Source organism: Clostridium sp. MSJ-8 (genome assembly GCF_018918325.1).
GTDB lineage: Bacteria > Bacillota > Clostridia > Clostridiales > Clostridiaceae > Clostridium.
The window spans coordinates 1-163,408 of sequence record NZ_JAHLQH010000012.1; the positions used below are offsets into that span (position 1 = coordinate 1).

Annotated in this window: 150 protein-coding genes, 2 pseudogenes, 1 riboswitch and 2 other annotated features; of the genes and pseudogenes, 126 read left to right on the top strand and 26 right to left on the bottom strand. The window is 28.7% G+C overall.

Going from position 1 to position 163,408, the window contains the following annotated elements; all coding sequences use genetic code 11:
- Positions 1 to 127: 127 nt before the first annotated feature.
- Positions 128 to 2,047, bottom strand: coding sequence for an ABC-F family ATP-binding cassette domain-containing protein (locus tag KQI77_RS01360; protein WP_216387552.1), 1,920 nt, complete (start codon positions 2,045 to 2,047; stop codon positions 128 to 130).
- 119 nt (positions 2,048 to 2,166) lie between these two features.
- Here KQI77_RS01360 and KQI77_RS01365 point away from each other — a divergent pair, with 119 nt between their 5' ends.
- From KQI77_RS01365 to KQI77_RS01375, 3 genes are all read left to right on the top strand, one after another.
- Positions 2,167 to 2,772, top strand: coding sequence for a TetR/AcrR family transcriptional regulator (locus KQI77_RS01365; RefSeq protein ID WP_216387553.1), 606 nt, complete (start codon positions 2,167 to 2,169; stop codon positions 2,770 to 2,772).
- A gap of 155 nt (positions 2,773 to 2,927) precedes the next feature.
- Complete coding sequence (locus KQI77_RS01370) at positions 2,928 to 5,021, top strand: RND family transporter (protein WP_216387555.1); 2,094 nt, start codon at positions 2,928 to 2,930, stop codon at positions 5,019 to 5,021.
- Between the two features lie 13 nt (positions 5,022 to 5,034).
- Complete coding sequence (locus KQI77_RS01375) at positions 5,035 to 7,659, top strand: hypothetical protein (RefSeq protein WP_216387556.1); 2,625 nt, start codon at positions 5,035 to 5,037, stop codon at positions 7,657 to 7,659.
- A 464-nt stretch (positions 7,660 to 8,123) separates the two neighbouring features.
- On the opposite strand, the gene KQI77_RS01380 is transcribed toward KQI77_RS01375, so the two are convergent.
- Entirely contained in the window at positions 8,124 to 8,738 is a 615-nt protein-coding gene (locus KQI77_RS01380) for a DUF4397 domain-containing protein (protein ID WP_216387558.1), read from the bottom strand.
- The gene (locus KQI77_RS01385) at positions 8,731 to 9,357 is read right to left on the bottom strand and encodes a hypothetical protein (RefSeq protein WP_216387559.1); all 627 of its coding nucleotides are present in this window, start codon (positions 9,355 to 9,357) and stop codon (positions 8,731 to 8,733) included. Before KQI77_RS01385 ends, KQI77_RS01380 begins: the two co-directional genes overlap by 8 nt.
- A 125-nt stretch (positions 9,358 to 9,482) precedes the next feature.
- On the opposite strand from KQI77_RS01385, the gene KQI77_RS01390 reads away from it, so the two are divergent.
- Positions 9,483 to 10,772, top strand: a complete 1,290-nt coding sequence (locus KQI77_RS01390; protein ID WP_216387561.1) for an aminotransferase class V-fold PLP-dependent enzyme — start codon at positions 9,483 to 9,485, stop codon at positions 10,770 to 10,772.
- Between the two features lie 20 nt (positions 10,773 to 10,792).
- On the top strand, positions 10,793 to 11,083 hold the full coding sequence (locus tag KQI77_RS01395) for a hypothetical protein (RefSeq protein WP_216387563.1): 291 nt from the start codon (positions 10,793 to 10,795) through the stop codon (positions 11,081 to 11,083).
- Positions 11,084 to 11,108: 25 nt separating this feature from the next.
- Here KQI77_RS01395 and KQI77_RS01400 read toward each other — a convergent pair whose 3' ends face one another.
- Positions 11,109 to 12,299: a 6-phosphofructokinase gene (locus tag KQI77_RS01400; protein ID WP_216387564.1), complete on the bottom strand. Its 1,191-nt coding sequence runs from the start codon at positions 12,297 to 12,299 to the stop codon at positions 11,109 to 11,111.
- Between the two features lie 171 nt (positions 12,300 to 12,470).
- On the opposite strand from KQI77_RS01400, the gene KQI77_RS01405 reads away from it, so the two are divergent.
- Entirely contained in the window at positions 12,471 to 13,022 is a 552-nt protein-coding gene (locus KQI77_RS01405; RefSeq protein WP_216387566.1) for a manganese efflux pump, read from the top strand.
- A gap of 281 nt (positions 13,023 to 13,303) precedes the next feature.
- On the opposite strand, the gene KQI77_RS01410 is transcribed toward KQI77_RS01405, so the two are convergent.
- The gene (locus KQI77_RS01410; RefSeq protein ID WP_216387567.1) at positions 13,304 to 14,263 is read right to left on the bottom strand and encodes a biotin--[acetyl-CoA-carboxylase] ligase; all 960 of its coding nucleotides are present in this window, start codon (positions 14,261 to 14,263) and stop codon (positions 13,304 to 13,306) included.
- A 210-nt stretch (positions 14,264 to 14,473) separates the two neighbouring features.
- Here KQI77_RS01410 and KQI77_RS01415 point away from each other — a divergent pair, with 210 nt between their 5' ends.
- The 9 genes from KQI77_RS01415 to KQI77_RS01450 all read left to right on the top strand — a co-directional run bounded on the left by KQI77_RS01415 (position 14,474) and on the right by KQI77_RS01450 (position 24,169).
- Complete coding sequence (locus KQI77_RS01415; protein ID WP_253289294.1) at positions 14,474 to 15,490, top strand: phosphodiester glycosidase family protein; 1,017 nt, start codon at positions 14,474 to 14,476, stop codon at positions 15,488 to 15,490.
- Between the two features lie 16 nt (positions 15,491 to 15,506).
- Entirely contained in the window at positions 15,507 to 16,607 is a 1,101-nt protein-coding gene (locus KQI77_RS01420) for a hypothetical protein (RefSeq protein ID WP_216387569.1), read from the top strand.
- 87 nt (positions 16,608 to 16,694) lie between these two features.
- The gene (locus tag KQI77_RS01425; protein WP_216387570.1) at positions 16,695 to 17,729 is read left to right on the top strand and encodes a hypothetical protein; all 1,035 of its coding nucleotides are present in this window, start codon (positions 16,695 to 16,697) and stop codon (positions 17,727 to 17,729) included.
- Positions 17,730 to 17,815: 86 nt separating this feature from the next.
- Positions 17,816 to 18,457, top strand: coding sequence for a tRNA (guanosine(46)-N7)-methyltransferase TrmB (gene trmB / locus KQI77_RS01430; RefSeq protein WP_216387572.1), 642 nt, complete (start codon positions 17,816 to 17,818; stop codon positions 18,455 to 18,457).
- An 81-nt stretch (positions 18,458 to 18,538) separates the two neighbouring features.
- Positions 18,539 to 18,749 (top strand) — a binding site (T-box leader).
- A 36-nt stretch (positions 18,750 to 18,785) separates the two neighbouring features.
- A complete protein-coding gene (argS, locus tag KQI77_RS01435) occupies positions 18,786 to 20,477 on the top strand; it encodes an arginine--tRNA ligase (RefSeq protein WP_216387574.1) in 1,692 nt (563 codons plus the stop codon).
- Between the two features lie 23 nt (positions 20,478 to 20,500).
- Complete coding sequence (locus KQI77_RS01440; RefSeq protein WP_216387576.1) at positions 20,501 to 21,655, top strand: AI-2E family transporter; 1,155 nt, start codon at positions 20,501 to 20,503, stop codon at positions 21,653 to 21,655.
- Positions 21,656 to 21,909: 254 nt separating this feature from the next.
- On the top strand, positions 21,910 to 22,620 hold the full coding sequence (locus KQI77_RS01445) for a metallophosphoesterase (protein WP_216387578.1): 711 nt from the start codon (positions 21,910 to 21,912) through the stop codon (positions 22,618 to 22,620).
- A 132-nt stretch (positions 22,621 to 22,752) separates the two neighbouring features.
- Positions 22,753 to 22,884 carry a hypothetical protein gene (locus KQI77_RS13130; protein WP_301281667.1) on the top strand — a complete coding sequence of 44 codons (132 nt, stop codon included), beginning with the start codon at positions 22,753 to 22,755 and terminating at the stop codon, positions 22,882 to 22,884.
- Positions 22,885 to 22,888: 4 nt separating this feature from the next.
- Positions 22,889 to 24,169, top strand: coding sequence for an SUKH-3 domain-containing protein (locus tag KQI77_RS01450; RefSeq protein WP_216387580.1), 1,281 nt, complete (start codon positions 22,889 to 22,891; stop codon positions 24,167 to 24,169).
- Between the two features lie 153 nt (positions 24,170 to 24,322).
- On the opposite strand, the gene KQI77_RS01455 is transcribed toward KQI77_RS01450, so the two are convergent.
- Genes KQI77_RS01455 through KQI77_RS01465 form a run of 3 tightly spaced genes read right to left on the bottom strand, consistent with a single transcriptional unit; the run spans position 24,323 to position 26,474 of the window.
- A complete protein-coding gene (locus tag KQI77_RS01455; RefSeq protein WP_216387581.1) occupies positions 24,323 to 24,463 on the bottom strand; it encodes a FeoB-associated Cys-rich membrane protein in 141 nt (46 codons plus the stop codon).
- Between the two features lie 15 nt (positions 24,464 to 24,478).
- Positions 24,479 to 26,239, bottom strand: a complete 1,761-nt coding sequence (gene feoB, locus KQI77_RS01460; RefSeq protein WP_216387583.1) for a ferrous iron transport protein B — start codon at positions 26,237 to 26,239, stop codon at positions 24,479 to 24,481.
- Positions 26,240 to 26,252: 13 nt separating this feature from the next.
- Complete coding sequence (locus KQI77_RS01465) at positions 26,253 to 26,474, bottom strand: ferrous iron transport protein A (RefSeq protein ID WP_216387584.1); 222 nt, start codon at positions 26,472 to 26,474, stop codon at positions 26,253 to 26,255.
- A 189-nt stretch (positions 26,475 to 26,663) separates the two neighbouring features.
- Between KQI77_RS01465 and KQI77_RS01470 the strand changes: the two genes are divergently transcribed.
- Positions 26,664 to 27,359, top strand: coding sequence for a ribonuclease H-like domain-containing protein (locus KQI77_RS01470; protein WP_216387586.1), 696 nt, complete (start codon positions 26,664 to 26,666; stop codon positions 27,357 to 27,359).
- Positions 27,360 to 27,401: 42 nt separating this feature from the next.
- Here the strand turns inward: KQI77_RS01470 and KQI77_RS01475 are convergent, their stop codons facing one another.
- Entirely contained in the window at positions 27,402 to 28,244 is an 843-nt protein-coding gene (locus tag KQI77_RS01475) for a ComEC/Rec2 family competence protein (protein ID WP_216387840.1), read from the bottom strand.
- 235 nt (positions 28,245 to 28,479) lie between these two features.
- Between KQI77_RS01475 and KQI77_RS01480 the strand changes: the two genes are divergently transcribed.
- Positions 28,480 to 30,225 (top strand): phosphoenolpyruvate carboxykinase, encoded by a 1,746-nt coding sequence (locus KQI77_RS01480; RefSeq protein WP_216387588.1) that lies wholly within the window; start codon positions 28,480 to 28,482, stop codon positions 30,223 to 30,225.
- Positions 30,226 to 31,081: 856 nt separating this feature from the next.
- On the opposite strand, the gene KQI77_RS01485 is transcribed toward KQI77_RS01480, so the two are convergent.
- From KQI77_RS01485 to KQI77_RS01495, 3 genes are all read right to left on the bottom strand, one after another.
- Positions 31,082 to 31,636: a putative ABC transporter permease gene (locus KQI77_RS01485; protein ID WP_216387589.1), complete on the bottom strand. Its 555-nt coding sequence runs from the start codon at positions 31,634 to 31,636 to the stop codon at positions 31,082 to 31,084.
- Between the two features lie 157 nt (positions 31,637 to 31,793).
- Complete coding sequence (locus KQI77_RS01490; protein ID WP_216387591.1) at positions 31,794 to 32,000, bottom strand: DUF378 domain-containing protein; 207 nt, start codon at positions 31,998 to 32,000, stop codon at positions 31,794 to 31,796.
- Positions 32,001 to 32,067: 67 nt separating this feature from the next.
- Complete coding sequence (locus KQI77_RS01495; protein ID WP_216387593.1) at positions 32,068 to 32,538, bottom strand: Lrp/AsnC ligand binding domain-containing protein; 471 nt, start codon at positions 32,536 to 32,538, stop codon at positions 32,068 to 32,070.
- 180 nt (positions 32,539 to 32,718) lie between these two features.
- Here KQI77_RS01495 and KQI77_RS01500 point away from each other — a divergent pair, with 180 nt between their 5' ends.
- On the top strand, positions 32,719 to 33,048 hold the full coding sequence (locus KQI77_RS01500) for a hypothetical protein (RefSeq protein WP_216387595.1): 330 nt from the start codon (positions 32,719 to 32,721) through the stop codon (positions 33,046 to 33,048).
- 69 nt (positions 33,049 to 33,117) lie between these two features.
- On the opposite strand, the gene KQI77_RS01505 is transcribed toward KQI77_RS01500, so the two are convergent.
- Positions 33,118 to 34,110, bottom strand: coding sequence for a CehA/McbA family metallohydrolase (locus tag KQI77_RS01505; protein ID WP_216387596.1), 993 nt, complete (start codon positions 34,108 to 34,110; stop codon positions 33,118 to 33,120).
- Between the two features lie 119 nt (positions 34,111 to 34,229).
- Here KQI77_RS01505 and KQI77_RS01510 point away from each other — a divergent pair, with 119 nt between their 5' ends.
- From KQI77_RS01510 to KQI77_RS01635, 26 genes are all read left to right on the top strand, one after another.
- Complete coding sequence (locus KQI77_RS01510) at positions 34,230 to 35,060, top strand: S1 RNA-binding domain-containing protein (RefSeq protein ID WP_216387598.1); 831 nt, start codon at positions 34,230 to 34,232, stop codon at positions 35,058 to 35,060.
- Between the two features lie 88 nt (positions 35,061 to 35,148).
- Positions 35,149 to 35,847 carry a TrmB family transcriptional regulator gene (locus tag KQI77_RS01515; RefSeq protein WP_216387600.1) on the top strand — a complete coding sequence of 233 codons (699 nt, stop codon included), beginning with the start codon at positions 35,149 to 35,151 and terminating at the stop codon, positions 35,845 to 35,847.
- A 1-nt stretch (position 35,848) separates the two neighbouring features.
- The gene (locus tag KQI77_RS01520; RefSeq protein WP_216387601.1) at positions 35,849 to 37,099 is read left to right on the top strand and encodes a diaminopimelate decarboxylase; all 1,251 of its coding nucleotides are present in this window, start codon (positions 35,849 to 35,851) and stop codon (positions 37,097 to 37,099) included.
- Positions 37,100 to 37,511: 412 nt separating this feature from the next.
- Positions 37,512 to 38,072: a hypothetical protein gene (locus KQI77_RS01525; RefSeq protein ID WP_216387603.1), complete on the top strand. Its 561-nt coding sequence runs from the start codon at positions 37,512 to 37,514 to the stop codon at positions 38,070 to 38,072.
- Between the two features lie 18 nt (positions 38,073 to 38,090).
- A complete protein-coding gene (locus tag KQI77_RS01530) occupies positions 38,091 to 39,077 on the top strand; it encodes an SPFH domain-containing protein (RefSeq protein WP_216387605.1) in 987 nt (328 codons plus the stop codon).
- A 67-nt stretch (positions 39,078 to 39,144) separates the two neighbouring features.
- Positions 39,145 to 39,303 (top strand): DUF1540 domain-containing protein, encoded by a 159-nt coding sequence (locus KQI77_RS01535; RefSeq protein ID WP_216387607.1) that lies wholly within the window; start codon positions 39,145 to 39,147, stop codon positions 39,301 to 39,303.
- A 432-nt stretch (positions 39,304 to 39,735) separates the two neighbouring features.
- Complete coding sequence (gene trkA, locus KQI77_RS01540) at positions 39,736 to 41,100, top strand: Trk system potassium transporter TrkA (protein WP_216387608.1); 1,365 nt, start codon at positions 39,736 to 39,738, stop codon at positions 41,098 to 41,100.
- A 2-nt stretch (positions 41,101 to 41,102) separates the two neighbouring features.
- Positions 41,103 to 42,554 (top strand): TrkH family potassium uptake protein, encoded by a 1,452-nt coding sequence (locus tag KQI77_RS01545; RefSeq protein ID WP_216387609.1) that lies wholly within the window; start codon positions 41,103 to 41,105, stop codon positions 42,552 to 42,554.
- Positions 42,555 to 42,705: 151 nt separating this feature from the next.
- Positions 42,706 to 43,602 (top strand): Rpn family recombination-promoting nuclease/putative transposase, encoded by an 897-nt coding sequence (locus KQI77_RS01550; protein ID WP_216387611.1) that lies wholly within the window; start codon positions 42,706 to 42,708, stop codon positions 43,600 to 43,602.
- Between the two features lie 64 nt (positions 43,603 to 43,666).
- Positions 43,667 to 43,891: a binding site (T-box leader), on the top strand.
- Positions 43,892 to 44,077: 186 nt separating this feature from the next.
- A complete protein-coding gene (gene trpE / locus KQI77_RS01555; protein ID WP_216387613.1) occupies positions 44,078 to 45,469 on the top strand; it encodes an anthranilate synthase component I in 1,392 nt (463 codons plus the stop codon).
- Entirely contained in the window at positions 45,466 to 46,044 is a 579-nt protein-coding gene (locus tag KQI77_RS01560; RefSeq protein WP_216387614.1) for an aminodeoxychorismate/anthranilate synthase component II, read from the top strand. The genes trpE and KQI77_RS01560 overlap by 4 nt, the downstream gene beginning before the upstream one ends.
- The gene (trpD, locus tag KQI77_RS01565) at positions 46,034 to 47,038 is read left to right on the top strand and encodes an anthranilate phosphoribosyltransferase (protein ID WP_216387616.1); all 1,005 of its coding nucleotides are present in this window, start codon (positions 46,034 to 46,036) and stop codon (positions 47,036 to 47,038) included. The genes KQI77_RS01560 and trpD overlap by 11 nt, the downstream gene beginning before the upstream one ends.
- 33 nt (positions 47,039 to 47,071) lie before the next feature.
- The gene (trpC, locus tag KQI77_RS01570; protein ID WP_216387618.1) at positions 47,072 to 47,863 is read left to right on the top strand and encodes an indole-3-glycerol phosphate synthase TrpC; all 792 of its coding nucleotides are present in this window, start codon (positions 47,072 to 47,074) and stop codon (positions 47,861 to 47,863) included.
- Positions 47,863 to 48,477 carry a phosphoribosylanthranilate isomerase gene (locus KQI77_RS01575; RefSeq protein WP_253289297.1) on the top strand — a complete coding sequence of 205 codons (615 nt, stop codon included), beginning with the start codon at positions 47,863 to 47,865 and terminating at the stop codon, positions 48,475 to 48,477. Before trpC ends, KQI77_RS01575 begins: the two co-directional genes overlap by 1 nt.
- Complete coding sequence (gene trpB, locus KQI77_RS01580) at positions 48,477 to 49,655, top strand: tryptophan synthase subunit beta (RefSeq protein WP_216387619.1); 1,179 nt, start codon at positions 48,477 to 48,479, stop codon at positions 49,653 to 49,655. Before KQI77_RS01575 ends, trpB begins: the two co-directional genes overlap by 1 nt.
- An 11-nt stretch (positions 49,656 to 49,666) precedes the next feature.
- On the top strand, positions 49,667 to 50,443 hold the full coding sequence (trpA, locus tag KQI77_RS01585) for a tryptophan synthase subunit alpha (protein WP_216387621.1): 777 nt from the start codon (positions 49,667 to 49,669) through the stop codon (positions 50,441 to 50,443).
- Positions 50,444 to 50,591: 148 nt separating this feature from the next.
- Positions 50,592 to 53,891 (top strand): GGDEF domain-containing protein, encoded by a 3,300-nt coding sequence (locus KQI77_RS01590; RefSeq protein WP_216387623.1) that lies wholly within the window; start codon positions 50,592 to 50,594, stop codon positions 53,889 to 53,891.
- A 148-nt stretch (positions 53,892 to 54,039) separates the two neighbouring features.
- Positions 54,040 to 54,348: a 50S ribosomal protein L21 gene (rplU, locus tag KQI77_RS01595; protein WP_216387625.1), complete on the top strand. Its 309-nt coding sequence runs from the start codon at positions 54,040 to 54,042 to the stop codon at positions 54,346 to 54,348.
- 5 nt (positions 54,349 to 54,353) lie between these two features.
- Positions 54,354 to 54,725: a ribosomal-processing cysteine protease Prp gene (locus tag KQI77_RS01600; protein ID WP_216387626.1), complete on the top strand. Its 372-nt coding sequence runs from the start codon at positions 54,354 to 54,356 to the stop codon at positions 54,723 to 54,725.
- Positions 54,726 to 54,727: 2 nt separating this feature from the next.
- Entirely contained in the window at positions 54,728 to 55,027 is a 300-nt protein-coding gene (rpmA, locus tag KQI77_RS01605; RefSeq protein ID WP_216387628.1) for a 50S ribosomal protein L27, read from the top strand.
- Positions 55,028 to 55,335: 308 nt separating this feature from the next.
- Positions 55,336 to 56,622, top strand: coding sequence for a GTPase ObgE (obgE, locus tag KQI77_RS01610; RefSeq protein WP_216387630.1), 1,287 nt, complete (start codon positions 55,336 to 55,338; stop codon positions 56,620 to 56,622).
- Positions 56,623 to 56,656: 34 nt separating this feature from the next.
- Positions 56,657 to 56,959 carry a ribosome assembly RNA-binding protein YhbY gene (gene yhbY, locus KQI77_RS01615; protein ID WP_216387632.1) on the top strand — a complete coding sequence of 101 codons (303 nt, stop codon included), beginning with the start codon at positions 56,657 to 56,659 and terminating at the stop codon, positions 56,957 to 56,959.
- 3 nt (positions 56,960 to 56,962) lie between these two features.
- Positions 56,963 to 57,565, top strand: a complete 603-nt coding sequence (nadD, locus tag KQI77_RS01620) for a nicotinate-nucleotide adenylyltransferase (RefSeq protein ID WP_216387634.1) — start codon at positions 56,963 to 56,965, stop codon at positions 57,563 to 57,565.
- A gap of 2 nt (positions 57,566 to 57,567) precedes the next feature.
- Positions 57,568 to 58,134, top strand: a complete 567-nt coding sequence (yqeK, locus tag KQI77_RS01625) for a bis(5'-nucleosyl)-tetraphosphatase (symmetrical) YqeK (RefSeq protein ID WP_216387636.1) — start codon at positions 57,568 to 57,570, stop codon at positions 58,132 to 58,134.
- A gap of 35 nt (positions 58,135 to 58,169) precedes the next feature.
- Positions 58,170 to 59,675 (top strand): LCP family protein, encoded by a 1,506-nt coding sequence (locus KQI77_RS01630; RefSeq protein WP_216387637.1) that lies wholly within the window; start codon positions 58,170 to 58,172, stop codon positions 59,673 to 59,675.
- A 17-nt stretch (positions 59,676 to 59,692) separates the two neighbouring features.
- Positions 59,693 to 60,601, top strand: a complete 909-nt coding sequence (locus KQI77_RS01635; protein ID WP_216387639.1) for an RluA family pseudouridine synthase — start codon at positions 59,693 to 59,695, stop codon at positions 60,599 to 60,601.
- Positions 60,602 to 60,653: 52 nt separating this feature from the next.
- Here the strand turns inward: KQI77_RS01635 and KQI77_RS01640 are convergent, their stop codons facing one another.
- On the bottom strand, positions 60,654 to 61,958 hold the full coding sequence (locus KQI77_RS01640; protein WP_216387640.1) for a D-alanyl-D-alanine carboxypeptidase family protein: 1,305 nt from the start codon (positions 61,956 to 61,958) through the stop codon (positions 60,654 to 60,656).
- A gap of 167 nt (positions 61,959 to 62,125) precedes the next feature.
- On the opposite strand from KQI77_RS01640, the gene KQI77_RS01645 reads away from it, so the two are divergent.
- From KQI77_RS01645 to rlmD, 4 genes are all read left to right on the top strand, one after another.
- Entirely contained in the window at positions 62,126 to 62,725 is a 600-nt protein-coding gene (locus KQI77_RS01645; RefSeq protein ID WP_216387642.1) for a helix-hairpin-helix domain-containing protein, read from the top strand.
- An 83-nt stretch (positions 62,726 to 62,808) separates the two neighbouring features.
- Positions 62,809 to 63,498 (top strand): hypothetical protein, encoded by a 690-nt coding sequence (locus KQI77_RS01650; protein ID WP_216387644.1) that lies wholly within the window; start codon positions 62,809 to 62,811, stop codon positions 63,496 to 63,498.
- Between the two features lie 114 nt (positions 63,499 to 63,612).
- Positions 63,613 to 63,837, top strand: coding sequence for an RDD family protein (locus tag KQI77_RS01655; protein WP_216387646.1), 225 nt, complete (start codon positions 63,613 to 63,615; stop codon positions 63,835 to 63,837).
- Positions 63,838 to 64,079: 242 nt separating this feature from the next.
- Positions 64,080 to 65,435, top strand: a complete 1,356-nt coding sequence (rlmD, locus tag KQI77_RS01660; RefSeq protein WP_216387648.1) for a 23S rRNA (uracil(1939)-C(5))-methyltransferase RlmD — start codon at positions 64,080 to 64,082, stop codon at positions 65,433 to 65,435.
- 59 nt (positions 65,436 to 65,494) lie between these two features.
- Here the strand turns inward: rlmD and KQI77_RS01665 are convergent.
- A pseudogene (locus tag KQI77_RS01665) lies at positions 65,495 to 65,989 on the bottom strand (site-specific integrase); the annotation flags it as partial.
- Positions 65,990 to 66,120: 131 nt separating this feature from the next.
- Between KQI77_RS01665 and KQI77_RS01670 the strand changes: the two are divergent.
- The 10 genes from KQI77_RS01670 (at position 66,121) to KQI77_RS01715 (ending at position 79,030) form a co-directional block, all read left to right on the top strand.
- Entirely contained in the window at positions 66,121 to 66,261 is a 141-nt protein-coding gene (locus KQI77_RS01670; RefSeq protein ID WP_216387651.1) for a hypothetical protein, read from the top strand.
- Positions 66,262 to 66,427: 166 nt separating this feature from the next.
- Positions 66,428 to 66,901 carry an IS200/IS605 family transposase gene (tnpA, locus tag KQI77_RS01675; RefSeq protein ID WP_216387653.1) on the top strand — a complete coding sequence of 158 codons (474 nt, stop codon included), beginning with the start codon at positions 66,428 to 66,430 and terminating at the stop codon, positions 66,899 to 66,901.
- 440 nt (positions 66,902 to 67,341) lie between these two features.
- Positions 67,342 to 68,742, top strand: coding sequence for an AAA family ATPase (locus KQI77_RS01680; protein ID WP_216387655.1), 1,401 nt, complete (start codon positions 67,342 to 67,344; stop codon positions 68,740 to 68,742).
- 150 nt (positions 68,743 to 68,892) lie between these two features.
- The gene (locus KQI77_RS01685; protein ID WP_216387657.1) at positions 68,893 to 70,104 is read left to right on the top strand and encodes a hypothetical protein; all 1,212 of its coding nucleotides are present in this window, start codon (positions 68,893 to 68,895) and stop codon (positions 70,102 to 70,104) included.
- 208 nt (positions 70,105 to 70,312) lie between these two features.
- Entirely contained in the window at positions 70,313 to 70,885 is a 573-nt protein-coding gene (locus KQI77_RS01690; protein ID WP_216387659.1) for a restriction endonuclease subunit S, read from the top strand.
- Positions 70,882 to 74,091: a type I restriction endonuclease subunit R gene (locus KQI77_RS01695; protein WP_216387660.1), complete on the top strand. Its 3,210-nt coding sequence runs from the start codon at positions 70,882 to 70,884 to the stop codon at positions 74,089 to 74,091. Before KQI77_RS01690 ends, KQI77_RS01695 begins: the two co-directional genes overlap by 4 nt.
- Before the next feature lie 56 nt (positions 74,092 to 74,147).
- Positions 74,148 to 75,389: a restriction endonuclease subunit S gene (locus KQI77_RS01700; protein WP_216387661.1), complete on the top strand. Its 1,242-nt coding sequence runs from the start codon at positions 74,148 to 74,150 to the stop codon at positions 75,387 to 75,389.
- 22 nt (positions 75,390 to 75,411) lie between these two features.
- Positions 75,412 to 77,001, top strand: a complete 1,590-nt coding sequence (locus KQI77_RS01705; RefSeq protein ID WP_216387663.1) for a type I restriction-modification system subunit M — start codon at positions 75,412 to 75,414, stop codon at positions 76,999 to 77,001.
- A gap of 211 nt (positions 77,002 to 77,212) precedes the next feature.
- Positions 77,213 to 77,794: a zinc ribbon domain-containing protein gene (locus tag KQI77_RS01710; RefSeq protein WP_216387664.1), complete on the top strand. Its 582-nt coding sequence runs from the start codon at positions 77,213 to 77,215 to the stop codon at positions 77,792 to 77,794.
- Between the two features lie 309 nt (positions 77,795 to 78,103).
- Positions 78,104 to 79,030: a site-specific integrase gene (locus tag KQI77_RS01715; RefSeq protein ID WP_216387666.1), complete on the top strand. Its 927-nt coding sequence runs from the start codon at positions 78,104 to 78,106 to the stop codon at positions 79,028 to 79,030.
- On the opposite strand, the gene KQI77_RS01720 is transcribed toward KQI77_RS01715, so the two are convergent.
- Both KQI77_RS01720 and KQI77_RS01725 read right to left on the bottom strand, forming a co-directional pair.
- Positions 78,966 to 79,574: a restriction endonuclease subunit S gene (locus KQI77_RS01720; RefSeq protein WP_216387846.1), complete on the bottom strand. Its 609-nt coding sequence runs from the start codon at positions 79,572 to 79,574 to the stop codon at positions 78,966 to 78,968. The genes KQI77_RS01715 and KQI77_RS01720 overlap by 65 nt on opposite strands.
- A 184-nt stretch (positions 79,575 to 79,758) precedes the next feature.
- A complete protein-coding gene (locus KQI77_RS01725; RefSeq protein ID WP_216387667.1) occupies positions 79,759 to 80,373 on the bottom strand; it encodes a class I SAM-dependent methyltransferase in 615 nt (204 codons plus the stop codon).
- 325 nt (positions 80,374 to 80,698) lie between these two features.
- On the opposite strand from KQI77_RS01725, the gene KQI77_RS01730 reads away from it, so the two are divergent.
- Positions 80,699 to 81,472, top strand: a complete 774-nt coding sequence (locus tag KQI77_RS01730; RefSeq protein WP_216387669.1) for a protein-ADP-ribose hydrolase — start codon at positions 80,699 to 80,701, stop codon at positions 81,470 to 81,472.
- Complete coding sequence (locus KQI77_RS01735) at positions 81,423 to 82,358, top strand: Sir2 silent information regulator family NAD-dependent deacetylase (protein WP_253289298.1); 936 nt, start codon at positions 81,423 to 81,425, stop codon at positions 82,356 to 82,358. Before KQI77_RS01730 ends, KQI77_RS01735 begins: the two co-directional genes overlap by 50 nt.
- 367 nt (positions 82,359 to 82,725) lie before the next feature.
- On the opposite strand, the gene KQI77_RS01740 is transcribed toward KQI77_RS01735, so the two are convergent.
- Complete coding sequence (locus tag KQI77_RS01740; RefSeq protein WP_216387671.1) at positions 82,726 to 83,955, bottom strand: M20 family metallopeptidase; 1,230 nt, start codon at positions 83,953 to 83,955, stop codon at positions 82,726 to 82,728.
- 293 nt (positions 83,956 to 84,248) lie between these two features.
- Here KQI77_RS01740 and KQI77_RS01745 point away from each other — a divergent pair, with 293 nt between their 5' ends.
- The 14 genes from KQI77_RS01745 (at position 84,249) to KQI77_RS01810 (ending at position 101,594) form a co-directional block, all read left to right on the top strand.
- Positions 84,249 to 85,532 (top strand): sensor histidine kinase, encoded by a 1,284-nt coding sequence (locus tag KQI77_RS01745; protein WP_216387672.1) that lies wholly within the window; start codon positions 84,249 to 84,251, stop codon positions 85,530 to 85,532.
- Between the two features lie 28 nt (positions 85,533 to 85,560).
- Entirely contained in the window at positions 85,561 to 86,352 is a 792-nt protein-coding gene (locus KQI77_RS01750) for a response regulator (protein WP_216387674.1), read from the top strand.
- 120 nt (positions 86,353 to 86,472) lie between these two features.
- A complete protein-coding gene (locus tag KQI77_RS01755; RefSeq protein WP_216387675.1) occupies positions 86,473 to 90,054 on the top strand; it encodes a hypothetical protein in 3,582 nt (1,193 codons plus the stop codon).
- 132 nt (positions 90,055 to 90,186) lie between these two features.
- On the top strand, positions 90,187 to 90,867 hold the full coding sequence (locus KQI77_RS01760) for a DUF6198 family protein (RefSeq protein ID WP_216387677.1): 681 nt from the start codon (positions 90,187 to 90,189) through the stop codon (positions 90,865 to 90,867).
- A 16-nt stretch (positions 90,868 to 90,883) separates the two neighbouring features.
- Entirely contained in the window at positions 90,884 to 91,843 is a 960-nt protein-coding gene (locus KQI77_RS01765) for a phosphoglycerate dehydrogenase (protein WP_216387678.1), read from the top strand.
- 83 nt (positions 91,844 to 91,926) lie between these two features.
- A riboswitch (cobalamin riboswitch) is annotated at positions 91,927 to 92,060 on the top strand.
- Between the two features lie 136 nt (positions 92,061 to 92,196).
- Positions 92,197 to 93,042, top strand: coding sequence for an energy-coupling factor transporter transmembrane component T (locus KQI77_RS01770; RefSeq protein WP_216387680.1), 846 nt, complete (start codon positions 92,197 to 92,199; stop codon positions 93,040 to 93,042).
- Positions 93,043 to 93,046: 4 nt separating this feature from the next.
- Positions 93,047 to 94,648, top strand: a complete 1,602-nt coding sequence (locus KQI77_RS01775) for an ABC transporter ATP-binding protein (RefSeq protein WP_216387681.1) — start codon at positions 93,047 to 93,049, stop codon at positions 94,646 to 94,648.
- Positions 94,641 to 95,351, top strand: coding sequence for an ECF transporter S component (locus KQI77_RS01780; protein ID WP_216387682.1), 711 nt, complete (start codon positions 94,641 to 94,643; stop codon positions 95,349 to 95,351). The genes KQI77_RS01775 and KQI77_RS01780 overlap by 8 nt, the downstream gene beginning before the upstream one ends.
- Before the next feature lie 2 nt (positions 95,352 to 95,353).
- Positions 95,354 to 97,228, top strand: a complete 1,875-nt coding sequence (locus KQI77_RS01785) for a hypothetical protein (RefSeq protein ID WP_216387683.1) — start codon at positions 95,354 to 95,356, stop codon at positions 97,226 to 97,228.
- A complete protein-coding gene (locus KQI77_RS01790) occupies positions 97,215 to 97,982 on the top strand; it encodes a DUF4430 domain-containing protein (protein WP_216387684.1) in 768 nt (255 codons plus the stop codon). Before KQI77_RS01785 ends, KQI77_RS01790 begins: the two co-directional genes overlap by 14 nt.
- Positions 97,983 to 98,195: 213 nt before the next feature.
- Entirely contained in the window at positions 98,196 to 98,621 is a 426-nt protein-coding gene (locus KQI77_RS01795; RefSeq protein ID WP_216387685.1) for a MarR family winged helix-turn-helix transcriptional regulator, read from the top strand.
- A 4-nt stretch (positions 98,622 to 98,625) separates the two neighbouring features.
- Positions 98,626 to 99,903 carry a cytidylate kinase family protein gene (locus KQI77_RS01800; protein ID WP_216387686.1) on the top strand — a complete coding sequence of 426 codons (1,278 nt, stop codon included), beginning with the start codon at positions 98,626 to 98,628 and terminating at the stop codon, positions 99,901 to 99,903.
- 788 nt (positions 99,904 to 100,691) lie between these two features.
- Complete coding sequence (locus tag KQI77_RS01805) at positions 100,692 to 100,892, top strand: Rpn family recombination-promoting nuclease/putative transposase (RefSeq protein WP_216387687.1); 201 nt, start codon at positions 100,692 to 100,694, stop codon at positions 100,890 to 100,892.
- 402 nt (positions 100,893 to 101,294) lie between these two features.
- Positions 101,295 to 101,594: a hypothetical protein gene (locus tag KQI77_RS01810; RefSeq protein ID WP_216387689.1), complete on the top strand. Its 300-nt coding sequence runs from the start codon at positions 101,295 to 101,297 to the stop codon at positions 101,592 to 101,594.
- Between the two features lie 609 nt (positions 101,595 to 102,203).
- Here the strand turns inward: KQI77_RS01810 and KQI77_RS01815 are convergent.
- Positions 102,204 to 102,569, bottom strand: coding sequence for a hypothetical protein (locus tag KQI77_RS01815; protein WP_216387691.1), 366 nt, complete (start codon positions 102,567 to 102,569; stop codon positions 102,204 to 102,206).
- An 85-nt stretch (positions 102,570 to 102,654) separates the two neighbouring features.
- Here KQI77_RS01815 and KQI77_RS01820 point away from each other — a divergent pair, with 85 nt between their 5' ends.
- The 5 genes from KQI77_RS01820 to metE all read left to right on the top strand — a co-directional run bounded on the left by KQI77_RS01820 (position 102,655) and on the right by metE (position 109,708).
- Positions 102,655 to 103,317 (top strand): response regulator transcription factor, encoded by a 663-nt coding sequence (locus KQI77_RS01820; RefSeq protein WP_216387693.1) that lies wholly within the window; start codon positions 102,655 to 102,657, stop codon positions 103,315 to 103,317.
- Positions 103,314 to 104,330, top strand: coding sequence for a sensor histidine kinase (locus tag KQI77_RS01825; protein WP_216387695.1), 1,017 nt, complete (start codon positions 103,314 to 103,316; stop codon positions 104,328 to 104,330). The genes KQI77_RS01820 and KQI77_RS01825 overlap by 4 nt, the downstream gene beginning before the upstream one ends.
- An 88-nt stretch (positions 104,331 to 104,418) precedes the next feature.
- Positions 104,419 to 105,186 carry an ABC transporter ATP-binding protein gene (locus KQI77_RS01830; protein WP_216387697.1) on the top strand — a complete coding sequence of 256 codons (768 nt, stop codon included), beginning with the start codon at positions 104,419 to 104,421 and terminating at the stop codon, positions 105,184 to 105,186.
- A complete protein-coding gene (locus tag KQI77_RS01835; RefSeq protein WP_367397262.1) occupies positions 105,173 to 107,218 on the top strand; it encodes an FtsX-like permease family protein in 2,046 nt (681 codons plus the stop codon). Before KQI77_RS01830 ends, KQI77_RS01835 begins: the two co-directional genes overlap by 14 nt.
- 219 nt (positions 107,219 to 107,437) lie before the next feature.
- Positions 107,438 to 109,708 (top strand): 5-methyltetrahydropteroyltriglutamate--homocysteine S-methyltransferase, encoded by a 2,271-nt coding sequence (gene metE / locus KQI77_RS01840; RefSeq protein WP_216387699.1) that lies wholly within the window; start codon positions 107,438 to 107,440, stop codon positions 109,706 to 109,708.
- Between the two features lie 42 nt (positions 109,709 to 109,750).
- Here metE and KQI77_RS01845 read toward each other — a convergent pair whose 3' ends face one another.
- From KQI77_RS01845 to KQI77_RS01860, 4 genes are all read right to left on the bottom strand, one after another.
- The gene (locus tag KQI77_RS01845; RefSeq protein ID WP_216387702.1) at positions 109,751 to 111,013 is read right to left on the bottom strand and encodes an MFS transporter; all 1,263 of its coding nucleotides are present in this window, start codon (positions 111,011 to 111,013) and stop codon (positions 109,751 to 109,753) included.
- Positions 111,000 to 111,833 (bottom strand): zinc dependent phospholipase C family protein, encoded by an 834-nt coding sequence (locus KQI77_RS01850; RefSeq protein WP_216387704.1) that lies wholly within the window; start codon positions 111,831 to 111,833, stop codon positions 111,000 to 111,002. The genes KQI77_RS01845 and KQI77_RS01850 overlap by 14 nt, the downstream gene beginning before the upstream one ends.
- Before the next feature lie 274 nt (positions 111,834 to 112,107).
- Positions 112,108 to 112,836: an amidohydrolase family protein gene (locus KQI77_RS01855; protein ID WP_216387707.1), complete on the bottom strand. Its 729-nt coding sequence runs from the start codon at positions 112,834 to 112,836 to the stop codon at positions 112,108 to 112,110.
- 6 nt (positions 112,837 to 112,842) lie between these two features.
- The gene (locus tag KQI77_RS01860; RefSeq protein WP_216387709.1) at positions 112,843 to 113,358 is read right to left on the bottom strand and encodes an ECF transporter S component; all 516 of its coding nucleotides are present in this window, start codon (positions 113,356 to 113,358) and stop codon (positions 112,843 to 112,845) included.
- Between the two features lie 559 nt (positions 113,359 to 113,917).
- On the opposite strand from KQI77_RS01860, the gene KQI77_RS01865 reads away from it, so the two are divergent.
- From KQI77_RS01865 to KQI77_RS01890, 6 genes are all read left to right on the top strand, one after another.
- Positions 113,918 to 115,285, top strand: coding sequence for an amidohydrolase family protein (locus KQI77_RS01865; RefSeq protein ID WP_253289302.1), 1,368 nt, complete (start codon positions 113,918 to 113,920; stop codon positions 115,283 to 115,285).
- Between the two features lie 34 nt (positions 115,286 to 115,319).
- Positions 115,320 to 116,666: a solute carrier family 23 protein gene (locus KQI77_RS01870; protein ID WP_216387712.1), complete on the top strand. Its 1,347-nt coding sequence runs from the start codon at positions 115,320 to 115,322 to the stop codon at positions 116,664 to 116,666.
- Between the two features lie 166 nt (positions 116,667 to 116,832).
- The gene (locus KQI77_RS12910; RefSeq protein ID WP_253289303.1) at positions 116,833 to 117,945 is read left to right on the top strand and encodes a diguanylate cyclase; all 1,113 of its coding nucleotides are present in this window, start codon (positions 116,833 to 116,835) and stop codon (positions 117,943 to 117,945) included.
- 514 nt (positions 117,946 to 118,459) lie between these two features.
- Positions 118,460 to 118,705 (top strand): hypothetical protein, encoded by a 246-nt coding sequence (locus KQI77_RS01880; RefSeq protein WP_216387716.1) that lies wholly within the window; start codon positions 118,460 to 118,462, stop codon positions 118,703 to 118,705.
- 151 nt (positions 118,706 to 118,856) lie between these two features.
- Positions 118,857 to 120,170 (top strand): MATE family efflux transporter, encoded by a 1,314-nt coding sequence (locus KQI77_RS01885; protein ID WP_216387718.1) that lies wholly within the window; start codon positions 118,857 to 118,859, stop codon positions 120,168 to 120,170.
- An 18-nt stretch (positions 120,171 to 120,188) separates the two neighbouring features.
- A complete protein-coding gene (locus KQI77_RS01890) occupies positions 120,189 to 120,845 on the top strand; it encodes an HAD family hydrolase (RefSeq protein WP_216387721.1) in 657 nt (218 codons plus the stop codon).
- A gap of 167 nt (positions 120,846 to 121,012) precedes the next feature.
- On the opposite strand, the gene KQI77_RS01895 is transcribed toward KQI77_RS01890, so the two are convergent.
- Positions 121,013 to 121,933, bottom strand: coding sequence for an aldo/keto reductase family oxidoreductase (locus KQI77_RS01895; protein WP_216387724.1), 921 nt, complete (start codon positions 121,931 to 121,933; stop codon positions 121,013 to 121,015).
- Between the two features lie 164 nt (positions 121,934 to 122,097).
- Here KQI77_RS01895 and KQI77_RS01900 point away from each other — a divergent pair, with 164 nt between their 5' ends.
- The 29 genes from KQI77_RS01900 to KQI77_RS02035 all read left to right on the top strand — a co-directional run bounded on the left by KQI77_RS01900 (position 122,098) and on the right by KQI77_RS02035 (position 150,996).
- The gene (locus KQI77_RS01900) at positions 122,098 to 122,580 is read left to right on the top strand and encodes an EamA family transporter (protein WP_216387727.1); all 483 of its coding nucleotides are present in this window, start codon (positions 122,098 to 122,100) and stop codon (positions 122,578 to 122,580) included.
- A 249-nt stretch (positions 122,581 to 122,829) separates the two neighbouring features.
- The gene (gene thiS / locus KQI77_RS01905; protein ID WP_216387731.1) at positions 122,830 to 123,024 is read left to right on the top strand and encodes a sulfur carrier protein ThiS; all 195 of its coding nucleotides are present in this window, start codon (positions 122,830 to 122,832) and stop codon (positions 123,022 to 123,024) included.
- 5 nt (positions 123,025 to 123,029) lie between these two features.
- The gene (thiF, locus tag KQI77_RS01910) at positions 123,030 to 123,671 is read left to right on the top strand and encodes a sulfur carrier protein ThiS adenylyltransferase ThiF (protein ID WP_367397263.1); all 642 of its coding nucleotides are present in this window, start codon (positions 123,030 to 123,032) and stop codon (positions 123,669 to 123,671) included.
- Positions 123,672 to 123,683: 12 nt separating this feature from the next.
- The gene (locus KQI77_RS01915; RefSeq protein ID WP_216387734.1) at positions 123,684 to 124,454 is read left to right on the top strand and encodes a thiazole synthase; all 771 of its coding nucleotides are present in this window, start codon (positions 123,684 to 123,686) and stop codon (positions 124,452 to 124,454) included.
- 14 nt (positions 124,455 to 124,468) lie between these two features.
- Positions 124,469 to 125,629 (top strand): 2-iminoacetate synthase ThiH, encoded by a 1,161-nt coding sequence (gene thiH / locus KQI77_RS01920; RefSeq protein ID WP_216387737.1) that lies wholly within the window; start codon positions 124,469 to 124,471, stop codon positions 125,627 to 125,629.
- Positions 125,622 to 126,179, top strand: coding sequence for a thiamine phosphate synthase (locus tag KQI77_RS01925; RefSeq protein ID WP_216387740.1), 558 nt, complete (start codon positions 125,622 to 125,624; stop codon positions 126,177 to 126,179). The genes thiH and KQI77_RS01925 overlap by 8 nt, the downstream gene beginning before the upstream one ends.
- 191 nt (positions 126,180 to 126,370) lie before the next feature.
- On the top strand, positions 126,371 to 127,762 hold the full coding sequence (locus tag KQI77_RS01930; protein ID WP_216387743.1) for an MATE family efflux transporter: 1,392 nt from the start codon (positions 126,371 to 126,373) through the stop codon (positions 127,760 to 127,762).
- 93 nt (positions 127,763 to 127,855) lie between these two features.
- Complete coding sequence (locus KQI77_RS13135) at positions 127,856 to 127,981, top strand: hypothetical protein (RefSeq protein ID WP_301281668.1); 126 nt, start codon at positions 127,856 to 127,858, stop codon at positions 127,979 to 127,981.
- 130 nt (positions 127,982 to 128,111) lie between these two features.
- Positions 128,112 to 129,032, top strand: coding sequence for an SAM-dependent methyltransferase (locus KQI77_RS01935; protein WP_216387746.1), 921 nt, complete (start codon positions 128,112 to 128,114; stop codon positions 129,030 to 129,032).
- 12 nt (positions 129,033 to 129,044) lie between these two features.
- Entirely contained in the window at positions 129,045 to 130,208 is a 1,164-nt protein-coding gene (locus KQI77_RS01940; protein WP_216387749.1) for a PLP-dependent aspartate aminotransferase family protein, read from the top strand.
- Positions 130,205 to 131,113, top strand: coding sequence for a PLP-dependent cysteine synthase family protein (locus KQI77_RS01945; protein ID WP_216387752.1), 909 nt, complete (start codon positions 130,205 to 130,207; stop codon positions 131,111 to 131,113). Before KQI77_RS01940 ends, KQI77_RS01945 begins: the two co-directional genes overlap by 4 nt.
- 148 nt (positions 131,114 to 131,261) lie before the next feature.
- A complete protein-coding gene (locus KQI77_RS01950) occupies positions 131,262 to 132,089 on the top strand; it encodes a MetQ/NlpA family ABC transporter substrate-binding protein (RefSeq protein ID WP_216387754.1) in 828 nt (275 codons plus the stop codon).
- A 34-nt stretch (positions 132,090 to 132,123) separates the two neighbouring features.
- The gene (locus KQI77_RS01955) at positions 132,124 to 133,134 is read left to right on the top strand and encodes a methionine ABC transporter ATP-binding protein (RefSeq protein WP_216387757.1); all 1,011 of its coding nucleotides are present in this window, start codon (positions 132,124 to 132,126) and stop codon (positions 133,132 to 133,134) included.
- Positions 133,127 to 133,789: a methionine ABC transporter permease gene (locus tag KQI77_RS01960; protein ID WP_216387759.1), complete on the top strand. Its 663-nt coding sequence runs from the start codon at positions 133,127 to 133,129 to the stop codon at positions 133,787 to 133,789. Before KQI77_RS01955 ends, KQI77_RS01960 begins: the two co-directional genes overlap by 8 nt.
- 80 nt (positions 133,790 to 133,869) lie before the next feature.
- A complete protein-coding gene (locus KQI77_RS01965; protein ID WP_216387762.1) occupies positions 133,870 to 135,213 on the top strand; it encodes a phenylacetate--CoA ligase family protein in 1,344 nt (447 codons plus the stop codon).
- A 34-nt stretch (positions 135,214 to 135,247) separates the two neighbouring features.
- The gene (locus KQI77_RS01970; protein WP_216387764.1) at positions 135,248 to 135,760 is read left to right on the top strand and encodes a 2-oxoacid:acceptor oxidoreductase family protein; all 513 of its coding nucleotides are present in this window, start codon (positions 135,248 to 135,250) and stop codon (positions 135,758 to 135,760) included.
- Between the two features lie 7 nt (positions 135,761 to 135,767).
- Complete coding sequence (locus KQI77_RS12915; protein WP_216387767.1) at positions 135,768 to 136,070, top strand: 4Fe-4S binding protein; 303 nt, start codon at positions 135,768 to 135,770, stop codon at positions 136,068 to 136,070.
- A complete protein-coding gene (porA, locus tag KQI77_RS01980; RefSeq protein ID WP_216387770.1) occupies positions 136,067 to 137,245 on the top strand; it encodes a pyruvate ferredoxin oxidoreductase in 1,179 nt (392 codons plus the stop codon). Before KQI77_RS12915 ends, porA begins: the two co-directional genes overlap by 4 nt.
- Positions 137,235 to 138,143 (top strand): thiamine pyrophosphate-dependent enzyme, encoded by a 909-nt coding sequence (locus KQI77_RS01985; protein WP_216387862.1) that lies wholly within the window; start codon positions 137,235 to 137,237, stop codon positions 138,141 to 138,143. The genes porA and KQI77_RS01985 overlap by 11 nt, the downstream gene beginning before the upstream one ends.
- Before the next feature lie 17 nt (positions 138,144 to 138,160).
- On the top strand, positions 138,161 to 139,345 hold the full coding sequence (locus tag KQI77_RS01990) for a pyridoxal phosphate-dependent aminotransferase (protein ID WP_216387773.1): 1,185 nt from the start codon (positions 138,161 to 138,163) through the stop codon (positions 139,343 to 139,345).
- A 195-nt stretch (positions 139,346 to 139,540) separates the two neighbouring features.
- A complete protein-coding gene (fabF, locus tag KQI77_RS01995; protein WP_216387775.1) occupies positions 139,541 to 140,773 on the top strand; it encodes a beta-ketoacyl-ACP synthase II in 1,233 nt (410 codons plus the stop codon).
- A gap of 748 nt (positions 140,774 to 141,521) precedes the next feature.
- Complete coding sequence (putP, locus tag KQI77_RS02000) at positions 141,522 to 143,060, top strand: sodium/proline symporter PutP (RefSeq protein WP_216387778.1); 1,539 nt, start codon at positions 141,522 to 141,524, stop codon at positions 143,058 to 143,060.
- Between the two features lie 455 nt (positions 143,061 to 143,515).
- Positions 143,516 to 144,715 carry an NEAT domain-containing protein gene (locus KQI77_RS02005; RefSeq protein ID WP_216387781.1) on the top strand — a complete coding sequence of 400 codons (1,200 nt, stop codon included), beginning with the start codon at positions 143,516 to 143,518 and terminating at the stop codon, positions 144,713 to 144,715.
- The gene (locus KQI77_RS02010; RefSeq protein WP_216387784.1) at positions 144,716 to 145,609 is read left to right on the top strand and encodes a heme-binding Shp domain-containing protein; all 894 of its coding nucleotides are present in this window, start codon (positions 144,716 to 144,718) and stop codon (positions 145,607 to 145,609) included.
- A gap of 5 nt (positions 145,610 to 145,614) precedes the next feature.
- Positions 145,615 to 146,493, top strand: a complete 879-nt coding sequence (gene isdE / locus KQI77_RS02015) for a heme ABC transporter substrate-binding protein IsdE (RefSeq protein WP_216387786.1) — start codon at positions 145,615 to 145,617, stop codon at positions 146,491 to 146,493.
- A gap of 2 nt (positions 146,494 to 146,495) precedes the next feature.
- Positions 146,496 to 147,461 carry an iron ABC transporter permease gene (locus tag KQI77_RS02020; RefSeq protein ID WP_216387789.1) on the top strand — a complete coding sequence of 322 codons (966 nt, stop codon included), beginning with the start codon at positions 146,496 to 146,498 and terminating at the stop codon, positions 147,459 to 147,461.
- Positions 147,451 to 148,206, top strand: coding sequence for an ABC transporter ATP-binding protein (locus KQI77_RS02025; protein WP_216387792.1), 756 nt, complete (start codon positions 147,451 to 147,453; stop codon positions 148,204 to 148,206). Before KQI77_RS02020 ends, KQI77_RS02025 begins: the two co-directional genes overlap by 11 nt.
- Positions 148,207 to 148,796: 590 nt before the next feature.
- Positions 148,797 to 150,284, top strand: coding sequence for an ABC transporter permease subunit (locus KQI77_RS02030; protein ID WP_216387795.1), 1,488 nt, complete (start codon positions 148,797 to 148,799; stop codon positions 150,282 to 150,284).
- Positions 150,271 to 150,996 carry an amino acid ABC transporter ATP-binding protein gene (locus tag KQI77_RS02035; RefSeq protein ID WP_216387798.1) on the top strand — a complete coding sequence of 242 codons (726 nt, stop codon included), beginning with the start codon at positions 150,271 to 150,273 and terminating at the stop codon, positions 150,994 to 150,996. The genes KQI77_RS02030 and KQI77_RS02035 overlap by 14 nt, the downstream gene beginning before the upstream one ends.
- 191 nt (positions 150,997 to 151,187) lie before the next feature.
- Here the strand turns inward: KQI77_RS02035 and KQI77_RS02040 are convergent, their stop codons facing one another.
- Entirely contained in the window at positions 151,188 to 151,619 is a 432-nt protein-coding gene (locus KQI77_RS02040; protein ID WP_216387800.1) for a hypothetical protein, read from the bottom strand.
- 257 nt (positions 151,620 to 151,876) lie between these two features.
- On the opposite strand from KQI77_RS02040, the gene KQI77_RS02045 reads away from it, so the two are divergent.
- The 11 genes from KQI77_RS02045 (at position 151,877) to asnA (ending at position 162,544) form a co-directional block, all read left to right on the top strand.
- Positions 151,877 to 152,428, top strand: coding sequence for a helix-turn-helix domain-containing protein (locus KQI77_RS02045; protein ID WP_216387803.1), 552 nt, complete (start codon positions 151,877 to 151,879; stop codon positions 152,426 to 152,428).
- 201 nt (positions 152,429 to 152,629) lie between these two features.
- Entirely contained in the window at positions 152,630 to 153,760 is a 1,131-nt protein-coding gene (locus KQI77_RS02050) for an iron-containing alcohol dehydrogenase (protein WP_216387806.1), read from the top strand.
- A 35-nt stretch (positions 153,761 to 153,795) separates the two neighbouring features.
- Positions 153,796 to 155,013 (top strand): aspartate aminotransferase family protein, encoded by a 1,218-nt coding sequence (locus tag KQI77_RS02055; protein ID WP_216387809.1) that lies wholly within the window; start codon positions 153,796 to 153,798, stop codon positions 155,011 to 155,013.
- Between the two features lie 141 nt (positions 155,014 to 155,154).
- Entirely contained in the window at positions 155,155 to 155,508 is a 354-nt protein-coding gene (locus KQI77_RS02060) for a CidA/LrgA family protein (protein ID WP_216387812.1), read from the top strand.
- Positions 155,509 to 155,513: 5 nt separating this feature from the next.
- On the top strand, positions 155,514 to 156,206 hold the full coding sequence (locus KQI77_RS02065) for an LrgB family protein (RefSeq protein ID WP_216387815.1): 693 nt from the start codon (positions 155,514 to 155,516) through the stop codon (positions 156,204 to 156,206).
- A gap of 90 nt (positions 156,207 to 156,296) precedes the next feature.
- Entirely contained in the window at positions 156,297 to 157,220 is a 924-nt protein-coding gene (locus KQI77_RS02070) for a carbon-nitrogen hydrolase family protein (protein ID WP_216387818.1), read from the top strand.
- A gap of 52 nt (positions 157,221 to 157,272) precedes the next feature.
- Positions 157,273 to 158,970, top strand: a complete 1,698-nt coding sequence (locus KQI77_RS13255) for a GGDEF domain-containing protein (protein WP_216387821.1) — start codon at positions 157,273 to 157,275, stop codon at positions 158,968 to 158,970.
- A 121-nt stretch (positions 158,971 to 159,091) separates the two neighbouring features.
- On the top strand, positions 159,092 to 160,099 hold the full coding sequence (locus tag KQI77_RS02080; protein WP_216387824.1) for an ABC transporter substrate-binding protein: 1,008 nt from the start codon (positions 159,092 to 159,094) through the stop codon (positions 160,097 to 160,099).
- On the top strand, positions 160,074 to 160,826 hold the full coding sequence (locus tag KQI77_RS02085) for an ABC transporter permease (protein WP_216387826.1): 753 nt from the start codon (positions 160,074 to 160,076) through the stop codon (positions 160,824 to 160,826). The genes KQI77_RS02080 and KQI77_RS02085 overlap by 26 nt, the downstream gene beginning before the upstream one ends.
- 5 nt (positions 160,827 to 160,831) lie before the next feature.
- Positions 160,832 to 161,494 carry an ABC transporter ATP-binding protein gene (locus tag KQI77_RS02090; RefSeq protein ID WP_216387829.1) on the top strand — a complete coding sequence of 221 codons (663 nt, stop codon included), beginning with the start codon at positions 160,832 to 160,834 and terminating at the stop codon, positions 161,492 to 161,494.
- A gap of 48 nt (positions 161,495 to 161,542) precedes the next feature.
- Complete coding sequence (asnA, locus tag KQI77_RS02095; RefSeq protein ID WP_216387832.1) at positions 161,543 to 162,544, top strand: aspartate--ammonia ligase; 1,002 nt, start codon at positions 161,543 to 161,545, stop codon at positions 162,542 to 162,544.
- Positions 162,545 to 162,721: 177 nt separating this feature from the next.
- Here the strand turns inward: asnA and KQI77_RS02100 are convergent, their stop codons facing one another.
- On the bottom strand, positions 162,722 to 163,075 hold the full coding sequence (locus KQI77_RS02100; RefSeq protein ID WP_216387834.1) for a hypothetical protein: 354 nt from the start codon (positions 163,073 to 163,075) through the stop codon (positions 162,722 to 162,724).
- A 115-nt stretch (positions 163,076 to 163,190) separates the two neighbouring features.
- On the opposite strand from KQI77_RS02100, the pseudogene KQI77_RS02105 reads away from it, so the two are divergent.
- Positions 163,191 to 163,408, top strand: a pseudogene (locus tag KQI77_RS02105) (IS3 family transposase); the annotation flags it as partial.

Sequence of the window (163,408 nt, forward strand, 5' to 3'; positions counted from 1 at the left end):
AATAATAAATTATTCTATGATATTATGATTTTCTACAAAATTGTATATCACTAAAATCAAATAAAAATGTGATTATTTCTAAGAAGAAATTAAGAATACACAAAATTATTTACAGGCTCTAATATTTTTACTCAGTCAAGGATTCCCAAGTTGTATAGAGCTCTTCGATTTTTGCTTCTAATTCTTTTATTTCAGCATTTACTTTTTTACTTTCTTCAGGGTTAGAATATACTTCTTCTTCACATAAACGTTCTTGTAATTTTACTAAGTTATTCTCAGCAGTATTTATATCTTCTTCTATAGTTTTGATTTTTTTCTTCATTTCGCGTTTTTCTTTTTCTAGACTTTTTTGTTTTTTCTTTTCTTCTTTTATTTGTGTTTTTGTTTTACCATTTGCGCGTTCTTCAAGATCATTATATCTATTTGGATTTTCTTTCTTTTCAACATAATAGTTATAATTTCCTAGGTATTCTGTTACACCATCTTCTTTTAGTTCAAGAATTCTATGAATTACTTTGTTTAAGAAATATCTATCATGAGAGATAACTATAAGAGTACCATCGTAATTTAATATAGCGTCTTCTAATGCTTCTCTAGACATAATATCTAAATGATTAGTAGGCTCATCTAGAAGTAATAAGTTAGATTTAGATAACATTAATTTTAATAAATTAATCCTACATTTCTCTCCACCACTTAGTTTGTGTATTTCTTTGAATACATCATCACCTTTAAATAAAAATGCACCTAATGCAGTTCTCACTTGAGTATTGTTTAGGTAAGGAAAATCATCATGAATTTCATCAAATATAGTTTTATCTTCGTTTAAGTTTGACTGTTCCTGATCATAATATCCTACATTAACATTAGCACCTAGAACTTTAGTACCAGAATCTTGTTTTAATTTATCCATTATTATCTTAAATAAGGTTGTTTTGCCACGACCGTTTTCACCTATAAGGGCAATTTTTTCTCCACGTTTTAGATCAAATGAAAGATTAGAAAATAAGTGTTTATCATCAAAGCTTTTAGATAATTTTTCTACATGAAGAACATCATAGCCACTTTTTACTGAAGTTTCAAACTTGATTTTAGATGCTTGTTTTTCTGCATCTGGTGCATCTATTCTTTCCATTTTATTCAATGCCTTTTCACGACTTTCAGCAGCTTTAATGCTTTTTTCTCTATTGAACGATTTGAATTTTTCAATAATTGCTTCTTGTCTTTTTATTTCAGATTGTTGTAGATTATAAGCCTTTAGCTGGCTTTCATAATCCTTTTCACGAAGATCGAGATATTTGGTATATGGAGCATTGTAACAGTTAACATGACCATTTATAACTTGAAATGTTCTAGTAGTAGCTGCATCTAAGAAAAATCTATCGTGGGATATAACTAGCACTGTTCCTTTGTATGTGTTAAGATAATCTTCTAGCCATTCAATTGCTTCTAGATCTAAGTGGTTAGTAGGTTCATCTAATAATAATATGTCTGGGCGACCTAATAATAATTTACATAGAGCGACTCTAGTTTTCTGTCCACCACTTAAAGTGTTTATGTTTTTGTCAAAATCATTTTCTAAGAAACCTAAACCTTTTAGTACTCTACTTATTTCACCTTTATAAGTATATCCCCCTTTTATGTTATATAAATCCTGAGCTGTAGTATAATCTTTTATAAGTTTTTCATGGTAAGAAGGATTATTTTCATCATAAGGTTCATTCATTTTAATTTCTAATGTTTGAATTTTTTTCTCTAGGTTAGTTAGTTCTGAAAATACTAATAACATTTCATCATATATTGTATTATTAGATTCTAGATCTAGATGTTGAGCTAAGTAACCTAAGGTTTTGTTTTTATCTATAAATATTTCACCATCATCATGAGATAGTTGTTTGGTTAATATTTTGAATAATGTTGATTTACCTTCACCATTAGCACCAATTAAGCCGACTCTATCACCTTCATTTATTGAGAATGTGACGTTTTTTAATATTTCAGTTATTCCATAACTTTTGCTAATATTCTTACAACTTAAAACTATCATCTGTGTAAAATCTCCTTTTTGTAAAATAACATAGATATAATTATAACATAAAATTTATTTGATATTTTGAAAAAAATATATATAATGAAAAAAGAAGTAGAAATAAAGGGATGATATACATGAACAGAAAAGATAATAGTAAAACAGCCCAAAAGAAAAGATTGAAAGAACAAAAGTTATATTCGTCAGCTTATGAACTTTTTACTACTAAAGGAGCAAAGAATACTTCAATAGATGATATAGTTAAAAAAGCAGGCGTAGCTAAAGGAACATTCTATTTATACTTTAAAGACAAGTATGATATATTAGATAAGCTCATTCTTCAAAAGAGCTCAAAGCTATGTAATGAAGCATTGAATCATGCGAAAGATAGTGGAATAGAAGATTTTGAAGAAGTGAGTACTTTTTTTATAAATTATATCTTAGATTATTTGAAGGATAATAAATTCCTTCTTAGGTTGATTAATAAAAATTTATCTTGGGTGTTATTTAAAAAAGCAATTACAAACCCAGATGAATATAAGGGAATAGAGCAGATAAGTCAGTTTTTTGTAACAAACTTAGTGAAGTTAGGCATGGATGAAGAAGAAGCTACTCTTAGTATATTTTTTATATTTGAATTAATAGGTGGAGTTGCTTACAGTTCTATTATATATGGTGAACCAGCTGAGATTGATGAATTAAAGCCTATGATTCATAAAAAAATAAAAAAGATGATTTTTTAAAAAAATATAATAAAAAAGATTATTATTAAGAAAATGTAAAAATATACTTAATAATGATCTTTTTTTATAAGTGCAATATTGACTGAAAGTCACAAAGTGTTATACTGTAATTAGCAAATGACTAAGAGTCATAAATGAGAGGGAGAGGGTTTATTATGAGAAAATTTTCGAGATTTATAGCTTATCATGCCAAAGCTATATTAATAATTGCGTTAATTTTGTTAGTTCCTTCAGTGATTGGGTATGCTAATACGAGGATAAACTACGATATCTTAAGTTATTTACCAAGTAACTTAGATTCAATGAAGGGACAATCTATTCTAGAAGATGTATATCAAGATGCATCTATAGGAATTGTCGTAGTGGATGGTATGGAAGCACAAGATATAGTTAAGTTAAAAGAGAAGATTAACAAGGTTGATGGAGTTGATACATCATTAGGCATAGATGATGTTTTAGATACTAGTGTTCCTAGTGATATTCTTCCAGATGAAATAAGAACTCAATTATATAATGGTGATTCAACAATGTTTATCATAAAATTTAGTGGAGGTACAGCGGATGATAGCACTATGGATGCAATAGATAAGGTTCGTTCTATCATGAATAAACAATGTTTTTTAAGTGGTATGTCATCAATTGTTAGAGATACTAAAGAGATAGCTGAAGGAGAAGCACCTTTCTATGTTTTAGTAGCTGTTTTAATATCACTAGCTATTTTGTTTATATCTATGGAATCTACTGCTGTTCCAGTAATATTTATGTTAGCTATAGGAATAGGAATTATATATAACTTAGGTAGTAATATATTCCTTGGACAAATATCTTATATAACCAAGGCATTAGCAGCAGTATTACAATTAGGTGTTACAATGGATTATTCTATATTCTTGATGCATAGGTATGATGAAGAGCTTAAGAGCACAGAGAATAGAAAAGATGCAATAGCAAATGCTATTCAGGCAACAATGGTATCTATAACAGGTAGTTCACTTACAACAGTTGCAGGATTTTTAGCATTATGTACTATGGTTTTAGCACTTGGAAAAGATATAGGATTAGTAATGGCTAAAGGAGTAATTTTAGGAGTTATTTGTTCTATAACAGTATTACCATCATTTATATTGATTTTTGATAAATTAATTCATAGGTTTAAACATAGAACTATATTACCTGATTTTAAGAATGCTCCTAAGATAGTTACTAGATTTCCTAGATTATTTGTACTATTATTCTTTATAATTTTAATCCCTGCAGTTATTGGTAATAATAATGTTAATGTTTATTATAATTTGACAGAAAGCTTACCTAAGGATATGGATTCAATAGTTGCGTTAAATAAAATGAAGAAAGAATTCAATATGACAACAACTCATTTCATTTTAGTAGATGATTCAATAGAACCATATAGGACAGAAAAAATGGTAAAGGATTTAGAAGGATTAGATGGAATGACTAGTGTTATTGCTTATGATAAATTTATAGGTCCTGTTATTCCAGAAGATTTTCTTCCTGATGATGTAAAAGATATTTTTAAACAAGGAGGCTATAATTTAATAATTGCAAATTCATCTTATAAAGCAGCAACAGATGAAGAAAACAATCAGATAGATAAGATGAATAAAATAATTAAATCATATGATAAGAATGGAAAGATAGCCGGTGAAGGTGCATTAACTAAGGATTTAGTAGAAATTGCAGATGTAGATTTTAAAAATGTATCAATAGTATCAATATTGGCAATATTTATAATCATTTTATTAATATTTAAATCAATAACTATACCTATTATTTTAGTTTCAGTTATTGAACTTGCAATATTTATAAATATGGGAATTCCATATTATACAGGAACAGTAATACCATTTATAGCTAGTATTGTAATAGGTACAATACAGTTAGGTGCTACAGTTGATTATGCAATACTTATGACCTCAAGGTTTAAAGAAGAATTGGAAAATGGTCATGACAAAAAAGAGGCTGTTAAGATTGCTGTATTAACATCAACTAAGTCGATAGTTACTAGTGGATTAACATTCTTTGGTGCAACAGCAGCAGTTGCTTTAGTATCAGATATGGAATTAATAAGTAGTTTGTGCGTATTAATATCTAGGGGTGCAATAATCAGTATGTTAGTTATTATATTTATTTTACCTTCATTTTTACTTGTATTTGAAGGAGTTATTCGAAGAACAACTATTGGTTGGCCCAAGAAAAAAGAAGTAGCACAAGATGCTAATAGAGCTTAGGAGGGAATGAATTATGAGAAGTTCAATGTCAAAAAAGATAGTTGCTTTAGTACTAATAGCAACTATGTCAAGTGGGTATGTAGTTTCAGCAGCTACTGCTGAAGATAATAAAAGTGATATAGAAAAAAGTGAATCAGTATATGTTAACTTAGATAGTAATGGAGATGTAGAAAAGACAACAGTTTCTAACTGGCTTCATAGTACTAATGGAAATATAAAGAATTATAGCGATATAAGTGAATTGGATAATATTGTTAATATAAAATCTAAAGACAAGCCAACTATTTCAGGAGATAAATTAAAATGGAATGTAGATAGTAGTGATATTTATTATCAAGGTACTACAGATAAGAAGTTACCTATAGATGTTAATGTAACTTATTATTTAAATGGGGAAAAGATTTCAGCTGATAAGTTAGCAGGTAAATCTGGTAAGGTAAAAATAGCAATAGAAGTTGTTAATAATGAATATGAGGAAAAAGAGATAAGTGGAGAAAAAAGAAAGATATATACACCATTTTCAACTGCACTTGAAGTTACTTTCCCGACATCTCAATTTTCATCATTAAAAACAGATAATGGAATTATGGTTTCAGAAGGTAATAATACTATTGTAACTTTTGTGGCATTTCCAGGATTAAAGGATAGTTTAAATATTGATGAAAATTCAGATTTAGATTTAGATGTTAATTTAGATAGTAAGATTACAATAGAGGCAGATGTTGAAAAATTTAGCTTAGGACCTATAATGGTTGTAGCAACTCCTGAATTACCAGATTTAGATAAATTAGACACAGCTAGTACAATAGATGAATTACAAAGTTCATTAGATGAACTAGGAAGTGCAAGTAATAAATTAGTAGATGGAACAAATAAGTTATATAATGGAATAGATTTGGCAGTAAACAAGTTAAATAGCACTCTTGCAGTTGTTAAAAGTGATGCTAAAATGAATGAAATTATATCTATTATGAATAATAGTTCTAAAGTCCAAAAAACTAGAAAGGTAATAGATGATGCATATTATGCAAAAGATTTAGATACAGCAGAAGCTAAGAAGATGTTAAACATGTTAACTAATGAAAATGCGTATAAGATAAGTGCATTAACAGGAGATCTTAGAACAGTATATATGTATAGAGATTTATTAAATCAAACACTAACATTAGCTAACAAGTTACAATCAGATAGTGAATTTAATGAATTATTACAAAAGGCTACTACATTAAATAATGCATATTTAGGATTAAGTGATAATGGTAAAGTTGCTTTAAATAGTATGACTTCAATGATGACACCTCAAACACTAATAGGATTAAAGAAAATAGTTAGTGATTACAAGACTGTGGAAAATGATTTTGGAACTTCGAGTACAACATTAGAGGCTACTATAGCTCAATGTCCTGGTAATACATTACAAGAAAAAACAATGGCATTTATGACTGGATTAAATAATTCATTAGATGTTACTAAAAATCTCATGAGCAATGATACAATTACTCTTCTACAATCATTAAGTTCTGATATGACTGATTATACTATGTCATATTTAACATTAAAATCAATATTAGCTTCTAATATAATGACAAAGGATCAATTAAAACAAGTAATTTCTGCTGTATATGGTTCAAATGCTGAATTAGTTACAATGCTTACTGGTTATATAGATGGAATAACACAAGATGATTTAAGCGCAGCAGCAATACAAACAGATATTGCGAAAATACAAGCATATAGAAATAGTCTTCCAACATTAATAACAGGAGTAAGTTCATTATCAACAATGTCTCCGCTAATTAATGCTATAGCAAGTGATATGTCTGATTCTAATAAATTACAACATGTAGCAACATTATTAGCAGAAATAAAAGATCCAACAACAGATGAATTATTAGATTCTTTAGGAAGTGCACTTGTAAGTTTCAGTGATGAAGATTTAGTTGCTCTTTCTAACATGCTAACTTCTTTAAGTGGTATTACAGAATCATTGCAGAAAAATCAAGAAACATTACAGCAAATTAATACATTATTAGAAGGATTAAACAACAATCAAAATTTATTAAAAGATATGAATAAATTCAATGAAGATTTAACAAGCGCTGATAGTTTGATATCTCAAATGAATAGTTCAATAGGCAATATGAATGCTGCTAGTTTAATGCAAATGAAATCATTAGGTAACAACTTATTATCAATGCAACAAGACTTAAAAGATAGTGAAGATATTCTTAGAATAACTAAAGAGGCGTTACAGCAAGGCAATGTAGATAGAGCAAAAACATTAATGGCATCTCTTCCTACTTTAGAAAGTAAGATAGGAGAACTTAAATCTGGTAGTAAGACTTTATATGATGGTATGAAAAAGTTTAATGATGAAGGTATAAATAAATTATGTGATACTGGAGATAAAGCAATTACAGATATAGATGATTTGATGGCTGTAAAGGACGAGGTAGTAGCTCAATCTAAAGAATATGATACATTTAGTGGTAAGAGTGAAGACACTAGCGGTAAAGTAAAATTCATAATGAAAACTGCAGAGATAAAATATACTGAAAAAGATAAAGATAGTAGTAAAAAGAAAACAGAAGAAAAAGGATTTATTGCATGGATTAAGAAACTATTTAATATAGATTAATGTTAGATAAATTATATTTTGCAATAATTAATATCAAAATTATATGTTTAAGTAAATAATATAATATGTATAAAATCCAATGTTATTTGGTTTAATTAATATTATGTTTACTATTAGTATCAATATTATATGTTTTCATAAATAGCATAATTTCATTAAGTATTTCTAAATATAAAAAAATAAGGTATTATTGTTAGATAACTTATGTTTTATAATAATTAATATCAAAATTACATGTTTAAGTAAATAATATAATATCATTAAGTATTTACTAATATAATAAAAAAGAGTAAAGATTCCTAAATACTATAAACTCGCTAAAGCTCAAACAGTATAGTATTTTTAACGGGATCTTTACTTTTTTATTATAAGAAATACTAAATTCTATTATAGATAATTTACTTAAAGCAATAATTTGATATTAATTAACTGAAAAAATAAGTGATTAAAAATAAACTCAATAATTACATATCTATGGTTAATAAATAACCTAATTGAGGGTTACCATCTACCAATCCTATTATATATAATGTGTAGAATTTATCTGAGTTTAATTGTAAGTTGTTAATGATTTTATTAGTGCTATAATTAGAGCTCTCTTTTATTGATAATATGAAGTCATAATTGTCAGCATTTAATTCATAATAGTTAGTTGTTTCTAAGTATTCTACATCATTAAATAATGTTTTTCCATTAGGCATTTTTAAACTTATTAAATTACTATCTGTAGAAAGGTTTATGAAACGTAAGTTAGATGCTCTTGGGTTATTTGTACTTTTACCATCAATTAAGGTAAAGCTAACTAGGCTACCTTCATCTAGAATTAAACTTGTAGTAGAGTAAGTTTGAGGTAATAAGACAATATCTTCAGATGATATAGGATTATCCTTTTTACCATTTTCATAAACTTCAATTTTATAATTGTCGGGTTCTACTGTTATATATTTTGAAATATCAGAAAATGATAAATTATCAATTATCATTTTGCCATTTGCATAAATATCTACACTAGGTGCTCCAGCAGCAGCATGTAGAATTCTGAGCTGACATGTTAGTTTAGGTAATGATGCTCTAAGCATTTAAATCCTCCTTATTGTTTGAATTATAGTCTATAGTAAGGCTTATTATGCGTTTTATTAGTAATTTCTGAATTGGATATGGGACATTATATGCTTTTAATAAGTTAAAGGTTTTTGGATTATTTTGCTCTATGTTATTGAAAATTTCTTCAATATAATCATCACTATCATTTCTAAGAGCATCTATATCTCTATCTATGTTTAAGTCAAAATCCTTTAAACAATCAAGGATTCTAGGAGGATTATTTAAAGTATTTGAATAAAAAGGAGTATTGTTATTGTAATAGCCCATATTCATACTACCCATACTGCTTGAAGAGGAATTATTATTTTGTTTTGAGGAATCCTTGTTATATGAATATAAAATATCATCATCATTATTATTAAGATCCATGTTTGTATTGTCAGGAGTTATATTTAAATTGTTACCTGGTAATTGAGGAATAATATTTAAGGGGGGCATATTCATGTTATTTGGATAAAAGTAAATAGGTATCCATCCAAGTAAAGGATTATTTATTTTCATATTAAAATTTGTTTTAAAGGTTGTAAACATCATATCATCATTTCTAGAATCATTATTTATTTTCTTTGGTTGATATCTTTCAGCTGGAATCATTAGAAACCTCCATGTAATTTATTATTATTAGATATATGTTGTATTTTGAAATAATAGAACAAGTAGGATTAAGTAACAATGTGTAACAAATTGAATATATTGTAGAAGGGGAGGTGATATTTTAGATGAAATTTGATTTTGATAAATTGATAATGGGAATAAACACAAAAGTAAATACAAATACTAAAGGTAAAATAAAAAACATTAATTTTGATAATGCTGCTACAACTCCACCATTTTATAGAGTTCTTGATACAATGAGATTCTTGAGTAATTATTATGGCTCAATAGGAAGAGGTGCAGGGCAGAAATCTGAGATAACTAGTAGAGTATATAATTATATAAGAGAATATATGTTAGATTATTTTAATATAGCTAATAAAGAAGAATATACAGTTATATATGTCAATAATACTACAGATGGTATTAACAAGCTTGCAAGAAGTTTAATAAAAGATAAAGATGAAGTTGTTATAGCAACTAGAATGGAACATCATTCTAATGATCTTCCTTGGAGAAAAGTGTGTAAAGTCGATTATATTGATATAGATGAAAATGGTAGACTTAAGGTGGATACATTAGATAGAAAACTTAAAGATTATAAAGGAAAAGTAAGATATGTGGCGGTAACAGGAGCATCCAATGTTACTGGTTATATAAATGATATTCATAAAATAGCAAGGATTAGTCATAAATATAATGCAAAGGTGATAATAGATGGTGCTCAGCTTGTACCACATGCAAAAATAGATATGATAGGAGACAACAGGGATGATGAGATAGATTTTTTAGTTTTTTCAGCACATAAGATATATGCACCATTTGGAGGTGGCGCTATTATAGGAAGAAAACAAGATTTAAGAGAGGCATCTCCATTTAATGAAGGAGGAGGCACAGTTAATTTAGTATTAGATGATAAAGTTATATATGCAGATGTTCCAGAGAAGGAAGAGGCAGGATCTCCTAATTATTTTGGAGCGGTAGCCATGGCAGTAGCATTAGAAGAGATGGATAAAATTGGTTTCGGCTATATTGAGAATAAAGATAAAGAATTAAAGAACTTATTGATGGAAGGATTAAAGTCTATATCTAGAGTACAAATGTATGGAGATATTGATAATTATAATGATACGACAGGAATAGTTATTTTTAATATCAAAAATATATTTCATGAAGATGTAGCTGAAATTTTGTCAAAGGAATATGGAATATTTGTTAGATCTGGGTGGTTTTGTGCACATCCTTATTGCAGAAGGTTAATGGGAATGGATGAAGCATCATCTAGTGCTTTCTTAAAAGAACCAAATGGTAGAATGCAAGGAATGATTAGAGTTAGTTTGGGAATATACAATAATAGAGATGAAGTGGAATATTTTCTAAATACAATTGAAGATATATGTAAAAAAAATAAATAATACAATAAGGGGTTTTTGTTATGAGTAGAAAATGTGAGAGATGTAATTGGGAAGTTACAATAAAGTATTTGGCAAAACAAAAATCATATGATGAAATACGATGTTATAATTGTGGAAGAATATTAGAAGTTATTCCTATAAGTAAGCTTATGACTATAATATATTTTTTTATAGGTTTTCTTATAATTCTATCATTACCAATAGGAAAGTTACTAATAATAGTTATAGAGATTTTATGGATAATAATTTCGTATAATTATTTGCCTTTAATTATGTATATGTATAGAAATAAACAAGATGAAGATATATAATATATAATCTTCATCTTGTTAGATGTTACTTAGTGAATACCTTGAAGTCAGGTAATTCACCTAATAATGGTTTAAAATAATTATAAGCTTCTTCAGTTATATTATTACATTCTTCATTTATCCATTTATCAGGGAAATATTTAACGTTATTTGCAACTTTATCAGCTTCAACTAAGAAGAAAGAGCTTTTGTATGGTATGTTGTTTTCTCTCTTTATGGCAACCATATATCCATTATTGCCTTCAAGAGCATATTTTAACGCTTCATATCCAGTATTAAATGCTTCTTCAATATCTATTTCAGAAGAACAGTGCATAGCACATCTTTGAAGAACTCCTAATTCTAGAGCTTTAACTCTGTTAGTTATACCAGCATCTATTATAAGTTTCTTTAATGCTTCACCAACACCACCTAGTTGAGAATGACCAAATTTATCATGAGATAGAGCTTCTACTTCATTTATGAATTTTCCTTCGGCATTCTTGATACCTTCAGAAACAACTATGTAGACATGATTTTTTTCTTTGAATTTTTTTTCTACATCTTTTAAGAATTGCTCTACATCAAAAGGTTTTTCAGGTAGATATATAAAATCTACTACAGGATCACCTAGATATTTTGCTGTACATGCAGAGGCAGCTAGCCAACCTGTATCACGTCCCATTGTTTCAAGTATAAATATACCATTGTTAATATATACAGAAGAATCCAAATATGTTTCTAACACTGATATAGCTATGAATTTTGCAGCACTAGCAAATCCAGGGGTATGATCAGTTAACATAAGGTCATTATCTATTGTTTTAGGTACACCTATAAAATTTATATTTAAGTTCTTTTCGGCAGCATATTTACCAAGCTTTGCAGTTGTATCCATAGAATCATTTCCGCCAACATAGAAGAATGTTTTTATGTCTAATTCTGTAAGAATCTTTAATAATTTATCATATTCTTCTGTAGAGTCTTCTAGATTTTTCATTTTGTATCTACAAGAACCTAGACCAGAAGATGGTGTATATTTAAATTCATTTAATTCTTCATGAGGAATACAAGATAAATCAATAATATGGTTATCTAGAATTCCTTCTATACCATTGATTCCACCGTAGATTTTATCATAGGCTTTTAGTTGTTCATTTGCCTTTATCAAACCTACAACACTTGAGTTTATTACGGAAGTAGGACCACCTGATTGAGCTATTATACAATTCGCCATTATAGAAAACACTCCTTATACTTATGTTATTAATTTTATAATTTACATTAATACTATACAATAAATGAAATTGATAATAAAGTTATTTTGTGAAAAAGTAAAATTAAATTGCATAGAAATCATTTTTAATAAATAAAACTAATTATAAGAAATTATTTATAGTGAGGTCTTATGAAGATATATGTTGTTATACTTATAGGAATTGCATTAGCAATGGATGCAGCAGGAGTAAGTTTAGCTATTGGATTAAAAGAAGAGCTAGATGAAGAAAAATCAAAATATATTTGGACTTTTGGAATTTTTCAAGCATTATTTACTTTTTTAGGTGGGGAAGTAGGTATATATTTTTCTAGATACATTGCAAGTATACCTTCTATAATAGGAGGAATATCGTTAATTATAGTTGGAAGCGTTATGGTGATAAGTGGTAAGAAAAATGATGAAGAAAAAGAGGGGATTAATAAAATGATTATACCGCTTGGAATATCTGTTAGCATTGATGCTTTAGCTATAGGTTTTACTATATTTAATAAATTTAGTTTTGGTACTCTAATATGTTATGGTGCAATCATTGGATTAATTACTATATTATTGTGTGAGTTTGCATTTATTGTATCTAAACAAGCTAGAAAAATATTTTTTATAAAGAAGTATGGAGAGTATTTAGGTGGAATAATATTATTATGTTTTGGACTTAAGATGATTATAGAAAATTTGATTTAAGCTATGAATAAAAAAAATAATTAAGGGCATAATATAATATGTAGTTGCAAGCAATAAACGTAACTTCTACAGTATTTAATTCAGTTTTACTTATAATTTATATTTTAGTGTCATTACTTATATATCTTTCTATGTATGCTTGCAACTATATTTTATGTGATAAATTTAAAAACTTAAGATAATATACTATAAATGGACAAACTAAAAATAACTATAATGCTTATGTGATTACAATATAATAAGATTAGGAAAGCAATCATTAGTTATTTAAATTTTTGTCCTTAATGGAAGGTTATTTCTCCACTTAGTACTGTTTTTGTTTCTCCATTTTCAGTACGAACTACAAGACAGCCATCATCATTTATTCCTATACAGTGAACCTTTTCTTTATTTCTAGGAGTTATAAGATAAGCTTCTTTATCTAGTATTATTGAATTCTCCTTACATATCTTAACAATATTTTTATAATTACCATTTATAATTAAGTCATTATAGTATGTTTCGAATATATTTAAGAATTTTGCTACGAATTCATTTCTATCATAAGTATGATTGAATTCAGTTCTTAATGAAGTTGCTTTTTCATGTAATTCTTCTGGAAGCTTCTCTATAGGAAAGTTAACATTTATTCCTATACCTACTATGAGATAATTAATTTTATCCATATCTGATTTCATTTCAGTTAGAATACCACAGATTTTTTTACCATTTATATATATGTCGTTAGGCCATTTGATAAGTGAATTTATTCCCATATCTTTTAGAAGTGTAATAAGTGCAGCACCTGCAAGCTGAGTTAATTTGCTAGCATTTTCAGGCTCAATATTAGGCTTTAGTATAAGGGACATCCATATGCCCCCGATAGGAGATTCAAAGACTCTTCCTAGTCTTCCTTTTCCACCAATTTGTTTTTCAGAAACTACTAGGCTTCCATCTAGAGCTTCATCAGCTAATGTTTTGGCAATTTCATTAGTTGATACTACTTTATCATAATGATATATATTTCTGCCTATGAATTCAGTGTTAAGATGCGAATTAATTAAATCTTGGTTAAGAATATCAGGTTTAGATAATAACTTATAGCCTTTTTTTGATACACCTTCTATTTCGTAGCCAGCTTCCTTTAATGTTTTTATTTGTTTCCATATAGCAGAACGAGACACATTAAACATATTGCTTATTTCCTCACCTGAAACATAATCATCTCTACCCATCAATAATTGTAATAATTTGACATTCATTTCATAACCTCCCTAAATAAATTCTTACAAAAAAATTGTGAAATCTTAAAATAATGTTACTTATCTTGAATTAATTAATAATAAATTGTATAATAAAACAAGTTCAAATGCAATATATTTAATTAGGCATTAAGGAAAAATACAAGTTGTATTTAGGTTTGAATGCAACAAATATATTTTAGAGAGGACGATAGGTAAAGAAATAATAAAATGAGAAGAAGAAAAGAAAGAAAAATCAAAAAATTTAGTTGGAAGATGTTTATTGGATTCGTTATTTTTGAATTTATTTTTTCAGCAGTAACAGCCCCTTTTGTCCTTTTATACGGACCTTTTGAAACAGCAAAGAAAACTTTTGTAGGAACAGCAATGGGGTCGATGCATTATCAATGGTTAGCAACAACATTCTTATCTCAAGATAAGATAGATGATATATTAGGTAAGAATAAAACAACTACAGACTATAAACAAGATACGTCATTAATAAGTATTAATGCATCTGAAGATGACGTTACACATGTAGAACGTCAGAACATTGAAGGAGAGAATTATAGTGGAATAGCACTTATTATAAGTAATCCTTATAAGGTACATGTTGGAGTATCACAGAAGCTTTCATGTATAACAGGTAAGGAAACAGGAGAAGGACAGAAAACCTCTCAGATAGCCAAGGCCTATGATGCAATAGCAGCTATTAATGGAGGATCTTTTGCTGATGACAGTGGTGCAGCAGCATGGACTCAAAATGGTGGAAATCCTAGAGGCGTTATAATATCTTATGGAAAAACTATATATACTGATGTTGATAGATTTAATACACAATTAGATGTTGCAGCTATTAATAGTAGTGGCCAACTTATGGTGGGTAAATATACTCTAGAGGAGCTAGAATCTTCAGGAGTACAAGAGTGCTTGAATTTTGGACCTGCACTTATAATTAATGGGGTAAAGCAATCTGTATCAGATATAGGTAATAGACCTAAAGCTATGATAGGGCAGAGAGCTGATGGAGCTATAGTGTTAGTAGTACTTGATCCTAAAAGTGGGGGTACTTTCGCAGCAACTATATATGAAGCTCAAGATGTAATGGAGAAGTTAGGCTGTGTTAATGCAACTAACTTAGATGGAGGAAAATCAACTACAATGGTATATAATGATGAAGTTATTAACAATCCAACATTTGCTACAGGTGAGAGAAAGATAGCATCAGGATTTATTGTAGAGAAGTAGTTAGGAGGATAAGTTAATGAAGAAACTTAAGTCGATAGTCATATGGGCTATGTTGTCAATAATGCTTCAATGTGTAGTTTTATTGTACTTTGACAAGGTGAAGTTTAAAGAAACAAAAGCTTCTGATATAAAGATATCAAGTGTTGAAAATAAAAAACAAGAAGGAAAAATTAATTATTCTATTCCAGATGGAATTGACGGAGTTAAAATATCAGATGATGGAAAATATCTTGCATATATTCAAGATGGAAAATTTATGGTCGTTGATTTAAATAGTTTAAAAACCGAAAATTCAAAGCAATCTATTAATCCAGATACAGCAACAAGAGAGATAATTACAGGTGATAGTGATAATTATGGTGCAGAAATAATGTACTATAAATGGATACAAGATGAAGATTTCTTAATAATAGTTGAAAAAGTCTATAAGAATTCATATTCTTCAGTTCTTAAGCTTATAACATATAATGTTAGAAATGATGAGATTCATGATATGAGTGAGTTATGTACTTACAAAGAAGGAATGGTAGTTGATAATATAGTATGTTCATTAGGTAGCGGAACAAATTATGTAGGAATAAGTAGAGATGGGTATAATTCTAACATATATAGAATAGACATAAATGAAGATATGAGTAAGATAACTTATAATTTACCTTCACTTGGTAATTTTGCTGCAGTAGAAGATTATGATATATTAGTGTTTGAAGATTCTCTTAATAAATTATTTTATTATTATACAAATGGAAATACAAAGAGTATTCCAATAGAGAATTCTAATAATTTAACTTTAATAGGTGTAGATAATGATAAAAAGGTATACTTAGGAGAAATGTCAGGAGAAAAAATAAACAAGATTGTTTATGGTGAGTATGATACTGATACAAGTACTTGGAATAGTATAGAATTAGATAAGGAAAAAGATATTTCAGATATTATATTAGATTCTGAAGGAGATATACTTATTAATGATAATCTAACAGGTACTATAAAAAATATGAGTAATAATAAAGAGTTGTCTTATGAAGGAAAATTAATAAGTATAACTAATGAATATGTGTGTACTGAAAACAATGGTAAATTAGTTTTAAAGAGTTTAACAGATTTAAATAGTTAAAAACATTTTGAGCCTTAAGAAAATATTTTCTTAAGGCTCAAATTAAATTATATTTGCTATAGCTATATGGGATAAGGGGATTGCAGAGTGAAAATTATAAAGAGATTATTTGTATGGGCACTGATATCTATAATTATGCAGGTATCAGTATTTTGGTATTTTGACAAGATAAAATTTAAGTATACAGATGATATTAAAATCCAAAAGGTAGAAGGTTATGATGAGGAAGAATTTAAAGAAATAGATAACTCTATATTAAAAGAAGCAATAGATATTGAAGTATCAGATGATGGAAAATATATATGTTATAGGCAAGATGAAAAGGTTATGATATATGATGTTTATAGAGAAGAAGGTAGGAAAATATTATCTGATGCACAACAAAATATATTATATTATTCTTGGATTGTAGATGAAGATATACTTATGGTTATAGAGAAAGAACTTTCGCAAGATAATATAGAATATATAAAAGTTTCAACCTATAATGTTAAGAATAATTTACAAAAAAATATAACTAATAATTTATGCGAGTACATTGATGGTATGACAATAAGTTCTATACAAGTATCAATAGGAGCAGGTACTACTTATATAGGAATAAAAGCAAATGAATATGATTCATACTTATATAAGATAGATATTAATGATAATTCGTGTAGAATTGGATATTATGTAAGTGATATAGGTATAATGCAAACTGTTGAAGGTTATGACATATTAGTTTATGAAGATGCATTAAATAAACAAGTTTATTATTATGAAAATGGAAAAAATGATGTTATAAATACTCAATATATAGATTCAATTAAATTAATTGGAATTGATAATGAAAAAAATATATACATAGGTGAAGTTCAAAATAATAAGATTAATAAAATTGTATATGGACCTTACAATTCTGAGTATTCAACATGGAAGAATGTAGATTTAGATGCTTCATTAAATTGCGAAGATATAATATGTACTAGAAATAATAAATTATATCTAAAAAGTAATAATAAGCTTATAAATATAGTTACTAATGAAGAACTAGAATATAAGGGAGAACTTCTACAAGTTACATCAAATGTTATATGTAGCTTATATGAAGACAAGATAATAATTAAGAATTATATATAATTATGATATTTTTGTTGAAAATATTACAAGAATTATTTAAAATATATTAATGTTGAAAAAGTAAATTATACAATAAGGAGAAAAGAATGAGACTAAGAAAAAAATGGTGGGCTAGACCTGAGTTAGAAGCAAGTGATATCTTTATACAAGATCCAAGAAGTCTTAAGGGCAGATGGAATGAAGAATTTAAGAATGATAATCCTATACACTTAGAGTTAGGTTGTGGAAGAGGTAAATTCTTAAAAGAAAAATGTGAGAAATATCCTGATATAAATCATATAGCAGTAGATCTTAAGGACGAAGTTTTAGTATATACACTTAGAACTGTAAAATCATCTGAAAGAGAGCTTACTAATGCTAGAATTGTTGCACTTAATATTGCATTTATAGCTGAATTATTTGACAAAGATGAGATAGATAAAATATATATTAACTTCTGTAATCCTTGGCCTAAAGATAGACATAATAAGAGGAGACTTACTCATACAAAATTCCTAGAGGAATATAAAAAATTTCTAAAGAAAGGGTCTCAAATTTGGTTTAAGACAGATGATAGAGGTTTATTTGATGATTCTTTAGAATACTTTAAAGAAAGTGGTTTTAGTTTAGATTTTGTTACATATGATTTACATAATTCCGATTTTAAGGATAATATAATGACAGAGTATGAAACTAAGTTTACTGGAATGGGAATGAAGATAATGGGATTAGTTGCAACATTACAATAATTTTCAATGTATAACTTATTAGTAAATCCTTATTGACAGTAAAAATATATATTTGTATAATAAAAAAATAGGAAAATATAATAATAATCGTAGATGAGAAGAGTAATTTTAGTTGAGTTGTAAGCGAGCAAGGAATTGGTGTGAGCCTTGTGAATAAGCTAGGATGAAGAGAGCCTCGGAGATATTCATTGTTATTAATTTAGTGATGAATCGCAGATTTATACTGTGTTGACAATAAAAGTGGCAATTACTGCAATTAGAGTGGTACCGCGGAATATATTCCGTCTCTTTATTTTTATAAAGAGGCGATTTTTTTAGGAGGATTAAGATGGATTATAAGAAGAAGATAGCTGAACTTTTAGCAGCAGAAGTAGATTTAGATAAGGAAACAATAGAGCAATTAATAGAGATTCCACCAAGAGCTGAGATGGGAGATTATGCTTTTCCATGTTTCCAATTGGCAAAAGTACTAAAAAAAGCACCTAATATGATAGCAGCAGAATTAAAAGATAAGTTAAATTTAGATGGATTTGAGAAAATAGAGAATTTAGGACCTTATGTTAACTTTTTTGTTGATAAAGGTGTGTTTACTAAAAATACTATAGAGAAGATACTTATAGAAAAGGACAATTATGGTTCTTCGAATGTAGGAGAAGGAAAAACAGTATGTGTTGAATATTCATCACCTAACATAGCAAAACCTTTCCATGTTGGGCATTTATTCTCAACTGCAATAGGTAATTCATTATATAGAATGTTCAAAAAAGAAGGTTATAATGCAGTAGGAATTAATCATTTAGGAGATTGGGGAACTCAATTTGGTAAACTTATATCTGCATACCATAGATGGGTTGATGAAGAAGCATTAGAAAAAGATCCAATAAAAGAATTATTAAGAATCTATGTAAAATTCCATGAAGAAGCAGAAAAAGATCCATCACTAGAGGATGAAGGAAGAGCTTATTTTAAGGCTTTAGAAAATGGAGATAAAGAAGCAGAAGCATTATGGAAGAGATTTAGAGATTTAAGTTTAAAGGAATTCGAGAGAGTTTACAATATATTAGGCGTAACATTTGATTCCTATGCAGGTGAAGCTTTCTATAATGATAAGATGGATGCTGTAGTAGAAGAATTAAAAGAGAAGAATATATTAGTTGAGAGTAATGGTGCTCAAGTAGTAATGCTTGATGATTATAATATGCCACCATGTATAGTTGTAAAAGCTGATGGAGCATCTATATATGCAACTAGAGATTTAGCTGCTGCAATGTACAGAAAGAAAACTTATGATTTTGATAAGAGTATATATGTTGTAGGTTCACCTCAAGCACTTCATTTCAAGCAAGTATTTAAGGTATTAGAATTAGCAGGTAAGGAATGGGCAAAGGATTGTGTTCATGTTGGATTTGGATTAGTTAAATTTGCAGATAGAAAGTTATCAACTAGAAAAGGTGAAGTTGTACTTCTAGATGATTTATTAAGAGAAGCAACAGAAAAGACAATGGAAGTTATGAATGAAAAAAATCCAGACTTAGAGAATAAGGAAGAAATAGCTCAAAAGATAGGTGTCGGTGCAGTAGTATTCACTTATTTAAAGAATTCAAGAGAGAAGGATATAGTATTTGATTGGAAGGAAATGCTTTCATTTGAAGGAGAAACAGGACCATATGTACAATATTCTTATGCTAGAGCTAACAGTATACTTAGAAGAGCAGAGAATTTAAGCACAGAAGTAGATTATAGTTTATTAACATCTAAAGAGGAATTTGAACTTATTAAAACATTAGAAAACTTTAATAAACAGATATTACTTGCTATAGATAAGTTAGAACCTTCAATAGTTACTAGATATGTTATAGATGTAGCTAAGTGCTTTAGTAAGTTCTATGCTGCACATTCAGTACTTAACTTAGAAGATGAAGTGTTAAAAGCAACAAGAGTGAAGTTAGTTGAAGCTACATGTCAAGTTATAAAGAATGGATTAGAATTAATAGGTATTGATGTAGTAGAAAAAATGTAATAAACAAAAGGGTGGAGAGGTTTATGATACTAGATAAAGGAATTAAGTATAAAGACCTATTAATATTTGCTCTTATAGCTATTGTAGGTTGGAAACTCATAGATAATTATGAATACTTTTTTGATATGCTAGGAAAATTATATGGAATTATATCACCATTTATATATGCAGCTGCATTTGCATATATGCTTAACCCTATAGTTAAGTTCTTTCATAGGAAACTTAAACTAAAAAAAGGGTTAGCTATACTTATAACTTATCTTATAGTTGTAGGACTTATAACTATTGCAGTTATATTTGTAGTTCCTAACTTGATTGATAGTATTATATCATTAAGTTCAGATATACCTAGTTATATGAAGAAGGTTCAGAAATTTGTAAATAATTTAATGAACAATGATAAGATTAGTAATGTTATATATGATTTAGGATTAGATAATTATCTTACTGATTTATCTTCAACATTAGGAGATATAATGTTAAAAGTACTTAATTATTTAGCAACATCAATATTCAGTATAGCTACTAATATAATAAAGGTTTTATTAGGATTTTTAATATCTATATATGTTTTGATAGATAAGGAAAAAATAATTATTCAAACTAAAGTATTAATTAATATTATATTTAAAGAAAAATTAGGATCTAATATTGTTAGAGTAATTAGTGTATACAATAAGATGATAGGTTCTTATGTAGGTATAAAGGCGATAGATTCTATAATAATAGGAGTTATAGCTTTTATAGGGCTTACTATTATAAGAGCTCCATATGCTGTGATAATAGCTCTTGTAGTTATGGTAACCAATATGATTCCTTACTTTGGACCATTAGTTGGTGAATTGGTAGGTGCATTTATAGGTATATTCCAATCACCAGGTATGGCATTTATGATATTAGTATATTTACTTGCTGTACAACAATTTGATGCATGGTTCTTAGATCCTAAGTTAGTAGGAAATAAAGTTGGAGTTAGTCCATTAGTTCTTATATTTGCTGTAACATTAGGTGGGGGAATAGCAGGGGCACTAGGTATGTTACTTGCAAGTCCTACAGCAGCAACTATTAAGATATTTTATGATAAGAAGATAGAGAAGTATAAGCAAAAGCATCCAGAGGAAGTTATGGATGAAGATGAAATAATAGAAGAGAATAAAAAAGAAGAAAAAAAGAAATAAAATTAAATTAGTAATATCAACATTATAATATATAATATCATTAAGTATTTTTAAGATACTAAAAATAAGTAAAGATCCCTAAATGCTATAAAATCACTAAAATTCAGACAGTATAGCATTTTATATGGGATCTTTATTCTATAGGAAATACTCTTGACTATTATTTATAAATATTATGTAGTATTATTAAATAGACGAATTAGAATTAAAGAGGAGTTTGGTAAATGATTTAAAAAATAGGAGGGGATAAATGAATGAGATATATTATTTCTGATATACATGGACATTATAGAGAATATATTGAATTATTGAAAAAAATAAATTTTTCGCAAGAAGATAGGCTGTATATATTAGGGGATGTTGTTGATAGAGGCCCTCAACCTATAGAAGTATTACAAGACATTATGAAAAGGGATAATATATCGTATATCATAGGCAATCATGATTATGATTTTAAATGCTATATAGATAAATTAGGGTTTAATCTATGTAATTTTACTAATGAAGCAGACAAGTTTGAGTTTATATCGTGGTCTAGGGATGGAGGAATACCAACTATAGATGGCTTCCTGAATTTATCATGTGAAGAAAAAAATAACATATATAATTACATAAATAATGCTAGTGCATATGAGCAAATAGAATATAAAGAAAAAAAATATATACTTGTACATGCGGGAATTTCAAATTTTTGTGCAAACAAACTTCTAGAAGAATATAGTTATGAAGATTTCATATCAGAGAGAATAGATTATTCTAGAAGATATTATAAGGATGTTAATACATTCATTATAACTGGTCATACTCCTACTTGTTTTATACGACAAGATTCTAAAGCATTAGTATATATGGGGAATGGGCATATTGCTATTGATTGCGGATGTTCCTACATGGGAAACTTGGCAGCGTATTGCATAGAAACAGGTAAAACAGAGTATGTAGAAAATACAAATAAGATTAAGTAAATATTTTGTGAAAACATTAATATTCTCAGAAGAAGATAACTATTATTATTCATTAGGTCAATATATGATGAGCAAAATGATTTTATTTTAACTTGTACTATCTATATTCTAGCTCCAAGTGCTAGAAAAGCAATGTTAAATGGAGCTAAGTTTGAAAATTTATCATTTAAATGCATTGGAACAGAAAGTGGTAAATATGCAAAAACATGTTCAAATTGTAAAGAAACTTTTGAAGATTGCATTGATATAGGAGATGACAAATAGAATTATGAAAAAAGAATTAGAAGAAGTATTAAAAAAAGCAGGATGGTATGAAGGAAGAAACATAGATATAGAAGAAGACATAAGAGAAATGGAATGTGCAGGATTAGTATTCAATGAAAAAGCGAGAGAATTTTTAAGAGAGTATGGAAACTTAAAGATTACTGTTGAAAGTGAGTTTTTAAATGAGAGAAATACACATATTCATAATACTGAATTACTTGAAATGAAAAAATTTATGCATGGTAAATCAGGATATTGGTATTTAGAATGTGGAGATAAAGAACTGAAGAAGGAAATGGAATTAAGTCCTATTATACTTGTTGATAGTGGTAGATATGTTATCTATATGTCTAAGGATGGAAAGTGTTATTGGGAAAATTACTATTTTGCAGAGAATATAGAAGAAGCATTTTATAGAGTATTAACACTACATTTAGAAGAACAAGAGATAATTATAGATACATTAAAAACAGCAGGGTGGTATGAAGGAAGAAATATAGATATTACTCCTTGTGTTAAATGTATGGAAGAAGGAAGATTAGAAAATCCAGTAAATGAATATGCCCAAAAATTTTTAAAAGAATTTGGAGAACTAGATATAAATATAGAAACATACTTTGATGGGGAAAAAAGTATTCGTAATTATAATACTTATTCTAGTGAATTATCTAGGCATAACCAAATAGAGCTTAATTATATAGATTATTATAGAGAATTAGAATCAACACCTATAATAATAGGCAATAATTCCAACTATGCTATTTTTATGTCTAATAAAGGAATGTATTATTGGGAGAGAGGAATATGGGCTAATAATATAGAAGAATTATGGAGAGAATTACTAAGTGCAACAATAAGAGATAAGGAAAGGATATATTGTCAGTTAAAAGAAGCAGGATGGCATAAAGGAAGAAAGATAGATATATCAGATAGTATAGTACAGTTAATGAATAATGGCTTTAACATTAATAATAAAGCTAAGGAGTTTTTAGAAGTATATGGAGAGATGCTTATAGATAAGAAGTATATTCATTTTGGAAAGAGATATAATACAAAGTATTCATTATATACAAGGGATATTATAGATTGTATGTATAGTAATAAAGTAGAAAAGTTTCCATATAAACAAAATTCAACTCCTGTTATTTTAGTGAAGAAAGAGGATAAAGAATTTTTAATATATATATCAGAAACAGGTGAATTCTATGCTGAAGAGAAGCTTTTTGCAGAAAATATTGAACTGTTATGGCATAGATGTGTGCATGATTATAGCTATATAGATTAAATATATAATATTATTATCTGAACAGTAATTATGGACTTTAGTCTTGTGTTGAAACGAAGTGAAACATTAAACCACCTGCTATGCAGGTGGAGAGCAATAAAGGTTATACCAATGCTATGGCAGTGTATAAATCTATGAAATAATGTGCTATGTTCATTTTATTTTTATATTACATTTATTGCAATTACCACTATGATCGCAATGATCACAGTGGCCTTTTGCAGATGAGCGTATATTTTTTATTATAATAAACAATGCTAATATTACTATAAGTATAGTGATTATTATTTCCATATAATTCACCTCAAGTTATATTAATAAACCGCCTATATTGTATATCAAGAATGCAACTATCCATGCTAGAATTAATTGATATACAACAGAGAAGATAGTCATTTTAGTTCCGTACTCTCTCTTCATAACCCCAATAACAGATACACAAGGAGTATAAGTTAGTATAAATCCTAAAAATGCATAAGCTGATAAAGGGGTAAAGAATGTTAATAATGTATTTGTGAAATTACCAGCAAAGATAACCTTTAATGATGCTACTATACTTTCTTTTGCTAATAATCCTGATAATAATGCTACTGAAGATTGCCAGTTACCAAAGCCTACAGGCTTAAATATAGGTGCTATAAATGAACCTATTTTTGCAAGTATACTATCATTTATATTATCAACTAAACCATGTATGCTGAAGTTAGATAAGAACCAAATAACAACACTCATAGCAAAGATAAGTGTTCCAGCCTTCTTAACAAAATCTTTTCCTTTATCATATAATTGTCTACATATAGAATTAAAAGAAGGTATTTTATATTCAGGTAGTTCAATTATAAAAGGTTCTTCATCTTGCTTAAATAACGTATTTTTAAATATAATACCTATTATGAAAGCTAGAATTATACCTAATAGATATAGTGATGCAACAACTAACATTTGATGCTTCTTGAAGAATACAGAAGCAAATATTGTATAAACTGGTAGCCTAGCATTACATGACATCAGGGGTATAATAAGAGCTGTTAACTTTCTATCTTTTTCACTTTCTAGTGTTTTTGAAGTCATTATTGCAGGTACTGAACATCCAAAACCTACTATTAATGGAATAAATGCTTTGCCTGATAATCCTATTTTTCTCATAAGTTTATCCATTAAAAAAGCAACTCTTGCCATATATCCACTATCTTCAAGGATTGTTATACATACAAATAATGATAAAATAACTGGTAGTAATACTAAAACTCCGAAAACTCCAGATACAATACCATCAACAATTAACGATCTAAACCAATCAGAAGAATTTGCCATAATTGAATTCAAAAATGGAATAAGATGCGAATCAACTAAATTGCTTAATAAATCTGATAGAGGTTGTCCTACCCATGAAAAAGTAAATTGAAATGTTAGAAACATCATTAATATGAATATAGGATAAGCTAGATATGGGTTAAGAAGAATTTTATCTATCTTATCAGAAGTAGATTGAGAATTCTTATTTACATATTTGATGCATTGATTTAATGTAGAATTTATAAAATCATAAGCGGCTTTTTCACTTGCAAAGCTAAATTTAGAATTATCTTTATGTATAGGAATATCTCCTTTTAATGAAGATTTTAATTCTTGTATGCCTATTTTTCTAGAAGCTGATATTGGAACTACTTTTACATCTAATATATTTTCTAGAGTAGTGTAATCAATAATTACGCCTTTTTTTTCAGCTATATCTACCATATTTATAGCTAGTATAATAGGCTTGTTGAATTCTTTTAATTGAGTGGTTAGATATAGGTTTCTCTCTAAATTAGTACCATCAACAATGTTAAGTATAATATCAACATCATCTTGTTTTAAGTAATTTTTTGCAACCTTCTCTTCATTAGAAAAAGTATCCATAGCATATATTCCAGGAAGGTCTACAAGCTTAATGTTATCGAAATAACCTTCTTTTTTATCAACAGTAACTCCAGGCCAATTACCAACATATTGTTTTGAACCAGTTAGGGCATTAAATAGTGTTGTTTTACCGACATTTGGGTTACCTAACAAAGCAACAGTTTTCATATATTTCTCCCTTTTAAATAGTAATACTTATATTCTTAGCATCCTTTTTCCTTATAGCTAGATTAAATCCTCTAAAATATATTATTAGAGGGTCACCTAGAGGCGCTATTTCTTTTATAGTAACTTCAGTTCCTTGAATACAACCTAGTGCAGATAATCTCTTTGACAATTTAGGGTTGCCAGACACAGATTGGATTATTCCTGATTCACCTTTTTTTAAATCAGATAAGTGCATAACAATATCACCTCTTATTGATAATCAATAGCAATATGTTATCATTATTATAGCTAAAAGTCAATTGTATTCATAATATAACTAGTATTAAAGATTAAATTTTATATACTTAATCACATTTTCAATTTCTTATTATAATGGTATAATAAAAAAAGCTAAGCTATAAAATATGCGGAAAAGAGTGATAAGGTGATAATTAGAGAAAACACCATGAAAGTAGAAGATATTTCTCTAGATTATAGAATAGAAAGTGATGACGTTAAGTATAGTGCAGATGAAATGATATTCTTTGATTTAGAGCATTATGTATATAAAAAACCTAAATGTATAGGAGTATTTGGTGCATGTGTATATAGTAAGGAGAAAAAATCCTTAGAAGTAACACAATATATGATAGAGAATAAGTATGAAGTTATTGATATCCTACATTTAGCACATAGATATTTCATTGATATGAAAAATAATAATAAGAAAGCAATAGTTACTTTTTCGGGGAATAATGACTTTACTGTAATTAACTATTTATTTAAAAAATATAGCATAGAATATAACTTTGATGAAGAATATGATGCTATAGATGTGCAGAAAGAATATGAAAGGTATATGGGATCTTCTATAGGACTAAAGAATTTAGAGAAAAAATTTGAAATCTTTAGAGAAGGGGAAGTTATAAGTGGTTCTAATTTGGCTAAGACTTTTCATAAAGTATTAAAGGATGATACATATATAATGAGGATGCCGAAGGAGAAGATAGAGAAGATTTTATTATATAATGAACAAGATGTAGTTAATTTATATCATATACTTAATAGTTGGAAGAAATACATTACACCTGAAATAGTAGAAACATCTAATTCTAATGATAATGATAATAAGGACGAATAGCAAAGAAGATCACCTGAAATTTAATTTTAAGTGATCTTTTTTTTAATTTCTTTTATATATTTTATATCCATCTGAATATAGAATTATTGTATCATCTATATCAGTACGAAAATATGTTATTTTGTATTTTGATAGTAAATCTAGTATTTCTTTATTTGGATGAGAATATTCATTATCTTTTCCAACAGATATAATAGCAATAGATGGATTAACTTTTTGTAAAAAATTCACACTAGTAGAAGTATTAGATCCATGGTGACCTATTTTTATAACATCTGAATTAAGGTTATAATTTCTACTTAGTACCTCTTCTTCAACTTCAGTTTCTGCATCACCTGTAAATAAAAATGAAATTTTTTTATATTGAATTTTTATAATTGGCGAATAATTATTAGTATTTTCATATATCTTATTGTTAGGAGAAAATACAGAAAAGGATATATCTTTTCCGAGGTTAATGGATGGAGTAGAAGGATTTATTGTTTTGATTTTTATATTTTTTAATTTTAATGCATCTATCATATCTTCATATATTTTGCCAGAATAATTTACTTGTGGCATATAGAAATTATCTATGGAATATTTATTAATTACTTGAGCCATACCACCTATATGATCATCGTGTGGATGAGTAGCTATAACATAGTCGAAAGAGTGTATATTATACGAATCAATATATTTTATAAGATTAGATACATTTTCACGAGTTCCTGCATCTATAAGTAGATTTTTACCGTTAAATTGAATAAGGGTGGAATCACCTTGACCTACATTTATGTAATGAACAATTAGGTTGTTTTCTACATATGGTTCTTTATTACAACTAATAGTAAATATAGCAAAGAATAATAATACAAATGCTAATATTTTTTTCATTATTTTAATATATCCTTTCAAAAATTAATATGTATATTATTTGTTTATTACATAAATACTTTAAATATTCATATATAAATTGATTTTTAATGCAAAATGCAAAATAAAATTTTGAAAATTGCATTTTTGATGGTATAATAAAGAAGTTGAAGTGAAAAACAACGATAAATGAATTTTTAGAGGTTTAGAAATTGCATAGAGGAGGTGAAGTCTATTGCTATAGATATGTAGCAATAGCAAATTAATGAAAAAAGAATTTTCAATGAGTAATGACAAGGTTATAATTAATTTCACCACAAAGTATTGTAAAACAGCAGAAGCATTACTAGAAAGTGAAGGATTTAGAAGAGTTCTAGATGTGTATCTAAAAAAGGCACAGAAAAAACAAAAGGCATCATTTAGACATTTGAAAAAGAGCTTAAATACAGAAGATATTGCAAGTATAAGAACTGATTTAACTAGAGTATTTAAATATTTAACAGTAATGTCAGCAGAAGAGGTTATTTATAATAACAATAGATATCAAGAATTATTGACAAATAAAGATGAGTTTATAGGAATAGTTGAAGAGTTATACTCATTTTGGAGAAGGATGGAAAGATACACATTAATACATGGAGGTACTGTTGAAGGTGGATTAGCAGCTATGAGTTTTACTGAAGCTAATGATAATTTTTCAGCCTTAGTACTTAAATTATATAGAAAGATAGAAAAAAGTGTATTAGGAGTTCAACCTAAAGTATTTAGACAAATACCTGCAGGTGGTAATGCTAGTATTATGATTAATAAACTTGTATGGCCTATACCTAATGGATATGAAATATTAGAAGATATTCCTTTTATAGATTCTATATTGTTAGAAACTCCATTTATAACATATCCTAAGAGAAATACTAGAGATGGAATATTTAATGAAGTAGATTATAATCCACTTAAGTATAGTAATATTAACAAAGATCATTGGTTCTGTTATCCAGCAAAGATAGGAGAATCACTTGCATATATATATTTCCATAGAGATTATATGGAACATGGAATAACATTATGTAATCTTTTTGAAATGGCTAGAAAGGATGAATGTAGAGGAAGAAAACCAGATATAATATTTGTTCATGGAGCAAGTGATGATGGTGATGAGTTAAAAACTGTATTCTATGATGATGAGAAAAATGATATTATGTTAGGATATATAAATCATTCTGAGAAGGTAGATTATTTTGGATATATTAAGAAGATGTCGTTAACTCTACACAATATAAGGATGATTAAGAAGGGTTATTTACCTATTCATGGTGCTATGGTTAATATAGTATTAAAAAATGGAGAAACTGCCAATGTTGTAATTATGGGAGATAGTGGAGCAGGAAAATCTGAAAGTTTAGAAGCATTTAGAGCATTAAGTGAAGATTATATATCAGACATGACTACATTATTTGACGATATGGGTACATTTAAACTTATTGATAATGAAATAATAGGTTATGGAACAGAGATAGGTGCATTTGTAAGATTAGATGATTTAGATCAAGGATATGCATTTAAAGAAATAGATAGAAGTATATTTATGAATCCAGATAAAATTAATGCAAGACTTGTAATGCCTATTACACCTTATAAAGAAATAGTAAAAGGATATAAGGTAGATTATTTCTTCTATGCAAATAATTATACAGGGGTAGAAGAAGGAGGTAGTGCTCTTGAATACTTTAAGAATGCAGAAGATGCTAAGAAGGTATTTATGGCAGGTGCAAGAATGGCCAAGGGAACTACAACAGAAAAAGGACTAGTTGAATCATTTTTTGCAAATCCTTTTGGACCAGTTCAGAAGAAGAAAGAAACTACTGAACTAATAGATAAATATTTTGCAGCTATGTTTGATAACGGTAATGTAAAAGTAGGACAGATAAAAACATGTTTAGGTGTAAGTGGTCAAGAAAAAGAAGGACCAAAGAGAGCAGCTGTAGAATTATTTGAAGAAATAAAAGGATAACGAGTAATACAAGTTAGATAACTTATATTTTACAATAATTAATATCAATATTATATGTTTTCATAAATAGCATAATTTCATTAAGTATTTCTAACTATAAAAAAATTAAGGTATTATTGTTAAATAACTTATGTTTCACAATAATTAATATCAAAATTATATGTTCTAAGTAAATAATATAATATCATTAAGTATTTACTAATATAATAAAAAAGAGTAAAGATCCCTAAATACTATAAACTCGCTAAAGCTCAGACAGTATAGTATTTTTAACGGGATCTTTACTTTTTTATTATAAGAAATACTAAATTCTATTATAGATAATTTACTTAAATCAATAATTTGATATTAATTAACTGAAAAGATAAGTAATCAAAAAATATATTGGATAATTTTTTTTAAGTAAGAATTACTGAAGACTTAAGATGCTTATAATAATATAGATACACTAAAAATCAACATAACGCTTAAATAATTAAAATATAATAAGCTTAGTGGAAGTAACCATTATTGTTAAGGTTAGAATTATAGGTAGATATAGAATAATATAACCATGAAGAATTATAGATTAGTAGAAATAATTTGGAACAATCGGTTACTGTAACTAATGCTATTATATTTTAATTATCAATAATTTATTCAAAGCAATAATATTGATACAAATAAAGAAAATCATAATATTAGCATTATCAAATAACATTGGATTTTCCATTATAATAATATTATTTTACTTAAATCAATAATTTGATATTAATTAACTGAAAAAATAAGTAATCAAAAAATATATTAGATAATTTTTTAAAAGTAAGAATTACTGAACTAATGCTATTATATTTTAATATGTTTCTTACTAGAGTTATATATTCAAGTTTTTAAATAATGAAATTTTATCAAATACATTTTGTGATTTTAGTAAATTGAATAATGTATATGCAATATCTAAAATGACAATAGTCCAAAGTATATTAATAGAATATTGAATATAAATAGGTGGAACTAATGAAATAAATTTAACTATAGTTGGATGTACTATCTTTATAGCAGCTACTGCAAGTAAACCCCAAAATAGTGAAAAGTGTAAACATATTCTACCGTTTATGTTAAGTGGGTCTTCAGTATAGTCCCAATATCTTCTGTTAAAAAGTTTCTCCAAAACAAAAGAAGTTATATATTCAATAAGAGATATTATTATTGTTGAAGAAAGAAATAGTAATAATATATTAGAACTAATAGGTTTCAATAAAAATATAATAGTTATTGTACAAAAACCATATATAGGACATATGGGACCTTTCAAGAAACCTCTGTTAATAAACTTATGTTGGTTCTTATAGGCATATATAACTTCAAAAGTCCAACCTATAAAACTATATATAATAATATGTAAAAACAAAAAATTAAACCCCATCATAAAAAAATCACCCTTCTGTTATTAAGTATATTACATATTGTAAAAAAAAATGATTAAAAAAAGTCTACAGAAAACCTTAATTATATCTTAAGATTGCAAAATGAATGCAAGCTTAACTAAATATAATTATGAGTTAAGCTCGCATAAAAAATAGTTATTAGTTAGATTGATTGTATCTTGATTTCGCATAGAACGAAATACAGTATAGGCCACTAAGACCTACTAGAGCATAAATAATTCTGCTTAAAATACTCATAGAACCAAATAATGCAGATACTAGGTTGAATTCAAAGAATCCAATAAGTCCCCAGTTAATAGCTCCGATTACTACAAGTGCTAAAGCTATTGAGTCTAATACTTTCATAATACTATCACTTCCTAATAATCATTTGCAGTAATAGTATGCCACGAAACAAACAAATGTATACGTTTTATTCTAAAGTAATATTTCTATCTATTGGTTGAGATAAGGATATGAATGTATCAGTTCTCTGAATACCAGTTATGTTGTTTATTTTATCTAGTAGAATGTGTTGTAAGTCTATGATGTTCTGAGAGATTACCTTTGCAAACATTGAATAATTACCTGTAACTAAATGTAGTTCTACTACTTCAGGAATTTTTTTGATTTCTTCATAAACAGCATTGAAAGAGGATGTTTTATCAACATATAATCCGACGAAGCAACATACATCATAACCTAATTTATTTAAATCTAATAATATTTTTGAACCTTTTATAATTCCCAGATCCTCCATTTTTTTCATACGAACATGAATAGTTCCACCACTAACATGGCATACTCTAGCAATTTCTAGATAAGGAGTTCTACAATCTTTTATCAATAAGTCTAATATCTGAAGATCTAGATCATCTAATTGGTTTGATAAAATTAAAGACATATTTATCACCTTCTTAAAAACATATTTATTTATTTTTTATTTTATCAAAAAAATATGTAAATTAAAAGAAAAAATAATAAAATATCTATTTAAAAAAAAGTATATAATAATTATATGTGTTAATCTAATAGAATTTATGTTAAAATGTTTTATTATACAAATTGAATGGAGTGAGAAAGGTTGCATATATTATTTACAATTTTATATTTTATTTTAATGATTGTTTTAGTTGTACTTGGAATAGCTGCTTTAAAAACTTATGTATTTGATAAGATAAGAATAAATAAATATATTCCTCTTGCAGCATCTATTGTTATTATAGTTTTAGATTATATATTTAGAGATTGCGGTAGAATTTATACATCTATAATGAGCTTGATAGCAATATATTTATTTTCATGGTTTTTTGATATACAGCAGACAGGTGGACCAAAGAAAGAAAAGAAGATTGTTATTAAGCCTAAGGCTAAACCTAATAGAGTGAAGAACGCTAACAAAAACAAAAAATAAATGTTTATTATGAATGCTTAAAATCAATATTTATTACAAGAGTATTGATTTTAAGCATATAAATATTTTTTAAACTAAGATTGAATTGTTTAAAAATATAGGTGAAGATATAGCTAGCCTATTATTGTTTTGACGTATTCTTATTATATACCATGTTTCATTATCAGAAGGTTTATGTTCATACATATATTTAACAGAATGTAAGTTTATGTTTGATATTTCTTTTATTATCTTGTTATTATTTGTGACAATTTCTATATCCTTTATTTTATTTATTGAATCTTCAGCAAATATATTAAAGTTTAATTTATCATTTCTTTCAATTTCATTTCCCATCATAAATTTATTAATAGTAAAGAAAAACTTTAAAGTTCTAGATTCTGTAGAATAAGTTGTTCTATTTCTAAAGGCATTTATTAAACTCTGCTTATTTAATTCTTTTGTTACTACTGCTGTTAGATTATCATAATCACCGAAGTTGATTCTATGATTATCTTGACCATTTATAGCACCTAATTTCCATCCCATATCTAGAAGCTTATAATAATAGATATCATGTCTTGTGTATTTTTCAAGATAAGAACCATTTCCTACTTCTATAGAAGTAATTATTTTATTTAGCATTTCATTATATTTTAATTTGAGTATATTTTTATGAGGATGATTTAAGGTTATAATAGAATTAGGGTTATTAAGCATCCATAGAATTATTAATCTTAAATCAGTTATAGTACCTTTAAAAAAAGTATTAGGATTAATTATGTTCATATCACCATAGGAAGATTTGGTTTCAAAACCAATCATGGATAGAAAATTATCGTTTTTTCGATTGAATTTATCACACATGTATTTTGAAGAGCTCCATTTAGATAAAGTTTTATTGTTTATATCAATATTTTTATTAAGACATGAATTATGGTCTGTAATTATTAAAAAATCTAAACCTTTGTTAAGTGCATATTCATATGCGTTTATTGGAGTGCCACGCCCAGTAGAATATATGGTATGAGCATGAGGAATTCCATAGAAAAATTTATATGAACAAGATTTTGATTTTTGCATACTATTGTCCTCATAATGTATTAATTCTATAAAGTATATTACTTAACTAATTAAAATAATGACAATAATAAGCTGTAATGATAAAATAGGAAGATAGTTAAAGAAAGTAGGGATAACAGATGATATATTTAGGCGAATATAATGAGTTAAAAGTAGATAGACAAGTAGATTTTGGATATTATTTAGAAGATGAAGAGAAGAATGCAGTATTATTACCAAAAGGTTCTTTAAACGGTAATAGTATAGAAGTAGGAGAGATGGTTGAAGCTTTTATCTATAAGGATAGTAAGGATAGACTTATAGCAACCCTTAAGAAACCTTATATACAAGTGGGCGAGGTTGCTTATCTTAAGATAGTAGGAACTAGTGATTTTGGAGCATTTGCAGATATGGGACTTGAGAGAGATATTTTTATTCCACTAAAAGAACAGAAATTTAAGTTAGTAAAAGGTAAGAGTTATCTGTTATATGCTTATGTTGATAAAACAGGAAGATTAGCAGCTACGACTTATGTTGATTCTTATATAGATATAGGAGAAAACTATAATGTTAATGATGAAGTGTATGCTATTGCCTATGGAAGAGGTGGAGATAAGACAATAAGGGTTGCTATTGATGGATTATATCAAGGAATAATATTAGGTAATGAACATTATGAAGATATATATCCAGGAGATAAGCTAAAGGTTAGAGTGAAGAGATTATATGAAGATGGTGTTATAGGTGTTACTCCTAGAAAAACTAGATTCGAAGAGAGAGATGAACTTCAAGAGAAAATATTAGATTACCTTAAGTCTAATGGTGGTTATATGATATATAATGATAAATCATCACCAGAAATAATTCGTGAACAATTTAAGACTTCTAAGAATTATTTTAAGATAGCATTAGGAGGGCTTATGAAAGCTGGTCTTATTGAGCAAAGTCCAGAAGGAACAAAATTAAAATAATAATTGAAAATTGTTATCAATTCGGTTGACTTTTCGATAAATTTGTATTATAGTATTCCTAGATAGGAACACTTTATGGAGGAACCTTATGGATAACATAGAAGAATTGATGAATTTTGGTCTTACTAGACAAGAAGCAACTGTATATGTAACGTTGTGCTCAGAGGGGAAGCTTAATGGATATGAAGCGTCGAAGTTAACAGGAATATCTAGATCAAATGCATATAATGCATTAGCGGGATTAGTAGAGAAGGGTGCAGCTTATATTATAGAAGAGAATTCTGTTTATTATACTCCAGTACCTATTGAGGAAATTTGTAGTAATAAGATAAGATTTCTAGAAGAGATGAAAAATAAGCTTGTAAAGACTATTCCACATAAAAGAAAAGAATCTCAAGGATATATCACCATAAAAGGTGAGAAACATATTATGGATAAACTTAATAATATGTTATTAGAAGCAAGAGAGAGAGTATATTTATCTTTAAGTAGTGATAGAATAGAATATTTTAGAGAAACTCTAGAAAAACTTATATTAGCAGGCATTAAAGTAGTAATTATTACTAATAATAATTACAATATTGATGGAGCTAAGGTATACAACACTGATATTGATTGTGAGCATGTTAGATTAATAGTAGATTCAGAATATGTTTTAACAGGAGAGATAGAAGACGCTAATAATTCAACATGTTTATATTCTAATAATAATAATTTAGTTCAAGTATTTAAGGAAGCATTGGCTAATAAAATCAGTTTGATAAAAATAAACAAGGGGGCTTATTAAAATGCAAAAAAAACCATTTGTAACTAAGGAACAAATTGAAGAAATTGTAAAGGAATATCCAACACCATTTCATATTTATGATGAAAAAGGAATTAGGGAAAATGCAAGAAAGCTATACAAGGCTTTTTCTTGGAATAAAGGATTTAAAGAATATTTTGCAGTAAAGGCAACACCAAATCCATATATATTAAAAATACTTCAAGAAGAAGGATGTGGAGTTGACTGTTCATCATATACTGAATTATTAATGTCATCAAAATGTGGATTTAAGGGAAGAGATATAATGTTCTCATCTAACGATACTCCAGCTATGGAATTTAAGTATGCAAGAGAATTAGATGCTACTATTAACTTAGATGATATTACTCATATAGATTTCTTAAAGGAAAGTGCAGGTATACCTAAGAGAATATGTTGTAGATTTAATCCAGGTGGAGTTTTTGAATTGGGAACAGATATAATGGATAATCCAGGAGATGCTAAGTATGGATTAACTAGAGCTCAAATGACAGAAGCGTTTAAGAGATTAAAAGAATTAGGAGTAGAAGAATTTGGTATTCATTCATTCTTAGCAAGTAATACAGTTTCAAATGAATATTATCCAACTTTAGCTAAAATACTTTTTGAATTAGCAGTAGAACTAAAAGAAGAAACAGGTGCTAATATAACATTTATAAACTTATCAGGTGGTGTAGGAATTCCATATACTCCAGATAAAGAACCTAATGACATAATGGTTATTGGAGAAGGTGTTAGAAAGGTATATGAAGAAGTATTAGTTCCAGCAGGAATGGATAATATATCTATATTTACAGAACTTGGTAGATTTATGCTTGCTCCTTATGGACATTTAGTTACTAAAGCTATACATGAGAAGCATACTTATAAGGAATATATAGGTGTAGATGCATGTGCAGTTAACTTAATGAGACCTGCTATGTATGGAGCATATCACCATATTACAGTATTAGGTAAGGAAAATGAACCATGTGATCATAAATATGATATAACAGGATCATTATGTGAGAACAATGATAAATTTGCTATAGATAGAATGTTACCTAAGATAGATATTGGAGATTATCTAGTAATTCATGATACAGGAGCTCATGGGTTTGCAATGGGATATAACTATAATGGTAAGTTAAAATCTGCTGAATTATTATTAAAAGAAGATGGAACAGTTAAAATGATAAGAAGAGCTGAAACACCAGAAGATTATTTTGCAACATTAGATTTTTCTGAATTCTAGAAGAATTTATAATAAAAAGAAAAATACAATGTTATTTGTTTAATAAGTATTATGATTTTCAGTAATTAGTATCGATATTATATGTTTAAGTAAATAATAGAATATAATTAAGCATTTACTAATGTAATAAAAAAGAGTAAAGATCTCTAAATGCTATAAATTCACTAAAGTTCGGACAGTATAGCATTTTTAATGAGGTCTTTACTTTTTTATTATAAGAAATACTAAATTCTATTATAGATAATTTACTTAAATCAATAATTTGATATTAATTAACTGAAAAAAATAAGTAATCACAAAAAATAATTCGATAATTTGTATAAGCTGTATAAAAGTTTATTGTTATGATGACAAATAAATGTAAATATAGTAAAATTACTAATATGCAATATGACTTAGGAGATAAATATAAATGAATATTCTAAAAAAATTTTCTGAGATTATGAAGTTAAATGTAAAAGCTTTTGGAAGTAAGGAGAATGAATCAATAAAAGATATAGATAAATATCTTAGTGATTTTGAAAAAGATTTAAAGGCAATTAAAGCAGAAGGCAATGCTATAGAAGCAGAAATCAATAGAATTAAGAAAAATCTAGATGAGATAGAGGAAGAAAATCAAAAGTATGATAAATATATTGATAAAGCTAGAGATAGTGGTAACGTTTCTGATGTAAATATATTTACTTCTAAAAAAGAAAAATTAGAAAATGAATATATAAGATTGCAAGAAATATATAATATAAATAAAGATAAAATGGCAAAAATAATTCAGATGGAGAAGAAACTATCATTGGATATAGAGATATTACGTGGTAGAATTTCTAAGGTTGATTCAAGTGTAGATCCTAAGAGTATAAATGATGTACTAGAAAAAGCAAATAGACTTGTGCTTGAGACTGAGGCATTAGATGATCTTAATAATAGAATAGATAATGATTCGAGTTTTAACGAATTTATAAATAAAAATGATTAGTGAAAAGGAAGGTATTTTATGGGACTATTTTCAAAACAATTTGCAAATGTAGTAGAATGGGAAGAATATAGAGAAGATCTTATGTTCTGGAAATGGAGTAATAGAGAAATAAAAAAAGGATCTAGATTAATAATTAGACCAGGACAAGATGCTATATTTATGTTTAATGGTAAAGTAGAAGGTATTTTTAAAGAGGATGGAGATTATGATATAGAATCACAGATCATACCATTTTTATCTACTCTTAAAGGTTTTAAGTTTGGATTTAATAGTGGAATGAGAGCGGAAGTTTTATTTGTTAATACAAAGGAATTTACAGTTAAGTGGGGGACTAAACAAGCTATTAATATTCCACATCCACAACTTCCAGGTGGAATGCCAATAAGAGCACTTGGAACATTTAATTGTAGACTCTTGGATTATATGGCTTTTATAGACAAGATAGCAGGAATTAAACAGATATATTCTATAAATGATGTAAAAGAAAGAGTAACATCTATGCTAGATCAATTACTTATGAAGTGGATAACAAGAGAAGGTAAGGATATGTTTAACTTACAAGCAAATTCTTTTGATATTTCTAGAGGTATATGTGAAGACTTGGATATGGAAATGAATAAAATAGGTATACAAATAACTAACTTTAATATAGGTAGTTTTTCATATCCTGAAGAAGTTCAAGCTATGGTAAATAAAGTAGCATCTCAAAATATGGTTGGTGATGTGAGTAAATACCAAACAATTAGTATGACAGATGGAATGGCATCTGGAAAAGTAAATGGCGGTGGTGTTGCAGCAGATATGGCTAGTATTCAAATGGGAATGGCTATGGCACAACAAATGGTAAATAATATGCAACAAACACAAAATCAAACTAATGTTTCAAATACACAAAATAATACACAAAGTAATACTCAAGGTGCTGGACCTAAATTCTGCCCAGAATGTGGAACTAAGACTAATGGTGCAAAGTTTTGCCCAGAATGTGGTAAAAAACTAATTTAAAAAACATAAATAATTTCTTAAATATGAGGCATACTAGTAGTGTAATATTTAAGGAGGTTGATGTTTTATGAATATTAACAAGAGTATAGGTTGTACAGTTAAAGAGTGCAAGTATAATGCAGATAATCAAAATTATTGTACTTTAGAGAATATATTAGTAGGAACTCATGAAGCTAACCCTACTGTTCCAGAATGTACAGATTGCAAGTCATTTGTTAAGAAATAACTATAAGTAAGTAAAGGTATCTAGAATTACTAGATACCTTTAGTTGTTATATAGAAAATAACAGTATTGTTAAAATTTTAATGTAGTGCTAGAATATAGATGTTATGTTTTATAGTAATTTTGTTTTTTTAGCAAATTGCAGATATATTGAGAAATAAACAGTTTTATTAATGTAGATGATTTTTAAACTTTTTCATTTACCTGTTTAACTATTGTATAGTTTTTATAAATAAAATATAATGGGAATAGTTGCTTTTTTGATGTTTTAAAAAGTATGATAATTAAAGCAGAAAAATAAAAATAGTGCCATGACAGAGGATATCAAATAAGTTTTAGAACCTGTCATAATGGTTAAACAAAAGTGTTTTATGCTTAAAATAATATAAATACACTTTTGCACTTTTCAATTTTAACTAAAAGGGAGATATACTAATGAATATAATTATAGTTGGAGTAGGAAAAGTAGGATGTACTATAGCAAAGTATCTTTCGTTAGAGGAGGATAATGTTACTGTTATAGATAAAAAGGCAGATGCCTTAAATCGTATCAATGATAAGCTAGATATAATGTGTATCAAGGGAAACTGCACAAGCTTAAAGGTTCTACAAGAAGCTGGTATAGAAGATGCTGATTTACTAATAGCAGTTACTGATAGTGACGAATTGAATATGCTTACTTCTCTAGCAGCAAAAAAGCTAGGTTGTAAGTATACAATAGCTAGAGTTAGAGACCCTGGATATGATGAGGATATAACATTATTAACAGAATCTATAGGAATAGATTTGGTTATAAATCCTGAAAAAGCTGCTGCAATTGAAATATCAAAATTAATAAAATATCCATCTATAGGTAGTGTTGATGATTTCGCCAATAGAAGAGTTAATTTGGTTGGAATAGATGTATCAAGAATAGATAGCTTAGTTGGTAAAAAAGTAAGTGAGATAGAGTCTATTAGAGGAAATCTTTTAATATGTGGTGTTGAAAGAGAAGATGAATTTATCATACCTAATGGTGATACTATATTCTGTATGGAAGATAGAATATATGTTATAGGTGCCCATAGAGATATTGTTAATTTCTTCAAATCTTTGGGGAAATATAAGAAAAAGATTAAAACAGCTATGATAATAGGCGGAGGTAAGATAAGTTATTATCTAGCCAAGATAATAAGTGATATAGGTGTTAATTGTAAGATAATAGAGAGAAAATATGAAAAATGCCAAGAATTAACTGAATTATTACCTAATTCTGTAATAATAAGTGGAGATGGTATGGATGAAGATTTATTATTATCAGAGAACTTGTCGGCAGCCGATACATTTATTACATTAACAGATAGAGATGAAGATAATTTGATTGCATCTTTATTTGCATACAAGTTAAATGTACCTAATATAATAACTAAAATAACTAGAGATAACTATACGGATATTGCGAAAACCATAGGAATTAATTCTACTATAAGCCCTAAAATAGTTACGGCAAATAAAATAATAAAATATGTAAGAAGTATAAAAGGTAGTAGAGAATCAGCAATAGAGAATATATATAGAATATGTAATAATAAAGCAGAAGCAATAGAATTTATAGCAGATAAGAATACTTATAATCTAGGTAAGTGTTTCAAGAATATTGATTTTATAGATGGTTGTATAGTAGCGATTATTGTTAGAGATAAAGAAGTAATAATTCCAACTGGAGATACGTTTATAAAAGAACAAGATAGAGTGGTTGTTGTTAATAGTGGAGCTAAACCATTATATCTTAATGATATATTTCTTGAAAGAGAGGAATAGAAATGAATTTTAAGGTTGTGTTAAAACTATTAGGGAATGTAATAAAATATGAACTAATTCTTATGTTCATACCTCTAATAATATCATTTATATATAGAGATGGAGATACAATGAGTTTTGCACTTACTATAATAATGATAGCTCCAATTACCTACCTTCTATGTAGAATTGAACCAGGCAAGCCTGATTTTTATGCCAAGGAAGGCTTCCTAACAGTAGGGTTATCATGGATATTTATATCAATAGTAGGAGCTATACCATTTGTATTAAGTGGAGTAATTCCTGATTTTATAGATGCTTTCTTTGAAACTGTATCAGGTTTTACAACTACAGGTGCTACAATCATGACCTTTGTAGAAGGACTTCCTAGAGGGATAATGTTTTGGAGAAGTTTTACTCACTGGATAGGGGGAATGGGAGTACTTATATTCGTGCTATCATTAATACCTAATCTTGGTTCTAACAATACAATTCATTTATTAAGAGCTGAGAGTCCTGGGCCATCACCAGGTAAAATTGTTCCAAAGATAAAAGATACAGCAAAAATTCTATATCTTATATATCTTGTTTTGACTATTATAGAAGCAATTGTCCTAATGTTTTTAGGAATGTCACCTTATGATGCGTTTTTACATGCTTTAGGCACAGCTGGTACTGGTGGTTTTTCTAATATGAATAATAGTATAGCAGGGTTTAATAGTCCAGCCATTGAATGGGTTATAGCTATATTTATGATTATATTTGGTGTTAATTTTACGTTATATTTTCAACTTATAAAGGGTAACCTAAAGTCTGTATTAAAATCAGAAGAGCTTAAAGCTTATCTTTTGATTATTCTTGCTTCAGTTATATTTATAAGTATAAATATATTGAATTTAAATCATGGCAATATCTCAAAATCAGTAAGAGATGCAACTTTCCAAGTTAGTTCTATAATTAGTACAACGGGATATGCAACTGTTGATTATAATATATGGCCTACATTTAGCAAGATGATTTTATTTTTGATTATGATAGCTGGTGGAATGGCAGGATCAACAGCTGGAGGAATAAAGACTATAAGAATAGTTATAGTTTTAAAAGCCATAAAGAGAGAAATAGATAAGATATTACATCCAAGAAGAGTTAAGAGTGTTAAGATAGAAGGAAAAGTTGCAGAAGAAGATACTATATCTGGAGTGTTTTTATTTTTAGGTGCATATGCAGTAATAGCGCTTATAGGTATGTTTATAGTTGCACTTGATGGTTTTGACTTTACAACTACATTGAGTTCTGTTGTTACTGCAATTAGTAATGTTGGACCAGGCTTTGAAATAGTAGGACCAGCAGGGAACTTTTCAGCCTTTTCCCATTTGAGTAAATGTGTATTATCTTTTTGTATGTTAGCTGGAAGGTTGGAAATATATCCTATGCTTATATTATGTAGTCCATCATTGTGGAGAAAAAAATATTAATATAGAAATATAATAGCATTAGTTTTAATAACCTATTGTTCTGTATTATTTAGTTCAATTTCATTATAAAATTAGTCGAAAAATATTTTAAGTAAAAAAGTTAATAATGTATAATTATTAGTAGAAAGTTATATTGAGAGGAGTGCTAAAGATGACTAAAGGATTATTAGATCCAAAAGTAGATTTTGTTTTTAAAAATATATTTGGTTCACCAAAGCATCCAAGAATTTTAATATCATTTTTAAATGCAACACTTAAACCAACTAATAAAATTACATCAGTTGAAATAAAGGGAACAGATTTAGAAAAACAATTTATAGGAGATAAATATTCAAGACTGGATATAAGAGCAACTACTAATAATGATGAAATTATAAATATAGAAATTCAACTTAGAAATGAATATAATATGATTCAAAGAAGTCTTTATTATCTTAGTAAAATGTATGAAGAACAACTTGGAGAAAGTGAAGAGTATTCGAAATTAACAAGAACAGTTTGTATTAACATTTTAAATTTTAAATATCTAAAAACTGATAAGTTTCATACAGGATATCGATTTAAGGAAATATATGATAATACAGAGCTTACCAATATAATGGAGATTCATTTTATTGAAGTTCCAAAGCTTTCAGAAAATAGTGATGAAAAAGATTTATTAATAGCTTGGACAGAATTTTTAAAGAATCCTGAAAGTGAAACGGTAAGAAAACTTGAAATGAGCATTGAAGAGATAAGAGAAGCTAAAGATGAACTTATAAGAATAAGCAATAACAAAGAACAACGTGAAATATATGAAATGAGAGCTAAGATATTAAAGGATAAAGTTAGTGCATTAAATGAAGCAGAAAGAAAAGGTATTGAAAAGGGATTACAACAAGGGCTACAACAAGGGCTACAACAAGGAATAGAGCAAGGTATGCAGCAAGGAATTATTAAAATGGCAAAAAGTTTATTAGATATACTTGATGATAAAACTATTTCAGTAAAAACAGGATTAGACATTGAAGTTGTTAAGAGTTTAAGAGAAGAAGAAATAAATAAATAGATATTTAATAAAAAAATACATATTGACATATATTATGTATATATGTTAATATGTATTCATAAATTAAAAGTCGATGAAGAGAGATAGTAGATAGTGAAGTTTAATTCCAGAGAGCTCGGGTTGGTGCGAAACGAGTATTGTAGTCATTATTGAATGGGTCTCAGAGATGGTATCTTGAATTATAGTAGGGGTACACGGAGTTCCACCGTTATAAGGATAGGGTATTATATTGTACCTGATAGAGATATGTATTTAGGTGGCATAACGAATTTTATATTTCGTCCTTTATTAGGATGGAATTTTTTTGTTTATATATGTTTTGCTATACATTTTTACATGAAGATGGGTGGCACCACAAGTCACTTTGTCCCATTATGTGGGCAAAGTGACTTTTTTTCGTTTGATAAAAAGTTTATAAATATAATTCTTCATGAGAACTACATGAAATTAAGAAAGATATATGGAGGGATGAAAAATGACAAATATAACTAAAGAGCAATTTAAAGAATATAAACAAACTGATAGAGCATTTTCACTTATGAGTTCTTATAGAGGTGATGAGATAACACCAATAACACTTTTTAGTAGTTTTAAAGGCAAAAGACCATTTATATTAGAAGGTGGAAGTAAGGAAAATAGATTTGGAAGATATTCTTTTATGGGAGAAGATCCTTATAAAGAGATAATGGGTGATACTCTAGAAGAAGTAAAGAAAGTAAAAGAAGAAGTATGTAAAAAGTTTGTTTATGAATCTAATAAATTTCCATTTAAAGGTGGAGCAATAGGATATATGGGATATGATACAGCTTCATTCTATGAGAAAAAATTAAATTTTAATAATAGTGATGATATAAAAGCTCCAATTGTTAGATTCAATTTTTATAAAAGATATATTTGTTATGATCATTTCACTCACAAGGTATTTGTAGTAGATAATATAGATAATTCAGATAATAGAGAATATGATGAGATACTAAAGGAACAAAAAGAATATTTAAAATCATTACTAAATATCAATATTAGTTCTATGGAAATTATTAAAGGAGAAGAAATAAATTTTAAATTTGCAACTAGTAAAGAAAAGTTTTTAGATAATGTAAAGAAAGCTAAAGAATATATAAAAGCTGGAGATATATTTCAAGTTGTATTATCACAAAGAATGTATTGTGAAACTGAACTTACACCGTTTGAGATATATAGAAGACTTAGAGCAGAGAATCCATCACCATATATGTATTTTATAGATTATGATGAATATCAAGTAGTAGGTTCATCACCAGAGAGTTTAGTTTCAGTAAAAGCAGGAGAAGTAACAACTAATCCTATAGCTGGTACAAGAAAAAGAGGTAAAACAGAAGAAGAAGATAGAAATCTTGAAGTAGAACTACTAGCTGATGAGAAGGAAAAAGCAGAACATGTTATGTTGGTTGACCTAGGAAGAAATGATATAGGAAAAGTAAGTGAAATAGGAACAGTTGAAGTTAAAGATTTCATGAAGATTGAAAGATTTTCACATGTTATGCATATTACAAGTCATGTAGTTGGTAAGCTTGCTAGTGATAAAGATGCATTTGATGCATTAGAATCATGCTTGCCAGCAGGTACAGTATCAGGTGCTCCTAAGATAAGAGCTATGGAGATAATAGAGGAATTAGAAGAAGTAAAGAGAGGCATTTATTCAGGAACAGTTGGTTATTTCTCAAATGGTGGAGACATGGATATGTGTATAGCAATTAGAACATTTGTTATAAAAGGTAAAACAGCATATCTACAAGCTGGTGCAGGAATAGTTTATGATTCAGTTCCTGAGAAAGAATTTGAAGAAGTTCAGAACAAATTATTAGCTCTAAAGGAGGCTTTAAGATGATAGTTTTAATAGATAATTATGATTCATTTACTTTTAATTTATATCAATATTTAGGAGAATATGCAGAGGTTAAGGTAGTTAGAAATGATGAGATAACAATAGAAGAATTAAGAGCATTAAAGCCAAGTGGAATAGTTATTTCTCCAGGACCAGGAAGACCTGAAGATGCAGGAATATCAGTAGAAGTTGCTAGAGAATTTGGTGATGATATTCCAGTACTTGGAATATGCTTAGGACATCAATCAATAGCAGTAGCTTATGGTGGTAATGTTGTAAGAGCAAATGAAATATATCATGGAAAAAGTTCCACAATATCAGTTAAAGGTAATGATATATTTGAAGGAATATCTAGAAAGATAGATGTAATGAGATATCATTCATTAGTAGTTGATAGAAGTTCACTTCCTAATGAATTAGAGGTTATTGCAGATACAGTAGATGACCATATAATTATGGCAATAAGACATAAAACAAAGAAGATATATGGATTACAATTTCATCCAGAGTCTGTATTTACACCAAAAGGAAAAAGAATGATTAAAAATTTTGTGGAGGGGATTTGTAATGAATATTAAAGAAGGAATAAGAAAAGTAGTTAATAAGGAAAATTTAACAGAGAATGAAATGGCAGATATAATGAATGAGATTATGTCAGGTACAACTACATCATGCCAAAAAGGTGGATTTTTAATAGGTCTAAAAGAAAAAGGAGAAACTTCTGAAGAATTATTAGGAGCAGCTAAAGCTTTAAGAAGTCACACATTAAAGATAGATATTAAAGATAAAGAACATTTAATTGATTGTTGTGGAACAGGTGGAGATGGAGCAAAGACATTTAATATATCTACTTGTGTAGCTATTATTCTTGCAGCAGGTAATGTTAAGGTTGCAAAACATGGTAATAGAGCTGTTTCAAGTAAAAGTGGAAGTCTTGATGTACTTGAAGCATTAGGAATAAAAACTGATTATTCTAAGGAAGAAAGTGAAAGAATTCTTGAAGAAAAAAATATGGTGTTCTTACTAGCTCCTACTTATAATGGGGGAATGAAAAATGTAGGAAAGGAAAGGGCAGAACTAGGAACTAGAACTATATTTAATATGTTAGGACCTCTATTAAATCCAGCACCACTTACAGGACAACTTATGGGAGTTTATGATGAAACATTAATTGATGCAGTAGGAAGTGTTTTACAAGGCCTTGGACTAGATAGAGCATTAGTTGTTCATGGAAATGATGGATTAGACGAATTGACTACAACTACAACATCTGTTGTATTTGAATTAAAAGAAGGAAAAACTAGAAAGTTCATTCTTGATCCTAAGGATTATGGAATTCCATATGCAGATATAAATGATCTTGCTGGTGGTGAAGCTAAGGAAAATGCAGAAATAATATTGGATATATTAAAAGGGGAAAAAGGTCCTAAGAGAGATATAGTAGTTTTAAATGCTGGTGCAGGATTTTTCGCAGGAAAGATTACAGATTCTATAGAAGATGGGATAAAGCTTGCTAATGAATTGATAGATAATGGAAAAGCTTTTGAAAAATATAAAGAATTAAAGAAATAAAACAACTTTTTTTGAATAAGAAAGGAATAACTTATGATATTAGATAAAATTGTAGTAGAGAAAAGAAAGCGTATAGAAGAGAGAAAGAAAAATATATCTACTGAAGAACTAAGAGAAAAAGCAATGCATCTTATAACAGAAGAAAAATCTCATAAGTTCAGAGATGCATTAAAGAAACCAGGATTATCAGTAATAGCAGAATATAAGAAGGCTTCACCATCAAAAGGGATTATAGTTCCAGATTTTAATGTAAATAAGATAATAGAATTTTATGAGGGATTAAATATAGATGCATATTCAGTGTTGACAGAAGAAGATTTTTTTATGGGAAGCGATGAAAATTTAAAAAAGGTAAAAGCGGTAAGTGATAGACCTATTCTTAGAAAAGATTTTGTTATTGATTTTTATCAGATATATGAGGCTAAAATATTAGGAGCATCAGGAATTTTGCTTATAGTTGCAGAGTTAGGTGATAGGCTAAAAGAATTCTATGATGAATGTATTAAATTTGGGTTAGAGCCACTTATAGAAGTTCACAATAAAGAAGAATTGGATATAGCACTTAAATCGGGTGGAGAAATTATAGGAATAAATAATAGAAATCTAAAAACATTTGTTACAACATTAGATACTACTAAATCTCTTATAGATATGATACCTAAAGATAAGGTTATAGTTTCAGAAAGTGGAATGCATTCTATAAATGATTTGAGAATGATAAAAGAATATGGGGCAGATGCAGTATTAGTTGGAGAGATGTTTATGAGAAATATTGATAATGCAGAATTTCAGAGCGAATATGCTGAGTTTAAAGGTGAAAAATAATGTTTATTAAAATATGTGGAATAACTAAACTTTCAGAAATAGATTATTTAAATGAGCTTAAACCAGATTATATAGGGTTTGTATTTGCAAAGAGTAAAAGGCAGATAAGTGGACGAGAAGCTTGTATTCTAAAAGAAAAGTTATCCAAGGATATAAAAACAGTTGGCGTATTTCTTAACAATACTGAAGAAGAGATATTGAAAGTATTAGATGATGTGGAATTAGATGTTATTCAGCTACATGGAGATGAAGATAATAAATTTATAGATAGTCTTAGAAAAAAAATAAAATGTGATATATGGAAAGCTGTAGCTATATTATCAGAAGAGGACATGAAAAAAGCATTAGAATATAATGTTGATACTTTAGTGTTAGATGGTAGTAATCCAGGCAGTGGAGTAGTATTTGATTGGACAGCATTAAATAAACTAGATGCAAATAAAAGAATTTTTCTTGCAGGTGGCATAAATGAAGAAAATGTATTAGATGGAATTAAAAAAGTTAATCCTGATGGAATTGACACATCTTCGGGTGTAGAAATAGTAGATGAACTTGGAAGAAGAAAAGATAAAGAAAAAATGAGAAGATTAATAAGAAAAGTGAGGGAAAATTAATGAAAGGTAGATTTAATCAATTTGGAGGACAATATGTTCCAGAAACATTAATGAATGCATTACAAGAATTAGAGGCAGAATATGAAAAAGCTATAAAGGATAAATCTTTTAAAGATGAATTAAATTATTATTTAAAAGATTATGTGGGAAGAGAAAGTCCATTATATTATGCTGAAAACATGACTAAAGAAATAGGTGGAGCAAAGATATATCTTAAGAGAGAAGATTTAAATCATACAGGTGCTCATAAAATAAATAATGCTCTAGGACAAGCACTTCTTGCAAAAAGAATGGGAAAGAAAAATATAATTGCTGAAACAGGTGCAGGACAACATGGTGTTGCAACAGCTACAGTAGCAGCTCTATTAAATATGAATTGTAAGATATTCATGGGTGAAGAAGATATAAAGAGACAAATGTTAAATGTTAAAAAGATGGAGCTATTAGGTTCAGAAGTTGTACCTGTAAAGAGTGGTAACAGAACATTAAAAGATGCTGTTAATGAAGCTATAAGATATTGGGTTACTAATGTTGAAGACACATATTATGTAATGGGAACAGCAGCTGGTCCACATCCATATCCAGTAATGGTTAAGGAATTCCAGAGAATTATCGGAGATGAAGCTAAGAAACAAATATTAGAAAAAGAAGGAAAGCTTCCTACAGCTGTTATTGCACCAGTAGGTGGTGGAAGTAATGCAATAGGACTATTTGCTCCTTTTATAGATGAAAAAGATGTTAAATTAATAGGGGTTGAAGGTGCTGGATTAGGAATAGAAACAGGTGAACATGCAGCTTCTCTTCAAGCAAAAACAATAGGAGTGCTTCATGGAATGATGAGTTATGTATTAAAGGATGATGATGGACAGATAAAAGAAGCTTATTCTATATCAGCTGGACTTGATTACCCTTCAGTAGGACCTGAACATGCATATCTATGTGAAACTAAGAGAGCAGAATATGTAGCTATAAAAGATGATGAGGCTATGGATGGATTATTGTATTTAACTAAAACAGAAGGAATAATTCCGGCTATAGAATCTGCACATGCTGTTGCATATGCAAGAAAATATGCAAAGAATTTATCTAAAGATGATATTGTTATAGTAAACATATCAGGTAGAGGCGATAAAGATATGGATTCGGTTTTAAAATATTTAGAGAATCATAATAAATAGGAGTGGTGATAATGAATAGAATAGATACAACTTTTGATAAATTAAAAGAAAATAATAAAAAGGCATTAATACCATTTATAGCTAATGGAGATTCTACTTTAGATGATACTGTAGAAATGGTGTTAGAATTAGAAAAGGTAGGGGCAAGTATTGTTGAAATAGGAATACCTTTTAGTGATCCGTTAGCAGATGGACCAGTAATACAAGAAGCATATATAAGAGCACTTAATGGTGGTGTAAAGGTAAAGGATATATTTGAAACAGGGAGAAGAGTAAGAGAGAAGAGTCAGATTCCTCTAGTTATAATGGTTTATTATAATCTTGTATATCATTATGGAGTAGATAAATTCTTAAAAGATGCAGGAGAGGCAGGATTTGATGGACTTATAGTTCCAGATATACCACTAGAAGAGAGACAAGAATTAAAAAGTAAATCTGAACAAAATGGAGTATATTTAATTCCACTTGTTGCACCAACTTCAAAAGAAAGAATAGCTAAGATAGTAACTGGTACAAAGGGATTTGTATATTGTGTTTCTTCAAATGGTACTACTGGTGAAAGAAGCAGTTTAAGTAATGATATTAATGAATATCTAGAAACTGTTAGAAATAATTCTGAAGTTCCTATATGTTTAGGTTTTGGAATATCTTCTCGTGAAGTAGTTAGAGAGGTCAAGGGTTATTGTGATGGTGTAATTGTAGGAAGTGCAGTTGTAAGAAGAATGGCTGAAAATAAAGGAATTGCATTAGACTTTACAAAAGAATTAAGAGAAGAATTGGATAAATAAGTCGAGAATTATAAAATAACAAGGATTTATATATTTTTAAATATAAGTTCTTGTTATTTTTTTGTAAATATTTACTGACGAATTTGAAAAAAATATGATTAAATAGTATAATATAGATTATGTATAAGAGATAATGGGGTAAAAGATAATGGATAGAGAGGTATATTGTAATTACATAGATAAAATTATTAAAGATTCAGTTAGTAATACTGTATTTATCAAGAAATACAGTAATATTAGAATGACAGAAACTGAAGCACATAATAAAGCAATTGCAAGAGGGTATTTTTTATTATTTTATCAATATAAATTAAATTCTATGCAAGTTGCATATGAACCATTTCTTGTGTGGTTAAAAGATTTATATAAGTTGTATTTCTCTAAACAATATAGTATAGATGAATTTTTAGACAAATGTAATGTATATCCACTACATAGATCAACTATAAAGAGTTATATGCAAGAGTCAGTTTGCGATAGAAAAGAAGAATTTATTTTTCCAGAGATAGAGTATGAGAAAAAGATGTTTGTAGAATCGATTGTTAAAATGATATCTTTTGTATCACTTAAGAAACCCTTACTTATTTTTTTAGAAAGAATTCAGTTTGCTGGTGTATCAGTTATTAATCTATTAACTAGAATTATTAATAATCCATATGCAAATAATATAATTCTAGTTGCAAATTATGAAGAAGAATCTTACGTTAGTTCATATAAAAAGAAAATATGGGAACAGTTTATAAAGACGCTAGAAGAAAAAGAACTTATAAATGAGTTGGTTCTTACAGATGATGATGGATTAGAAGGAATAGATGAAAAATTAACAAAAGAAAATGATCAATTCTTTGTGCCCAAGCATACAGAATTAGATGTATACATAAAAAATCTTAATAATATGGTATATACTTTAGCACTTGAAGATGCAATGTGTTATTTTGGTATTATATATAATAATTTAGAGGTTGAGAAACTAGATTATCAAGATGACAAAGTAGAAAGCTTTTTATCATTATATGCATTATGTAGCATATATACAAAGAATGAGTCTAATGCCTTACTTGTATGTGATAATATCAAGAATATGGCGTTACGCATAGATAATAAGAAATTTCTGTTCTACTCTAAATATCTTATAGGACTTGCAAATTGTTCAAAAGGAGAATTTCCATTAGTTAGTGAGATGGCTGGTGAATGTAGAGAAATTGCACGTGATTTAAGAAATTCTTATCTTACATTTAAGAGTGATCTGCTAGAATTTATGGGATTATTTAGAGGGTGGTCAGGATTATTTCTTAGGGATACAATAGAAGTTAAGTTTCAATTTATACAAGAATTAGAGCGATATTGTTTTTATAATCATTTAGCATATGTTAACCTTTTAGGATTTGAAAATGAAGATGAGTTTATAGAGAAGAAAGACATATCTAAACTTGAACATTTTAATAAAGCAATTAAATTAGCAACTAGTATTAGTAATGATTATTTACTATTGAAAGCGTATAACAAGATAATTCTACTAGCAGCATGCAGCGGAGATTATAATGATGTTGATGACTATTATAATAAAAGTGCTGAAGTTGTTAAGAGGATAGATGATGATTTTAATAGGATAAAAATATATGATGGACGTGGATATAATCTTATTGTGTCAGGAAGATATGAAGAAGCTAATTATAGTTTTAATGAAGCGTTAAAAATAGAAGAGAAGCTTAAAAATATAGAAGCTATGGCAGAAACATTATTTAACATGGGAATTAATGCTTTTGTAGGAGAAAATTATGAGAAGACAGATGAGTATATGTCTTTAGTTGCAAAGATTATAGAAGATTTAGATATAGGTAAAATAACAATAACTAATACTTCTAAGATATATGGAGTTTTAGCAATTGCTAACTATTATATGGGTAAAGAATACAAGTGTATAGCATATTTTAATAAAGTTCGTAGAATGATAAGTCATTTGCTTAATCCAAGTGAAAATCCTAATTATAAGCTATGGGATGAGGATTTGTTTTTCTATCACCTTATGGATGGAATACTTAGTAAGAATAGAAAAGAATATGATAAGGCTAAAAAAGCATTTCTACAAGCACAATTTCATATGGAAAAAGCAGCTGGAAGTATGTTTTACACCTATAAATATTTAGCTATTGAAAAGGTTGACTTATACATTAAACAAGGAAAAACATCAATGGCAAAAACACAAATAGAGAATTGTATACAGTATTATAGAAAAAATGGACTGTTTGTGAGAGCAAAAGAGATAGAAGACAGATTTAAAAATCATAATGAAATTGAAAAACCTAGTCTTAAGTTAAAAGGTATATCTATAAAGGATATACGAGTTTTGTGCCATGAGTTAAAGGTGGAAAAAGAATTATCAGTACAGAAAAAGGATATGCAGTTTTTATTATTATGGCAAGATAATCTTAATAAAGAAGTGTATTCAAAAGATGAGTTGATACATAATTCAATAGAAACATTTAAACAAAATTATGGTATTGAAAGAATTATACTAATAGAAGTTAAAGAAGAAAATAAAATAACTTATTCGGATAATAATATAAGTATAAGTCAGGAACAGATTGATAGAGTTGTTGAATATTTTGAGGAAAATGGAAGATCTTTTGTTACAACAAGAAATGAAGCAGGGTTTGATAATTATTCAGAGATAGTAAACGTATTTCCAAAGTATGAAGTATATTCAATGATTGGTATACCAATATTCCAGAAGGATAAACTGACTAATATACTAGTTACTTATATTCCTAATCAAGAAAATTTTATAGAGAATAATATTGCATTAAGAGAACATCATTTAGATGTATTTAGATATATATTTAAACAATTATTAGAGGCTATCAAGAGTCTTGAATTTAGTAAACAGATAGAAGAAATAAATAAGAAGCTTCATAAGAGGTCTATAACAGATATATTAACTGGAGTATATAATAGACAAGGATTCGAGAGAATGATAGAGAAGGAAACTAGCGAAAAAATTACTATTTTATATATAGATTTAGATAATTTTAAGTTATATAATGACACTTATGGCCATCATATAGGTGATTACATTTTAGTGACTTTTGCACAAATACTAAAAGACGTTAGCAAGGAAAAGGCATTTGCAGTAAGATACGGTGGAGATGAATTTATCCTAGGTATTCCAAATGGCAATAATGAAATAGGAATAGAAGTTGCAAAGCATATATATGAAAGTATAGAGAGCGAAGAGTTCTTTGAAGGAATTGAGCAGAAGATAGTAGAAGAAAATATTGATAATGTTTCAAACAAAATAGATGATATTGGAGAAAAGTTATCATGTTCTATTGGAATTGCTACTTCTATAAGTGGTAATAAAAATGAAGTGCTTAAAGCTGTTAATAAAGCTGATCAAGCATTATATTTTGTAAAGAAAAATGGTAAAGGAAAATATATGGTTATATAAACTATTGAAGAAAAAATATAAAATTCCTTTACAATTACGACAAGTTATGCTAGAATAACCTAGTGAACCGCTCACGCACAGGTTTTGATAAAACAATTTCTAGAGAATTGTACCTATAGTGGCGAGGCCGTTATGAGGAGGTGTTTTAATGTACGCAGTAGTAAAAACAGGTGGAAAACAATACAGAGTTCAAGAAGGTGACGTTCTTTTCGTTGAAAAGTTAGATGTAGAAGTTGACTCAACAGTTGAATTAACTGAAGTTCTTGCAGTTGGTGGAGAAACTTTAAAAGTTGGTACTCCAGTAGTAGAAGGAGCTAAGGTTGTAGCTAAAGTTTTAGCTCAAGGAAAAGCTAAAAAAGTTACAGTATTCAAGTATAAGAGAAAGAAAGACTACAGAAGAAAAAATGGTCACAGACAACCTTATACTAAATTAGTTGTAGAAAAGATCGAAGCTTAATTATTATGATAAAGATTAATATTAGATCGAATAGAGACAACATAATATCTTTCTCAGTTGAAGATCATGCACTTCGTGAGAGAACAGCTATATTAGCAGGTGATGCACATGATATGATATGTAATTCAGTATCAGTGTTATCTCAGAGTGTGATTATTGGTTTAGATGAAGTACTTAAGCTTAATGTAAACTATGAGATTAGAGATGGATATCTTGCACTAGATCTTAAAGGATTTACTCTTGAGGAAATAGAGCAAGCACAAGTCTTACTTAAGACTTTTGAGAAGAGCCTAGAGAGTTTGATCATGGGCTTAGATGATATGTTTGGAATAGATAAACGTATGGAATATATCAGTTTATGCAATGAGGAGGTGTAAGTATGATAATAATGAACCTTGAGTTATTCGCTCACAAAAAAGGAATGGGTAGTACTAAGAATGGTAGAGATTCTGAATCTAAGAGATTAGGAGTTAAATCAGCTGATGGACAATTCGTATTAGCTGGTAACATAATCGTAAGACAAAGAGGAACTAAGATTCACCCAGGCGAAAATGTTGGTAAGGGTGGCGATGACACTCTATTTGCTAAAATCGACGGAGTTGTTAGATTCGAAAGAATGGGTAGAGATAAGAAAAAAGCTAGTGTTTACCCAGTAGATTTTGAAGAAATAGCTGAATAATTTTCTAGATTAAAAGTGTTGCAAGATGAGTATCATTTTGCAACACTTTTTTTACTCTTTAGGAATTATATTATGTTTGTAACTGAGGATAAGTATATTAAAATCACATTCTATTTTAATTAAAATTTGCGTGTTTTTTGTATTGTTGTTATAAATATATATGTAATATGTAATAATAATAATAGAGAATATTAATTAGAGAATAATAAATAAGAAAGGATATGTCAGAATATAATATTACATATGGAAAGCAGTATAATAAGAGATTATTATGTCTCGTGTATCAAATTCTGACAGTGGCGGAGAATATGTTTATAGATAAAGTTAGAATATTAGCCAAGTCTGGTAAGGGTGGAGACGGTGCAGTTTCTTTCAGAAGAGAAAAATATGTTCCACTAGGAGGACCAGATGGTGGTGATGGTGGAAGAGGCGGAGACGTTATCTTCTATGTAGATACAGGAATTACAACTCTTTTAGATTTCAAGTATAAAAAGAAATTTAAAGCAGGTGATGGAGAGAATGGTGGTACTTCTAAGTGTTATGGTAGAGATGGAGAAGATTTACTTATCAAGGTACCATTAGGAACAATAATAAGAGAAGCAGAGAGTAATAAGATAGTTGCAGACCTTTCGCATAAAGATGATAGATTTACATTATTGAGAGGTGGAAAAGGTGGTAAGGGTAATTGTAAATTCTGTACACCTACTAGGCAAGCACCTCATTTCTCAGAACCAGGTATGCCAGGAGAAGAGATGGATGTAATATTAGAATTAAAATTATTAGCAGATGTAGGATTATTAGGATTTCCTAATGTAGGTAAGTCTACATTTTTATCAATGACTACAGCAGCTAAGCCAAAGATTGCCAATTATCACTTTACAACACTTAAACCTAATTTAGGAGTTGTTGCACCTAATGGAACAGAACCATTTGTTATGGCTGATATTCCAGGTATAATAGAAGGAGCAGCAGAAGGTGTAGGATTAGGCTTAGAATTCTTGAAACATATCGAAAGAACTAGAATACTTATACATTTTGTTGATATATCTGGAGTAGAAGGAAGAGATCCGTATGAAGACTTCTTGAAGATAAATGAAGAACTTAAGAAATATTCAGTTAAATTATGGGATAGACCTCAGATAGTAGTAGCTAACAAATGTGATATGTTATATGATGAGAATGTGTTCTTAGATTTCAAGAAGAAGGTTAATGCATTAGGTTATGATAAAGTATTTAAAATGTCAGCAGCTACTAGAGAAGGAGTAGATGAAGTTATTAAGACTGCAGCAACTATGCTTCAAGATATACCTTTAACTGGTTTAATCATATCTGATGATGAGAGATATATACCAGAAGAGAAGAAGTTTACTTATAATATAATGGTAGAAAAAGGTGCTGAGTTTAATACTTATATCATAACAGGTTCTTTTGTAGATAGATTATTAGAATCAGTTAATGTATATGATGCAGATTCATTAAGATATTTCCATAAAGTTCTTAACAATAAGGGAGTTCTAGCAGAGCTTAGAGAGATGGGAATTAAGAATGGAGATATGGTTAACCTTAATGATTTTGAATTCGAATATATGATGTAATTTATATATAGTGAAAGGAGTGTGTAATTAACACATGATTACAGGAAAGCAGAGAGCTTACCTAAGAGGTTTAGCTCAAAACATAGATCCTATATTTCAAGTAGGTAAAAAAGGAATAGAGGATGCTTTTATAAAGCAAGTAGATGAAGCATTAGAGAAGAGAGAGCTTATCAAGATAAAAGTTTTAGAAAATAGTGGAATGGAAACTAGAGAAGCATCAGATATAATATGTGAAAGAGTTGGTGCAGAAGGGATTCAAGCTATAGGTAGTAAAATGGTTTTATACAGAAAATCTAAAAAGAATCCTAAGATAGAATTACCAAGAGGTAATAAATAATTTATGGAGAGATTAGGAATCATAGGTGGTACTTTTGATCCTATTCATCTTGCACATGTATATATAGCAGAGGTGGCAAAGGCAGCATTAAACCTAGATAGAGTAATATTTATGGTGGCTGGTAGTCCACCTCATAAAACTAATAAGCAGATAAGTGATGCTGATGTTAGATATAAAATGACAGAGTTTGCAATAATGAATAAAGAAGGACTTGAAGTTTCTGATTATGAAATAAAAGAGCAAGGATTAAGTTATACTTATAAGACATTAGAGCATCTTAATAATTCTAATAGAGAATTATATTTTATAACAGGTGGAGATTGCTTGATGAATATAGAATCATGGAGAAATGTACCTGAGATACTGTCTTTATGCCAGTTTGTAGTAGTAACTCGTCCTGGAGTAGACAATGATAAGCTTATTAAACAAAGGGATTATATATCTTCTAAATATAATAGCAATATTGTTTTTTTAGAAGTTGATGGAATAGATATATCTTCAACCGAGATAAGAGAAAAAATATCAAAAGGTGAAGATGTTTCAAAATATTTAAATACAGAAGTACAAAAAATAATAGCAGATAATAATCTATATAAGGGGGAATAGTTATGGTATCTATAGAAGAAGCATATGATTATGTTAAGAGTTGCTTAACTGATAAGAGATATATACATACATTAGGAGTTATATCAGTTGCCAAGAAATTAGCAGTTAAGAATAATATTTCTGAAGAAAAGGCAGAGATTGCTGCGTTATGTCATGATATAGCAAAGTATGTTCCTGAAGAAGAAGCTCTTAAAATAATAAAAGACAATAATATAGAATTAACACAAGGTGAGAAAGCAACTAAGGAATTATGGCATAGTATAATAGGACCGATAGTAGCTAAAGAAAAATTAGGAATATCTGATGAAGAAATTCTAGATGCTATAAGATATCATACAACAGCTAAAGAAAACATGTCTGCCTTAGAGAAAATAATATATATAGCAGATGTTATAGAACCTTCTAGGGTATTTGAAGGGGTAGATACAATAAGAGAAGCTAGTTTAGAATCACTAGATAAGGGATTACTTGCTGCACTTAATTATAGTATAGAATATTTATTGTCAAAAGGATCTTATATAGATTTAAATTCTATAAAGGCTAGAAATTATCTTATATTAAATAAATAATTTAATATAAGAATAAAGGGATGGAGGCTTTAAATATGGACAGAAAAAGAAATGTAAATTCTAGAAGTGGAAATAGACAAAATCCTAGAAGAAGAGAGCCAGATTCTATTAGGAAAAAGAGAAAGAGAAGTCCAGAGAATATAGAAGATGTTAGAAGAAAAGATCCTAGAAAACATCAAAAAGAACATAGAAGAAGACCAGCATATATAGATGATGAAGTCTTCGAGAGAAGTGGCTTCAATGATATAGAGAATAAAAATTCAAGAGTAGTTAATAAGAAGTCTATAGACAAAGAAGATAGTAATATAAGCAATAAAGCTTCAAAGCATAATAAAAAACTAACATTTAAGAACATAAAGAGAGGTTTGCTGGTTTTAATTGGAATTATAATTATATATATAATTTATATATTTTTAAATTTTTTTAATAGTGTTAAAATAGATGATAGTTATGCAGCTACTAATCCATCTAGAGGAGATTCTGTTAATATATTGTTACTTGGAACTGATATAGGTGATGTAAATCAATCAGATAATCAATCACTTAAACGAACAGATACAATTATGTTACTTAATTATAATCCTAGCAGTAAAAAAACTCAGGTTGTATCTATTCCTAGAGATACTCTAGTTCAAATGAATGGACAGAATATGAAGATAAATGCAGTGTTCCAAAATGGAGGAAATGCATCTATAAGTTCTGTTGTAGAAGATATGTTAGATATAACTGTTAATTACGTTATGGATATTGATTATGAAGCTTTTAGACAATTTATAGATGCTATAGGTGGAATAGATATGGAGATAGAGAATACTATGGATTATGATGATGATGGACAGAATCTACATATACATTTTACAAAAGGAACAACAGAACATTTAGATGGACAGAAAGCTGAAGAATTCTTTAGATGGAGAAAGAATAATGATGGAACAGGTTTTGCAACTGGGGATTTGGGAAGAATAGAAAACCAACATAAATTCTTGCAGAAGATTGTAGATAAGTGTAAGAGTCCTATTATACTATTTAAGGCTCCTAAGATATTTAATGCAGTGTCAACTAATATGACTACTAATATGAAAGGTAGTAAGATGGTTAGGTATGGACTTGGAATTATGCGTAGTATGAAAAATGGCATAAATATGACTACAATATCAGGAACACCTCAGTATATAAATGGAATATCATATGTTGTTTATGACAAGTCAGCTAATGTAGATCTTATAAATTCATTAAATGGATCAGGATCAAGTAACGATGAAGAATTATCTAGAAAAAAAGCAAGTGTGCTTATACTAAATTGTACTAATACAAGTGGATTAGCAGCCCAGACTAAAGCTAAGCTTGCAAGTGCTGGATTTGAGAATATAGAAGTAAATAATGGAAGTGCACTTGATAAGTCCAAGGTTATGACGCAATATGATAATTTGAAGCAAGAGGTTATGGAGGTTTTACCAAAAGTAACTCAGAGTGAAGGAAAGTCTTCAGATTACCCTAGATATGATGTTGTTATTATGTTAGGTAAAGACTATATAGAATAAAAGAAAGTAGTATAATTATGAGCAAGATAAAAGTAAAGATAGAAGAAAAAAATGATGGAATGGTAATAAGGCAATTCTTAAAAGAAGAAATGGGATTGTCAACTAGGTTAATAAGAAGTGCTTCAATAGAGAAAAGAATTTTAGTCAATGATGAACCTGTTAGAATGAGGAAGGTTATAAAAGTAGGCGATGTAGTTGAAGTGGAATTAAGTAGGAATGAAAGTCAAAATATAACACCAGAGAATATACCAATAGATATCATATATGAAGATGAAGATATATTAGTTGTTAATAAGCCGCCTTTTATGGTGGTTCACCCTACTAAGAGCCATCAGAGTGGAACTTTAGCAAATGGAATATTATATTATTTTAGTGAAAGTAATCAAAATTGCATAGTAAGGCTAGTAAGTAGATTAGATATGAATACATCAGGACTTATAATTATAGCAAAAAATCAATTTGCTCATATGGCTCTATCAAAAGAGATGCAAAATAATAACTTAGAGAAGAGGTATATAGCTATAGTACATGGTCATATGGAAGAAGAACAAGGCACAATAGATGCCCCTATATATAAGCTAGATACAGAAGAAGATTCATTTAGAAGAGTAGTAGATGATAGAGGACAGAGAAGTATAACGCATTATAAGGTAATAGAACGATTAAAAGAAGCTGATGTAGTTGAGTGCTTATTAGAGACAGGTAGAACTCATCAGATAAGAGTTCATTTAAGTCATTTAGGTCATCCTATATACGGTGATACTTTATATGGATATGGTGAAGAAGATGTAGAAAAAGAGTTTATAGATAGGCAGGCATTACATGCTTATAAACTTAAGTTTAATTCTCCTAGAACTAAAGTATTATTAGATTTAAAGGCAGATATACCAGAGGATATGCAGAAGTTGATATATAAACTAAAATAAAAAACAGGATTTTTTAATCCTGTTTTTTTAATCTTTAAGAAATTATATTTTTTTATTTTCTAGATTCATTAAGGGCTTTAGATAGTTCTTGCATTTTTTTTGCACGCATAAGTCTTCGTTTTTTTCTTCGTCTGTTAACCATAATAACACGAAGAATAAATAGAAGAAATAAGGTTAATAAAATTCCTATTACCCATTTTGTCTTTGTTGAATTATTAGTTGTAGTAGCTTCAGAATTTGTATCTAAATTATAACTAGAACCAGCTACTATAGGAACTTCTGAATATTCTGTTCCGTCTATATATACTGTACCTGTAGTTAATGTATCTCCACGTTTAAATGATCTGTTAGATAAATTCTTTGGTAAGTCATAAGTTATTTTTTTGTTATAAGAATCTTTATCATCATTTGGAGTTGTGTAATATACATCGGAACCTACAAGTAATGGTATTTTATCATTATTTAATGTAACAGAATCAAGTTCTTCACCCTCTTTATATACAGAAGTACTTGAATAATTGTCGAAAACATAATTAAAGATATTTTTAACATCAGAATAAACTTTATCTATATTTTCACCATTTAAAAAAGCACCACAATAGGTTGTACCATTTTTAGTACAAGCAATTACATTAGTAAAGTTTGCTGCAATTGTATAACCTTTTTTTGAAGCAAAAGAATATTCGTAATAATATTTTGATTCAGGAAATAATATGTAGTTCTTGTTATTAAGCCAACGTTCAGTTCCATCAAGATTACTAGGTGACATCTTTAGAGACTTAGTTTGACAGATATCTACGAATGTTTTGTTCTTCGAAGCTTCACACATTATTAAAGCTAAGTCATGTGCAGTAGTGTAGTGCTTTTCATCAGGTAAGCCACTTGGATTCATGAAGTTAGAATCATTAGCTCCTAATTCCTTAGCACGTTTATTCATAAGTTTGGCAAATTCTTCTCCACTTCCAGAAACATGTTCAGCAAGTGCTAGTGCACAATCATTACCAGATAATAATATTAGTCCTGTAAGTAATTCTTTTACAGTAAAAATTTCCCCTTCTTTAAGGCCTATTGAAGAACCTTCAGCATAAGCAGGATTATGTCCTACTGTAACTTTTTCAGATAAATCACAATTTTCTATAACTATAAGTGCTGTTAAAATCTTAGTTGTAGAAGCAGGATATAACTTCTTATCTCCGTTTTTATCAAAAACTACTTGTTTAGTATCTGAGTTAATAAGTACAACACCTTCAGAATTAAGATCAGGTGGTGAATCTATTGCATATGCAATCTCAGTAATTGGACTAAACAAAGTGAATATAATAGCAAATAATAAACTTAAAAATCTAAACCGTTTCATTTTAACCTCTTTCATTATAACTCTCAATTAACATAGTTTTACTAATATATTATAGCAGATAATAACAATAAATCTAGAATATTTAATAAAAAGAGTAAAGAAATACTATTAAGTTTCTGTAAAAGTGGTAATACTTAAGAATATGAGAAGGATAAGGAGAGAATTATATGTGTAAGAAAAATTATAAGTTAATAGGAATTGGTATAGTTATAATTGTAATAATTTTGTATGTCATTATAGGTTATTTTAGCAATGGAAAAGATGAACTTATAAAAAATAATACTGATAGTATATATGAAGAAGAAGGTGACACAGAATTGCCACTAAAAGACAGTAAAATAGTAGTGGAAATAAAAGGAGAAGTTAATAAACCTAATGTATACTATCTAGAGGAAGGTTGTATAGTACAAGATTTAATAGATATGGCAGGGGGGATTACTGATAAGGGAGATCTCCAGAATATTAATAGAGCACAAGAGCTATCCAACCATGAATGTATAGTGATTCCAAGCTATGAAGAGAATAATACAATTGCAGAAGGCGGGGAAACAATATCTTCAGCTGTAGGTAATAATGATAAGGTGAATATTAATACTGCAGATTCTACTGAACTTCAAACATTAACAGGAATAGGAGAGAGTAGAGCACAAGCTATAATAGATTATAGAGAAGAGAATGGAAGGTTTAAATCTATAGAAGAGATAAAAAATATAAGTGGAATAGGAGATAAGATGTTTGAGAAAATAAAAGAACACATTACTATTTAGTTTAAAAACATATGATTTAATGATATAATATATCAGTATGAATAAAACTGATTAGAAATAGACGTAATATAAGGAGGAACACTATGAAGAAGAGAATATTAACTAGTATAATAGCAGTTATGGTGTCGGCATCTCTTATTAGTTGTTCTGCTCTGCCAGGTAATAATAAGAAGAGTGAGAATACATCTACTGAAACAGTAGATAGATATGCCAAGCTAAAGGGAGAATGGGCAAAAGACACTACTAAGGCAGATTTCGATAAGAAATATAATGAGTTATTAAAAGCTATGGAGAAACAAACTGATGATTATGGTTTAAAATATGATAAGAAATCTAGTATTAATGATAAGGATAAAAGTAATACTATAACAGATTCTTATATAGTAGTGCTTCAAGATAAACCAGAAGAGAATAGACTAGAGAGTTTTTACTTTGGAGAGAAAGTATCTACAGGAGATAATATGACTGGTCAGATATACTTAAAGGCATCTCTTAAGTTTGATGGTAAGACAGCTCTTAAGAAAGAAAAATTCGATTTTGGTGATACATCTATAGCGAAATATTCTGAGATTTTTACAGGAAAAAAAGATAGAGATTATTCTTCTATTAACAAGAAGATTATTGATATATTGAAGAGTGATTCAAAAGAAGGAGTTATAACTAGTAATCTTGATGGATTGTATGAAGAATTTACTATAACAAAGGATTATATTGCTTATACTCTTGAAACAAAAGAACTTACTTTTAAGACAAAAACAGAATTAAACAGTTAAAAGAAAATCGTTTAATTATTAAACGAGGATTTTTTATGCACTATATATTCTTTAAGAGGTAAAATCTAAAGAATAATAGTTGCTTATATATATTTTATCTAGGAGGAGAGTTTGATGAAGAAGTTATTAGCAAACATAATTGATCAAATTATAGTGTTTGGGGTAGCAATATTACTTTTATTATTAGTTTCATTAGTAATGAAATTAATAGGATTTGAATTCCAAAAACCAATAGAAGCTTATATTGGTTCTGTAGCGATAGTTGCTATATTATACTATCCAATAGTAGAAGCAACAGCCCTTAAGACTACACTTGGAAAAAAATTATTAAATGTATAAATTTATTTTCTAATCTTTAGGTGAGGAGTAATCTTCATCTAAGGATTAAAATTTTTAATGGCTAGAAAAATATAAAAGTTTTATAATCATAAGTGTTGATTTTTAGGACTTTAAGTTCTGATTTCTAGAAAAGCCATAAAAATTATATTGCCAAGACAGAATTCTTAAACAAGTTAAGGATTCTGTCATAAAGGCTAAACAAAAGCTAGATAAGAAATATAATATTAAAGTAGGAGAATGTAATGAAAAAAGGTAGCGAAATACTAGTTAAGATAGAAAAGACAGAATTCCCCTCAATAGGAATAGGAACATTAGAAGATAAGAAGATATATGCTAAGAACTGCTTTCCAGGACAAGTGATAAGAGGTAGAGTTAAGAAGAAGAAGGCAGATTATGCAGAAATCAAACCGTTAGAGGTTGAAGAGAGAGCATCATATGAGGTAGAACCTTTATGCCCTCATTTTGGCATATGTGGAGGTTGTTCATCTCAAACATTAGAATATGATAAACAATTAGAACTTCTATCAGAAGAAGTTAAGGAATTATTTGTTCAAGGTGAAGTACCTATGGGTACATATGAAGGAATAATGGGTAGCAAGCTTCAATGGGAATATAGAAATAAGATGGAGTTTACCTTTGGTGATATGGAGAAGGGCGGAGAACTTACTCTAGGAATGCATATGAAGAACAAGTCCTTTGGTATAATTACTGTAGATGAATGTAAAATAGTAGATGAAGATTTCAGAAAGATAATAGCTCTAACAGTTGATTATTTCAGAAAACAAAACTTACCTTATTATAGAGTAATGAAGAGAGAAGGTTACCTTAGAAACTTAGTTATAAGAAAAGCCTTAAATACCAAAGAGATTATGGTAAACTTGGTTACAACAACTCAAATAGATTTTGATTTAACAGAATATGTTGAATTATTGAAGAAGCTTGAGTTTAATGGAAACTTGGTATCTGTTTTACATACAGAAAATGATTCTTTCTCAGATGCAGTAATTCCAGAGAAAGTAAACCTATTGTATGGAATAGATCATATAGTTGAAGAATTATTAGGTCTTAAGTTTAAGATATCACCTTTTTCATTCTTTCAAACTAATACAAAAGGTGCAGAAGAGTTATATACTATAGTTAAGGAATATCTAGGTGATAGTGCAGATAAAGTAGTATTTGACTTATATTGTGGAACAGGTACAATAGGTCAAATAGTAGCACCTAATGCTAAGAAGGTTGTAGGAATTGAGCTTATAGAAGAGGCAGTAGAAGCTGCTAAGGAAAATGCTAAGCTTAATGGACTAGATAATTGTGAATTCATAGCAGGTGATGTAGCAGTTACTATAAAAGAAGTTAAGGATAAGCCAGATATAATAATATTAGATCCACCTAGAAGTGGGGTGCACCCTAAGGCCTTAGATTATGTTATTAAATTCAATGCTAAGGAGATAATATATGTATCATGTAATCCAAAGACATTGGTTAATGACCTTAAGGTGCTTATAGAAGCAGGATATGATATACAGAAAAGTAAAATTAAGGATATGTTTCCTAATACCCCTCATGTTGAGGCTATAGTTAAATTGCGTAGGAAATAAGCCATTTTAAAGCCCTCAAGGTATGAAAAAAATAGATTTGCCACCAATTTGCCACCGAATTATTTACCTTGGTGGCAAATAACAGATTCAAAGATGTTTACAGTCTCGTTTTCCATTTTCTTAGTTACGTGAGAATAAGTATCTAGAGTGGTTGATATTTTGCTATGACCAAGTCTTTTTTGAATGTCTTTTGGATTAGCTCCTGCTTCTAATAACATGGTTGCGTGAGTATGTTTTAAGCTATGAAAATTAAAATTTATTTTAAGTTCATAATTGACTACTCTAGATAAATATTTAATAGAATTAGTTGTTATTTGTTCTCCGTTTTCTTTAGTGCATACATAATTAGAATCTTTGTAATATTGGCCATATTCAAGTTTGTTTGTCTTTTGCCATATTCTATGCTTTTTTAATATATTAACTAATGTGTCACCTATCTTTATTGTTCTGTATGAGCTTTTAGTCTTGGGAGTACCAAGTACAAAACCTACTTTCTCCTTATATATAAGAGTGTGTTCAACAGTTAATGTCTTGTTATCTAAATCTATGTTTTCAGTAATGGTGAGCAGTCCTGAATCATGGAAAGCAATCAATGAATTTTTTACTGAATCAGTTAAAATATTTGAAGAAATGTTAAAGGTGGTGAAGTGACATAACAAAATTAGAAGAAGCATTACAATCATATATGGATTGTTTTAATGAAAAGTATCCTTTGGTTGCATCAATGGGAATGACAGATGATGAAATCATTGATGATATTGAACAGTGCATTAAGTCAAGGAAACTTGCTGAAACACCTACATTTGAAGATGATGTTGATTATTAAAATAAAAACACCTTGGAAACAGGGGGTTTTATTGTATTTATGAATACCACCTGCTAGGCGGGTGGTTCAAAAGAGCTTTTAGCGGTGAGTAGAAAATAAAGAACCTCCGATGTAAGATAATAGTAGGTTTGCCGACCACAATTAAATTACATGGAGGTGAGTCCAAATGGACAATAGTAGTTTAGCACATAGTAAATGGAATTGTAAATATCACATAGTTTTCGCACCTAAATATAGGAGACAAATTATATATGGAAAGATAAAAGCTGATATAGGAAAAATATTAAGAAAACTATGTGAGAATAAGGGTGTGGAGATAATAGAAGCGAATGCTTGTAAAGATCATATACACATGCTTGTAATTATACCACCGAAATTGAGCGTAGCTCAATTTATGGGGTACTTAAAAGGTAAAAGCTCGCTTATGATATTTGATAGACATGCAAATTTGAAATACAAATACGGAAACAGACAATTTTGGTGCAAAGGATATTATGTAGACACTGTAGGAAGAAATAAAAAGGTAATAGAGGAATATATAAAAAATCAGATACAAGAAGATTTGGCGTATGAACAATTAAGTTTAAAAGAATATATTGACCCGTTTACGGGTGAACCAGTAAAAAAAGGCAAAAAATAAAGCACCTTTGAGGTGCAGCTAGTAAAAGATTGCGGTTGGCAAACCATTCAAAGTGCGAGTAGCACGTGCAAGAACCAGAGGCTTCTAGCCGCAGTGCAAACCACCCGTTTTACGGGTGGTCATGATTGTTATGGTGGCATTTTTGTTTATGTAGCATGTTTGCTGAGCTAGCAGAATGTGAAATATCAGTAAAGTAAAATACATTAATAAACTCCTACTAAGTTATATTATTATATCGGAAACTGTTGATGATTAAAAAAAATCAAATAGTAGCAATTAATTTTAAAAGAAATATCTTGTATATAAAATGTATTAAAAAATGTAAAAAGTAAATAATAATAAATATAAAAATCAATTTAGAAATAAAAAATACCGTTTTTTAAAATTGCATTTACATATTCTAAGCAAGAATGTTATTATATATATAGGAGGAGAATAAAATGAAAAATATAGTGAGGTTACAGGAAATTCAAGTTAAAAACTTTAAAAACGTCATAAATGGTACTGTAAATTTTAATAGTTTTAAGAAGAAAAGATACTTTTCAAATTCATATAATGCAGATATACTTGGGATATATGGGCAAAATGGCTCTGGAAAAACGAGTATGGTAGAGGCAATTGATATATTAAAAACAATTTTATCTGGACAGAAAATTGATAAAAATATTAAAAATTTATTGTCTTATAATACTGAATCTGCATGCTTTAAATATATATTTACTATAGAAGTAGAAGAAAAAAAATATATGGTAAATTACAAGTTTAATTTAAGATGTAATAATGATGAAGATAGAGTTGAAATTTATAAAGAATCATTAAATTATGCTAACATAGAATTTGATGCTAAAAAAGTAGATGCAGCCAAAAGTATTATTAATTATGATATGGATAAAGAATCAGAAGAAATTTTTTTACCTATTAAAAATTATAATATTATTGTAAGGGAAGGTGAAAAAACAAATCTAATAGTTTCAAAAGAATTTGCTAAAGAAAATAGTACTTCATTTATTTTTAACAAACGTAGCATGGAAATTTTTAAAAAAAGTTTTAAAGATAAAGATGGGGTTTATTATGAAATTATTCGTTCATTACAAAATTATGCTATTGCATCATTTGTAATAAAAAATGATTGTTTGGGACATGTTGATTTAAGTGCTATTATACCATTAAATTTTCTGATAGACAGTCAAAATGGACTTGCTAGAGGAATGCTTATGATTGGATTATTTGATACAAATACAGTTAGCATAGAAATACTTGAAATATTGAATAAAATAATAGAACAAATTAATATTGTTTTAAATTCGTTAATACCAGGGTTAACAATTGAAACCAAAATTATAAAAGAAGAACTTATGGAAAATGGGAAAGTTGGAAAGGTATTAGAATTACTTTCTGTTAGAGAAAGTGGAAGAATACCATTAAAATATGAATCGGATGGTATAAAGAAGATAATATCTATATTAAGTGCTCTTATAGCAATGTATAACAATGAAAGAATTTGTGTTGTTATAGATGAATTAGATTCAGGAATTTTTGAGTTTTTATTGGGTGAATTATTAAGTGTATTAAAAGAAAAGGCAAAAGGACAATTAATATTTACATCTCATAATCTTAGAGCATTAGAAGTTCTAGATAAATATGACATGATATTTACAACAGCAAATCCAGAAAACAGATATATAAGATTAAAATATGTAAAGAATAGTAATAACTTAAGAGATTTTTATCTGCGTCAAATCTTTCTTGGTGGACAAGATGAGGTTATTTATAAAAAAACAAAAAGTTATGCTATCAGTAGAGCTTTTAGGAAAGCAGGAGTAAAAAATGAGTCAAGATAAGGTAATTGTTTTTATTGTTTAGGGATTTTCATATAAAGAAACATGGGATTTCATTAAAAAAGATATAAATTCAATTTGCTGATATAGTAATTTTCATTTATTTTTTCAAATAAGTGTTGAAAAATAATATAAAAAATCTGGAGGTATAATATGGGGGAAATAGTTGATGTGAATAGCACAAACAGTAAACAAGAAGTTAATGGCAAATATAATTTGGAGGAGCTTACAGAAGATCTTTTAATGGCTGCAAGAACTTCAATTAATAACAATAAGGCATTAAGTGTTCCGATTGCTGAATTGTCTGCACTTGGAGCGGGTGTGGCATCTATTATTCCAGCTTTCAATACTGTTACACAGAGCACATCTATCGCTACAGATGGACTTTTCAGAATAGCAAATCGTGCAGCAGGAGATAGTTTGAAGATGGCGAAAAATGGAAATGCATGGGGTGCAATGAAAACAGCCACAGGTGGTTCCAAAATGGTACAGCTTTCAGAAGCAGGGCCTTTGTCTGCAACAACACAAACAGTAGCTTCATTTAACCCAGCAACAATGATGATGGCAGTAGCACTTTATTCTATAGAAAAGGATATTGCTGAGATATCGGAAATGCAAAAGAAGATACTCACATTTCTTGAAGTGGAGAATGAATCGCAGATAGAAGCTGATGTTGAGACTTTGATGGGAATTGTAACTAACTATAAATACAACTGGGATAATGAACTATCAGTAGCAAGCAGTCATAATTTGGTTATGGATATTCAGAATCGAGCAAGAAAGAATATGATAGCATATCAAAAGAAGGTTGTTGATACAGTTTCAGCAAAGAAGATTATTGTCGCTCAGAATAAAGTTAAGTCAACATTATCCGATTTGGAAAAGAAATTCAAGTACTATAGGTTATCATTGTACACCTTCTCGTTAGCTTCATTGATGGAAATCATGTTAAGTGGTAATTTTAAAGAAGAGTATATAACTAAGGCAAAAAATGAGATAAAATTCATGTCAGATACATATAGAGAAAAGTTTGAGCTAGGCTCTTTGTACCTAGAGAAACTTGGCAACGTTGGAGTAGAGTCAAATGTTTTAAAAGGTATTGGTACTGTCGGCAAAACAGTTGGCAAGTTAATTGGTAGTATTCCATTGGTTAAGGAAGGTTCGGTTGATGAATTCTTACAAGATAAAGGAGCACATTTGCATAAGAATGCTATTGAAATGGAAAAGAAAGCTGTAAAGGAATTTGCGACAGTTGGTAATCCAGGAACCAGAGTGTTTGTGGAAAAGATGGAGGATATGATTCAGATTTACAATCACACTTCACAAATATGCTTTGATAATGAAAAAATTTATCTGTTGGAATAAATTGAGTAAGAAGCGAAATAAGAAATTACTTTATTATATGTTTGAAATAAATTTTTGTGAAAGCATCTTTTTTGTAAATGATAATGCATCTATACAAAAAAGATGTAATTTTTTTAAATTACATATTGTAATAAAACGGAATATATGATAATATTAATACAACAAGATAAGTAATTTACAAAAGGCACATTTTTAAGGGGGCGTTTTTATGAAGTTAAGTGATGCTGTACAAGCTTCAAGTGGTTCTCCTCAATTTAGGATAAAAGAGGCACTTGATAAAGAAGCACAAGTATATACTTATTACAGTCAATCTGACTTGCTTGATGATCTTATAGGAATTGAATCAAGTAACAAGGAAAACAAGCAGATAAGAACTCATGATAAAGTTCTTACATTAAAGAAAGATGACATATTATTTAGTTTGATTAGTGGAACAGCAACGATTGTAAGCAAGGAACACGAAGGATATCTCTATACACAAAATTATGTAAAATTAACTTTAAATGATGATATTGATCCTAGATTTTTAGTATTTCTTATTAATGAGAGCAGAGATATAAAAAAACAGTTTGCAACAGGACTTCAAGGTTCACAGGTATTTAAATACACAATAAAACAATTAATTGATATTCAATTACCTAAAATGCCTTTAAAAGAAAAACAAAAAATAATAGGACAAGTTTACTTTAAACAATTAAGATTAACAGCTCTTAAAAATAGAGTAGCTGAATTACAAAAAAGCAAAATAATTAATCAATTAGAAGGGGTAAGTAAAAAATGACAGAAGATCAATTTGAAAACGAATTAATACAGTATATTACAACAGGAACAATAACTAAACCTGAACATTTAGACGGTATAGGTAATTTTATTAGCAGTAAAGAAAATGTTGATTATGTCATAAAAACAAAGTTGTGGGAGTATATGCCTAATATTAAAAATACAGATCAGCTTTGGCAAAACTTTAAAGAGATACTTGAAAGACATAATCAAAATACACTTGATCATCCTTTAAGTGTGGTGGAATTTAATCAGGTAAAGAAAATTATCAGTGATTTAAAAACACCATATGAAGCTGGACAATTTTTATATGGACTTAACGGAGTATCTCAAATAGAGATAGATTTAGATGATGGAAGACATGTTTTTCTAACAGTATTTGATCAAAAGAAAATTGGAGCTGGGGATACAGTTTATCAAGTTGTTAATCAGATAGAAAGACCTGCTGTTATTACAGGTAAGCAAGACAGAAGGTTTGATACAACACTTCTTATTAATGGATTGCCTATTATACAAATTGAAGAAAAACGAGATACACATGATGTAGATGAAGCATTAAATCAGATGCATCAATATATAGATGAAAATCAGTATAGTGATATTTTTTCAACTGTACAGATATTAGTAGCTATATCTCCTAATAATGTTAAGTATATGGCAAATACAACTACTGATAAGTTTAATAAAGACTTTGCTTTTAATTGGCAACGTAAAAGTGATAATAAAATAGTTCGTAATTGGAAAGAATTCGCTGATTCAATGTTAAGCATTCCAATGGCACACCAAATGGCTACAAATTATATGATTCTTGATGGCACAAAAAATAAACAAACATTAAAAGTAATGAGACCTTATCAAGTATATGCTACTCAAAATGTAATTGAAAAATTAAAAAGAGTAGATTTTGACATGGGATGCAATAAGATAGGTTATATATGGCATACAACAGGCTCTGGTAAAACAATTACAAGTTTTAAAACAGCATGGCTTGCAAGCCGTATGCCTAATATAGACAAAGTTGTATTTGTAGTGGATAGAATAGCATTGACTAAGCAAACTAATGAGAACTATAGAGCATATGATCCTGATTCAAGAGAAGATGTTATTGGAAGTGTTCAAGATACTAGCAATACTACTGATTTAAGTAGAAAGTTAAAAAGTAAGGATAACAATATTATTGTTACGTCTGTTCAAAAACTTGATACCCTTGTTAAAAGAAAGTCATTTAAATCACCAGATAAAAATATTGTGTTTATAGTTGATGAAGCACATCGTTCAACAGGTGGTGATAGTTTTAATAAAATACAAAAAGCATTCAAGAAGTCAGCATGGGTTGGATATACAGGTACACCAATGTTTGATGAAACAACTAATGGATTAAGAACAGAAGATATATTTGGAGAGCTTTTACATGCTTATACTATTCGTGAAGCCATTGCTGATAAAAATGTTTTGGGATTTAAAGTAGACTTTGAAACAACTATAGATGAAGATCAAATGAGAGATGTATATCTTCCTAGCTTTTATAGTGAACGTTATCCAAAATGGACTGAAAAGCAGATACAGAATAAAATAGATAACTTAACATTAGAAGATATGGATGATGCAATAGAACCAAGTTTTTATGATGAAAATATTGATCATGTAAAGCTTGTAGTTGAAGATATTTTTAAAAACTGGAGAAATCGTTCTAATGATGGTAAGTTTAATGCATTATTAACAACTCATGTTGGTGGAGGAAAAGCAAGTACACCAATGGCAATGATGTATTTCCGTGAATTCCAAAGAGTTAATAATGAAAACAGGGAAAAAGGTGGACAAACATTAAAGGTAGCAGTTACATTTAGTAAAAATACATCTAATAATGATACTATGTTGGAAACTAATAAGGGATTACTTGAAGCTATAGAAGTATATAATAAAGAATTTGGCACAAGCTTTGGAATGGATGATACAGATGGATATACTCAAGATGTTATAAGTCGTTTAAATAAAACAGCAAATGATAAAAACTATTTAGATATCGTAATTGTTGTAGATCAGCTTTTAACTGGATTTGATGCACCTGATTTAAATACACTTTATGTAGATAGAACACTTAAAGGAGCAGGACTTATTCAAGCTTATTCTAGGACAAACCGTATATCCAGCATGGAAGGGAAACCTTGGGGTTGTATTGTTAATTATAGGTGGCCAGTTCAAAATGAAAAGCTTATGAATAAAGCTCTTGCAATATATGCTAATAAAGATTCAGCTCTTTTATCAGAAGAAGAGCAGAAAAAGAGTAATGAAAAAGATGGAATTCTTGCTAAACCATTTGAAGATGTATTTGAAGAAGTACAAGAAGTGGTTGGAAAATTAAGAGATATGACTAATGATTTTCAACAATTACCTCCTTCTGAAAAGAAAAAAGAAAATATGTTTGAATTATTAAAAGCATATAACGCAGGAATGTCTAAGTTAAAGCAGTATGACTTTAAAGAAGTTGATGGTGATAAAATAGGTTTTGATTATGATAATCCAGAGATCTTGATAGAAAAATTAGGAATGACAAGCGAAGAAGAAGTAATGCTTACAACAGTTTTGTCAAATGAATTAAAGCAACATATTGCTAAGAAGAAGAAAGTTCCTTTTTATCAAATAGAGTTAAAAATGATTCATGTAAAAGATATTAAAGTAGATTATGATTATTTAACAGAATTAATTGAAGATTTATTAAATCAAGTACATGAAGGAAAGGATAAAGAAGCTGAAGAGACAAAAGAGAAAATTGCTAAATTCGCAAGTGGACTTGATGATAGAAATTATGCAAGTAAAATTATGAATGCAGCATTAGCGATTATAACAGGTAGCTATCCACCTAAAGATTCAGGTATAAATTATCCTATAAGATTAAAAAATAGTGAAGAAATAATTCAAGCAGCAAATAATATTAGTGTTGACAGAAAATTATTAGACTTTAGAGTTGACTGGGGAATTGCAGACATTATAACAAGTGCACAAATGAGAGAAATGTTTAGCCATCATAAATATGGTATGAAAGATTTAGATGATAATGGTCAAATTAAAGATATTATTGCAAAAGCAAGTGTAGATTATAAAACATTGGCTCACAAAGAAATAGTACAAGAATTAACTAAAATAAAGTATCGTAATGAGTTAAGAGAGGCAATATATAAACTAGCAGATGAACACATAGAAAGTTAATATTATAATATAGATTGCAAAAATATAGATATAAAAAGTTAAAGGAGAAAATATTTATGGATAAAAATAAAGAAAAAAGTAATGTCCCTAAGATAAGATTCCCCGGTTTTACTGAACCTTGGGAACAGCGTAAATTAATAGAATACCTTGAAGTATCGAAGGAGAAGAATAAGGATGAAGTATATAACAAAGATGATGTTCTCTCTGTTTCAGGTGACTATGGAATAGTAAACCAGATAGAGTTTCAAGGACGTTCTTTTGCTGGTGCATCAGTTGCAAATTATGGTGTTGTTAAAAATGGAGATGTGGTTTATACAAAATCTCCACTTAAATCGAATCCATATGGCATAATCAAGACAAACAAAGGAAAAACGGGCATTGTATCAACTTTATACGCTGTATATAAACCACTTGAAAATACGAATCCTGAGTTTGTGCAAATCTATTTTGAGCAGGATGCAAGAATGAATAATTATATGCATCCACTTGTAAATAAAGGTGCAAAAAATGACATGAAGGTCTCTGACGAAAATGCTTTAAAAGGTGATGTTATCTTTCCGAAAAAAGAAGAACAAATCAAAATTTCAGAGTATTTTTCGAGCCTCGACCACCTTATCACCCTTCATCAGCGTAAGTTAGACGACTTAAAAAGGCAAAAAAGGGGATTATTACAAAAAATGTTTCCTAAAAAAGGAGAAAAAGTTCCAGAGATACGTTTTCCTGAATTTACAAACGATTGGGAACAGCGTAAGTTATATGAAATTGCTAAAATAGTAGGTGGTGGAACACCAAGTACTGCAAATGAAAAATATTGGGACGGTGATATAGATTGGTACTCTCCAGCTGAAATAAATGATCAAATTTATGTTGAGAGTAGTGAAAGAAAAATAACAGAATTAGGATTAAAAAAAAGCTCTGCTAAAATATTGCCAGCATATAAAACAGTTCTTTTTACAAGTAGAGCTGGTATTGGAAAGATGGCTATTTTACGTAAGCCTGGCACTACTAATCAAGGCTTTCAATCTATTGTATTAAACGATAATACTGATTCATATTTTGTTTATTCAATGGGAAGCGCTATTAAACAAAAAGCTGAAAAAGTTGCATCAGGGTCAACATTTGCGGAGATATCTGGTAAGACATTGGGTAACCTTAAATTTATGTTCCCAAATGAAGTAGAACAAAAGCAGATTGGAGAATTTTTTAAAAAGCTTGACAACCTTATCTCCCTTCATCAGCGAAAGCTAGATCATTTAAAAGAACTAAAAAAAGGATTATTACAACAGATGTTTGTATAGTATAGAAAGGAAGTAAAAAAATATGAATAATAATGTAGAAACAATAAGTGGTAAATTATGGGCTATGGCTGATAACTTAAGAGGTAACATGGATGCTTCAGAATATAAAAATTATATTTTAGCATTTATGTTTTATAGATATCTTTCAGAGAACCAAGAGAAATATTTAGTAGATAATAATGTTATTGATGTTAAAGAAGGACAGTCTGTTAATGAAGCCTATATAGAACAAGCATCAGGAGAAGAACTAGCTGATTATTTAGAAGATATTTCATCAAGTTTAGGATATGCAATTGCACCTAATGATACATGGCAATCATTAATTGAAAAAATAGACAATTTACAAGTAATACCTAGCGATTACCAAACAATATTTGATAATTTTAATAAGAATGCAGAATTAAACAAAGAAGCTTCAAGAGATTTTAGTGGGGTATTTAATGACGTTAATTTAGGAGATTCGCGTCTTGGAAGTACTACTAATGAACGTGCTAAGGCACTTAATGGAATAGCTAAATTAATTGATAGTATAGAATATAAATCAGAAGATGGTAAAGATGTTTTGGGAGAAATATATGAATATCTTATAGGTCAATTTGCTGCAAGTGCTGGTAAAAAAGGTGGAGAATTTTATACACCACATCAAGTAAGTATAATTTTAGCTAAGATTGTTACAAGTGATGTTCAAAATAAAGATGAATTTTTCAGTGTATATGACCCAACAATGGGATCAGGTTCATTATTGCTTACTGTTGGTCAGGAATTATCAGAGGGAACTCCAATAAAATATTATGGACAGGAATTAAATACAACAACTTACAATTTAGCTCGTATGAATTTAATGATGCATGATGTATCTTATAACAATATGATGTTAAGTAATGCAGATACATTAGAAACAGATTGGCCAGATGGTCCAGATGAAAAAGGCATAGATCATCCACGTACTTTTGATGCAGTAGTAGCAAATCCACCATATTCAGCAAAATGGGATAACAATGAAACAAAATTAAAAGATGCTCGTTTTAGTGAGTATGGTAAATTAGCACCTGCATCTAAGGCAGATTATGCATTTATTTTGCATAGCATTTATCATTTGGATAACAATGGAACTATGGCGATTGTATTACCTCATGGAGTGTTATTTAGAGGTGCAGCAGAAGGTAAAATAAGAAAAACACTTATTGAAAAAAATTACTTAGATACAGTAATAGGATTACCAGCAAATTTATTTTATGGAACAAGTATTCCAACTACAATATTAGTGTTAAAGAAGAATCGTAAGAATAAAGATATATTATTTATTGATGCAAGTAAAGAATTTGAAAAAGGTAAGAATCAAAATAAATTAAATGAAGAAAATATAGGGAAAATAATAACTACGTTTAAAGAACGTAAAGATGTAGATAAATATGCACATTTAGCTTCTATTGATGAAATTAGAGAAAATGATTTTAATTTGAATATTCCACGTTATGTTGATACCTTTGAAGAAGAAGAACCAATAGATTTAGAAGAAGTAAATAAACAATTAGAAGAAGATAATAGAGAAATAGCAACATTAGAAGCAGAAATTAAAGAACAATTAAAGATATTAGGTGTTAGAATTTAGGTTAAATAAGGAAGATATTTTGTATCTTCCTTATAATAAATTATTTTGCTAACAATAAAAAAGATATAGCAAGGTCACCTAAAAAAATAGAAAATGTTGATATATTTGTTGAAACTAATCAAAGTGCTAATTCAATTAGAAACTTAATAATGAAAGCATTAAAAAAATACAATATAAATAATATTTGATAAAATATATGGAGGGGAATGTTATGCCGTTAATGAAATGCCCGGTATGTGGTGAGGACATATCAACAAATGCTAATTTTTGTCCGCATTGTGGGGAACCATTTAATAATAATGATAATAGAGATGTTAGGGGATTAATACCACCTGATTTTCCAATAGATATGAATCTTGGAAAACAAATTGTTAATTGGACATATGATGCAGCAGTAACTGGTTCATACAATAATAGTGGTGATATAAGAGATAAGATACCAAGTGGGAAGATACATGTTTTGTTATTTCAACATGGTTTAAAAATATGTGGTCCTTTTTTTACACCTTATCTAGAGTTGCACAATTCTCAAATTCATAGCATATCTGAAATGTCAGGGATGGAATTAAAAAATAAATCAGTAATTGGACGTGCTGTAATTGGAACGGTTGTGTTTGGTGAAATAGGTGCAATTATAGGAGGATTATCAGGTGTTGGGTTAAAAAATAAGCGTGTATATTATTTAGTAATAAATTATTGGAGTAGAGATACAAAGGAATTATTTAGTATTACTATTGAGTGTAAAGAATCAAATAGAAGATTTATAGAAAGATTTAATAAACAAAAATCATAATTATTAAATAGTAATTAGACTAAAAGAATGTTTTTTACAAGGATTCTCAAAAGAAAAAAGTGGACTTGCCATTATTCTGAATCTATTGTCTATGAATATATTCCAGTAGTTTTATTAACGTGGGAAGATTATCAGGATTAAGAATGTGGCGATAAATTAATGGATGTTAATCTTATCTTGTTTATTAGTCTTTGTTATAGAAAATTTTGTTGGATTTCTTTGTTGGGATGAAGGCAATGTTATTGAATAACATCTACTATTTTAATTATAATATTCTGTCAGCGTGGGAGAAGAAAAGAGGTAATTAAAATGTTAGATGAAATAAAAAGAACTGATTTGTTTTGTGATTATTATGAACAATGGATTACTATATATAAAGAAGGTGCTATTAGCAAGGTAACAATGAATAAATACCATATGACACATTCATGGTTAAAAAGATTAATACCTGAAGTTAGGATATGTGATTTAACTCGTATAATTTATCAACAACTACTTAATGATTATGCTATATACCATGAACGTCAAACAACAATGGATTTTCATCATCAATTAAAAAGTTCAATTTTAGATGCATTAGATGAAGGATTGTTAGATAGAGATCCAACAAGAAAAGCTATAATAAAAGGAAAAACACCTAGAGAAAAGAAGATAAAATACTTGAATCAATTTGAGCTTCATACATTATTAAATAATTTAAAATTGGAAGATGAAATTAACTGGGATTGGTTTATATTATTGATTGCTAAGACAGGTATGCGTTTTTCTGAAGCATTAGCACTAACACCAAAAGATTTTAATTTTTCTCATCAAGTTTTATCAATAAATAAAACATGGGATTATAAAAATAATAGTGGATTTATGCCTACTAAAAATAAATCATCTATTAGAAAAATACAATTAGATTGGCAGACTATTATTCAATTTTCTCAACTATTAAAAAATTTACCTGATGATAAGCCTATTTTTGTGGATGGAAAGGTATATAACTCTACAATAAATAATAGGTTAGAAAAACACTGTAAAAATAATAATATACCTGTTATTTCTATACATGGATTAAGGCATACGCATGCATCATTGTTATTGTTTGCCGGAGTATCTATAGCTAGTGTTGCTCGTAGATTAGGACATGCAAGCATGACAACTACTCAAAAAACTTATTTGCATATTATACAAGAGCTAGAAAATAAAGATATAGATTTAGTAATGAGATCTTTATCTGAACTAAGTTAAAAATATAAAATTTATGCTCACGCTGATGAAGGGAGATAAGGTTGTCGAGTTGTTTAAAAAATTGCCCTATTTTTTCTTGCTCTAACAATGTTGGAAGATTAATCTTTAAGGATTTTATATTTTCTGCATTTATATTAACATTAGCAGATTGTTGAATAATCCCTTTAAATTGACTCTTACAACTGTCTGATTGATAAAAACAACCAAAGAATTCATTATTTAAAATTTTTTTATTAAATCTAAAATCAATTAGATAAGAGCCGAAAATAGCAGGGATCTCGTCATAAACAATGCCATATGTCCCTACATTACCACTACGAACAATTAAAAAATCCCCAACTTCAACCTTAAATGCCACATAGTCTTTTTCCGTTGCATCTATTTTAGGAGTATCATTTATCTTTAGAACATTGTCAATCAAATCTGTTCCTCTAAGTAAATAATATTTCTTTGAAATATCATATTCTTCTGTTGTGTAGAACCCTTGTTTATGAAATTCTGTTATCTCAGAAACCTTACGCTGTTCCCAAAAGTTAAAAAAGATGTAAAAATTATTGAATTAAAGATAAATTTTGTGTTAATATCTGTAAAAAATATGTGTTTTAAAAAGTTTTGCAACGATTTGAGGAGTAAGAGTCAAAGATTTCGCGTATTTTAATTATATATCTCTGATGATAAAATAAACTCAGATAGTGAAAATACTTACTATCTGAGTTAAAATTTAATATTTATTTCTTTTTGGCTAAAATGCATAACCAATGTTTATTATTGTCATAATGACTTTCTATTTCAGAAAATCCTGCTTTCTTTAAAGCATCATGAATTTGTTCTTCATTATAGATGTTCATACCATCAATTACTTTGGTCCATTTTTCATCTCCATCATTTAAACCGTCACATTCATTACATATCATGAATATTCCACCATTCTTTAGAATACGATTTACTTCTATAAAGCATTCTACCAAGCCAGGCCAGAAATAAATAGTTTCAAAAGCAGATGCACAATCGAAAGAAGCATCTAAAAAGGGCATATTTGCAACGTTCCCTTGAATTACTTTACATTTACCTTCTTTAATTGCAGCTTCATTTACTCTTTTGGATTCTGCTACACTAACTTCAGAATAATCAAGTCCTGTTACATGACTATTATTACATTTGTCTAACCATGCAGCTATGTTTGCACCTCCACCACAGCCTATATCTAGAATATTGAGGTTATCTTTTGATGAAAACTTTGAAAATCCCCAATTTGCTAATTGTCGGTGACCATTGTTCATAATTTTTACCATTACTTTTCCACCAAGACCATTTGGCTTACAAGTATTTTGAAAAAAACTCATAAAATATCATCCTTTCAAATTACAGTTTAATTGAATATATTTATTATACTACAATGATTATCACAATCAATAACTATAAATGATATTGTTAGAACTTTTTTTGTTTTTGTACCTGTGGTATTCTAAAGGTACAAAAAGATAATGTCACATAACAATTTATTTTAGTAGGTAGTGAAAATGACATTATCAAATATTTTTGGATGGAGAGAAGAAAAGCAAACAAGTACAGTATTGAGGAGCATTAGATAATTAGACAGAAAGCCATATTTTTATATTAATGAATATGAGAATTGTACAATAAAAGCTATTGAAAGAAGATGAGAAAATGAATCAAAGTGAGAGAAGAATGTATTTAATTCAGAGATTATTAGAGGAACAGGCGCAATATTCAAGTATTGAGATTCCAGCAAATTCAAGTAAACAAAAAATATTACTTCGTTCACTAATGAATGTTAGAATGCCCAAACCTATAGATGATGAGTTTGAGAAAATTCAAGACCAATATTTACAAAAGGTCAATGAAGATAAGGGTATTATAACTTTTGATGATATGAATGAAATACAACCAGATATTTATATTTGGAAAGGAGATATAACAAGACTACAGGTGGGAGCTATTGTGAATGCTGCTAATAGTGGAATGACTGGATGCTATCAACCTTGTCATAACTGTATTGATAATTGTATTCATACTTATGCTGGTATTCAGTTAAGAAACTATTGTAACGATATTATGATAAAGCAAGGAAAAGAGGAGCCTACAGGTCAAGCAAAGATTACACCAGCATTCAATTTGCCTTGTAAGTATGTTATTCATACAGTTGGACCTATTGTACAAAATATACTTACTAGAAAACATGAGCTTTTACTTGAATCATGTTATAGATCATGCTTAAACATAGCAGAAGATAATAGTGTGAAAAGCATAGCATTTTGTTGTATTTCAACAGGTGTGTTTAATTTTCCAAATGATAAAGCAGCAGAAATTGCGGTAAAGACAGTGAAAGAATATAAACAAAAATTTAATTCGAAGATAAAGGTGATATTTAATGTTTTTAAAGAAGAAGATGAAAAAATCTACAATCAGCTACTCAGATAAATTATCAAAGATAAAAGAAAAGATAGAACAAGCAGATGCTATTGTAATTGGTGCTGGGGCTGGACTTTCTACATCAGCTGGATTTGATTATAGTGGAGAACGTTTTGAACGATATTTTTCTGATTATATAGAGAAATATGATTTTACTGATATGTATTCTGGAGGATTTTATTCTTATGATACCTTAGAAGAATATTGGGCATATTGGAGTAGATATATTTATATAAATCGATATATGGATCCTCCAACAAAACTATATAATAATATTTTTAAGCTAGTTCAAGATAAAGACTATTTTGTATTAACAACTAATGTGGATCATTGTTTTCAAAAAGCAGGTTTTGACAAGAATAGATTATTTTATACACAAGGTGATTATGGATTGTTTCAGTGTAGTAAACCATGTCATTATAAGACTTATGATAATAAAGAGGTCATTAGAAAGATGGTCCTTAGTCAAGGATTTACAATAGAAGATGGACAATTATTGAAGCCTAAAGAATCAAAAATAAAATTAACAGTACCTACGGAGTTAATTCCTAAGTGTCCAAGATGTGGTCGACCTATGGCTATGAATCTTAGAGCAGATGATACTTTTGTTCAGGATGCAGGATGGGATAAGGCTGCTAGCAGATATGAGAAGTTTATGGAAAATCACAGAGGGGAAAAAGTTGTTTTTATTGAATTAGGAGTGGGGTACAATACTCCTGGCATTATTAAATATACATTTTGGCAATATGCATATAATTGGAAAAATGCATTTTATATTTGTATTAATAGTGGGCAGGCATATGTACCACCTGAGATAGAGGATAAATCGATTGGAATAGATTCAGATATAGCTAAGGTTATTAATGATTTAAATGCAAAAGAAGAGTATAGATGAAATGATTAATGTTGCTTGTTAATTATAAAACTAAACTAAATACAAAAGAAGCTTTTATTTGAAGTTCACGAAGAAAACTATTAATGTTTTAAATAAATTTATAGCATTAAAATTAATTCTCTTGATCTTTTTCTTGGAAATAATGAAGATTTAAGACTATGTAGATGTACGATGCCATTTTATATTAGTTGAGAAATTAGTTTCTTATTAGATGTGACTAATATAGAGTATTATCTTAAAATATTATAAGGTCTTTTCCATGAAAATGTTGAAGGTATAATAATTAATATTATCCAATAAATAACTTCAACACAGTTATGGAAAAGACCTTATATTGTTATTTTCCTGTAGCAATACGAACTACAGTTTATAAGTTATGCTCTTCTAGCCAACGTATTGCTGCGTAAGCATATACAGCACTTCCTTTTGCCAAAGCAGCTTCGTCAAATTTTGCTTTTGGGTGATGCTGAGGATAACAATAACCATCATTTGGAGTTCCAGCAGCAAATGCAAGCATAATAGATGGAACTTCTTGACTTACATAGGCAAAGTCTTCTGAACCTGCTGATTTTGAAGCCTTTTTGTCTCCAGCCATAGCATTTAATTGACCAGCAGTAAATACTGTTGATTCTCCTAATAATTCTTTAAGATATTTTACAGTACAATTAGATAAATCTTGATCATTTACAAGAGTAGGGCACCCACTTCCAAAAGTAACTTCAGCAGTAGCACGGAAAGATTTTGCAATACATTCACATATTTCAGTCATTCTAGTTTTTAAGAATTTTCTAACCTCTTCGTCATAAGTACGAATTGTACCACATAGTTCTACAGTATCAGGAATAACATTACCAGCATTACCTCCATGAATAGAACCTATTGTAAGAACAGCTTCATCTAAAAGGGACAATTCTCTTGCATTTATTTCTTGAAGGGCAGTTATTATATGTGCAGAAACAGTAATTGGATCAACTCCGTTATTTGGCATAGAACCATGACAGCCTTTTCCCTGAACATTAATTGTAAAATAATCTGCAGCAGGTGCACTAACGCCTCCATCACACACAATTGCAGTTCCTGTTTTAAATGGCATTCCTGCCATAACATGAATCATTAAAGCTGCATTCACATCTGGATTTTTTAATAATCCGTTGTTAATCATATCTTTTGAACCTTCAAAAATTTCTTCTGCAGGTTGAAACATAAGTTTTATTGTGCCATTAATTTCATTTTCATGATTCTTTAATAGTTTGGCAGCACCAAGCATCATTGTAGTATGTAGGTCATGACCACATGCATGCATTTTTCCATTTGTTGATGGAAAATCTACATCTGCTTCTTCTTTTATTGGAAGAGCATCCATATCGCCACGTATTAAAAAAACTTTTCCTGGTTTATGACCACCAGCAGTAGCTATTAAACCAGCTTTTCCACATTCTTGTGGTTCATAACCTAGTTTAATAAGTTTATTTTTTACAAAATCTAAAGTATCCTTAATATCGAAACCAGTTCCTGGATGTGTATGTAGGTAACGTCTTGTAGCAATGAGTTCTTCTGAGTATTTTGTTGCTTCTTGTAATAATTCATTTGATATCATACTGATATTTCCTCCTAATAAATGTTTATTATAGATAAAAGTACTTATTCTATTATATTTTGTATAAAAAATGGTGCCCTTCGATTATGAGAGCACCGTTGTTTATTAAAATAATATCGTATTTTTGTTAAATTAGCAAGTTTGGTATTATTTACATAAATAATATCTCATTGCTTATTAGTGGAATTAGGCTATTTATTATATGATGGAAAATACTTAACTATAGAATTAGAATTAAAACACGAAAATAACATTATGTAAAATTATTTATTCAAAAGAAAAGGAGGATGGGTATGCCATCTATTAGACAGATTCACATTGCACTAGAACTATGGGGAGGTATATTTTGCTTAATTGCAGCATTTTGCACATGGATAGAAAGAAAAAGCAGTATTAAGGGGACAACTAGTCTTGTTAAATTACAAGTTATAAATGCAGTATTATTGTTTTCTGATTCTTTTGCATGGATTTTTCGTGGAAGAGAAACAACATTAGGATATTATATGGTTAGAATTAGTAATTTTCTTGTGTTCTCATTAGGATATGCACTTGTTATAGCGTTTTCATCTTATGTAGATAGTGTATGTGAATTAAAGGGAAGACAGAAAAAAATTCTGTATTTTGTAAACATAAGTGCCGTTATATTATTTGGAATATTAATAATATCTCAATTTATACATATTTATTATGATTTTGATATACATAATTGCTATTATAGAAAAAATATGTTTTGGATATCTCAAATTACTGGAATAATAGAAGAATTAATTATAGCATTAATTATAGTTTCAAATAGAAAGAAGTTAGGTACGTTTAAGTATATAGCATTATTATCTTATGTAATACTTCCCATAGTAGCAATGATAATTCAGATATTTGTATATGGAATTGCAATATTAAATATGGCAGTGACAATATCTATATTGTTATTGTTTGCTCAATCATTATATGAACAAGCTAATTATATGGCGGAGCAAGAGAGAGAATTGAATAATACAAAAATTCAAATTATGATGTCACAGATTCAACCTCATTTTATATTTAATAGTTTAACAACAATAAAACATTTATGCCGAAAGAATCAAGCAGAAGCAATAGAAACAATAGATGAATTTGCATCTTATCTTAGAGGAAGCATAGATTCTCTTAATCACAATACTTGTATTGAGTTTGAGCATGAGATAGAGCTTGTAAAGAATTATTTGTATATGGAGAAGAAAAGGTTTCAAGATAAATTAAACATTGTATATGACATTAATGTAGTTGGATTTTTAGTACCACCTCTTAGCATTCAACCGTTAGTTGAAAATGCTGTAAAGTATGGAATAAGGGGAAAAACCTCTGGTGGAACAATAACAATTTCATCTAATGAAGATAAAGAGAGATATGTTATAAAAGTAATAGATGATGGTGTTGGATTTGATTTATACAAAGATAAAAATGATGGAAGAATTCATGTAGGTATAAAAAACACAGAAACAAGGTTAAAACTTATGTGTAACGGATCTCTTAAGATAATAAGTCAAGAAGGAAAGGGTACAGAAGTTATTATTACAATACCAAAGAAACAAAAATAGTAAGATTAACAAAAGAAAGGAAAAAACAATGAAGATAATTGTAGCAGATGATGAACCTATAATTTTAGAGGAAGTTGTAGAGATATTACAAGAATTAGAACCAAAAGCTGAAATATATGATTTTTTAGTTCCAGAAGACCTTTTAGAATTTGCAGAAAATAATCAATGTGATGTAGCTTTTTTAGATATTGAGATGGGAACAATAAGTGGTGTTCAAGTTGCTAAAAAGCTAAAGCAAATATATCCCAAAATTAATATTATATTTGTAACTGGTTATTCAGAGTATGCACAAGTAGCTTTTAAGATAAGAGCAAGTGGATATGTATTAAAACCACCTACAAAAAAGAACATAAAGGAGGAGCTAGAGAATTTACGTAATCCAGTATCCTTTAATACATGTGATAAATTAGTAGTGCAATGTTTTGGAAATTTTGATGTGTTTATGAATGGAGTACCTATAAAATTTCAACGTAACAAGTCCAAGGAATTATTAGCTTTTCTTATTGATAGAAGAGGTAGTGCAGTTACAGCAAAAGAAATATGTAGTATATTATGGGAGAATAGTGAACATGATCTAAAAAATATACAATATCTGCAAAAGTTAAAGAGTGATTTAATAAAAGCATTAAAAGAAGTAGGAGCAGAGAAGGTATTCTTGTATTCTAGAAATAATTATTCTATAAATGTTGATGAAGTTTCCTGTGATTATTATGATTATATAAATGATAAGCCAGAAGGTATAAGAGCTTATAATGGTGAGTATATGAAACAATATAGTTGGGCAGAAGTAACTAATGCTAATATTGTTAAGGAAAAGTAACTAATGTAAATGTATTTTTAATAATGAGAAATATGTCATATTTTGTCCTAAATTTGTCCTAAAAGAAATTATAAAATAAAAGTATAGAAAAGTATAAAAGAAAGGTTAGGAGTGGACAATATGAATAAGGTTAAGAAAAAGATATTAGCTATAATTGTAGCAATAGCTGTTGCTATAGGGCTATTTCCTATAAAAGCACAAGCAGAAGAAGGTGGAGTTCAATATGAAACAATTGATATAGATAATTCTTCTTTAAATGGAAATGCAATATGGGGAGCAAGTGAAGAATTTAATAATGATGTAACTTTAGATCATTATGCAGCATTTTATGCTTCTAGTTCAGATAGAAATGGTGGTATAGGTGGGTTACCTATAGATGGTAAGTTACAAGTAGATGGTAAACAAGTTAGTAATGTTCCTTATAAGTTAGCTGCAGGAGACAATGAATCAACAGCTTATGATGGTAATGACTGTATTTGGTTATATTCAGGCAATGAATCTGTTACTATGAATTTACAAACAATAGGAGCTTATGAAAAGATTTATGTGTTAGCTACAGCAGGTGGCCCAGGCGAAAAAAATTATGCTAAGTTTAATGTTACCTTAAATTATACAGAGGGTAAACCTAGTGAAACTACTTATCAACTTTACGATTGGTATGATATGAGTTCAGTTGACGGAGTTGAACAATATCCTTCAGTTATGAGAATAGAAAATTCAAATGGAGAATATACTGGAAGTATAGGAGCAGGACCAATACTTCAATCTGCAACAATAGATGTTGATAAAACAAGGTTATTAAAATCTATTACATTTAATTTGCAAGGGTTAAATAATGGAAATACAATCCCAGACAATTTATATTGTGGTGTATTTGCTGTAACTGGTGCAACTCCTTCAGGTGCACCTGATAAGCCAGTTGCAACAGCAGCAACTGATGTTAATAGAAATACACCATGTTTTACAGCAAACTGGAAAGCTGTTGAGGGTGCTACTAGTTATTGCTTAGATGTAGCAACTGATAGAAACTTCACAAAAATTTTAGGATCTTATAATAATACAAATGTTGGTAATGTTACAAGTTATGAAATAAATTCAGAAATTAGTGCAGATACTACTTATTATTATCGTGTACGTGCTATAAATGATAAAGGACAAAGTTTAAGTTCAAATCGTATTGCTACAGGTTTACCAGAATGGGCAAGAAGTGCAGGGTTAACTGAAGAAGAAGCAGAATATAATCCAGAAACTGGAGCATTAATAGTTAATAAAGATGCTACGCTTACAGGCCCTATCAATATTCCAACTGGTGAAAGCACTATAATAAGCATAAATAATAATAGCGTAATAACAGCAGCTCAAGGACAACCAGCAATAAAGGGAAGTGGTTCAGATATTGAACTTTCAATAACTGGATCAGGAAGTATAAAAGGTAGTGATGGTACAAATGGTAGTGATGGAACTCCAGCTATAGATTTAAGTGAAGCAAGTGGTACGCTAGAAATATCTGGTAATACAAAAATTTCTGGTGGAGCAGGAGGAAATGCTCAAGGTGACAATGGAAATGGTGGAAATGGTGCTGATGCCATTAAGGGTGGCACTAAGCTAAATATACAGGTATCAGGTGATTCTACTAATACAGAAATTAAAGGTGGAAACGGTGGAGCAGCAACTGGAAATGGAACTGGTGGAAATGGTGGCTCTGGAATAAATGGTAATAATATAAATGCACAAGGTGGAAGTAATATATCAGGAGGAACAGGCGGAAGTTCTGAGAGTGGAACTGCAGGACAACAAGGTGAATCAATAGAAGGTTATATATCGGGTAGTATTGAAATAAATGGTAAAGGTGTATACAATGAAACTTTAACAGTAAATACATCAGGAATTACAAATGCATCAGGAGAAATATCATATAGATGGAAGAGAAATGGAGAATATATAGATGGAGCTAATGGAATTAGTTATACATTAACTGATAATGACATTGGAGCAATTATAAGTTGTGAGGTTACTTGCTCAGACAAAAAGGGCAGTCTTGAACAGAGATTTGAAGGTGTAATAGAAAAAGAAACAGTTGCAAAACCATCAGGCATAACAGTTGATCAAAACGGAGATATAACAGGAGTTACTTCTGAAATGGAATATAGTACAACTCCAGATTTTAGTGATGCAATACCATGTTATGGAACAGAAATAACAGGATTAGAATCTGGAACTTACTATATTAGAATAAAGGAAACAGATACTACTAAAGCAAGTGAATATGTTAGTGTAACTGTTTCGAAGCCAGAACCAACATATTCAGTAACTGTAAAAAATGGATCAGGAAGTGGTAGTTATAAAGAAGGTGATATAGTTACTATTACTGCAGATTCTGCTCCAAAAGGAAAAGAATTTGATAGTTGGAGTGTAATAAGTGGAGGAGTGGTTTTGGAAAAAAGTACTAGTTCTACAACAAAATTTATAATGCCTGCATCAAGTGTAGAAATACAAGCAAATTATAAAGACATTATAACACCAGAACCAACATATTCAGTAACTGTAAAAAATGGATCAGGAAGTGGTAGTTATAAAAAAGGCGATGTAGTTACTATTACTGCAGATTCTGCTCCAAAAGGAAAAGAATTTGATAGTTGGAGTGTAGTAAGTGGAAGAGTAGTTTTAGTAAAAAGTACTAGTTCTACAACAACATTTATAATGCCTGCATCAAATGTAGAGTTAAAAGCAATTTACAAGGATATTATAGTACCAGAGCCAACACCGGACCCAAGTCCAGAACCAACACCAGACCCAAGTCCAGAGCCAACACCGGACCCAAGTCCAGAGCCAACACCGGACCCAAGTCCAGAACCAACACCAGACCCAAGTCCAGAGCCAACACCGGATCCAAGTCCAGAACCAACACCAGACCCAAGTCCAAAGCCAACACCGGACAAACCAGATTCTGGAGATGGATCTGATTTAGGAGAAATAAAAAATGATACTAATCCTGACAATAACGAATATGGTGCCAATTTAGATAATAGTTCTTCAGAGTTAAAGGACAAGCTATTAACTCCAGAAGAAAAAGATCGTATATCAAATGGTGAAAATGTAAGAGTTTATCTAGAAGTAGTTGATATTAAGGATAAAGTATCAAAAACAGATAAAACATTAATAAATAAAAATATAGATAGTTCTATGCAGATAGGAACTTATTTAGATTTATCATTATTTAAGCAAGTAGGTGCAGATGAACCTAAAAAGATTACTAATACAAATGGTTCTGTAACAATAAGCTTCAAAGTACCAGAAAACTTAATTAATAATAGTTCTTCTATTAACAGAACATATAAGATAGTAAGAGTTCATGAAGGTGTTGTATCAATTTTAGATGCTACATTTGATCCAGAAACAGGAAATATTATATTCGAAACAGATGCATTTTCAACTTATGCACTTGTGTATACAGATAATGTAAAAGCTGATGTTAAAGATGACAATAAAAATACTAATAAGGACAGTAATACTGGTACACCTATAGCTACTGTAGTAAGTGATAATAAAACTACATTAGAAAGTAATACACAATCTAATAAGTCTAATGGTATAAAAACAGGCGATACTAATGAAGTTGGAAGCTTATATGCTTTATGTGGAATTTCAATGATGGTAATGTTAGTATATGTATATCGTAGAAAATTAAATAAAAACAAATAGTTGATTTATTAGAAAAATGGCAGATAAATATTAGTGTTTATCTGTCATTTTTTTATTTCTGAAATCCTTGTTAAATTTTTGATATAGGTATAAAATTAAGAATGTCAAAATATGTTGAAAAGAGGGATAAATGTGGAAGACAGTAAAGTATTATCTGAAGAATCTTCTCATTCTAGTATTAGAGGAGAAGTTGCATTATTAATAGCTGTTATTATTAATAGCTTAGGGGTGGTTTTAATGTTATATTCTGGATCGGGAATATCTGCTATATCTAGTGTTCCGTATGCATTTTCAGAAGTATTTAAGAATATATCATTAGGAACATGGACCTATATATTTCAAGGTGTGTTAGTTATGACTCTAATGATTTTAAGAAAGAAATTTGTACCTGCATATCTTTTTAGTTTTGTGGTAGGTTTTATATTTGGAGAGATGTTAGATGTTCATGAACTATGGATAAATGTTTTACCACATACTATTGCATGGCGTATAGTATATTTTATAATTAGTTATTTACTAATAAGTATAGGGATAGCTCTTTCAAATAGATGTTGTTTACCTATTATACCAACAGATTTATTTCCACGTGAGTTATCTGATATATTTAATACAGCTTATTCTAAGATAAAGATTGCTTTTGATGTAACATGCTTATTAATAACAGCAGGAATGACATTTATTATATTAGGACATTTAGATGGATTAGGAATAGGAACTATCTTGGCAGCTTTTACTATGGGTAAGATGATAGGTATAATTGGAGATTGGATGGACAAGCATTATAAGTTTAAATCTTTTATGAGCAAGGAGTAAGAAGTGAGGGAATATAATGAAAGTCGTAATAACAGCAAGAGATTATAAAATAGAAGGATGTAATGCAATAGATAACTTAAAAAAAGCAGGACATGAGGTTATAGATTATAGTGAAGAACATTATAGTAACAGTAGTAGTGAAGAAGAGGTAATTGCTGCAATAGGAGATGCAGATGCAGTTATTGCAGGATTAGAACCATATACAGAATATGTAATTAAGCATTGCAAAAACTTGAAAATAATTTCTAGAAGAGGGATTGGATATGATAATGTTGATGTATCATATTGTAATAAGAATAACATAACTATAGCTAGAACTGTAGGTGCAGTTGAAGGTGCTGTGGCAGAACATGTTATGGCATATATTCTATATTATTCTAGGAGAATTGATCTTCAGAACAAGAAGATGCAAGAAGGTAAATGGGACAGAATTATGACTTCTGGGGCGAAGAATCATGTATTAGGGCTTGTAGGATTTGGGGGTATAGGTAAGGAAATCGCAAGAAGAGCTATACCTTTTGATATGAAGGTAATATATTATTGCCGTAATCCTAGAGATAATTGGCAAGAAGAATATGGTGTGGAATATAAGCCATTAGATGAACTACTTGCAGAAAGTGATTATGTTTCTATTAATGTGCCATTAACAGAAGAAACTAGAGGTATGTTTGATGGTGAATTAATAAGCAAGATGAAAGAAGGGAGTTATCTTATTAATATAGCTCGTGGACCTGTAGTTGATGATAGCTCACTTAAAAGAGCTATAGAGAGTAAGCATTTAGCAGGTGCTGCAATAGATGTTTTTGATAAAGAGCCTTGTATGGATTCAATATTAGTTGGAATTGATAATACTATATTAACTCCACATACAGCATCTTATACAAAGGAAAATTTTATATGTATGAATGATATGGCTGCACAAAATGTTATAGACTATTTTAATAATTGTCTAAATAAAGATTATAAAGTCATATAATATAAATAAAATATTAATTTATGAATAAAAAGAGAATAATATTTAAAAAAACAAAAAAAGATATATTAATATATAAAAATTACTGATATAATAATCAATAAATAATATGGAAAAACAGATTTAGTATAAAGGAATGTGGTGCAAGTCCACGCAGCCCCCGCTACTGTAAGTATGTTATAATACAAGTCAGATACTTTAGCTATTTCTGATACTGAATTCCTAGGTGGGAGGAATAGAAGTATAGCTTTGATTGATATAGAAGGCCCACGTGGGTCTTTTTTTATTCTTTAGAAAATTATATTTTGTTTATAGGTGCAAATAAGTATCTTAGAAGAGGAGGTTATTTTAGAAAGATGTATCATGTTCTATCTACATTATGTTTAATTATTTCTATGATGATAGTTACATTTTCTAGTGATAATCCTATGATAGTTCTATCAGCACTTATATGGAGTGTAGTGTTACTTGTTAGATATAAGGATTATAAGAAGCTTAAGTTAGGTATGCTACTTATGATACCTATGATTTTAGTTACAGGTATAGTAAATATTATTATAGTGAATGCGGGAAACATAACATTATTCACGATTTTTGGTAAGGCTGTAACTCTTGAGATATTAATGTATATATTGGTGTCTAGCATGAAGCTATTAGTAATAATTTATTTGTTTAATATATTAAATAACTTATTAGATACTGATAAGGCTGTTTCTTATTTTAGTAAAAGATGTCCTAGAGTAACATTAATTGTACTTCTATCTCTTAAGCTTATACCTAATATGAAGAAAAGAGTACAATCACTTAAGAATACATATATAATTCGAGGAAGTAATCTAGAAGCTTCATCTAAGAAGGAAAGTATTAAGGCATATGTTCCTATATTGTCTATATTACTAGAAGATTCTCTGGAAAAATCCTTTGATATAGGAGAGAGTGCATATGTTAGAGGATTTGGAAGTGGCAAGAGAAGTGAGTATGAGAAGAGTAAATTAGTATTTAGAGATTATGTAATTATATTCTATTTTATATTTATTGCAATTATGCACATTACCTTATGTGTTTTAGGAAAGATAACTTATGATATTTATGGAGGTAATGGTATATTTTCTTTTATAAATGTTTATTCTGTGTTAGAAGCGGCAATAATATTAATTAGTATGTTACTAATGATTAGCAATGTAACAACTAAGAAAGGATGATTTGGTGGGATATATAGACATAGAGAATCTATCTTATAGCTATAGGATAGGATCTAATAAGGTTTTAAATGATATTAACTTATCTATAGATAAGGGCGAGATAGTTCTGATTATGGGTGAGAGTGGTAGTGGCAAGTCATCTTTACTTAGAACGTTAACTGGGGCTATTCCTCATTTTTATGGAGGAGAGATAAGTGGAAGAGTTTTGTACGAAGGTAAATCATTAAGTGACATGACTCAGCGAGAGAGAGCTAGTAAGGTAGCGATGGTATTTCAGTCACCTGAGAGGCAGATTATTATGGATAAGGTACATAAGGAAGTAGCTTTTTCATTAGAGAATATAGCAGTACCAGAGAATACTATAAGAAGAAGAGTATTTGAAGCATTACAGTTCTTGAAGCTATTACCTTATGCGTATAAGGATATAGACAATTTATCTGGTGGTGAGAAGCAGAAGGTAGTGCTTGCATCAGTTTTAGCTATGAAGACAGATGTAATAATATTAGATGAACCAACTTCTCAGTTAGATCCTCAGAGTAGTGAAGAATTTATTAATTTACTTAAGAAGATTAATCAAGAATTAGGTAAAACTATAATAATTGTTGAACAAAAAGTTGATTACATATATGATATAGCGGATAAAATAATACTTTTGAAGGAAGGAAAGGTTGATTTTATTGGCACTAGACAGGAATTATATAAGAGAAACGATGCAAGGTTCTTGCCTATGTATCTTAAGATAGCTAGACAGTTTCATTTTACAGATATAAGAGATATAAGAGATATGAGAAGACAATTAGAGATATACCTACAAGATAAGAGAAGAATATCTAATGAATCTAGTAATATTGATATTGAAGAAAAAGTTATCTTAGATATACATAATATGAATGTTAGGATAGAAAACAAGGATATACTTAAAGATATTAACATTGAATTCTGTGAGGGAAAGATTTATAGCATATTAGGTGAAAATGGTGCAGGTAAGAGTACTTTATTGAAGGCTATAATGAATTTGATAAGATATAATGGCACTATTAAACTTAGAGATAAGAAGTTATCTAAGATTAAATCTTCAGAAATAGCTCATTACATAGGATATGTCTCACAAAATCCTAATGATTATATATCTAAGGATACAGTATATGATGAAGTTAAGTTTACCTTAGATAACTTTGGAATAGACAATACAACACAAGTTGATGAAGTATTAAAAGAATTAGGAATAGATAACCTTAGAGATAAGAATCCAAGAGATATAAGTGAAGGAGAAAAGGAAAGAGTTGCTATAGCTAGTATTCTAGTTATGAATACGGATATTATACTATTAGATGAACCTAGCAAAGGACTTGATTATGAAAGTAAGAAGAAGCTTGGAGATATATTAAAGCATCTAAAGGAACAAGGCAGAACTATTATTATGGTTTCTCATGATATAGATTATGTAGCAGAGTATAGTGACAACATAATACTACTGCTAAATGGTGAGATAATAGACAAAGGTAAAACTCGAGATATATTAAGTGAAGGTATATATTACACATCAACTGTTAATAGGTTATATAGTGGTGCTTTTACACTTGAGGAGCTGAGTGAGTATGAGTAGATACAGAAGATTTTTATATATAATAATTGTTTTAGTACCTCTATTATTACTTATGATATTTTCAGGAGATATATCTAATAAGAGCTATTATTCCCTAATTATAACTGCATATATTATATTCTTATTGTTTATGGCTTATATGTACTTTGAAAAGAGTAAAAAAGGAGTTCAAGAGATAGCAGTAATAGCTACCTTGAGTTCAATATCTGCTATAGGTAGAGTTATATTTGCCCCTATACCTAATGTTCAACCATCTACTTTTATTATACTGATATCTGGGCTAGTATTTGGATGGTATGATGGATTCCTTATAGGAGCAACAACAGCCTTTGTATCTAATATATTTTTAGGTCAAGGACCATGGACACCTTGGCAAATGATTGCATGGGGTATAATAGGTATAATTGGTGGACTTATGAAGAGGAAAAACAAGAAACCCAAGATTGAATATTTTACAATAATATCATTTGTGTGTGGTATATTGTTTGGATTCATAATGAATATGTGGCATGTTATTGGTTTTCTTAAGGATATAAGTAAAGAAGCAATTTTATTAACTTATCTTAATAGTGTATATTATGATGTGTTACATGGTGTGGGAAATGTAATTTTCTCATTAGTATTTTATGAAAGTTTTTATAAGATTTTAAATAGATTTTATGCAAGAACTTACTTTAAAGAAGATAATATAAAGGAGAGATAAGGATGGAAAAAAGAATAACTAAAAAAGTTATATCAATTTTAACAATACTTGTTATGCTACTTGGAATTATGCCTACAAAACCAACATTAGCAAGTGATGTTATGTCAGTTTATGTAAGAGTGGAAGGTGTAAATAGTACTATTGCAGAAGGTGAAAGTTCAGGTGCAACTGTATATGAAGCATTAACTAATCTTCTAGATAAAAAATCAATTGATTATGTATTAACACAAGGTGCGTATGGTCCATATATATCTAGTATAGCAGGATTAACAGAAGCTAGCTTTGGTGGTTATGATGGCTGGATGTATGTTATTAAGAATGGTAGTGTCATAAGTGATTCTATGGATTTACAAGATGGATGTGAAGTAACATTTTATTATGGAGCTTATGGTACAACTTATTCACCTAATTCTATAAAGTTTGATCCAGAAGTACCTAAAGCTAATGAAGAATTTACATTAACAGTTGCTAATTCATCACTTGATTGGACTACTAATCAAGAAGTAGTAACACCATTAAGTGATATTATAGTATCTATTGATGGTCAAAAATATCTTACTGATGACAAAGGACAGATAAAATTATCTTTAGATAATGGAACACATACTTATGAATTTGTAGATAATAATGATGCAAATACTATTCCAACTGTTGTAAAATCAAAAGGAACATTTGTTACAGATGGTGTAAATAAGCCTCAAATTCTATATAGCGATAAAAATTACGACAATACTAATAAAGATAATATAAGTACTGATTTAGATGAATACATTAAAAACACAACTTCATATATGGTAAGTAACAAAGTTAGCCAATGGGGTGCATATTCACTATACAAACAATCTACTAAAGCTACTGAAGGATTCCTAGATTCACTAAAAGAAAATATAAGCTATGGTGTTAGTGATATGAGTGGAACAGAATTAGAAAGTGCTATTATAGGCTTAGCTTCATTAGGATATTCTCCATATAATTTTGAAGGAGTAGATTTAGTAAGTGAGTTATATAATAGAGATATTAATAAGTTCGTGAACAATGAAGCGATATTTGCTCTTTTAGTATACAGAGCAGTAAACCTACAAGGTGATTACAAGATAACTGAAGCTGATATGGTAAACAAGATATTAGATGGATATGACAACGGTGGATGGTCTTGGAATGGAGTTGGTTCAGATCCTGATATGACAGGAGCAGCTATAAATGCATTAGCTCCATATTATAATGGCAAAACTTTAGATGGAGTAGATAATACAGAAATAAAGAATAAAGTTAATGGTTCAGTAGAATTATTAAAAAATGCACAATTAGAAGATGGTAATATAGGTGGTACTTATGGAGCATCTAGTGAAACTAATGCTTTTGTAATATTAGGACTTGTATCTATAGGAATAGATCCAAATGGTACAGAATTTACTAAGGATAATGGAAGCTTATTAACTGCATTATTATCTTATAGCGGAGATAATGGAGCATTTAATCATAATGATTCACTTAAGAATAATATGTATGCTACTGAAAATGTATATAGAGCATTAATAGCATTAAAAGATTTCTATAATAACGGTGTGGCTGATTATTATACTTCAAACCTTAAGTTAACTAAAGACGAAGATAATTCTTCTGATATAGATGATTCTAATAAAGATAATTCAAATGATAATTCTGGTGTAAACAATAGTATTACATCAAACAATGATAAGAACAATCAAGGAAATTCTACCTTAAGTGGAGATAATAAGACTGCGGTAGCATCTCAAAATAAAACAGGTGATAATAATAATATGTATATTTTATTACTTATATGTACAACAGCTGTAGTTATAATGGCTAATGCAATAGGCAATAAAAGAGAAGGATTAAATAATGAAGCTAAATAAGAAAAAGTTAATTATTTTAATAGGTGTATTAATAGTTTCTGCAAGCTTAATTTATGGAGCTAATTATTTAAGAGCTTCTATAACTAATAGTTCTAATAATAAAGTAGCCTCTAATGTTGATGATAATGAGAAAAGTAAAGCAGAAATCAAAGATAGCAAAAACAAAGATAATAAGGAATCTGTAGAAAAAAAGGAGAATACCGAAGATTCTTCAACGGAAAGTAGTAACCCTAAAGAAAATTCTACAGAAAATAGTAACACTAATGACAAGCATAAAGCTAGTAGTAATACAGAGAATAATTCATCAGTTAATATAAACCAAAATCAAAATTCTACTTCTAGTAATGATAACAATAATAAAAACACAGAAACAAAGAATGAAGATAAAAATGTAAATACTGTTGAGCCAAGCATTGCACCAGTTGAAGAAAAAAAGAGTCCTGCTATAAGTATGCAGATAATAGATGAAGCAAGTAATTCTTTTGCTCCAAAGAATTACACACTAGAATTTACAAAAGGGGAATCATTTAATGATATAATGAAAAGATTCTTACCTAAGTATGCTACAGACTATAAGATGATAGATGGATATTTATCTAAGCTTTTTGGATTAAAAGAAAGAGATGCTGGTATAAACAGTGGATGGATATTCTATGTTAATGGTGTTAAAAGTCCAGTAGGAATGAAGGACACATACTTGAATGATGGAGATAGTGTTATTTGGAAGTATGTAGTAGATGGAGTTAATAATTAAATTAGCTTTTAAGTTAAAATCATAAAATGAAAAATCGCTGTGGGCATTAAGCTTACAGCGATTTTTGACTTTAAAATTATGTTAAATGAATTTGTATAAAAAATATATAATGTGTAAATATTAAAACATCCTACAAACTTGACAAATATTTGCGGGGTATTATACTGATACTTAGAAAACTAATAATTAGAATTCTAAGTAAAGGAGGAAAATATGGATAAATCATTTCATTATACATTAATGGCAAATCAAGCATTAGTGCAAAAAAGAATAATAGAGAAGTTAAAAGAAACCAATTTAACAATAGGTCAGCCTAAGGTTCTAGATTTTCTAAAGGAGCAAGATGGAATAAGCCAGAAAGATATTGCAAAAGGATGTATGATAGAACAAGCATCACTTACATCTATCTTACATAGGATGGAAGACTTGGGGATGATAGAACGTAAGATGATAAATGGCAATAGACGTTCTCTATATGTATACTTAACTGAATATGGCAGAGAGTTAGCATTAAAGGTAGACAATGCCTTTAAAGAAATCGAAAGCAATGCTTTTGCAGGAATATCAGAAGAAGAAACAAAACAATTTATGAAGATTTTCTTGAAGATTGAGGGGAATCTTTTAGGAAGGGAAGAATAAAATAATGGAAAAACTTAAGAGGTATATAATTTTTGCAATTGGATTATTTATAAATTCTTTAGGAGTTAGTTTTATAACTAAAGCTAATTTAGGAACATCACCTATATCATCAGTTCCTTATGTACTTAGTTTGAATTTTCCTCTTACATTAGGAAATTTCACAATTTTATTTAGCTTATTATTAATAGCATTACAATTAGTTATTTTAAGAAAGAACTTCAAACTAGAGCATGTTTTACAGATACCAATATCAATTGTGTTTGGATATTTTATTGATCTTACAATGATTTTATTGCAATCTGTAGATCCTAAGTCATATATTATGAAGATTATATTTTTGTTAATTGGATGTATTATATTAGGCTTTGGAGTTTATCTTGAAGTATTAGCCGATGTAGCTATGCTTCCAGGAGAGTCATTTGTAAGAGCTGTATCATCTACATGGAATACAGAATTTGGTGTTACCAAGATATGCTTTGATGTATCTATAACAGTACTTGCTGTAATTATATCATTTGTTTTATCTCATAAGTTAAATGGTGTTAGAGAAGGAACAATTATAGCAGCACTTTTAGTTGGTTTTATAGCTAGAAACTTCCAGAGATTCTTGAAACCATTAGAGAATGTAGTGTTTCCTGATAATAAAGGTACTGCAACAGACCAAATAACTGAATCAACTTATAAAAAACCAGTAATAGTAATAGGTAGACAATATGGTAGTGGTGGATATGAGATAGGCAAATATTTAGCAAAAAAATTAAATCTTGAGTTCTATGATTATGACATAATAAAAATGACAGCAGGAACAACTGGAATGTCTACTGAATATATAGAGAAGCGAGAAGAAAAGATGACTAATAGCTTTATATTTGATTTGGTCAATCAAGTATATGCATATACTCCAGGTAAGGAAGCACCTAAGGATAAGATATTTGAAGCTGAGTCAAAGGTAGTTAGAGAATTAGCTGAGAAGGGAAATTGTGTTATAATAGGACGTTGCTCAGATTATGTATTAAGAGATGAAAAGAATGTAATAAGTTTATTTTTACATGCGTCTCTAGAAGATAGAATTTCTAGAGTTATAAAAAGGGAAGGACTTTCCGAAAAGGATGCCAAAGAAAAGATTCATAAAATGGATAAATTAAGAGCAGATAATTATCATTATTATACTCATAGATTTTGGGGCTATTCAGGTAATTATGATTTGTCTATTGATACAAGTATAGGAGAAGAAGTGATTGAAGAAATTATAAAGAAAATACTACCTAATTTAAATCATTAATATATTTCAATAATTAATATAAAAATTATATTTTATAAGTAAATAAGATAATGTATATAAAATCCAATGTTATTTAAATATAATTAAAATTATGTTTTCTAATGATTAGTATCAAATATTATGTGTTTTCATAAATAGCATAATTTCATTAAGTATTTCTAAATATAAAAAAATTAAGGTAGCTAAATGTTGTAAACTCACTAAAGTTCAAACAGTACAACATTTTAAACGCTACCTTAATTTTTTTACAATAAGAAATACTAAAATTCATTATGAAGATTTATTCAAAGCAATAATATTGATACTAATTAAGAAAATCATAATATTAGCATTATCAAATAACATTGGATTTTTCACTATAATACTATTTACTTAAATCATTAAAATTTGATATTAATCAACTGAAAAGATAAATAATCAAAAATAAACAAAGTCAATAATTTTTTTGCTAGAAATTCTGAAGCCTTAAGATACTTTCAGACAATACAGATATACTAAAATAACCATAACGCTTAAATAATTAAAATATAATAGGCTTAGTGGAAGTAACCATTATTGTTAGGGTTAGAATTATAGGTAGATATAGAATAATATAACCATGAAGAATTAAAGGCTAGGTAAGATTAGTATGGAACAATCGGTTACTGAAACTAATGCTATTATATTTTAATTATAAAACTGCTTTGTGGAATCAATATCATTCTATTTTAATTGATATTGATGAATAATTCTGTATAATTAAGGACATAATAAACAAATGAAAAAGAAATTTATAGGAGCAGGAAGACATGACAAAAGAATATAATAGAGACATACATCATTTACATGACAAGAGCTACAAGGATTTATATTCTAAGAAAGAAATAGCAGCAGACTTATTTAAGAACATAATAAAGACCGAATGGGCGCAGCATATAGATGCAGATAAATTAACTCTAGTTAATAAGTCCTATGTAACATCAGATTATGAGGAAACAGAGACAATATAATAATATTTTTGTTGATAATATAGGAAGGTATACTTGAATAATTAAAATATAATAAGATTAGTGGAAGTAACCATTATTGTTATGGCTAAAATTATAGGAAGATATAGAATTATATAACCATGAAGAATTAAAGGTTAGTATGAATAATATGGAACAATCGGTTACTGCAACTAATGCTATTATATTTTAATAATACATGTATCTTCTGCTATATTTCTGTTAGATCAAAAGATAGATGCAATAGAATTTCTAAATAGAATCCAGGCTATAGCACTGTTTTTTAGTGAATTAAGTGAAGTTGAAACCAAGGCATTAAAACATTGGATAAGTAATACAGTAGAGAATAGATTAGCAGAAGCTGCAATAGATATATTGGAAGCCGATAGGGAGGATGTGGAACTTATGGTAGCAAATAATGCTTTTATACTAAAAGATATGAGAGAAAAATCTAAAGAAGAAGGCAAAATAGAAGGTAGAGAGGAAGGTAGAGAGGAAGGAATAAAAGAAGGTAGAATAGAAGGTAGAATAGAAGGTAAAATAGAAGGTAAAATAGAAGGTAAAGCAGAGGGAAGAACGGAAGGAATAGAACTTGCAAAAAAAGTATTCAAATTTTTTGTGAATGGAGAAAAAATAGAAGATATATCAAGAAAATGTGAAATATCTGAAGATGAAGTTAAAAGAATATTGGATATAAATGATTAATATTATATTGATACTAATTAAGAAAATCGTAATATTAGCAGTATCAAATAACATTGGATTTTTTATAAGAATACTATTTACTTAAATCAATAATTTGATATTAATTAACTGAAAAGATAAGTAATCAAAAAAAGATTAATTCAATAATTGTTTATGTAGAAATGCAGAATACATAAGATACTAGTTGACAATATAGATATACTAAAAATCATCATAATATTTAAATAATTAAAATAGAAGTGATTTGATGGAACAAAGCCTTTTTGCTAGGGTAGAATTAATAATATTTAGAATATATATAATACTATGATAAAGTGAAGGCCAGTATGAATAAAATTGAGCAAACTGCTTTGTAAAATCAATATCATTCTATTTTAATATGCTTAGTGGAAGTAACCATTATTGTTAAGGTTAGAATTATAGGATGATATAGAATAATATAACCATGATGAATTAGAGGGTAGTATGAGTAATATGGAACAATCGGTTACTGAAACTAATGCTATTATATTTTAATTATAAAACTGCTTTGTGAAATCAATATCATTCTATTTTAATATGCTACTGCAACTAATACTTATATATTTTAATTATAGATATTCTTTTAAGTTATAAATCTATATTGCTTCCACTTAACATGAGAGAATAAAAAGTTAAGAATGTAGCAATAAAGTTTTGCCAAGCATCAACTTTATCATCATAGTTTGAATAATCAGTTTCTAAATATGTTTCGTAATTAAGTAATAAGAAGTAGAATGTACCTATGGCAAATATTCTATTAGATAATAGTTGTAGATAATTATGATGCTTATATCTTGTAGTGAAATAATCTGTATTATTTAGAGTATCAATGGCTTGACCTTTCAAGATATAAATATTAGATATAGAAAGTATAAGTGCAATTATGAATAAATATAAAAATGATTCTGATATATCTAAGGTTTGTAGTTTGATATATATATCTTTGTTATCCATAAGTTCACTTCCAATGTATAATTTTTATTATAATAGTATGTTATACTAAATATAAAATAATGTGAAAAATAGGTGAGCATAAATAATGAAGAAAATACTGATAATTGAAGATGATAAGAGTATTGCTAGTGAACTAGAACAATTATTGAATAATTCGGGATATCTAGCAATTGCTGTAGAAGATTTTAAGAATGTTCTTGAAAATATACTCAAAACATCTCCTGATTTAATTCTTCTAGATATTAATATACCATATATTAATGGGGAAGTATTATTAAAGGAATTACGTAAAGAATCCAATATTCCTGTAATTATGGTTACTAGTAAAAATACAGAAGTAGATGAGGTACTATCTATGAGTTATGGAGCAGATGATTATATTACCAAGCCATATAATCCCACAATATTACTACTTAGAATAGCAGCTATACTTAAGAGAACTGGTAGACAATTAGATTCTCTTGTTTATAGAGAATTATCTGTAGATATAGGAAAAGGATTGCTTACAAAGGGCTCTGAACAAATAGTGTTAACCAAAAATGAGATGATTATATTTAGGCAATTACTTAATAATCAAGGAAATATTGTTTCAAGAGATGATATTATGACTAACTTGTGGAATAATAATGAATTTATCAATGATAATGCTCTTACAGTTAATATAAGCAGGTTGAGGAGTAAGCTTAAAAGTATAGGATATGAAGATGCTATTGAAACTAGAAAGGGTCAAGGTTATGTTTTAATATGAAATTTATAAGATACATAAAAGATAGAATAATAGATATTATAATGCTTATTATAGTAGAAATATTAATATCAATGATTTTTTTTGCATTTAAAGTTCCTAGAGATGTTAAGGTTTCAGTTTCAATTGTAATTGTAGTAGCATTTTTAATTCCATTTACTTTTAACTATTTAAAGAAGAAAAGCTTTTATGATAAGTTAGAGCAAAATCTAAAAAATTTAGATAAAAAATATTTGGTTTTAGAAACTATATCTAAGCCAACATTTTATGAAGGTGATATATTATATAAGACTATGTATGAAGTTGACAAAAGCATGATAGAGAATCTTAATGTATATAAGCATAACATAAGTGATTTTAAGGAATATATAGAAATGTGGATTCATGAAGTTAAGATTCCTATTGCAACATTAACTCTTATGAGTCATAACAATAGAGGGACTCTTGATAAGAAATATATAGAACAAATTCAGAGATTAGATGATTATACAGATCAAGTGTTATATTATGTTAGAAGTGAAAATGCAGAAAAGGATTATCTTATTAAAGAAACTAATTTGCTTAATGTAATTGGTAAGGTAGCTATGAAAAATAAGGATTATTTATTAGAGAATAACATAAATTTAGATGTTAAGAATGTTGATTATGTAGTATATACTGATTCAAAATGGTTAGAATTCATATTAAATCAAATTATTAATAATAGTATTAAATACAAAAAAGAAAGTGATTCATTTATTAAGATATATGCAGAAGAAACTAAGGATAAGATAATACTTAATATATATGATAATGGCATAGGCATTGCAAGTGAAGATATACCTAGAGTATTTCAGAAGTCCTTTACAGGATATAATGGTAGGATAAGAAGTAAGTCAACTGGTATGGGATTATATATAGCAAATCAATTATCTTCAAAGCTAGGACATAAAATAGAGATAGAATCAGTCCAAGGAAAATATACAGATGTGAAGATATCTTTTTCATGTAATGATTATTATAGGTTTTCAGATTAACATTACAAAATTGTAATATTGAGTAATATTAAACTAACGACAAGTATTCTCTGATTATATAGAATAATAAATGAAAGGAGTGATACTTGTGGAGAGTATTTTAAAGATTGACAATGTAGAAAAATATTATGGTAACAAATCATGTCTTACTAAGGCTATTGATGATATATCATTTGAAGTAGAAAAAGGTGAATTTGTTGCTATTATGGGTTCATCTGGTAGTGGAAAAACAACATTATTAAATTGTATATCTACTATTGATAGGGTTACAGCTGGACATATATATGTGGATGGAGAGGACATTACAACAATTAAAGGAAATGATCTAAATAGATTTAGAAGAGAAAAGTTGGGATTTATATTTCAAGATTTTAATTTGTTAGATACATTAACAGCTTATGAGAATATAGCACTTGCATTATCTATTCAAAATATCAACGTAAAAGACATTGAAGGTAGAATAAACAAGGTAGCTTCAGAACTTGATATACAAGATATCTTAGATAGATATCCTTATCAGATTTCAGGTGGACAGAAACAAAGAGTAGCATCAGCTAGAGCTATAATAACTAATCCGAAGCTTATTCTTGCTGATGAACCAACAGGAGCATTAGATTCTAAGTCATCTAAGATGCTTCTAGAGAAGTTTAATTATTTAAATAAGGAATTACAAGCAACTATACTTATGGTTACTCATGATTCATTTTCTGCAAGTTATGCAAGTCGTGTTATATTTATCAAGGATGGCAAGGTCTTTAATGAAATTATTAGAGGTAATTCATCAAGAAAGGACTTTTTTGATAAAATAATAGATGTTTTAACATTGTTAGGTGGGGAGTTAAATGATGCTCTTTAAGCTTTCATTAAAAAACATAAAAAAGAGTCTTAAGGATTATGCCATCTATTTCTTTACTCTTATATTAGGAGTTGCAATTTTTTATGTTTTTAATTCTCTAGATTCTCAAACAGTTATGGAAAGTGTAACTGCATCTACAAGAGAAATTATTAAACTTATGACACGGATAATGTCGGCAGTTAGTGTATTTGTATCATTTGTACTTGGTTTTCTTATTATCTATGCATCTAGATTTTTAATGAAGAGAAGAAACAAAGAGTTTGGGATTTACCTTATTTTGGGTATGGGCAAGAGAAAGGTTTCTTTGATTTTATTCTTTGAGACATTAATAATAGGACTTCTATCATTAATAGTAGGTCTTGGAATAGGTATAATATTATCACAGTTAATGAGTTTATTAGTTGTAAATATGTTTGAGGCTGACATGACTAACTTTACGTTTGCATTTTCAAGTGCTGCATGCATGAAGACTCTTATATATTTTTCTATAATTTATATTGTTGTTATGGTATTTAATACTATTAATGTAAGTAGATGCAAGTTAATTGAATTACTTAATTATAGTAAAAAATCTGAGAATGTAAAATTAAAAAATCCTATAATATGTACTGTAGTATTTATTATAGCTGCAATTTTTTTAGGCTATGCCTATTATATGGTATCTGGTGGAATGCAACATTTAGAGAAAGTATCAGATATAATAAAACCTATTATCATAGGTTCAATTTCTACATTCTTTATATTTTGGTCTTTATCAGGGCTTCTTATTAAGATATTTATGTCTATGAAGAAGGTATACTATAAAGGATTAAATAGCTTTGTATTAAGACAAGTAAGTAGCAAAATAAATACAACAGTTTTATCTATGACTGTAATATCTATAATGTTATTTATTACAATATGTATATTATCAAGTAGCTTATCTGTGAAAAGTTCTCTTACAAAAAACATGAATGAACTTGTACCAGTAGATATTGAATTAAATAAATTATGTAATATAAGTGAAGATAATGGAGCAAAATTAGCAAAAGATTCAAGGATATCTATAAGAGAAACTCTAGAAAACAATGGATTTAATGTGGATGATAACTTTAAAGATATAGTAGATGTAGATGTATACATGGTGGATGATTTTTCTTTATCTAAATTTTTAGGAAATAAATTAGATGAAGTTGCAAAGAAGAACCCAACATTAATATATGATTATCCAGAGAATATAATGAAGTTAAGTGATTATAATAAGGTTGCAAAGCTATATGGTAATAAAACTTATACTTTAGCAGATAATCAATATATGGTAGTAGCTGACTTTAAGGATATGATTGATATTAGAAATGAAGTATTAGAAAATAATTCAAGTATAGATATAAATGGAACAAAGTATGAACCTAAATATCCAAAATGTCAATATGGATTTTTGGATATTGCATCTAGTCATATAAATACAGGTATTATAATATTACCAGATGAAGCACTTAATAATATGACAATATATAAAAAAATAATGTTAGCTAACTATAAGAATAGCACAACAAAGGGTAAAGAAGAAACAGAAGAAAAAATAAATAAATTAATGCGTAATATATATAATAAGGATTCCTTAATAGCACAAAATACTAGACTAGATATAGTTAATTCAAGTGTAGGTTTAAGAGCATTAGTAACATTTATTGGGATATATTTAGGTATCATATTCCTTATATCAAGTGCTGAAATATTAGCCCTTAAGGAATTAGCAGAGAGCACAGATAATAAAGAGAGATATATGATGTTAAGAAGAATAGGTGTGGATGAAAAAGTCCTTAATAGAGCATTATTTAAACAAATAGGTATCTTTTTTATATTTCCTGTATTGGTAGCAATTATTCATTCAATATTTGGAATAAAGTTTTCTGTAGCTATATTAGAAGTTGTGGGAATTGAAAATTTATTACCATCAATAATAATGACAGCTATATTCTTAATTATTATCTATGGAGGATATTTCTTAATTACTTATATGTGTAGTAAAAATATAATAAAAGAAAAATAAAATATTATTGACTTAGAGTTAACTACATAAGTTAAAGATATTGATAAGTGGATAGATAGCTTATAAGAATAATTAGAGTTATTAAATAGTTGTTTGATATAGTTTGAAACTATATTAAACAACTATTTTTTTGTATTATCCTAAAATACGAATAATAAGTATAATAAGCATATATTAAAAGTTTAGAAAATTTTAGAAAAAGTTATATGGAGGTAATAAATGAAAAATTCAGTTATAGGATTTCCACGTGTGGGAAAATTAAGAGAGTTAAAGTTTGCATCAGAAAAATATTTTAGAAATGAGATAACTAAAGAGGAATTATTAAAGGTAGCTAAAGAATTACGTAAAGAGCATTTATTATTTATGAAAAATCAAGAGATAGATTATATACCATCTAATGATTTCTCATTTTATGATAATATGTTAGATACAGCAGTTCTTATAGGTGCTATACCAGATAAGTACAGAGAATTAAACTTAGATGAGTTAGACACATATTTTGCAATGGCTAGAGGATATCAAGGTGAAAATGGTGATGTAACAGCTTTAGCTATGAAAAAGTGGTTCAATACAAATTATCATTATATGGTTCCAGAGCTTTATGATGATACAAAATTAGAACTAATAGGTAATAAGCCATTCGAATTATATGAAGAGGCAAGAGCAGAAGGAATAGAAACAAGACCAGTAGTTATAGGACCTTTTACATTCTTAAAACTAGCAAAATACAATGGAACTAAGAAAAAAGAAGAATATGTAGATGCTATAATTGATGTTTATAAAAATATACTAAAAAAGGTAAATGGTTTAAAGGCTACATGGATTCAAATAGATGAACCTATATTAGTAACAGATTTATCAGCAGAGGATATTGCATTATTTAAGAAACTATATAATGAGTTGTTAAGTGAAAAAGGAGAAGTTAAAGTATTACTTCAAACATATTTTGGAGATGTTAGAGATTGCTATAAAGATATAGTAAACATGAACTTTGATGGAATTGGATTGGATTTCTTAGAAGGAAAGAAATCATTAAGTTTATTAAGTAGTAATGGATTCCCTAAGGATAAAATATTATTTGCAGGAGTAGTTAATGGAAAGAATATATGGAAGTGTAATTATAAAAACACCATAGAGATTATAAATAATATAAAAGATTATGCTAATAATATAGTAATTCAAACATCTTGTTCATTACTACATGTTCCGTATACTTTAGATAATGAACCTAATATGAAAGCAGAAATAAAAGAACATTTTTCATTTGCTATAGAAAAGTTAGAAGAACTTAATGAGTTGAAGAATTTAGTAGAATCAGCAGATTATACTACAGAATTAGCATATAAGAATAATCAAGAAGTATTTAATAAAGAAAGATTTGGAGAAGACAAAAAGGTTCAAGAAGCAGTTAATAATCTTACAGAAAAAGACTTCAAGAGAGAATGTGTAAGAAGTGAGAGAGAAAAGATTCAAAAAGAAGAATTTAAACTTCCATTACTTCCAACAACAACTATAGGATCATTCCCTCAAACAAAAGAAGTTAAGAGTAATAGAAGTGCTTATAGAAAGGGAGAAAAAACTAAAGAAGAATATGATGCTACTATAAAGAATTTTATAAAAGAATGCATAAAGAAACAAGAAGAATTAGATATTGATGTGTTAGTACACGGAGAATACGAAAGAAATGATATGGTTGAGTTCTTCGGAGAAAATTTAAAAGGATATGTTTTCACAGAAAAAGCATGGGTTCAATCATATGGGACAAGATGTGTTAAGCCACCTATAATATTTGGAGATATAAGTAGAGAAAGACCTATAACTGTAGAATACAGTTCTTATGCTCAAAGCCTTACAAATAGAATAGTGAAGGGTATGTTAACAGGCCCTGTAACTATACTTAATTGGTCATTTCCAAGAGAAGATATCTCACTAAAAGAAATGGCTTACCAAATAGGTATAGCTATAAGAGATGAAGTGTGTGATCTTGAAAAAGCTGGAATTAAAATAATTCAAATAGATGAAGCAGCACTTCGTGAAAAGCTTCCTATACGTAGAGATGAATGGTATAGTGAATATTTGGATTGGGTTATACCAGCATTCCGTCTATGTAGTTCAAAGGTAGTACCTGAAACTCAAATTCATACTCATATGTGCTATAGTGAATTCTCAGATATAATAAAAGCTATAGACGATATGGATGCAGATGTTATTTCATTTGAGGCATCTAGATCAAAATTAACTATTTTAGATGATCTTAAGAAGAATAATTTTGAAACAGAAGTTGGTCCTGGAGTATATGATATACATTCACCTAGAGTACCTTCAGTTGAAGAACTTGTATCAGTAATTAAAAATATATTAAACAAGATAGATAAAGATAAATTATGGATTAATCCTGATTGTGGATTAAAGACTAGAGGAGTAGAAGAAACTGAAAAGAGTCTTAAGAATCTAGTTGAAGCAACTAAGAAAGTAAGAGCAGAATTATAAGAAAAAAATTACCAAGGCGACTATGGCGCCTTGGTAATTTTTTTATGTTGATAGATCTGCAGGAATAGTGTTTTCTGAATTATTTGCAGAAGCAGATAATTTTAATAGTATCATTCCAAGTATAAACATAATGGATAAGATTCCAACACCTTTATTAACATTACCTGTAAGTTGAGAAACTACACTTACGATAGTAGTTCCTAAAAAAGAAGCTCCTTTACCACAGACATCCATAAGTCCAAAATATTCACCAGATTTATTGGCAGGAATAATTTTAGTATAATATGAACGTGATAATGCTTGAATTCCACCTTGAAACATACCAACAAGTATAGCTAGAATCCAGAATTGAAGTTGTGTTGATAGAATCATTGCAAATAATGATATTCCAAGATATGCAGTTATACATAACATAATTAGATTTTCAGATTTAAATATATTAGATAATCTTCCAAATATAATAGAGCATGGAAAAGCTACTATTTGTGTGACTAATAATGCGAGAAGTAACCCAGTACTATTTAAGCCTAATGCAGAACCATAAGCTGTAGCCATAGATATAATAGTATATACTCCATCTATATAGAAGAAAAATGATAGCAAGAATAAAAATATCTTTTTTTCATGTTTTATATTCATTAAAGTTGAACTTATTCGCTTAAACCCTGAGATAAGAACTTTGGGTTCTTTTTCTATATAATGAATTTGCTTATAATTCTTGATTAGAGGACAACTCATTATTACCCACCAAGTAGATATTATTATAAATGATAATGCCATAGCAGTTTCCATTGTTATTCCTAGTTTGTTGGATTTTAATACAAGTATTAGAGATATTACGAAAGGTATACAACTACCTATATACCCCCAAGCATATCCTGATGAAGACACTATGTCCATTCTATGTTTTTCAGTTACATCTGGCAACATTGAATCATAGAATATAAGACTAGAAGAATATGCTATTTTAGCTAGTATAAATATAATTAAAAAAATAAGCCATTGTTTAGCAAAACCTAAGCATATACAAGATATAGCACCTATTATAATTGATATTGTGAATATAGGCTTCTTATGATTCTTTGTATCAGCTAGAGCTCCTAGAATAGGACCAATTAATGCAACAATGAGAGTACCTATTGAGGCTGCATATCCCCAATATGCCATGTAAGAAACAGAAGATAAGCCTGCTTTTTGAGCTAGGTAGTTAAAATATATAGGGAGAATTGTTGATACCAATAAGGTAAAGGCAGAATTACCAACGTCATATAATATCCAATTTCTTTCCAGTTTATTTAGCTTCATTAATTACTTCCTCCTTTTCCACTAGTTCAGATCCAAAATTATATTTGTAAATATCATTAAGGTAGCTATTCTTATATAAGTGATTATCATATTCGTTAATTAAGTCTATAGCAAGAACAATAGCTTTTTCATATAGTTGAAATAATTTTTTAGTACTATCTAAACAATCAAAGTTCTTTTCATAATTAATAATTAATCCATGCATTTCTTCATAGTTACCAGTTAAACGAAGAAGTGAATATATAATATTCCTTTTTAAATGCGAAGGTGCTATTAGTAGTTTATTATAAAAAATCATGCTTTTTAGTGATTTTTGAATATCTTTATCTGTTATATTAGAAAAGAAATCAGAGATAATCTTAGAATTATCAAGTGAAGGGTTAATGTGAGTTGTTAATTTATGTTTTATTGGATTAAAGCCATTTTTTATAAGTAAGGCTCTATCGAATTCAGCTTCTATTTCAGTATGACTTATTCCACTTTGAGATATCTTTTCATCGATATATCCATGACATGTAACATCTAATGCAAAGTGGCATATAAAACCATATATATATGCAATATGTCTTTCATCATAATTATTATTAATTATAATTCTAGTTGCTTCATCAAAAAATTCTTTACCAGAATGTTTGTGTATATTAAAGCCAACTTGATTAATTGGATTAGATTTTAGAGCTTTATAATAGAATAGAATATCTGGACCATGAAGTCCAATTGAAAATAATTCATAATTTTTATTTATAATAGATTGAGTAGTAGGATTTAGTTTTTTTAATACTTCTGTGCCTAGTCTATAGTGTGCATATGTTGATGGCATATACAATCATCTCCTTAAGTACTTTTTATACTATATCTAATTGTATATTTTATTGATAAAACTAACTATCATAAATAAGTTAAATAGTGTTAAATCTGTGTAAGAAGAAAAAGTATTTAAGAAAGATGATTATATAAAAATAATCTAAAAAACCCAATGTTATATTAATATTATAAAATAACATTGGATTTTTTAATTAGAGTAATATTATGAATAATTGAATTAATAATAATTGATATTAATCAAATGGAAAAATAAATAAATTCAATAATTTTTATAAATTCATAAGCTTTGCAGCATTGTTATAGAATACATCTTCCATTTGTTTTTCATTCAATCCGCTAGTTAAAACCTTTTGCATTTCAACTGTTGGATGATGGAATGGTGCGTCAGTTCCAAACATAATTCTATCAGCACCTACTGTATCATACGCTTCTTTTATTTTTGAATTCATTGGCATACCAGACATTTCTAAGTATAAATTAGGATGACGTCTAGCCATTTTTAAACTAGCATCAATATATACACCATGACCATGGCCCATGTGAATCATAACAACCTTAACATTTGGAAATCTTTCAGCTAAAAGAGCTATACTCCATGGTAATGAATAAGGTGGATGACCACAATGTATAAATACAGGAATATTTAAATCGTCAGCAGCTTGCATTATAGGATCTACAAAATCAGCATCAGCTACATAAGCTTGTTTTAGAGGATTTAACTTTATTCCTACAAAATTTTCATCTTGAACATAATGATATATGTTTTTTATTCCTTGTTCACCTTCAAATGGACTAGCATACACTATTGGTAGAATTCTATCAGGATATTTTTTATATGCAGCACATACATCAGGATTATCTCCAGGATCTCTACCACATAAAATAGTTTTTTCTATTTCATAGTCATCCATTTGTTTAATTAATTCATCTGCATTTATTGAGACTTTACACCAACCACCAAAGTCGCCTATATGAGCATGTGCATCAATTTTTTTCATTGTAAATTACATCTCCTTTAATTTTTCTAATACATGAGTTTTTGATAATACACCAGCAAGTATTACTGCAAATATTACACCCATTATAGTTTGAATAGTTATTCCTGGAATTCTTGAAATTGCATAAGCATATCCAAATAAAGGAATTTTAACTAGAGTGTACGCAATTATTTGGAATAGACCACCTAAAGCAGCTCCTACAATCCAACTATATTTAAAGTTCTTGAATAATTTTTCTGCAACTAATCCCATAATTATAGCCATTATTCCTTTGATGAAAAATGTAGGTATTACCCATTGCATATATCCGCCTAATAAATCTGATAATGAAGCACCTATAGCACCTGCAAGAGCTCCCTTTTTATATCCTAAAATTAATACTGAAATAAATATTAAACAATCTCCTAAGTGAGTGTATCCATTTGGTGATGGTATCTTTATAAAATAAGTTCCAAGATAAACCATGGCAGCTAATACAGCCATTTTTGTTAAGCTTTTTGTTTTTGTTTGTGTTTTTTCCATTTTAATCCCCCTCGTGAAAATATACAATTAATCCTGTTTGACATGTCAAAAAAAGTCGTTTAAGATTTTTTTTCTATAATATATGCATATTACACCAAAAGCAAATGTATGGGAACAAAATTGGATAATATAAGAAAAATAGGCAAATTTATTGTGCGATAAAGAAAATGGAAGTAAAACATAGAAATAAATAGCATTGATTAGATATTTAGATTTTTTTGGGTATAAATAAATATTAAATCAATTTTACAATGTTACTATAAGGGGATAGAATAAAGCCATAAATTAAATATTTTGAATTAGTACTTCATAGTTTTTTCTGTTTTCCTGGTATACCAAAACAGAACTAATTGTGGAGTTTTTTGTTTTTATAAAAGCAATTTAATTGATAGTAACAATGAGGTTACATTATTTTAGAATAAATAATATCTAAGATAATGTAACCTTTTTTATAATAATTAAACAAAGAGGTTTTATTATTAAAGAAAAGTAACAATGGAGTTACATAAGTCTTGTGATAGACTTGTGTAACTTTTTTCGTTTGTAGGAGGAAGTAATTATGAAGATAGATATATTAATTAAAAATGCATTAATATGCACAATGGATGATGATAAAAAGGTTTATGAAGATGGTTGTATTGGAATAAAAAATGGAAAGATAACTTTTATAGAAGATAAAAATTTCAATTTAGATGAATATGAAGCAGATGAAGTTATAGATGCAAAAGGAAAAGTGGTAATGCCTGGGTTTGTAAATACACACATTCATATATTTCAATCATTTTTAAAAGGCTTAGGAGCTGATCATAGATTAATAGAATGGCTTAATTTATCAGCACTTCCTTATGGTGAAATAATGAATCCAAGACAACAATATTTAGCAGCACAATTAGCATCAATGGAAGCTATTAAGAGTGGATGTACAACACTTGCTGAATTTTTCTATACTAATCAAGACCCTAATCTTGCTTATGGAGTAATAGATGGAATGAAATCAACAGGAATAAGAAGTGTATTCATAAGAACATTCCAAGACACAGGAGAAGAATATGGAATGCCAAAGTGCTTTATAGAACCTATATCAAAGGTAATTAAGGAAGTAGATGATTTAAGAAAGAAATATAAAAAAGAAGATGAAGCTGAAGATGATATGTTAAGTATCTGGACAGGACCAGATGTTACTTGGTCAACAACAAAAGAAGGATATGAAGGAATGTTAGAATACTGTAAGTCTGAAAAAGTAAAATATTCAATGCATATACTAGAGACAGAAGTAGATAATGAAATGTGTAATAGATATTATGGGAAAAACATAGTTGAATTATTAGAAGAAATAGGATTTTTAACAGAAGATTTCTTAGGAGTACATTGTGTTAATCTTACACATAACGATATAGAGAAATTTGCAAAATATAACGTTAAGATAAGTCATAATCCAGCAGCTAATATGTATCTTGGATCAGGAGTTGCACCTATACCAGAAGCATTGTCAAAAGATGTAACAGTTTCAATGGGTACAGATGGAGCAGCAAGTAATAATAGTACAGATATGTTAGAAAGTCTTAAGCTTGCAGCAGTTATTCAAAAAGGTTTCCATAGAGATGCAGCTATTATAAGTGCAGATGAAGTGGTTAATATGGCAACAAGAGGTGGAGCAAAGGCAGTAGGAAAAGAAAAGACTATAGGAACATTAGAAGTAGATAAGAAAGCTGATATTATAATATTTAATCCAGATCATCTTAAGTCAACACCTATGCATGATCCATTTGCTACAATAGTATATTCTTCTGGAGAAGAAAACATAGATACAACAATAGTAAATGGAAAAATTGTATACCATAAAGGTATATTTAGAAATGGTGTAGATGAAGAAAAACTTATATATGATATCAAAGAAGAAATAAAAGATTTAAAGAAAAAGATATGATAAATCAAAAATATAATAATAGGAGGAGATTGTAATGGAAAACACAAAAGACGGATTATTAATTGGAGTTAATGATAAAGTAAGTACAGGAAAATCTATATTTTTAGGATTACAACACATACTATCTATGGATTTATATATAATGCCAATAATTTTGGCAGGAATGATAGGTATGGGAACAACAGATACAGCGTTCTTTATTCAGATGAGTTTCTTTGCATGTGGTATTGCAACTATAATTCAAACTGCATTTGGAATAAAGTTACCTGTAGTTCAAGGTCCATCATATGTTCCTCTTGGGGCTTTAGCTGCTATAGCAATGCAATTTGGTGTAGGAACAATGATAGGCAGTCTTATTCCTGGTGCAATAGTGGTAATATTATTAGGATATTTTAAAGTTTTTGCAAAGGTAGTTAAGAAAATAGTTCCAACATATATAGGTGGGCTTGTAGTATTAATAGTTGGTATTTCAATTGCACCTACAGCAATAAATGGTGTAGCAAGTACAGATGGAAATCTAACTGCTAATGTTTTATCAGGATTAACAGCTGCAGTAGTATTAATTGCTTGTATGGTAATAAGTTATAAATCTAAAAAAATTGGTGGCAAAGTGCGTTTAGTTTCAGTAATACTTGCATTAGTAGCTGGTACAATTGTTGCTGCATTATTTGGTCAAGTTGATTTTTCACCTGTAAAGGAAGCAAGTTGGATACAATTACCTAAGTTATTTCATTTTGGAACTCCTAAGTTTGATTTAGGATCATGCATACTTATGATAGTAGTATATATGGCTGTATTATTAGATACAATGGGAACATGGGTTACTGTATCATCTGTAACTGGAGAGAAGCTTACTGATGAGAGATTAAATAGAGCAGCAATGGGAGAAGGAGCTGGATGCCTTGTAGGCTCATTATTTGGAGGTACTCCATTAACAGGTTATTCTTCTAATGTAGGAATTATAGCTATAACAAGAGTCGGCAGCAGAAAAGTAATAATTACTAGCGGTATAATATTAATGATTTTAGGAATGGTACCTAAATTTATGAGTGTTATTGCATGTATTCCAACTCCAGTTGTAAATGGTGTGTTTGCAATAGTATGTATAATACTTATAAGTAATGGAATTAAGATAATACAAAAAGAAGCATTGTCAGAGAAGACTTCATTAGTTGTAGGAATATCAGTACTAGTAACAGTTGGAACAATTATAATGCCTTCAGATATAATAAATATGTTACCAAAGGTTGTAACATACTTTGTATCATCTGCAACTGCAGTAGGAGCAACAACAGCTGTTATACTTAACTTACTTCTTCCAGAAGAGAAGAAGGAAAAAAAAATAGATAAGCATGCAAAACCAGTGCCTGTAGAAGCATAAAAAAATTAAGTTAGCTAAATGTTGCAAACTAATAAAGGTTAAAATAGTACAACATTTTTAATGCTAACTTAATTTTTTCTTTTTTAAAATATTAAACTTATGTTCATAAAGGCAGAAATTGTTGAATTTATGATATAATTAAGTATATAAATTTTAGGAAGGATAAATGATGTTGATAGAGAAAATGAAATCAATACACAGATTATTATTTGGTAATGTAATGGACGAGCCGAAAGAATGTACCCAGAATATTTACGTTTTTAGGTATATTTGTTATTGTGTATTTTTCTATACAATAGATATGGCTTTGAATGAATTAGGAATTTTCATAGTAGATAAGAATATTTTTCGTTGTGGATATTTAGTGGTAATAGTATTCACACTTTCATATATAGGTTTTTTAATACATTTTAAATTTGAACATTCTATAACAAAATATATTGGTATTACAGCTTTAACACTGATTATTACAGCTGCTAATGTTTCGCTGACATACCATATGGTATTGATTCTTACAATACCAGTTATTGTAGCAGGAATGTATTCTTCTAAGAAATTTTCTCGATATACTTTTGTAATTATGATTTTATCAATAATTATTAGTACATATGGAGGATATTTTTTCGGTATATGTGATGCAAATATGGTTCTTTTAACTACTACTTCTCTTAGAAAGTTAAATAATAATGGCATATTTGCAATAACAGAAATAAATAAGAAACCAATAATTACATTGGCAATGTTTTATGTACTACCACGTTGCCTTATAGCTATTCTTTTTGCATATGTATCAAGAATAGTAAATACAGTTATAAGGAAATCTCAAAGACAAGCAATTATTGACTTTATGACAGGGCTTTATAATAAAAATAAATTAATAGAAATTATCGAAGATGAAACATATACTAATCAGAAAATTGGTATTATTTATTGGGATGTTAATCATTTAAAATATGTAAATGATACATATGGTCATCAAGCAGGAGATCAATTAATTACCAGAATAGCTTGTTCTATTCAAGATGCAGTTGAGGAAAAAGGAATTTCATTAAGATATGGTGGAGATGAATTTATTGCAATTATACCAGATGCAACATATGATGATGTTGAACGAATAATAAGTAGATGGAATGAATTTCTAAAACAAATACAATCTAAAAATGAGTATCCTGTTTCGGCAGCTGTAGGATATGCACTAGGAGAGGGAAAGGACCTTGAAAAAATTATTGCTATAGCTGATAAGTATATGTACAATAATAAACAAAATAATGATCTATAGATATTTTATAGTCCTTAGAAAAAAATTGCAGAATTTTACTTTTTGCTCTTGAAATATTATAAGGTCTTTTCTATGAAAATGTTGAAGTTATAATAAGTGATACTACTTAATAAATAATTTTAACAGGATTATGGAAAAGACCTTATATTTTTATTCTTTAGGAAATTATAGTTTTGGTGTAGTTATAGATAAGTATCTTAGACATAGTATTTAAGTAATGTTAAAGCAAACTACCTAAAGAGTAAAAAAAATAGTGCTATGATAGAACCCAAAAGTAAGATTTGTAACCTGTCATAAGGCGCTAACAAAATCGATGGCTTCATAAAGTCGCATTGATGATTTTTTATAGACTATTGTAAATTTAATGGAAAATAAATATAATTAAAGGCATAAAGCTTTATTTTAAGGTGGTGTAAGAGTGAGTAATTGTTGGATAATCTTTAGCTTAATTATTTTTTTAGCTCTTTATATGAGAACTAAAAAAGAAAAAAAGCTAATTATGAAGCAGCATATTATGAGAAAAAGAAATAAGAAGGAGAGAGTTATAATGATAGAACTTGCAAAAAAATTTATAGGAAAGAAATGTTTAATATATACTTTTGATACACAAGTAACAGGAGTAATAAATGAAGTGACAGATGGAGGAGTATTAATTGACAATAATGGTAGTACAGAAGTTTTAAATATGGACTTTATTGTTAGAATAAGAGACTATCCTAAGAATAAAAAAGGTAAGGATAAATCAGTAGTTTTAGATTAGTAAAATAATTGTATTGCCAAGTTAGAATTAAAAAATAAGTTTTGAAATCTGTCATGGTAATGAATAAAAATTAATGTTGTGGAGATAATAACTTAGAAGATATTATAAAAATAGTGAAAAAATATTTATAGATATAATAAACGGAGAAAATATGCAAAAGGTAGATTTAACAAAAGGTAAAGTGGCATCAGTTATAATGTTATTAGCATTACCTATAATGGGTAGTTCTCTATTACAGTTTACTTATAATATAATAGATATGATGTGGGTTGGTAAGATGGGAAGTAATGCAGTAGCTAGCATTGGAACATCTAGTTTATATGTTAATATAGGTAATGCACTCAACTCATTAGTAGTTATAGGTTGTGGGATAAAGGTAGCACATGCCATTGGTGAAAAAAATGATAAGGAAGTAAGTGAATACATTAATGTAGGAATTGTAATTAACACTATTATAGGAGTGATATTTGGATTAATTCTTATATTATGTGGAAGATATTTTATTGACTTTTTACATGTTAATAATGCAACAGTTGAAAAAGATGCTTATCTATATTTAATAATAAATGCACCTATATTGTTTTTCTCTTTCTTTAACATGTTATATACTAGGATACTGGGAAGCTTTGGAAATAATAAGCTTGCTTTTAAGATTAATTTAATAGGTGTATCTTTAAATATAATTTTAGATCCTATATTTATATACATATTAAGGTATGGAGTAGTAGGTGCAGCAATTAGTACTTTAATATCTAATGTAACAATGTTCATCTTATTTAAGAGTTTTTCAACAGGAACACTTAAATATAATAAAAAAATTAAATTAGATGTTAATAAGATAGTAGATGTTATTAAGTTAGGATTACCTATGGCTATTCAGAGAGTATTATTTACTATAATTAATATATTGTTAGCTAGGATAATAGCTATATTTGGTTCAGATGCTATTGCAGCACAAAAAGTAGGAGCTCAAATAGAGGCTGTTGCCTATATGGTAATAGGTGGACTTAATGGTGCAGTTGCAAGTTTTACAGGACAGAATTTTGGAGCGAAGGAATACAAGCGTATAAGAGAAGGATATAGGTGCTCATTAAGTATAGGAATTGCTTATGCACTGTTTACGGCAGTTATATTTTGGATTTTCGATAGAGAATTAATAAGTATATTCATAAAAGATGAAGAAACCATAATTATGGCAGCTGGATATTTACATGCAGTAGCTTTTTCACAAGCTTTTAGTGCAATAGAAATGATATCTAATGGTCTTTTTACAGGAATAGGTAAACCTAATATATCAGCTACCATAAGTATTGTATTTACAACTTTGAGGATCCCTTTAGCATTAGTACTTACAAGATTTTTTGGAGTAAATGGTGTATGGATGAGTATAGCTATATCTAGCGTAATAAAAGGTATTTTTGCTTACTTATTATATATTGTACAATTAAGAAAAAAATATATTTAATTAGAATTAGGAGATAATATGAATAGATATAATTATGTTTTATTAGATTTAGATGGAACTATTACAGATCCAAAAGAAGGAATAACTAAAGGAATAAAATATGCATTAGATTATTATGGAATAGAAGTGGATAGTTTAGAGACGTTATGTAAGTTTATAGGACCACCGCTTAATTATTCATTTCAAGAATACTATAATTTCTCAGAAGACAAAAGCAAAGAGGCAGTAGATAAATATAGAGAATATTATGGATCTAAAGGCATATATGAAAATATATTATATGATGGAATGGAGGATTTTCTTAAAGAATTAAATAATATAGGTGTTCAAGTTATGCTTGCAACATCCAAGCCACAAGTGTATGCTGAAAAGATATTAGAACACTTCCATATAGATAAATATTTTACTTTTATTGGAGGAAGTAATTTAGACTTGAGCAGAAATAAAAAAGAAGAAGTTATAAAATATGTTATAGAAGAAAATAATTTACCATTAGAAGAGGTTGTTATGGTTGGAGATAGAGAATATGATATCATAGGTGCTAAGAAAAACAATATTAGTTCTATAGGTGTATTGTATGGTTACGGAGATAAAGAAGAATTAGAAAATGCGGGAGCTGATTATATAGCTAGTAACTTATTGGATTTAAAGAAAATAATATGTTTAAATGAATAAAATTCATCTGTTTTTAAGTAAAGTACTTTTCATAATTTTATATACGAAAAGGTTATTGCATTAACAATTTTTAATAGCTAATGCAATAACCCCATCATCTATATTTAATTATAGATATTTCATCTATCTAATTGGCAGGGTGTATAGCAGGTTTGGAGTAAATTTATTTATGGTAATTGGTTACCTGCTGCTTGATAAATTTCATACCACTCTTGTCTAGTTAATGTAATATTAGATGCTTTTGCAATTTCTTTTAGACGATTAGGATTCATAGTTCCTACTATAGTTTGAATTTTTGCAGGATGTCTTAATATCCATGCAGTAGCAATAGTTGTATTAGTTACATTATATTTTTCTGATATTTCATTTATTTTATTGTTTAATTCTTTAAATTTATCATTATCTAAAAACACACCTTCAAAGAATCCATATTGATATGGTGACCAAGCTTGTATTTTTATATCTTTTAAACGGCAATATTCTAAGACACTACCATCTCTGTTGATAGAAGAGGTATTATTTATGTTCATATTTAATCCGGAATCTATCATTCCAGTATGCATTATACCAAATTGTAATTGATTTATTATTATTTTGTTATTTAAATATTTATTAAGTAATTCTATTTGCATAGGAGTGTGATTACTTACACCGAATTCTCTTACTTTACCTTCTTTGTGTAATATTGAGAAAGCTTCTGCAACCTCTTCTGGCTCCATAAGAGTATCAGGTCTATGAAGTAATAAGGTATCAATATAATCTGTTTTTAATCTTTTTAGGCTTCCGTTTACTGAATTTAATATATGTTCTTTTGAAAAGTCATACATAACTCCAGGCACTATGGAACATTTAGTTTGAATGATTATTTTATCACGAATAGATGGATTCTTAATAAGAATTTCTGAAAATATTTCTTCGGATTTACCATTTCCATATATGTCGGCATGATCAAAGAAGTTGATGCCTTCTTCAATAGCCGTTTTTACAAGAGCATCTATATTAGTTTTAGAAGTATCAGCCATTCTCATACAACCAATTCCTATTTCAGATACATTAATATTAGATTGACCTAATTTAAAATATTTCATAAGATAAGCCTCCTTAATTGATGTTTAAATTATATACTATTATATCATTAGTTATATAAATAAGTATCTGAATTTGTAATGAAATATATGATAAAAATTCACTTTTGTAATTATTATACTAATGATAAACTAAAATTGAATTATATGTTAAGGGGAAATTTGTTATGAAGAAGAATTATTTAAAATATATTAGTGCTTTGATACTATTTGGATTGAATGGGATAGTAGCAAGTTCTATAGCACTATCAAGTTATGAGATTGTTATGTTACGAACTTTTATAGGTAGTATATTATTATTAATTTTGTTCTTGTCGATGAAGAATAAATTTACTTTTTATAAACATAAGAAATCTTTTGTATTTCTTATTATTTCGGGTATAGCTATGGGAGCTAGTTGGATGTTTCTCTATGAAGCATATCAAGAGATAGGAGTGAGTTTAGCTTCTATTGAATATTATTGTGAACCTGTAATTGTAATGATTTTATCGCCTATTATATTTAAAGAAAAACTTACATATAAGAAAATACTTGGATTCATATGTGTAGTAGCTGGAATATTGTTAGTTGATGGACAAGAAATTGGTAATATAGATAAAAAGTTTGGAATATTCTGTGGTGCAATGTTTAGTGAATTGTCAAGTGAATAATTATTTATTGACATTATTGGTAAGTACTTATATAATGAAAATGTAAAAATTAATACTTAATTTGTTTAGAGTGAACGTTTTGAGTTCATGAAGGGGTACACCACCACGGGTGTAGTTTTTCATGAGCTCTTTTTTTACTTTATAGGTAATTATATATTATGGATAAGTATCTTAAACATAGTTATTTATACATCTTTACAATAGCATTAGTTATAGAGTAAAAAAAGAAAAATATAGGAGGTGAAAGTTATGGTTATTGTTAATGGAAAGGAATTACAAGCAGCTAATAAGACAATTGCTAATTTAGTTGCAGAAGAAGGATATAACTTATCTAGAATAGCAATAGAGTTAAATGGGGAAATTATCCCTAAATGTAATTATGATAAAACAATATTGAAAAATGGAGATAAGTTAGAAGTAGTAACATTTGTAGGAGGAGGCTGATAATTGTGAATAAGATTGTATCTAAGGAGAAACTTTATGAAGCTTTGGCTATGAGACATGGTGAAGAGAATCAAGCAAAGTTTGAAAGAGCAACAGTAAATATATTTGGATTAGGTGGATTAGGATCTAATGTAGCAGTTGCACTTACAAGATGTGGAGTGGGGCATTTAAGACTTATAGATTATGATAAAGTGGACTTAACTAATCTTAATAGACAACAATATTTTTTAGAGCAGGTAGGAATGTATAAAACAGAAGCACTGAAAGATAATCTACTTAAGATTAATCCTTATGTAAATATAGAGATAATAACAACTAAGGTTACTGAAGAAAATGTATCTGAGTTAGTAAAGTTAGATGGTATTATATGTGAAGCATTTGATAAACCAGAAGCAAAGTCACTTATAATTGATGCTTTTTTCTCACAAACAAATTACAATGATAGATTTATAGTAGCAGCTTCTGGAATGGCTGGCTTTGGTAGAAGCAATTTAATAATTACGCAGAAGATAAATGATAACTTCTATCTATGCGGCGATAGAGAATCAGATGTAGCAATAGAGAACAAGCTTGTTTCTTCTAGAGTTGCTATATGTGCAAACCATGAAGCAAATACAATAATAGAATTAATATTACAAGATAGGTAGGGAAGTTAAATGATGAATGATGATAAATTAATAATTGGAGGACATGAATTTAATTCACGTTTTATATTAGGATCAGGCAAATATGATCTAAACCTTATTAATGCTGCTATAAATGAAGCAGGAGCAGAGATTATAACTCTAGCAGTACGTCGTGCAAATAGCTCAGGACAAGAAAATATATTAGAACATATTCCTAGTGGAATTACATTATTACCAAATACATCAGGTGCAAGAAATGCAGAAGAAGCTATTCGTATTGCTAGGCTAGCTAGAGAGATGGGATGTGGAGACTTTGTGAAGATAGAAGTAATTCGTGATAGCAAATATCTATTACCAGATAATATGGAAACTATAAAAGCTACAGAAGTATTAGCTAAAGAAGGATTTATTGTAATGCCTTATATGTATCCAGATTTAAATGTAGCTAGAGATTTATATAACGCAGGAGCTTCTTGTATCATGCCACTTGCAGCTCCAATAGGTAGTAATAAGGGATTATGTACTAAAGAATTTATACAGATATTGGTGGATGAAATAGAATTACCTATTATAGTTGATGCAGGAATAGGTAGTCCATCTCAAGCTTGTGCTGCTATGGAAATGGGAGTAGATGCAGTAATGGCAAATACTGCTATAGCAACTGCTGGAGATATTGTATCTATGGCTAGTGCATTTAAGAAAGCAATTGAAGCAGGAAGACAAGCTTATTTGTCTGGATTAGGAAGAGTATTAATTAAAGGTGCAGATGCTTCATCACCATTAACAGGATTTATAGTAGATTAGGAGAAGATAATATTATGGATAATAAGAGAATAAACCATATGGAATATATGGAGGGAATGGAAGTATTAGAATCAGATATTATGGATAAAGTAATATCTGAAATGAATGATTATGACTATAATAAATATACTGTTAATGATGTAAGAAGAGCTTTAAGTAAGGAATATCTTAATCTTGAAGATTTTAAAGCATTATTATCTAAAGCTGCAGAAGAATGTTTAGAAGAAATGGCACAAAGAGCTAAAGTAGAAACTAGAAAACATTTTGGTAATTCAGTATATATGTTTACACCTATATATATAGCTAATTATTGTGAAAATTATTGTATATATTGTGGATTTAATTGTCATAATAAAATACGTAGAGCTGCTTTGAATGAAGAAGAGATTCATAAGGAGATGGCAGCTATTAGTAAGACTGGATTAGAAGAGATTCTTATACTTACAGGAGAGAGCCGTAAGGTATCAGATGTTAAGTATATAGGAGAAGCTTGTAAGATTGCAAAGCAATATTTTAAAATGGTAGGATTAGAAGTATATCCCATGAATTCTGATGAATATGCATATTTACATAAGTGTGGTGCAGATTATGTTACTGTATTTCAAGAAACATATAATTCTGATAAGTATGAAACATTACATTTAGAAGGACATAAGAGAATATTCCCTTATAGATTTAATGCACAAGAGAGAGCATTAAAAGGTGGAATGAGAGGTGTAGGATTTGCTGCTCTTTTAGGTTTAGATGATTTTAGAAAGGATGCTTTTGCAACTGGCATGCATGCTTATTTACTTCAGAGAAAATATCCACAAGCAGAGATTGCATTCTCATGTCCTAGGTTAAGACCTATTATAAATAATGATAAGATTAATCCAAAAGATGTTCATGAAAAACAATTATTGCAAGTAATTCTTGCTTATCGTATATTTATGCCATTTGCAAGTATTACAATATCAACTAGAGAGTGTGAGAGATTTAGGAATAATATAATAGGTCTTGCTGCAACTAAAATATCTGCTGGAGTTAGCACTGGAATAGGAAGTCATGTAGAAGAGGTTGAAGATAAGGGAGATGCTCAATTTGAGATATCTGATGGAAGAACTGTAGCTGAGGTTAAGGAAGCTATAGTAGAGAGAGGACTTCAACCAGTTATGAATGATTATGTGTATGTATAGAGATTTTTTGGTTGTAACTAATAGACATTTGTATGCAAGATCTATAGAAGAACAGATAAAACGTATTATTAAAGAAAAGCCTATAGCAATAGTATTAAGAGAGAAGGATATGGATATAGATCAATATAGACAACTTGCAATTAAGATAATAAATATATGTAGAGAAAATAATATAGAACTTATGTTACATTCTTATGTAGATGTAGCAATGGAACTTAATTATAAGAATATTCATTTACCTTTGCACATAGCAAGAACACTTGGAGAAAAAATTAAATTTTTTAACAAGATAGGTATATCTATCCATTCAGTAGATGAGGCAATAGAAGCAGAAAATATAGGAGCAACTTATATTACAGCTGGGCATATATATAAGACAGATTGCAAGAAAGGACTTAAACCTAGAGGACTAAATTTCTTAAAAGCAGTATGTAGTAGTGTTACAATTCCTGTTTATGCAATAGGTGGAATTAATCCGGATAATATAAAAGAAATAAAAGAATGCGGGGCACAAGGCGGAACTATTATGTCATATGCTAGTAAAATATAGTTACTAGTTTGACTAAAAAAATACTTACAAAAAATTCTATAAAGTGATATAATACCACTTAGTGAAAAGAAAATATAATATTACCGTGTTGCAGAATGCGTAAATCCAGGTCATTTATTTGATTTGGGTTTACGCATTTTTTGCTCTTCTTGGTGATTTTATTTAATATATATAAATGAATGGAGGATAAGATGGAAGCAGTATCAAAAAATAAGATGGGTGAAGAACCTATAAAAAGTTTAATGTTAAAAATGGGAATACCAATGATTATATCTATGGTATTGCAAGCAGTATACAATATAGTAGATAGCTATTTTGTAAGTTGTATGAAGGATTCTGGTAATATAACTGGTATTGGTGAGTATGGAGTTAATGCATTAACTCTAGCATTTCCTATTCAGATGTTAATTGTTGCAGTAGGAGTTGGAACAGGGGTAGGTATAAATGCTTTACTTGCAAGAAGTTTAGGACAAGGGGATAGAGAAAAAGCTAGTAAGATAGCAGGTAATGCAATATTCTTAGGAATATGTATGTATATAGTATTTTTATTGTTTGGAATATTTGGAGTAAATCTATATATAAAATCTCAAACTTCAGACCCAATAGTCATAGATATGGCACAATCATATCTAAGTATATGTACAATATTATCTTTTGGAGTAATTTTATATACAATATATGAGAAATTATTACAAGGAACAGGTAAAACTACATTATGTACTATAGCACAGATAATAGGAGCAGTTACTAATATAATATTAGATCCTATATTCATATTTGGATATTTTGGTCTTCCTGAGATGGGGATAAAAGGTGCAGCATATGCTACAGTAATAGGGCAAATGGTATCTTTTATTTTAGATTGTATATTCCATTATAAATATAATAAAGATATAGATGCAAGTTTTAAATATATAAAGCCTGAGAAAAAGATAATAGGTCAAATATATAAGGTAGGACTACCCGCAATAATTATGCAAGCACTTATGTCTATTATGACTTATGGAGTAAATATAATATTCGGAATAGTGTCAGGGGCAGCAGTAACTGCTTATGGTGTATATTATAAAATTCAACAGTTTGTGTTTTTTGCAGCTTTTGGATTAAATAATGCAATAATTCCTATTGTATCATTTAATTATGGTATGAGAGATAAGGAGAGAGTTCAAGAAGGAATAAAATATGGGATAATATATACACTTATTATTATGGCGATAGGATTGGTTGGACTTCAATTATTTGCAAATCAATTAATAGGAATTTTTACACTTTCAAAAGAAACTCATCGTTTGTGTATATTATCTATAAGAATTGTTACATTAGGTTATCTATTTGCAGGAGCGAATATTGCTTATCAAGGAATATTTCAAGCATTAGATTCAGGACTTACTTCATTAGTGGTATCTTTGCTAAGATTAATAATAATAGCACTACCACTTGCTTATATATTTACCAAGTTAAATAATGCTACTACAATAATATGGACGAGTTTCCCTATTGCAGAAGGAGTAGCTATGATAATAGCTATATTTATAATGAAAGCATTAAAAAGAGACAAGGTAGACAATTTACTGGAAAAATAAAAAATTACAAAAAATGTTGACATATACAGAAATTACGTGTAATATATAAAATATACAAAACATATTAAAATACTAGGAAATGGAGGGGAAATTATGAATACATCAATAATTAATGAAAAGAATACACAAGTTAATATATTTAACAATAATACATGTTGTTGCTGTAGTAATACAATTATATATTACTATAGCTTCTTTTCATGCATAAAATCTTATTGATGGATTTGTTATTACCTTTATAGAGAAAGGGCAGATGCAAGGAAAAAGCATCTGCCCTATTTTTTTACTCTTTAGGAGGTTATATTGTTTTATAACATAATTTGAAAGTGTACAGAAAAGTGAGGAAAGGATGATTAGAATGATTAGTGGGGAAGCTAGTGTTACTGCTAAAATATGTGCTTTTGCTAGAGCTCATCATTCAAAGTGTGGTAAAGAAATTATATATGATGATTATTATGCTTATGAATTACTAGGCAAGGAAGAATATAACAATGTAAAAAATAAAATAATTAAAATTCTAAGCCAAAAGTGTTGGGAGATTCCTACGCTAGATACGTGGGATGGATTTATAAATGAATTAATTTCACCAATTATATTAGCAAGAATGAAATTTGCAGAGACAAAGTTAGAAGAATTTAATACAGATGAAAATGAAGAGATTCAATATGTTATATGTGGAGCTGGATTGGATAGTTTTATGTTTAGAAATAATCATAAAAATATAGATGTATTTGAGTTGGATCATATAGATACTCAGAATTATAAAAAAGAAAGGATTAAGCAGTTAAATTGGAATATAAATAAAAATACTAAACTTATATCTATAGATTTTGAAAAGCAAAATATAAAAGATGTATTATTGAATTCAGGATTCGATCCTAAGAAAAAATCGTTTTTTGCAATACTTGGAGTGACATATTATTTAACATTAGACACATTTGCAGAAACGCTGAAGAGTATATCTAAAGTAGCTAAAGGTGAAAGTCAAATTGTTTTTGACTATCCTGATAAGGATATAGTTAAGAGAGGGATTATGAATAGCCGAATGAGTGCACTTGAAGATATAACTAGTGCATTAGGAGAAGAAATGAAAGGGGGAATGAATTATAGAGAACTTGCCAAAAAATTTAATGAGGTTGGGTTTCATATAAGTGATTATGTAACATCACAAGTTATACAAGAAAAATATTTAGATGCAAGATATGATGACTTAAAAGCATATGAAAATATTAATTTTGTTTTAGCAGAAAAAAATATATTAAATTACTAGGAGGAAAAGAAAATGTCAGAATTAAACAAAAAATCAACAATACTAATTCATGGAGGAATTGATGGAGATGAAAGAACAGGAGCGGTAAATGTTCCAATATATCAAACATCTACCTATAAACAAATATCATTAGGAAAACATAAAGGATATGAATATTCAAGAACAGGAAACCCTACGAGGGAAGCCTTAGAAAAGTTAATAGCAGAGTTAGAGCATGGAAACTATGGTTTAGCATTTGCTTCAGGAATGGCTGCAATTACTGCAGTACTTACATTATTTAAAACAGGGGATAAGATATTAATATCTAAGAATGTTTATGGAGGTACATTTAGAGTATTAAATAATATCTTTGATAATTTTGGAATAAGCTATGAAATTGTAGATACATTAGATGAAGGAAAGTTAGATGTAGCAGTTAATAATGCTGATGTAAAAGCAATATTAGTTGAAAGCCCTGCTAACCCGCTAATGACTGTAACTGATATAAGATTAGTAGCAAATGTAGCTCACAAACATAATAAACTACTTATAGTTGATAATACATTTATGACTCCATATCTACAGAGACCTTTAGAATTAGGCGCAGATATAGTAGTTCATAGTGCAACTAAATATTTAGGCGGTCATAGTGATCTTATTGCAGGTCTTGTTGTAGTAAATGATGATGAATTAGCTGAGAGGTTATATTTTATACAGAATTCTACTGGTGGAGTATTGCAACCATTTGATTCATTTCTACTTATAAGAGGTATAAAAACTCTAGGTGTAAGAATGGATAGACATGAAGAAAATGCTAAGGCAATATCAAGGTGGCTTCTAAATAACAAGGCGGTTAAAAATGTATACTATCCAGGACTAGAACAAGATCCAGGATATGATATTCAGAGTAGACAAGCTGATGGGGCAGGAGCAATGATATCCTTTGAGTTAGAAGATAATTATGATATAAGAGAATTTTTTGAAGGACTTAAGATTATATCTCTTGCAGAAAGTCTTGGAGGTGTGGAGTCATTAATATGCCATCCATCTTCAATGACTCATGCATCTATACCAGAAGATATAAGAAAAGCAGTAGGGATTACAGATAAATTAATAAGATTGTCTGTTGGAATAGAAGACAAAGAAGACCTTATAAATGATCTAAATAATGCAATAGAAAGAGGGAGAAAGCAATGATATATGAAGAAATGAAGGAACTTATAGGCAATACTCCGTTAGTTAAATTAAATTATTTAGATAATAAAAAAGATGTTAATATTTATGCCAAGTTAGAATTATGGAATCCATCTGGAAGTGTGAAAGATAGAACAGGATTATATATGATAAAAGATGCAGAAAGAAGAGGAATTCTTCATAAAGGGAGTACGATAGTTGAAGCAACAGCAGGTAATACTGGTCTTGGAATAGCTATGGCTGCACTAAATAAAGGATATAGGGTGATATTTGTAGTGCCAGATAAGTTCTCAGAAGAAAAACAAGATTTGATGAAAGCATTAGGAGCAGAAATTATTAATACTTCTAGACAAGAAGGAATGTTAGGAGCAGCAAGGGAAGCTGAATTAATAAAAGCTAAAATAGAAGGGGCAATATCTCTAGAGCAATTTAAGAATCCGTATAATCCACTTGCTCATTATGAAACTACAGGTAAAGAAATTTATGAAGAGATGAAAGGAAAAATAGATTATTTTGTAGCAGGTGCAGGGAGTGGAGGAACATATTCAGGTGTAGTCAGATATCTTAAGGAAAACAATCCTAATATAAAAGGAATATTAGCGGATCCAGTTGGATCAACTATGGGAGGAGGAGAACATGCTGATTATGATATAGAAGGAATAGGTAATGATTTTATAGCAGATACTATGGATATGTCTTTAGTTGATGAAGTTATAAAGGTTACAGACAAAGAAGCATTTGATACTACAAGGTTACTTGCTAAAAAAGAAGGAATCATTGCAGGATCTTCATCTGGTGCAGCACTAGCTGCTACATTGAAATTAGCAGCTAAAATAGATAGTGGAAATATTGTTACTTTGTTTCCTGATAGAGGAGATAGGTATTTTAGCAAACATTTATATGGATAAAATTTCATTATATTCAATAAACAGATATAAATTTTGCTTATAATATATTTTGATTATATCAAAATATAAAAAATATATATTACCATATATGGTTATATAAGTATATAATGTGAAACATAATAAATTATTTTAAAGGGGGAAAATAAAAATGAAAAAATTAGTGAAATTAATTCAATTATTTTTATTAACAATTTTAAGTGTTTCATTAATAGCATGCCAAGAAGGAGGTGAAGAAAAGAATAATAAAACTTTAAAAGTTGGTGTATGTGCAGGACCTTATGGTGATATGTTTGAAGAAGCAATAAAACCCTCCTTAGAGAAAAAAGGATATAAAGTGGAAATTGTTGAGTTTTCAGATTATGTACAACCTAACAATGCTTTAGCAGATAAAGAAATAGATTTAAATATGTTTCAACATTCAACTTATCTAAACAATTTTAAATCAGAACATGGATTAGATCTTACTTATATAACAGAGATACCTACAGCAGGTATGGCAATATTCTCAGATAAATATAAGAATATTGATGATATAGAAGAAGGTGAAACTATAGCAATACCTAATGATGATACTAATCTATCTAGATCATTAAGAGTTTTAAAGCAAGCAGGAATAATAGATTTAGATGAAAATATAGATCCAGCAAAAGCAACTATAGATGATATAAAAGAAAATCCTAAAAAATTAAAATTTACAGAAGTTGGAGCAGAAGTGATGGTAAGTGTTTTAGATAGTGTTGGAGCTGTTGTTATAAATGGCAATTATGCTATAAGTGGAGGACTTAATTTATCAGATGCACTTTATAATGAAGAAATACAAGAAGGATATTTTAATGTAATAGCAATTAGAACAGAAGATGAAAAGTCACAATTTGTAAAAGATATAAAAGAAATTGTTAAGTCAAATGAATTTAAATCAGTAATAGAAGATAAAAATAGTCAATATGTATCATTTTCAAGACCTAAAAATTATTAATTGAAGAGGGTGATATATAAGGTAGGTGATATTAATGGTGGAGTTAAGAAATATAAATGTAAGTTTTAATAATAGAAAAAAAGAATTTAAGGCAATAGATAATGTTTCATTATCAATAAAAAGTGGAGAAATATATGGAATAGTAGGTTCTAGTGGAGCGGGTAAGAGTACTCTTCTTAGAACAATAAATCATCTTCAATCTATAGATAGTGGTGAGATAATAATTGGAGGTAAAAACGTTGAGAGGTATTCTGGCAAAGAGCTTAGAAATCTAAGAAAGAATATAGGAATGATATTTCAACATTTTAATTTGGCAGAGAGCAAAACAGTTTATAAAAATATAGAATTTGTATTAAAAGAATCTGGAAAATCTTCAAAGGAATCAGAAGCTAGAATAAAACAACTTTTAAAATTTGTAGGACTTGAAGAAAAAATAAATGAATATCCATCTAATTTATCTGGTGGACAGAAACAAAGGGTAGCCATAGCAAGGGCACTTGCTAATAATGCCAATATACTACTATGTGATGAGCCAACATCAGCCTTAGATGTAGAAACAACTAATTCAGTATTAAAATTATTAAAGGATATAAATAAAAAATTAGGAGTGACTATAATAATAATAACTCATGAACTTGAGGTAGTGAAAGAAATATGTGATAGAGTTGCAGTAATGAAGGATGGAAGAATTATAGAAGAAGGAAATGTATATGATGTATTTACTAATCCTAAAGAAGAATTTACTAAACATTTAATAGGACATACTCAACAATTTGAGATTCCAATAGAAATTATAGATATATCAAAAGGACCTATTCTAAAATTGACATATTTAAATGAAAATGCAGAAGAAGCTTTAATATCTAACGTGTCTACAAAATATAATATAGAATTTAATATACTTCATGGCAAGATTGAATATATAAGTGGTAGACCAATAGGAATATTATATATAAATGTATTAGGAAACAAAGAAGTAGTAGAAGAAGCTATTGAGTACTTGAGAGAAAAAACAGAAAGATTAGAGGTGATAAGAGATGTTTAAATTTGATAATCAGATATTAGACTTAATAAAAAGATCGTTAAGCGAAACAGGATATATGGTATTAATTTCTCTTATAGCGGCAGTATTAATAGGTGGACTATTAGGTTTGTTTTTATATTTAACGTCAGAAAGGTTATTTGTAAAAAATAAAGTTATTAATTCCATACTAGGGGTCATATTAAATGTAGTTAGATCCATTCCATTTTTGATTTTAATGATATTTTTATTGCCGTTAACTGCTTTAATAGTTGGAACAAAGATAGGAACTACAGCAGTAATAGTTCCATTATCTATAGCATCTATAGCTTTTTTCGCAAGGCTTGCAGAAGCATCATTTTCAGAGGTTGATAGAGGAGTTATAGAAGCAGCAATAGCATCAGGAGCTAAGAAGGTGAACATAATATTAAAGATATTGATTCCAGAGGCGGCTGCAGCATTAATTAAAAATATAACTGTAACTGCAATATCTATATTAGGATTCTCAGCAATGGCAGGACTTATAGGTGGCGGTGGAATTGGAGACTTAGCTTATAGATATGGATATCAAAGATATCAACAAGATGTAATGATAGTATGCGTAATAATACTTATAGTGTTAGTACAGTTGATTCAAATTATAGGAGATGGTATAGCGAAAGTAATAAATAAGAAATAATTAATATTGCAAAATAAAAAATAGAATTAATTCATAGTAAAAATATATGAATAGTTTGAATACAGAAAGGAAGTAATAAAATGACAGTAACAGATTTTAATAAAGATACAGAAGAAAAATATTGGGATAAGGAATTAGAAACTTTACCTAGAGAGGAGTTAGAAAAATTACAATTAGAAGAATTAAAGGAGATTATAAGTTTTGCTTACGATAATTCTCCTTATTATAAGAGAGCTTTTGATAAAGCAAATGTAAAACCGACGGATATAAAATCTTTAAGAGATTTAAGAAAATTTCCATTTATAAGTAAGCAAACAGAAAGAGAGACTCAAGGAGTAGGAAGTTTTGTAGGAGAATTATCAGCAGTACCTGAAGAAGATATAGTTTTTATATCAACTTCTAGTGGTTCAACTGGTGTACCAACAATGAGTCCATTTACTAAGAAGGACTTTGATGAATTTCAAGAAGTAGAGAGTAGATTATTTTATCAAGCAGGAATGAGGAAAACAGATAGGTATGTACATGCATTAAACTTTTCGTTATTTGTAGGCGGTCCAGATGTAATAGGTGCCCAAAATTTGGGAGCTTTATGTATATGGGCAGGTACTATTCCATCTGAAAGATTACTTTTTATTTTAGAAACATATAAACCTACAATGATATGGACTACACCATCATATGCTTGGTATTTAGGAGAAACAGCAAAGAAGAAAGGAATAGACCCAGCAAAAGATTTAGCTATAAATAAAATTATAGTTGCAGGAGAACCTGGAGGTTCAATAAAGGCAACAAGAGAGGCTATAGAAGAATTGTGGGATGCAAAAGTATATGATTTCTTTGGAATATCAGACATATTTGGAGCTTGCGCAGCTCAATGTGAAGTTCATGATGGCTTACATATAGCTGAAGATCATGTATTGGTGGAAGTAGTTGATATAAATACTGGAGAAGCATTGGAAGATGGAGAAGTAGGAGAATTAGTATTTACAACATTAAGAAAACATGCACGTCCAATGATTCGTTTTCGTTCTGGCGATGTGGGCTATGTTGATAGAAGCAAATGCTCATGCGGACGTACTCACACAAGAATTCATGTAGTAGGACGTAAGGATGATATGTTTATAGTGTCTGGGGTTAATGTATTTCCTAGTGATGTTGAATATGTTATACGTGGAATGAAAGGACTTACAGGAGAGTATCTAATAAGAGTTTCTGATAAAGATTTTACAACTAAATATTCAGTTGAGGTAGAGAAAGCTGCAAGCAATACAGAAACAAATGAAGAATTGAAGTTAGAGATATCTAAGGCTCTAAAGGCTAGAGTGGGTGTTAAACCTGCAGAAGTGCTTATCTTAAAAGATGGAGAACTTCCAAGAGCAACTCATAAGGCGAAGAGAATTATAGATGAGAGAAGTAAAAAATAGGATTTTGAGATTTTAGTTATTAGGAGATGGTTTTATGATAGAAGTAAGATGGCATGGAAGAGGAGGACAAGGAGCATTTACTGCATCTAAGATATTAGGTGCAGCTGCTATACCAGATGGCAAGAATGCACTTGCCTTTCCATCATTTGGGCCTGAAAGGCGTGGAGCTCCTATTCAAGCTTTTACAAAGATAAGTGATAAAAAAATTTCAGATAGAAGTGTAATAAAAAAGTGTGATTATATAATCTATTTAGATGAAACTTTATACAATAGTGATACAAAGGGTGATTTAAAGACAAATGGAAAGATATTAATTAATTCAAAACATAATTATGAAGATGAAGATATTATATCTATAGATGAAGATAAAATAGCTCGAGAGATATTGGGTAAAACTGTAGTTAATACTGCTATGTTAGCTGCTTTAGCTAATATATCTGGTATAGTGAAAATAGAGAATTTAAAAGAAGCTTTGGCCCTATATTTACCTGAAAAAATATTAGATAAGAATAAGAAGATAATAGAAACTATTGTAAGAAAGGAGTGAGAGTGTTGTGATTAAACCTACGTTAAGAGAAGATAAGAAATATGAAAAGCTATCAGAATATCCTGAAGCAACTTGCTATGAGGCAGGATATTTAGTAACTAAAAATTCAGGATGGAGGAATAAAAGACCAGTTATTAATAAAGAAATATGCCTAGAATGCTATAGATGCTATATGTATTGTCCAGATGGGGTTATATTTAAGAAAAAAAATAATGGTATAGATATTGATTATGATTTTTGTAAGGGATGTGGAATATGTGCAAAGACATGTCCAGTTCAAGCTATAGAAATGGAGGATGAAGGAAAATGACAAGCAAAAAATTCATATCAGGAAATGATGCCTTTGCTGAAGGGGTAAGACTTGCAAAACCAAATGTTATATCAGCATACCCTATAACACCACAAACAATAGTGGTTGAGAAACTATCGGATATGGTAGAAGATAAAAGTTTAGATAGTGAATTTATACATGTCGAATCAGAGCATTCTGCATTATCTTGTGCTATAGGTGCATCAGCAATGGGGGTAAGGACATTTACAGCTACTTCTTCGCAGGGATTATTATATATGGCAGAATGTTTAGCATATGCAGCTGGAGGAAGATTCCCTATAGTTATGATGAATGCTAATAGAGCTACAGCACTTCCTTGGAATATATATGGTGATCAGAGAGATTCAATAGGATTATTAGACCAAGGATGGATACAAGTATATGTAGAAGATGCACAAGAAAGTTTAGATATGGCAATTATGAGTTATTATATTGCTGAACATAAAGATGTAAGAGTACCCATAATGGTTAATTTAGATGGATTTGTATTAACTCATACTTATGAAGCAGTAGAAGTTCCAACTAGTGAGCAAGCAGATAGATTTTTACCACCATATGTAACTAAAAACAAGATGGATATAGATAATCCAGTTAATATGGCATTTACAGCTGGACCAAATGATAATATGGAATTTCAATTATTACACCATAAAGCTATGAATAATGTAAGCAGAGTAGTAGAGGAAGCTGATAGAAAATTCTATGAGATATTTGGAAGAAGTCATGGTGGAATGATAGATGGATATAAAATAGATGATGCAGATTATATACTTATTACTATTGGTAGTATAAGTGGTTTAGTACGTAATGTTGTAGATGAATACAGGGATAAAGGAATCAAGGCTGGAGCAATTAAGATTAGATTTCTTAGGCCTTTTCCATATAAAGAACTATCTGATGCAGTAAAAGATGCAAAAGCTATAGGCGTTTTAGAAAAAGATATTTCGTTTGGATATGAAGGAACAGTGTATACAAATGTTAATTCAGCCCTTATCAAAACAGGAGTTTATAAAAAGAATTATAATTTTATAGGCGGATTAGGTGGCAGAAATATATCTAAAAAAAATATACAAGAATGCTTCAATATAATTATTGAAGGTGGTGAGGAAAAAATAAATTGGATTGGATTGGGGGTAATAGATGATGTCAATTAGAATAACAGCAAATAATATATCGGATAACGAATTTTTCTATGGACACAAGGCATGTGCTGGATGTGGAGGTAGTTTAGCAGTTAGAATGGCACTTAAGGTTTTAGGAGAGAGAACATTTACAGCTATTCCTGCTGGCTGTATGTCTGCTGTGGGGTTTAATTTTCCACAATTATGTTTTTCTAATAATGCTATTATATCTACCTTTGCAGGAACTGGTTCAATGCTAACTGGAATGGCAGCAGCAGCAAAGGTTCTTAAACTAAAAGACTATAATATTGTAGGAATAGCAGGCGATGGAGGAACTGCAGATATTGGAATTCAAGCTCTATCGGGAGCAATTGACAGAGGAGACAAGATTATATACATTTGTTATGATAATGAAGCATATATGAACACTGGAATTCAAAAAAGTGGGCTTACACCATTTGGAGCAAAGACTACAACAACTCCAGCAGGCAAAAATGTTCATGGTAATATAAAGAATAAAAAGAATATGTTTGAGATAATTGCAGCACATAATATTCCTTATGCTGCAACAGCAAGTATTGCTTATATGGAGGATTTTTTATATAAGGTTAAAAGAGCATCTGAAGTAGATGGTCCGTCTTATATACATGTAATTGCACCTTGTCCAACAGGGTGGGGCATTCCGGTTGATGAAACTGTAAATATAGCAAAAGAGGTTGTAGATTGTGGATTATGGTATCTTGCAGAATACTATGATGGAGAGTTCTATATTAATAAAGTTCCAAAGCAGTTTTCAAGTATAAAAGATTATTTGAAAAAACAATCAAGATTTAGTAAGCTTGATGAGAATGATTTAACATATATAGAAGAACAAAGAAATGAAAAATGGAAACAGATAAAAAGTAAATGGATAACACAGAAGTTAAGTTAGAAAGGAAAGTATAATATATGAAAGAATTAAGCGCTAGAACTGAAAATTTTACTGATTCGGTTATAAGACGAATGACAAGAATTGCCAATAAGTATGGTGCTATTAATTTATCTCAAGGATTTCCGGATTTTGATCCACCCAAGGAAATTACAGATAAATTAGCCGAAGTAGCATCAGTAGGACCACATCAATATGCAATAACTTGGGGAGCTGATAATTTTAGAGAAGCATTAGCTAGAAAACATGAACGTTTCTCAGGAACTAAAGTAGATAAAGACAAAGAGATTGTTGTAACTTGTGGAAGTACTGAAGCTATGATGGCTGCTATGATGACAGTGGCTAATCCAGGAGATAAAGTTGTTATTTTTTCTCCGTTTTATGAAAATTATGGTGCTGACACAATATTATCAGGAGCAGAACCTATATATGTACCTTTAGTTCCACCACAATATACATTTGATCCAAATGTGTTAGAGGATGCATTTAAACAAGGGGCACGAGTGCTTATATTATGTAATCCATCTAATCCTTGTGGCAAAGTATTTAATTATTCTGAACTCGAAATAATAGCTAAACTTGCAATAAAGTATGATGCTTATGTTATAACTGATGAAGTATATGAACATATTGTATATGAGCCTAACAAACATATATATATATCTACACTTCCTGGAATGAAAGAGAGAACTATTATATGCAATTCTTTGTCTAAGACTTATTCTATTACAGGATGGAGGTTAGGATATATTATTGCTAATGAAGAAATAATAGAAAGAGCAAAGAAGGTACATGACTTCTTGACAGTAGGAGCAGCTGCACCACTTATGGAAGCTGCTGTAGTTGGGCTTAACTTTAAGGATGACTATTATAAAAAGCTTCAAGAACATTATACGCATATGAAAGATTTATTTGTAGGAGGACTTAGAAAATTAAAATTTAATTTTACAGAACCTCAAGGAGCATATTATGTGCTTATGGATGTAAGTGAATTTGGAGTTAAAGATGATATAAAGTTTTGTGAATGGATGGCAGAGCATGTTAAAGTAGCAGCAGTACCAGGATCAAGTTTCTTCAAAGAAGATATTCATAATATTATTAGATTTCATTTTGCTAAGGAAGACGCAACTCTAAATGAAGCACTAACTAGATTATCAGCATTAAAAGAAAAAGCTAATAATGCTATAAATGTTAATTGGCGATAAAATCATTATTTATATTTTATCCCATAAATTCTTGAAAATATATATCGTTGACATTATTATGTAAAATAATCTATACTTATTAGTGTAAATTTAGTGAATTATTAAGTATAATCATAACTATAATAATTTAATATGTAAAAGTCTCGGTTAATTAAAATTAATAAGGGATAGCTTATGTAAAATTGGGAGGATGTAATGAATAGAGTTGTAATTACGGGAATGGGTGTTGTATCACCTATAGGTAATAATATGAAAGAATTTTGGGGAAATATAAAAGAAGGAAAACATGGAATAGATAATATAACTTCTTTTGACACTACTGATTTTCCTATTAAGGTGGCAGCTGAAGTTAAAAACTTTGATCCATTATTAGCATTAGATAAAAAAGAAACTAAAAGAACAGATATATATTGTCAATATACATTAGAAGCAACTAGACAAGCTATAGAAGATTGTGGTTGTGATTTTAAAGAATATGATCCATATAGAGTGGGAGTTATTATAGGAAGTGGTATAGGTGGGATGACTACTGAAAACACTGAATATGCAAAGTTCTTAAAGAAAGGAACTAGACATATATCACCATTTATGATACCTATGATGATATCTAACATGGCAGCTGGAAATGTAGCTATGAAATATGGATTTAAGGGAACTAATTACGCTATTGTTTCTGCATGTGCTACATCTACTCATACAATAGGAGAAGCATTTGAAGCAATAAAACATGGTAGATTAGATGCATGTGTTGCAGGTGGTGCAGAAGCTGTTATTAACCCATTTATATTAGGTGGATTTCATAATATGAAGACACTAACTACAACAGATGATAAGGATAGAGCATCTATACCATTTGATAAAGATAGAAGTGGCTTTGTAATGGGTGAAGGTGCAGGAATAGTAATACTTGAAAGTTTAGATAGTGCATTAAAGAGAAATGCTAAAATATATGCAGAGGTTGTAGGATATGGTGCAACAGCAGATGCATATCATATAACAACTCCAGATCCAACAGGAGAAGCAGCAGCAAGAGCAATATTAGATGCCTGTGAAGAAGCTGGAATAAGTCCAGATAAGATAGATTATGTAAATGCACATGGTACATCTACACCAATTAATGATAAATATGAAACAAATACTATGAAGGTTGCATTTAAAGAGCATGCTAAAGACCTTTATGTTAGTTCAACTAAATCTATGACTGGTCATATGTTAGGAGCAGCTGGTGCAGTAGAAGCAATTATATGCGCAAAGGCAGTTCATGAAGGATTTATACCTATGACAGCAGGATATAAAAATTATGATGAAGAATGTGACTTGAATTATGTAACTGAAAAAGGAATAGAAAAAGATTTTGAATATGCTATATCTAATTCTTTAGGATTTGGTGGACATAATGCAGTTGTATGCGTAAAAAAATACAAGTAAGTAATTAATATCAAAATTATATGTTTAAGTAAATAATATAATATGTAAAAAATCCAATGTTATTTGTATTTGATTAATATTATGTTTATAATTAGTATCAATATTATATGTTTTCATAAATAGCATAACTTCATTAAGGATTTCTAAATATAAAAAAATTAAGGTAGCTAAATGTTGTAAACTCACTAAAGCTCGAACAGTACAACATTTTAAACGCTACCTTAATTTTTTTATAATAAGAAATCCTAAAATTCATTATGAAGATTTATTCAAAGCAATAATATTGATACTAATAAAGAAAATCATAATATTAACATTATCAAATAACATTGGATTTTTCATTATCAATATTTACTTAAATCAATAATTTGATATTAATTAACTTAAAAGATAAGTAATAAAAAAATATATTCAATAATTTTTGGGGTTAGAAATACTAAAAAATCTAAGATACTTACAGATTATATAGATACACTAAAAATCACCATAACGCTTAAATAATTAAAATATAATAAGCTTAGTGGAAGTAACCATTATTGTTAAGGTTAGAATTATAGGTGGATATAGAATAGTATAGCCATTAAGAATTAAAGATTAGTATGAATAATATGGAACAATAGGTTACTGAACTAATGCTATTATATTTTAATTATTGTTCCTAAAATCATTTACGAATTATTAAAATTCTTTTATAATGAATAGGATATATTGAAAAATTTCATAACAAAAGAAAGGATTGGTAAACAAAATGACAACAGCACAGATATGCATATTTGTAACTATAATAGTTTATTTACTAGCTGTTCTTGGAATTGGTATATATTGTTCAAAAGAGAATAATTCAACTGATGATTTTTACCTAGGAGGTAGGAAGCTAGGACCTATAGTTACAGCCATGAGTGCAGAGGCATCAGATATGAGTAGTTGGCTTCTTATGGGATTACCTGGAGTAGCTTACTTAACAGGATTAGCAGATGCAACATGGACAGCAATAGGACTTGCAATAGGAACATATATTAATTGGCTTATAGTATCAAAGAGAATAAGAAGATATACAGAAGTAGCAGGTAATTCGATAACAATACCTGACTTCTTTTCAAGACGTTATCACGATGATAAGAATATTCTTATGTGTATAGCGGCAATAGTTATTATTATATTTTTTATACCATATACAGCATCAGGATTTGCAGCTTGCGGAAAACTATTTAGCAGTTTATTTGGAATAGATTACTTTTGGGCTATGATTATAAGTGCAGTAGTAATAGTAGGATATACAGCATTAGGAGGTTTCTTAGCTGCTAGTACTACAGATTTTATACAGAGTATAATAATGACTGTTGCATTAATAGTTGTTTTAGCTTTTGGTATAAATCAAGCAGGGGGAATGGATGCAGTAATTAACAATGCAAAGGATTTATCGGGATATTTATCTTTAGTTAAGATTCATAACACTAAAACTCTAGGGGCAGATAATTATAGCCTAATATCAATAGTATCAACTTTAGCATGGGGATTAGGATATTTTGGTATGCCACACATACTACTTCGTTTCATGGCAATAGAAGATGATAAAAAACTTTCTACATCACGTAGGGTAGCTAGTATATGGGTTGTTATATCATTAGCTGTTGCAGTATTTATAGGAGTAGTTGGAAACGGAATGACAAAGGCTGGTGCAATAGGAGAACTTTCTAATAGTAATTCAGAAACAATTATAGTAAGAATAGCAGACCTATTAAGCCAAAATGGTATATTCTTTGCTATTATAGCAGGCGTAATTCTTGCTGGTATACTAGCATCTACTATGTCAACAGCAGATTCACAATTGTTAGCAGCATCTTCAAGTGTTTCACATAATCTATTTGTAGGATTATTCAAGAAGGAATTATCTCAAAAAACAGCACTTATAGTTGCACGTATATCAGTTATAATTATAGCTATTATTGCTATATTTATTGCTAGAGATCCAAATAGTTCTGTATTTAATATAGTATCTTTTGCTTGGGCAGGATTTGGAGCTGCATTTGGACCAATTGTATTGTTTGCACTATTCTGGAGACGTTCTAATAAATATGGTGCATTAGCTGGTATGGTGTCTGGTGGTATTATGGTATTTGTATGGAAATATTTAATTAGACCTTTTGGTGGAGCTTTTGACATATATGAATTATTACCAGCATTTATTGTTGCAAGTATTTTCATTGTAGTAGTTAGTTTATTAACAGAAGAACCTTCTGAAGAAATAACTAAAGAATTTGATGAAGTGGCAAATTCATTTAAATAAAAGAAAAACTTAATGGCATTATTGTTAGATAACTTATATTTTATAATAATTAATATCAAAATTATATGTTTAAGTAAATAATATAATATCATTAAGTATTTACTAATATAATAAAAAAGAGTAAAGATCCCTAAATACTATAAACTCGCTAAAGCTCAGACAGTATAGTATTTTTAACGGGATCTTTACTTTTTTATTATAAGAAATACTAAATTCCATTATAGATAATTTACTTAAATCAATAATTTGATATTAATTAACTTAAAAGATAAGTAATCAAAAAAATATATTCAATAATTTTTTAAGTAAGAATTACTGAACTAATGCTATTATATTTTAATTATAATTTTCTATTGACAATGATTATCATTCGATGATATTATGTGGGAGGTCAGGCAAACTGATTTAAACAAAAGATAAAGTTAGCTTTAACTAGCTTACATAGGAGGAGAAAGATGATTTTTAAGGAGAACATTAAAAAAATAATATCAGTTTTATTATTGAGTTTATTTTTAGTATCAACAGGAGAAGTATCTGTAAGTGCTGCACTAGCTGATTTAGCACATGATGAAGAAATAAGTTTAAAGGTTTATAAGGAAAAAGAAGATATTGAATCAACAGCAGCTTCGTGTATTGCAGATAAAGCAATTATAAAGAAAGAAAATGGAAAGACGTTAATGTACATAACATTAACAGATAATGGTGATTCAAAGTTAACAGGTTATTTAAATGATATATATTATTATAAAAATGTAGATGATTATAGTAATGACATAAGAACTAATGTGAATGTTATTAAAACAAATGATTTGGGATATCCTGAAGAAATATCAATTGAATTAACATCAGATGATAAGATTATATATATAGGATTTAAGATAGCAATTCCATCAATGCCTAATTTTGCTATGGGACATAAAGCAAGGTTAGTATATGATACGGAAGTTATAGAAGATAATCAAGAAGAAGATAAAAAAGAGGATGACAAAGAAAATAAAGATGAAACATCAAAGTTTCAAGATGGATTGTATGAAGTACAAGTAGAACTGTTAAATGCTAATAAAGATGAAGCGTCTATGGCAAGTTCAGCTATAGATAAAAAAGCATTAATTAATATAAAAGATGGTAAGGCAGAAATATATTTATCAACAAAACCTTTAACTATGGGAACAATAACTGCATCACTACAAACATTACAATATGAAGAAGTAAGTGGAACATATACATATGCTAAAGTTACTACAAAATCTCAAGATGGAACTCCAACAGGGTTCAAATTTACGCTTCCAAGTTATGAAGAGATATTAAAGGTAAAGGTTAATCCTATGGTAGCTATGATGGGCAATAGAGACATAAGTGCAAGGTTAAAAATAGATTATACTACTATGACTATATCAAGTAATTCTAAATTGCCAAGTGAAAGTGAAGAGAAGAAAGAAGAATCTACTGAAATAAAAAAAGAAGAAATTAATAATGATAAATTTCAATCATCAACTGTTACTAATGAAGAAAATAGAACAACTATCATAGAAAATGCTATAGCTGAGTCTACAGAAACAGGTGATAATTCAAATGCTATACCATTAGCTATAATTATGATTGGATCAGTAGCAACAATATTATTTACTAGAAGTATAGTCAAAAGGAGAATATAGATGAAGTTAAAGTTTAAGCTTCTATCTACAGTTATATTAATGCTTGTCATAATGACAAGCATTAATATTGTAGAAGCAAAGGCAATAGATAATGGGATATATATAGCACCAGTTTTAGTTGATTATAGAAATCCTGAAACAGGATTAATTGAAGATGGAGGATCAGAAGAAAATTATGATCTTGGACTTGGAATGTGTAATAGCATTGTGGGATCTCAAGCATTAATAGAAGTTGAAAATGGAAAAAAGTACATAACACTTAGATTTTCGCTTATGTCTAATATAAGCAATGTAAGTATTGGAGTACAAAGTTCTTCTAGAGGAACATATTATAATGTTTCACCTGAAGTAACTAAGAGTGGAGGCGATTGGAAGGATTATAGATTTCAAGTAACTGATGAAAATTTATATATTAGTCCTACAATGTATGTAACTCCTATGCAAAGAAACGTTAAGTTTTTTATAAAGATTAATTCTTCAGCAGCAACTGCAGGAAGTGGAGATTTTGTAACAAAGATTCAAATAAATACAAATAGTACTCAAAATCAAGAAGTTGTAAAAGAATCAAATAGCAATGGTAACGCAATTAGCGATAATGTAAATGTTAATACAGAAATAGCACTTCAAAGCAATAATGAAGTAAATAAAGAAGAAAATAATGTAGAAGTAGAAGACATAAGTGAAGATGAAGATGTAAATGAAGAAGTAGCAGAGAAGATAGATTTAGAAGATGAAGAAGGTGCAAGTGAGCATAAAGTCACACCTAAAGTAGTAAAGCAAGATAAAGATTCGAAAAAGAGTAATAAAAGAATAATAGTAATGGCAATAATTGCTATATTAACTATAGGTGGTAGTGCATCAGCAATAATATATAAAAAACATAAGAAGAGGTAAAAATTATGAAGAAGATTATTTCAGTAGTGCTAAGTGCTTTATTATCTATGAATATTGTTGGGTGCGTTAATCAAAAGCAAACAAATGTGGATAATAATAAAGAAACCAAGATAATTGCAACTTCAGTAGCTGTATGTGAAATATTAGATAAATTAGATTTAGATGTGGTTGGAATTCCAACCACTGAATATGAATTACCTGAGAGATATAAAAATATAACAGAAGTAGGAAGCCCTATGTCACCTGATTTGGAAATAATAAAATCTTTAAATCCAACAGATATAATTGGAGTTAATACGTTAGAAGATGAACTGTCATCTAAATATAAAGAAATATCTGTAGATTCTACTTTTTTAAATTTAAAAAGTGTTGAAGGAATGTACAAAAGCATATTAGATTTAGGAAAAAAATTTGATAAGAATGAAGAAGCAGAAAAATTAGTAGAGGATTTTTATGCATTTATTGAGGAATATACAGAAAAGAATAAAGGGAAAAATAGTCCTAAGGTATTGATATTAATGGGTCTTCCTGGTTCATATATGGTTGCAACAAGTAATTCTTATGTTGGTAGTTTAGTTAAATTAGCAGGTGGAATTAATTGTTTTGCAGAAGATACTGATAAACAATTCGTAAATGTTAATACAGAAGAATTATCTAAGCTAGAACCAGATATTATCTTAAGAACAGCACATGCAATGCCAGATACGGTTATGGAAATGTTCGATGAAGAATTTGCATCTAATGATATATGGAAACATTTTGAGGCTGTTAAAGAAGGAAATGTGTATGATTTAGATAGTAAGCTATTTGGGATGAGTGCTAATTTTAAATATAAGGATGCATTAAATAGTTTACAATCTATTTTGTATAGAGAGGATAATTAATAATGAAAAAAAAGATTATGTATTTTACTTTATTAATAGTTTCATTAATTATTTTATTTTTTGTAGCAATTAATTTAGGAAGTATAAAAGTTACATTTTTTGAGTTATTTAAAGGGCTATTTATAGAATATAATGAGAAGGTTTCTATAATATATGATTTGAGATTTCCTAGGATAATTATAGCAATGTTTGCAGGTGCTGCATTATCTGTATCAGGTGTTTTATTTCAAGCTGTTATGAAAAATCCATTGGCGGATCCGGGAATTATAGGTATATCAAGTGGTGCAAGCTTAGCGGCTTTGATAGTAATTAGTTTTTTTCCTAGTATATATTTTTTATCACCTATATTTGCATTTATAGGAGGAATTATTGCTTTTATATTAGTTTATTGTTTTTCTTGGAATAAAGGTCTTAATCCTCTTAGGTTAATTTTAACTGGTATAGCGGTTAATGCTATATTTCAAGGAATAATTGATGCTTATGAGAGTATAATATCAAATAATATTATTAATAATTCTATATCTATGAAAACTTGGAGTGATGTACATTTACTTGTGTGGTATGTAATAATTGGATTGATTTTGGCATTTTTATTATCTGAAAAGTGTAATTTGTTATTACTTGAAGATAAGACTGTAAGGAGTTTAGGTGTTAATGTTCATGTTTTAAGAATTATTATATCCTTTATTGCTGTATTTCTTGCAGCAATAGCTACAGCAACAGTAGGGGTTATTAGTTTTATAGCTTTAATAGTTCCTCATATTGCTAGGCTTATTATTGGATCTGATTATAAACTGTTGATTCCATTTTCGTGTATTTTAGGTGCGTTTACATTATTATTTGCAGATACAATTGGTAGAAGTATATTTGCACCTTATGAGGTACCAGCTTCTATAATTATGGCTATAATTGGAGGACCATTTTTAATTATTTTATTAAGAAGGAGCACTAGAAGTTATGGAAATTAGAGATTTACGATTTGCTTATGGAAAAAATGAAGTATTAAAAGGTGTATCTTTCAAAGTAAAAGATAATAAAATAACAACTATATTGGGTGCAAATGGATGTGGAAAGTCAACATTATTTGATCTTATGACTAAGAATTTAAAGCCTAGTAGTGGAGGGGTGTATTTAAAAGGAGTTAATATAAATGATATTAAGTTAAGAGACTTTGCAAAAGAAGTAGCAATTGTTCATCAATATAATACTGCACCACAAGATATTTCAATAGAGAAATTGGTTAGGTATGGAATGATATCTAAAAAACATCATTGGCACAAATCTAAAGATGAAACAGACAAAGTTAAATGGGCATTAAAAGTTACTAATTTATATGATATAAAAGATCAAAAGGTATCAAGTCTATCTGGAGGACAAAGACAAAGAGTATGGATAGCAATGGCATTAGTGCAAGATACTAAGATATTATTGCTAGACGAACCTACTACATATTTAGATGTGAGATATCAAATTGATATATTAAGATTAATACAGAAATTAAATAGAGAACATAATATTACCATAATAATGGTTCTACATGATATTAATCAAGCTATATATTATAGTGATGAAGTAATAGGGCTTAAAGATGGGAAAAAGATATTTCATGGGAAGCCTAATGATGTTATTAGTAGAGAAACTATTAAAAAAATATATAATATAGAATTGGAAGTTTTAGATTATAAGAATAAAAAACTTGTAATTGAAGTTTAGTTAATATTATGTTTGTTATTAGTATCAAATTATATGTTTAAGTAAATAATATGTAAAAATCCAATGTTATTTAGATATAATTAAAATTATGTTTTCTGATAATTAGTATCAAATATTATATGTTTTCATAAATAGCATAATTTCATTAAATATTTCTAACTATAAAAAAATTAAGGTAGCTAAATGTTGTAAACTCACTAAAGTTCAAACAATACAACATTTTAAACGCTACCTTAATTTTTTTATAATAAGAAATCCTAAAATTCATTATGAAGATTTATTCAAAGCAATAATATTGATACTAATAAAGAAAATCATAATATTAACATTGTCAAATAACATTGGATTTTTCATTATCAATATTTACTTAAATCAATAATTTGATATTAATTAACTTAAAAGATAAGTGATTAAAAATATATTCAATAATTTTTTAAAGTAAGAATTACTGAACTAATGCTATTATATTTTTATAATTCATGTGTATAGTAAAAAAACTGCATAAATATACAAAAAAACATTGCTTTTACTCAAGAAAATTAATATTATTATATATAGATAAAAAAGCGATGGGAGGTTCTTTTTCAATTATGAAACAAATCAGAAAATTATTATTATTATTTACTTTGATAATTTCTGTTTTATTAACAGGTTGTGGAAGTGGAACAAAAGACACAGATAACAATAAAGAAACTATAACAGTAGGAACTAATGCAGAATTTGCTCCATTTGAGTATATAAATGATGATGGAGAGGTGGATGGATTCGATATAGCACTTATAAAAGCAATAGGTGAAGAAGAAGGATTTAATGTAGAAGTTTCTAATATGGAGTTTAAATCACTTACAGCATCAATAAAAAGTGGTTCTATAGATTGTGCAATAGCAGGAATGACAATAACAGAAGAGAGATTGCAAGCTGTAGACTTCTCAGATAGTTACTATTTAGCAAGTCAAAGTATTATAGTACCAAAAGATAGTACCATAACTACATTAGATGATTTAAATGGTAAGAAGATAGCAACTCAAGAAGGTACAACAGGCGATATAATGGCTACAATTGCAGATGATAATGAGTATCTTACAGATCCTAATACTATAGATAAAAGATTTAAAAAAGGTTCAGATGCAATATTAGAATTAAAAAATGGTGGAGTAGATGCAGTATTAATAGATACAAGTCCAGCTAGAAATTTTGTTAATAAAAATAAAAGCACATTAAAACTTATAGAGAATGTAGGAAATGAAACAGAAAATTATGGAATAGCTGTATCAAAAGGTGACAATGAATTATTAGAGAAAATAAATGATGGTCTACAGAAGGTAAAAGACAATGGAACTTACGATGAGTTAGTTGATAAATATATAAATGGAGAAATGACAGATGCATCAGACGATTCTTTTATAAATAGAGTAAAATCAGTATTTATAACTACAAATGGATATAAATTATTACTTAAGGGATTATGGACTACTATATATATATCTATTTCTGCAGTAGTAATAGGTGTTGTATTAGGATTTATAATTGCACTTATGAAGATGACAGAAACTAATAAAGGACATAAAACAATACTTTCAAGAATTGCAGGTGCATATATAAGTGTTTTAAGAGGAACTCCAGTAGTTGTACAATTACTTATTATGTATATGGTTATTTTTAAAAGCCATTATGGTATTATAGCTGCAATATTAACCTTTGGTATTAATAGTGGTGCATATGTAGCAGAAAATGTTAGAGCTGGAATCATGGCTGTCGATAAAGGACAGACAGAAGGTGGTTTGTCTCTTGGGTTCACTAATTGGCAAACTATGAGATTTATAGTACTACCACAAGCTATAAAAAATATAATACCTGCACTTGGAAATGAGTTTATAGCGTTGGTTAAGGAAACTTCAATAGTAGGTTATGTAGCCATTCAAGATTTGACAAAAGCAGCAGATTTTATTATTTCAAGAACTTATGAAACATTTTTACCACTTATAGCAATAGCTATTATATATTTTGTATTAATATTATGTTTGACTAAGTTATTAGGAAAGCTTGAAAGGAGGCTTCGTCAAAGTGATATCCGTTAAGAATCTTCACAAGAGTTATGGAAAATTAGAAGTATTAAAAGGAATAGATTATGAAGTAGAAAAAGGTGAATGTGTAGTACTTATAGGTCCATCTGGATCTGGTAAAAGTACATTTTTAAGATGTTTGAATTTATTAGAAGTACCTACAGATGGAGAAATAGTATTTGATGGGGTAGATATGCTAGCTAAAAATACTCAAATTAATAAGATGAGAGAGGAAATAGGAATGGTATTTCAACATTTTAATTTATTTCCACATAAAACTATCTTAGAAAATATTACTTTAGCACCTATCAAGTTAAAAAAGATAAATAAAGAAGATGCTGATAAGAAAGCATTAGAATTGTTGAAGAGAGTTGGATTAGAAGATAAAGCTAATAATTATCCTTCGCAATTATCAGGTGGACAGAAACAAAGAGTTGCTATAGCTAGAACCCTTGCTATGTCGCCAAAGGCCGTTTTATTTGATGAACCTACATCTGCTTTAGATCCAGAGATGGTAGGAGAAGTTCTAGAAGTAATGAAGCAAATGGCAAAAGAAGGAATGACAATGGTTGTTGTTACTCATGAGATGGGATTTGCAAAAGAAGTTGCTGATAGAGTTATATTTATGGATGGAGGTAAGATAGTAGAAGAAGGAACTCCTGAAGAAATATTTAATAATCCAAAACATGATAGAACTAAAAACTTTCTATCAAAGGTAAATTTATAAAATACTACAGAGTAAATGAGTTAACAGCATTCAAAAACAATCATAGATACGATGTTTTTGGATGCTGTTTTTTTGATATAAAGAAAAGATAGCATAGAAAACATTTATGCTTTCATAAGCTATCTTTCTTGTTCTGATAACGTTCATAAAGTTATATTTTGATATATTTGAAAAATATTACATTAATGTTCTTAGTTGAAATTATACCAATCACTATATATTGGGCCTTGTTCTTTTCCTGTATAGCTGCTATATCTTATTACACAACGATATTTTACTATACCTACAAATCCCCAATAACCAGTTACAGCTTTATATACATTTTCATTTTCATCATATGTAGCAACAGATGTTGAATAATATGTACCGTCTGCACCATATACTTCTACATATACTTGATTAACTCTTGCTCTTGACATATAGTCATCTGTTAAGTTTGTTTTAAAAGTAGTTGTAACATATTGGTATCCTCTATAGTTACCTGAATTCCATGCACTTTGTCTCCAAACAGTATAATCTGCTGCAGAAACCTTTTGTGTGTTAACTGTTGTTGATAGAGCAGTAAATGCAAATATTAATACTGCAACAATAGTTAAGATTTTCTTGAAGTTAAATTTTTTCATCTTTTCTCCCTCTTTCTTAAAAATAATAGTAAAGTCTACAAATATAGTTTACACTAAAATATTAAATCTGTAAATAATTTCTTGATATATAGAAAATTATATCAAATTAAAATTTGTAGAAAAGTATCGTAAAAATAATATTTATGTAATATGTATTTTTAGTTTGCTAATAAAAAAGTTGCATATAACGCACATAATGAAGTAAAATAAGTACAAAGGTATATATGCGTTATAAAGCACAATAAGGAGGGAGCACTATGGATTATATTAATAAAAATGTAGCTACTAATCTTAAAAGAATTAGATTGGCTAGGAAAATGAGTTTAGATGTTGTTGCTGAACAGACAGGTGTTAGTAAGAGTATGTTAGGGCAGATAGAAAGGGGAGAATCTAATCCTACAGTAGGAATACTAGGAAAGATAGTAAGTGGACTTAGGGTTAGTTTTGATGATTTAGTCAAGGTTCCAAAGGAAGAGATATATGTAGTTAGAAGGGAAAATATTAATCCATCAAAGGAATCAACTGAAGAATATACAGTATATACTTATTTTCCTTTTGAATCTGACAGAGATTTTGAAATATATGTTTTTGAGATAAAGCCAGGAGGAAAGTATTTAAGCGGAGCGCATGGAGAGAAAACTTGTGAATATCTTAATGTTTTTTCGGGTGAACTAACTCTTAAGGTTGGTGGAGAAACAAGAATATTAAAAAAAGGCGATGCGGTTAGGTTTAACACAGATAGTGATCATATATATGAAAATAATTCAGATGAAATGTTAGTTGTGAATGTGGTTTTTAATTGGCTATAAAAAATACAAAATAAGTATTGACGTTATAACGCACAAGTGATATACTTAAGCCATAGTCAAGAAACAAGATAATATATTTTTTGAACAATGATGTTCTAACAAGGAGGTGTTCCTAGTTAGGGCTTTTTTTGTTTTTTAGAAAATTATATTTTGTTTGTAGTTGTGGATAAGTATCTTAAATGTTGAAAGGAAGTAATGCTTATGGAATTCAATTATTATTTACCTGTTAACCTTATATTTGGTAGAGGGAAGGTAGATGTATTAGGTAAAGAAACAAAGAAATATGGGAAGAAGGCTATGATAGTAACTGGAAGAAATAGTACTAAGAAGACTGGTCTTTTAGATAAAGCAAAGAAATTGTTAAAAGAGGCAGGAATTTATACTGTAGTATTTGATAAAGTTGCTCAGAATCCATTAACTACTACAGTGTATGAGGGAGCTAATATAGCAAAAGAAAAAGAAATTGATGTTATAGTTGGACTTGGTGGAGGAAGTATTATGGATGCTGCAAAGTCTATAGCTTTTATGAGCAAGAATGACGGAGATGTTTCTGATTATATATATAACAAAAAACATAGTGATGAAGCACTTCCAATAATATTAGTTCCAACTACTTGTGGCACAGGAAGTGAAGGCAATTCATTTTCAGTATTAACTAACCCAGACAATAATGATAAGAAATCATTAAGATGTAATGCAATAGTTGCTAAGGCCTCTATAATAGATCCAGAACTTATGACAACAATGCCAAAGCATATATTAGCATCTGTAGGATTTGATGCTTTATGTCATAATATGGAGGCTTATATATCAAGAGCAGCTCAACCATTAACTGATATGAAGGCATTACAAGGAATAGAACTAATAGGAAAATATTTGGTGAGGGCATATAATGATCCAACTGATATAGAGGCTTATGAAAAAATAACTTGGGCTAGTACTCTAGGTGGTATGGTAATTAATAATGCAGGAGTTGCTGCACCACATGGAATGGAACATCCGGCTAGTGGACTTAAAGATATTGTCCATGGTAGAGGACTTGCAGCTTTAACACCTGTAATATATGAAGAGTCAATAGATGCTGCACCAGAAAAATTTGCAGTTATATCTAAGCTTTTAGGTGGTACAGATGAAAAAGATTGTGTAGAAACTATAAAAAAATTATTGAAAGATATAGATTTAGAGACAACATTAGGAGAACAAGGAATTACAGAAGAAGATGTTGATTGGATGGCTGAAAACTGTATGAAGGTTTCAGCACCTAGTATGGCGGCTCATCCAAAAGAATTTTCGATAGAAGATATAAAAAGAATATACAAAAAAGCATTATAAGATTAAATAATAAAGGATATATGGAGGTAATGAAAATGAAATTAAAAGATGTAAACTTAACAAAAGAAGAATTAAAAGGATTAGTATCAAAATATATGATAGATACTTATGAAAGATTTGATTTCGTAGCAGAAACTGCGAAAGATATGTATATATATGATGAAAAAGGAGAAGCTTATTTAGATTTTTATGCAGGAATTGCAGTTAATAGTGCAGGAAACTGTAATGAAAAAGTTGTGGCAGCAATAAAAGATCAAGTAGATGATATTATTCATACTTTTAACTATCCATATACAATTCCTCAAGCAATACTTGCTAAGTTAATATGTGAAACAATAGGAATGGATAAAATATTCTATCAAAGTACAGGTACTGAAGCAAATGAAGCAATGATTAAAATGGCCAGAAAATATGGAGTAGAGAAATATGGACCTGATAAATATGAAATTGTAACTGCCAAGATGGGATTCCATGGTAGAACTTATGGATCAATGTCAGCAACAGGACAACCAGATAATGCGTGTCAAATAGGTTTGAAACCAATGTTACCGGGATTCACTTATGCTGAATATAATAACTTACAATCATTTAAAGATGCAGTAACAGATAATACAATTGCTATTATGATAGAACCTGTTCAAGGTGAAGGTGGAGTTCATCCAGCCACTAAGGAATTCATGACTGGTTTAAGAAAATTATGTGATGAAAAAGGCATATTATTACTTCTTGATGAAGTTCAAACAGGTTGGTGTAGAACTGGAGAGGTAATGGCATATATGAATTATGGAGTTAAACCGGATATAGTTTCTATGGCAAAAGCAATGGGTGGCGGAATGCCAATAGCTGCTATTTGTGCTACAGAAGAAGTATCAAAAGCATTTACACCTGGTTCACATGGAACTACTTATGGTGGTAACCCAGTATGTTGTGCAGCTTCATATGCTCAAATTAATGAATTGTTAGATAGAGATCTTGCAGGAAATGCTAAGAAGATGGGTGAATATTTTAAGGATAAATTAAGAAATCTTCCACATGTAAAAGATGTAAGAGGATTAGGTTTATTAGTAGGTGTAGAATTTGACGATACTGTTAATTCTGTAGATGTAAAACATGCTTGCTTTGATAGAAAATTATTAATTACTGCAATAGGAACTAATGTTATTCGTATGGTACCACCATTAATTTTAGATGAAAAAGATTGTGATAAAGCTTATGAGATAATAAAGGAAGCAGTTGAAGAAGTAAGTAAATAATTGGAAAAAATTTCGCATATTTATGTTAAAATAAGTCCTTTGTTGAAAAAATAAGGGACTTTGTTTTATTTTTCTAGTAAAATAGTTGGAATGGTATTATACTAAAAAAGATAGAAAATAATATATAAGGTTGTGATACTAATGAAAAAATTGAAGGAATTTTTAATAATATTAGCTATTAGTTTTATAGGCGAAGTATTACATAGTGTTCTTCCATTACCTATACCATCTAGTATTTATGGATTACTTGTTATGTTATTAGTTTTATGTACTGGAATAGTTAAGGTAGAACAGGTAGACGATGCTGGAACTTTCTTGATTGATATTATGCCAGTTATGTTTATACCTGCAGCAGTAGGTTTGTTGGAATCGTGGGGTACGTTAAAGAGTATGCTTGTAGCATGTATAATAACTGCAACTATATCTACGGCTATTGTTATGGGAGTAGCTGGAAAGGTAACTGAGTTTATAATAAAGAAAAGAAAGAGTGAGTAGATATTATGAAAGAATTTTTTAGTAGTTCAGTGTTTTTTGGAGTATTAGTTAGCTTAATAGGATATGAGCTAGGTTTATTTTTGAAGAAGAAAACCAAAATGGCAATATTTAATCCATTACTTATTTCTATTATATTTGTAATGATTTTACTGGTTGTACTAAATGTAGATTATAAAAGTTATTATGATGGAGCAAAATATTTAAGCTACTTATTAACTCCTGCAACAGTATGCCTAGCTATACCATTATATAAAGAAATAGAATTGCTTAAGAAAAATGTGGTAGCAATAATAGGTGGAATAGTAGCAGGTGTTTTATCAAGTACTATATCAATAATTATCATTGCTTTAATATTTAATTTGAATCATAAAGAGTACATAACACTTCTGCCTAAATCAATAACAACAGCAATAGGTATGGGAGTATCAGAAGAACTTGGTGGAATAGTAACAATAACGGTTGCTGTTATAATTGTAACAGGTATTGTAGGAAACATAATAGCAGAATATGTATGTAAATTATTTAGAATAAAAAATTCTATAGCAAAAGGAATAGGAATAGGAACAGCATCACATGCCATAGGAACAGCAAAAGCTATTGAAATGGGTGAAGTAGAAGGTGCAATGAGTGGGTTGGCTATAGCAGTATCTGGTATTTTAACAGTAGTTGCAGCATCTATATTTGCCAATGTAATATAATTTTAATAAGTTATAGATATTGTGCTACAGTAGCTTTTACAAGGTGCTTTTTACTCTTTAGGAAATTATATAAAATGGAGGATGATTTTTATGAAGGATGTAATAAAGGTTTCTGTAGTAAATTTCAAAACTAAGTGGGGAAACAAAGAAGCAAATTTAAGTAGAATTGAAGAATATATAATACATGCTGCAAATGAAAAAACTAATTTGATTGTATTTCCAGAGATGTGTCTTACAGGATATGATGATGAAGTAGATAAAATAAAAGAGGAAAAAATGCAAACTATACTTGCAGAAACAATTCCAGGACCATCAACTGTAAGAATATCTAATTTAGCAAAAGAAAATAATATAATAGTATGCTTTGGAATGCCAGAAAGAGATAAAAATAATTCTGATATTATATATAATTCAGCAGCAATTGTACATGAAGATGGTAGAATTGAAGGATATAGAAAAATGCATTTACCAAATCCTGAACCTAATTGGGCTATAAGAGGAGATGAACCTATGGTTTTTGATAGTCCTTGGGGGAAAATAGGTTTATCTATATGCTATGATACTTATAAATTCCCAGAACTTATAAGATATGCAAGGGCAAAAGGAGCAAGACTATATGTTAATTGTACAGCTTGTTGTAAAGAAACCGTGTTACCGAAAAAGGTTCAATTGCAATTAGAAAACTATGCTTCTACTAATTCGATATTTATTGCATCTGCTAATTTATGTGGAAAAGATAAATATAATTATTTTAGAGGTGGAAGTAGTATAGTAGGACCTACTATGGATAATTTAGATGTTGTGTATTATGCAGGAAGAGGATTTTTTGATGAAGGTTCAGATATACAAGGAATATTTACAGCAATAATAGATTTGTCACAAGTAGATGATAATAATTTATTTGTTAGAAATGAAAAACTTGGAACACCTGATTTTAGACCAGAGATATATGCAAGAATGTATTCAGAATTAATGAGGGATAAAAGATGGTTATCTTTTTACGATAATAAGTAAGAAGGTTAATTAAATTATGGATATATAAGTATCATATTTAGGAGGAATACATGTGAAACTTAGTAATAAAAAACACATGGACACAAAAAGAATTCTTAAAGCTTTTTTCTCTTTTATATTAGTAAGTACAATAGTAATTGCCATAGTAGTATTATATAATGAAGCAAAATATTATCATAATAATGAGGAAATAGATATTGCAAATAATTTGGAGATAAAATTTAATAATGAAAAAGAACAAATAACAAATCTAACTAATTATAAGTTGCCTCCTATAAAAAAAGGAGATTGCTTATCAATATCTTATAACATTCCAGAGATAAAGATAGATAATCCAGTTTTGATTTTAGAATCATATCATAGCGTAGTATATGTATATGTTGATAATAAAATGATATATAAGTATGGCGAAAACTTACAAAAAGAAAATAAGGTTATTGGACATGTATATTTACATATTCCTATGCTGCATCAGTACAAAGGAAAAAAATTAAAAATTGAATATCATTATACTGAAGATAATAGTGTGTCTTATATATATAAGATGAATATATGTAATGGAGAAGAAAGCTACTTAAAGTTAATTAATAATAATTTTATTCAAATTATATTAATTAGCACTACATTTGCTGTTGGAATTATAGGATTATTTTTCTCAGTAAGTAGAAAAAAGTTTACAAGTGAAAATTTGAGGATGAGTTATATATCCACATTTTCAATTATAGCTGCAATATGGGTTATGTGTAATTCTAAGGTTGTTTTTTTATTATTTAAAAATTTATCTGTTGTAAATGCATTAGAATATTATTCATTATATTCAGTATCTATTCCTATATCATTATATTTTTCAGAATTAAATCATAATAAAATAAAATCAAGAAGCTTGAAGATTTTGGCTTTATTACAATTTATGACTATTATTTTTACTGTTTTTAATTATTTAGTACTAAAAATAAATTATACTAGTTTTTTGATTGTTTTTCATATATTTTTGCTGTTAGAATTTATATGGATAGTAATTGCACTTATAAATATGAATAGTAAAAGAAAATCAGAGATAATAGTAATAGTTGGCGTTATAATAATGATTTTAACAGGTGTAATTGATCTAGTTAAGTATAATTTAAATAGATATATGATTATAGATAAAGTTATAGATTTTAGTTTGCTTCCTCTAGGTATTGCAATATTTATCTTGGGTCAAGTATATAGTTTTTATGTAGAGAGGGTTGAAAATATATCTGATGAAAAAGAAAAAAATATATTAGCTAAATTAGCGTTTATAGATATTTTGACAGGGATAAATAATAGAACAAAATGCGAAATGTTATTTGAAGAATATGAAAAAAAATATGAATCCATTACAATAGTTAATTTTGATATTGATAATTTTAAGTATATCAATGACAATTTAGGACATACTATGGGAGATAAAGCAATAAAAGATATTGCTACTCTTCTGAAAAAAACATTTTATAATATAGGTGAAGTAGGAAGAATGGGTGGAGATGAATTTATTGTTATTTTAGAAGGAAATAGTGTGAAAAAGATTAAAGATGCTTTGGAATATTTTCTAGATTTATTAGATGAATATAATAAGAGTGATGAGATAGAATTAGAAATATCAGTATCTTATGGATATGGAAGCAGGAAGAATAGAGAAGAGAAGAATATAACAGAGGTTTATGAAGAGTCAGATAAAAATATGTATTTATGTAAAAATAATAAAAAAGAATATAGTAAGGTGTAATAATTTAATGAATTAATTATGGTAAGAAGATGTATTTGTGAGAAAAAGAATGAGCAGATACATCTTTAATTATTAGTATAAAAGTTATAAAATAATAATTGGTGTAAAGGAGGAAATATACATGAAGAAAAGAATTAGTTTTATATTAGTATTAACAATGATATTAACATTGTTTATTGGATGTGGTAGTTCTAAATCTGCAACAAGCGATAAAACTACCTTAAATTCTAAAAAGGAACAGAGTTACGAAGTAAATATGGTGATTCCTGATGGAATTCCAAGTATTGCGCTAGCACAACTTATACATAGTAATAAATCAATAGATGGATATAAGGTTAAATATTCTATAGAAAGCAGTTCAGAAAATATAGTATCTCAAGTACTAAAAGGGGATGCTGATATTGCTGTTGTACCATCTAATGTTAGTGCAACACAATATAATAAAGGAGCAGGATACAAAATAGCAGGAACGATAGGTTGGGGTTCGTTCTATCTTATATCCACAGATGGAACATCACATATAGACGATTTAAAAGGAAAAGAAGTATATAATATTGGCAAGGGATTAACACCAGATATAATCGCAAAATCAATATTGAAGGATTATGGATATAATCCAGATGAAGATTTTAATTTCTCTTATGTAGATGGGGTATCTGAACTTGCACCTCTTATAATATCAGGAAAATGTAAATATGCAATAATACCTGAACCTGCATTATCACAAGTGATGACCAAGGTGGATAATGTTAATATAATTACTAGCTTAAATGAAAAATGGCAAGAGATAACAGGTTCTCAGTATGGATATCCACAATCCACAATAATTGTAAAAGGTGAATTTGTTAATGAGCATAAGGAGTTTGTAGATAAATTTTTAGCATTGGTAGAGAAAAGTTGCAATTATACCAATTCTAATAAAGATGCAACTGCAGAATATTGTGAAACTATAGGTGTTTCAGCTAATAAAGCTATAATTCCAAAAGCAATAGAAAATTCTAATATATCATATAAATCAATAAAAGATACTAAAGAAGAATATAATCAATATTTCTCTAAACTAAATGAGTTTGACTCTGCAACAATAGGGGGAAATATTCCTGATGAAGGAATTTTCATGGAAAACTAAAAGAAATAAACTAATTGGTTTGATTACACTTCTTATATTGTGGCAAGTAATTGCAATAGTTATAGACAAAGAAATATATTTACCTAAGCTACAAAATGTAATTGAAGGGTTATTAAATATAATAAAAGAGAAAGAATTTTATTATAATATATTATTCAGTTTATTAAGAACTAGTGTAAGTTATATATTAGCTTTGATACTAGCAATAATATTAGGGATACTCGTAAAGGTGTATCCCTTCTTTAAAGATTTTTTAGTGTCTTTTAATGCAATAGGAAAGACTATACCAACTATGGTTTTAGTAGTATTAGCACTTATTTGGTTTGATAAGAATATGGTTCCTTATGTAGTGGGATTTCTTATTGTGTTTCCTATATTGTATGAGGGGGGACTTAGTGCACTTAATAGTGTAAGTAATGATATATTAGATATGTGTAAAGTGTATAATGTTTCACTTAAAACAAAAATATTAAAGATATATTTTAATGTAATAATGAATTATGTTGTGGAGACATTTATGTCATGTTTTTCTCTTACATTTAAGGTTGTAATTGCAGGAGAAGTTCATGGAAGGCCAGACTATGGGATAGGCTCTGCTATACAAAATGCTAAGATAAATTTTGAGATAACAGAGGTATATAGTTGGATTGTGTTAATAGCTATTGTATCTTTGTGCTTAGAATATTTTAATAGGATACTTTTGGTGAAAATGAGAAAATGGGAGTAAGATATATGAGAATAGAACATCTTAACAAGTCGTTTCAAGGAAATGTCATATTTAAAGATTTTTTTATTGATTTCATTGATGAAGAAATTAATTGTATAGTAGGGAGATCTGGTGTAGGCAAAACTACATTACTTAATATTTTAGCAGGGCTAGATAATAATTATAAAGGCGATGTATTAGGAAATAAAGTTGATGAAATAAGTTATATATTTCAAGAAGATAGGCTTATTCCATATTTAACAGTAAAAGAGAACATAGAATTGTTTGTATATAATTACTATAATCATGATGAAGCAACTGAGAAGATAAAAAGTGTATTTAAGCTTTTACATATAGAAAACATATTGAATATGTATCCAATGAAGTTAAGTGGAGGAATGAGACAACGAGTTAATATAGCAAGAGCTTTAATAAAACCTTCTAGATTTATATTAATGGATGAGCCGTTTAAGTCATTAGATTATAAAACTAAATATTCAATAATGAAAGAAACAAAATATATATTCAGTGAAGGAAAAAAGACTGTAATATTTGTTACACATGATGTTGATGAAGCTATATATATGGGCAAAAGAATTATAGTTTTAGGAGATAATCCTATTAAGATAAAGGAAATATTTGAAGAAGAATTAGAAGATAAAAAAAGCAATATAATAGATATGCTTTAAATTTTCTGATATACTATAAAAGTATTAATATATGGGGAGGGGCAATTAATGATAATTATTCCAGAAGGATATAGCAGTAAAGGTACTCTAATAGAAACAGAAGTGAACATTAAAAAGATTAAGGATTATTTTGAAAATAGACTTGCAGTTAATTTAGATTTAACTAGAGTTTCAGCACCTTTGTTTGTAGATGCAGAAACAGGACTTAATGACAATTTAAATGGAGTTGAGAGACCAGTAGCTTTTGATATAAAAGCTAACAATAAGGTGGTAGAGATAGTTCATTCATTAGCAAAATGGAAGAGGATGTCGCTTAAAAGATATGGATTTGAAGTAGGAAAAGGTTTATATACTGATATGAATGCCATAAGAAGAGATGAGGATATGGATAATTTACATTCTATATATGTAGATCAATGGGATTGGGAGAAAATTATATCTAAAGAAGACAGAAATATAGATACACTAAAATCAGTAGTTAATAGTATATACAAAACTTTTAAAGAAACTGAAGAGTTTGTAGCAACTAATATTGGTGGAATAGAAAAGGAATTACCTGAGGATATATATTTTATTACAACTCAAGAATTAGAAGACAAGTATCCTAATCTTACATCAAAAGAAAGAGAAGATGCAATATGTAAAGAGAAAAAGGCTGTATTCATAATGCAAATAGGAGATGTTATGAATTCAGGCGAAAAACATGATGGAAGAGCTCCAGATTATGATGATTGGAAATTAAATGGAGACATTGTATTCTGGTATCCGTTATTAAATAGAGCATTTGAAGTTTCTTCAATGGGAATAAGAGTAGATGAAGACTCTTTAAGAGAACAATTAAAGAAATCTAATTGTGAAGAAAGAGCTAATCTTGAATTCCATAGAATGTTACTTAATAAGCAATTACCTTATACAGTAGGTGGAGGAATAGGACAATCAAGGATATGTATGTTCTTACTTAAAAAAGCTCATATAGGAGAAGTGCAAGCATCTACATGGGATGATGAGAATTATACATTATGTAAGCAAAATAATATAAACTTATTATAATAAATATTTTGTAAGAGTCTTATGACAAGGTTCCAAGACTTGTTTTTGGGGGCTGTCATAAGGCTATTTTTTTCTTTTTTTTTAGGTAGTATGCTCTAATATTATATAAGTAAACCACTCTCTACACCTCAAAGTATTTAAAATATAATTGTCTTTTAGTATAGAGAATGGTTTTAATTAATCCTGTAATAGTAAATTTTTAGGTTTGACTAATTTCTTATAGTCTTTTCTTTGATTAACTAGAGTGACTAGATCTTTATTAGTCAATTTTATAAATTTTATATACCACAAATCTTTATCATAATCATAATTAAATTCTTGAATCATTACTTTATTTTTCTTGAATTCATTTAAATAATCAGTAATAGATTCATGAACTTTAGATATGGATTTTGTATTTAAATTCAATATATCAATAAAGAAAGAATCTCTAATTTCAATATAATCATTATTCATTAAATATGCGGATATTCTTAATAGTTGGATTTGATATATTAAAAGTACTGTTTTAGGTAAATTGCTATATCTCATTTTTAAGAATTCTGGTGTTAGTATAAAGTAGTGGACACATTAAATCAAACTAAGTAAAATATTATTTAGTTAAGAAAGGATGTGTCCATTATGGGAAAGGGCAGAAGATATGATCAAGATTATAAGGATATGAAAGATGAATGAACTTAGGTTATGTGCAGTAGCTGTAAAAAAATACAAGCCTCATTCAAATAAAAAGGTTATAGAGGGATTAGAAAACGTTTTAAAAAGAGATTTTACAACTACTTCGATTAATGAAAAATGGGTGGGAGATATTACTTATATTCATACTATTAAAGATGGTTGGTGTTATTTAGCTTCAGTTCTTGACTT

Bases quoted from the DNA above. Each gene is read 5' to 3' on its own strand.
- KQI77_RS01360 (WP_216387552.1), bottom strand. From the start codon at position 2,047: ATGATAGTTTTAAGTTGTAAGAATATTAGCAAAAGTTATGGAATAACT.
- KQI77_RS01365 (WP_216387553.1), top strand. From the start codon at position 2,167: ATGAACAGAAAAGATAATAGTAAAACAGCCCAAAAGAAAAGATTGAAA.
- KQI77_RS01370 (WP_216387555.1), top strand. From the start codon at position 2,928: ATGAGAAAATTTTCGAGATTTATAGCTTATCATGCCAAAGCTATATTA.
- KQI77_RS01375 (WP_216387556.1), top strand. From the start codon at position 5,035: ATGAGAAGTTCAATGTCAAAAAAGATAGTTGCTTTAGTACTAATAGCA.
- KQI77_RS01380 (WP_216387558.1), bottom strand. From the start codon at position 8,738: ATGCTTAGAGCATCATTACCTAAACTAACATGTCAGCTCAGAATTCTA.
- KQI77_RS01385 (WP_216387559.1), bottom strand. From the start codon at position 9,357: ATGATTCCAGCTGAAAGATATCAACCAAAGAAAATAAATAATGATTCT.
- KQI77_RS01390 (WP_216387561.1), top strand. From the start codon at position 9,483: ATGAAATTTGATTTTGATAAATTGATAATGGGAATAAACACAAAAGTA.
- KQI77_RS01395 (WP_216387563.1), top strand. From the start codon at position 10,793: ATGAGTAGAAAATGTGAGAGATGTAATTGGGAAGTTACAATAAAGTAT.
- KQI77_RS01400 (WP_216387564.1), bottom strand. From the start codon at position 12,299: ATGGCGAATTGTATAATAGCTCAATCAGGTGGTCCTACTTCCGTAATA.
- KQI77_RS01405 (WP_216387566.1), top strand. From the start codon at position 12,471: ATGAAGATATATGTTGTTATACTTATAGGAATTGCATTAGCAATGGAT.
- KQI77_RS01410 (WP_216387567.1), bottom strand. From the start codon at position 14,263: ATGAATGTCAAATTATTACAATTATTGATGGGTAGAGATGATTATGTT.
- KQI77_RS01415 (WP_253289294.1), top strand. From the start codon at position 14,474: ATGAGAAGAAGAAAAGAAAGAAAAATCAAAAAATTTAGTTGGAAGATG.
- KQI77_RS01420 (WP_216387569.1), top strand. From the start codon at position 15,507: ATGAAGAAACTTAAGTCGATAGTCATATGGGCTATGTTGTCAATAATG.
- trmB (WP_216387572.1), top strand. From the start codon at position 17,816: ATGAGACTAAGAAAAAAATGGTGGGCTAGACCTGAGTTAGAAGCAAGT.
- argS (WP_216387574.1), top strand. From the start codon at position 18,786: ATGGATTATAAGAAGAAGATAGCTGAACTTTTAGCAGCAGAAGTAGAT.
- KQI77_RS01440 (WP_216387576.1), top strand. From the start codon at position 20,501: ATGATACTAGATAAAGGAATTAAGTATAAAGACCTATTAATATTTGCT.
- KQI77_RS01445 (WP_216387578.1), top strand. From the start codon at position 21,910: ATGAGATATATTATTTCTGATATACATGGACATTATAGAGAATATATT.
- KQI77_RS13130 (WP_301281667.1), top strand. From the start codon at position 22,753: ATGTTAAATGGAGCTAAGTTTGAAAATTTATCATTTAAATGCATTGGA.
- KQI77_RS01450 (WP_216387580.1), top strand. From the start codon at position 22,889: ATGAAAAAAGAATTAGAAGAAGTATTAAAAAAAGCAGGATGGTATGAA.
- KQI77_RS01455 (WP_216387581.1), bottom strand. From the start codon at position 24,463: ATGGAAATAATAATCACTATACTTATAGTAATATTAGCATTGTTTATT.
- feoB (WP_216387583.1), bottom strand. From the start codon at position 26,239: ATGAAAACTGTTGCTTTGTTAGGTAACCCAAATGTCGGTAAAACAACA.
- KQI77_RS01465 (WP_216387584.1), bottom strand. From the start codon at position 26,474: ATGCACTTATCTGATTTAAAAAAAGGTGAATCAGGAATAATCCAATCT.
- KQI77_RS01480 (WP_216387588.1), top strand. From the start codon at position 28,480: ATGAAAAAAGAATTTTCAATGAGTAATGACAAGGTTATAATTAATTTC.
- KQI77_RS01485 (WP_216387589.1), bottom strand. From the start codon at position 31,636: ATGATGGGGTTTAATTTTTTGTTTTTACATATTATTATATATAGTTTT.
- KQI77_RS01490 (WP_216387591.1), bottom strand. From the start codon at position 32,000: ATGAAAGTATTAGACTCAATAGCTTTAGCACTTGTAGTAATCGGAGCT.
- KQI77_RS01495 (WP_216387593.1), bottom strand. From the start codon at position 32,538: ATGTCTTTAATTTTATCAAACCAATTAGATGATCTAGATCTTCAGATA.
- KQI77_RS01505 (WP_216387596.1), bottom strand. From the start codon at position 34,110: ATGCAAAAATCAAAATCTTGTTCATATAAATTTTTCTATGGAATTCCT.
- KQI77_RS01510 (WP_216387598.1), top strand. From the start codon at position 34,230: ATGATATATTTAGGCGAATATAATGAGTTAAAAGTAGATAGACAAGTA.
- KQI77_RS01515 (WP_216387600.1), top strand. From the start codon at position 35,149: ATGGATAACATAGAAGAATTGATGAATTTTGGTCTTACTAGACAAGAA.
- KQI77_RS01520 (WP_216387601.1), top strand. From the start codon at position 35,849: ATGCAAAAAAAACCATTTGTAACTAAGGAACAAATTGAAGAAATTGTA.
- KQI77_RS01525 (WP_216387603.1), top strand. From the start codon at position 37,512: ATGAATATTCTAAAAAAATTTTCTGAGATTATGAAGTTAAATGTAAAA.
- KQI77_RS01530 (WP_216387605.1), top strand. From the start codon at position 38,091: ATGGGACTATTTTCAAAACAATTTGCAAATGTAGTAGAATGGGAAGAA.
- KQI77_RS01535 (WP_216387607.1), top strand. From the start codon at position 39,145: ATGAATATTAACAAGAGTATAGGTTGTACAGTTAAAGAGTGCAAGTAT.
- trkA (WP_216387608.1), top strand. From the start codon at position 39,736: ATGAATATAATTATAGTTGGAGTAGGAAAAGTAGGATGTACTATAGCA.
- KQI77_RS01545 (WP_216387609.1), top strand. From the start codon at position 41,103: ATGAATTTTAAGGTTGTGTTAAAACTATTAGGGAATGTAATAAAATAT.
- KQI77_RS01550 (WP_216387611.1), top strand. From the start codon at position 42,706: ATGACTAAAGGATTATTAGATCCAAAAGTAGATTTTGTTTTTAAAAAT.
- trpE (WP_216387613.1), top strand. From the start codon at position 44,078: ATGACAAATATAACTAAAGAGCAATTTAAAGAATATAAACAAACTGAT.
- KQI77_RS01560 (WP_216387614.1), top strand. From the start codon at position 45,466: ATGATAGTTTTAATAGATAATTATGATTCATTTACTTTTAATTTATAT.
- trpD (WP_216387616.1), top strand. From the start codon at position 46,034: ATGAATATTAAAGAAGGAATAAGAAAAGTAGTTAATAAGGAAAATTTA.
- trpC (WP_216387618.1), top strand. From the start codon at position 47,072: ATGATATTAGATAAAATTGTAGTAGAGAAAAGAAAGCGTATAGAAGAG.
- KQI77_RS01575 (WP_253289297.1), top strand. From the start codon at position 47,863: ATGTTTATTAAAATATGTGGAATAACTAAACTTTCAGAAATAGATTAT.
- trpB (WP_216387619.1), top strand. From the start codon at position 48,477: ATGAAAGGTAGATTTAATCAATTTGGAGGACAATATGTTCCAGAAACA.
- trpA (WP_216387621.1), top strand. From the start codon at position 49,667: ATGAATAGAATAGATACAACTTTTGATAAATTAAAAGAAAATAATAAA.
- KQI77_RS01590 (WP_216387623.1), top strand. From the start codon at position 50,592: ATGGATAGAGAGGTATATTGTAATTACATAGATAAAATTATTAAAGAT.
- rplU (WP_216387625.1), top strand. From the start codon at position 54,040: ATGTACGCAGTAGTAAAAACAGGTGGAAAACAATACAGAGTTCAAGAA.
- KQI77_RS01600 (WP_216387626.1), top strand. From the start codon at position 54,354: ATGATAAAGATTAATATTAGATCGAATAGAGACAACATAATATCTTTC.
- rpmA (WP_216387628.1), top strand. From the start codon at position 54,728: ATGATAATAATGAACCTTGAGTTATTCGCTCACAAAAAAGGAATGGGT.
- obgE (WP_216387630.1), top strand. From the start codon at position 55,336: ATGTTTATAGATAAAGTTAGAATATTAGCCAAGTCTGGTAAGGGTGGA.
- yhbY (WP_216387632.1), top strand. From the start codon at position 56,657: ATGATTACAGGAAAGCAGAGAGCTTACCTAAGAGGTTTAGCTCAAAAC.
- nadD (WP_216387634.1), top strand. From the start codon at position 56,963: ATGGAGAGATTAGGAATCATAGGTGGTACTTTTGATCCTATTCATCTT.
- yqeK (WP_216387636.1), top strand. From the start codon at position 57,568: ATGGTATCTATAGAAGAAGCATATGATTATGTTAAGAGTTGCTTAACT.
- KQI77_RS01630 (WP_216387637.1), top strand. From the start codon at position 58,170: ATGGACAGAAAAAGAAATGTAAATTCTAGAAGTGGAAATAGACAAAAT.
- KQI77_RS01635 (WP_216387639.1), top strand. From the start codon at position 59,693: ATGAGCAAGATAAAAGTAAAGATAGAAGAAAAAAATGATGGAATGGTA.
- KQI77_RS01640 (WP_216387640.1), bottom strand. From the start codon at position 61,958: ATGAAACGGTTTAGATTTTTAAGTTTATTATTTGCTATTATATTCACT.
- KQI77_RS01645 (WP_216387642.1), top strand. From the start codon at position 62,126: ATGTGTAAGAAAAATTATAAGTTAATAGGAATTGGTATAGTTATAATT.
- KQI77_RS01650 (WP_216387644.1), top strand. From the start codon at position 62,809: ATGAAGAAGAGAATATTAACTAGTATAATAGCAGTTATGGTGTCGGCA.
- KQI77_RS01655 (WP_216387646.1), top strand. From the start codon at position 63,613: ATGAAGAAGTTATTAGCAAACATAATTGATCAAATTATAGTGTTTGGG.
- rlmD (WP_216387648.1), top strand. From the start codon at position 64,080: ATGAAAAAAGGTAGCGAAATACTAGTTAAGATAGAAAAGACAGAATTC.
- KQI77_RS01670 (WP_216387651.1), top strand. From the start codon at position 66,121: ATGGATTGTTTTAATGAAAAGTATCCTTTGGTTGCATCAATGGGAATG.
- tnpA (WP_216387653.1), top strand. From the start codon at position 66,428: ATGGACAATAGTAGTTTAGCACATAGTAAATGGAATTGTAAATATCAC.
- KQI77_RS01680 (WP_216387655.1), top strand. From the start codon at position 67,342: ATGAAAAATATAGTGAGGTTACAGGAAATTCAAGTTAAAAACTTTAAA.
- KQI77_RS01685 (WP_216387657.1), top strand. From the start codon at position 68,893: ATGGGGGAAATAGTTGATGTGAATAGCACAAACAGTAAACAAGAAGTT.
- KQI77_RS01690 (WP_216387659.1), top strand. From the start codon at position 70,313: ATGAAGTTAAGTGATGCTGTACAAGCTTCAAGTGGTTCTCCTCAATTT.
- KQI77_RS01695 (WP_216387660.1), top strand. From the start codon at position 70,882: ATGACAGAAGATCAATTTGAAAACGAATTAATACAGTATATTACAACA.
- KQI77_RS01700 (WP_216387661.1), top strand. From the start codon at position 74,148: ATGGATAAAAATAAAGAAAAAAGTAATGTCCCTAAGATAAGATTCCCC.
- KQI77_RS01705 (WP_216387663.1), top strand. From the start codon at position 75,412: ATGAATAATAATGTAGAAACAATAAGTGGTAAATTATGGGCTATGGCT.
- KQI77_RS01710 (WP_216387664.1), top strand. From the start codon at position 77,213: ATGCCGTTAATGAAATGCCCGGTATGTGGTGAGGACATATCAACAAAT.
- KQI77_RS01715 (WP_216387666.1), top strand. From the start codon at position 78,104: ATGTTAGATGAAATAAAAAGAACTGATTTGTTTTGTGATTATTATGAA.
- KQI77_RS01725 (WP_216387667.1), bottom strand. From the start codon at position 80,373: ATGAGTTTTTTTCAAAATACTTGTAAGCCAAATGGTCTTGGTGGAAAA.
- KQI77_RS01730 (WP_216387669.1), top strand. From the start codon at position 80,699: ATGAATCAAAGTGAGAGAAGAATGTATTTAATTCAGAGATTATTAGAG.
- KQI77_RS01735 (WP_253289298.1), top strand. From the start codon at position 81,423: ATGTTTTTAAAGAAGAAGATGAAAAAATCTACAATCAGCTACTCAGAT.
- KQI77_RS01740 (WP_216387671.1), bottom strand. From the start codon at position 83,955: ATGATATCAAATGAATTATTACAAGAAGCAACAAAATACTCAGAAGAA.
- KQI77_RS01745 (WP_216387672.1), top strand. From the start codon at position 84,249: ATGCCATCTATTAGACAGATTCACATTGCACTAGAACTATGGGGAGGT.
- KQI77_RS01750 (WP_216387674.1), top strand. From the start codon at position 85,561: ATGAAGATAATTGTAGCAGATGATGAACCTATAATTTTAGAGGAAGTT.
- KQI77_RS01755 (WP_216387675.1), top strand. From the start codon at position 86,473: ATGAATAAGGTTAAGAAAAAGATATTAGCTATAATTGTAGCAATAGCT.
- KQI77_RS01765 (WP_216387678.1), top strand. From the start codon at position 90,884: ATGAAAGTCGTAATAACAGCAAGAGATTATAAAATAGAAGGATGTAAT.
- KQI77_RS01770 (WP_216387680.1), top strand. From the start codon at position 92,197: ATGTATCATGTTCTATCTACATTATGTTTAATTATTTCTATGATGATA.
- KQI77_RS01780 (WP_216387682.1), top strand. From the start codon at position 94,641: ATGAGTAGATACAGAAGATTTTTATATATAATAATTGTTTTAGTACCT.
- KQI77_RS01785 (WP_216387683.1), top strand. From the start codon at position 95,354: ATGGAAAAAAGAATAACTAAAAAAGTTATATCAATTTTAACAATACTT.
- KQI77_RS01790 (WP_216387684.1), top strand. From the start codon at position 97,215: ATGAAGCTAAATAAGAAAAAGTTAATTATTTTAATAGGTGTATTAATA.
- KQI77_RS01795 (WP_216387685.1), top strand. From the start codon at position 98,196: ATGGATAAATCATTTCATTATACATTAATGGCAAATCAAGCATTAGTG.
- KQI77_RS01800 (WP_216387686.1), top strand. From the start codon at position 98,626: ATGGAAAAACTTAAGAGGTATATAATTTTTGCAATTGGATTATTTATA.
- KQI77_RS01805 (WP_216387687.1), top strand. From the start codon at position 100,692: ATGACAAAAGAATATAATAGAGACATACATCATTTACATGACAAGAGC.
- KQI77_RS01810 (WP_216387689.1), top strand. From the start codon at position 101,295: ATGGTAGCAAATAATGCTTTTATACTAAAAGATATGAGAGAAAAATCT.
- KQI77_RS01815 (WP_216387691.1), bottom strand. From the start codon at position 102,569: ATGGATAACAAAGATATATATATCAAACTACAAACCTTAGATATATCA.
- KQI77_RS01820 (WP_216387693.1), top strand. From the start codon at position 102,655: ATGAAGAAAATACTGATAATTGAAGATGATAAGAGTATTGCTAGTGAA.
- KQI77_RS01825 (WP_216387695.1), top strand. From the start codon at position 103,314: ATGAAATTTATAAGATACATAAAAGATAGAATAATAGATATTATAATG.
- KQI77_RS01835 (WP_367397262.1), top strand. From the start codon at position 105,173: ATGATGCTCTTTAAGCTTTCATTAAAAAACATAAAAAAGAGTCTTAAG.
- metE (WP_216387699.1), top strand. From the start codon at position 107,438: ATGAAAAATTCAGTTATAGGATTTCCACGTGTGGGAAAATTAAGAGAG.
- KQI77_RS01845 (WP_216387702.1), bottom strand. From the start codon at position 111,013: ATGAAGCTAAATAAACTGGAAAGAAATTGGATATTATATGACGTTGGT.
- KQI77_RS01850 (WP_216387704.1), bottom strand. From the start codon at position 111,833: ATGCCATCAACATATGCACACTATAGACTAGGCACAGAAGTATTAAAA.
- KQI77_RS01855 (WP_216387707.1), bottom strand. From the start codon at position 112,836: ATGAAAAAAATTGATGCACATGCTCATATAGGCGACTTTGGTGGTTGG.
- KQI77_RS01860 (WP_216387709.1), bottom strand. From the start codon at position 113,358: ATGGAAAAAACACAAACAAAAACAAAAAGCTTAACAAAAATGGCTGTA.
- KQI77_RS01865 (WP_253289302.1), top strand. From the start codon at position 113,918: ATGAAGATAGATATATTAATTAAAAATGCATTAATATGCACAATGGAT.
- KQI77_RS01870 (WP_216387712.1), top strand. From the start codon at position 115,320: ATGGAAAACACAAAAGACGGATTATTAATTGGAGTTAATGATAAAGTA.
- KQI77_RS12910 (WP_253289303.1), top strand. From the start codon at position 116,833: ATGATGTTGATAGAGAAAATGAAATCAATACACAGATTATTATTTGGT.
- KQI77_RS01880 (WP_216387716.1), top strand. From the start codon at position 118,460: ATGAGAAAAAGAAATAAGAAGGAGAGAGTTATAATGATAGAACTTGCA.
- KQI77_RS01885 (WP_216387718.1), top strand. From the start codon at position 118,857: ATGCAAAAGGTAGATTTAACAAAAGGTAAAGTGGCATCAGTTATAATG.
- KQI77_RS01890 (WP_216387721.1), top strand. From the start codon at position 120,189: ATGAATAGATATAATTATGTTTTATTAGATTTAGATGGAACTATTACA.
- KQI77_RS01895 (WP_216387724.1), bottom strand. From the start codon at position 121,933: ATGAAATATTTTAAATTAGGTCAATCTAATATTAATGTATCTGAAATA.
- KQI77_RS01900 (WP_216387727.1), top strand. From the start codon at position 122,098: ATGAAGAAGAATTATTTAAAATATATTAGTGCTTTGATACTATTTGGA.
- thiS (WP_216387731.1), top strand. From the start codon at position 122,830: ATGGTTATTGTTAATGGAAAGGAATTACAAGCAGCTAATAAGACAATT.
- KQI77_RS01915 (WP_216387734.1), top strand. From the start codon at position 123,684: ATGAATGATGATAAATTAATAATTGGAGGACATGAATTTAATTCACGT.
- thiH (WP_216387737.1), top strand. From the start codon at position 124,469: ATGGATAATAAGAGAATAAACCATATGGAATATATGGAGGGAATGGAA.
- KQI77_RS01925 (WP_216387740.1), top strand. From the start codon at position 125,622: ATGTATAGAGATTTTTTGGTTGTAACTAATAGACATTTGTATGCAAGA.
- KQI77_RS01930 (WP_216387743.1), top strand. From the start codon at position 126,371: ATGGAAGCAGTATCAAAAAATAAGATGGGTGAAGAACCTATAAAAAGT.
- KQI77_RS13135 (WP_301281668.1), top strand. From the start codon at position 127,856: ATGAATACATCAATAATTAATGAAAAGAATACACAAGTTAATATATTT.
- KQI77_RS01935 (WP_216387746.1), top strand. From the start codon at position 128,112: ATGATTAGAATGATTAGTGGGGAAGCTAGTGTTACTGCTAAAATATGT.
- KQI77_RS01940 (WP_216387749.1), top strand. From the start codon at position 129,045: ATGTCAGAATTAAACAAAAAATCAACAATACTAATTCATGGAGGAATT.
- KQI77_RS01945 (WP_216387752.1), top strand. From the start codon at position 130,205: ATGATATATGAAGAAATGAAGGAACTTATAGGCAATACTCCGTTAGTT.
- KQI77_RS01950 (WP_216387754.1), top strand. From the start codon at position 131,262: ATGAAAAAATTAGTGAAATTAATTCAATTATTTTTATTAACAATTTTA.
- KQI77_RS01955 (WP_216387757.1), top strand. From the start codon at position 132,124: ATGGTGGAGTTAAGAAATATAAATGTAAGTTTTAATAATAGAAAAAAA.
- KQI77_RS01960 (WP_216387759.1), top strand. From the start codon at position 133,127: ATGTTTAAATTTGATAATCAGATATTAGACTTAATAAAAAGATCGTTA.
- KQI77_RS01965 (WP_216387762.1), top strand. From the start codon at position 133,870: ATGACAGTAACAGATTTTAATAAAGATACAGAAGAAAAATATTGGGAT.
- KQI77_RS01970 (WP_216387764.1), top strand. From the start codon at position 135,248: ATGATAGAAGTAAGATGGCATGGAAGAGGAGGACAAGGAGCATTTACT.
- porA (WP_216387770.1), top strand. From the start codon at position 136,067: ATGACAAGCAAAAAATTCATATCAGGAAATGATGCCTTTGCTGAAGGG.
- KQI77_RS01985 (WP_216387862.1), top strand. From the start codon at position 137,235: ATGTCAATTAGAATAACAGCAAATAATATATCGGATAACGAATTTTTC.
- KQI77_RS01990 (WP_216387773.1), top strand. From the start codon at position 138,161: ATGAAAGAATTAAGCGCTAGAACTGAAAATTTTACTGATTCGGTTATA.
- fabF (WP_216387775.1), top strand. From the start codon at position 139,541: ATGAATAGAGTTGTAATTACGGGAATGGGTGTTGTATCACCTATAGGT.
- putP (WP_216387778.1), top strand. From the start codon at position 141,522: ATGACAACAGCACAGATATGCATATTTGTAACTATAATAGTTTATTTA.
- KQI77_RS02005 (WP_216387781.1), top strand. From the start codon at position 143,516: ATGATTTTTAAGGAGAACATTAAAAAAATAATATCAGTTTTATTATTG.
- KQI77_RS02010 (WP_216387784.1), top strand. From the start codon at position 144,716: ATGAAGTTAAAGTTTAAGCTTCTATCTACAGTTATATTAATGCTTGTC.
- isdE (WP_216387786.1), top strand. From the start codon at position 145,615: ATGAAGAAGATTATTTCAGTAGTGCTAAGTGCTTTATTATCTATGAAT.
- KQI77_RS02020 (WP_216387789.1), top strand. From the start codon at position 146,496: ATGAAAAAAAAGATTATGTATTTTACTTTATTAATAGTTTCATTAATT.
- KQI77_RS02025 (WP_216387792.1), top strand. From the start codon at position 147,451: ATGGAAATTAGAGATTTACGATTTGCTTATGGAAAAAATGAAGTATTA.
- KQI77_RS02030 (WP_216387795.1), top strand. From the start codon at position 148,797: ATGAAACAAATCAGAAAATTATTATTATTATTTACTTTGATAATTTCT.
- KQI77_RS02040 (WP_216387800.1), bottom strand. From the start codon at position 151,619: ATGAAAAAATTTAACTTCAAGAAAATCTTAACTATTGTTGCAGTATTA.
- KQI77_RS02045 (WP_216387803.1), top strand. From the start codon at position 151,877: ATGGATTATATTAATAAAAATGTAGCTACTAATCTTAAAAGAATTAGA.
- KQI77_RS02050 (WP_216387806.1), top strand. From the start codon at position 152,630: ATGGAATTCAATTATTATTTACCTGTTAACCTTATATTTGGTAGAGGG.
- KQI77_RS02055 (WP_216387809.1), top strand. From the start codon at position 153,796: ATGAAATTAAAAGATGTAAACTTAACAAAAGAAGAATTAAAAGGATTA.
- KQI77_RS02060 (WP_216387812.1), top strand. From the start codon at position 155,155: ATGAAAAAATTGAAGGAATTTTTAATAATATTAGCTATTAGTTTTATA.
- KQI77_RS02065 (WP_216387815.1), top strand. From the start codon at position 155,514: ATGAAAGAATTTTTTAGTAGTTCAGTGTTTTTTGGAGTATTAGTTAGC.
- KQI77_RS02070 (WP_216387818.1), top strand. From the start codon at position 156,297: ATGAAGGATGTAATAAAGGTTTCTGTAGTAAATTTCAAAACTAAGTGG.
- KQI77_RS02080 (WP_216387824.1), top strand. From the start codon at position 159,092: ATGAAGAAAAGAATTAGTTTTATATTAGTATTAACAATGATATTAACA.
- KQI77_RS02085 (WP_216387826.1), top strand. From the start codon at position 160,074: ATGAAGGAATTTTCATGGAAAACTAAAAGAAATAAACTAATTGGTTTG.
- KQI77_RS02090 (WP_216387829.1), top strand. From the start codon at position 160,832: ATGAGAATAGAACATCTTAACAAGTCGTTTCAAGGAAATGTCATATTT.
- asnA (WP_216387832.1), top strand. From the start codon at position 161,543: ATGATAATTATTCCAGAAGGATATAGCAGTAAAGGTACTCTAATAGAA.
- KQI77_RS02100 (WP_216387834.1), bottom strand. From the start codon at position 163,075: ATGAGATATAGCAATTTACCTAAAACAGTACTTTTAATATATCAAATC.